General features: G+C 42.2%; 193 protein-coding genes, 7 tRNA genes and 1 pseudogene (2 of these 201 only partly in view). 96 read left to right on the plus strand and 105 right to left on the minus strand.

All coding sequences use genetic code 11. The features are described 5' to 3' along the window. The 21 genes from QM738_RS16840 to rpsU form a co-directional block, all read right to left on the minus strand. Nucleotides 1-823 carry the 5' end (the start) of a DUF6443 domain-containing protein gene (locus QM738_RS16840; protein ID WP_462277897.1) on the minus strand. Its footprint begins 7,859 nt before the window's first position, so 823 of the gene's 8,682 nt are visible here — the first part of the coding sequence; its start codon is at nt 821-823; its stop codon lies beyond the left edge, outside the window. Between the two features lie 28 nt (nt 824-851). Further along, complete coding sequence (locus QM738_RS16845; protein ID WP_462277898.1) at nt 852-1,688, minus strand: hypothetical protein; 837 nt, start codon at nt 1,686-1,688, stop codon at nt 852-854. A 69-nt stretch (nt 1,689-1,757) separates the two neighbouring features. Continuing rightward, entirely contained in the window at nt 1,758-9,677 is a 7,920-nt protein-coding gene (locus QM738_RS16850) for a PA14 domain-containing protein (RefSeq protein ID WP_462277899.1), read from the minus strand. A gap of 44 nt (nt 9,678-9,721) precedes the next feature. Continuing rightward, nucleotides 9,722-10,819, minus strand: coding sequence for a hypothetical protein (locus QM738_RS16855; protein ID WP_462277900.1), 1,098 nt, complete (start codon nt 10,817-10,819; stop codon nt 9,722-9,724). Between the two features lies 1 nt (nt 10,820). Further along, nucleotides 10,821-12,119 carry a hypothetical protein gene (locus QM738_RS16860; RefSeq protein ID WP_462277901.1) on the minus strand — a complete coding sequence of 433 codons (1,299 nt, stop codon included), beginning with the start codon at nt 12,117-12,119 and terminating at the stop codon, nt 10,821-10,823. A gap of 124 nt (nt 12,120-12,243) precedes the next feature. Then, complete coding sequence (locus QM738_RS16865) at nt 12,244-13,167, minus strand: hypothetical protein (RefSeq protein ID WP_462277902.1); 924 nt, start codon at nt 13,165-13,167, stop codon at nt 12,244-12,246. 19 nt (nt 13,168-13,186) lie between these two features. After that, entirely contained in the window at nt 13,187-16,315 is a 3,129-nt protein-coding gene (locus QM738_RS16870; protein ID WP_462277903.1) for a beta strand repeat-containing protein, read from the minus strand. A 31-nt stretch (nt 16,316-16,346) separates the two neighbouring features. After that, nucleotides 16,347-19,049 (minus strand): hypothetical protein, encoded by a 2,703-nt coding sequence (locus QM738_RS16875; protein WP_462277904.1) that lies wholly within the window; start codon nt 19,047-19,049, stop codon nt 16,347-16,349. 18 nt (nt 19,050-19,067) lie between these two features. Next, the gene (locus QM738_RS16880; RefSeq protein ID WP_462277905.1) at nt 19,068-22,025 is read right to left on the minus strand and encodes a beta strand repeat-containing protein; all 2,958 of its coding nucleotides are present in this window, start codon (nt 22,023-22,025) and stop codon (nt 19,068-19,070) included. A gap of 994 nt (nt 22,026-23,019) precedes the next feature. Then, on the minus strand, nt 23,020-23,487 hold the full coding sequence (locus QM738_RS16885) for a DUF4920 domain-containing protein (RefSeq protein WP_462277906.1): 468 nt from the start codon (nt 23,485-23,487) through the stop codon (nt 23,020-23,022). Between the two features lie 133 nt (nt 23,488-23,620). Further along, complete coding sequence (nusG, locus tag QM738_RS16890; RefSeq protein WP_462277907.1) at nt 23,621-24,226, minus strand: transcription termination/antitermination protein NusG; 606 nt, start codon at nt 24,224-24,226, stop codon at nt 23,621-23,623. A gap of 7 nt (nt 24,227-24,233) precedes the next feature. Further along, nucleotides 24,234-24,431, minus strand: coding sequence for a preprotein translocase subunit SecE (secE, locus tag QM738_RS16895; RefSeq protein ID WP_462277908.1), 198 nt, complete (start codon nt 24,429-24,431; stop codon nt 24,234-24,236). Nucleotides 24,432-24,555: 124 nt separating this feature from the next. Beyond that, nucleotides 24,556-24,626, minus strand: a tRNA-Trp gene (locus QM738_RS16900). A gap of 156 nt (nt 24,627-24,782) precedes the next feature. Continuing rightward, a complete protein-coding gene (gene tuf / locus QM738_RS16905) occupies nt 24,783-25,970 on the minus strand; it encodes an elongation factor Tu (protein WP_462277909.1) in 1,188 nt (395 codons plus the stop codon). Between the two features lie 125 nt (nt 25,971-26,095). Next, nucleotides 26,096-26,167: transfer RNA gene (locus tag QM738_RS16910), tRNA-Thr, on the minus strand. A gap of 29 nt (nt 26,168-26,196) precedes the next feature. After that, nucleotides 26,197-26,269: transfer RNA gene (locus QM738_RS16915), tRNA-Gly, on the minus strand. 72 nt (nt 26,270-26,341) lie between these two features. Continuing rightward, a tRNA-Tyr gene (locus QM738_RS16920) sits at nt 26,342-26,424 on the minus strand. A gap of 6 nt (nt 26,425-26,430) precedes the next feature. Next, nucleotides 26,431-26,503, minus strand: a tRNA-Thr gene (locus QM738_RS16925). Nucleotides 26,504-26,755: 252 nt separating this feature from the next. Further along, nucleotides 26,756-27,055, minus strand: a complete 300-nt coding sequence (locus QM738_RS16930; protein WP_462277910.1) for an HPF/RaiA family ribosome-associated protein — start codon at nt 27,053-27,055, stop codon at nt 26,756-26,758. A 253-nt stretch (nt 27,056-27,308) separates the two neighbouring features. Next, nucleotides 27,309-28,211: a tyrosine-type recombinase/integrase gene (locus QM738_RS16935; RefSeq protein WP_462277911.1), complete on the minus strand. Its 903-nt coding sequence runs from the start codon at nt 28,209-28,211 to the stop codon at nt 27,309-27,311. A gap of 66 nt (nt 28,212-28,277) precedes the next feature. Continuing rightward, nucleotides 28,278-28,472 (minus strand): 30S ribosomal protein S21, encoded by a 195-nt coding sequence (rpsU, locus tag QM738_RS16940; RefSeq protein WP_462277912.1) that lies wholly within the window; start codon nt 28,470-28,472, stop codon nt 28,278-28,280. Nucleotides 28,473-28,662: 190 nt separating this feature from the next. Between rpsU and QM738_RS16945 the strand changes: the two genes are divergently transcribed. Genes QM738_RS16945 through QM738_RS16965 form a run of 5 tightly spaced genes read left to right on the plus strand, consistent with a single transcriptional unit; the run spans nt 28,663 to nt 33,727 of the window. Further along, nucleotides 28,663-29,259 carry a riboflavin synthase gene (locus tag QM738_RS16945; RefSeq protein ID WP_462277913.1) on the plus strand — a complete coding sequence of 199 codons (597 nt, stop codon included), beginning with the start codon at nt 28,663-28,665 and terminating at the stop codon, nt 29,257-29,259. Nucleotides 29,260-29,285: 26 nt separating this feature from the next. Further along, nucleotides 29,286-30,269, plus strand: coding sequence for a fatty acid desaturase family protein (locus QM738_RS16950; protein WP_462277914.1), 984 nt, complete (start codon nt 29,286-29,288; stop codon nt 30,267-30,269). Continuing rightward, entirely contained in the window at nt 30,266-31,198 is a 933-nt protein-coding gene (locus QM738_RS16955; RefSeq protein ID WP_462277915.1) for a class I SAM-dependent methyltransferase, read from the plus strand. The genes QM738_RS16950 and QM738_RS16955 overlap by 4 nt, the downstream gene beginning before the upstream one ends. Before the next feature lie 18 nt (nt 31,199-31,216). Further along, nucleotides 31,217-32,794: a hypothetical protein gene (locus QM738_RS16960; protein WP_462277916.1), complete on the plus strand. Its 1,578-nt coding sequence runs from the start codon at nt 31,217-31,219 to the stop codon at nt 32,792-32,794. 3 nt (nt 32,795-32,797) lie between these two features. Then, nucleotides 32,798-33,727, plus strand: a complete 930-nt coding sequence (locus tag QM738_RS16965; protein ID WP_462277917.1) for a glycosyltransferase family 2 protein — start codon at nt 32,798-32,800, stop codon at nt 33,725-33,727. A 1-nt stretch (nt 33,728) separates the two neighbouring features. On the opposite strand, the gene QM738_RS16970 is transcribed toward QM738_RS16965, so the two are convergent. Then, a complete protein-coding gene (locus tag QM738_RS16970) occupies nt 33,729-34,427 on the minus strand; it encodes a class I SAM-dependent methyltransferase (protein ID WP_462277918.1) in 699 nt (232 codons plus the stop codon). Between the two features lie 27 nt (nt 34,428-34,454). Between QM738_RS16970 and QM738_RS16975 the strand changes: the two genes are divergently transcribed. Beyond that, the gene (locus QM738_RS16975; RefSeq protein WP_462277919.1) at nt 34,455-36,563 is read left to right on the plus strand and encodes a hypothetical protein; all 2,109 of its coding nucleotides are present in this window, start codon (nt 34,455-34,457) and stop codon (nt 36,561-36,563) included. Here the strand turns inward: QM738_RS16975 and hscA are convergent. The 3 genes from hscA to QM738_RS16990 form a co-directional block, all read right to left on the minus strand. Next, a complete protein-coding gene (gene hscA / locus QM738_RS16980; protein ID WP_462277920.1) occupies nt 36,517-38,358 on the minus strand; it encodes a Fe-S protein assembly chaperone HscA in 1,842 nt (613 codons plus the stop codon). The two genes, QM738_RS16975 and hscA, sit on opposite strands and share 47 nt — an antisense overlap. A gap of 76 nt (nt 38,359-38,434) precedes the next feature. After that, nucleotides 38,435-43,519, minus strand: a complete 5,085-nt coding sequence (gene porU2 / locus QM738_RS16985; RefSeq protein ID WP_462277921.1) for a putative type IX secretion system sortase PorU2 — start codon at nt 43,517-43,519, stop codon at nt 38,435-38,437. A gap of 20 nt (nt 43,520-43,539) precedes the next feature. Further along, nucleotides 43,540-44,646 (minus strand): putative type IX sorting system protein PorV2, encoded by a 1,107-nt coding sequence (locus QM738_RS16990; protein ID WP_462277922.1) that lies wholly within the window; start codon nt 44,644-44,646, stop codon nt 43,540-43,542. A 310-nt stretch (nt 44,647-44,956) separates the two neighbouring features. Between QM738_RS16990 and tyrS the strand changes: the two genes are divergently transcribed. Together tyrS and QM738_RS17000 are read left to right on the plus strand one after the other, a co-directional pair. Then, a complete protein-coding gene (gene tyrS, locus QM738_RS16995; protein WP_462277923.1) occupies nt 44,957-45,784 on the plus strand; it encodes a tyrosine--tRNA ligase in 828 nt (275 codons plus the stop codon). Between the two features lie 109 nt (nt 45,785-45,893). Next, a complete protein-coding gene (locus tag QM738_RS17000; protein ID WP_462277924.1) occupies nt 45,894-46,238 on the plus strand; it encodes a hypothetical protein in 345 nt (114 codons plus the stop codon). On the opposite strand, the gene QM738_RS17005 is transcribed toward QM738_RS17000, so the two are convergent. From QM738_RS17005 to QM738_RS17030, 6 genes are all read right to left on the minus strand, one after another. After that, nucleotides 46,235-46,639, minus strand: coding sequence for an SGNH/GDSL hydrolase family protein (locus QM738_RS17005; protein WP_462277925.1), 405 nt, complete (start codon nt 46,637-46,639; stop codon nt 46,235-46,237). The two genes, QM738_RS17000 and QM738_RS17005, sit on opposite strands and share 4 nt — an antisense overlap. Further along, on the minus strand, nt 46,611-46,904 hold the full coding sequence (locus tag QM738_RS17010; protein WP_462277926.1) for a hypothetical protein: 294 nt from the start codon (nt 46,902-46,904) through the stop codon (nt 46,611-46,613). Before QM738_RS17010 ends, QM738_RS17005 begins: the two co-directional genes overlap by 29 nt. 250 nt (nt 46,905-47,154) lie before the next feature. After that, nucleotides 47,155-47,688, minus strand: coding sequence for a transposase (locus tag QM738_RS17015; RefSeq protein WP_462277927.1), 534 nt, complete (start codon nt 47,686-47,688; stop codon nt 47,155-47,157). 321 nt (nt 47,689-48,009) lie between these two features. Then, complete coding sequence (locus QM738_RS17020) at nt 48,010-48,903, minus strand: cyanophycinase (RefSeq protein WP_462277928.1); 894 nt, start codon at nt 48,901-48,903, stop codon at nt 48,010-48,012. A 93-nt stretch (nt 48,904-48,996) separates the two neighbouring features. Further along, entirely contained in the window at nt 48,997-50,394 is a 1,398-nt protein-coding gene (locus QM738_RS17025; RefSeq protein ID WP_462277929.1) for a hypothetical protein, read from the minus strand. Further along, complete coding sequence (locus QM738_RS17030; RefSeq protein ID WP_462277930.1) at nt 50,339-51,757, minus strand: aminotransferase class V-fold PLP-dependent enzyme; 1,419 nt, start codon at nt 51,755-51,757, stop codon at nt 50,339-50,341. The genes QM738_RS17025 and QM738_RS17030 overlap by 56 nt, the downstream gene beginning before the upstream one ends. Before the next feature lie 181 nt (nt 51,758-51,938). Between QM738_RS17030 and cphA the strand changes: the two genes are divergently transcribed. Both cphA and QM738_RS17040 read left to right on the plus strand, forming a co-directional pair. After that, on the plus strand, nt 51,939-54,560 hold the full coding sequence (gene cphA / locus QM738_RS17035; protein WP_462277931.1) for a cyanophycin synthetase: 2,622 nt from the start codon (nt 51,939-51,941) through the stop codon (nt 54,558-54,560). 51 nt (nt 54,561-54,611) lie between these two features. Further along, nucleotides 54,612-55,067, plus strand: coding sequence for a hypothetical protein (locus QM738_RS17040; protein WP_462277932.1), 456 nt, complete (start codon nt 54,612-54,614; stop codon nt 55,065-55,067). Nucleotides 55,068-55,069: 2 nt separating this feature from the next. Here QM738_RS17040 and QM738_RS17045 read toward each other — a convergent pair whose 3' ends face one another. Then, nucleotides 55,070-55,957, minus strand: coding sequence for a homogentisate phytyltransferase (locus tag QM738_RS17045; RefSeq protein WP_462277933.1), 888 nt, complete (start codon nt 55,955-55,957; stop codon nt 55,070-55,072). Then, nucleotides 55,954-56,691, minus strand: a complete 738-nt coding sequence (locus QM738_RS17050) for a hypothetical protein (protein ID WP_462277934.1) — start codon at nt 56,689-56,691, stop codon at nt 55,954-55,956. Before QM738_RS17050 ends, QM738_RS17045 begins: the two co-directional genes overlap by 4 nt. Before the next feature lie 33 nt (nt 56,692-56,724). Here QM738_RS17050 and QM738_RS17055 point away from each other — a divergent pair, with 33 nt between their 5' ends. Both QM738_RS17055 and QM738_RS17060 read left to right on the plus strand, forming a co-directional pair. Beyond that, on the plus strand, nt 56,725-58,137 hold the full coding sequence (locus QM738_RS17055) for a DUF92 domain-containing protein (RefSeq protein ID WP_462277935.1): 1,413 nt from the start codon (nt 56,725-56,727) through the stop codon (nt 58,135-58,137). Nucleotides 58,138-58,207: 70 nt separating this feature from the next. After that, nucleotides 58,208-58,278, plus strand: a tRNA-Gln gene (locus QM738_RS17060). A 95-nt stretch (nt 58,279-58,373) separates the two neighbouring features. On the opposite strand, the gene QM738_RS17065 is transcribed toward QM738_RS17060, so the two are convergent. The 3 genes from QM738_RS17065 to QM738_RS17075 are packed head-to-tail and all read right to left on the minus strand — an operon-like array spanning nt 58,374 to nt 63,155. Continuing rightward, entirely contained in the window at nt 58,374-59,510 is a 1,137-nt protein-coding gene (locus QM738_RS17065) for an SIR2 family protein (RefSeq protein ID WP_462277936.1), read from the minus strand. A 6-nt stretch (nt 59,511-59,516) separates the two neighbouring features. Continuing rightward, nucleotides 59,517-61,085 carry an MBL fold metallo-hydrolase gene (locus tag QM738_RS17070; RefSeq protein ID WP_462277937.1) on the minus strand — a complete coding sequence of 523 codons (1,569 nt, stop codon included), beginning with the start codon at nt 61,083-61,085 and terminating at the stop codon, nt 59,517-59,519. Between the two features lie 9 nt (nt 61,086-61,094). Next, nucleotides 61,095-63,155, minus strand: a complete 2,061-nt coding sequence (locus QM738_RS17075) for a hypothetical protein (protein WP_462277938.1) — start codon at nt 63,153-63,155, stop codon at nt 61,095-61,097. Between the two features lie 452 nt (nt 63,156-63,607). Between QM738_RS17075 and QM738_RS17080 the strand changes: the two genes are divergently transcribed. From QM738_RS17080 to QM738_RS17110, 7 genes and pseudogenes are all read left to right on the plus strand, one after another. After that, the gene (locus QM738_RS17080) at nt 63,608-63,997 is read left to right on the plus strand and encodes a hypothetical protein (protein WP_462277939.1); all 390 of its coding nucleotides are present in this window, start codon (nt 63,608-63,610) and stop codon (nt 63,995-63,997) included. Between the two features lie 114 nt (nt 63,998-64,111). Next, nucleotides 64,112-65,194, plus strand: coding sequence for an efflux RND transporter periplasmic adaptor subunit (locus tag QM738_RS17085; protein ID WP_462277940.1), 1,083 nt, complete (start codon nt 64,112-64,114; stop codon nt 65,192-65,194). 22 nt (nt 65,195-65,216) lie between these two features. Next, nucleotides 65,217-68,406 (plus strand): annotated as a pseudogene (locus tag QM738_RS17090) (efflux RND transporter permease subunit). Further along, a complete protein-coding gene (locus tag QM738_RS17095) occupies nt 68,399-69,832 on the plus strand; it encodes a TolC family protein (protein WP_462277941.1) in 1,434 nt (477 codons plus the stop codon). Before QM738_RS17090 ends, QM738_RS17095 begins: the two are co-directional and overlap by 8 nt. A 128-nt stretch (nt 69,833-69,960) precedes the next feature. Continuing rightward, nucleotides 69,961-70,551: a TetR/AcrR family transcriptional regulator gene (locus QM738_RS17100; protein WP_462277942.1), complete on the plus strand. Its 591-nt coding sequence runs from the start codon at nt 69,961-69,963 to the stop codon at nt 70,549-70,551. Nucleotides 70,552-70,577: 26 nt separating this feature from the next. After that, nucleotides 70,578-70,799 carry a hypothetical protein gene (locus QM738_RS17105; RefSeq protein ID WP_462277943.1) on the plus strand — a complete coding sequence of 74 codons (222 nt, stop codon included), beginning with the start codon at nt 70,578-70,580 and terminating at the stop codon, nt 70,797-70,799. Between the two features lie 10 nt (nt 70,800-70,809). Then, nucleotides 70,810-72,099 (plus strand): MFS transporter, encoded by a 1,290-nt coding sequence (locus QM738_RS17110; protein WP_462277944.1) that lies wholly within the window; start codon nt 70,810-70,812, stop codon nt 72,097-72,099. Here QM738_RS17110 and pafA read toward each other — a convergent pair. Next, nucleotides 72,092-73,708 (minus strand): alkaline phosphatase PafA, encoded by a 1,617-nt coding sequence (pafA, locus tag QM738_RS17115; protein ID WP_462277945.1) that lies wholly within the window; start codon nt 73,706-73,708, stop codon nt 72,092-72,094. The genes QM738_RS17110 and pafA overlap by 8 nt on opposite strands. A gap of 285 nt (nt 73,709-73,993) precedes the next feature. Between pafA and QM738_RS17120 the strand changes: the two genes are divergently transcribed. After that, a complete protein-coding gene (locus tag QM738_RS17120; RefSeq protein WP_462277946.1) occupies nt 73,994-75,253 on the plus strand; it encodes an aminotransferase class I/II-fold pyridoxal phosphate-dependent enzyme in 1,260 nt (419 codons plus the stop codon). Nucleotides 75,254-75,447: 194 nt separating this feature from the next. Then, nucleotides 75,448-76,359, plus strand: a complete 912-nt coding sequence (locus QM738_RS17125) for a fasciclin domain-containing protein (RefSeq protein ID WP_462277947.1) — start codon at nt 75,448-75,450, stop codon at nt 76,357-76,359. Between the two features lie 67 nt (nt 76,360-76,426). Here the strand turns inward: QM738_RS17125 and QM738_RS17130 are convergent, their stop codons facing one another. The 6 genes from QM738_RS17130 to QM738_RS17155 form a co-directional block, all read right to left on the minus strand. After that, on the minus strand, nt 76,427-79,738 hold the full coding sequence (locus QM738_RS17130; protein ID WP_462277948.1) for a TonB-dependent receptor: 3,312 nt from the start codon (nt 79,736-79,738) through the stop codon (nt 76,427-76,429). A 305-nt stretch (nt 79,739-80,043) separates the two neighbouring features. Beyond that, on the minus strand, nt 80,044-80,568 hold the full coding sequence (locus QM738_RS17135; protein WP_462277949.1) for a sugar phosphate isomerase/epimerase family protein: 525 nt from the start codon (nt 80,566-80,568) through the stop codon (nt 80,044-80,046). Nucleotides 80,569-80,582: 14 nt separating this feature from the next. Beyond that, nucleotides 80,583-80,918 carry a hypothetical protein gene (locus tag QM738_RS17140; RefSeq protein WP_462277950.1) on the minus strand — a complete coding sequence of 112 codons (336 nt, stop codon included), beginning with the start codon at nt 80,916-80,918 and terminating at the stop codon, nt 80,583-80,585. A gap of 93 nt (nt 80,919-81,011) precedes the next feature. After that, nucleotides 81,012-81,479 carry a 30S ribosomal protein S7 gene (rpsG, locus tag QM738_RS17145; protein ID WP_462277951.1) on the minus strand — a complete coding sequence of 156 codons (468 nt, stop codon included), beginning with the start codon at nt 81,477-81,479 and terminating at the stop codon, nt 81,012-81,014. A 99-nt stretch (nt 81,480-81,578) separates the two neighbouring features. Continuing rightward, the gene (gene rpsL / locus QM738_RS17150; protein ID WP_462277952.1) at nt 81,579-81,959 is read right to left on the minus strand and encodes a 30S ribosomal protein S12; all 381 of its coding nucleotides are present in this window, start codon (nt 81,957-81,959) and stop codon (nt 81,579-81,581) included. A gap of 190 nt (nt 81,960-82,149) precedes the next feature. Beyond that, nucleotides 82,150-83,214: a branched-chain amino acid aminotransferase gene (locus QM738_RS17155; RefSeq protein WP_462277953.1), complete on the minus strand. Its 1,065-nt coding sequence runs from the start codon at nt 83,212-83,214 to the stop codon at nt 82,150-82,152. A gap of 55 nt (nt 83,215-83,269) precedes the next feature. On the opposite strand from QM738_RS17155, the gene QM738_RS17160 reads away from it, so the two are divergent. The 5 genes from QM738_RS17160 to QM738_RS17180 all read left to right on the plus strand — a co-directional run bounded on the left by QM738_RS17160 (nt 83,270) and on the right by QM738_RS17180 (nt 86,460). Next, the gene (locus QM738_RS17160) at nt 83,270-83,773 is read left to right on the plus strand and encodes a hypothetical protein (protein ID WP_462277954.1); all 504 of its coding nucleotides are present in this window, start codon (nt 83,270-83,272) and stop codon (nt 83,771-83,773) included. 14 nt (nt 83,774-83,787) lie between these two features. Further along, nucleotides 83,788-84,366, plus strand: a complete 579-nt coding sequence (gene rdgB, locus QM738_RS17165) for an RdgB/HAM1 family non-canonical purine NTP pyrophosphatase (RefSeq protein ID WP_462277955.1) — start codon at nt 83,788-83,790, stop codon at nt 84,364-84,366. A gap of 129 nt (nt 84,367-84,495) precedes the next feature. Next, on the plus strand, nt 84,496-84,981 hold the full coding sequence (locus QM738_RS17170; protein ID WP_462277956.1) for an RNA polymerase sigma factor: 486 nt from the start codon (nt 84,496-84,498) through the stop codon (nt 84,979-84,981). A 41-nt stretch (nt 84,982-85,022) separates the two neighbouring features. Beyond that, nucleotides 85,023-85,982 (plus strand): hypothetical protein, encoded by a 960-nt coding sequence (locus tag QM738_RS17175; RefSeq protein ID WP_462277957.1) that lies wholly within the window; start codon nt 85,023-85,025, stop codon nt 85,980-85,982. A 46-nt stretch (nt 85,983-86,028) separates the two neighbouring features. Continuing rightward, the gene (locus QM738_RS17180; RefSeq protein WP_462277958.1) at nt 86,029-86,460 is read left to right on the plus strand and encodes an acyl-CoA thioesterase; all 432 of its coding nucleotides are present in this window, start codon (nt 86,029-86,031) and stop codon (nt 86,458-86,460) included. A gap of 12 nt (nt 86,461-86,472) precedes the next feature. Here QM738_RS17180 and QM738_RS17185 read toward each other — a convergent pair whose 3' ends face one another. From QM738_RS17185 to QM738_RS17200, 4 genes are all read right to left on the minus strand, one after another. Beyond that, nucleotides 86,473-87,210 carry a shikimate dehydrogenase family protein gene (locus QM738_RS17185; protein ID WP_462277959.1) on the minus strand — a complete coding sequence of 246 codons (738 nt, stop codon included), beginning with the start codon at nt 87,208-87,210 and terminating at the stop codon, nt 86,473-86,475. After that, nucleotides 87,210-87,488 (minus strand): phosphosulfolactate synthase, encoded by a 279-nt coding sequence (locus tag QM738_RS17190; protein WP_462277960.1) that lies wholly within the window; start codon nt 87,486-87,488, stop codon nt 87,210-87,212. The genes QM738_RS17185 and QM738_RS17190 overlap by 1 nt, the downstream gene beginning before the upstream one ends. Beyond that, on the minus strand, nt 87,460-87,981 hold the full coding sequence (locus QM738_RS17195) for a phosphosulfolactate synthase (protein ID WP_462277961.1): 522 nt from the start codon (nt 87,979-87,981) through the stop codon (nt 87,460-87,462). The genes QM738_RS17190 and QM738_RS17195 overlap by 29 nt, the downstream gene beginning before the upstream one ends. A gap of 105 nt (nt 87,982-88,086) precedes the next feature. Further along, nucleotides 88,087-89,508, minus strand: a complete 1,422-nt coding sequence (locus QM738_RS17200) for a tetratricopeptide repeat protein (protein ID WP_462277962.1) — start codon at nt 89,506-89,508, stop codon at nt 88,087-88,089. Between the two features lie 156 nt (nt 89,509-89,664). Between QM738_RS17200 and QM738_RS17205 the strand changes: the two genes are divergently transcribed. Further along, nucleotides 89,665-90,018, plus strand: coding sequence for a hypothetical protein (locus tag QM738_RS17205; RefSeq protein WP_462277963.1), 354 nt, complete (start codon nt 89,665-89,667; stop codon nt 90,016-90,018). A gap of 55 nt (nt 90,019-90,073) precedes the next feature. Here the strand turns inward: QM738_RS17205 and QM738_RS17210 are convergent, their stop codons facing one another. The 4 genes from QM738_RS17210 to QM738_RS17225 all read right to left on the minus strand — a co-directional run bounded on the left by QM738_RS17210 (nt 90,074) and on the right by QM738_RS17225 (nt 94,559). Next, nucleotides 90,074-90,748: a GLPGLI family protein gene (locus QM738_RS17210; protein WP_462277964.1), complete on the minus strand. Its 675-nt coding sequence runs from the start codon at nt 90,746-90,748 to the stop codon at nt 90,074-90,076. A 114-nt stretch (nt 90,749-90,862) separates the two neighbouring features. Continuing rightward, a complete protein-coding gene (gene yidC, locus QM738_RS17215) occupies nt 90,863-92,758 on the minus strand; it encodes a membrane protein insertase YidC (protein ID WP_462278200.1) in 1,896 nt (631 codons plus the stop codon). A gap of 92 nt (nt 92,759-92,850) precedes the next feature. After that, nucleotides 92,851-93,486 (minus strand): 50S ribosomal protein L25, encoded by a 636-nt coding sequence (locus QM738_RS17220; RefSeq protein WP_462277965.1) that lies wholly within the window; start codon nt 93,484-93,486, stop codon nt 92,851-92,853. Nucleotides 93,487-93,605: 119 nt separating this feature from the next. After that, complete coding sequence (locus tag QM738_RS17225) at nt 93,606-94,559, minus strand: ribose-phosphate pyrophosphokinase (RefSeq protein ID WP_462277966.1); 954 nt, start codon at nt 94,557-94,559, stop codon at nt 93,606-93,608. Between the two features lie 69 nt (nt 94,560-94,628). Here QM738_RS17225 and radC point away from each other — a divergent pair, with 69 nt between their 5' ends. Then, entirely contained in the window at nt 94,629-95,333 is a 705-nt protein-coding gene (gene radC, locus QM738_RS17230) for a RadC family protein (RefSeq protein WP_462277967.1), read from the plus strand. A gap of 3 nt (nt 95,334-95,336) precedes the next feature. Here radC and QM738_RS17235 read toward each other — a convergent pair whose 3' ends face one another. From QM738_RS17235 to QM738_RS17260, 6 genes are all read right to left on the minus strand, one after another. Beyond that, nucleotides 95,337-95,645 (minus strand): DUF3467 domain-containing protein, encoded by a 309-nt coding sequence (locus QM738_RS17235; protein WP_462277968.1) that lies wholly within the window; start codon nt 95,643-95,645, stop codon nt 95,337-95,339. 73 nt (nt 95,646-95,718) lie between these two features. Beyond that, on the minus strand, nt 95,719-96,675 hold the full coding sequence (locus QM738_RS17240) for a DUF1735 domain-containing protein (RefSeq protein WP_462277969.1): 957 nt from the start codon (nt 96,673-96,675) through the stop codon (nt 95,719-95,721). Nucleotides 96,676-96,702: 27 nt separating this feature from the next. Further along, complete coding sequence (locus QM738_RS17245; RefSeq protein ID WP_462277970.1) at nt 96,703-98,241, minus strand: SusD/RagB family nutrient-binding outer membrane lipoprotein; 1,539 nt, start codon at nt 98,239-98,241, stop codon at nt 96,703-96,705. A 25-nt stretch (nt 98,242-98,266) separates the two neighbouring features. Then, a complete protein-coding gene (locus tag QM738_RS17250) occupies nt 98,267-101,563 on the minus strand; it encodes a SusC/RagA family TonB-linked outer membrane protein (RefSeq protein WP_462277971.1) in 3,297 nt (1,098 codons plus the stop codon). Nucleotides 101,564-101,701: 138 nt separating this feature from the next. Next, nucleotides 101,702-103,801, minus strand: a complete 2,100-nt coding sequence (locus tag QM738_RS17255) for a ComEA family DNA-binding protein (RefSeq protein WP_462277972.1) — start codon at nt 103,799-103,801, stop codon at nt 101,702-101,704. A gap of 16 nt (nt 103,802-103,817) precedes the next feature. Further along, nucleotides 103,818-104,630 (minus strand): PorV/PorQ family protein, encoded by an 813-nt coding sequence (locus QM738_RS17260; RefSeq protein ID WP_462277973.1) that lies wholly within the window; start codon nt 104,628-104,630, stop codon nt 103,818-103,820. A 125-nt stretch (nt 104,631-104,755) separates the two neighbouring features. On the opposite strand from QM738_RS17260, the gene QM738_RS17265 reads away from it, so the two are divergent. The 13 genes from QM738_RS17265 to QM738_RS17325 all read left to right on the plus strand — a co-directional run bounded on the left by QM738_RS17265 (nt 104,756) and on the right by QM738_RS17325 (nt 122,357). Beyond that, nucleotides 104,756-105,631 (plus strand): bifunctional 5,10-methylenetetrahydrofolate dehydrogenase/5,10-methenyltetrahydrofolate cyclohydrolase, encoded by an 876-nt coding sequence (locus QM738_RS17265; protein ID WP_462277974.1) that lies wholly within the window; start codon nt 104,756-104,758, stop codon nt 105,629-105,631. Nucleotides 105,632-105,633: 2 nt separating this feature from the next. Then, nucleotides 105,634-106,254 (plus strand): 7-carboxy-7-deazaguanine synthase QueE, encoded by a 621-nt coding sequence (locus tag QM738_RS17270; RefSeq protein WP_462277975.1) that lies wholly within the window; start codon nt 105,634-105,636, stop codon nt 106,252-106,254. 93 nt (nt 106,255-106,347) lie between these two features. After that, entirely contained in the window at nt 106,348-107,526 is a 1,179-nt protein-coding gene (locus QM738_RS17275) for a hypothetical protein (RefSeq protein ID WP_462277976.1), read from the plus strand. Further along, nucleotides 107,435-108,271 carry an OmpA family protein gene (locus QM738_RS17280; protein WP_462277977.1) on the plus strand — a complete coding sequence of 279 codons (837 nt, stop codon included), beginning with the start codon at nt 107,435-107,437 and terminating at the stop codon, nt 108,269-108,271. Before QM738_RS17275 ends, QM738_RS17280 begins: the two co-directional genes overlap by 92 nt. Before the next feature lie 30 nt (nt 108,272-108,301). Beyond that, on the plus strand, nt 108,302-109,399 hold the full coding sequence (gene dprA / locus QM738_RS17285) for a DNA-processing protein DprA (RefSeq protein ID WP_462277978.1): 1,098 nt from the start codon (nt 108,302-108,304) through the stop codon (nt 109,397-109,399). Nucleotides 109,400-109,528: 129 nt separating this feature from the next. Next, nucleotides 109,529-110,962 carry an AAA family ATPase gene (locus QM738_RS17290; RefSeq protein ID WP_462277979.1) on the plus strand — a complete coding sequence of 478 codons (1,434 nt, stop codon included), beginning with the start codon at nt 109,529-109,531 and terminating at the stop codon, nt 110,960-110,962. Nucleotides 110,963-111,005: 43 nt separating this feature from the next. Beyond that, nucleotides 111,006-112,493: an IMP dehydrogenase gene (gene guaB / locus QM738_RS17295; RefSeq protein ID WP_462277980.1), complete on the plus strand. Its 1,488-nt coding sequence runs from the start codon at nt 111,006-111,008 to the stop codon at nt 112,491-112,493. A 145-nt stretch (nt 112,494-112,638) separates the two neighbouring features. After that, nucleotides 112,639-113,826 carry an Lnb N-terminal periplasmic domain-containing protein gene (locus QM738_RS17300; protein WP_462277981.1) on the plus strand — a complete coding sequence of 396 codons (1,188 nt, stop codon included), beginning with the start codon at nt 112,639-112,641 and terminating at the stop codon, nt 113,824-113,826. Between the two features lie 6 nt (nt 113,827-113,832). Beyond that, complete coding sequence (locus QM738_RS17305) at nt 113,833-114,636, plus strand: alpha/beta fold hydrolase (RefSeq protein ID WP_462277982.1); 804 nt, start codon at nt 113,833-113,835, stop codon at nt 114,634-114,636. 176 nt (nt 114,637-114,812) lie between these two features. Further along, the gene (locus QM738_RS17310; protein ID WP_462277983.1) at nt 114,813-117,464 is read left to right on the plus strand and encodes a PKD domain-containing protein; all 2,652 of its coding nucleotides are present in this window, start codon (nt 114,813-114,815) and stop codon (nt 117,462-117,464) included. Between the two features lie 101 nt (nt 117,465-117,565). Further along, nucleotides 117,566-120,907 carry a PKD domain-containing protein gene (locus QM738_RS17315; protein ID WP_462277984.1) on the plus strand — a complete coding sequence of 1,114 codons (3,342 nt, stop codon included), beginning with the start codon at nt 117,566-117,568 and terminating at the stop codon, nt 120,905-120,907. A gap of 36 nt (nt 120,908-120,943) precedes the next feature. Then, complete coding sequence (locus QM738_RS17320; protein ID WP_462277985.1) at nt 120,944-121,705, plus strand: SDR family NAD(P)-dependent oxidoreductase; 762 nt, start codon at nt 120,944-120,946, stop codon at nt 121,703-121,705. Between the two features lie 175 nt (nt 121,706-121,880). After that, on the plus strand, nt 121,881-122,357 hold the full coding sequence (locus QM738_RS17325; protein WP_462277986.1) for a hypothetical protein: 477 nt from the start codon (nt 121,881-121,883) through the stop codon (nt 122,355-122,357). A 168-nt stretch (nt 122,358-122,525) separates the two neighbouring features. Here QM738_RS17325 and sov read toward each other — a convergent pair whose 3' ends face one another. Continuing rightward, complete coding sequence (gene sov / locus QM738_RS17330) at nt 122,526-129,713, minus strand: T9SS outer membrane translocon Sov/SprA (protein WP_462277987.1); 7,188 nt, start codon at nt 129,711-129,713, stop codon at nt 122,526-122,528. An 85-nt stretch (nt 129,714-129,798) separates the two neighbouring features. Beyond that, nucleotides 129,799-130,383: a Holliday junction branch migration protein RuvA gene (gene ruvA, locus QM738_RS17335; protein WP_462277988.1), complete on the minus strand. Its 585-nt coding sequence runs from the start codon at nt 130,381-130,383 to the stop codon at nt 129,799-129,801. Nucleotides 130,384-130,586: 203 nt separating this feature from the next. Between ruvA and QM738_RS17340 the strand changes: the two genes are divergently transcribed. Both QM738_RS17340 and QM738_RS17345 read left to right on the plus strand, forming a co-directional pair. Then, nucleotides 130,587-131,582 carry a beta-ketoacyl-ACP synthase III gene (locus QM738_RS17340; protein ID WP_462277989.1) on the plus strand — a complete coding sequence of 332 codons (996 nt, stop codon included), beginning with the start codon at nt 130,587-130,589 and terminating at the stop codon, nt 131,580-131,582. 190 nt (nt 131,583-131,772) lie between these two features. Continuing rightward, nucleotides 131,773-134,172 carry a S8 family serine peptidase gene (locus tag QM738_RS17345; RefSeq protein ID WP_462277990.1) on the plus strand — a complete coding sequence of 800 codons (2,400 nt, stop codon included), beginning with the start codon at nt 131,773-131,775 and terminating at the stop codon, nt 134,170-134,172. 10 nt (nt 134,173-134,182) lie between these two features. Here QM738_RS17345 and QM738_RS17350 read toward each other — a convergent pair whose 3' ends face one another. The 3 genes from QM738_RS17350 to QM738_RS17360 all read right to left on the minus strand — a co-directional run bounded on the left by QM738_RS17350 (nt 134,183) and on the right by QM738_RS17360 (nt 137,678). Then, the gene (locus QM738_RS17350) at nt 134,183-135,379 is read right to left on the minus strand and encodes an RsmB/NOP family class I SAM-dependent RNA methyltransferase (RefSeq protein ID WP_462277991.1); all 1,197 of its coding nucleotides are present in this window, start codon (nt 135,377-135,379) and stop codon (nt 134,183-134,185) included. 73 nt (nt 135,380-135,452) lie between these two features. Next, nucleotides 135,453-136,676: a 2-oxoglutarate dehydrogenase complex dihydrolipoyllysine-residue succinyltransferase gene (odhB, locus tag QM738_RS17355; RefSeq protein ID WP_462277992.1), complete on the minus strand. Its 1,224-nt coding sequence runs from the start codon at nt 136,674-136,676 to the stop codon at nt 135,453-135,455. 132 nt (nt 136,677-136,808) lie between these two features. Then, nucleotides 136,809-137,678: a sigma-70 family RNA polymerase sigma factor gene (locus QM738_RS17360; protein WP_462277993.1), complete on the minus strand. Its 870-nt coding sequence runs from the start codon at nt 137,676-137,678 to the stop codon at nt 136,809-136,811. 271 nt (nt 137,679-137,949) lie between these two features. On the opposite strand from QM738_RS17360, the gene QM738_RS17365 reads away from it, so the two are divergent. Next, entirely contained in the window at nt 137,950-138,330 is a 381-nt protein-coding gene (locus QM738_RS17365; RefSeq protein ID WP_462277994.1) for an START-like domain-containing protein, read from the plus strand. Here QM738_RS17365 and QM738_RS17370 read toward each other — a convergent pair. Beyond that, nucleotides 138,327-138,941, minus strand: coding sequence for a hypothetical protein (locus QM738_RS17370; RefSeq protein ID WP_462277995.1), 615 nt, complete (start codon nt 138,939-138,941; stop codon nt 138,327-138,329). The two genes, QM738_RS17365 and QM738_RS17370, sit on opposite strands and share 4 nt — an antisense overlap. A 62-nt stretch (nt 138,942-139,003) precedes the next feature. Here QM738_RS17370 and QM738_RS17375 point away from each other — a divergent pair, with 62 nt between their 5' ends. The 8 genes from QM738_RS17375 (at nt 139,004) to QM738_RS17410 (ending at nt 146,842) form a co-directional block, all read left to right on the plus strand. Beyond that, nucleotides 139,004-140,455 (plus strand): LptF/LptG family permease, encoded by a 1,452-nt coding sequence (locus QM738_RS17375; protein WP_462277996.1) that lies wholly within the window; start codon nt 139,004-139,006, stop codon nt 140,453-140,455. A gap of 7 nt (nt 140,456-140,462) precedes the next feature. Further along, nucleotides 140,463-141,218 (plus strand): superoxide dismutase, encoded by a 756-nt coding sequence (locus QM738_RS17380; protein ID WP_462277997.1) that lies wholly within the window; start codon nt 140,463-140,465, stop codon nt 141,216-141,218. Nucleotides 141,219-141,230: 12 nt separating this feature from the next. Beyond that, entirely contained in the window at nt 141,231-141,758 is a 528-nt protein-coding gene (locus QM738_RS17385) for a hypothetical protein (RefSeq protein ID WP_462277998.1), read from the plus strand. 210 nt (nt 141,759-141,968) lie between these two features. After that, nucleotides 141,969-143,336: a dipeptidase gene (locus QM738_RS17390; RefSeq protein ID WP_462277999.1), complete on the plus strand. Its 1,368-nt coding sequence runs from the start codon at nt 141,969-141,971 to the stop codon at nt 143,334-143,336. Nucleotides 143,337-143,422: 86 nt separating this feature from the next. Next, nucleotides 143,423-144,124, plus strand: coding sequence for a methyltransferase domain-containing protein (locus tag QM738_RS17395; protein ID WP_462278000.1), 702 nt, complete (start codon nt 143,423-143,425; stop codon nt 144,122-144,124). Nucleotides 144,125-144,380: 256 nt separating this feature from the next. Then, nucleotides 144,381-145,448 carry an IPT/TIG domain-containing protein gene (locus QM738_RS17400; protein WP_462278001.1) on the plus strand — a complete coding sequence of 356 codons (1,068 nt, stop codon included), beginning with the start codon at nt 144,381-144,383 and terminating at the stop codon, nt 145,446-145,448. 226 nt (nt 145,449-145,674) lie between these two features. Further along, nucleotides 145,675-146,415 carry a DUF3095 family protein gene (locus QM738_RS17405; RefSeq protein ID WP_462278002.1) on the plus strand — a complete coding sequence of 247 codons (741 nt, stop codon included), beginning with the start codon at nt 145,675-145,677 and terminating at the stop codon, nt 146,413-146,415. Beyond that, nucleotides 146,408-146,842, plus strand: coding sequence for a DUF3095 family protein (locus tag QM738_RS17410; RefSeq protein WP_462278003.1), 435 nt, complete (start codon nt 146,408-146,410; stop codon nt 146,840-146,842). The genes QM738_RS17405 and QM738_RS17410 overlap by 8 nt, the downstream gene beginning before the upstream one ends. Nucleotides 146,843-146,946: 104 nt before the next feature. On the opposite strand, the gene QM738_RS17415 is transcribed toward QM738_RS17410, so the two are convergent. Both QM738_RS17415 and QM738_RS17420 read right to left on the minus strand, forming a co-directional pair. Next, the gene (locus QM738_RS17415; protein ID WP_462278004.1) at nt 146,947-147,069 is read right to left on the minus strand and encodes a hypothetical protein; all 123 of its coding nucleotides are present in this window, start codon (nt 147,067-147,069) and stop codon (nt 146,947-146,949) included. Between the two features lie 61 nt (nt 147,070-147,130). Then, nucleotides 147,131-148,897 (minus strand): DUF885 family protein, encoded by a 1,767-nt coding sequence (locus QM738_RS17420; protein WP_462278005.1) that lies wholly within the window; start codon nt 148,895-148,897, stop codon nt 147,131-147,133. Nucleotides 148,898-149,049: 152 nt separating this feature from the next. Here QM738_RS17420 and QM738_RS17425 point away from each other — a divergent pair, with 152 nt between their 5' ends. Both QM738_RS17425 and QM738_RS17430 read left to right on the plus strand, forming a co-directional pair. Further along, nucleotides 149,050-149,715, plus strand: coding sequence for an FAD-binding oxidoreductase (locus QM738_RS17425; RefSeq protein ID WP_462278006.1), 666 nt, complete (start codon nt 149,050-149,052; stop codon nt 149,713-149,715). 299 nt (nt 149,716-150,014) lie between these two features. After that, nucleotides 150,015-150,088: transfer RNA gene (locus QM738_RS17430), tRNA-Met, on the plus strand. 25 nt (nt 150,089-150,113) lie between these two features. Here QM738_RS17430 and QM738_RS17435 read toward each other — a convergent pair. The 4 genes from QM738_RS17435 to QM738_RS17450 form a co-directional block, all read right to left on the minus strand. Next, nucleotides 150,114-152,180: an alpha-ketoacid dehydrogenase subunit alpha/beta gene (locus QM738_RS17435; RefSeq protein ID WP_462278007.1), complete on the minus strand. Its 2,067-nt coding sequence runs from the start codon at nt 152,178-152,180 to the stop codon at nt 150,114-150,116. A 204-nt stretch (nt 152,181-152,384) separates the two neighbouring features. Continuing rightward, on the minus strand, nt 152,385-152,996 hold the full coding sequence (locus QM738_RS17440; protein WP_462278008.1) for a fumarylacetoacetate hydrolase family protein: 612 nt from the start codon (nt 152,994-152,996) through the stop codon (nt 152,385-152,387). A gap of 98 nt (nt 152,997-153,094) precedes the next feature. Beyond that, entirely contained in the window at nt 153,095-153,670 is a 576-nt protein-coding gene (pth, locus tag QM738_RS17445; RefSeq protein ID WP_462278009.1) for an aminoacyl-tRNA hydrolase, read from the minus strand. 83 nt (nt 153,671-153,753) lie between these two features. Beyond that, nucleotides 153,754-156,294, minus strand: a complete 2,541-nt coding sequence (locus QM738_RS17450) for an FtsK/SpoIIIE family DNA translocase (protein WP_462278010.1) — start codon at nt 156,292-156,294, stop codon at nt 153,754-153,756. A gap of 102 nt (nt 156,295-156,396) precedes the next feature. Between QM738_RS17450 and QM738_RS17455 the strand changes: the two genes are divergently transcribed. Then, nucleotides 156,397-158,286: a sensor histidine kinase gene (locus QM738_RS17455; protein ID WP_462278011.1), complete on the plus strand. Its 1,890-nt coding sequence runs from the start codon at nt 156,397-156,399 to the stop codon at nt 158,284-158,286. Here the strand turns inward: QM738_RS17455 and QM738_RS17460 are convergent. The 3 genes from QM738_RS17460 to QM738_RS17470 form a co-directional block, all read right to left on the minus strand. After that, nucleotides 158,283-158,654: a DUF423 domain-containing protein gene (locus QM738_RS17460; RefSeq protein WP_462278012.1), complete on the minus strand. Its 372-nt coding sequence runs from the start codon at nt 158,652-158,654 to the stop codon at nt 158,283-158,285. The two genes, QM738_RS17455 and QM738_RS17460, sit on opposite strands and share 4 nt — an antisense overlap. Beyond that, complete coding sequence (locus tag QM738_RS17465; protein ID WP_462278013.1) at nt 158,654-159,178, minus strand: shikimate kinase; 525 nt, start codon at nt 159,176-159,178, stop codon at nt 158,654-158,656. Before QM738_RS17465 ends, QM738_RS17460 begins: the two co-directional genes overlap by 1 nt. A 130-nt stretch (nt 159,179-159,308) precedes the next feature. Further along, nucleotides 159,309-160,025, minus strand: coding sequence for a carboxypeptidase-like regulatory domain-containing protein (locus QM738_RS17470; protein ID WP_462278014.1), 717 nt, complete (start codon nt 160,023-160,025; stop codon nt 159,309-159,311). Between the two features lie 133 nt (nt 160,026-160,158). Between QM738_RS17470 and QM738_RS17475 the strand changes: the two genes are divergently transcribed. After that, nucleotides 160,159-161,256: an Mrp/NBP35 family ATP-binding protein gene (locus QM738_RS17475; RefSeq protein ID WP_462278015.1), complete on the plus strand. Its 1,098-nt coding sequence runs from the start codon at nt 160,159-160,161 to the stop codon at nt 161,254-161,256. 126 nt (nt 161,257-161,382) lie between these two features. Then, nucleotides 161,383-162,309, plus strand: coding sequence for a glycerophosphodiester phosphodiesterase family protein (locus tag QM738_RS17480; protein WP_462278016.1), 927 nt, complete (start codon nt 161,383-161,385; stop codon nt 162,307-162,309). 6 nt (nt 162,310-162,315) lie between these two features. On the opposite strand, the gene QM738_RS17485 is transcribed toward QM738_RS17480, so the two are convergent. From QM738_RS17485 to QM738_RS17500, 4 genes are read right to left on the minus strand one after another with little or no spacing between them, the layout of a single operon-like run. Next, nucleotides 162,316-162,792 carry a hypothetical protein gene (locus QM738_RS17485; protein ID WP_462278017.1) on the minus strand — a complete coding sequence of 159 codons (477 nt, stop codon included), beginning with the start codon at nt 162,790-162,792 and terminating at the stop codon, nt 162,316-162,318. A 7-nt stretch (nt 162,793-162,799) separates the two neighbouring features. Further along, nucleotides 162,800-163,798 (minus strand): amidohydrolase family protein, encoded by a 999-nt coding sequence (locus QM738_RS17490; protein ID WP_462278018.1) that lies wholly within the window; start codon nt 163,796-163,798, stop codon nt 162,800-162,802. 57 nt (nt 163,799-163,855) lie between these two features. Next, nucleotides 163,856-164,245 (minus strand): four helix bundle protein, encoded by a 390-nt coding sequence (locus tag QM738_RS17495; protein ID WP_462278019.1) that lies wholly within the window; start codon nt 164,243-164,245, stop codon nt 163,856-163,858. A 41-nt stretch (nt 164,246-164,286) separates the two neighbouring features. After that, nucleotides 164,287-164,811, minus strand: coding sequence for a 3-hydroxyanthranilate 3,4-dioxygenase (locus tag QM738_RS17500; RefSeq protein ID WP_462278020.1), 525 nt, complete (start codon nt 164,809-164,811; stop codon nt 164,287-164,289). A gap of 85 nt (nt 164,812-164,896) precedes the next feature. Here QM738_RS17500 and QM738_RS17505 point away from each other — a divergent pair, with 85 nt between their 5' ends. The 9 genes from QM738_RS17505 to QM738_RS17545 all read left to right on the plus strand — a co-directional run bounded on the left by QM738_RS17505 (nt 164,897) and on the right by QM738_RS17545 (nt 172,697). Beyond that, complete coding sequence (locus tag QM738_RS17505) at nt 164,897-166,354, plus strand: aldehyde dehydrogenase (protein ID WP_462278021.1); 1,458 nt, start codon at nt 164,897-164,899, stop codon at nt 166,352-166,354. An 85-nt stretch (nt 166,355-166,439) separates the two neighbouring features. Further along, complete coding sequence (locus tag QM738_RS17510; protein ID WP_462278022.1) at nt 166,440-166,853, plus strand: RidA family protein; 414 nt, start codon at nt 166,440-166,442, stop codon at nt 166,851-166,853. 37 nt (nt 166,854-166,890) lie between these two features. Then, the gene (kynU, locus tag QM738_RS17515) at nt 166,891-168,171 is read left to right on the plus strand and encodes a kynureninase (protein WP_462278023.1); all 1,281 of its coding nucleotides are present in this window, start codon (nt 166,891-166,893) and stop codon (nt 168,169-168,171) included. Between the two features lie 29 nt (nt 168,172-168,200). Further along, nucleotides 168,201-169,538 (plus strand): FAD-dependent oxidoreductase, encoded by a 1,338-nt coding sequence (locus tag QM738_RS17520; RefSeq protein ID WP_462278024.1) that lies wholly within the window; start codon nt 168,201-168,203, stop codon nt 169,536-169,538. Nucleotides 169,539-169,678: 140 nt separating this feature from the next. Then, entirely contained in the window at nt 169,679-170,293 is a 615-nt protein-coding gene (locus QM738_RS17525) for an FMN-binding negative transcriptional regulator (protein ID WP_462278025.1), read from the plus strand. Between the two features lie 53 nt (nt 170,294-170,346). After that, nucleotides 170,347-170,922, plus strand: coding sequence for an orotidine-5'-phosphate decarboxylase (gene pyrF / locus QM738_RS17530; protein WP_462278026.1), 576 nt, complete (start codon nt 170,347-170,349; stop codon nt 170,920-170,922). Between the two features lie 4 nt (nt 170,923-170,926). Further along, a complete protein-coding gene (locus QM738_RS17535) occupies nt 170,927-171,196 on the plus strand; it encodes a hypothetical protein (RefSeq protein WP_462278027.1) in 270 nt (89 codons plus the stop codon). A 21-nt stretch (nt 171,197-171,217) separates the two neighbouring features. Then, the gene (locus tag QM738_RS17540) at nt 171,218-172,135 is read left to right on the plus strand and encodes a metallophosphoesterase family protein (RefSeq protein ID WP_462278028.1); all 918 of its coding nucleotides are present in this window, start codon (nt 171,218-171,220) and stop codon (nt 172,133-172,135) included. Between the two features lie 4 nt (nt 172,136-172,139). Next, on the plus strand, nt 172,140-172,697 hold the full coding sequence (locus tag QM738_RS17545; protein ID WP_462278029.1) for a thioredoxin family protein: 558 nt from the start codon (nt 172,140-172,142) through the stop codon (nt 172,695-172,697). Nucleotides 172,698-172,706: 9 nt separating this feature from the next. Here the strand turns inward: QM738_RS17545 and QM738_RS17550 are convergent, their stop codons facing one another. The 8 genes from QM738_RS17550 to QM738_RS17585 all read right to left on the minus strand — a co-directional run bounded on the left by QM738_RS17550 (nt 172,707) and on the right by QM738_RS17585 (nt 178,128). Then, on the minus strand, nt 172,707-173,297 hold the full coding sequence (locus QM738_RS17550) for an SGNH/GDSL hydrolase family protein (protein WP_462278030.1): 591 nt from the start codon (nt 173,295-173,297) through the stop codon (nt 172,707-172,709). A 4-nt stretch (nt 173,298-173,301) separates the two neighbouring features. Further along, nucleotides 173,302-173,727, minus strand: a complete 426-nt coding sequence (locus QM738_RS17555) for a YrzE family protein (protein ID WP_462278031.1) — start codon at nt 173,725-173,727, stop codon at nt 173,302-173,304. Then, nucleotides 173,717-174,187, minus strand: a complete 471-nt coding sequence (locus QM738_RS17560; protein ID WP_462278032.1) for a hypothetical protein — start codon at nt 174,185-174,187, stop codon at nt 173,717-173,719. The genes QM738_RS17555 and QM738_RS17560 overlap by 11 nt, the downstream gene beginning before the upstream one ends. Next, on the minus strand, nt 174,184-174,609 hold the full coding sequence (locus tag QM738_RS17565) for a YciI family protein (protein WP_462278033.1): 426 nt from the start codon (nt 174,607-174,609) through the stop codon (nt 174,184-174,186). The genes QM738_RS17560 and QM738_RS17565 overlap by 4 nt, the downstream gene beginning before the upstream one ends. 83 nt (nt 174,610-174,692) lie before the next feature. Continuing rightward, on the minus strand, nt 174,693-175,940 hold the full coding sequence (locus QM738_RS17570) for a transglutaminase-like domain-containing protein (RefSeq protein ID WP_462278034.1): 1,248 nt from the start codon (nt 175,938-175,940) through the stop codon (nt 174,693-174,695). A 38-nt stretch (nt 175,941-175,978) separates the two neighbouring features. Next, the gene (locus QM738_RS17575; RefSeq protein ID WP_462278035.1) at nt 175,979-176,977 is read right to left on the minus strand and encodes a DUF4097 family beta strand repeat-containing protein; all 999 of its coding nucleotides are present in this window, start codon (nt 176,975-176,977) and stop codon (nt 175,979-175,981) included. 39 nt (nt 176,978-177,016) lie between these two features. Continuing rightward, nucleotides 177,017-177,580, minus strand: a complete 564-nt coding sequence (locus QM738_RS17580) for a hypothetical protein (protein ID WP_462278036.1) — start codon at nt 177,578-177,580, stop codon at nt 177,017-177,019. Further along, a complete protein-coding gene (locus QM738_RS17585) occupies nt 177,577-178,128 on the minus strand; it encodes an RNA polymerase sigma factor (RefSeq protein WP_462278037.1) in 552 nt (183 codons plus the stop codon). The genes QM738_RS17580 and QM738_RS17585 overlap by 4 nt, the downstream gene beginning before the upstream one ends. Before the next feature lie 268 nt (nt 178,129-178,396). Here QM738_RS17585 and QM738_RS17590 point away from each other — a divergent pair, with 268 nt between their 5' ends. From QM738_RS17590 to QM738_RS17625, 8 genes are all read left to right on the plus strand, one after another. Further along, the gene (locus QM738_RS17590) at nt 178,397-179,581 is read left to right on the plus strand and encodes an acyl-CoA dehydrogenase family protein (RefSeq protein WP_462278038.1); all 1,185 of its coding nucleotides are present in this window, start codon (nt 178,397-178,399) and stop codon (nt 179,579-179,581) included. 100 nt (nt 179,582-179,681) lie between these two features. Beyond that, nucleotides 179,682-180,626, plus strand: a complete 945-nt coding sequence (locus tag QM738_RS17595) for a 3-hydroxyacyl-CoA dehydrogenase family protein (protein ID WP_462278039.1) — start codon at nt 179,682-179,684, stop codon at nt 180,624-180,626. Nucleotides 180,627-180,641: 15 nt separating this feature from the next. Beyond that, nucleotides 180,642-180,956: a hypothetical protein gene (locus tag QM738_RS17600; RefSeq protein ID WP_462278040.1), complete on the plus strand. Its 315-nt coding sequence runs from the start codon at nt 180,642-180,644 to the stop codon at nt 180,954-180,956. Nucleotides 180,957-180,975: 19 nt separating this feature from the next. Next, nucleotides 180,976-181,548 carry a mechanosensitive ion channel family protein gene (locus QM738_RS17605; RefSeq protein ID WP_462278041.1) on the plus strand — a complete coding sequence of 191 codons (573 nt, stop codon included), beginning with the start codon at nt 180,976-180,978 and terminating at the stop codon, nt 181,546-181,548. A 55-nt stretch (nt 181,549-181,603) separates the two neighbouring features. After that, nucleotides 181,604-182,041, plus strand: coding sequence for a lipocalin family protein (locus QM738_RS17610; RefSeq protein WP_462278042.1), 438 nt, complete (start codon nt 181,604-181,606; stop codon nt 182,039-182,041). A gap of 9 nt (nt 182,042-182,050) precedes the next feature. Then, nucleotides 182,051-182,605 (plus strand): DUF1543 domain-containing protein, encoded by a 555-nt coding sequence (locus QM738_RS17615; protein WP_462278043.1) that lies wholly within the window; start codon nt 182,051-182,053, stop codon nt 182,603-182,605. Nucleotides 182,606-182,738: 133 nt separating this feature from the next. Further along, nucleotides 182,739-183,149: a VanZ family protein gene (locus QM738_RS17620; RefSeq protein ID WP_462278044.1), complete on the plus strand. Its 411-nt coding sequence runs from the start codon at nt 182,739-182,741 to the stop codon at nt 183,147-183,149. Between the two features lie 35 nt (nt 183,150-183,184). Then, nucleotides 183,185-183,793, plus strand: a complete 609-nt coding sequence (locus QM738_RS17625) for a YdeI/OmpD-associated family protein (protein WP_462278045.1) — start codon at nt 183,185-183,187, stop codon at nt 183,791-183,793. 65 nt (nt 183,794-183,858) lie between these two features. Here QM738_RS17625 and QM738_RS17630 read toward each other — a convergent pair whose 3' ends face one another. The 5 genes from QM738_RS17630 to ribD all read right to left on the minus strand — a co-directional run bounded on the left by QM738_RS17630 (nt 183,859) and on the right by ribD (nt 187,192). Further along, nucleotides 183,859-184,191: an MmcQ/YjbR family DNA-binding protein gene (locus QM738_RS17630; protein WP_462278046.1), complete on the minus strand. Its 333-nt coding sequence runs from the start codon at nt 184,189-184,191 to the stop codon at nt 183,859-183,861. A gap of 5 nt (nt 184,192-184,196) precedes the next feature. Beyond that, complete coding sequence (locus QM738_RS17635; protein ID WP_462278047.1) at nt 184,197-184,538, minus strand: Mpo1-like protein; 342 nt, start codon at nt 184,536-184,538, stop codon at nt 184,197-184,199. Nucleotides 184,539-184,606: 68 nt separating this feature from the next. Continuing rightward, nucleotides 184,607-185,206 (minus strand): IMPACT family protein, encoded by a 600-nt coding sequence (locus QM738_RS17640; RefSeq protein WP_462278048.1) that lies wholly within the window; start codon nt 185,204-185,206, stop codon nt 184,607-184,609. Nucleotides 185,207-185,243: 37 nt separating this feature from the next. Next, complete coding sequence (locus QM738_RS17645) at nt 185,244-186,131, minus strand: hypothetical protein (protein ID WP_462278049.1); 888 nt, start codon at nt 186,129-186,131, stop codon at nt 185,244-185,246. Continuing rightward, a complete protein-coding gene (gene ribD / locus QM738_RS17650; protein ID WP_462278050.1) occupies nt 186,128-187,192 on the minus strand; it encodes a bifunctional diaminohydroxyphosphoribosylaminopyrimidine deaminase/5-amino-6-(5-phosphoribosylamino)uracil reductase RibD in 1,065 nt (354 codons plus the stop codon). Before ribD ends, QM738_RS17645 begins: the two co-directional genes overlap by 4 nt. 24 nt (nt 187,193-187,216) lie before the next feature. Between ribD and prmC the strand changes: the two genes are divergently transcribed. After that, nucleotides 187,217-188,068: a peptide chain release factor N(5)-glutamine methyltransferase gene (gene prmC, locus QM738_RS17655; protein ID WP_462278051.1), complete on the plus strand. Its 852-nt coding sequence runs from the start codon at nt 187,217-187,219 to the stop codon at nt 188,066-188,068. Between the two features lies 1 nt (nt 188,069). Here prmC and QM738_RS17660 read toward each other — a convergent pair whose 3' ends face one another. The 3 genes from QM738_RS17660 to QM738_RS17670 all read right to left on the minus strand — a co-directional run bounded on the left by QM738_RS17660 (nt 188,070) and on the right by QM738_RS17670 (nt 190,503). Then, the gene (locus QM738_RS17660) at nt 188,070-188,384 is read right to left on the minus strand and encodes an ExbD/TolR family protein (RefSeq protein WP_462278052.1); all 315 of its coding nucleotides are present in this window, start codon (nt 188,382-188,384) and stop codon (nt 188,070-188,072) included. Between the two features lie 176 nt (nt 188,385-188,560). Next, on the minus strand, nt 188,561-189,238 hold the full coding sequence (locus QM738_RS17665; protein ID WP_462278053.1) for a MotA/TolQ/ExbB proton channel family protein: 678 nt from the start codon (nt 189,236-189,238) through the stop codon (nt 188,561-188,563). A 338-nt stretch (nt 189,239-189,576) separates the two neighbouring features. Further along, on the minus strand, nt 189,577-190,503 hold the full coding sequence (locus QM738_RS17670) for an SPFH domain-containing protein (RefSeq protein WP_462278054.1): 927 nt from the start codon (nt 190,501-190,503) through the stop codon (nt 189,577-189,579). A gap of 150 nt (nt 190,504-190,653) precedes the next feature. On the opposite strand from QM738_RS17670, the gene QM738_RS17675 reads away from it, so the two are divergent. The 3 genes from QM738_RS17675 (at nt 190,654) to QM738_RS17685 (ending at nt 192,467) form a co-directional block, all read left to right on the plus strand. Further along, on the plus strand, nt 190,654-191,562 hold the full coding sequence (locus tag QM738_RS17675; protein ID WP_462278055.1) for a helix-turn-helix domain-containing protein: 909 nt from the start codon (nt 190,654-190,656) through the stop codon (nt 191,560-191,562). Between the two features lie 132 nt (nt 191,563-191,694). Then, nucleotides 191,695-192,141 (plus strand): cupin domain-containing protein, encoded by a 447-nt coding sequence (locus QM738_RS17680; RefSeq protein WP_462278056.1) that lies wholly within the window; start codon nt 191,695-191,697, stop codon nt 192,139-192,141. Nucleotides 192,142-192,170: 29 nt separating this feature from the next. Beyond that, nucleotides 192,171-192,467 (plus strand): hypothetical protein, encoded by a 297-nt coding sequence (locus QM738_RS17685; RefSeq protein ID WP_462278057.1) that lies wholly within the window; start codon nt 192,171-192,173, stop codon nt 192,465-192,467. A 58-nt stretch (nt 192,468-192,525) separates the two neighbouring features. Here the strand turns inward: QM738_RS17685 and pepT are convergent, their stop codons facing one another. Together pepT and QM738_RS17695 are read right to left on the minus strand one after the other, a co-directional pair. Continuing rightward, on the minus strand, nt 192,526-193,776 hold the full coding sequence (gene pepT / locus QM738_RS17690; RefSeq protein WP_462278058.1) for a peptidase T: 1,251 nt from the start codon (nt 193,774-193,776) through the stop codon (nt 192,526-192,528). A gap of 231 nt (nt 193,777-194,007) precedes the next feature. Further along, nucleotides 194,008-194,433, minus strand: a complete 426-nt coding sequence (locus QM738_RS17695; RefSeq protein WP_462278059.1) for an FKBP-type peptidyl-prolyl cis-trans isomerase — start codon at nt 194,431-194,433, stop codon at nt 194,008-194,010. A 177-nt stretch (nt 194,434-194,610) separates the two neighbouring features. On the opposite strand from QM738_RS17695, the gene QM738_RS17700 reads away from it, so the two are divergent. Further along, complete coding sequence (locus QM738_RS17700; RefSeq protein WP_462278060.1) at nt 194,611-195,861, plus strand: exo-beta-N-acetylmuramidase NamZ family protein; 1,251 nt, start codon at nt 194,611-194,613, stop codon at nt 195,859-195,861. 16 nt (nt 195,862-195,877) lie between these two features. Beyond that, nucleotides 195,878-198,925 (plus strand): sensor histidine kinase, encoded by a 3,048-nt coding sequence (locus QM738_RS17705; protein ID WP_462278061.1) that lies wholly within the window; start codon nt 195,878-195,880, stop codon nt 198,923-198,925. A gap of 4 nt (nt 198,926-198,929) precedes the next feature. On the opposite strand, the gene QM738_RS17710 is transcribed toward QM738_RS17705, so the two are convergent. From QM738_RS17710 to QM738_RS17720, 3 genes are read right to left on the minus strand one after another with little or no spacing between them, the layout of a single operon-like run. Continuing rightward, nucleotides 198,930-199,553, minus strand: a complete 624-nt coding sequence (locus tag QM738_RS17710) for a response regulator (protein WP_462278062.1) — start codon at nt 199,551-199,553, stop codon at nt 198,930-198,932. Continuing rightward, nucleotides 199,554-200,300: a sensor histidine kinase gene (locus tag QM738_RS17715; protein WP_462278063.1), complete on the minus strand. Its 747-nt coding sequence runs from the start codon at nt 200,298-200,300 to the stop codon at nt 199,554-199,556. A gap of 11 nt (nt 200,301-200,311) precedes the next feature. Further along, nucleotides 200,312-201,520 (minus strand): tetratricopeptide repeat protein, encoded by a 1,209-nt coding sequence (locus tag QM738_RS17720; protein WP_462278064.1) that lies wholly within the window; start codon nt 201,518-201,520, stop codon nt 200,312-200,314. A 162-nt stretch (nt 201,521-201,682) separates the two neighbouring features. On the opposite strand from QM738_RS17720, the gene QM738_RS17725 reads away from it, so the two are divergent. The 15 genes from QM738_RS17725 (at nt 201,683) to QM738_RS17795 (ending at nt 219,765) form a co-directional block, all read left to right on the plus strand. Further along, the gene (locus tag QM738_RS17725; protein ID WP_462278065.1) at nt 201,683-202,927 is read left to right on the plus strand and encodes a hypothetical protein; all 1,245 of its coding nucleotides are present in this window, start codon (nt 201,683-201,685) and stop codon (nt 202,925-202,927) included. A 30-nt stretch (nt 202,928-202,957) separates the two neighbouring features. After that, nucleotides 202,958-205,198: a hypothetical protein gene (locus QM738_RS17730; RefSeq protein ID WP_462278066.1), complete on the plus strand. Its 2,241-nt coding sequence runs from the start codon at nt 202,958-202,960 to the stop codon at nt 205,196-205,198. Nucleotides 205,199-205,237: 39 nt separating this feature from the next. Then, nucleotides 205,238-207,190, plus strand: coding sequence for a hypothetical protein (locus QM738_RS17735; protein ID WP_462278067.1), 1,953 nt, complete (start codon nt 205,238-205,240; stop codon nt 207,188-207,190). Then, on the plus strand, nt 207,191-209,032 hold the full coding sequence (locus tag QM738_RS17740) for a hypothetical protein (RefSeq protein ID WP_462278068.1): 1,842 nt from the start codon (nt 207,191-207,193) through the stop codon (nt 209,030-209,032). 112 nt (nt 209,033-209,144) lie between these two features. Further along, nucleotides 209,145-210,122: a hypothetical protein gene (locus QM738_RS17745; protein ID WP_462278069.1), complete on the plus strand. Its 978-nt coding sequence runs from the start codon at nt 209,145-209,147 to the stop codon at nt 210,120-210,122. A 23-nt stretch (nt 210,123-210,145) separates the two neighbouring features. Beyond that, on the plus strand, nt 210,146-211,513 hold the full coding sequence (locus QM738_RS17750) for a hypothetical protein (protein ID WP_462278070.1): 1,368 nt from the start codon (nt 210,146-210,148) through the stop codon (nt 211,511-211,513). Between the two features lie 121 nt (nt 211,514-211,634). Further along, entirely contained in the window at nt 211,635-213,023 is a 1,389-nt protein-coding gene (locus QM738_RS17755; protein WP_462278071.1) for a hypothetical protein, read from the plus strand. Between the two features lie 28 nt (nt 213,024-213,051). Further along, the gene (locus tag QM738_RS17760) at nt 213,052-213,567 is read left to right on the plus strand and encodes a type VI secretion system tube protein Hcp (RefSeq protein WP_462278072.1); all 516 of its coding nucleotides are present in this window, start codon (nt 213,052-213,054) and stop codon (nt 213,565-213,567) included. A gap of 30 nt (nt 213,568-213,597) precedes the next feature. Beyond that, nucleotides 213,598-213,855 (plus strand): hypothetical protein, encoded by a 258-nt coding sequence (locus tag QM738_RS17765; RefSeq protein WP_462278073.1) that lies wholly within the window; start codon nt 213,598-213,600, stop codon nt 213,853-213,855. Then, on the plus strand, nt 213,855-214,268 hold the full coding sequence (locus tag QM738_RS17770; protein WP_462278074.1) for an SET domain-containing protein: 414 nt from the start codon (nt 213,855-213,857) through the stop codon (nt 214,266-214,268). Before QM738_RS17765 ends, QM738_RS17770 begins: the two co-directional genes overlap by 1 nt. Beyond that, nucleotides 214,265-214,660: an SET domain-containing protein-lysine N-methyltransferase gene (locus QM738_RS17775; RefSeq protein ID WP_462278075.1), complete on the plus strand. Its 396-nt coding sequence runs from the start codon at nt 214,265-214,267 to the stop codon at nt 214,658-214,660. Before QM738_RS17770 ends, QM738_RS17775 begins: the two co-directional genes overlap by 4 nt. A gap of 152 nt (nt 214,661-214,812) precedes the next feature. Next, the gene (locus QM738_RS17780) at nt 214,813-217,389 is read left to right on the plus strand and encodes a circularly permuted type 2 ATP-grasp protein (protein ID WP_462278076.1); all 2,577 of its coding nucleotides are present in this window, start codon (nt 214,813-214,815) and stop codon (nt 217,387-217,389) included. 3 nt (nt 217,390-217,392) lie between these two features. After that, nucleotides 217,393-218,268 carry a transglutaminase family protein gene (locus QM738_RS17785; protein ID WP_462278077.1) on the plus strand — a complete coding sequence of 292 codons (876 nt, stop codon included), beginning with the start codon at nt 217,393-217,395 and terminating at the stop codon, nt 218,266-218,268. Nucleotides 218,269-218,537: 269 nt separating this feature from the next. Continuing rightward, a complete protein-coding gene (locus QM738_RS17790; RefSeq protein WP_462278078.1) occupies nt 218,538-219,059 on the plus strand; it encodes a hypothetical protein in 522 nt (173 codons plus the stop codon). A 286-nt stretch (nt 219,060-219,345) separates the two neighbouring features. After that, the gene (locus tag QM738_RS17795) at nt 219,346-219,765 is read left to right on the plus strand and encodes a hypothetical protein (protein ID WP_462278079.1); all 420 of its coding nucleotides are present in this window, start codon (nt 219,346-219,348) and stop codon (nt 219,763-219,765) included. Nucleotides 219,766-219,906: 141 nt separating this feature from the next. On the opposite strand, the gene QM738_RS17800 is transcribed toward QM738_RS17795, so the two are convergent. From QM738_RS17800 to QM738_RS17835, 8 genes are all read right to left on the minus strand, one after another. Next, entirely contained in the window at nt 219,907-220,716 is an 810-nt protein-coding gene (locus QM738_RS17800; RefSeq protein WP_462278080.1) for an alpha/beta fold hydrolase, read from the minus strand. A gap of 29 nt (nt 220,717-220,745) precedes the next feature. After that, a complete protein-coding gene (locus tag QM738_RS17805; RefSeq protein WP_462278081.1) occupies nt 220,746-221,333 on the minus strand; it encodes an NAD(P)H-dependent oxidoreductase in 588 nt (195 codons plus the stop codon). Nucleotides 221,334-221,479: 146 nt separating this feature from the next. Continuing rightward, a complete protein-coding gene (locus QM738_RS17810; RefSeq protein ID WP_462278082.1) occupies nt 221,480-222,202 on the minus strand; it encodes a LytR/AlgR family response regulator transcription factor in 723 nt (240 codons plus the stop codon). Next, nucleotides 222,189-223,352, minus strand: a complete 1,164-nt coding sequence (locus QM738_RS17815) for a sensor histidine kinase (protein ID WP_462278083.1) — start codon at nt 223,350-223,352, stop codon at nt 222,189-222,191. Before QM738_RS17815 ends, QM738_RS17810 begins: the two co-directional genes overlap by 14 nt. 187 nt (nt 223,353-223,539) lie before the next feature. Continuing rightward, a complete protein-coding gene (locus QM738_RS17820) occupies nt 223,540-223,899 on the minus strand; it encodes a hypothetical protein (protein WP_462278084.1) in 360 nt (119 codons plus the stop codon). Nucleotides 223,900-224,061: 162 nt separating this feature from the next. Further along, nucleotides 224,062-226,029: a PEP/pyruvate-binding domain-containing protein gene (locus tag QM738_RS17825; RefSeq protein ID WP_462278085.1), complete on the minus strand. Its 1,968-nt coding sequence runs from the start codon at nt 226,027-226,029 to the stop codon at nt 224,062-224,064. A gap of 490 nt (nt 226,030-226,519) precedes the next feature. Next, nucleotides 226,520-228,103 carry a transglutaminase family protein gene (locus QM738_RS17830; protein ID WP_462278086.1) on the minus strand — a complete coding sequence of 528 codons (1,584 nt, stop codon included), beginning with the start codon at nt 228,101-228,103 and terminating at the stop codon, nt 226,520-226,522. Next, nucleotides 228,100-229,956 carry a transglutaminase family protein gene (locus QM738_RS17835; RefSeq protein WP_462278087.1) on the minus strand — a complete coding sequence of 619 codons (1,857 nt, stop codon included), beginning with the start codon at nt 229,954-229,956 and terminating at the stop codon, nt 228,100-228,102. Before QM738_RS17835 ends, QM738_RS17830 begins: the two co-directional genes overlap by 4 nt. A 279-nt stretch (nt 229,957-230,235) precedes the next feature. Here QM738_RS17835 and fmt point away from each other — a divergent pair, with 279 nt between their 5' ends. Beyond that, nucleotides 230,236-230,686, plus strand: partial view of a methionyl-tRNA formyltransferase gene (fmt, locus tag QM738_RS17840; protein WP_462278088.1) — the start only. 542 nt of this gene lie beyond the right edge of the window; 451 of the gene's 993 nt are visible here — the first part of the coding sequence; the start codon lies at nt 230,236-230,238; its stop codon lies beyond the right edge, outside the window.

The raw sequence follows: 230,686 nt of genomic DNA on the forward strand, positions 1-230,686 counted from the left end.
AGATCATGGGTATTTTATAACTGCTGGCACTTTTTGCTATGGTAACCCGGGAAGAATTATTTTTAAACAAAAGGTCCGCTTCAAACTTTAAAGTATTATTATCCGAAAGATCCTCTTTTTTATAATTATTCTGTGCTTCTTTGTCCACCCATGTCCATTCAATGTCAATATGTGTTTTGCCATTTGCTGTTAAAGGATTATCGTCCCAGCTTACCAGCAACTCATCAGCATCAGCAGCAGGTGTACTGTGAGAAGGAGTAAGCGTGCTCGTATAATTAAACACATAATCTCTTTTACAGAACAACCTGTTCTCAAGATCGATCACCTCCCATACATTCCAGCTGTAGGTAACTGGTGTACTGATATTAAGGATAGTGACTTTTACTTTGCGGCATTGTTTAAACTGTATGGTTTGTCTTGAGTTATATTTTAAACCGGCGGCTTTGGTATAATTTACTTCCAGCGTGTATGCTGAAAGACTACCGGTAGTGCCATCAACCAAAGTGTATTCTACCTTCACCTGCACCTGGGCAGTAAAATCTGTTTTTATTTTTTGAATAGCAGTTTCATCCAGCAGTAAACTTACCACGTTGGTAATTTTATCATTGGCAGGATTGGCAATGGTGGAATTGAGTGCACCATAAAAAATATTGTCGATAGTTTCTTTGGAATGGATCCCCCCGGGATCCGGCACTATCTCTCCCAGGCTTCCTTTAAAAGTTGTAACTATCTCGGGATCGCTGGACGCTTTGGTAGTTAATGCTGCCAACAGCAGGCATCCTGCAAACAACAATTTTGTAACAATAAGTTTTATCCTGCGCATATATTTCTGCTTCAAGTAAATGAATAAATTATGGGGTGGGTTGGTCTCCGTTATAAGGCACTTCCTGGTAATAGGCTGCATCCTGGTCCAGGTTATCAAATCCTGACGTCACAAACCTGTAATCTTTATAATTTTCTGCAGGTTGATATGTTTTCCGTTGCCGGTTGTAATATGCGTATTGCGCATCTTCAAATATTTGGGTATTAGTATATATTTTATAATGGCTAAAGCCCATTGTAACTGTTTTTTTAGCTGTATAAAACACCGCACTATCTGCTTCTTCTTTGTCGTTATAAGAGAATTGAAATTTGGTCGGATAATAGGAATCTGCTTCATATTCAATAAAAAAAGAAGTATAAGGAACATTGCCATCAATGGTAGTGATAGCAACGCTATCTGCAGTAAAAAGTATCTTCTTTGTTACAACAACCGAATCATCCATAGTTGTATCAATAGTAACAGTATACAAGCTGTTATAATATTCCGTAACTGAATCGATAAAGTTGCGCAGCGGGAAAGAACCACTTATGTCTCCCGACTGATTCTTAGTCATGATAAGCAGTTTTTCATCTGCATAAGCGGTATACGAAAAAGAATCTGTTTGCGTATATTGTATACCTCCCATTTTATAATACAGGTTCTTTTTATTGAGCACATAATTGCCAGATACAGCGTCTGTTGCTTTTGTGGTACCTGCGGAATCGCTTTTATAAAATATATCCATATTAAAGCCCAGGTATTGTGAACTGTCAAATACTTTATTGATACGGTATAGCTCATTCCTGGCAGAGTCCAGCGTTGAGATCTGCGCATTTATTGAAAATGTTGCCGCTATACAAAAACAGCACATGAGAAGTTTTTTCATTCGCATTTTTTAATTTTTTAGTTTCAAAATGGTGACTTTGCCAGCCATTCTTATTTTTTAAAAATTCGTTTAAAAATCAGTGATCTTTTTTTGAAGCCCGCTTCTTGTTTCTTGTATGGTTTTAATACCCAACCTGGTTTCTTTTTTCACCCTTATTAAAGTACCATCATCATCATACTCGTAAAAAGTGGCGTAGTTATTTTCGTCAAGCTCTGCCAGTGGTTTTAAATTATAGGGATTGTAAACAAAAGATTTCATGTTGGCATTATAAGGATGGAAGCGCAGGTCGTCTATATACAAGGCATCAGCACTGTTGTTATCGATATACAAGCTCATTCCTGCACCTTCGGGCACATAGAACTCCGCTTCCATTAATTGCCATCCTTCAATGATATTGCCTTTGGCAACAAAGCTCCCCTGGCTACCGGTCAATACATTACCATTAGCATCTTTGAGTTTAAGCGCAAAACCGGTATAGTCTGCACAGTTGCATTCAGTCTCTCCTTTTTTAACCCAAACACTAGCGATCATTCTTTGCCCCGGGATCAGGCTGAAGCCATCGATCAGGTAATTGGATTGAGCTTTGATATTATCTATTTTGGTACAGATCATATTTGGCGCAATTATAGAACCATTTGCATCTGCTGCAGTAGGATACATGTTGGCAGTAGGAACAAAATCCCACTTATTAGTACATTTATCCAACCAAAGAAAAGACACATGACCGCGGTTAATTGTGCTCTTATGTTTTCTATCCTGTAAAGTGATATTAACATCATACAATTCTCCTGCTACCAAATTGATCGGAACAATCGTCATATGGGGGTTTGCGCAAATAGTATTGTTATTACACCCGTCAAAAACTGTGGTAACAAAAGTGCCGGGTTTACTAATAACAATTGTGGCATAATCGTCAGGAACATCTGATTTAAATTGATATTGACCCGACTCTGCTACCTGTATTTTCCCATTCCATGTAAATGTATTACCGCCTCTATAGCTAAAGCCGCAAGGAGGGTCGTTGTATTGCTCATAATCTATATATACTCTCTGATCAATACCAGTACATGATAACCCATCGCTATTAAAATGATAATAATTTAACCCAATTCCTTTAGGCACCACCCATGGAACATTAGTTTGGTTTACTACCGGGTGTATCAATATATCCGGCTCATTAGCCAAATTATCCGGAGCAATCTTTATATTAATGCTTGCGTTGCTGTTGGCGTTAGTTTTAAAACTGTAGTTGCCTGTATGCGCCTGTGTTTCGGACAATTGTGTAGTATTGACCCCTGTTTCAAAATGCCTTTTATTAGGCTGGCACAACAGGTTGCATTGCTGATCCTTAAAGAAGTAATCTTCAAATCCATCAAAAGCGCTTAGCCTTAAACGTGAGTTATTAACAACTGCTACGGGCAATGCTTCATTATAGCCATAGATGCCTGCGTTATAACGGTTTAAAGGATCGAAGTTTTCCAGCTCTGCCCCTTTACGGTTGTACTGCGATATTTCGCTGTTGGAAACCCAGAGCGTGCTGTTAACATTGGTGCGGGTGATTTTCTTTTCTGCATTAGTGGTAGCATCCAGGCTCCAGAAAGTTTCAAAATCTTTTATGATACCATCTTTATTGATAGTGGTTGTCGATGTCGGATCCTGTTCACGTCTTTGTCCGTTATACACATAACTCTTCAGCGGGCGCCAGTTACCCAGTAAGCCTTGCACGTAAGGGTTCATGTATTGTCTTGAAAAAACAGAGTAGCAACCTGTTACTTTTTCATCGGTATTGCAATACATATATCCTGCAGGCGGGTTAGTGGGTGCATTAGCTGCAGGCCCCTGGTATACGATCGGGTTGTCCGGGCTGCAATTGTAATATTTAAGTTTAATGGAAGTCCGTCTTTCAATTTCGTGTGAACTGGGACTTGTTGATTGGAAACACACCCTGGATACAGTTGCTCCCTGTATATTTTCGGTTGCAAGGCTGAGCATTAAAGCAGTGGCATACCCTTTTGCAGGATCATATTTATCTTTCAGCATTCCTTTTACCACTTCCGTTATATCAGCTTTAAAATCTACATTGGAAAAACCGGGTGGCGGAGTACCCTTCACGAACTGGCTATTGCTTGTACCGGCCGGGGCGGAAGCATTGAATAATTGCCTCCATAAACCTTCGTTGGAGAAAGATGGCCATGTTGACTGCATCCTGGATAAAACAAAATCATTGGGATGGTTTGCCGGTGAATAATGCGAAGCGAAGTAACTATGATTCGTTCCACTATAATAGCCATTCACATAAATCTCGTGATAGTTACGGTGGGCCGGCAGGTTAATCTCTGCAGAAACAACATTGCTACTGGCGTTAAGGTTGCTTACCGCATCAAAATTAAACAATAACCAACTCCTGTGTTTGTAATCCGGTTGGTTGCGGCCTCCATTATATTGTGCTGCTATAAAATGATCCGGGTTAGTGTACAATTCATACTTACGGCTTGAACTCAAAAATTTTACTTTTAAGAAAGTTGCATAAGCCGCACTTTGCGTAAACTCTACATCACTGGTCAATATAGGTGCCTTACGTACCACCCTTTGTATATCTTCCTGTGTAAAAAAGGCATCCTGGGTTTTCCATTTTTCCTTAAACTCAATTGCCCCGGTATTGACTATGTTGGTGTTATTATTAATCAGGATTTTATCATATGTAATATTATCAGGCTTTAGTTGAATAGGGCTTGCCATACTTGTAACAGAACCTACTGATGCCCCCATCATATTTCTTCTGCCACTCCGTACAATACGTATATCTGCATTGGCTGCATTGTATGGGTTACCGTTGCGGTCAATGAAAATAAAACTCTTGGTCGTATTCCTCGTATCCTTGGTTACATCCAGTGCCCATATCCGGTATTCGTTACTTTTTGGTAAAAGCGTACATGCGTTACCGCTACCAATGGCTATACAGGCCGCATTGTCTTTTGGTCCAATATTAGCATGATCCACCACATAAATTTCATCTCCACTTTCAAAAATTGTATTTACCTCTGTTTCAGAAAGCCCCGCTTCAATTCTGCCATTCCTGAAAAGCAGCCCTTTAACTTCAGCGTCGATATTCTTATACGCCGGCCCCATAGCTTCCTGCGCCCAATATGCCGGGTAGCTAAAGTTATAAATCGGGGCATTGAACTCATTACTTGTACGGCTTACCAGCACTTCGCCCGTTTCGGCATCGTATACAAGATTTTTAGTGCCCACCACACTTCCTTTATCAATATTTTCCACACTGTCTAAAATACCAAACTCGTTTACAATTTTTAAAGTGGTCGCCGACCTGTACAACGATTCATCCCTGAATACAGCTCTAAAAACTGTAGGCAATAAAACAGGCCAGTTAGCCAATGTAAAAAAGTCTAGATTTAATGGTATTTGTGCAGAATGTGTAAACGTAAAGTGTTCCCTGAAATCATTCATTACTTCAATATCTTTACCCACCAGTTTATTGGTTATTTTTCCATCTGCACCTCCAATAACCGGAACGGTATTATCCAGTTTATATTTATTTTCTCCAACCTTATTCATCCGGTAGAAATAAGTGGTCTTATTAATCGGATTTTTCAGATCATTCTCCGGGTAACTGGCCTGCATTTTCATTTTACCATTCATATCATTCAGCACTATTTTAAATCCCTGCGAAAGTGTCATATAATCCTTTTGTGCAAAATTGAATATTTTACTTATCGGGTTGGGTTTATAATGATGGCGACTGAGCATATCAAAGTCGGTAAATTCTGTCAGCGTAGGAAAATCCCTGGTAGTATAAAACTGTGTTTCCTGCATGCCCACACCTGATTTTATATTTTTTTCAGTTTTATTATGAATACTTTTTACAGTTACCCTGCTATAACCAACAGAAGGAGAAGGGAAGAATGTTTCCGCAATAGGCAGTTCAATATTGCTGATCTCAGTAGGTCCAAGGGGATTCGTAGCCGAGTACTGTAATACTTCTCTGAAAGGATTTTCTTCATTACCCACTCCCGGTTCATACGATGCCACACCGCTGCTCATCACCTGTGGCTGACCATTGATCATCTCTGTAGTGGTATAATCATATTCCTGTCCATACGTGGAAGAAATATCCGGGGCATTGGATGCCGGGTTGATCATTCTTTTAAAATTATCTGTTATTTTAACCGACTTAACCCTGTGGCCTCCGCCGATTTTTTTAAAATAGGGATTAGCCAATCTTGCTACCGATCGTACGGCATCATATTCTTTACACCAGCCATCCCACCTGGCATTATTTTCAAAACCGGTAACGCCTGTACGAATATTGTTGACCATGGCGAAAAGAGCCTTTATAACTTGGCCAAAAGCAGTCTTATTACCTACATCATATCCAGGATATGCTTTAGAGGGCAGCTGATCACGTAGAAATTGATATACTGTCTCCATTACCTGGCTTCCATTATTATGACTTGCTTTACCTACTTTAATATAGAATTTGCTGCCATTTGAGCCGGGCACAATACCAAATGCATCAATATTACAATACACAAACATCGGTTCATACCCCTCGCCATAACTATCCTTTGGTACTTTGACCCATAACTTGAAAAGCAATTGCTTGATATCCTGCAGGTAATATTTTTTAATATCATCATTATTACTAACAGTAACCGGTGCATCAAAGAAAACATAGCGGTAATCCATGTTATCAAAATCCCACGGTAAGTGTGTAGTAGCATTGGTAAAGAGTTTATTTTCCGGGGTAGATGTAGGAGAAGCGCCGAATCCGAGGATCTTTGTCATTTGTGCAGCTCTCTTATTTTGCACATAAGCATAATCATCGGCCTCATAGGTAATATCAATTTTAGCACCACTTGGCAACAATATCTGGTTCAGGCTCCAGGTGGCAGCATTCGCATCCGACTGGGTTTTGTTCTGTGTAGTATAGGGATAATCTTCGTTTGAAACTGCAGGCGAGCCCGGGTTTTGACTATGTGGTTTATAAGTACCCCAACGATCATTCTCCAGGGAATTAAAAACAATATTGCTATTATCTTCTTCCGCATATTTAAAGCGGTATTTATTTTTTTGATGGTTATTATTGTTATAGGTAAAATAAATACTCTCTAATGTTAGTTTACCATTTCCATTAGCCGTATTTCCGCTAAACAGTGCATAGTTTTTGCATAGTTTATAGGTATAAGTAAAATGTACCGTTTTAATTGGTTTGGCATTAACTCCATACTTTACAAAATCTGCTTTAGAATACAGATCGATACGGTCCAGTTTTTTCTGACAGGGTGCGCCATTTACATCATTCACCCCCCCGTTATACGATTTTACACCATATCCATCCTGCCTGTCGGAGATAGTAAATGTTGCGATCATGTTTTTTGATTCGATCGAATGCGTGTACCAAAGTTCTTTTTGCCCATATGTGTACAATGCTTTATTATCGGAATTATCTGTAACAAGCCCCCTGTTAAAATTTGCATAGCCTTCATCTACCGGCAACCTCCAGTTCATATTTGCCCAACTATTGGGTAAAGAACTTTTCTTATTAACCCTGGTATAATTAAATTTAATTGCTGTACCCAGGTCGTCGTCAGTGATGCCATCACCTGTCAGGTCAGAATAATCGGGTGATAAGATCGCAGTGAGTAAAAAAGAATGTGCATAGGGATCTACAGTTTCAGATTGAAACATTCCATCCTTTCCCTGTTTGTTCTCAGAACTGTTATCCACATCTTTATTATATTCAACAATCCCTTTACTTTCATTAACAGTCTTACTAATGCCTACACTAAAATTTACTTCTTTTTGCGCCAGTTCATATACCGGTAACCCATATACGTATCTCTTATCGTCCTGCTGTACAGTTATCTCGGAAATATGATGCCCCTTCCTGTAACTGGGGGTATTGGGATCGCTATTCGGATTATATCTTCTTATGATCGATTTATAAGCAGGATCATAGTCGGTAGGACAACCACCGGGTTTAAAAAAGTTTTCCTGGTAAGAGTAGATATACCTGTCGAGGCCAATAAGGTCTGCCTCTTCAGCCGTTAAATAAGAAATCACCTGTGTTCTTTTGTCTCTTTCTTTACGGTAACTGTTGTCCTTTGTTATTGAAATCGTTCCATCTGGCTGCCTGCTACTATTGAATAATTGAAATTTACTTTGCAAGGTGGTAGTGGGCTGGAGGAAAGGGCCGGTCAGGTTAAGGCTGGTTCCCATCATTGCCCTCATCAGTTTATCCTGGCCCATATTATTATAATAATCCTCATCAATAATAGCCTTCTCACCAGGATTTTTAAAATAGAAACCGCTTTGAACAAGTTTATCAGATTCTTTGAATGCAGCTGTTTGTTTTAACACATTTTCAGTTTCCCATCCTCCAACTACTGTTGCGGAGTAAACTCCTCCAATTGTAGCACCTGCTTTTACCTTATCCTTGATACCGAGATCAATACCTAGATTAACCTGACCAGAATTGGTTCGGGTATAGTTGTCCTGTACATATCCCATATTACCCCGATATCCTCTAAAAACGCCCCCGGTTCCTTCGCCACTGATCGAGAATACATCATAAGTATAAACAGGTAATGAAATCACTGGTGTCTTATAAGTATAAGTTCCATCATTTGAGCGATTAAAATCAAGTAAGGCTTCTCGCTTATTATTAGCTTTCTCATAATACATGTACCCATATGCGTCTTTTGTTTGAACTTGATAATCCTTATCTATTCCATGCCTTGTATAGTATCCTTTTATTGCATAAGTTTTGGTTATACCTTTACTTTCTTTTCCGAATTTCATTGAAAAAGTTGCATTAAAACTTGTAGTGGGCATACGTATTGAAGGCGTATAAGAAGGGCGTGCAAAACTCAAGTTCGTGCTCAATAGAGATGAGCCGGAGTGAGAATTAATATCATTACTTCCCTTCATTGTGTATAGATACTTTGTTCGTTCAGCCTCTAATCGCAGATCTCCTAATCCTGTTCTTGAATTGAAATCTATTGAAGTGCTTATACCATAATTTTTTGTATAGTCTTTGTTCCATAAATATTTTTGAAAGCTTACACTGTGAGTCAATCCCGTTTGAGAATTTAGATTAACACCAGCGCCCAGTGAAAAATCATTTATAGGATAAACCGTTGTGTCTTCGTGCTTTTCGGTGCATGCTTGTGCCGCTATATTTTTATGTGCAGTAAATTCTCCGGAAATGCCCAATTCTAACCCAACCCCTCGTTTTGAATTATAGAAAACTCCGGCACTTAAGGTCTTCTTATTTTTATCAAAAGCATACGCAACGGGTAATCCTACCACCTCTTTATCCGTTGCACCATTAACACCCACCACTATTTCCGGTTTCATAGATTGCTCTTTTGTAACCTTATCACTTCCATTAAAATCATCCGGTACACCTCTCATATTCCGGTTAATGGTACCAGGATTAATATTCCATCCCAGGCCTACCCAACTGGCTTCCTGGTCCATAGAGGGCTGTGCATTGTAAAATATATTTATCGGGTATCCGTCTACGTCAAGCAGTGGAATGTTATAAGAAAAATCCCCGGTAAACAGATTCACCATATTATCAGCACCTATTGATTTGAATGTAGACATCTCAGGCTGACCAGGCCCTCCAATTGCTGGCTTTTCACCATCGTTCAATAACGCATCGCCTTTTACAATTACAGCATTATTATCCATTGGTTGTCCTGCTATAATTTCAGTTACACCTGAAACATTCTTTTCTTTTTTATCAACTAAAGAAACTTGTATTAATGACTGCGGGTCAACGATATTATTACCTTTGTATATACGATCTTTAAAACTACCGGTGTAAGTATGTACATAAGGATCAAGTGCATGAAACCTTCTGCCCGACGCATAAGCCATACCGATCATATCTGTATAGAATAACAAAAACAGAAACCATGCAATTACTTTTTGTTTTTTCCCTGTCAAAAAAGTTAACATAAGCTTATTTTATTTTTACAGCTTTGAATGAATTATTTATAAGATCATTTTTTATAATACGCAGGCATAAATCGCATCAACCATATTTCACCCCTGCTATTGGTTACAGCAATCTCGTATACGGTGTTCTCGTCAGGTCTCATTTTTTTAGTCAGGTCATATTGCAAAAGATTTTTTCCAGGTACAGCTTCCAGTTCAAATTGTACATTTCCTTTATTTTTTTCTCTATCCCCTGCTTTATAGACTGAAAAAACGAGTTTCTTATCACCACTTACATTGTTATATTCCATTTTCACTATTGCCTGGTGCGCTATTGTAACCTCGGTATTTGATTGGCTTATTTTTATATAAGGAGCCTGTTCTATTATTTTAGTTACAGAATCTTTGCCGATTGTAAACGTCCAGATCTCTGTGGGTATGGCATAGTTCGTACCACTTCGCGCCACTACCTGCCATGCATATGTTTTTCCCTGTTGCAGCTGCTGAAAGCTTGAAGGCATTTTTTCTGAGGGTTTTTGCAGATTAAAATTTATATACGCAGGTTTATTAAACTCCATCGCATCCTTTGCAGCCTGCCCATCTTCTACAGGCACTACTGTCAGGTCATACAAAAGCGGGTTAAACATTTGTATCGGTGCTGGTGGTATCCAATTAAATTGGGGATAGACCGTTTCTACATTTGATTTATCAGCAGGATTTGCTAATAATGGCGGAGCCAGTGGGGTTATCGTTATTCTTATCACTTCATCAACCACTACCACATCTCCTTTGGTCCCGGTTTCCTGTATAACATGATAATTTATAGTGTAGCTCCCGCAAGGAAGGTAATTGCCTGCAAACTCGGTTGCCACATAGTTATACATTACGGGCTGAACATCTTTTACTGTAACCAGTTTCATTCCTTTGCCCATCAGTATTTTTCCTGAACTGGCATTAATAACAGACTGACCTGTTAAAACATCACGCACATCAAGTTGCAACTTCAGCTGCGCAATATCGTTGCTGTTATTCGTGATCAGCATATTCCAGAGCTGGTCTTTAAGCAGTATCCCATTATTAGGCAGCTGCGAGTTAAATGTTATTTGTGCCATTGTGCAAAACGGCAGGCAAATAAAAATTGCTATCAATAATTTTATTCTCATTTTAAAAATTTTTATACCAGCTCACTCTTCCAATTTCTACCGGGTAAAGTGTTTGCTGTATAGTTGGCAAATAAGATTTTTCGTATTGCAATTGCAGTCCTCCTAGTTTCTTAAGATCAGCACTGATTTTTATAGATTTACCCCAGTAATCATTTCCGCTAAGTACATGATTGTATTTTATCCCTCCCCCAAGCCTTAAATATTTCATAATGCTGTAATCCCCATTGGCATCAAGCGTATAATAATCCAACTCGGATTGTTTGTTATAACTATAGCTTCCTTCAACCTGCAGCTTATCAAAGAGTACTGATTGTGATAAGATGTAGTTAATCCCTTTATATAAGACAAATCCCGAATCGGTGGCTTTATTAAAATAGCGGTTATAAATAACAGAGCTATTCATAGCCAGCCCTTTAAAAGTGTAAGGGTATATTAGTGACCCATTTAAAATGTAATAAGCATTCTCTTTTACGGTATTATTATCAACTATATAATATTGCGTTGCAGGATAATACCCTGCATTCACCACTGGCCAATGCGGCATTTTTACATTTATTAAGAAAGATTTAAAAATGGTGCTTGTCTTGAATGTTTTATTGGTTAGTGGATTGGTAAAATCATTTTGCCTGAGCATACCGCTTACATTAATTTTTCTTTTTAAAAAAGATTGGTCTGCTTTTAACTGCCATGATTGCTGGTTAGTATTATATGTGAACAACGTAAAGGATTGAAACTGTTCCCCGGTCTTTCTATAAAATCCGCTGATACGGGTATCTGTTTCCGGAATTATTGTCTGCCCCTTTATATTAACTCCCATATTTGAAGCATCCCCATAATTAAATAAACTGTTGGGTTTATTTTCATTGCCTGCAATAAGCGTAGCAGCGGCTTTTGTTGACTTGGCAGCCTCTATTGTAAAAAAAGTATTTTCGTTTTTCTTAAAGATCATTTCCACGGAATAGCCAAATAATGCAGCTGTGTAATTACTGCTATCTGCTGCTAATAAACCAGCATAGTTATTTTTTCTTCCATTGAATAAAGTAAGTATTACAGCTTTTTTGTCCCTATCTCCCCATCCAATTCTACCTAACAGAAGGTATTGTCCTTTCTGTTTTGTTCCACGGCCAAAAAAATCGCGAAATCCATAGTCAATTTTTCCAGCCGCAAAAGCAGTATAATATGAGGGATTGTATTCCACATTTACACCCGTGAGCATGATATTTTGAGCAGTTAATTCTGTATAGTCTACCATACTTCTGCCAATTCCAAGAGTCTTTGTATAAGAGAGGAACTGTTGCAATTTTTCTTTTGCTGGTTCCTTTACACCATTTTGCTTTGCTATTTCCTGTAGCTGTTTCGGATTGGTGGCTTTATAAACAGCCTGTTTTGCTGCTATGATGCTCTTGGTTATGTTGTTTCTTATACTATCCGATTGTAGCTTTAAACCAGAGATTCGACTTCTCCAGCTTTATCATTTCGGCTTTCTTTTCGTCATAGAGTTTTAAGAATGAAGTATCTACTGTAGGCAAATCAGTAGCCGGCTGAAGAGTTACTAAAGAATCTATTTTAAAGCCTGGCAATTTTTCATTAAAAAACTTCGTTTTGTCAAATGAGGGTGCGTGCGGTAATTTACCTGCTCCAGCAATAGAATTATTAACATCATTCCGGTAAAATATCCGCTCTTTCGCCTCTATCATTTTTTGTAAAGCTTCCGGGCCATTCAACCAGTTTTTTAAAGCCTGGTATTGTTCCAATTGTTTTTTCAATGTCGTATCGATCAGTTTCAGGTAAGGGTTTTCCCATTTTTTTGTTATCAGTTTATTCAATAACTCCTGCTTTATATTTTTTGCAAATCCGTATCGATCAAAATTTAAGTTCATGCTGTACAGATCTTTAAAAAAGGGGGAATTACTTTGCCTGGCAGTAAAACCAACTTTAAATGGATACTTATCTTTTATCAATACATCCAGCCATACTCTTTCCGTATGCTGCTGCAGGTTTTGCTGGCTGAAGGGTGTATCAATTTTTGATCGGTAAAAGAAATCATAGGACACATTGCCATGCACAACAATCCCTTTGGGTTTCGCAGGTTCTTTTACGGCTGTCTCTATTCTTTCTGTATGCGCAATTACCAGCAAGGGTATAAAACTGGTCTTAACCATATATCCCTTACAAGCATCCTTATAATAATTCTTAATGATCAGCCCCGAATCTGTTTTAATGAATTCCGTTGTTTTAAACAATTGCGCTGCTGTATCCTGCACAGGCAGCTGTGTATGCTGGGCGCTGGCCCATTGCACATACAGCGTGGCAACGATAAAGAAGGTTATTGTTTGTAAACGTTTCATTAAATACTAAAAGGGCTGCTTATTTGTTATTGCTAATATTGTTTTTAAGTTGCTCATTCTCTTTACTCAGTGCTTCCACTTTTTTATTGAGCGCTTCCATCTGTTTGCTCATCTCGATCATATACAGGGTTAGTTCTTCTACTTTTTTAAGCAGAACGGTCTGGTTGCTGCCCAGGTCAATACCATTTTTCTCTACTTCTTCAGCAGAAGGCACATCAGGTAAATGTTTATTCTTTAAAAGATATTCTTCCAGCTCTGTTAAAGAAAGTGGCTTGTAAGTAGGCATAAAAACATAATCGGGCCAGCTGGCGACATCTACTTTCACTTTTCGTGTACGGATCCCTGTTTCCACATATAATTTATAATCTGTACCAGTGGTATTAGCTGTACCGATACCAACGTTTCCATCTTTATTGATGTTAAAAACATTTTCTTCTGTTACATAGCCAATTGTTGGCGATACATTTTTATTTACCCTGAAAAGATCACCGGTTTGGCTTTGTGCTCCCATTACACTAAAAGGTGTGAGCGTAGGATCAAGGGTAATGGCATAGTTTCCCTGTGTAGTTGCACCAACACCGCTGTTTTTATTATTTGCAGATGTAGCTAATGACCATATACCAGAGCGCCAGTTGAGAGGGCCATAGTTATCAATAATACCAGTTCCTACATTGCTCTTTAAAACTATAGAGGTATAATAGGAATTATCATCTCCTTCAAGATACAAGCTAGGGTTAAGTCCATAAGCATGGATTTTATGAGTTGGACTACTGGTGCCAATCCCGATATTACCACTCTTTAAAATAGTCAAAGCATTACTACGGTGAGTATCATCCGTGCCATTACCTATTGTAAATAACCGATCATTATTAACAAAAGAGTTGGTAGAAAGTGGGCTAACATCTGTATTGAATATACCAGTGGCATACTCGCCATACGATCTTGCAATTGTTTGCGTGCCGGTAGCCATCGAATAATCGCCGCTGGCCGTGGTATTAGATCCTATGGATACAGAACCCGAACCGGTAGATCTTGCCAGGTAACCCATTGCAGTTGCATAAGTAGCAGAAGCAGTTGTATTATAACCTATAGCAGTTGCAAGATCTCCGCTACCAGTAGCATTATAACCAATAGCAGTTGAATTGGCCCCGGTAACAGTAGCTGCTATACCCAATGCAACACTTTGACGGTTGCTTCTGAAAACACCCAGCGTATTATTGTTTGCTTTTATTACAAAGTCTTTATCATCGGTAGTACCAATAAAGTGAGTGGCAGGATCTGTTAATGCATTACCGGTAAGGCTCCAGCCACCTGTGCCGCTACCGCCCAGAGAAGAAGCGCTCCTGTAATAAAGATTACCATTGGCATCGGTTGCCACAATCCTATCTACTGAGTTATCATTGGTTAATCCGGCAAATCTAACGGTACCGGTTGTATGCAGTTGGGCTGTTGGGCTTGTAATGCCAATTCCCACATTACCATTATTGTCAATCCGCATTCTTTCATTTGAAGTTGCAGTTCCGCCAGTAGCAAATCGTACATTTCCTGCCGCATTATAGGCCACCAAATTAATGCCGCCAGCAGCGTTGGTATTTATTGTTGTCGACTTGGAATTAAATATACCACTACTGAATGAACTGCCAGTCAATCCTATTTGAGTCAGATCATCAGCATCGTTCCGTAATTCCATAGTAGCATAGTTTGCCGAACTAGTTGATTCAATCAATAAGCCGCGATTGCTTCCACCTTGCGATTTTATATGGACAAATGCGGATGGGGTTGTTGTTCCAATACCTACATTACCCGAAGCATCTACATTTATCCTCCTGTTACCCTGTCCATCTGCAATAATTATATTATTGGATAATGAAGAAGATAGTCCTGTTACCTGTCCACCAATAATGGTATTATAATTACCTGTTGTAATTCCCCTTCCTGCATTAGGCCCTAAAAGCAGGTTGTATTGCCCCGTTGTTACATCATTGCCTGCATAATGTCCAAAAGCGGAATTATAACTTCCATCTGTATTAAATTGCAAAGCCGCAACACCTGACGCTGTATTACCGATCCCGCTATTGGTACTTTGTAAAGCAATCGTTCCCAATGCAGTGTTATTGTAACCGGTTCCTGATTGATATAGCGCACTCATACCCACAGCTGTGTTATTAATACCAGTTGTATTATATGTTAAAGCATCTCTTCCAACTGCAGTATTATTATTTCCGGTATTGGCAAATAATGCCTGCCACCCAATGGCCGTATTACTCGTACCAGTTAAATTCTCATTTAAAGTCGTATAACCAACTGCTGTATTATATCCCCCCGTAGTGGTTTTTACCATTGCATTTACGCCAACTGCTGTATTATAAATACCGGTAGTATTACTTGCTAAAGCTGATGATCCAATTCCGGTATTGTAAACTCCTGTAGTATTCGTATACATTGCATGACTTCCTATAGCAGTATTATTATTTCCTGTAGTATTGGAATATAGTGCTTCGTATCCCATTGCTGTATTCTGGTAACCAGTACTGCCAGTTCCGGTTGTAGAATACATTGCATTTACCCCTATTGCAACATTTTGAAAGCCTTCTGTATTTGAGTATAATGACTTATAGCCAAATGCTGTATTATTTGTTCCTGTTGTATTTGCTCCAAGTACATTTAACCCAAAAGCTGTATTTGTTGTTGTATTAGTTCCGCTGCCTTTTCCTACGGTCAATGAATTAACGATCGCATCCAATGAAAACCTGGAAGTTCCATTCACATCAAATTTATACCCGCCATCAGAACTGGTACCAACACCGATATTCCCTGAATTATAAACAATAAATCTTGGCGTTCCTGCTGTATTATCAACGATCCTGAAAGAACCAGCATTGTCGGAATTGATAAAATATTCCCGTCCCGAGGCGGATGTATTCAGCAAATACAATGAAGCACTACTCAAACCACTATTACCACTGTGAAATATTTTTACTGCACCGCCAATTGACAATTGGTAATTACTGCTGGTAGTAGATTGAATAGCAGCAACCCCTGTACTGTTCAATGTATTATCGGTACTGGTGGTTTGTGCAGCAGCACTTGCTGCAAACAAGAATATTGTACCAGCTAATAGAAACAATTTATAGTTGCCCAGTTTCATTAAAATAATTTTTAAAATATTATTGCTATTGTTATTTATTTTTTTTCTTCTTCAAAGCCTGGTTCTCTTTTGTCAATGCATCCACCTTCTTGCTCAATTCTATCATATAAAGCGTTAGCTCTTCCACCTTTTTTAATAAAACAGATTGATTACTACCGAGGTCGACACCATTCTTTTCAACCTCCTCTGCACTAGGTACATCAGGCAGGTGTTTGTTCTCTAAAAGGTATTTTTCCAGGTCCGTTAAAGAGATCGGTTTGTAGGAGGGTGTAAAGACATAATCGGGCCAGCTGGCAACATCCACTTTTACTTTTCGGGTACGGATCCCTGTTTCCACATACAATTTATACTCTGCGCCGGTGGTATTGTTAGTACCGATACCAACGTTACCATCTTTATTTATGGAGAAAACATTTTCTTCTGTAACACCGCCTGTTACTGTTGATATATTTTTATTTACCTTGAAAAGATCATTGGTTTGACCCTGTGCACCCATAACATTTAATGGCACAAGAGAAGCATCAAGGGTAACTGCATAATTTCCATGAGTGGTTGCTCCGATGCCGCTGTTTTTATTATTGGCAGAAGTAGCCATTGACCACATACCAAAGCGCCAGCTGTAAGGACCATAGTTATTAATGACTCCTGTTCCTACCACGCTTTTTAAAATGATAGTTGTATAATAGGAGTTGTCATCGCCTTCGAGATATAAGGTTGGATTAACACCGTATGCATGTATCTTGTAAACAGGATTACTGGTGCCTATACCGATATTGCCGCCTTTTAAAATAGTTAAAGCATTGCTGCGATGTGCATCATCCACTCCATTACCTACTGTAAATAAGCGATCACTGTTAACAAAAGAGTTGATAGATGTTGGTGTATAATCTGTATTAAATATGCCAGCTGTATACTCTCCATACGATCTTGCAATCGTCTGCGTACCGGTAGCCATCGAATAATCGCCGCTAGCTGTAGTATTAGATCCTATGGATACAGAACCCGAACCGGTAGCCCTTGCCAGGTAACCCATTGCAGTTGCATAAGTAGCAGAAGCAGTTGTATTATAACCTATAGCAGTTGCAAGATCACCACTGCCCGAAGCGTTATAACCGATTGCACTTGAATTAGCTCCTGTAACAGTAGCTGCTATACCCAATGCAACACTTTGACGGTTGCTTCTAAAAACCCCCAGTGTATTATTGTTTGCTTTAATTATAAAGTCTTTATCATCTGTAGTACCAATAAAATGAGTGGTGGGGTCAGTGCCTGCATTACCACTAAGGCTCCAGTTTGTTGAACTTCCTCCCGAAATACTTGTCCATGTTGGCGGAGCGCCGGCACCGGCACTCGTTAATACTTGCCCGCTGGTTCCGGCAGCACTGTTGAATAAAACAGCGCCATTTTCGTTTATACGCATACGTTCTACTTCCGCATTGGTTGTTGAGCCGGAGCTGCCTGCAGGAGTAGTGTAAAAAGATAGATAACCTCCAGAAGCAGAGCCGGTACTTTTGCCTGCTTTGAATATCAAAGGCATACCGGCAGCATTCGCTCCGCTACCGTCTGTGGTTCTGATAGATAAACCGCCATAACTGGCCGCCAGGCTATTAGATAAGCCACCCCCCAAAACCATATCAGTGATAAAACCTCCCGCAAGGCCATTGCCAATAAGCAGCTGGTTAGATCTGTCAGCAGAAAGATTAGCCCCTATAAGAAAGGTATTATTATTATTTGCAGAGTTATTGTTATAACCAATATTTACTAAACCTCCGTTTAGGTACAATCCCCCTGAGAAATATCCTGCATTTGAATTAGCAGCCCCAATAGCAGTGATATAATTCTGTCCATTATCAGATGCTCCACTACCAATTAAAGTGGAAGCAAATCCTGTAGCTTGTGCACTACTCCCCATTGCTACACTTGACTGTGCTGCTTTTGTGTTATATCCAAAAGCAATACTTTCATTTCCTGTTGTAATTGCAGCAGATCCGAAAGCCGCTGAATAATTATGAGCTCCTACTGATGCACTATTACCGAATTTTTCAGAGCCTGAGCCTGTTCCAGGAGAAGTGATATTTCCTGATACCAGTGCATCACCATTTACCTGCAATTTTTGTCCGTTATCTGTTGTGGTGCCAATTAACCAGTTAGGGCCAATTATTCCCCTGATGCTACCACTCGTAGTTAAATAAAATTTACTGTCATAGTACTGTATAGAATTATTAGGACCAGTTTGTCCCAACCAGTTAAAATATAAAGTTGGATAATACTGACCCGAAGGTGAATTGATCCACAACTCAGCATTTACTGAAGAAGGCGCAATAGCAGTATTACCCAATTTCACGGATCCATCTACATGTAATTTATCAGTTGGAGAAGTAGTACCAATACCAACATTACCGCTATTATTAATTATAAACCTTGGCGTACCTGCCGTGTTATCCACTATCCTGAAAGAACCTGCATTATCAGAATTGATAAAATATTCCCGTCCCGAGGAGGATGTGTTCAGCAAATACAATGATGCACTGCTTAAACCACTATTGCCACTATGAAATATTTTTACTGCGCCACCTACAGATAACTGGTAATTACTGCTGGTGGTAGACTGAATAGCTGTAACACCAGTGCTGTTCAGCGTGTTATCGGTACTGGTAGTCTGTGCAGCAGTTTTTGCAACGCATAAGAATACAATGCCGGTTATAAAAAAAAGTTTACAGTTGATCAGGTTCATTGTAACAGTTTTAAAGTATTATTGATTACTGTTGTTTATTTTTTTCTTCAGTTCCTGGTTTTCTATACTCAATGCTTCCACCTTCTTACTCAACTCGATCATGTACAAAGTCAGCTCCTCTACTTTTTTCAGCAACACAGTTTGGTTGCTGCCCAGGTCAATTCCGTTTTTTTCTACTTCTTCTGCAGAAGGCACGTCAGGCAGGTGTTTGTTCTTTGAAAGATATTCTTCCAGTTCTGTTAAAGAGAGTGGCTTGTAGGTGGGCATAAAAACATAATCAGGCCAGTTGCCATTTAATTTAACTGTGGCTTTAGTAAAAATTGCCGATCCATTTACTGCCAGCAGGTTGTTACCAGCTTGCGCTTGATTAGTTGTACCAATCAAAACCTTGCCTTCTTTTGTGATTGTTACAAGGTCAGTGCCGCCATTATCAAAAGAAGCCAGGTTAGTATTAGCATTTGTTAAGGGATTTACTACAGTAAACTTATGAGCAGAAGTACCTGAAGCAACATACAGATCTCCCAGCGGCTTATATTCAATGGAAGGCCTGTCGATATTTATTTCAGTCTGAAACCAGTTTGCTCCGCGTAACCGTAACGCACTTACATTTTTTGCAATTACCTGCCCGGAAGCTGCAAAATCCATATCAATTCCGGCTCCGCTGTGTATAACATTGTTATTGCTATTATACCATAAAGAAGGCATCGCACTGGCCGCATCTCTAAACCACCAGCTTCCCTGGTTGCTCACCTCAAACAAATTTGACAATTGATTACCCCATGTAGAGTTTCCACCATTAATAGAAAAAATTGTCTGGATACCACTTGTTCCTATTGGAGTTTTAAATGATGCTGACCCCGTGTTGGAAATTGATATTCTTTCTATGCCATTTGTTTTAATTGACAAAGATTTATTGTCGGTTGTACCAATAAAATGAGTGGAAGGATCGGTACCTGCATTACCACTAAGTCCCCAGCTACCCGTGCTGCTGCCTCCAAGAGAAGAAGCATCCCGATAATAAAGATTACCGTTGACATCAGTTGCCACAATTCTGTCAACCGAATTATCATTAGTTAAGCCCGAGAATCTAACGGTACCGGTGGTATGCAATTGAGCTGTTGGTGATGTTATCCCAATTCCAATACTGCCTGCAGGTGTCGGTGGTGCTGTTTCGGAAAAATAATTATAGGTCAATCCTGTTCCAAATAATACATTACCGATATTCAATTGCCCTGAGCCCGATACGTTCGGGAATGTGGTTCTTTCACCTATCGCAATATTATTTTCGCCAGATGTTAAATTATCACCTGCACTTACACCTATAGCAATATTATGGCTGCCACTGGTATTGTTCAGTAAGGAATTCAAACCTACAGCAACATTAGAGCTGCCGGTAACATTGTTGTAAAGCGCCTGGGAAGCTACTCCAATATTATTTATACCGGTAGTGTTTAAATTGAGCGCATTGGGTCCCAAACCAACATTATAATTTCCGGTTGTATTTGATTGAAGCACCAACAATCCTAACCCGATATTAGCTCTACCTGTGGTATTATTATATAATGCACTTACACCCATTGCTGTGTTTTCATTTCCAGTGGTATTATTGTATAAGGCATATGTCCCCACAGCTGTATTATCGTTACCAGAAATATTGGAATACAAAGAATTACTTCCCATTGCAACATTATAAGTGCCTGTTGTATTCGAGTACAATGACTTTAACCCAAAAGCATCATTCAAATACCCGGAAGTATTAGCATGTAAAGCATAATAACCATAGGCACTTATCATTCCTTTACCATTCCCTGTAGGATTTGAACTTGCTGGATTTAATGCGCCGATCCCAAAAGAAGTATTCCATTGATTTTCACTTAACAAGCCAGATTGTATACCATTTCGTCTAAAAATAATATCCTTATCATCTGTGGTGCCAATAAAATTAGTGGCGGGATCCGTTCCGGCATTGCCGCTAAGGCCCCAATTTCCCGTGGTGTTGCCACCCAAAGAAGAAACACTCCTGTAATAAAGATTACCATTCGCATCAGTTGCTACAATTCTGTCCACTGAATTGTCGTTGGTTAAACCGGAAAACCTAACGGCACCGGTTGTATGCAATTGAGCAGTTGGGCTTGTAGTACCAATACCAACATTACCATTTGCAGCTATTGTCATGCGTGCAGAATTATTAGTACCCAAAACCAATGGGATTGCATTATAATTGAATAATCCCATGCCGGCAACGTTATTCCCTTGAGATACAATATAATTCCATCCGGCGTCAGTTGTTTTTCCAGGAATGTTAAGCAAACAAAAATTGGAGGTGAAGGATGTACCATGTGTATAGGCTGCTAATAAGTTGTTGGTCCAGTCTCCAGATGAGGAGTTAGATAAAACAAAACCACCACGGCCACCTTGATGATTATTATCCAGGTGTAAAAGATCTTGTGGGCCCTCCCCGCTGTTAAGTATTTTCATTAGCGATGGAAAAGATGCCCCAGATAAAGTCCTGTTGGCATCTGACACCATTAATTTCGCTCCATCAAGTGTATTATTGCCTATGATACCTCCACCACTAATATTTACATTTCCGTTTACATCCAATAACTGTGCAGGCGAAGAAGTTCCAATACCAACACTGCCAGTATTGCCTATTACAAACCTGGATGTCCCAGCAGTATTATCCACAATCCTGAAAGAACCTGTGTTATCAGAATTGATAAAATACTCTCGCCCCGAAGATGCTGTATTCAACAGGTACAATGACGCACTACTTAAACCACTATTGCCACTATGAAATATTTTTACTGCGCCACCCACCGATAATTGGTAGTTGCTACTGGTAGTAGATTGGATAGCTGTAACGCCAGTGTTGTTCAGCGTGTTATCGGTACTGGTAGTCTGCGATTGCACAGCGTTGCAAAACAACACTGACAGCAATAAGATGGTCTGCAGTCTGATTTTTATCAGAGTCATAATAACAGTATTTAATGATTTTATATTTAAAATCACTTTGCAGCGGTTACTCTATACCGTTAAGTTCAGGGCATAGCTTACCTGTTAACAGTTTTCACTGTTTTTGTAACTGCAAAAAATAAAATTCACTTGTGCCGTAAGGTTGTTGCGCAACCGTTCCGGATGTTTTGTACAAAGCAGTAGCTGTTGGTAGTATTGCTACACCAATAATCCACTTTAAGTACTGGGTTCCCAGTTGAAAAACATAAATCTACTTGGAGAGTCGGGCAGGACTCATAAGGTAGCTGGCTGGGATTACTATCGAATCTCTTTTGACAAAGAGTTATTATTGATCTGTTGTTTTCTTTTCAGCTTTACCGGGTCATCTTATTTTCTCTGCGCATTGCTGCGTGTAAATCTATTGCGCTGTTTTCAAAAAAACATTGCGGGTTTTACGCAATTATTTTTTTAGTTACTAACATCCTGATGTCAATAAGCAACAATATGCATTATTGTACTCAAAGAAAATTACCGCATCGATTTACTTGTGGAAAAGGTTAGATGGTGCATAGGTAATATTTTTTTTATTATCGCACAACAGCCTCCATATTTTTTTCTCAAACTTTTTTTCTATCGCTTGTGTTACATACAATTGTTAACACAAAAAAAATCTGAACGCCGTAAAATTACTGTGCAGTTATTTTCAAAAGCATCTTCACTGTTTTCTATCATTGCGTGTAGCCGTTTTAGTCTTCACTATATAACAACACAATAAAACCGGGAATAAAATACTGACTAATTTTTCATTTTCCCTAGTCGAACTTTATAAGTGTGCAGTTTTTCCTGATTATCGTGTTGATTTGCCAATAACTGTTTGGTCGAAAAAGACTTTTATGCAGCAACTATGAAGTCTAATGCGACCACAACTAGCAACTAACAGTATGGCATACCCTAAAATAAAAACGGCTCATGGAAAATTCCATGAGCCGTTTTTCTACAACTTGTCGAAAAAATTCTATAACACCAATATCCCCTTCGCCTGCATCGTGATCTCTTTCTTTGGTTCTGTGATTGCAGCGATCTCTTCCTTGCTTTTACCCGCATCTTCTGCATAGTGTTTTTGCATTTCAACAGAAGTTTCTTTTAAAGTTGCTGTTCCATCTACTACCACAGTTTTACCATTAATGGCAACAGGCACTAAAAAAGCATGGTCTTTCATTTTAATCAGCATAGGTCCCTGGGCAGTTTCCATACGCAGCCAGCAACCTTCGGCCTTGCATACTTCCACCACTTTACCTTTTACTTTTACTTCGGCAGATTCTTTACCGGCCATGGATGCCGGCAGGTCGTTGGCGGCAATAGCGCCATCAGCCGTTGTTTTTACGCCAAAGTTGCTGCCTTTTTTTGCAGGCACTTTAGGTGGCTGCGCCATCACCACTGCAGCGCTCATCAATACAATCAAAAAAGAAAATGTTTTTTTCATACAACGTATTTTTTAGTGTGAAAGATCAGGTAACAAATTACTTAAAAATAAAATGACGGTCAAACCGTCCATATATATCCGGGATATCTCTATAAAAAAACATCCCCAGTTTGTTGGGGATGTTTAAAATATCTTAGCCTATTTTTTCTACCTGCATATAACTGAGCTCTACTGGTGTGGCTCGTCCGAAGATCTTTACCTGCACTTTCAGTTTTTTCTTTTCATCATTCACTTCTTCTATCACACCGTTAAAGTCATTGAAAGGTCCGTCGATGATCTTCACTGTTTCGCCAATGATGAACGGTTCGCTCATGGTTACACCGCCTACATCGCTCAGCTCATCCACTTTACCCAGCATTTTATTTACTTCTGCTTTACGTAAAGAAATGATATTGCCTTTAGAACCTTTACCATCTGTTAAAAAGTGCATCACATTGCTTACATTGCTCATGGTCTGTATCATATCATCATGCAGTTTGCCGTCGGCCACCTCTATCATGATATAACCGGGATAGAAATTCCTTTCCCGCATTACCTTTTTACCATTCGCTACTTTATATACTTTTTCTACCGGTAAAAAAACCTGCTTTACAATATTGCTCCAGCCATTACGCACAATATCCTTATCCAGGTATTCTTTTACCTTGCGTTCTTTACCGCTTACCACACGAAGTACATACCATTTGCTCTCTTTTTCTGGCTTATCCGTTTTTTCAATTATGGGTGTTGTTGCTTCCATACAATTATTAGCCTTTAAATAAAGAGTAAATGAATTTCAGGGTGTTGTTGGCAGCAAGATCCATTATCCAAACAACCGCAGTGATCACCAGGGTGGCACCCAGAACGATCATGGTTGATTGCTGTAACTGATCCCAGGTAGGCCAGGTTACTTTCTGCACCAGTTCCTTATAGGAATCTCTGAAATATGCGCTTAATTTATTCATAATCTCAATTTGAAAATTTGATGATGTGTCGATTTGGAAATTTGATGATGTGCCAATTTGATAATGTATTAACACATCTCCAAATTAACTAATCATCTAATTAACTAATCATCAAATTAATTAGCACGGGCACTAGGATTCGAACCCAAATCAAAGGTTTTGGAGACCCGTATGCTACCGTTGCACCATGCCCGTAAAAAATACCCCTTCCGTCCCCTAAAGGAGAGACCTGAAAGCGTATACTAATTTAAAGAACTTTTTAAAGAACAAAGTACCCAAGGCTATTTACCAAAGGTACTTTGTATTATATTTTAAGCTTCCAAACTCCCCCTTTAGGGGGTTGGGGGGCTCTTACTTGATAATTTCAGTCACCTGACCTGCACCTACTGTACGGCCACCTTCACGGATCGCAAATTTCAAACCTTTTTCCATCGCGATTGGTTGGATCAGCTTAACAGATAAGTTGGTGTTATCACCAGGCATTACCATTTCTGTACCGGCAGCCAGGCTAACTTCACCAGTTACGTCTGTAGTACGGAAATAGAACTGAGGACGGTATTTGTTGAAGAATGGAGTGTGACGTCCGCCTTCTTCTTTGCTCAATACGTAAACCTCGCCTTTGAATTCAGTATGCGGAGTGATAGAACCTGGTTTGCACAATACCATACCACGACGGATCTGAGTTTTTTCAATACCGCGTAATAAAAGACCTGCGTTATCACCAGCTTCACCTTCATCCAGTAATTTTTTGAACATTTCCACACCGGTACAGGTTGTAGAAAGTGGTTTTTCCTGTAAACCTACCACTTCGATAGCTTCACCCACTTTAATACGACCTCTTTCGATACGGCCTGTAGCAACAGTACCACGACCAGTGATAGAGAATACGTCCTCAACGCTCATCAGGAATGGTAAATCAACCAGACGTGGAGGCAGAGGGATGTAGCTGTCAACAGCATCCATCAGTTCATTGATCTTGGCAACCCATTTTTCTTCGCCAGCTAATGCGCCGGTTGCAGAACCCTGGATGATCGGTGTGTTATCACCATCAAAGCCATAAGAAGTCAATAATTCACGGATCTCCATTTCAACCAGTTCCAGTAATTCAGGATCGTCCACAAGATCAACTTTGTTCATGAAAACAACGATCTGAGGTACACCTACCTGGCGGGCCAAAAGGATGTGCTCTTTAGTTTGAGGCATTGGACCGTCAGTAGCAGCCACCACAAGGATAGCACCGTCCATCTGAGCAGCACCAGTGATCATGTTTTTTACGTAGTCAGCGTGACCCGGGCAATCCACGTGAGCGTAGTGACGGGTAGCTGTTGCGTATTCAACGTGAGCTGTATTAATTGTAATACCCCTTTCTTTTTCTTCAGGAGCACCATCAATATCATCATAATTTTTTTTCTCCGCTAAACCTCTTTTTGACAAAACATCGGTTATAGCGGCTGTAAGTGTTGTTTTACCGTGATCCACGTGACCAATAGTACCAACGTTTAAATGGGGTTTATCCCTTTTGAAAGATTCTTTTGCCATTGTTTAAATTTTAATATTTGTTTTGAAATTGGGTTTCGTTTATAGTCCCAAACCATCGACTTATAATTTTTTTACCGAACAATTACTAATTATCCATTATTAATTATTAATTATTCATTTCTCTGAGCCATAGGTGAGAATCGAACTCACGACCCCTTCCCTACCAAGGAAGTGCTCTACCCCTGAGCTACCACGGCTGATAAGCACCTCCCTAAAGGTGAATCTGAGCGGAAGACCGGGCTCGAACCGGCCACCTGAAGCTTGGAAGGCTACCGCTCTACCAAATGAGCTACTTCCGCTTGTACCTGGAAGCTCCAGCTTCCAGTCATTTTAAAGAACTCAACACTGCAAGCCGAAGCTTACAGTAACTGTGGGCAGTGGTGGATTCGAACCACCGAAGTCGAAAGACAGCGGATTTACAGTCCGCCCCATTTGGCCACTCTGGTAACTGCCCTAACGGAGCCGAGGAAGGGAGTCGAACCCACGACCTGCTGATTACAAATCAGCTGCTCTACCAACTGAGCTACCTCGGCTTGTACCTGTACCTGGAAGCTCCAGCTTCCAGTCATTTTATTCGAAAGCCGTAGCTTCCAAATACAAAGAACTTCCCGATAATTAAGCCCACACCAAGGCAGCCCCATTTTTTTCGGAAGGCAAAGGTAAGAGAAAATGATTAATACAAAAACTTTGAAAAGGAATTTTTTACGGGCAATCTTTAAAATGTGCATAACAGGGCCCTAATAAAAAACGCCCCCGGGTTATCCGGGGGCGTTTTGGGTATTTTTTTAAGCTGCCTGTTTATCTTTTTTTCGTTTTATCTGGTTAATAACAGAGTCCAGTGCGGTATCAAAACTTTCTTCAAATGATTTTGAAGACTGTTTTACAAAGAACTCGTACCTCGGAATGTGAACTTTTATTTCGGCTATTTTGTCCTTGATGGTGTGCACTACGTTATCCAACTTTAAATACACATCTACTTTGGTGATCCTGTCGTGAAACTGTGTCAATTTAGAAACCTTTTTCTCTACATAAGTTACCAATTTTGAATCTGCGTCAAAATGCACAGTTTGAATGTTTACGTTCATACTTCTGATTTTAATCTGTGAAAAATAATGTGAAAGAACTAGAAAGGTACATTTACAACATAGGCAATATTTTGGGTTTTTATTGGTTTCAATTTGTTTAATGAAGTTAATAATTTGAAACGTATTTTACAAAATAAAATTTCATTAAAATTATATTTTTCACACTTGATTTTTACTGTACGGATGATGCTGTTCCGGCACCTTGTTTGATGCGTAGAAAAATCGCCACAACTATTGCCGGTATTGTATCCTGCTATGCCTTGGGGTGGGCTTTCTTATGAATATCCTTCAGCTTTTCGATGGAGTTATGCGTATATATCTGCGTGGCCGCCAGGCTGCTGTGGCCCAGCAGTTCCTTTACTGCATTCAGGTCGGCGCCATTATTCATTAAATGCGTGGCAAAACTATGCCGCAATACGTGCGGGCTTTTTTTACTTATAGTGGTGATCTGGCTCAGGTATTTTTTTACGGATGCATATACATAGCGGGGATCGAGCTTTTTACCTTTTTCATTCACCAGCAGCACTTCTTCATTAAAATGTTCCAGTTCCTTTCTTTTTGCTGCAGCGTATGCTTTAATAGCTTTCAGCAGGTCATCATTCACCGGTATGATCCTTTCTTTATTACCCTTACCCAATACTTTTATCGAAGATTTATAATGATCCACCTGGCTTTCTTTCAGCGATATCAGCTCCGCCCGCCTGATACCGGTATTATACAGCAATTGCAAAATAAGCCGCTCGGTGCTACCCTGCCAGTCATCCGGGAATTCCACGTACGAAAAAAGGGTGTTGATATCCGCCTTTTCCACAAACTGTGGCAGCCGCTTATTTACCTTGGGCGAAACGATGGTAGCCATCGGGCTTACCGTAATGGCTTCTTGCCTGAGCTGGTATTTAAAAAACGATTTTAATGTGGATATCTTCCGGTTGATGGTCTTGGCTTCCATACCCTTTTCCTTAAGGTTGGCCAGCCAGGTGCGGATAAAAGCAGGTTTAATGTCCTGCAATTCCGTATTCCCAAACTGCAGTTCAATAAAGTCAAAAAAAGCCTGCAGGTCGGTCTCATACGAGAGGATAGTATGCTGCGAGTACCTTTTCTGAAATTTCAGGTAGTCGGTAAATTGCTGTAATAACCTGGCGGAAGTAATGGGCATAAAAAAACTGATACCCGAAGTTACAATAACCGGGTATCAGTTCAGTTAAATATTTGTCGGTGCTTGTTAGTCGAATTTACCGGCAGTAACCTGGTCTTTATAGATCGCCTTCAGCACTTCCTTACGGCGCCTAACAGACGGCTTGGTATAAGACTGCCTTTCTCTTAATTGCAACAATACCTTGCTTTTCTCAAATTTCTTTTTGTACTTTTTGAGCGCTTTGTCGATGTTTTCGCAATCTTTTGAGTCGATAATTAACATAATATATATACCCCCTTTTGGTTATTTAATATTGCTTTCTTAAAAGCAGGGCGCAAAGATAACGCAAATATTTCGTGTGTCGAAATTCTTTTTCGACTCTTTTTCGTGTGCCGGAATTTCTTTTCGGCCTTAACCATGGAATTCATTCCAGGGGCATCGAAATGAAATTTCGATAGACTAAATTTGCGCCATGTTTACAGGAATCATCGAAGCTACCGGTACCGTAAAGGATATCACCCATTCCGGCACCAATGCCACTTTCTGGATCAGTTCGGCCATTTCGCAGGAATTGAAGGTGGACCAGAGTATCAGCCACAACGGCGTTTGCCTTACCGTGGAAGAAACAGCCAACGGCATGCACCGGGTTACCGCCATTGCCGAAACCCTTTCCAAAACCAACCTGGGCCAGTGGAAGCCGGGCACCATCGTAAATCTGGAGCGCTGTATGCAAATGAATGGCCGGCTGGACGGGCATATTGTACAGGGCCATGTGGACGCCACCGCCACCTGCACCAATATTGTGTCCAAAGAAGGTAGTTGGGAATACAGCTTTCGTTTTCCCGAAACATTCAGCCACCTGGTGATAGAAAAAGGCTCTATCAGCCTCAATGGCACCAGTCTTACCATCTTTAACGTGGGCAAAGATGATTTTACCGTGGCCATCATCCCCTACACATACGAACACACCAGCATCCACACATTGCAGCAAGGCGACCTGGTAAATATAGAATTTGATATAGTGGGTAAATACATTGCAAGGAATATGGCAGGCATAAAAAGCAAATAATTACTTCATACTTTTCTTTATAAAATATGCAGGCATCCCAACAAGAATTAGATGAAACGGTGTTCAGGGAGCTGAGGCATACGTTGGTGAACAGCCGCATGGAAACTTATGATGCATTCAGAAAAACTTTATTCCCCCGGTACCACAAAGTATGGCTGGATATTTTTTTGGGCTGGCTCTGCATTGCCATTTGTTTAGTGCTGGCAGCACTTGTTTTTTCTACATTTAAAAGCTGGTGGGTACTGGCAATAACCATTCTTTCGGCTGCAATTAGCTGCGGTTACTGTATTGCTTTCCTGTTGAATTTTTTTCATGAAGCAGCGCACTTCAATATTGCAAAAAAGAAAAGCAGTAATGATACACTCGCCAATATTTTTATAGGCATACTAACAGGGCAGGATATACGACAGTACCGCCTGGTACACTGGCAGCACCATAAGCACCTGGGCTCACCGGAAGATACCGAGACCAGTTATTTTGAAGCATTAACGCCGCTGTTCATCCTGCAGTCATTGACAGGCGTAAGGGTGATTAAAATTCTAACTGCAAGAAAAAAATATGTAACTGCAAGTACGCCGCCCAAAAAACAAGCAGGTGTGCAGCCCTGGATGAGTATTGTATTTCATTTACTGGTCATTACTATGTTCATATTGATCCGCCAATGGTGGCTGATACCGGTATGGCTACTTGCCGTGGGTACGTTTTATCCTTTTTTTAATTCTGTTAGGCAATTACTGGAACACCGTGCTGATAATGCAGATAAACATATTGATTACCATACTCAGCCGCATGGCAAGCTCACCCGCATTTTCGGCAATTCATTTTTTGCAAGGTCATTCGGCAGCGCTGGTTTTAATAAACACCTGCTGCATCATTTTGAACCACAGATCTCATACACCAGGCTGTACGAACTGGAGTTGTTTTTAAGAGATACACCTATCGGCAGTAAATTAGGCGCACAAAAAACTTCTTACTTCCGTACCTTCTTAAAATTTATCCGGCAGAAATGAGCAACAGTGTTACAAATATCGTTTGTCATAACTGCGGCAGCATAAATACTGCCCTGTATGCTACTGCAAGCGATATTGAATATTTTACTACAGCGGATCCTTTTGATTATTATCAATGCCATCACTGCAATGTACTTTTTATACATCCGTTGCCCGATAACGAATTGCAGCTGATCTATCCTGCTAATTATTATTCGTTCACCAACAGTAAGGGCAGTATTTCTTTTAAAATAAAAAATTACCTGGATAAGCTTTTCTTTAAAAAGATTTTTAAAGATATCAACGGCAACAACCTTGCTATACTGGATGCCGGTGGCGGCACCGGCTGGCTGGTGGATTCCATCAAAACTTTTGAACCCAGGATCGGCTTTACACAAATAGTGGATATTGATCAAAATGCGGCGGTGGCTGCAAGGGCAAAAGGACATGATTATTTTTTAGGGCGGCTGGAAGATTACAACAGCGAAAAAAAGTTTCACATCATACTACTGCTGAATTTTATTGAGCATGTGGCGAACCCTGCAGCCATTATGAACAAAGTACAAAGCCTGTTGCATGATAATGGAGTTATCATTATCAAAACGCCCAATTACCAAAGCCTGGATGCGAGAATATTTAAAAACAAAAGCTGGGGAGGCTATCATTGTCCCCGGCATTGGGTGCTATTTAATAAAGCAAGTGCTGTACAGTTGTTCAGGGAAAGCGGACTTACGGTAAAAAGTTTTTCTTACACACAGGGAGCGCCTTTCTGGACGGTAAGTATACTCAACTACCTGTATCAAAAAAAATGGATCAGGGCCAGTACTGCAAGGCCATTGATTCTATCATCCTCTTTTTACCCCTGTCAGTATTTTAACAGCTGCATTCGATTTTGTAAGAAAGCCATTCGCACCACTTTCGCAAATGTTTTTTGTACTTACAAAGAATAATAGATAATTTCATTGGCAATGAACACAAGGACAAAAAAATATTTGCTTGCTTTTATCCTTTGCCTGCCTGTTATATACCTGTATAGTGTTCATTTTTTTTATCATGATGCCGATCATAAACCCACCGGGCTGATACAATGGGAACATGCATTGTACATGATATCTGCAAAAGAATACCAAAGCGGCAACGCCTCCATTTTATATCAATACCCGCTGGCTGGCTACAATAATAATCCTGCAGTATTTTTTCAACCGCAGTTAATTGTATTGGGCTATTTATGGAAGTGGACAGGCATTGCTCCCGGCATACTCCTCTCCCTCTTTGGTTTACTGTTTGCTTTTTTTACCGCTAAAATATTGGTGGAGATCATTTATCTGCTGGTGCCCGACAGCAGGCGCAAGGGGCTTTTGTCTTTTTTATTTATGTGGGGTGGAGGCATACTGGCCATCTGCGGTTGGCTACTACATGCTTTTTATTTTAAGGACGGCGATATCAGCCAGCACATTTTTTATCTCGATCCCGGCGATGGCTGGTGGTGCCTCAATTTTGGCCGGTCATTGATATACCCGCTGGAAGCTTATTATCATTTCCTGTTCATTACTGTTATCTATTGTATTTTAAAGAATAAAACGATCCTTGCTTCAGGACTGCTGCTGTTATTGACCATTTCTCACCCCTACACTGCTACTGAATTGATGGCTATTGTTGCAGTATGGGTAACCGCCGAATATTTTTATTTTAAAAACAGTAACCTGTATAAAAAAGACATACTGCCTGTTTACGGGGCAATATTATTCTATATCATTTTTTATGTACTGCTTACCAGGTATGTGCCGGCTTACAAAATGCTTACACAAAAATCTTCGCAGGATTGGGGTTACAAGGCCTGGAACTTTATACCTGCCTATTTACTGGTATGGCTGTTATCATTCTTCGCTATTAAAAATATCCCCCAGTTAAAAAAACATTTCTCCAACGATAGTAACCGTTTATTCTTTTATTGGGGCACAGTGGCTTTCCTACTCACGGTACATGGCTTTGCCATCAAACCGATACAGCCCCTCCACTTTACAAGGGGTTATGTATATGCCGGCTTTTTTTTATTTGCATTAACCTCCATTACAAAATTGCTGGATGCCGGTTTTAAAAATACTGCTACCAAATTGGTGACAGCGATCGCTATACTCATTTTTTTATCCGATAACCTGGCCTGGTTCTATTTCAACACCAATAAAAACATTACGGGCGTTACATTGGATAAACCAAGACAGGAACTGATCGGTTATTTTAAAACAGCAGCGCCCAATGGCTGGATCGTGGATGCGTCGGGCAATGATCATGAAACTGCTGCAATGCTGCAGTTATACACGCCGCAAAAAGGCTGGATCGTTCACGAGCTTTTAACCCCCGATAAAGAACAAAGAGATGCTGCAATAAAAAATTTATTATCACCGATTCCTGTCATAGATGAAGAATGGAAGCAGCGCCCCCTGTATTTGTACAGCATTAAAAACAATGTGGCAGATCGCGATAGTGTTTTACATTTTCCGCTTACATTTGAAAATCAAAAATACCGGGTATACAAAATAAACTGACCGATGGCTGTAGAAATATCTGTTATAGTGCCTTTATTGAACGAACAGGAGAACGTATACCCTTTCTATAACCGGTTGAAAACTGCATTGAACAACACCTGCAATTCGTACGAAATACTTTTTGTAGATGACGGCAGCAGGGACGGCACCATGGTTGCGGTTGAAAAACTGGCCGGCGAAGACAGCGCTGTTAAATACATCAGCTTCAGCAGAAATTTTGGGCACCAGGTGGCGCTGTTTGCAGGCATGGAAAAATGTTCGGGTGATAAAATCGTACTGATAGATGGAGATATGCAGGATCCGCCGGAAGTGATAACAACGCTGCACGAAAAACTGGAAGAAGGATATGATGTGGTATATGCCAAAAGGGAGGACCGCAAAGGCGAAAGTTTTTTAAAGAAAGCCACGGCTAAATTCTTTTATCGCCTGATGAATAAAATAACGTCCATCAATATCCCGCTGGACACCGGTGATTTCAGGATCATGACCCGAAAAGTTTGTAACGAACTGGTAAGAATGCAGGAACATAATAAATTCTTACGGGGACAAATTGCCTGGCTGGGTTTTAAGGAAACTTCCGTGAGTTTTGTAAGAGACGAAAGAAAGACCGGCAGCAGCAACTTTACCTATACCAAAATGATCAGCTTTGCTATTGATGGCATTACGGGTTTCTCAAAATTCCCTTTAAAATTTGCCAGCCTCAGTGGTATTATATTTTCTATAGCGGCTTTTATTTTTATTGTGTATGTAATGCTGGCGAAATTATTGTGGGGCCAAACTATCTCGGGATGGGCATCTTTAATGGTAACGATCCTGTTTTTAGGAGGTATCCAGTTATTAAGCATCGGTATTATTGGAGAATACATGAGCAGGATAAATGACAATGTACGCAACCGCCAGCAATACATCGTGAATAAGACCAACCTTCCCTGATCTATTTTATTGCCCTTAAAAAATATTGCCCGCCCAGTGGCAGCCAGGTTAAATATTTTTCCAGTTGCACAAAAGGTTTCCAGAATTTCTTTCGCGGAAAAAAAATAATGAACCGGTTTTGAATTGAAGCGAAGTTATTTTGCCGGAGCAATTTTTTTGCATAAGTATATTTTAACAATACCGCATCTTTATCAAATACGCAGGTATTCACCAGGTGCCGGGTAACAGGATTGAGCGGGTTATGTTCAAAAAAATACAGCCTCCCTCCTTTTTTCAACACCCGGTACACTTCGCTCATGATCGTTTGATGAATGGAGAAATCAATATGGTGCAGCACGCAGGCGATATAAACAATATCAATACTATTATCGGCAAATGGCAGTTGCCGGCCATTGTACAACTGAAAGTGGCTGTTAGGAATATTTTTTTCCTGTGCTTCTGCTATTGTTTTTTCAGCCACATCAATACCCTCCAGTTGCCATGATGAAAAATAGTGGTGCATAAAAAATTCTGTAGCACCATCACCGCAACCGATATCCAGTACATTCAAAGGCCCGTCTTTTTCAAAACCGGCTACCAACTCCACTTTCATTTGCACAAAGTAAAAACTATCGGCGCCCGATAATTGTACATTGCTGCTGTGTATGGAACGGTACTCATTCGCAAACTGGTCAAAATCATCGAAAGTTCTTTCACCCATTTTTTAAGAATAGTGTATTTTTATTCTATGCAAGTTTACGCAAATTCAAACAGGCTTTCGTTAAATACCATCTTCTTTTTTGCTGTTGTGCTGTTTGTTGCGTTTTTACCGGTTTCCACCTTCCTGTTTTTTTTAAAGAACGATGCATTTAACGGCTACTTTCCTCCTAAATTTTTTATGAGCGAAAGCATACATGCAGGGCATTTGCCTTTATGGAATCCTTATATCAATTATGGCTTACCGCAATATGGCGATATGAGCAGTGGCTTCTGGAGCCCCATAACATGGCTGGTGGCAAGCACAGTGGGTTATAATGCATATACTTTAACCATAGAAGTACTTTTTTATATTTTGCTGGGCGGGCTGGGCATGTATAAGCTTACCGGCAGATGGCAGTTGCAAAAGCAGGTGCGCATTATTGCCGGTATTGCATTTATGTGTTGTGGTTATAATGTGGCGCACCTGCAGCATTTTAACTGGCTCAGCGGCGCTGCCTTCCTGCCCTGGTGCCTGTGGGCTTATCTTAATTTGTTGCAATCCTTTTCTTTTAAAAAAGCTTTAGTGGGTGCCTTACTTTTTTACATGCTGATAGCATCGGCGCACCCCGGCATTACTATCTGTGCCATATATTTTTTTATTGGGGTATTCCTATTTGATTTCTTCAGCAATAAACAGGAACTGCATCTTAAAAAAAGATTGGTGATCACCATTCGCACACAGGGCATCTTTGTATTGCTGTTGTTACTATTAAGCGCCGGCATCATTGCAGGCTACCTGGATATACTGCCCTATTTTGTAAGGGGAGAGAAAGTGAGTTTGCAGGACTCGTTGGGCCATCCTACCAATCTGCAGAGCTGGATAAGTGCCATGCTGCCCTTTGCTACAGTTAAGAATGATGCGTTTTTCAATACCGACCTTACCATGCGTAACAGTTATTTCGGGTTGCCGTTACTGTTATTTTTAATCTTTACAATTTTGGGGAGAAAAAGCAACTGGCAAAAATTTCTGCTGATAACAGGATTATTATTCGCATTGCTTTCTTCCGGTGGCTTCTTTAAAGAATTTGCCTACCGTTTTATCCCTTTTACCGGTTATGTAAGGCTAAATGGTGAATTCAGGATATTCACCCTGCTTTGTTTTATAATTCTGGTGGCTATAGAACTGGACAAATTTGCCCGGGGTGAAAAAAGATTTGAAGGCAGCCTGAAATGGATCTATTATTTTTTAGAGGTCGTGTTATTTGCGGCGATCATTTATGGCATGTACCATTCATTCAGCAGTCATGTCAGTTTTGTGTACAGGTTCAGTAATATTTCAAATGCTGCTGGTCTTGCTGCAAAATTAAAAGCATTGATCGATGCACTCAGCTTCAGCGATACATTATGGATACAAGGCATTATTCAGCTGCTCGTTCTGTGGATCGTAAAATATGCTTTAAAAAACAACAGCATCCATTTACTGAAAAAAATTGCCATCGCCGACTTAATGATAGCCTGCCTGCTGAACATCCCTTTTACTGGAGTGGGTAAAGCTTCTGTAGCACAGGTACAGACCGTATTAAATAAATCACCCAAAGGCATCCCTATCCCTTTGCTACAGCCTGTAATAAAAAATGATACCATCAGTACTGAAGAAAGTGGCCTGGTTGGCGACTGGAGCATGTACAATAAGCAAATAGGCGCAATGCACGAAGCATTTTATCCCGTTGCATTAAAGAACACCCAAACTTTTTTTGAAAAAACGGGCACGCAGAAAGAGCAGGCTTATCTTGAGCAGTCATTTATATTCAGCAGCAATGCAAAAAACATCACGGTGAATAATTTTTCGCCCACTGAAATAGTTGCAACCAGTACAAGTGATACTGCTTCAACAATTATTCTAAAACAGAACTATTACCCGCATTGGTATTACCAGGTAAATGGCGTGCAAAAACCAGTAGACAGTTTCGGCATTTGCTTTATGAGTGCACCGGTATCAAAAGGGGATCAGCAACTCAGTTTTATTTTTGATCCTGCTGCTGTTAAATTTGCAATGCTGCTAAGCCTTATTGTATTTATATTGTATTGCCTGCTGGTGATATTTTTAAAACCTATACCGTCTTCCCCTTCATTGCCAAAGCCACCGACTCATCCATGATACGCTCTGCATAAGGCCTGGAGATATTGTTCAGTTCTTCTGTTTTGGTTTGAATTAAATTCTTATCATTCATATCCAGCGATAACTGCAGGGCCTGCATAGCCAAAGAAGTTTCGCTCAGCTCAGTTGCTGTTAAAGAAGCAATATTTTTCTGGATGAATTTTTCTGTGGTTTGCAATAATTGTTCGCCTTCTGTTTTTGCTTCAGCTAAAGCCCTTGCCGCAATATCTTTTTCCGCGTTCTGCATCGAGTCCAGCAGCATTCTTTCCACATCCTCGTCTGTCAGCTCGTATTGGGGTTTTACCTGTATGGCCTGTTCAACACCACTGCGTAATTCTTTTGCATTCACCACCAGTATACCATCCGCATTTATTAAAAAACTCACTTCCACTTTTGGCAAACCCGCAGGCATTGCCGGTATACCCGACAAATTGAATTCCGCCAGTTTTCGGTTATCCTTTACCATATCCCTTTCGCCTTGGTACACGGCTATCTTCATTCCGCTTTGCCCATCTTTGTAAGTAGTATATTGGCGTCCGGCCTTTGCAGGTATCTTGGAGTTGCGGGGCAACAGTACATCCATCAATCCACCCATGGTTTCCAGCCCCAGCGAAAGTGGTGTTATATCCAGCAACAACAGGTCTTTGGTATTACCCGCCAGTATATCTGCCTGTATCGCGGCGCCCAATGCCACCACTTCATCAGGGTTAACACTGTCGTTTACCTGCTTACCAAAAAAATCGCTCACCATCTTTTTCACCAGTGGCACTCTTGTACTTCCTCCCACCATTATTACTTCGTCAATATCAGCTTTCTTTAGCTCCGCATCTTTTAAAGCATTGATACAGCATTGTATTGTTTTATCAACAATGGGTTTTATGGTGGCTTCAAATTCATTTCGTGTAAGCATTATCGTCACCTCATTAAAGCTACCGGAATATTCGTCCTGCGCCGATAAATATTTTTTGGCTTCCTCCGCTTTTAGGCGCAGCTGCTGTCTGATTGTTTTGATATCACCTGCAAATGCATATTTGTTTACCCAGTGATTCACCACTGCCATATCCAGGTCGTCGCCGCCCAGGTAAGTATCGCCGTTGGTTGATAACACTTCAAATATCCCGTTATTGATAGTAAGTATAGATACATCAAATGTACCGCCACCCAGGTCATACACCGCCACAGTTTTTGCTTCTTCTTTTTTAATACCAAAACCATACGCAAGGCTGGCCGCAGTAGGTTCGTTGATGATACGCAATACATCCAGTCCTGCTAATTTGCCCGCATCTCTTGTGGCCTGTCGTTGTGCATCGTTAAAATAAGCCGGCACAGTGATCACCGCTTTGCCTACGGTTGTTTTTAAAATATGTTCACCTTTTACTTTCAGTTCTTTTAATATCAGCGATGAAAGATCAACGGGTGAATAGAATGTATCATCCACTTGCACTTTTACCAGTTTCTGTTCATCATCAATAATCTTATACGCCATCGAAGCAGCATCCTGGTCCAGGTCTTTATAGGTTTTACCCATCAGGCGCTTGGCCGAAAAAATGGTATGAGCAGGATCACTCACCAGGTATTGTTTTGCTTCGTCTCCTACTGTAATAGCGCCGTCTTTTTCAAAATGAATTACGGAAGGCACCAGCGAACTGCTGTTGTGCTCTTTTAATGCCACCGGTTTTTTACTTTCCGGGTGAATGATCGCAATTAAACTATTGGTGGTGCCTAGGTCAATACCAACGATCATCTCCTCCTGCTGCAAACTGCCCGTGGCTATATTGATAGCTATTTTAGCCATTTGATTTTTTTTTGCAAAGGTAGTAATAAAAAAGGCTGTCGGAGTTGACAGCCTTTTTTAGTTATTGTAGTACCGGTTAGCGGATGATCACCATCTTGCCATAACCGTTGTTAAAGTATTGATCTGTTTTATCGCTCTTGTCGGTGTATTTATCCAGCGACTTGCCATTCAGGTTGGTCAACACACGGTACAGGTAAACACCATTGGCCAGTTTTTGACCGTACATGTCTGTTCCATCCCATTTAAAGTCGGTGATATTTCTACCGATATGGATCGGGCCCAGTTCATCCTTCGTAATTTCTCTTACCACTTTACCACTGATCGTTAATATCTGTATCCGTATGTTCTGCGGCACTTCGCTACCCGTAACAGTAAATACAAAGGCAGTTGAAGTAGTGAACGGATTAGGATAATTGAGCAGGTTCGAGATCATTGGTTTGTTGATCACATTGAACAGCACATGGTATTCCAGTGCACCGGCAGTATTACCCACCACGTCTTTACCGGATACCACCAGCTCGTACGTACCATCCTGCGGGAAGTAAGGCATAAAGTCGATGCTGGCGCTGTTTTCTCCGCTGGAAAGATTGGCCGGGTTGAAACGCATGGTATCGCCAAAGTTGTAAATATGCACACTCTTGTCAGGATAGATCACCTGCACTTTCAGCAATGAAGTATCACTTAAAGCCATGAAATGACTTTCATCTTTCAACTTGATATAGATATGCGGTTTCGCAGCAATGATATCTTTATTCAAAATATGAACCCCATCAAAAGTTACATCCAGCAATGGATTGTAATTATCCGGCTTCACATAAAAATCTTTGAACAGTACATTATTAAAGTGCGATTGTTCAGGCTGTGCATTATTCGGGTTCACATCTACAAACAAAGTATTGTTACCTGCAAGGCCCTTGGTATCTATCTTATATCCTACCACCAGTGTATCACCGGCAGCCAGTATCTTACCATCCGGTATCTGGTAGGTATGCGGCACATTGCTGTTATCGGTAATGGTGAATTTAAATTTCATCATACTATCAAATGCAGCAGGGCTGATATTTTTAAAGGCCAGTTTAAAGTCGATCTGTTCGCCTTGCTCCGTTGTATCCTTCATCTGGAACAGGATATTCGGCGCCACAGTTCCTTCCGGCACCGGCGTGTAATTCAACCTCCAGTAACCTAACTGGTAAGGCGTTGCATTGGTCCTGTCTTCTGTATACATTTTAAGTTTCAGGTAAGGATACTGCGTTGCATTGATCGACGAAATATCGAAATCATGCTTGGATGAATCCAGCGTATACACTACCGATTCTGTACCCGTAGGCGTGATACCCACCACCTGGAAATTCAGCGAGTCGGTGCTGGTGGTTTCCACGCTGCTGCCACGGTAATGGAACTGGCTCCATGATTTAGCCGGGCCAAACGCAGGTGAAGTAATGGTACCTGAAATAAATTGAGAACCTACAGAGATCGACTCAGAAACATAGGTATCTGCTGTTGCGCCCATATTCTGCACCGGTACAAATGAAGATGGACCTTTGCGGAAGAAGAATACGAACGGCAGGTTCTTGTAGAAACTATCGATCTTGGTAAATCCTAAATTCTTCAGTTTGTGATACAATGAATTACCCGGACCATAAATAGTTTGATCCGCCTGCCAGTCGCTGATGAAGGATGTATTACCCGTCCAGCTAAGGTTATGTACGGCTACATAAGATCCGTCGGGTATACTATCAATAAAGTCCATCGCTTTCTTCCTCCATTGAGCAGTGGTATTATAAGAGAATTCAAAGAATTTCCTGATCGGCCCTTCATGCACCAGGTCACAGGTAGGGGCAAAGCTTCCAAACCTTCCTACGCCAGGGGTTACTTCGTAATTCTTCCAGGGTTCCAGTGTTTTGGAATCAAATACATAGAACTGCAGTACACCGTAATTACAACCATATTTTTCTATTGTAACATTTTCCAGCTGTGCATTAATATTATCGTCTTTATAATATGGATACAATCCTGTGTTTACAGCAATGGTTTTTGGAGTGGTCTTATAATCGTAATAATTGTTGTTATAACTCATATTAACGATATCACTCTTCTGGTTCTGGTAGTTATGCGACTGGTTAAAGCCTGCAGTACCACCCGCCATGTATATAAAGGAATAACCATTCCAGATAACCGGTGTGGAATTAACAGGCACCATGGATACCCTCCAGTAATAAACTGTATTATTGGTAAAGGTGAGGTTGGTTGGCTTGAATTCCACCACACCACCGGTACCGTTTACACTATAAGATTTCTTAAAGGCCGAATTGAATAACTCAGTGGTATCAATTTCCATCTGGTACTGGCGTTGCTGTACCAGCGGGTTAGCCGTACTTCCGGTAAAGCTGATGTTCTGCTGTGTTACAATAGAGAAATTGTATGGAGCTACAGGGCGCAATTCATCTTCGTAGATGTAGAATTCTTTTTCTGCGTAGTTATTGCTTTCAGACAATTCGCTTACACGGTTGTCAACATCCAGTGTAACCATGATCTTATTAAGGCCTTTGTCAGTTAATGGATATATCGGTACATTCATTACAACAGAATCACTGTACAACATTGCCGGGAACATTTTATTTACTAAAACCCGCACTGAATCAGTAGGCAGTTTCTGTTTAACAGTTACTCTTATTGAATCTTTGATCGCCCTGCCGATATTCAGCATTTTAACGTTGAGGTTAAAAGTTGGATCAGCAACTGTAATGATAGAAGGACTTACTTTTATTGATTGTTCTTCTACAATATAATCAGGCTTGGTATGATAATTCAACCGGATAGCAGGATCACCCTGTAATGCCAGTTCTTCCAGGTGTATCCTGGTATAATAATCCATCGATTGCGGATCAACACCAATGATCTCGTTTACTTTTTTAAGATGATCGCCGATAGTACCGCCATAATTCTTCCAGCAGAATTCATCATACAGGTTCACGTTAAAGTAATCGAGGAATGGCTCGATACCGAAATGCGAATCGGCCAAAAATCCGATACTACCTTTCTGCGTGGCAAAAGTATATTTTTCCGAAAGCGACATACTTCCGGTAAGACGTGTAGGATCGTAATTAAAGAAGTTACCCGCACTGCAACCACTCACATTGATAAAGGGGTATTTACCCTGGTTCTGGTATACTTCAGGATTACTGAGGTTAAAGGCAAGCGTACTTGCAGAAGAGTGACCGAAATAACTGATCACGCTCAACCCTTCTTTAAACAATTGATCGATACGGGCACTGCTGGCTTCCTGTACGGCACCCGAACCGGATTTAGCAAAGGTTTCTACATGTGCCCCAAACAAAGTATCTTCTGCAACTTTTTTGTAATCGTTCAGGTGACCAACAAAGCTGGCTGTTTCCAGGCTGTCGGCACCACCTGCAATGTGAATGATATTTTTCATCCACGCTTTTTCTGCAAGGGTCTGGATAGTTGATTTTTGAGCCTGTTCATATTGTTTAACCTTGTCCAGGTAGCTGGAAATTTCATTACCGTTAACAGCACCCAGGCGCCCTACAGGCACCAACGGAATTACTGTACCGGGTTCTGCTACCAGCAATACATCCGATGCAGGCCACCCAAAAGTAGGTACCAGGTCAAGCTTATTGATATCAGCATTTTTTTCATTGATCTTATGCTCCAGGTAGGTTACTGCCCTGCCCATTAAAAAAACAAACTTGGGTTTAACGGCAAAATTCTGGTTGGCATAGCGTATAAAATCCCTTACTGCTGTTGGATGTTTGCTGATGCCAAAACCAAACTGCTCGGTAAGTTCATCAATATCATATATTTTGGCATTATAACTGCCGCCTGCAGCTGAATTCCTGTACTGGCGGTATTGATCCACATAGTTCACTCCACTGCCGTTGTTGAACAGTACAGAATTACTGATAATGATATAATCGCCCTGGTTGGCAGTATTGCCAAAGTTGGTAAAGGTTTTTGCAGTAAGCGATGTTACATTATAAACATTCGAAGTTTCTTTGTCCATCAGTTTAAACCTGCGCACAGCATCTGTAGATGCAGGTAATACAAAACGTACCTGTCCTGCTACAGAGATATCACCTAAATACCTGCGGCCGTTATTGATATCATATAAAATAGGTTCCGTACCCTCGTTATTAAAATTGGTGATCACCAGGTAATTACCGGTGTTGGAAGGCGCCAGTTCAAAATAAAAATTCTTTTCGCTATTAAAGTTGAAAGTGGCAGGATAAGTAACCGAAAAACATGGCACGATCAGGCGGTCGTTGGTAGTGTTGGATGAATTTTCAGGTCGCACAGTTACAGCCACAAAAGAAGAGCTGGTCAATGTAGATAAAGCGATATTCCTCACCGTATCCTTATGGTAATTGAAATAAGGCATTGGGTTAGGTACGGCCGTAGTAGATAATACCGCAATATTATTCAGCTTTGCAGCAAGGTTACGGGTATATAAAGCATTACCTGCAGCAGACACGGTAAAAGTTACACTGTTGGCAGGACCTGCAGCATATTTATTGATGCCATTGATAACATTACTCAATGCACAGCACGAAAACACGTCGTTACTGGCCCAGCCCTCACCCGTATCATACGCTGCCGAATACACGCTTTCACCCAGTACAGCGGCATAACCTTTATTCAGCTGGTCGCGGTAATGCGCTTCCACCCTTCTCATAAAATAGGCATCGGCAGGCAGCAGATTGCCTGCAACGGGATTGGTGTTCTGTGTATAGCGTAAATTAGCACTGGTGGAGTTGACCGTTAAATAATAACTGGCCGTATCTGTAAACAAACTGAATTTATCATCCAGTTGAAAATCGGCGTCCCTGTACAAGGTCTTATCAGGTTTACCATCATTCATTTCGCCCCAGAATTCGATATAATCCGATGCATCCATGGTGCCGGTTGGTATAGAGGTATACAATCTTACCTGCTTACCATTGCGCCACAACTGAAAGTTTTGTGCGGGTGTATTCTGTAAGCCCAACGCTGCCAAAGCAGGCTGATAGATACGGCAAAGTGTATCCTTGGATATCTTGAATTTATAGTAGGTCTTATTGTAGTCTATCCAGCTATTATTTAACTGCGAATAGCCTGCATAGGCAAGCATCGTCACAATAACAGTAAATAAAAATTTCTTCATAAAAAATTCATTTATGGTATTTATTCGTTTTCTTTTTTCACAAGATTAATTCTCAATGAAAATATGTGGGTGTACAATGGATTAGATTGGTTGGCAAGGTTGGTAAAAGCATAATCTATCATTACATTCTTGATCTTGAAACCGGCGCCTACACTGGGTTGATAAATCCATACTTTTTTCTGGTTGGTGGTATCGCCATCAGCCAGTGCCTTCTGAAAATTAGTGATACCGCCTCTTACAAAAAATACATCTTTTATATTAGCTTCCAGGCCAAAGTGCGGATCGATACTTACCGGGTCGCTGCTGAAAACAGTATTTCTTTTGCCATCAAAAGTAATATCCATATTGGCCTCGGCCATCAGGTGCAGCGATTTGCCCAGCCTGAAATTATAACCGCCACCCACTGCAATACGGGGCGCTGTAAGCTCGGTTGATTTTACCGGTATCTCGTTATTGGTAAGGTATAAAACTTCTTTCTCTTTATCGGTGAATTTAAAGGTCCAGGCATTGAAAGTAGTGGTGAGGTCTTTGGCCACAACGCCAAAATGGCCCCGCTGGCCATGTATCTGCAAACCTGCATCCAGTCCAAAACCCCAGGCAGTGGCAAAGCTGCCTATTTTACGATAGATCACTTTTGCATTGGCGCCAAAACTGATGGTCTTGTTTTCAGTGGTCTTAATATTTTGAGCAAACGATAAAAGAAAAGCCCAGTCGGCGGAAGAAAAGGTTTTAATGTTATTGTAGTTGATGCTGCCATCAGGTTCCACCAGGTAAAGTGTATTGGGAATATCATCTACCGCAAAGCGCAGTACAGAAATGCCGATGGTTCTTTTATTATCATTGATGGGAATCGCCAAAGCACCGTAATCGTACTTGGCAATGCCGGCAAAATATTCGGCATGCATCAGGTTTAAATTGGGATGGTCTTTTACACCTACCAGCCCGGCAGGGTTCCAATAACCAGCTGTAGCATCATTTGCAGATGCCACCTGTGCGCTGCCCATACCAAGCCCTCTTGCACCGGCTCCAATATTCAAAAACTCGTTGGAATATTTTCTAAATTGTGAGAACCCTGTTATTGGGTATAGCAACAACAATAGTAAGCCTGTCTTTATATAAATTCTCATAATCCGTTAGGGGTGTCTGAATTTTTAAAAGGATATTAATGCTGTAAAACGTAATATTACTTGGTAAATTGTGCTAATATTCTAAATAAAATTAACCAATATATGGCAAACTAATAGAATATATTTCACCCGTTCACTAATTTCTTCTCATAAGACTCCATTCGGGTATAAATGGATGCCTTGCCCGTACAAATAATTATTTTCTGTCTGCACCGGGCAGCCGTGGTTTTATCATTAATTATAAGCATTTTTGCCAAAATTTTACACAGTTTTTAAACAACATACGCAACTTAGGAGCAAAACGATTTTTATGACGGATCTGATAGCAGAATTACAATGGAGGGGCCTGGTACAGGACATTATGCCGGGCACGCAGGAACAACTGAAAAAAGAAATGATCACCGGCTATATCGGCTTCGACCCCACGGCCGACAGCCTGCATATCGGCAGCCTGGTACAGATCATTTTACTGATACACCTGCAAAAAGCTGGTCATAAACCCATTGCACTGGTGGGCGGCGCTACCGGCATGGTAGGCGACCCCAGCGGTAAAAGCGAAGAACGTAATTTACTGAGCGAAGAAGTGCTGAACCGGAATGTGGCCGGCGTAAAGGCACAGCTGGAAAAATTCCTGGATTTTGATGCTGCCAAACCCAATGCGGCAGAAATGGCCAATAATTACGATTGGTTCAAAGATTTTTCTTTCCTGAATTTTATCAGGGATGTGGGCAAACACATCACCGTGAATTATATGATGGCCAAAGACAGTGTAAAGAAAAGACTGGAAGGCGATAATGGCATGAGCTTTACAGAATTTACCTACCAGCTGGTACAGGGATATGATTTTTACTGGCTGTACAATAATAAGAACTGCAAACTGCAGATGGGTGGCAGCGACCAATGGGGCAATATTGTTACGGGTACCGAACTGATCAGGCGAAAAGGCGGCGGCGAAGCATTTGCCTTTACCTCTCCCCTGATAAAAAAAGCGGACGGCAATAAGTTTGGCAAAACCGAAAAAGGAAATGTTTGGTTGGATGCTACCAAAACCTCTCCTTACGAATTCTACCAGTTCTGGCTGAATGCTACCGATGATGATGCAGTGAACTGGATCAGAGATCTTTACATTTTTAGATAAAACAACCACCGAAGCATTAATAGCAGAACATCAGCAGGATGCTGCCAAAAGGATACTGCAAAAAACACTGGCAAAAGAACTGACTGTTTTTGTACACGGCGAAGCTGCATTGACAGAAGCAATTGCGGCTACACAAAAATTCTTCGATAATCAATCCGCCCCAGCCGAAAGCCTTACACTGGAGGATCTTGAAAAAATGGAAAGCAGTGGGATCATTGAATTTTCCAGGGATAAGATAAATGCAGGTATAGACATCGTTTCTTTTTTAGCAGAAACGGGCATCTTTCCCAGCAAAGGCGAAGCCAGGAAAACGGCGACTGGCGGTGGTGTGAGTATCAATCGCAAAAAAGCAGACGCCATCGACATGCAGGTAAATGCGGCTTTGTTATTGCACGATAAATATATACTGGTACAAAAAGGGAAGAAAAATAATTACGTGATAAAAGCTGTTTAACCGGCTTTTATCAACTTCCACATTTCATCTGCCACCAGTTGGTTACCTTTTGCATTCAGGTGTACCCCGTCGGTGGTAAGTATGCCCTTGGTCTTATTTTCAGGATTATTCTTGATATTATACTCCACAAAAAGTTTCCGCAGGTCGATCAATGACAGGTTATTTTTAGTGGCGAGGTTGCGTATCTGTTTGCTGTATTCATTCAGGTCGCCATCCTGCTGGTTGCTGTTATCATTTTTTTCGCCAATGGTGGCGGGCGTGCACAGCACCACTTTTATATTTTTCTCTTTTAGTTTATTGATGATGGCCTGGTAAAATTTTACAAACTTATCCGCATCTGTACCGGTGCCCGAAGTGGCTTTATGCCACACATCATTCACGCCGATATAAATGAATACCATATCGGGGCTTTTTGCCAGCACATCCTCTTCCATACGCAAATAGAGAATCGTACACTTTATTGCCGCTGATACCGGCGCCGATGAAATCATAATTCTCCTTCAATCCCTCCTGTGTACACATGCTGTCAATACGCATGATATAGCCGCCGGGATTAGCGCCCGCCTGTGTAATGGAATCGCCAAAGAAAACAATGCGTTGTTTTTTAGGTTTGGGCATAAAAGCTGCAATGGAAACTGCCAATAAAATAACCAATAGTCTTTTCATAAACAAGTAATTTGTACCCGGAAGCTCCAGCTTCCGGCCTTTTTTATTAGCGAACTTTGTTCGCTAATCATTTTTCAAATAAGTCCACTTCCACCCCTCCCAATTCTCCATCCTCCCAGGTCATACCGTACCCGGAAGCTCCAGCTTCCGGCCGTTTTTATTAACGAACAAAGTCTGCTAATAATTTTTCAAATAAATCTACTTCCAACCTCGCCAAGTACCCGGAAGCTCCAGCTTCCGGCCTCTATTATCATTGATCAGGATCATCCTGCTCACTCTTCAAATAAGTCCACCTCCAATCCTCCCACTTTTCCACCAACCCCGCTTTTACAGGATTAAGTAAAATGTAATTTACAATATTATCAAATTCCCCGCTCCTTACAATATGATCATAAGATTCCGGCTCCCAAAAAGGCCCTTCTCTTTTTAATACAGCATTACATTTTTTAGCCGTGAAGCTTTTATGCGATTGCATCACTTTGTACAGGTCATCTTTGTCGTTCTTTAAGGAGAATAAAGCATGCACATGGTTACTCATAACAGTGAAGCAGTAAAGGTCAATGGTGGTAGTATCAAGATGTAAAAGGGAATTGTAAATAATTGCTGCTACCCCAGGTTCCTGGAGCCAGTAAGGAGCGTTTAAATGAGCATGCATAAATCTATCGAACTTTGCGAAATATAACTTTTGTAATTTATATTCTGTAGCAGTTGTAAATGTTTTATTCTTAACAAGCTCATTTAAAGAATATTGATATTCCGCTTGCAACTGTTCAATAACATTCATCGGGATAGAACCATAAAGTCGGTAGGTAACAAAATAAACCGCGCCGGCAGATTGTATATGCGGCAGCCGTTGCCTGTAAAATGGCTTTTGCATTTGTCTCCGGAAGCTCCAGCTTCCGGTCGTTTTAAAATGTACAGAATTAATTATTCTTTGTACCTGGAAGCTCCAGCTTCCAGTACCCATTCCACATGTACCTGCTGCTTCACTACCGCAGCCACTTTTTGTACCCGGAAGCTCCAGCTTCCGGCTCTTCAAATTGTACAGAATTAATTTATTAAACCACAGTTATCAACAAAGGCTGGAAGCTGGAGCTTCCAGGTACTACTCTACATGCACCTGCTTCTTCACCACTGCACCTGCCGTTACTTCCGGAATAAATTTTCTTTCATTAACCAGGTACCCATTCCCTTTTTCGCAGATATGCACTTTTAAATTTTCCAGGCTGTAAGGATTACCATCGGGTATATCGGCAATATTGCTGAAGCTCACATCATGGCCGTCCACAATAATAACACAACCGCTGCCAATGGCTTCCATCTTATTGCCTTCGGTGATCAGCATGCCGGTATCTTCGCCCAGGCCAATACCGATACAACTGGGGTTGCAGGCTACCGCTTGTGCCAATCTTCCAAAGCGGCCGCGTTTTTCAAAATGCGAATCAATAATAACAGAATCTATAAAACCCAGGCCGGTGGTCATTTTTACTTCGCCCTTTAAATGCGCCTTGGCTGCATTGCCTTCATAGATCATCGTTTTGCTCATTGCCATCGCACCCGCCGAAGTACCTGCAATAATAAAATTTTCTTCCTGGTAGCGTTTTTTTATGATCGATAAAAATTCGGTCCCGCCATCTGTCACACTCAGGCGTAGCTGGTTACCACCGCTGAACATTACGGCATCACATGCTTGAATGCGTTTTAAAAAATCGGCATCATTGGTATCAGCCCGGTTGCGGATATGCATCAGGCCGATATTGGTACAACCAATTTTACCAAAGGCATCCAGGTAATTATCGCCTACTTCGTAAGGAATGGTGCTGGCAGTAGTAATGACTTCTATACGGCTGAGGGGGCCGCCGGCTTCTTCCACAATACGGCGGAGAATGCCCAGTTCAAAAAAGTTGAGGTTATTGCGGTGGAGATCGTCCCGGTCAATATCAGTACCCTTATCTTCTGCACCACCGATCGCTATCAGTTTTCCTTTGGGAAATTGCATTTATGCTGTTTTGTTAATAACGCAAAAATAAGGTAAATCGTGTTGTATGGATATTTTGTATTTGTCAACCGTTGTTAATACAGCATTGCTTATTTACATGATCTTTGTGGCCATCTCTTTAAATTCCCCATCTACAATTTTATACGTTCTGCCTTTTATCTCGATCACCTCCCCTTCTTTCATTTTCGCAAGGTCATAAATATCTTTTTCGATAAGATGTATTGACCCTTTCGTTTTACGGGCAATGTTCAGATAATCAACATTTATACGGCCATAAACTCCGCACAAAACCACTTTAATTGGTTTCTTTATTGCTGAAAGTAGCGAGATATCCTTTACCGGTGCCCAGTTGTCTGCTATCATAACTACTGAATCGCAGGCTGCACATAGTCGCTCTGCATTAATAAGAGCCTCGATATTATTTTCAGGCGCATCACCACCATAGCCATTACTCATGGCCGTAACGATAGTCTTTTCCACTTCTTCGTACCTCGAAGTATTTACAGAATAAATCCCCCCTGTTTTTCCAATAATTTTTTCCTTATCATTTTTAGTATCACCATCATTAAAAAAAATAAATAAACGCTTAAGCCCGTCGTTGGCAGTCAAATTTAACCAAAGCAACAATTGTCCGGTATAAGGATACATACTGCCTGTTACATCGGCGATCACTACAGCCTTCTCCCATTTATGCCTTTTAAACACGGCAGATACAGTTGTATCTACTGATTCGTAATTATATAGGCCAGGTAAATAATCACAACCTCCGTCTTTGGTATCTAAAACGTAGTAAACCGAGTCAAGGTTTTTTAAATCAGGATAAAATTTATTGAAAGATTTTTCATCCAATACCGACTTATCTTTAAAAATATCCTTTCGGGCAATTTTTTTTACTGTTCTTGTATAGCCCTTTTTTAGTTCCCAAACATCTTTCACTTCGTCTTTATAAAATGAAAATGTCGAGCAATATTCAATAGTGGAGTCGGGTGCAGCCTTGATCCCCTTTTTTGCTGTGCTGGTTCCTAAAATTTCATGCAGTTTTTTTATTTCTATTTTGGCTATCTCCTCGCCCGGTTTTGGCCTGTAATAAATATAAAAACCATGCACCATGCTTAATGCAGCGTTTCTATTATAAGCTCCCGTTTGTCTTATTTTTCTAAACTCAGTTCTATTATTGGAAAAAACACCCGGTAATCCCTTTGAAAGCGTTTGAAGCCTTTTCTTATTTAACATAGAAAAATCCGCTTTGGCCGGGTAATCAGAATATACCAGGTCAATTAATGCAATATCTGCATTTTTCAATTCTTCAATAGCTATCTGTTGGTTTATTGTAAAATCAGCTTTCCCAAATTCCATTGGCAGGTACATTACCTTGCTTCCGGATATTTCCATCTGGTAATACTGTTTCTTTATTTCGACAAGTTTCAGGATTGAATCAATATGGCTGGTTTGAGTTTTCGCCTGCTGATGAAAGAGAAAAATAAATATCAAGGGTACGATTAATTTCATAATTTATTTTTAATAGGGGAAGATGCAGTACTAAATAAAATCCACAGCCTAAATTCAACTTTTCGCAAATGCCTCGAATCCCTTCTATCAACCTATCTAAATTCTTGGTAGAAGTATACACATTCGGTGTAACCCTTACACCATGTATATTTTCCCAATCAATGCCCACGGTATGCACCTTGTAATTGGTCCATAGATAGCTGTCCAGTTCGGCAGGCTTTTTACCTTCCACGCTTACCAGCCCAATAGCACAACCAAAATCCCTTTTAAGCGAAGTATGAATTTTTACTTTAGGAATATCTTTCACCCTTTCTATCCAGTAATTTTTTAAATAGAGCAATCTTTCCTCTTTTCTTTTAGCGCCGATCATATCAAAAAAATCAATGGCTTTATCAATGGCTTCTTCAATAAAAAAGGGCCTTGTGCCCAGGTGTTCAAACTTGCGGATATTATCTTCTTCCTTATCACCAGCGCCAAACAAAGGCCATACATTTTTTATCTTCTCTTTACGTATGTACAGCAAACCTGTGCCAATTGGCGCTCCCAGCCATTTGTGCAGGCTGGTACCAAAATAATCGCAATTAAGATCAGGAATTAAAAATTCAAACTGCGCAAAAGTATGGGCGCCATCCACCAGCACTTCAATATTCTTTTTCTTAGCGGCATCCGCTATTTTTTTTACCGGCATCTTTTGCCCTATCCAGTTGATCATATGCGTTACCTGCACCACTTTGGTCTTGGCAGTAAAAGCATCGGTATATTGTTTTACCAGGTAATTTTCATCTTCGCTCGGCAATTCTAAATTGATCCATACCAGCTTAATGCCTTCGCGTTTTTCCCTTTGTTTCCAGGCGGCGATCATATTAGGATAATCCTGTTTGGTCAGCACCACTTCATCACCCGCTTTTAACTCAATACCGAATATCACGGTTTCCAGCGCTTCAGATGCATTGCGTACCATGGCAATCTCTTCCTTATCACAACCGGCCAGCTGGGCAAGATTCTTTCTTAAAGGCTCCCTGCCCTGGTCCACCACCCGCCACATAAAATAACTGGGCCCTTCATTGCTGATGTCGTAATACCTTTTCATGGCATCGGCCACCACTTTGGGCGCCGGCGATACACCACCATTATTCAAATTGATGAAATTGGAAGAGATAGTATAAGCCTGCTGCACATAATACCAGAATTCATCTTCGGAGGCTAACGCTCCCGGCGGAACATTTTCAGCATCTTTTAAAGCGGCTTTTAAATTGCGGCTCCAGGCGGGTTGCAAAACACCGGCCGTTAAGGCTGCGCCGGACAATAAACTTATTTTATTAAGAAAAGAACGACGGTTGCCCATGCTTTAGGTTTTAGAATTACAATTTACAGATTTTGTTTTTTGCAAAGCAAGATGATTTGCCTAATTTTCATTTCGCCATAAAAACACCAAAGCACAAAATTCATTTCGCTAAACTAAAAACTGATCTCCTCCATAATCAGTTTCCCTTTTTGGGGGCGGAGGGGGCATTAAAACTGCATTTATGAAGATTCTTGAAATTAAAGTATTAAGAGGCCCCAATTACTGGAGCGTACGCCGTACCAAGCTGATACAGATGAAGCTGGACCTGGAGGAAATGGAGCAACGCCCCACCAATTCTATTGACGGGTTCAGGGAAAGGCTGGAAAAAATGTTCCCCACTATGATCGAACACCGCTGCAGTGTGGGTGAACGCGGCGGTTTTTTTCAACGGGTGGAAGAAGGCACCTGGATGGGCCATGTGATTGAACATATTGCACTGGAACTGCAGACACTGGCGGGCATGGATGTTGGTTTTGGCCGCACCCGCAGCGCCAACGAAAAAGAAGGCGTGTATTATGTATGCTTTACCTATATGGAAGAAGACGCCGGCATCTATGCTGCCAAAGCATCAGTAAGGATTGCACAGGCATTGACGGACAATGTACCTTATGATCTTACAGAAGACATACAGCAGTTGAGAGAGATAAGAGAAGATACCCGCCTGGGCCCATCTACCGGTTGTATTGTGGATGAAGCGGCAAAAAGAAATATTCCTTATATACGCTTGAACAAACAAAGCCTGGTGCAATTGGGTTATGGAGTGCACCAGAAAAGAATACGTGCTACTATTGCGTCCACCACTTCCAACATTGCAGTGGATATTGCCTGCGATAAAGAGGAAACAAAAATGCTGCTGGAAGCAGCTGAAATTCCTGTACCAAGAGGGACTGTGATACGTACGGAAGTGGGCCTGGATGAAGCCATTGAAAAATTCGGGTACCCGTTGGTGATAAAACCAATTGATGGCAATCATGGTAAAGGCAATACCACCAATATCATCAACCGCGAACAGGCGGTAAAAGCCCTGGAGGCAGCTAAACAATATGGCCGCAGTGTGATCGTGGAGCGCTTTATCACCGGCTTCGATTTCCGCGTGCTGGTGATCAATCATAAATTTATTTGCGCCGCATTGCGTACACCCGCCAGCGTTATAGGCGATGGCGTGCACAATATCCAGTGGCTGATAGATGAAACAAACAAAGATCCCCGTCGTGGTTACGGGCACGAAAAAGTATTGACGCAAATAACCGTCGATCACAGCACCATGAAGATGCTGGAAGAAAAAGGATACACATTAGAGACCATTCCCCCGAAAGATGAACTGGTATTGTTAAAGACCACGGCCAATCTTTCAACCGGCGGCACCAGTACTGATGTAACAGACGAAGTACACCCTGCCAATGTATTCATGTGCGAACGCATTTCAAAAATTATCGGCCTGGATATTTGCGGTATCGATATCATGGCAACCGATCTTCGTACGCCCGTAAGCGAAAATGGCGGCGCTATTTTAGAAGTGAATGCCGCACCGGGCTTCCGCATGCACATTGAGCCATCTGTTGGTTTACCCAGGAATGTGGCCGAGCCGGTAGTGGATATGTTATTCCCCAAAGGAAGTGAAGGAAGAATTCCTATCATTGCCATTACAGGGACCAATGGTAAAACCACCACAACAAGACTGACCGCACATATTGCCAAGAGCGCCGGAAAAAAAGTAGGCTATACCACCAGCGATGGCGTGTATATTCAAAACCAGCTGATGATGAAGGGTGATTGCACCGGGCCGGTATCCTCCACATTTGTATTAAAAGATCCTACGGTTGATTTTGCAGTATTGGAATGTGCAAGAGGTGGCATCTTAAAAAATGGTCTGGCATTTCAGAATTGCGATGTGGCAGTGGTCACCAACGTAGCTGCCGATCATATCGGCCTCGGAGGTATCAATACGGTAGAACAAATGGCGAAAGTAAAAGCCGTGGTTCCTGAAACGGTATTTCCGCATGGTTATGCCATTTTAAATGCAGAAGATGATCTTGTATATAATATCCGGGAAGGATTGAAATGCAACATCGCTTTGTTCAGCATGGATGAAAATAATCCACGCATTAAAGAACATTGTGCCAAAGGCGGACTGGCCACCGTTTATGAAAATGGTTTTATCAGCATTATGAAAGGCACCTGGAAAATAAGGGTGATGGCCGCAAAAGATATTCCGCTTACCTACGAAGCAAAAGCCGTGCATAATATCGCCAACTGTTTGCCTGCAGTACTGGCCACTTATTTATACCGGGATATTTCTATTGAAGATATCCGCCAGGGCCTGCAAACTTTTATGCCGGGAGAAAGCCTTACACCGGGAAGATTGAATTTCTTTCACTTTAAACACATCACCTTCCTGGCAGATTTTGCACACAATCCGCATGGCTTAAAACTGCTGGGTGATTTTGTAAGCAAACTCGATTATCCAAAAAAGATCGGTGTTATCAGTGGCACCGGCGACAGAAGGGATGAAGACATTATGGAGCTGGGCGAAATATCCGCACAATATTTTGACGAGATCATTATCCGCTGCGATAAGAATTTAAGGGGCAGAACAGCCGATGAGATCATTGCATTATTACAGCAGGGCATCAATAAAATAAATCCCAACATTCCTACAATGGTCATCGCCAATGAAAATGAAGCGCTGGAATATATTTATGCCCACCAGCAACATGGCGCTTTGTACACCATTATGTGCGACGTGGTGGCCGGCGCACTCGATAAGATAAAAGAATTGAAAGCGAGAGAAGAAGGTAATTAATAAATTTATGCAATACCGGGGCATGGTGCATCCTTTTACAAATGATGTATCATGTCCCGGTATCTTTTTTTACTACTGCTGCTTTTTTCAACCCGATGGGTTACCGCTCAAACCTCCGTTCGTCAAATCGACAGCATCTGCACCTCCATTGATCAAAAAAACGATTTAAATTGTTACCAGGCCTGTGGCAGAAATGTTTCGCACCTAACCTGCTACAACAATTATAATGAAGACAGCCTGTTGCACAGTGATGGTTTTATCGACCGGAATGACAGTTCCTTTGCCTTCAGTTATTACTATTTCAACAACCAACCTGTAAGGGTTACTTTACAATTAAAACACCCGCTCAATAATTCCGTATATAATGCCACTTATTATTTTAATAACGATACACTCATTATAGTAACGGGAGAAAATGTGCAGCTATCCAATCCTTCACTGGCCTTGTATTATGGTAGAAAATGTACTTACTGGTTTCCTTTGCAAAAAAACAATCACTATCAATAGCATTATAAGAGCATCCACACCGAGAAAACAATATATTCAGCAAAGAAAAATATCCAGAAACGCAGGTAGAATTTTTTGATGGAGTATTGATCATTCAGCTCCACAAAATAATAATTGAGCAGGAAGAGCAACAACAATGCAATATGTGTCGCGACAAGAAAAACAGGATATCTTTCTGCATAAAAAAAACTCCATCCCAATACTGCAGCATAAGCCGCACCTACTATCATCATCCCTCCCCTTAAAGCATTTTTTTTAGAATAGAGCACTGCCAGTGTTCTTACATGAAATTTCGCATCGCCTTCTGTATCCGGCAGGTCTTTGAACCACGCAATGGCAATACTGAATGCCATGATAAAAAAAGTAAGGCACCAGATATGCCCGGGCAATATATAATTATCATGCATGCTTTTTTGAAAATGGAGAAAGATGCCCACATTTACCAATACACCTCTTACCAATGTAATGGCCAAAGCCGCCGGCAAATGATGCTGTTTTAAATACAGCGGTGGTAATGAATAGGCAATACCTATCAAAAGAATCACTATGATAAGTACACCGTAAAAAACGGAAGCAATAAAAGCAAATAATAATGCAAATACGATCGCAGTGCATACAATGACCATTGCAGCACGCCTTGATAAAGTGCCGGCGGCCAATGGCAAATAGGGTTTATTGATCTTATCCATTTCCACATCCGCCATTTGATTGATACCTACAATAAAAACATTACAGGTCAGCGCTGCAATTAAAGTAACGGCATACAACCAGGCATACTGCTGCAATCCCTTTCCATTGCAGGCAATGATATACAGCGCTGTAATGCTGCACAGCGACCCGATGATAGTATGCGGACGACTGAATTGCCAAAATGTTTTTAGTGTGTTCATAAATTAACCGGCTGGCCTTTTAAATACACAATATTTCCCTTCCAGTTTTTGATCGTATCTACTGTAATGATATACGCTGTTGTATCATTTTTTAACATCGCTGCATATTGCTGTACTGTTTTTGACTTCAGTACAGAAATAATACCATCATAAGTAACCGTAAATAAGTTAACTGGAATGATATAGGTAAAAAATAATCGTGCCCATGAAAAAGGCCGTACAAATGGGGCGGTAAACAATTGTAATACTATACCGGTTACTGCGATCTTTAACACGTTCAGCACCGAAGGTTCCAGTATCTCTGCAATCAAAAAAGATGTTCCAGCTTCCGAAAATCTTTTTAATAACAGTTGCTGCTCTTCATTTGAAAAATGATGAAAAGCGTTATACATAGTATAACAGGCGCTGTTGTTAAATTCCATTTTCAATACATCCGCTGTAGGAGCTGCATACGTTATTGCTTCGCTGTTTTTAAATGACAGGTCGGGATATTTATCGGTCAGTAATAATGGTATTTTATTAGCCAGTTGCTGATGGATATACACCGCCGGTATGCCGCTGCCGCTGCAGGTATCCTGCAAAGCGGTGATCTTATTTTGCTGGATCAATTGTTGTAACACGGGTGCAAGCGGTTGGTACAATTTTGTCCACACAGCCATGTTACCGATAAATTCCATTTGCCAACGGCGCAAAATTGCAGGAAACCAATTATGATCTTCCAGTTCTTTCAGCATTGCTTAAATTACAGCTTAATATTATACAATATAATGCATTTATCGCAGCACGACCTGTTCAACACATTGATCGCAATTACCACCATTGCAGTTGCCATACTATGTGTTACGCTTTCTATAAATAACAAACTGGTAAGTAAATTTTTTGGCAGAAAATTATTGCATATTGTGGCAGTAGGCACCTGTGCTTATGCCATACAGCAATTTGAGAACAGGCTGCTGCCGGCTTATATTTTCCTGGCCATGTTCTTTATTTTATTATGGCCTGTTCAAAAAGACTGGATGAAAGCCAATGAGCAAAAGACTTATGGCATTGCGCTTTTTCCACTGGCATTTGCTATATTATTATTTGCAGATGCTGTTCCGCTGCACATTGTTGTATATGCTGTTTTAATACTCGGCATTAGTGATGCAATGGCGGGCATTTGCGGTGAATACTTCAGTAAAAGAAAAACTGTTTTCCTGTTTGAACAAAAATCATGGATAGGTTTTGCTGCATTTTATACCAGTGCGCTGATCATTTCGCTGTTTTTCTTCAATGGCTTTTCTTTACACGGCATTTTGCTCTGTCTCGCTTTATCATTGCTACCCGCACTTACAGAATTATTCAGTTACCGCGGCAGCGATAATTTCACCGTGCCTTTGTTTACTGCCATATGGGCTTTGCTCATCATCGATTTGAACAACAGCCAGCTGCAATGGTTGTTATTATCGGCAGTGCTGTTTGCCGCTGTTGCTTTTGCAGCCGTATATAAAAAATGGCTTACCGGTGCCGGTGCAGCAGCAGCCTGCTGGATGGCATTGTTATTTTATGTTACAGGAGGCTATAAAGCATTTATAGTACCGGGCATTTTTTTGATCAGTGGCAGTCTTTTATCCAAACTCAATCAACCACAAAAAGAAAAAGAAGGAAGAAATGCACTCCAGGTTTTTGCCAATGGCATTATCGGTATCATCTTCATGATCCTGTTTGGCCTTACTGATCAAACCGCTTACCTGCTTACTGCCGTGGTATCGTTCAGCATCAGCATGGCCGACAGCAGCAGTTCCGAAATAGGCTTTTATCTCAAACAAAGAACCTACGATATCATTTCAATGAAGGCATTGCCGCCGGGCGTATCGGGCGGTATTTCTGCTGCCGGTACTTTGGCCGGACTGGCAGGCGCCGCGGTAATAGCATTTGCAGCGGCTTTTGCCTATACGCTTTCCTTTCCCGTTTTTATTGCCATCCTGGTTACGGGCTTTACCGGCATGCTGACAGACAGTATTTTAGGCAGCTGGCTGCAGGTAAAATACCTTGATCCTGAAGGAAATCCTGCCGACGATGCCCCGCCCGGTGCAAAAAAGATAGGCGGCTATACCTGGTGCACCAACGATGCTGTGAATATTTTAAGCAATGCCTTAATTACCCTGCTGTTTTTCCTGTTTTTAAAGCAAATAACCTGAAAATCCTTTGGCTGAAAAGGCCCAAAACCTTATTTTTGCACCCCGATTGAGCATCTTGCTTAATTCTGATTGGGTTATGGTGTAACGGTAGCACTACAGATTTTGATTCTGTCTGTCTAGGTTCGAATCCTGGTAACCCAACAAAAAAGGACAAATTGACCATAAGCAATTTGTCCTTTTTATTTTATCACCAATGAGCAACCGGGTTATTTTTTTTAAACAACTTACCCATACGATCATTTACTCAGCTCGGCAAGAAATTCATCTGCATACTTATCAAACCCACCACATTTAAAATTGTATTGCTTGATTCCCAAAAAGCTGTCATACCGTGGTTTGCTGCTTTCACTTAACTGCACAACAGTTATCTTAGGCCATTTGTCTTTAGCAGCCAATGCTCTAAGGAACATCGAACGGATGTCAAAATCCTCTGCAGGCAATGAATAACCAACAATGATCCATTCATCAGCGCTTCGCAATTCTTCAAAACAATTCCTCCAGATTTCATGCAGGTTAGGTTCATCCATTTTGCGGTTGAACGACATTGTTACCAGTACCGGCTGTAAAGGCCAATATCCACAATGACAAGTATTATCAGGTATTTTGTTATTACTAAATGTCAGGTCATAAATATCGTTCGTGGGATTGATATACAGGAAACCACAACGCCGGCATTTTAACCAGTCTGTTGAGCCATGCAATTTAAATATCCGGTACAATGGATCTTTAGGTCTGTCATAAACAACCGCTTCATTCAGCACAGGATCTCTCCAGCTTACACCATAATCTACAAATTTATCCGCATCCCATACCTGTTCCTTTGTGAGTAATGAAGACTCAAAAGACACGTCGTAATTAGAAGAGACAATTGATACAAAATGTTTTCTCTCTTTATTAGATCGCTTGATCCATTCCAGGTATTTTTCTATGCTTTTACTTGGCAAGGGTTCATGATCATTGATGATACTGATGATTGCCCAGTCAAACAATGTCTTCAAAGATTCCAGGCTCCACCGGTCCGTTAATTTCTCCGGTTGCAGTTTTATCTCATCCAGGTCAAAATTCCAGTCCATTAAAGAATGACCCGAAGAGATCATATATTCAAGCTGCGATAATAATTCCGTTACCAGCGGTATAGCAGGTTTTTCAACAGCCTTCTCATCAAAGTGCGCCCGCATACCAGGCGATAATGCGATCACCAGGTTTTTAAGCAGTTGCCGGTACATATTGGCTACTTTGTCACTGGCCCCGTTATGATCAAAAAGCGATCCGTCTTTTATCCGCTTTATGATCGATGGCAATATGCTTGACGTTAACGGATACCCGAAACTTGCCGACATACCAGCACCCAGGAACAATACCATCTTTTTCATATCTGCCTATATTTTACAATTGTATTGAATAAAAACCGGCTTTTTCTTACCGGTTAACATTTCTGTTTCATACAGCTTTTTACCTAATGAAGCAGGGTCCAGCGTTTTTGAAGGCCCGTTGGTGATCTCGAATTCATCCATGATGAATAATTTGCCCTGGCATCTTTTGATCAGTTCCTGCAGCAGGAATTTATTCGGCATAGTGCTTTTCCATCCTTTGGCGATCCTGTGCCGGTCGAGTGTTGCAATGGCAGCCAGGTCAGGATGTTCCATCATCATAATACCTTTTTGCAAAGCAGTACCATTATAACTCAGATGATGCCCTACCTTATAGAATACTGTACGGTTCAGCAGGTCTTCTACAAAATGCTTATCACCTGCTTTTTTAGGCTTCCATTTTGCCATATCATGCCAGCTTTCCCAACTGCCATATTCAGCATCACCCGGAAAAAGCAGTACTTTTTTTGTATGATCGAATTCAATAGCCATTGCAAGGCTGGTATTATTGATATGACTGTTCAGCCGCAGGGCCAGCGAGCCGGCGCTGTTAAGCCAGTCGTTATCGATCTTACGCCAGGAAGCATCTGCAGCATTATAACTATCACGGGTAACCGTTATTTCCTGCGCCGTTGCATTATCTTTTTCAGGCATTACAAAAGAAGCTGTAAAAGGAAGATCATTTACAGAAGAAGAACCAATATTAAGAAAGGCACTGGCCGCAAGTGCGCTCTCATTCAGTGATAGTTTTTTATTGAACACATCAACGCCTTCCTTACCATCTTTAAAAATATATTCCCTGTTCATCGGGGGGCCAAGAATATGAAATTTGATACCGGTTGCTTTTGCAATAGTTACTGTTTCGCCCGGGTTAAGATATTTGACCTTGGTACCTTTTTGTTTAAGGATGTCTTTGATCTTTACCATGCCCGGCAAGGATTTACCGGTATCTTCGGCAGCAGACAGGTTGATCTCCGCTAAGGTATCCAGCCCGTTCAGAAAAAATTTGTTATTATCCTGTAACACACGGCTGTAATAATCATTCTGCGGTTGATCTGCAAGCGCCTTATTACCAGCCTTGATCGAGTTGATGGCCATACCTAAAGCTTTTTTCATTTTGGATCTTTTTGTTTGCAGCTCCTTTGCCGCTCCTGTAGGATCCTTCGGGTCTTCTGTCCATGCAAACCATGCTTCCCCGATAGTGAAATTATTGAAAGTGGCAGCGCATTTTGCAAATCCGTTTACATGATCATTGTGTTCATGCGTGATCACCAGCAGGTCCACTTTATTTTTCACATATTTTGCCAGGTGATCCACATAAGGTTGAAAATCTGCCGGTGTGCCCTGGCAACTGCCGCAATCGATCATCATTGTAAATACCTCCGCATCATTGTGGCAGTATTTAACAATAAAGCAATCCCCAGTACCAAGGCAATACATCCTTATCTTGACATTATTAATAGCACCACCTGCGCTGCTGCCGGCTTTTTTCGAAACAGTTTTTTTAGCCGCGCTTTTTTTACTTGCTGTCTTTTTGGTTGCAATCTTTTTAGTTACAGCTTTTTTAGTTGTTGCCATAAAAAACTTTTAATGCTGGTGAAGAAATGCAAAAGGTTCAGCCATCTTATTTCCTTTTGCGCCAAAATACAATGCAAATTCGTTGCCGGGCTGATCATCTGCATTGTTTTGCATCCTGTACTGCATTTCCACTCTTTTCATATTTATCTGCAGTTTGTTGTTTACATTCATCTCGTCCATATCTACAAGTGATTTACCGATCGCATATTTCAATTTTTGCGCATCAAGATCAAAGATCAATGTACAGCCGCCTTTGAACTCAAAACCATTTTCGGGGACCGGCGGCGGCAATTTGCCGGGATTATGAATATCGAATGACGGATCTGGCACAAAAAAATCTTTAAAAACGCCATCAGCAAATAATATCCCGCTTTTTTGAAAAATTGAGAATATCACTTCATTGATCTGGTTGCCATCCGGGCCAACCCTTGAAACCAGCCGTAAATTCAGTATCTGGAATGCAGGCCCATTATACCGAACAGATTTCCTGATACCCAGTTTATATGCATCATTTGTAAACACCAACCCTGTAAGCTTTCCAAACTCTACAGAATCCTCGAACTTCTTTTTTACCCTGGTATGCAAACCTTCAATATCATCCTTCTTACTTCCTCCTATATATTTACGGGTGATCTTGGATATCTCTTCCCGGTCACTCACATATTTAATAGCATTTCCATAATCACGTAAAAAACTAATGATGATTCCTAACAATTGCTGGGTGTCCGTTCCCGACCGGTAACTGGCTGCAATGTTCTTATCTTTTTCCTGCCCCGGTTCTCCTGTAAATCCGATATTCAACAATGGAAATCTTAAACTTTCCACGCTGAGTGTTTTAATCCCTTCAGGATAAATACCTCTTCTTCTGAAAGCGTCAATAAATGCAAGCCTGTAATCTCGGGAATCTTCTGCTACAAGATCCAGGTCGGCAGTAACAATCGCACGCAGGTAATCTCCAAAACTCAGATCGACGGGTGGACAATAATCAAGTGCACGGATACACATGTTCAGAACATGGCCTGCTGCCTTTGAAGCTTCTGTTGCAAGCCGTTTAACCAGGTCAGGATGAAGATCACCCTGCCTCAACACACCGGTACCGTCAGACGCAATACGCATCAGGTCGCCGATCCTGCTTTTGTAAATACTGATGAATGCTTCAAAAACTGCTGCAACAAGTATAGAGCCTCTTTCGTGTGGCTCCTTTACATTCCTGTAATCATCAGGGTCAGGCTTAATAGGCGTCCAGGCGCCTGTTACCTCGTCTTTTTTCCCTATGGCATCCCTTAAACTGCCATAGCTGCCGATTGCAGTGCCAAATTGTTGTGCTAACTGGCCCAGTAGGTTTTGTGTACTCAGGTCACCTCTTGTTTTTGCTATCTGGTGTTCCAGCACCTGCGGAAAAGTAAAATGCTGGAACAGGGCAACAATGTCAGCAAAGGCTTCATGAAAAGCAAGCATATCCGGGTTGGTGGCCTCATTAAAATTGCCGTGCATCCCATCCAGTATAGCGTGCGTGGTCTCATGCGCAATAATATCATGGCTCAGGCAGGTGAATACCAGGCTGTCGGGCATATTGAGTGTTTCATCAATAGGCGCTGCTGAAAAATAACCGAACAGCAAGGCTTTTTTAACCGGACTGTAATAGGCATTAGCTTCGCGTAAGGCATGGGGATAGATGCGCAGCTTGGGTACATACAATTCATATCTTTCATCCAGCACCCGCTGAAAAGACCAGAGTATTTTTCTTCCAAGTGCTCTTTCAAAATTCTTAATAGTAAGCATGGATACCGCATACACCATTTGTTGATGAAAGCAGGGATCACCCTCGCTGGGGTCCAGTCCATCCTGAACCAGCACAAATGTATCATCCAGGTTTACCGGTTTATAAAATTTATTTACAGTAGGATCAAAGTCTATCACTTCAACATATTCCCCGCTTGGGCCGGGTTCCAGTTTTTCCCACGGAATTTTATACACGATATCATTAATGGAAGCAGTGTCCATTGTTAATGATAAACTGGGGTCAAATGCGTATCCCCTTAGTTTTCTGAATGGAGGTTTTTTGGTCATACCGGCTTTTTATATCGTTGGTAATAGATGCTGTTGCGACAGAATTCTTTTGATCAGCCTACCAGTTCCGCAAATCATTTTCAGCAATAACAGATAGCTGAAATTTGGAGTCATATCAAATATCTAAACCCACACCCGATTTTGCAACAGTATAAACACGGTATTTTATAAACCCGCAGAGTTGTATCAACCCACCTTGATGAATGGATAGCGGGTTTAAAAGACCCTTCAATTCCGTTTATAGCCCACCCGGAATCATTCGGAATTCATTTTTCTAAACAAATTATAAAATAAACTAATTTATTTAATTGGCATAAAAAAGCAGCTCTTTTATTCTTCTGGCTGTACAATGGCATATCAAATGTTTTTCAATTGTTATTTCACATTCAAAAACCATCTCCCCGCCGTAAAATTTATAGTTTTAGGCCCGGTTTAATATCATCCGCTGTTAAATGAAGCCCTTATTTACATTAGCTTTTTTTCTGCTTTGTACCCTGCCCGGCAAACTCGGCCATGCCTACCCGGCTGGCAACAGCTTTTTATTGAATGCACTGCACATCATCAATGCCGAAAAAAAGCAACCCGTTTTAGGCGCTACTGCTACTACAGTTCAGCCAGCTGCTTTTGAGGAAGCACAGGATGATGATCTTTTTTGCATTGAAGAAGACGACCAGGATGACGTTAACCATGAGTCTACAGGATACCATTATTATCTCGCATTTTATTATGCGTTTGTTTTAAGTCACCGCCAGCTTTTCGACCCTGGCTTTACCTCATTTTCCAGGCCGGTGCTTTATTCCGGTTCCTGCAAATACATTACCCAGCGGGTACTCAGGATCTGAGCTGCTATTCGCTTCATCCAACGATAATACCATTTAATAAAACCACCAGGCTGCAAGAGCAACCTGTTCATTCATATTCTCTCGAACCCATTTTCTAATCATTCATTTAGTAACATGAACAAAATTGTAATGCTCATTGGTCTTTGCGCTGCTTTCTGTTATACCGGCTGCAAAGGCAAAAAAGAAGAAAAGGAAGAGGCTGCTAAATATGCCGTAACATCTCCCTTAAAAGTTGACACCTCTTTTACCAAAGATTATGTTGCACAAATAAAATCCGTGCGTAACATCGAAATAAGAGCCCAAGAAAAAGGCTTTTTAGAAAATATCTATGTAGATGAAGGACAGTTTGTAAGAGCGGGGCAACTGCTCTTCCGTATCATGCCCAAAATTTACGAAGCCGAATTGCTGAAAGCACAGGCCGAAGCAAAGCAGGCCGAAATTGAACTGGACAATACCAAAGTTTTAGCAGATAAAAATGTAGTGAGTAAAAATGAACTTGCTATGGCAAAGGCTAAACTCGACGAAGCGAATGCAGAAGTAGGATTAGCAAAACTACACTTATCCTTTACCGAAATAAAAGCGCCTTTTGATGGCACCATTGACCGGCTGCCTTTAAAACAAGGCAGCCTGGTGGATGAAAGCCAGTTGCTCACCACCTTATCTGATAACTCGCAGATGTTTGCCTACTATAATGTTTCTGAACCTGAATACCTGGAATATAAAGCCCAGCAAAAAAGTAAAGGCGCCACCACTGTAGGCCTGGTGATGGCCAACAACCAGTTGTTTGCCAGTAAAGGTATTGTGGAAACCATCGAAAGTGAATTTGACAACGAAACGGGCAACATCGCTTTCAGGGCAAAATTCCCTAATCCGCAGGCATTACTAAAGCATGGTGAAACCGGCAAAGTGCAAATGATCATTCCGTTGCATGATGCGCTGGTCATCCCTCAAAAAGCAACCTACGAGATACAGGATAAAATTTATGTTTTTGTGATAGATAAGAACGGCGTGGCAAAATCGAGGAACATCAGCATTGCTGGCGAGATGCCCGATCTGTATGTGGTGAGCGGCGGACTTTCTGAAGATGATCATATCTTACTGGAAGGTGTACAGAGTGTGAAAGATGACAGTAAGATCCAACCCGTATTTACAGATCCGCACCAGGTGATATTCAACCTGCGTTTAAAAGCAGAATAGGCCTCAACAAAAACAACCATCAATGTTTAATAAATTTATACACAGGCCTGTCCTGTCAATTGTAATCTCGCTCATTATTGTTTTAATGGGCGTACTGGCCATGACCTCTTTACCGGTTACCCAGTTCCCTTCTATCTCTCCTCCTAAAGTAAACGTTACTGCCGACTATCCCGGTGCCAACGGTGAATTGATGACCAAAGCCGTATTGATCCCGCTTGAAAGAGCCATCAACGGTATCCCTGGTATGAAATACATGGCATCCGATGCCGGTAATGATGGAGAAGCTTCTATACAGGTGGTATTTAATTTAGGTACCGACCCAAACGTAGCAGCGGTGCAGGTGCAAAATCGTGTAGCCTCTGTCGTTAATAAGCTCCCGCCTATCGTGGTTCGTGAAGGTGTTAAGATCACCAGGGAAGAATCCAACATGCTGTTGTACATTAACCTTTTTAGTAACGATCCTAAAATGGACCAGAAGTTCCTGTTCAACTATGCCGATATTAATTTACTGGCAGAATTAAAGCGTGTGAATGGTGTGGGCTTTGCGGATATATTGGGTAACCGTGAATATGCCATGCGTATCTGGTTAAAACCGGACCGTATGATGGCTTATAAAATTTCTGCTGATGAAGTGATCAAGGCACTGGAAGAACAAAGCCTGGAAGCATCACCTGGTAAAACCGGTGAAAGCTCAGGTAAAAGATCGGAAGCATTTGAATATGTATTGAAATACCCCGGCAGGTTCACCGATAAAGAAGGCTATGAGAATATCATTTTAAAATCCACCAAGGAAGGAGAGCAATTGCGTTTGAAAGATGTAGCGGATTGTGAAATGGGAAGCTCCATGTATGATATCTATTCTAACCTGAACGGCAAATCATCTGCAGCGATCGTTTTAAAGCAATCTTACGGAAGTAATGCCACGCAGGTTATTAAAGATGTAAAGGCAAAACTGGCAGAACTGAAAGTAAGTTTCCCCGAAGGAATGAACTATGAGATCAGTTACGACGTATCGAAATTCCTGGATGCTTCTATTGAAAAAGTAGTGCATACTTTAGTGGAAGCTTTCATACTCGTAGGTTTAGTAGTGTTCATCTTCCTGGGCGACTGGCGCTCCACGCTTATTCCCGCTATCGCCGTTCCGGTATCGTTGGTGGGTACTTTCGTTTTCATGCAGTTCTTTGGTATTACACTTAACCTCATCACTTTATTTGCGCTGGTATTGGCCATCGGTATTGTAGTGGATAACGCCATTGTTGTTATTGAAGCCGTGCATGCCAAAATGGAAAGCAAGGGCCTTTCGCCCTTACTGGCTACTGAAGAAGCCATGCATGAGATCAGTGGTGCGATCATTGCCATCACCTTTGTAATGGCCGCGGTGTTTATACCGGTAGCCTTCATGTCGGGCCCGGTAGGTATCTTCTACCGCCAGTTCTCTATCACCATGGCAACTTCCATCATTTTGTCTGGCGTAGTGGCACTAACGCTCACGCCTGCCCTGTGTGCGATCATGCTTAAAAACAATCATGGTAAGAAAAAGAAAAATATTCTAAGTAAGGGCCTGGATGGTTTTAACAACTGGTTTGGCAGGCTTACCGGCCGGTATAAAAAGCTACTGGGCGCCATCGTAAACCGCAGGGTCATCACTTTTGGAATGCTCATTGCATTTTGTATCGGTACTTATTTCCTCAGTGCCAGTGTTCCATCTGGTTTTATTCCCAATGAAGACCAGGGTATGTTTTACGCTGTTATTCAAACACCGCCTGGTTCTTCCCTGGAAAGGACCAACCAGGTTGCAGAAAGATTACAGAAAATTGCCGAAGGTATTGAGGGCGTTCAATCTGTTTCTTCCCTGGCGGGATACGAAATCCTTACAGAAGGTACAGGATCTAACTCCGGTACCTGCCTGATCAACCTTAAAAGCTGGGAAGACCGGAAGCATTCTGTACAGCAAGATCATGGATGAGCTGGAAGAAAAAGCAAAAGATATCACCGGCGCAACGATTGAATATTTCCAGCCGCCAGCTGTACCGGGTTATGGCGCTGCAGGTGGCTTTGAATTGCGCTTGCTGGATAAAGCAGGATCGGGCGACTATAAAAAAATGGAAACAGTGAGTAAAGATTTTGTGGCAGAGCTCAGCAAACGTCCTGAATTATCTTCTGTATTTACATTCTACAGCGCCAGCTTTCCGCAATACATGTTGCACATCGACAACGCAGTGGCGCAGCAAAAAGGCGTTACCATCGATAATGCCATGAGCACTTTATCTACCCTGATCGGTAGTGATTACGAAACCAATTTTATCAAGTACGATCACCAGTATAAAGTAATGGTGCAGGCATTGCCACAATACCGTGCCTTACCGGAGGACATTTTAAAACTGTATGTAAAGAATGATAAGGATGAAATGGTTCCCTACTCTGCTTTTATGACGATGGAAAAAGTATATGGACTTTCGGAGATCACACGTCACAATATGTACAATTCATCAGAGATCAGTGGTGCTAACGGTAACGGCTACAGTAGTGGCGCTGCAATTACTGCCATCAAAGAAGTGGCGCAGAAAAGTTTGCCAAGAGGATTTGGTATCGACTGGGCTGGTATCTCAGCAGATGAGGTGGGCCGTGGTAACGAAGCGATCTACATTTTCCTTATCTGCCTGGGTTTTGTGTACCTGATCCTTGCGGCACAATATGAAAGCTTCCTGTTGCCAATGTCAGTAATTCTTTCTTTACCTGCGGGGGTATTCGGTGCATTTGTATTATTGAAAACATTGGGGCTGGAAAATAATATCTACGCACAGGTAGCGATGGTAATGCTGATCGGTTTGTTAGGAAAAAATGCCGTACTGATCGTGGAATTTGCAGTACAGGCACATCGTTCGGGCCGTTCCGTTCTAAGATCGGCTATTGATGGCGCAACGGCCAGGTTCCGGCCTATTTTGATGACCTCCTTTGCATTTATTGCAGGATTGATACCGCTGGTATTTGCAACCGGTCCGGGCCGTGTGGGCAACCGCACTATTGGTACAGCTGCAGCCGGTGGTATGATCTTCGGTACCGTGTTCGGGGTGATCATTATACCGGGACTGTATTACATTTTCGCGAAAATATCAGAAAGAAAGATCCTCATTAAAGATGAAGAAGAAAACCCTTTAAGTGAGGCTATTGATAACCACTACGAAAAAATGGAGGACAACGACAATGAATAAAATCAATATAAAAATCTGCATAGCAACTTTAGTTGTATGCCTTGCAGCAGCCAGTTGTAAAGTGCCTGCAGTAGTGCAGCAAACAGAAAACAAAACAACACCTGCTGCTTATAATACCAGCACAGACAGTACCAACAGCGCAGCAACCAGTTGGAAAACATTTTTTACAGATCCCAACCTGGTAAACCTGATAGACACTGCATTGCTGCACAACCAGGAGCTGAACATCACTTTGCAGGAAATTGAAATTGCAAAGAATGAGATACGACTTAAACAGGCGCCCCTGCAACCTTCTGTAGCAGCAAGGCTGGGTGTTGGCGTTGAAAAAGTAGGGCGCTATACCAGCCAGGGTGCAGGTGATGCGTCTACTGAGATTGAACCGGGTAAAGAAGTACCGGATCCTCTGACAGATATCACCGCAGGTTTGTATGCCAACTGGGAAGTGGATATCTGGAAAAAACTGCGCACTGCAAAACAAGCGGCTATCACTCGTTATCTGTCTACAGTGGAAGGAAAGAATTTCATGCTTACCAATTTGGTGGCAGAAATAGCCAACTCCTATTACGAATTACTTGCGCTGGATAACCAGCTGGAGATCGTACAGCAGAATATCAGTTTGCAAAAAAATGCGCTGGAGATCGTGAAGATACAGAAAGAAGCAGCAAGGGTAACGGAACTGGCCGTGCAAAAATTTGAAGCGGAGGTATTGAAATCGCAAAGCATGGAGTTTGATATTGCGCAGCAGATAAAAGAAACAGAATTAAAGATCAATTTTTTAACCGGCAGGTACCCGACACCGGTAGTACGCAGTAAAAATAATTTCAGCAGCCTGGTGCCAGCAGTTGTAAGCACCGGTATTCCTTCGCAATTATTGGCAAACAGGCCCGATATCAGGCAGGCAGAACTGGATCTTACCGCAGCCAAACTGGATGTGAAAGTTGCCCGTGCGGAATTTTATCCATCGCTGGGCATATCCGCAGCATTGGGTTTCCAGGCATTCAAACCAACCTATCTTGTAAAATTCCCTGAATCATTATTGTATTCACTGGCGGGAGATTTTGCAGGCCCGTTGATCAACCGCAATGCCATCAAAGCAGAATTCTACAGCGCCAACGCAAGGCAGCTGCAGGCCATGTATAATTATGAAAGAAGTATTTTAAATGGTTATATGGAAGTGGCGGTTCAGTTATCCAAAATTGATAACCTGGGTAAAAGTTATGACCTGAAGTCCAAACAGGTGGATGCGTTGACCAGGTCAATCGACATCTCGAACGACCTGTTTAAAAATGCCCGTGCCGATTACCTGGAAGTGTTGATGACACAAAGGGACGCACTGGAAGCCAGGCTGGAATTAGTAGAAACAAAAAAAGACCAGCTGAATGCAGTAGTAAATATTTACCGCGGACTGGGCGGTGGCTGGAAGTAAAAGAAAGTATATCAGTTGATTAGAAGGCTGCCCTCACCGGGCAGCCTTCTTTATTTTAGGAGTGGTCAGAAAAATATTTCATAAGTAAGCGAACATTCACTTATATTTGTATTTCAATAAGGATATTCATGCGTACAAGAAATGCTGATAAGGAAGAACTGGTAAAGCAAAAAGCCATCCACATGCTGGTAAAATCCGGCTTTGAAGGATTCAGTATGAACAAACTTGCAAAGGAATGCGGCATATCGGTTGCTACACTTTATATCTACTACCAGGATAAGGATGATATGATCAAAAAACTCGGCGTGGAGATCGGCACCAGTTTTTTCTGTGAAACACTGAAAGATTTTTCCCCGGATATGTCTTTCAGGGATGGTTTGAGAAAACAATGGGAGAACAGGTCCAGGCATGCACTGAAATTCCCTGAAGAAGTAGCTTGTTACGAGATCATCAGGCATTCCAACTACGGCGAATATATACTGCAGGAAAGTGTAAAGGATTTTAAAGAGATGATGACAGCATTTTTTACCAAAGCGGTTGCCAGGAAAGAACTCGTTCCTATTCCGCACGATATATTCTGGAGCATTGCTTACGGTCCCTTGTACACGCTGTTACGTTTTCACAGTGAAGGTAAAAGTATCGGTGGCCGCCCGTTCAAATTCTCTAAAAAAGCAATGGACGAAGCATTTGAACTGGTAATAAAAGCGCTTACACCATAATATTTCATCCATCAAAAACCGCTGCTATGAATATAAATGATATATGGATCTTTAAGACCAACATCCAGACGGAGGCTGACAAATTATATATCGAAGGCATTTTGAATGCAGACAACAAAATAACAAAAACAACTATCGACCTGCAGGATGTGGATTGCGTACTACGGGTGGTTTCCAATGCACTTTGTGCAGCAGAGATCATTGCCACCGTAAAAAGCCAGGGCTTTGAATGCACCGAACTGCAATAAACTGTATACAATGAAAAAAGAAAAAAAAGACATCATACCGCTTACCGGTTACCAGAAATTCGCCATCTTCATTTTGGCCATCACCCAATTTACCGTCATCCTCGATTTTATGATCATGTCTCCATTGGGTGATATGCTGATGAAATCGCTGAGTTTAAAACCTGCCAATTTCGGCTTCGCTGTTTCTGCTTATGCATTCAGTGCCGGTATATCAGGCTTGCTTACAGCAGGCTTTGCAGATAAATTCGACCGTAAAAAATTATTACTCTTCTTTTATATCGGCTTTATTGCAGGTACCATTATGTGTGGTATAGCCACTAGCTATCCCCTGCTGGTAGCCGCAAGGATCATCACAGGTTTATTCGGTGGTGTGATCGGTTCTATATCCATGGCCATAATCGCCGACATATTCACCATACAGCAAAGAGGCCGTGTAATGGGCTTTGTGCAGATGGGTTTTGGCGCCAGCCAGGTTTTAGGTATACCCATAGGTTTATACCTTGCCAATGTATTGGGATGGCATGCACCGTTCATCTGGGTGGCAGCCATGGCAGCTATAATCGCTATTGCCATTGCAGTAAAGCTGCAGCCAATAACCGCTCATCTTGCCATACAGCGGGAGCATTCTCCCTTAACGCATTTGGTGAACACCGTTGCAAAAAAAGATTATCGTGTAGGCTTTACCGCTACTGCCTTATTATCCATCGGCGGTTTTATGATGATGCCCTTTGGCACCGCATTCGCCATCAACAACCTGCATATTACACAAGGCCAGCTGGTGCCTTTATTCATGATATCCGGCTTCAGCAGTTTATTGATCATGCCATTAGTGGGCAGGCTGAGCGATAAGATCGATAAGTTTAAAATATTTGCAGTGGCAACAGCATGGATGATGATAATGGTATTGATCTATACCAATCTTTCTGTTACACCCATCTGGCTGGTGGTAATTTTAAATGTGTTGATGATGGCAGGTGTGATGAGCCGCATGGTGCCTTCGCAGGCGCTTGTATCGGCAGTGCCCGCTATGCAGGACCGTGGTGCATTCATGAGCATCAACTCTTCGTTGCAGCAGATCGCCGGTGGCATTGCGGCTGCCGTTGCAGGTATGATAGTAATGCAGAAAGATGAATTCAGTCCGCTGGAGCATTATAATACACTCGGCTACATCATAGTAGGCATCAGCATTATAGCAGTAACATTGTTATACCGCGTAAGCAGGCTTATTAAAAGCAGGGCGGCATCGCAGCCACAAAAAAGTGAAGCACCTGCAGAAGCGGTTATCTCCGAAGCTATTTGATAAGTTCAGTAATAACTTTTCCAACAGAACCGCTGGGCATCTGTATATGAAGTAATGCAGCTACTGTAGGCGCAATATCGGTCATATAAGTTTCCCGGTTGGTTCTGCCGGGTTTAATACCCCAACCAAAAAACAAACAGGGGATATGTGCATCATAAGGGTTCCATAATCCATGCGTGGTACCTCTCTTGCTGCCGTCGAAATAACCGGGCTTAAAAATAAATTGTATATCACCACTGCGTTTGGGATTATACCCGTTGAGCATCATTTGTTTTTGCGGTGCAGGAAAAGAAGCGCCTTCTATCTGGTTCAGATCAACTGCGTTTACGATATAGTCTTTTTCTTTCAGCGCATCTATCACAAATTGTTTGATATCAGTGATCGATTTCCCTGAATCAGCAATATTCTTCCTGTTAAGGTATACCTGGTAATTCATCACCGTTTTAACAGCGCTCTTCATACCGAATTTTTCATCTATCTGCCTGTTAAGGTCTTTCATGATCTCTGTTTCATCAACGATACCACCAGGTAAATTATGCTCTTTTAAAAAATCCGGTATATGCGCCACACCATGATCTGCAGATAAGAAGAGTGTATAATTGCCCTTGCCTATCTTGGCATCCAGGTAATTCAGAAAGCTTTCAATATCCCTGTCCAAACGCAGGTAAGTATCTTCTATCTCAATAGAGTTAGGACCAAATGCATGACCTACATAATCAGTAGAAGAAACACTCACCGCTAAAAAATCTGTTACGGTATTTTTTCCCAGTCCTTCGCTTTCAATAGCTTCTTTGGCAAAATCAAAAGTAAAAGTATTGGCAAAAGGTGTAGTGCGGAACGATTCGTATTTATTACCTGCTTCAATTGCAGAAAGTTTATGCGGAAAAGTTACCGTCTTCTCTCCTCTTATCATATTCTCGTAAGGCTTATCGTCAGCCGTGCTCAATGTATACTGATCGATCGGCAACAGTGTATTCCAGTCGCTGCTCATATAAGTACCGGCAAGGTCCTTATCATTGAATTTCTTTACCCAGTCCGGCAATGCGGTCATATAATGCGTACTGCTGATCCATTTACCACCATCGTACCAATAAGCAGCATTGGCGCTGTGCCCTGCAGGCAGAATAGCACCCCTGTCTTTTAATGCGATGCCGATCACTTTGCTTTTAAAATTATTGCTCAGGCGCAATTCATCAGTAACAGTAGTGGCCCATAAATTATCCGGGCTCATTTTTCCGGCATTACCGGTATTACCCACGGTGTTTACAGTTGAATCATCTGTACAGTACACAAATTTATTAATGCTTCTGTCGTACCAGTTATTGCCCACAATGCCCGCAACAGCCGGCACGCTGCCCGTATAGATACAGGTATGGCCAACAGCCGTATAAGTAGGTAAATACGGTATCAACGTATTTTCAGCACTAAAGCCCTCTTTCAGCAATCTTTTAAAACCACCGTTACCATACAATTCGTTGTAGCGGTACAAATAATCCCAGCGCATCTGGTCAATTACAACGCCTACCACTAATTTAGGCCTGGGCGTTTGTGCAGCGGCAGAAAAACAAAGCGATATCAACAGTGCAAGAACAACATTTTTACGGGTCATATATCTATTTTAAAAAGGAAAACAAATTTAGGCGAATTATACCTTTATAAACCGAAAGGAATGATAAGGATTCTTTATTTTTTTCAACGTTATGGGCCGAGTAATCAACACTTTAAAATAAATTTCATTGTAAGCTGTTCACAACTGTTCAAACATAAGCCCGATGCCCGGCCCGGCGTTTTGTATAAAGCCTTATTTGCCGTATTTTTGCCCGCAATTATTATATTTTTATTAAATTAATGAATGCAGTTGCAAACTGCTTCAAAATCTAAATCATAAGCAAGCATGGATGTTTTTGAAAAACTGGTAAAAGATGGTGGCCCGATCGGCCAGCATATGGACAGGGCACATGGATATTTTGCCTTTCCAAAACTGGAAGGCGAATTAGGCCCTCATATGAAATTCAGGGGTAAAGATGTACTGGTGTGGAGCCTGAATAATTATTTGGGATTGGTGAACCATCCCGACATCAGGAAAGTGGATGCAGAAGCCGCTGCAAAATACGGCATGGGTAACCCAATGGGCGCCAGGATGATGAGTGGTAATACTTCCAAACACGAGGAACTGGAAAAAGTACTCAGCGATTTTACCAGCCGCGAGGATACGATGTTGCTGAACTTTGGCTACCAGGGCGTGGTAAGCTGTATCGATGCACTGGTCAACCGCCGTGATGTGATCGTATACGACGCAGAATCACATGCCTGCATTGTGGATGGTGTGCGCCTGCACATGGGCCATCGCTATGCATTTAAACACAATGATATTGACGATTGCGAAAAACAATTGCAGCGTGCAACTGAAATGGCCAATAAGAATGGTGGCGGTATCCTGGTGATCACTGAAGGTGTATTTGGAATGGATGGCGAACAGGGTATTTTAAAAGAGATCGTTGCATTGAAGAAAAAATACGAATTCCGTGTGTTCATCGATGATGCACATGGATTTGGTTATATGGGTGCTACCGGCGCCGGTGCAGATGAAGCACAGAATTGCCAGGATGGTATCGACCTGTATTTTTCGTCGATGGTAAAAAGCCTGGGCAGCCTGGGTGGATTTATCTGCGGGCCAAAAGCAGTGATCAAATACCTGCGCTACAATGTACGTTCGCAGATATTTGCCAAAAGCGTTCCATTGTTAGTGGTGGAAGGAATGCTGAAGCGCATGGAAATGATCAAGACCATGCCGGAGCTGAGAGAAAAATTGTGGAGCAACGTAAATAAACTGCAGAATGGTTTAAAAGAAAGAGGTTTTGACATTGGCGATACCAACAGCCCCGTTACACCGATCTATATGAAAGGCGATGTACCTGAAGCTACGCAAATGGTAATGGACCTGAGAGAGAATTATGGTATCTTCTGTTCTATCGTTGTGTATCCTGTGATACCGAAAGGAGATATTATTTACAGGCTCATCCCCACCGCGGCACACAGCGATGCAGATATTGAAAAAACACTGCAGGCATTTGAAGAAACAAAAAAGAAACTGGATGCAGGCGTTTACAAAGCCGTGGACATTCCTGATATGGCAGAAAAAAGTTTCATCTAATTCATTTTACTATACTGTATAGCGCCGGCAAATTGCCGGCGTTTTTTTTATCCTGCATCACTGTGTCATAAAAAAGTAAATATTCGCATCCTTCACTAACATATGTTAAGCTGCTGTAAACGCAGCAACCGCATTAAACCTTGCGCCCATAAAATATTCAATAGGGCATTCTTCAATCTTAAATTTAATCGACAATGAAAAGTAAAATTTTCACAGCAATCCTTATTGCTCCGGCATTAGCATGCCTATTCAGCAGCTGCAAAAAAAATGACACCGTAACACAATCCAATGATGCAGTATCTGCTATCAGCGGCGATCCGTCGTTAACGATATTTTCGTCTATTATTAACCGTTCGGGTGATGGCAGTTATGTTAACAGCAGCGGCACCATTGTAGCGCCGGTGGATAGTGCTTTTATCAATGCCGGCATCACATCTGCCATTGCAGCCACACTCAATCCTGCTGCCTGTGACTCCATAGTAAAATATTATTCTTTTGCCAACAGCATTAATTTCAGTGGCAGTTCCAATACCGAAACACCGTTTGATACAGAACTGGGCAGCGCATTTTTTGCAGACAGTACCGGTTCGCAATTATTTTTTGAAGGGGCCGCAGCCATCTCTGCCACACCCGCAATGGCGGGTACTGCATACCTGTACAAAATAACCAGGTTCGTCAATCCGCCGGCACCTTCCATTACACAACTATCGGTTACGGATACCAGCATTTCATTATTTAACGAGGCATTTGCCCGTACCAATTTTGCATCGGTACTCAGTTCGGGCTCTTATACATTATTAATACCCACCAATGCGGCATTTATGCAGGCCGGTTACCCGGATATAGCAAGTATAGATGCAGCGGATATCAACACATTGACACAGCTCCTGATGTACCAGACATTGCCCGGGCGTATGTTCAACAACGACCTGGATCAACAATCTTCTGTTATCACGTTGCAAGGCGAACCCATACAGCTGAATGACAGCAACGGAACACTACAGTTAACAGGCAACAACAGTTCAACGGCAACCCTGGTAAGCAATGGCGAGCTGGTAGGTAATGATGTGGAAACTTTTAAGATAAACAGCCTCCTGCTGCCCTGACATCTTATAGCCATTAAAAATGCCCCGGTAAAACCGGGGCATTTTTAAAATATTTCAGCTTAACTGATTAGTTGAACAGGTAACGTATACCAAACTGCATCTGCCAGCGGGAAGCTATGCTCGTGCTGTTAGAGAAACTGTTCACATAAGGAGTAAGGTTGGTTGCATCCTGTTGTGTAAAGGAGAATGCAGGTGTCTTACCATCAGCGCCCAATCCTTCGTAACGCAGGAAGTTGGTAACTGTTGCAGATTTAACAATACCCCAGTATTTGTTCAGCAGGTTGCCCACGTTCAGGATATCCAGTGATAACCTTAAAGTGTGGCGGTCACCTTGTGCACCTTTACCGGTCCTTACAGAGATATCCTGTGTGATATTCAGATCCAGTTTTTTAAAGTAAGGCAATACTACCGCGTTAGCTTTTGCTATCTCTCCGCGGTGAGCAGATAAATAATTATCCTGGTTGATAAAAGCATTCAACTGAGCCCATTGCTGTGCAATAGTACGTGTATCAGTGCTGGTACCGGTACCCAGGCCACCTGAACCGGATTTAACCAGTACGATCTGGTCAGCACCAGTGGTAGAAGTAGAAACACCTGGAATATAGATCAGGTCGTTCGTGTTACCGTCACCGTTAAGGTCGCCATTGTAGATATAAGAAGTAACACCGTTTGGTGCAGCTTCAAAATACAGGCCGATGCTGGTAGCAAAATATTTAGCGTAGTTGAATTTATAAGAAGCAAATGCAACTACACGGTGAGGCTGGTACCATGATGCATTGGCAAGGTTATCAGCATTAGGATCAACATTACCAATTGAACGGCCGCTCCACAAGCTACCCGCAGTGCTACCGCCTTCAGCAGTATTCTTGCTTCTTGAATGCGTGTAAGCAGCACTCAGGTACAAACTCTTGATGGTTTTCTGTACCCTGAATGTAGTGGTAGAAGAATAACCTTTGCTTGAATTCTTCATCAGGATAGCATTACCCAGGTTAGGATTAGATGCAGAAGTACCTGCGAAATAATATTTGTTTGAAGTAGAAACAGTAGTTAAATAACGCATCCTGTTATCAGCACCGCCTAAAGCAAATCCGTTGGTCTCATTCAGGTTCACGTTAGAATAATAAACCGCGTTGATATCTTTGGTATAAGTACCTTCTAAGGTCAATACCCAGTCATTTTTCAGTTTCTTATCAACAGCAAAACTTGTTTTTAAAACTGAAGGGTATTTGAATTTATTATCCACCAGCGCTACACTGTAAGCAGTGTTGGCTGCACCACCGGTTGGTTTGTAAGCATTAGGATCTGTGCTGAATGGAACTGCAGTTGCACCGGTTTTGATAACCGAACCAAACTGCACACCATTGTTACTCGCCTGGTTGCTGATCCATACAAATGGAGGAGCACCGGAGAAGATACCACCACCACCTCTGATCTGTAAAGTTTTATCGCCCAGTACATCCCAGTTGATACCCAGTCTTGGAGAAACCAGTAATGCATTGCTTGGTTTTTTACCCACATCATAGTGAGAACCATTCGCAAAAGTTAAAGCAGCAAAATCAGGGTTCTGGTCAAATGATCCTGTATAAGCAGAGTAGTCGAACCTGATGCCATAAGTAAGGGTAAAGTTCTTTCTAACACTCCATTTATCCTGTGCAAATAAACTGATATCGTTAGAGCCTGCTTTAGCATAAGGGAATGAACCATCTTTTAAAGCAGAATACTGAACTGCATAACGTAATGCAGTAGTGGTACCGTTATTTACGCTGTTATAAAAATCAGTAAGACTTGCAAACTGGTAAGCACCCTGGTAAGCAGGAGCAAAACCGTTCAGGTATTTTTTGAATGAATTCTGTGTACCTGCAGTGATCTCATGGCTTCCGTTGTAGAAAGTCAGGATGTCTGAGAACTGGAAGTTATTCGTGTTCAGTTTATTGTTGTAAGTAAAAGGCTCATAACCAAAAGTGGTATAGATATTACCACCGGAAAGAATATCCACCAATGGCAGATCAGAATTACCCTGGGTAGTACGGAAATCACGCAGTGCAGTGTAACCGATCTGGAATTTATTCACCATTTTGTTGCTGAACCTGGTGTTCAATTCTGCAATAAAGATGTTGAAATTATTGTTGATCACATAACCACTACCCTGGAAAGGCATAGAAGTATTACCTGGCTGGCCACCGGTAACAAAACCTGAGAAACCGTTCCTACTCGTACTTGCAAACTGGTCGGCGCTTGATTTCAGGTAATTGTATTTCAGTGTGAAAGTATTTTTTTCATTGATGTTCCAGTCGATCTTTGCAGTGATCTTATCACTCTGTGTTTTTTGATTGTAACCCTGGAACGGACCTGCATTGTAACCAAACTTGGTTTGCAGGAAGGAAGCCAGTTTAGACAATGTATCAGCATTTGCCTGCGATACACTACCCGGAGTTACAGGATGCGATGCATCAGATGCAATAAAGCTGGTAGCGGGCAGTTCCTGCCTTACCTGTTCGCCACTTACAAAGAAGAATAATTTATTTTTAATGATCGGGCCACCTATAGCAAAACCTCTCAGGTTAAATTTGATAGGTGTTTTGGTCAGTTTGGTATTAGCAACTTTATATCCCTGGAAATCTTCATTTTTTAGGTAAGTATAAACAGTTCCCCTGAACTGGTTGGTACCGCTGCGGGTAACAGTATTGATACCGGCGCCTGTAAAACCACCCTGGCGGATATCATAAGGAGAAACGTTTACCTGTATCTGTTCGATCGCATCCAGGCTGATAGGCTGAGAACCAGTCTGGCCGCCCAATGTACCGGAAAGACCAAAAGAGTTGTTGAAGTTGGCGCCATCAACAGTTACGTTGTTGTACTGGTTGCTGCGGCCACCAAAACTTAAACCGTTGGAAGTTGGTTCCAGTTTGGTAAAGTCCTGTAAGGAACGGTTGATAGTAGGCAACCTTTCGATCTGTGTACGGTTGATCACCTCCTGGCTACCGGTCCTGTTATTGCTGAATATCTTATCCTGCCTTCTTGTAGCCACCACCACTTCGGTTAAAACAGTGCTGCTGGAAGACATTTTAAAATCAGCTTTGTAAGCCTGGCCTAAAAGCAGGGTGATATTATCCTGTTTTTCCGGTTTAAAACCTACAAATGTTACAGATACTTCGTAAGGGCCACCCACACGAACGTTGGGAATGTTGTAACGGCCATCTTTACGGCTGGTAGTAGTGTACTTGGTACCAGTCGGGGTGTGAACAGCTACGATCGTAGCGTTGGCGAGACCATTGCTGCCATCAGTTACGATACCCTGTATCTCTGATGTGGTCTCCTGCGAAAAGGCATAGGAGAATACCAATGCCATTAATGCGGTTAATAAAAATTTCATTCTCATTTTAGTTAATTTGCTGCAAAGATGCGTCAAAACAATGAGGAGCTTTTTAAGTAATTGTTAACAAATTCGGCTCTTGAAATTATTTATTAACCTATTGAAAATAAACGGCTTAATTTCTTCCGAAAACCGCACCAGCAGTGGTTTTCCAGATTTTGTCATTTGTACTACAAGCAGAAAAAATTTATTTGTAGTACAAAATCATTGTATAAACATTGATTTCAGGAATATAGAAATGTAAAATGTGCGAATATCGAATTTAAACAATTCAACATTCGCACATTCGATATTCGCACATCCGATATTTTCTATTTCAGCAAAGAAGTTTTGGTATACCCACTGCTTGCTTTAATACTTGCATAGATATCGGGCACATAATTATTTTCCTGCTCAACGATATAGTGTGTAACACCTGCAAGTTTGGCGCTTGCAAAAATGGTTTTAAAATCAACGGTACCATTACCCACTTCGGTATTCTTTGTTTTATCAGCCTTGTCCATATCCTTTACATGCCAGAAGGGGAAGCGGCCGGGATGTTTTTTAAATATTTCCACCGGCTGATATCCTGCTCTCACTACCCAGTAAAGGTCCATCTCAAATTTCACCAGGTTCTTATCAGTATTATTCAGTAAGATATCGTAACCATGTTCACCATTCATATCTTTAAATTCAAAATCATGATTATGATAAGCCAGTTGCAACCCTTCACCCTTGCATATTTCACCCGCTTTGTTGATCCTTTCTGCAAGCGTTTTATACTGGTCAATGGTTTTCCTGTTCTCCTCTTTTAACCAGGGGATGATGATATGACTATGGCCCAGCTGATGGCCCACTGCACAAAAATTCTTTACATCATCGCCATTGCCATTCTCAAAAAGAAATTTTTAGGCGTATAATGCCCGCTGGGGCTTTTCAGGTTGTTCTGTTTTAAAACCTGCACCAGTTCATCTACCGTAAGACCATAGAATTTATTATCAGCGCTCAGCCCGTACATCTCTACTTCGTTGTATCCTGCCGCAGCAACATTCTGTATCACTGTTTTCGGATCTTTTACAATAATATCTCTTACAGAATACAGCTGCAGGCCAACAATCTTTTGTTTCTTCATCATTTCCGAGGGATTCATCATTAATCCTGCAGTTAATAATCCCGACTGTTTTATAAACGTTCTTCTTGTGTTCATACAGCAATAAATGTTTTTAGATGAGAACTAAAGTTAGGGAAAATAAAAAAGCCGTCCTTAAAAAAGACGGCTTTATCAATATATTTACAACTGTTATATCCTGAAGTGAGCAAATGCCTTGTTAGCTTCAGCCATACGGTGTGTATCTTCTTTCTTTTTAAATGCAGCTCCTTCACCTTTGCTTGCAGCTACGATTTCGTTGGCTAATTTATCAGCCATGCTGCGGCCATTCCTTTCGCGGCTGTATTTTACCATCCATTTGATGCTTAAAGAAATCTTCCTGTCAGCACGAACTTCGGCAGGGATCTGGAAAGTAGCACCACCAATACGGCGGCTTCTAACTTCCACACCAGGAGTGATGTTAGCCAATGCTTTTTTCCAAACTTCATAACCGTTCTCACCGGTTTGTTTAGCTACTTTATCCAAAGCATCGTAAAAGATAATATAAGCGCCACTCTTTTTACCAGCCCACATCAGGTTGTTTACAAAACGTGTAACCAGTTTGTCGTTAAACTTTGGATCTGGTGCTAATGGTATCTTTTTGGGTTGTGATTTACGCATTGTTTAATTTTTATTTTAGGCTGAATTTCTTCAAGTATTAAAACTTTACTCAACCGTTTTTAAATACTTATTTTCCTTTTCCCTATGACGGGTCAAGGGTTATTTTTTAGCTTTTTCTTTTTTAGTACCGTATTTACTGCGGCTTTGCTTACGGTCTTTTACACCAGCAGTATCAAGACTACCACGTACGATATGGTAACGTACGCCTGGTAAATCCTTTACCCTTCCACCACGTATCAGTACGATAGAGTGTTCCTGTAAATTATGACCTTCACCCGGGATGTAGGCGATCACCTCGATCTTATTGGTTAACCTAACCTTTGCTACTTTACGTAAAGCAGAGTTTGGTTTTTTAGGAGTTGTTGTGTAAACCCTGGTGCACACACCACGGCGTTGAGGACAACTATCCAAAGCCCTTGATTTGCTCTTGGCCTTGATAATTTCTCTTCCTTTTCTTACTAACTGTTGAATTGTAGGCATTATTATGCTTTTATTTTTCGGACGGCAAAGGTAGGGGAAAATTTTAGATTTTAGATTTCCGATCTAAGATTTTTTTACATTGCCGAAAGTTTTCCACTTTTAGGGCCCCAAAACCACCCAATTCCCTAAAAAACAGGTCAAATCAGGCCAAAGGTTTGTGGACAAAATCTAAAATCGCCCATCTAAAATCTCAAATCTTAAACATCCACCCATTATTATCCGCCGCCTGTCCATATTTAATGGCGTCCATTCTTCTCTTTACTTCCTTGGCAGCTTTCCATTTATCCACGTCAAACAGCATCGCGTAATCCTTGTATTTAAGCTCCTTTATCAGGGATATGGTGGCGGCTGTGCCGGTACCAAATACATCCTGCAGGCTGCCGTTTTTATGCGCCGCAATGATCTCGTCAATGCTGATCGGCCGCTCCTCCACTTTAAAGCCCATTTCCCTGAGTATGGTAATAACACTGTCACGGGTAACGCCGGCCAGTATGGTACCCGCTTCCAGGTCGGGGGTTACCACGGTATCACCCATTACAAAGAACACGTTCATCGTGCCGCATTCCTGCACATATTTGTGTTCCAGTGCGTCGGTCCACAACACCTGGTCGTACCCCTGCTTGCGTGCCTGTGCAGTAGCATACATGGCAGAACCGTAGTTGCCGGCCACTTTTGCATAGCCAATACCGCCCGGAACCGCCCTTACATATTTCTCTTCCACGTTAATACGCATAGGAGCCGCATAGTAAGGCCCGGTAGGGCTTAAAATGATCATGAACTTATATTTTTCACTCGGCCTCACCCCTATCATTTCATCACTGCTGAACATAAAGGGCCTGATGTATAATGAATGATCCGGCAGGTTGGGTATCCAGTTCCTGTCAATATCTATCAGCATACGCATACCTTCCATGAATAACTCTTCCGGTACACAGGGCATTTCCATCCTTTCTGCCGAAATATTAAAACGTTTGAAATTATCATAAGGCCTGAAGATAAAAGCCTCCCCCTGTTCATTCTTATAAGCTTTAATGCCTTCAAAAATGGCCTGTCCGTAGTGCAGGGCCGCCAGCGAGGGCGCCATCAGCAAAGGCTGGTAAGGTTTTATCTCCGCATTCTTCCATTCCCCATCCTCGTAATCCACTTCCAGCATGTGATCGGTAAAGTATTTTCCAAAAGGAAGATTCTCCAGGTTAATATCTTTTAGTTTGCTTTGTTCGGCCTTGGTAACATTAATATCTGCAGCTGCGGTCATATTCATTAATTTTACAGCAAAGAAACAAAAAAAACAGCGTATAAAGCGGGCTTTTATGAGTTTAGAAAATATTCAGCTACCGGCAATTGTGCTGCAGGATCTGTTCAAAAATTCGCTGGTGGAGTTAAATACTGCCACACCAAAAACGGCGGCTGCAGGGCCTGCAGGCATCAGTTTTTTAGGCAATAACCAAAAGCAGGTAACCATTGTTGCCAGCCGGGAAAATGCACTTTACCTGCCCGATGATGAACTGGATTTTTTAATGGGCATACTGGCAGCCTGCAAATTATCTATGGCCGATGTGGCTTTGGTGAATATGGCAAAGAACAATACACTTAATTATACGGGTATTACAGAACAACTGGGTGCAGAAAAGATGATTCTTTTTGGTGTGGATCCGCTGCAGTTACAGTTGCCCCTGCAGTTCCCCCATTACCAGTTACAGAAATTCAATGAGCAGGTATATCTTTCGGCGCCTGCATTAAATATCATTGCAGCCGACAAGGCTGAAAAAGGCAAATTATGGAACTGCCTGAAACAATTTTTTTCATTGGCCTGATCATATAATACAAAATGGATACACTGATATTTGCCACCAACAACCAGCATAAGGTGGATGAGATAAGGCTGGTGCTCGGCAGCCGTTTCAACATTATTACATTAAAAGAATCGGGTATTGATATAGATATACCCGAGCCGCACGATACCCTGGAAGCCAACGCCACCGAAAAATCCAGCGTCATCCACAAGCTCACCGGCAAAAACTGCTTTAGTGAAGATACCGGACTGGAAGTGGCAGCACTGAATGGCGCTCCTGGTGTAAAAAGCGCCCGCTATGCCGGCGAATCCCGCTCTTTCGATGCTAATATTGATAAATTATTAAAAGAAATGGAGCAAAATTCCAGCCGCGAAGCCCGTTTCAGAACTATTATATCATTGATCCTCAACAACAAAGAGTTTATTTTTGAAGGTATCTGCCCCGGCACCATTACTATGGAAAGAAAAGGAAGCAACGGTTTTGGGTACGATCCCGTCTTTATCCCCGATGGAAGCACCCGAACCTTTGCAGAAATGACCATGGAAGAGAAGTCTGTGTTCAGTCATCGGAAAAAAGCCATGGAAAAACTGATCGCTTTTTTAAGTGATGTTTAAGCTGCAAAAACAACAACAGGTGCCATTATTAAACAAAATAAATAAACCTGTCTTATTTTGAATACTGAAAGCAACCTAACTGTCCCTGAGGCCGACTTAATTAATGGATGTTTAAATAAAGACCGGAAGATGCAGGAATTGCTCTATCAGCGTTATTCATCCAAAATGTATGCGGTCTGCCTCCGGTATTGTAAAGATGCAGAAGATGCCCAGGATCTTTTACAGGATGGATTTGTCAAGGTTTTTAAAAACCTCGACAGGTTTCGCGGAGAAGGTTCCTTTGAAGGATGGGTGCGCAGAATATTTGTAAATACCTCTATCGAACATTTCAGGAGAGCAATCAAAAGTTTTTCTGTCTCGGATACCCAGGAAGTAATTATTGAAGACCCAACCTGGGACGCTTTAGACAACCTTGCCGAAAAAGACATCATTACCATGATCCAGGGCCTGAGCCCGGGATACAGGCAGGTTTTTAACATGTACGTAATTGAAGGCTATTCACATAAAGAGATCGGCGATATTTTAGGGATCAGCGAAGGCACCAGTAAATCGCAGCTGGCAAGAGCAAAAGGAATACTGAAGAAATTGGTGGATGATAAAATAAGCGATATCTGAAAATAAAAACGAAACAAACCCGGCTTTAATTAAAGTTAATTATGCCCAACAATTGGTTAAATAAAATTCATAACCACCAGGTGGCACCTCCCGCAGATGCCTGGGTTAACATTGTCAGCAAGCTCGACGATGAAGCCAAAGAAATACCTGTGACTGTTGGCACTAAAATGCAGGCTTACGAAATGGCTCCTCCTTCCGGCGTATTGCAAAATATATTTGATCAGCTGGATAACGAGACTGCTCCCCTTACAAAAAATTATACGGAAAGGATAAAAGAATATAGTGTAGCCCCTCCCGGTATTGCATGGCAGAACATTGCCAGCAAGCTGGATGCAGCAGAGGAAAAAACAATCATTGGTAAAAAAAATAAGGTCATCTACCTGCGCATTGCAGCAGCCGCGGCTGTAGCAGCCATTATCAGTTTTTTTGTTATAAATAGCACCAGGCAAAATAATATTGCCGGCGAACAGGCAGTTACAGGCAGTAAACAATTATTGCAACCTGTAATCGCAAATGGTAATGATACTGCCGCACAACCTGCAGTTGCAAACACTAAAAACTCCATTGAAGAAAAGAAAAAATATACCGGTAAAAACACCACTATAGTTGATGTTGACGATCCCGGTTATGTTGGCAACAACACGGTGAATGACCTGGCAAAAGATCCGGCAACAGGCAATAACAAAAAACTACAGAACAGCATTGGCGAATCGCCCATGGATATTGCATTGGTAAATGCTCCCAACAGGTATTTCAGTATCATCGGCGCCGATGGGCAAACAGTAAAAGTATCTTCCAAATTCTCTAACCTGGCAGGATACCTTACCGGTAAAGATCCCGATACACAGGAAAACATCGAGATCATTATTGAAGAAAGTGCCAAATGGAGAAAAACATTTGCAGCATGGAGAGATAAAATGACCAATAATGCAGTAGCCCCTTCCCTCGCTAATTTTATGGATATTATTGAACTGAGCAAGATACTGGAAGACGACAAGTAGCAGCTACCCCTTCCCCATTACAAAATCCTGGTTATCTTTATACAATATGGCCCGGATAAAAATAGAAATACCCAATAATAATATCGCTTCTTTCGCTATCCCCGTACGGATAACCGATATCAATTATGGCAATCACCTGGGCAACGATACATTTGTTTCCATTATTCACGAAGCAAGGATGCTGTGGCTGAGCGGGCATGGCTACACCGAACTGAATATTGAAGGGACCGGTTTGATACTCTCCGACCTGATGGTGGAATTTAAAGCCGAGGTTTTTTATGGCGATATACTGCAGGTAAGCATTGCCGTTGGTGAAATATCAAGGGTAAGTTTTGAGTTGTACTACCGCTTATCTGTAAAAAGGAATGAGCAGGAAATTATCGCCGCACTCGCCCGTACCACCATGATCTCTTATGATTACAATACTAAAAAAGTAGTGGCTATACCCGGTAAATTAAAGGGACTTTTAGCTGTATAGGCTGATCAACAATTATTTTTCGTTCCAGATATTCCAGCTTTCTTCTGCCTGTATCACCAGCATTTCGTAACCATTCTTAATAGCAGCGCCTCGCTCGGCTCCTTTTTGTAAAAACAGGCTTTGGGGAGGATTGTATACCAGGTCGAATAAGTAGTGTTCGCTGCCAAGGTATTGATAAGGAATGTCAGGACATTCATTGCTGTTGGGGTAAGTGCCCAATGGTGTGGTATTGATAATGAGTGTATGCGTTGCAATGGTATTTTCATCCAGGTCAGCATAAGTTAAACCGGCAGCTTTACCAGCCTGCCTGCTCACCACTTTATAAGCGATCTGCAGTTTTTTTAACACATACTGCACAGCTTCCGAAGCGCCGCCACTACCCAGTACCAGTGCCTGCGTATGGTGCGGCTTTAAAAGTGGCAGCAGTGATCTTTCAAAACCAATGATATCCGTATTATAACCGGTAATCGTATCGCCTGCAATTTTTATACAGTTACAGGCATTTAAACCCGCCGGCAATTGCGACCTGTCGGTAAGAAATTGCAGCACCGCCTGTTTGTAGGGGATCGTAATATTTAAACCGCAAAGTTCGGGATGATCAAAAAGCAGATCCTTTAATTCCTCAATGGCCTGTAAGGGAAACATCTCGTATGCACAGTCACTGATGCCTTCATTCAAAAATTTTTCGGTGAAATATTTTTTCGAAAAAGAATGCCCAAGCGGATAGCCTATAACACCATACAATTTCATCAGGATACTTTTTTATCCAGGTACAGGTGGAATGTATCGCCACGTAAACCAATACGCATGGTTTCCAGTGGTATCACTTCGTTAGGGGCAATATTACCCAGGTTAACGTTGCAACCTATAAGTTCTAAAAAGTATAATTGCTGTGCTTTTTGCGGCGCTTCCCACAATATCCTTCCTTCGGGTATCTGGGTAAGAATTTCCTGCACCAAACCTTCCCTCACCTCTCCTGTACCACGGTAAATACCCACGTTACCCGCTTCTCTTGCTTCTGCAATCACGTAAGTAGAATCCTGCGTTCAGTTCGGCCCTCATCAGTTCTATCCATTTGTAAGGGGGGATGATATGTGCAGCATCTTTACTGCCCACTTCGCTTAATACAGTGCCGTGCTTGGTCAATTTTTCGATGTAGCCACATTTTTCAGCGTGTGGTATGGTAATGGAACCATCGCTTACTTCCATATAGCTGATGCCAAATTCCTTGCACACATTGATATAGTCCTCAAACTGGTTCCTTATCAAAAAAGCTTCAAACAAGGTACCGCCAAAATAAACGGGTATATCGTATGATCTGTATATCTCTAATTTCTCTTTCAGGTTGGGTGTAACAAAAGAGGTTCCGAAACCCAGCTTCACAATATCCACATGCGGGTGCGAAACACTCATAAAATTCTTAGCCTCCTCAATGCTTAATCCTTTGTCCATTACCATGGTAATGCCGTGTTCACGTGGTTTCTTATTGCGGTCGGGGATTTGAGAGAGATTAAAATTCATGCCTGTTATTTTTTAAGTGGTGCAAAGATAACCACTACAGGGCAAAAAAATGTTCCGGCAGAACGAATTATACAACAAGGGCTGTTAAAAAGAAATATTATTGTTTTAAATGGACCGTTTCTTTTTGAACCGGGCAATTATATCAACCACCAGTTGATTTTGTAATATGGAAGGATTTAATTCAATTAATTTTTTTACCATTTTAGCATTTTGTGCCATGCCTTCTTCCAGTTGCAGCACTGCTTCTTTGGATTTACCGGTTGCAAACAATACAGCGGCTTTATAGAATAAAAAGATCGCTTTGCCATCGGTCTGTTCATAGGCAAAACCGGCATATTCCAGCGCTTCATCATATAAAGCGGCTTTGTACAAACATTTTAATAATTCCGTCCAGCCATTTAAATTTTTAGGCCTTACCCTTACTACGTTACCAAAATAAGTAATGGCTTCTTCCAGCTTGCCCATCTCTACAAAACATTGACCAAGGGCAAGATTATATTCCGGCTGCATGCGGTGCATACGCAACGCAATCTCAAGGTTCTTTACCGCGCTGGTCCAGTTACTTTCATTCATGTAAGTGCAGGCAATCTTGTAATGCAGCTGGCTGTCGTTATGATTTAAGTGCGCAGCTTTTTTATAATTGAACCTGGCCTGTGCAAAATTGCCCATCTTATCATAGCAGTGGCCAATGGCTTCGTATATCACATCTTCGGGCCTTGCCAGCTCCAGTACTTTTTCCAGCACTTCTATCGCCTCTTTGTATTTGCGTAATCTTAAAAAAGCATCGCCCATATTGCGCCATGCGTAATCAAATTTATCGTCGATGGCTACTGCGTAATGATAGGCGTCAATGGCTTTTTCGTATAATTTTAAACCCTGGTAGGCTGCTGCCAGGTTGAACCATGCCAATTCGTTGAAGGGAAATTCTTCAATGATGCGTTGATGCAGCCGGATACCTTCTTCGTTCCTGCCTGTAAAATCTGTCCAGAAACAGATCTTATACAAAGCCTCTTCATTGTTCGGTTCCTGCTCCAGTATCATTTTAAGGCAGTCGAATACCTTTTCAAAATTTTCGTAATCATCATACACATCAGCCAGTTCAAACAACAGGTCGATCTTTTCTTCCCCGTCAAAATCCTCAATAGCGGCTTCCAGTACGCTGGCCGCTTTTTCCTGCTGGTCCAGGGCCAGGTAGGCGTCTGTTTTCAAAATATAGAGATTGGTGTCCTTACTGTCCAGCAACTCCGCCTGCTCCAGTATATACAAAGCCTCTTTGTAGCGTCTTAAAGCTATCAGCAGGTCTGCTTTTCTTAACAATAAACTGGAGGAATAAGGGTATTGGCTAATGCCATACTCGGAGGCTTCCAAGGCCTGGGCCAACTCTTCTTTTTCGTCAAAATAGTCGATAAGGCGTTCGAAGGAGTCTTCTTCGAGAAAGGAGTTCGATTTCCCGGTTTTCAGGTTTTCGTATTGCTGCAGCAGCTCTTTTAATTCCTCTCTGTCCTGGCGGTAAGGATATTTGCTCATACAGTATAAGTTATTGTAAATTACCGGATTTTGAACTATTATACAAGTTTTTGTAACTTTTTTTTCACAAAAACGTTAAAGAAGTGTAAAAAGAATGTATGAACGGTATGCAAATACCGGATATTTTTTAATATATTTGTAACATAATTCTCACCAATGATAAAATTATCAAAATTAATGCTAGTGTCAACTGTGCTTTTCAGCGCATCACTTAGTGCTTTGGCTGATGGTGGCATTGGTAAAAAATCTAAATCAAAAGTTGCCCTAAACATCACTACATCAACCACTTTAAGAAATTCTGTTACCCTCAACCTGAAATCAGGTTTAAGGTATACCGGAAGTTCAATGGTTAATCAACAAACTACTGGCAACTCAATTTTCACAAATACTTTGGTTAGTTATCAAAAAGGCAACACAGTATATATCATTCCTTACAAACAAAAAGTGGTAATGCCTGAAATTAAACCAGGCTACACTGGGATGAAACTGATCATACGCCCACAACATTAAAATAAAGCCTCACAATGTGAGGCTTTATTTTTTATACCAACTTTTCATTTTTATTTTACTGCCCCGCTCCTTTCCTCATCTGCTGGTTCTCTTCGTAGGTCATTACCCTGTAACCCGATTTAGGAAAATCGAATTTAGAAGCTGGTACCGGTTCAAACATTATCTTGGATAACGTGAACGTATACTTGTAGTTTGCCGAACCGGATTCGTATTGCATTGCAAGACCCGGGAGATTTTTAAAAGTGGCGTCATATTCCTTATTGGTCACCACCAGGTCGGGTGCATAATACACGGTGAATGTTTTACCATTGGGCATAGTGGCAATGGCCTTTTTACAGGTATAGCCTGCTATCACTTTTGTTTCTTCTGTCAGTTCAAATTTAATGTCATTGTAGGCCTTATTCTTATCGGCCCAGTTATCTTTTGTTAAAGTGATCATCAGTTTCTGGCTGCTGTATTCTTTTAAAATAACAGCATTACCGGTCTTGGAATCGTGAATGGTGGATTCCTTACCAATAGAGCTTACCATATCCGAGCGGCTTTGCCCGCCCTTGATATAAACTGTTACCGTGCCACCATCCAGCGCATCGGCCATTTTAGGTTCTTTACCTGCTGATTGAATAACGATGTCATAAACGATCGTTCCTTCTGAAATGGTTTTTTGAGCAAAAGAAAAAACAGTGCTTACCAGTAACAAAGCCAGTAATCCTGTTCTTTTTATGATGTTCATTTTATAAATTTTACTAAAGATAATAAAATCCCGTGCCAAACGGGTTTGCATGCCTAAAATACAAAGACCTGCAACCGGTTGAATTGGTTGCAGGTCTTTACTTTAACTTATTTTTTATTTTTTACCTGTCTTGTTTTTCAGGTCCTGCATTTTTTTCTGGCTTTCCTGCATGGCCTGTATACGCTCCTGCCACTTGCTTTGCTTCACGGGCTTTTTACGGTTCTCCGATATCTGTGCCAGTATCTTGTCATGATCGATAATATATTTCTGTATCACGATCTGCAGTATGAGTGTAATGGTGTTTGATACGGTGTAATACCAGGTTAATGCCGAAGGAAGGTTATTGAACACCCCTAACAACAGCACCGGGAAGATATAAGGCATGTACTTCATTACAGGATTGCTGTTGTCCTGCATATTGCTCATGCTGTATATCGAGATCAGTAAGCTGGTTAAAGTAGCGGTAAGCGTGAATAAGCTTACGTGGTCGCCATAAAAAGGAATAGAAAATGGTAAATGCGCAATGGAGTCGTATGCAGCAAGATCTTTCGCCCATAAAAAACTTTGGCCTCTCAGCGCAATATTACTCTGGAAGAAATAATACAGCGACATGAATATCGGTATCTGCAGCAATGCCGGCAAACAGCCTCCCAATGGACTTACGCCCGCTGTTTTCCATAACTTCATCTGCTCCATACTGAATGCCTGCTGATCCAGCTGACCGCTTTTATCGGTAAATTTCTGCTTTAATGCATCCACTTCCGGTTTAAGCACTTTCATTTTAGCACCGCTTAAATAGCTCTTATATAAAATAGGAGAAGTAATAAGACGGATCAACAGTGTAAGCAATAAAATAACGATACCATAGCTGGCCACATGGCTCCTGATAAAATCCCAAACAGGCAGCAGGAAGTGGCGGTTGATGTATTTTACAAACGAGAACGGGCCGCTACCATAAGTAACCACCTGGTGCATATTGTTGTTGTACTTATCCAGGATATTATAATCGTTAGGACCGTAATATAATTGTAAAGGCACTACGCCGTTTGCGGGTACGCTTACCCTGCAGTTGGCAGTGGCCTGTGTAATGATCTTTAAAGAATCGGCAGGTACTGCCCAGGTAATGTCTGCACTCTGGAATTTATTTTTAGCTACCAGTGCCGCTACAAAAAACTGTGGATTCACGGCCAGCCAGTCTACAGGCTTTTCAAATTTTTCACTACCGCCGTTACCCAATGGTTCAAAATCGTATTTATCATTTTTCAGGTAGCAGATATGTGTTTGTTGTTTTTCGTAGCTCAGTGTTTTTTCTACCTGCGGTAATTCTGTTTGCCATTGCAGGTTGATCGTATTCTGCGTTACCATTTGCGCAGCGTTGGCCATGCCGATGGTAAAGTCGATCATATACCCATCGGTACCCGGTGCCGGCAATGTAAATTGATGGCTTAAAAAATCTTTGCCTGTGGTATCCTTTATACTGTAAGTAATGGTTTTACTTTTATCGCTGTTCTCTTTAGTTTCTCCTTTAATAAAAGCTATTTCGGTAATGGGTTTTGCACCACCGGCATTGATGGCATAGCCGAGCTTATTAAAATTACCGGCCTGTAATATCAGCGGTTTACCATCAAAGGTTTTAAAGTTTTTCAGCTCCACCGTTTTGGGCTGACCTCCTTTGTTGGTGAAAGTAATTTTCAGTACATCATTTTCTACTTCGGTCAGTTGTTCGGTAGTATCGGTTTTAAAATTGGTGGGCAATTTAAACCGTGCATTCTGGATGGAATCTGCTATCTGTAAATCTTTCCTCAGCGCCTGCGAATCTACTGCGGGTTTGATCTTATCCAGGGAGTCTTTCATGTGCTTTGCCTGCGCCTCCTTTTCAGCCTGGAAAGCTTTCTGGCTGCGGTTATTAAAAAAAGCATCCCCGCCAGCAAAAGCCCAATCAATACAAAACCAATAATGGTATTTCTGTCCAATCCCATGATAAAATAAATTTAAGAGCGCAAAGGTAATAAAACTTACGGGTTAAAGGGTTTTACTTATTTGGCCGGTTGTATATGAAAAAGCCCCCGTTTTTGCGGGGGCTTTTATAGTTGAATTTGTTATTATTTTTTTGCAGCAGCAGGAGCGGCAGCTTTTGCAGCCGGTGCAGCAGCAGGAGCGGCAGCTTTAGGAGCAGCAGCTTCTTCCTGTTTCAACTGACGGGTCATTGTTACAGATGCAATTGGAATACGTGGAGAGTTCAATACTTCAATGTTTTCCAGTTTTACATCTTCCACACGGATGTTCTCGTTCAGTTCCAGTTTAGTAAGATCTACCTCGATAAATTCCCTTAAGAATTTAGGTAAGGTCTTTACTTTAAAAGACTTCATTTTGGTAACTAATTTACCACCGGCTTTAACACCAGCAGGCGTACCTGTAAATTTCAAGGGCAAAGTGGCGATCACTTTTTTGTCGTCCACTAATTCCAAAAAGTCTACGTGCGTAAGCAGGTCGGTTACTTTGTTAAACTGCAGGTCTTTTAAAATGCAACGGTAAACATTACCGTCAACTTTTACTTCGGCCAGCATAAATTCAGAGGTATAAACGATGCTTCTAAAAGCAGCAGCCGGAGCAGAGAAATTGATCTCTTTTTTACCACCGTAAATTACACCTGGCACGAGTTCCTGAGAGCGAAGTTGGCGGGTGGATTTTTTTCCGCTTTCGGTCCTCAGTTGTCCTTCGATTGTAATTGATTTCATTATTGTATTTTTTTGTGAGGCGCAAAGGTAAGGAAATAATGGATAATTTAATAATGAAAAATGGATAATTGCTCCCCGTATGGGAATCAATTATCCATTATCAATTCATCCATTATTCGTTATTTCTTATTGGCCATCCTGCTACGCATAAAAAGGCCGTTAATACTCTTGTTTTCAACGGCATTACGTATGGTTACAGCAAATAATTCGTCGGAAGAGAGCACTTTTATCTTGCTGCTTTCGCCCCTTAAAGGAATGGTATCGCAAACCACCAGTTCTTCCAGTACGCTGTTCTGTATGTTCTCGTAGGCTTTTCCGCTCAAAACGGGGTGCGTGCACAATGCCCTTACACTGTTGGCACCTTTTTCTTTCATTAAGGCAGCACTTTTAACCAGCGTACCACCGGTATCGCAAAGGTCATCTATCAGTACCACATCCTTATCAGTAACATCACCTATCACCACCATACTGGCAATTTCATTAGCCCTTTTACGGTGTTTATCGCAGATCACCATTTCGCATTCAAAATAAGAAGCGATCTCCCGTATACGGTTGGCGCTGCCCACATCCGGTGCTGCAAAAGTGAGGTTGGGCAGGTTTAATTTTTCAATATAAGGGATAAAGATGGCCGAGGCTTCCAGGTGATCCACCGGTATATCAAAATAGCCCTGTATCTGGGGCGCATGCAGGTCCATGGTGATCACCCTGTCTGCCCCGGCAGCCGTGAGCATATTGGCCACTAATTTGGCGCCTATGGCAACCCTTGGCCGGTCTTTCCTGTCTTGTCTTGCAAAACCATAGTATGGCATTACAGCAATTACCTTGTATGCCGAGGCTCTTTTGGCAGCATCAATCATTAATAACAGCTCCATCAGGTTATCGGAAGGTGAATACGTACTCTGTATCAGGAATACGAACTGGCCTCTTATACTTTCCTGGAACTCTACATAAATTTCACCATCACTAAACCGCTGAATGTTGACCTTGCCCAAAGGCTCACCGAATTTTTTAGCGATCTTTTCCGCCAGGTATTGCGACCCTGTTCCCGAAAAGATCTTTGCTGATGGTTCCATATAAATGTTTGATTATAAAAATAAGATGCCGCAAAAGTATCGTTTAGTTTAGATTGAATAAAATTAGAAATGATGAAAAATTTCAACAAGCCATCCACATCTATAAAAAACTGGTCGCCCGATGATCAGCCGAGAGAAAAAATGATCGCCAACGGAAGCAATTCGCTCAGTAATTCGGAGCTGCTTGCATTGCTGATCAACTATGGTAATAAAGATAAAACTGCGGTAGACCTTGCAAAGGATATTTTAAAACTGGGCAGTAATAATTTGAATGAGCTGGGGAAACTCAGCATCCGGGAACTGCAAAAAGTAAAGGGTATTGGAACGGCTAAAGCCATTACCATTGCTGCAGCGCTGGAACTGGGCAGGCGCAGGCAGGTTTCGGTATCGCTGGATAAACCCACCGTGGAAAGCAGCAAGGATATTGCTCAATACCTGGGCGCTTTATTGAAAGATTTTACTTACGAAGTTTTTGCTGTGATATTTTTAAACCGCGCCAGTAAGATCATTCATTTCGAGATCATCAGCAAAGGCGGTATTACCGGTACTGTTGCAGAGCCGCGGATGATCATAAAAAAAGCCATTGATGAAGATGCCACTTCTATAGTACTCAGCCACAATCATCCCTCCGGCAGCTTAAAGCCCAGTAAGGCAGATAAAGAACTGACCTGGAAAATAAAAGAAGCCGCTACATACTTTGATATAAAAGTGGTGGACCACATCATTATCAGCGAAGAAGGCTATTACAGCTTTGCAGATGCAGGTATACTTTAATTGTTATGCCTGGGCGGTCGGGCCTCCAAAATTAAAGGGTATCTCTACTGCTTCCATATCCTGTATGGTACCATTGGCAGTTTCAAACTTTTTAATATTCTCGATCATTGCCTTCATAAAGCGCTTGGCATGAAAAGGGGTAAGTATGATACGGCTTTTTACTTTACTCTTGGGGGTACCGGGCATCACGTTCACAAAGTCAATTACAAATTCTGCATGACTATGTGTTATTATAGCAAGGTTGGCATATTCACCTTCAGAAACTTCTTCTGAAATTTCAATATTCAACTGATTGGTCTGTTCTGTACTCATCTTAATTCGTTTTTACAAAGATAAAAAGAAAGAGCCCCAAAAAGGGGCTCTTTACATATAAGATTTGATAAAATTATCTTGCCTTTTTGTATTTCAGTACAGTTTCGTATTCCCTTACAGTACTTACTGGATTCCACCTCATTGCGATGTAGAAAGTTTTAGTTGCCGGGTCATACTTGTTCACTTTTCCTGCCCAGTTTGTAAGTGTTGCGTTAGTATTAGAAACAGCCGTAGTTAAATTTGTTGAAGGATCAACTGTAATGAAGATCGGGTCAACACCACCTACATAACCGTTAGTTGTTGCGTCATGCCATGCAAATGCGTCAGCATATACAGTGGTAGCACCTGTAGTTGACATTTCGATATCCGGGTTACCTGACAGGTCACCGTTCAATGCATCTGTAGTTGGTGTACCCGGAGCAGAATAACGTTGTACATATCCTGATACTACAGAGTAAACACCATCATAGATATTTTTCGCACCTACTTCAAAAACATAAGTCTTACCGGCACTCATTGCTTCGTTGGCGCTGTTTGATACCAGTGTAAATACCAAACCGTATGTGCTTGAAGGATCCAGCACAGTAGAGTTAGGAATAGTGATCCTGATCACCTGTGAATAATCACCGGCGGCAAATGGTATAGTGTAGTTACCACCCATTGAACTTGCAGGGAAGTTAGCAGTATACCAGCTTCTTGGTAAATGCAGGATGTTAGTACCATGCAGTGTGTTATAGGTTCTCAGCGCAGCGGTATCATCTTTTACAACTACTGTTAAAGCAGTATTTAAAGAAGCATTGCTTGCAGCATCCCTGTATACCTGGAATACATCAACACTCTGTGGAGTGGTCAAGAAGTCAATTCCAAGTAACACGTGTCCGAAATTGGGGTTATCACCACCATTGTTAACTTTTATGATAGTTTTACCGCCATCACCGATTGGGTCTGGTGTTGCAACTTTTTTACAAGAAACTACTGCCATTGTAAAAGAAAGCAAAGCAATAAAACCTTTAATATTTGTGTATTTCATATTATAATATTTTTATTAGGTTATGTATTAAAGATCCCACCATACTTTTTTATCCTGGGTATCTCCACCCAACCTTCCGATCGCAATGTTCAGTTGTTCCAGGTTCAAGCTATACTCCTGTGTACCGTATGTATACCTTCTTGGAATACCAGCACCGGCAACTTTTTGAACTGTTGGTTTAAGATCTGGAATACCAGTCCTTCTCCAGTTGCTCCATGCTTCGTAACCGATTGGATAGAAAGCTAAGTATTGCTGTAACTGTATCCTGCTTAAACGTGTAGGAGTTAAAGCATTTGTACCAGTTACTGTAGCACCGCCTATTGAGCCAACACCAGCGCCACTAACATAATTGGCAGCACCTGTTGTTAAATAGCTGCTCGGCATAGTAATACCCCATTGAGCAAAAGAAGCTGTAACACCAGCATCATAAGCTGTTTGCGGAGTACCTAAAGCAGTACTATCTGCCCATCCTAATACAAGACCTTCTGCTTTTGCCAGTAAAACTGACGATGCACTAATTTTAACATAGTTACCTGCAGCCTGTTTGAATGTAGCGCTTAAGATCCTTGCCCAGCTTGAAGGAGGAGTTGTTACAGCTGAACTTAAACCATAAGGAACACCAGTGGTACCTGTGTAAAAAGCACCAGACCTTGTATCACTTAAACCATTCATCAAGTCAGTAAGTGTTTGAGAAACCGCGTTATCATTACTGTTTGCAGTACTGAACCATGGGTTGTTATAAGGGTTTGCGTTACCTGGATAGAAAACAGTCAGGTTATCAGCGTTGGTGCTGATATAACCAGCCGCATCAGTAACCGCTTTGTTAAACTCAATGGCTGCGTAATCTGTTTTAGCAGGATAACGTTTGCTCATCCTTAAAGCGATCAGCATCCTTAAAGAGTTCGCCAGTTTTTTCCATTTTGCTTCATCACCATTGTATACCAGGTCACCTTTTACATCGTTCAATCCTTTGAACTGAGCAATTGCTTCAGTTAATTCTTTCAAAAGATCCCTGTAAATAGATTCCTGTGTATCATACTTTGGAGTAAGATTAGCAGTTCCCTGTAATGCCTGAGAATATGGCATATCACCCCATTTATCAGTGATTTCCCTGTAAACAAGCGCTTTCAGGATTCTTGCGATAGCGATCTGGCTTTGGTTAGAACCGTAGTTTGCTGCATCTGCAACAGTAGCAGCATTGGTGTTTTTATTAATAATTGTCTGCAGATCCATCAGGATACCTGAGTAGATACCGGTAGAAGCTACCTGTAAACTTGCAGTTGAATATACCTGCGCCTGCGGATAAGTTGGTTCAGCAAAATACTGCGCCATTAAGCCCGCCAGTAATTCACCACCGGGGCTGCTGCCGCCGGTTGTGGTAGAAAAGTTGCTATTGCCCAGTCGAACTTCTACAGAAGATAGGAATGTAGCAGTTGAAACATAGGAGCTACCGTTTGGATTCACGTTGGTGTTACCAAAATCGGATATTTTGTTACAACTCGTTCCTACCAGGAGGAGCGAAAGCCCTCCTAGTAGTAAGTTGCGTTTATTATTATATAATTTCATTTGGTTGTCTTTTTTAATTATTTAATTAGAATCCAATTTTTAAGTTCACACCAAGAGAACGTGTACCAGGTAACTGACCATCCTCACCGTAGTTGGTTGAAATTTCTGATGGATCAAATCCTTTGGCTTTTGTGTAAAGTAACAATGGGTTCCTTGCAGTGATTGAGAACTCTGCATTCTGGATGTATTTAGACAGGTTCAGACGGCTGATAGGCAGTTTGTAACCGATGCTTAATTCCCTCAGTTTTACGTAAGTCAAAGAATAAATGAATGGTTCAACAATGCTGGTTGAGTAAGCAAACTGACGGAAATAAGCGCCACCTTGTACATATGTATCGATTGCTTTTTTAGAAGTTGTATCGTATGCATATACGTGAACACCACCACCATCAGATACCCTATCCCTTACAGACATTCCTTTGTCGTTCAACACTGCAGTTTCTGCATACATACCTGTTGCATAACCGTAGTATTTAGACAGAGAGAAGAAAACACCACCTACAGAGAAGTCGATGTTTACATTCATTGTAAAGTTTTTGAACAGTGTGAATGAGTTCTGAACACCACCAGTGTAATTAGGCAGAACTGAACCGAAATGTTTCAAAGTTGGGTCAGCAACAAACATACCGTTTTTATCTACTGAAGGTAAACCTGTTGTTTTATCGTACAGGATACCACGGCCGATCAATTGACCCCATTCGTTACCTACTTCGTTCACAACATAAGCAGCAGTACCAGCCTGGCCGCTAGAGATTGCAGCAGTCCTGTTGATACCTGGGATCAGAGAAATAACTGTGTTTTTCAGCAAATAACCCCATGTAGCATTCAGGTTCCAGTCAAAGTTCCTGCTTCTTACTGGCACTAAGTTCAATTGCAGATCGATACCGCTCTTCTTGATCTTACCCACATTTGCAGCTGCAGTAGAATAACCAGAACCAGGATAAATATCAACGTTATATGGGAAATCTTTGTTGGTCCTGTCCCAGTAAGTAGCGTTTAAGCCAACCCTGTTCTTGAACAAACGAATTTCCAGACCTAATTCTTTTTCGATGTTTGTAGCACCATGTATACCATTCAGAGTAGTATTTGGTTCAGTAGAGATACGGGTTGTACCATTGTAAGCAATTGGATACAAGGTAGGATTGTAAGTTACTGTGTTACCATAGATACCTGTTAAATTAAGTACCTGGCCAATAGAACCCCTGATCTTTAAATAATTGAATTTGTCGCTCTTAACTTTCAACAGATTGGTAAGGATCAAAGAAGCACCGATTGTTTTAGAGTCGATATAGTAACCTGCATCTTCAGTAGAGCTGTAATCCCTTCTGTAAGATCCATCAATGAAAGCATAGTTTTTGTAACCTAAGTTAGCCTGTCCGAAGATAGACCTTCTTTTCTGAGCCTGTAATGTCCTGGCTTGTGGGTTAACTTTAACTGAGTTACTAACCAGGAATTCATCTGGAACAGTCAGACCGCCCAAAGAGTTCCAGGTTGTTTGCTGGAAGTCATATTTGAAGATATCACCACCCGCATTAACACCCAGGTTGAAATCTTTACCAATTTTCTTTTTGTAAGAAGCAAGGAACTCGATGTTCTGCCTGTTAGAGAATGAATTTCCGAAGGCAAAACCCTGCCATGTAGCAGAACGGCCTGAGAATGATTCCCAGTAGTTAAAGCCAGAAGAAGTATTACCATTGTTAGTTACCTGTAAAGCATATAACTGCCTTGTGTCGTAATCAGTATTTAACTGGTTCCTCCTGTAAGTAACTTTCAGGCTAAGGTCACTGGTTGGTTTGAACATTACAAACGCATCGCCATATAACCTGTTCCTGCCGAATTTATTTACGATATCATCCTGGTAAGAATATGGGTTATACCAGTAGTATGGAGCGTAGAAACTCTGAGGACTTGCAGGATTGTATTGATCCGGAGTACCGTGGTTCCAGGTCACCTGTTGGCCATAAGAATTCTTCACATACCTTAAATCCCTCATAACGCTCATATCGATATCCCTGTGGAACCACTGGTTGAATGAACCTGAGCTCTGGTTACCGTATCCGTCATCATTTTCAGCGTTTGCACTCTGAGTAAGGAAGTTAATGTTTGCACCTACAGTCCATTTGTTGGTTAAATCAAGTGTAAGGCTTGAAGTAAATGCATGCCTTTTTAACCATGAAGTAGGGATCAGGCCTTTGATATCTGTATTGGTATAAGATAACCTGATGTTATAATCAGAACCCGCTTTAGAGAAGTTGATATTGTTCACTTTAGTAACTCCTGTGTTAAAGAAATCGCGAACGTTGTTTGGCTGAGGATTCAGTTTAGCAGTTTTAAATGCTCTTTCGTGTCCATCATACCAAGCATAATAAGGAATATATTCCTGTCCTGTCATTTTAGGACCCCAGCTTTCATCTTCAATATCTGAGATATAATATTTACCATCCAGTGCAGCCCATCCTTTAGGATCGATACCTGGCCTGTAGTGATAAGCGATCATTGGAGCGATATCATCACTGCTGGTCTGATGGTAAGTACCACCAGCGTAAGTATTCTGAACGTCTGGCAGGATATATACTTTATCAAAAACTACGTTTGAGTTGATTTCTAAACCAGTACCTGGGCGTTTACGGCCTCTTTTGGTATTGATTACGATAGCACCGTTAGCACCATCTGGTCCAAACAGCGCAGCTGCAGCAGGACCTTGTAATACTGATACGTCTTCGATATCATCAGTATTGATATCACTTGCACTTGGAACGATTGTACCGTTAACAACGTACAAAGCGCCACCGCCAACACCTAAACCGTTTTCACCCCTTAACCTTACCACGTTATCAACACCCAGTTTAGCAGCAGATACGCTTCTTACCTGGATACCGGCAACTTTACCAGCCAACGCATCATTTACGTTTTGCTGACGGATAGTGTTCAACTGTTCGCTGGTTACATTTTGCACATTTGCTGATTGTCCCCTGGCAGCACGTTTAATACCGAATGCCCCGGTTACAACCACTTCTTTTAATTCAGCGCTCACACCTTTTTCCAGAACAACGTCCAGAACAGTCAATGTACCAACCGGTACTTCAACTGTTTTAAAGCTTGAAGCTGAAATTTCAAGAACATCTCCATTCTTTACTTTGATAAAATAAGCGCCGTTTGCATCTGCAGAAAGACCAACATTCGAATTTTTGAGTTTGATCGTTGCAAAAGGTACCGGGTTACCCTCCTTATCGGTAACCTTACCGGACACCACCCGGCTTTGAGCAAATGCCAATACCCCACAGAGCATGAGCATTGTGAACAGTGTTAAAAATCTTCTCATGTGCGTTTAATTAAGTTTAATGATGTGTAAAAATAGGAATATTTCTCTAAAGTCAAAAAAATGTTAAATATTTAAGACCCTATGATTTATAAAGGACAAAAAGGGGGGTGAAATAGCTGCTTCCGGACCAAAAAAATGTTAAAATTTATAAACGGTCTGTACCCGTATCTCGCTTTTTACAGGGCTATTTATAGCGTCTAAGCCGCTACCAATAAGGGTTTTGTTTTTATAAAAGGTTTGAGCCCATTTTAACCAGCATTGCAATCTTTTATTAATATGATAATTAATATTAATATAGTATTTTGCCCCTTTATCATAAAAAGCGGGGATAGAAAAATAATAGAGCAGGTCATTTTCGTAGGTATAGATGCGGCTGTTATAACTGTCCGTTTCAAAATATAACCAGCGGGCATTGATGGATAATGGCAACCTGGCAGGTTTATGAAAAATGCTCAGCCATACCAGGCTCCCCTGCTCAGCATTAGTGGTTTTTTTATTCAGGTTTGTTAGTTCCACCCGGCTGCTGATGCTGGTTTGCGGGCTTAACTGGAAGCTGAATTGCGACCGCCAGTTTAGTTTTGTGGACGTTGCTAAAGAAGTTAAAGGCATGGAGCCGGCAGCATCGTTTGCCGTAGCAATACCGGAGCGGAAAGAGGTATAGGCTTCCACCTGTTTATTAGGCTTATACGACACCTGCATCAAATATTCCGTACCTGCAGCAGGGGCATTTACCCCAAACTTCAGCCAGGGAAATTTATAAAAGTCTGCATAAGCATTAATGGTCCAGGCACTTGCGGGCCGCACCGCAATGCCCATATAAAAGCCTTTTTCATTGGTAGGCGTGCTGTTTTCTGTAAAAGCCGTGCTGTATAAAGATTGGTAAGCCGGTGATATATCGCGGTATAAAAAACAAAGATCCACTTCGGGTGCTGCGCTCAGCAGCAACCCGTTAATGAATGCTTTATCAAAATGATTGGTTATGGCCAGCTCTCCAAAAAAGTGCATGTTTTGATGCGTATAACTGTAATCAAAACTGCTGTTGCCCAATGTTTTTCCTGTTAATGCATATAAATTGTACGGTTCGGCTTCTTTTTGCAGGGGCAGCTTGAACTTATATTGTATGGTATTGAAACCGATCCGCAATTTTTTAAAGCGGTATGATATATTGCCGCCCATTGCCAGTTGCTGTTGTATTCCTTTATCTGCTAATTCACTTTGGGTACGATGGTAACCGGATGTCTGCAGCGAACTGATAAAATCTTCAGCTACCAGCAAACTGTCGTGCACAAAATTACCATCAATTTTCCTGTAGGAAATGAAAGCAGTGGCTTCCCATTTATTTTTACCCACTGTAATGCCAATACCCCTGTGAAAATTTATTTCTCCTGCAGCATTGTAGGGCCTCAAAACTGTTGCTTCCCGTTTTGCATTCAATACTGCAACACTTTTTTTAAACGCCATGCTTTGCCATTGGATCAGGCCCTGCCCCAGGTTTACTGTAAAATCTCCCAATGCCAATGCTTTTATGCGACCAGCATTACGGATAAATAAATGAAAAGAATAAAAATCAAAGCCCTGCTTTTGGTTGCCTTTAAAAAATTGCTCACCTGCATCTTTCTCCCCCAGTATACCGTATTGCAGCAGGTTCTTAAATTGATATTTATAACGCAGCAGTAATTTTTGCGGAGATCCGGGATAAAAATTAGTTGCAGTATCAGCCAGGTAACCTTTCGATCTTTCCAATACCTGTCCTGTACGCAATAACAGGCTGTGTTCGCCTTTGCCAATCCGTTGGGCAAATGTTGCTGCAATATTGCTACGCTGTTCTACAGTGATAAAAGGTTTTAACTTCCGCAACAGTTCAACATTCCAGCCGGGTACTGCCTGCAACTCATAGATATCAATGAACTTTCCAAAAACATTCCGGTATATAAGCAATTGTTCTACCCGGAGCGGATCAAGCAAACCCAGTTCACGTAATTCATCTGCACCTGCATAATTTAAATTCACAGGATCTTTGAGATATTGCTGCATTTGTTGCAGATAACTGTCGTCCTCTAACTCTTCCTGTGCATTGCTTTCTGCCATGCTTTCCATTTGCTGCTCCTGTGTAGCTGGTACAACAGGGTTTTGTGCAGGTAACAATATCGGTAAGTATCCAAAAATGGATAGCCAACATATTTTCAGTATACCCCGGAATATAGCCGGCCCAAAATACCTGCCCGGATTATTTTGCATGGTTTATAAAATGATTTTACTCCTGTTTATTTTTCCTGCTGCCGAAATTGGCTAGCAGCAATACCGCCGGCGAAATGCCCAGTTGCTGGTGATAACTACCGGAAACGTATAAACGCATATTTTTCCAGCCAACACCTGCACCTGCAAAAAAGGTTGAAGAGGCAGTTGTAAAACCGGTACGTAAAATAAATTGCCCTGCAAACTGGTATTGTATACCTGCCACCAGGTTTACCGGTTTATTTTCTTCCTTGATCATTTCGCAGCTGACGAAAAAGTTTTCTGATGCATCGTATCCCAGCGCCATTTTATATACAGCAGCTATTTTTTCTTCACGTTCTTTACCCAGCTTTCCGCCTACAGGATTATAAATATGTATGCCGCCATTAAACCTGGACGTAAAGTGCAATATGGCCCCTGCCTCAAAGTTTACAGTGGATGCATTGCTATAAGATGGTATGTGATAACCGTAATAATTGAACTGAACGCCAATATCCAGTTTGGGGCCCAGGTTGCGGGCATAAGCCAGCCCTATTTTATTTTCATTAAAGTTTTTAAAGCCTGCATAATTAAGCTGAAGGCCGAAATTGCCCATATTGGTGGGCATTGCCACTGCAACGGAGGAAGCATTTAATGCAGCCATCCCAAAACGTTTTTCGCCATAAATACCAATGCCCGGCTGAACCGCCCTAGCTAATGCTGCCTGGTTGGCGGTAAATGAAATGGCATCCGTTTGCTTCATGGAATAGGCAGACAGTTCCAGGAAGGGCATTGCTACGGGGTAGCGCAGGGACTGGGCACGAATACCTCCATTGGTGGCATTGACCAGCATAACTAAAATTAGCATAGGGATTCTCAAGGCAGTGCTGTTTATTATTTTAGACCAATTCCGGCGTTAAATGGTTGTCAGCACAACAGGTTAACTTAAAATAGCTATTAGTTAGTTATTTTTGCAGCATGCAAATCTTAGACGGAAAAATTGTAGCCCAGTCAGTAAAAGACTTATTAAAAACCAAAACCGACCTGTTAAAAGCCGAAGGAAAAAAACTGCCGCACCTGGCCGCCATACTGATCGGCAACAATGGCGCCAGCGAAACCTATGTGGCCAGCAAAGTAAAAACCTGTAACGAGATCGGTTACAAGAGTACTTTATTAAGGCTGGATGAAAATATCAGCGAGGCAGAACTGGTGGCTGCTATTGAAAAACTGAATAATGATGCTGATGTGGATGGCATCCTGGTTCAGTTGCCTTTGCCTAAACAGATCAGTGAAGAAAAGATCATCAGTTTGATACACCCAGATAAGGATGTGGATGGATTTCATCCTGTAAGCATTGGCAAGCTGGTACAGGGTTTGCCTGCCTTTATTCCGGCCACTCCTTATGGCATTATGCTGATGCTGGAACATTATAAAATTGAAACCAGCGGCAAACATGCAGTAGTGATCGGCCGCAGCAATATTGTTGGCAGGCCCATGAGCATTTTATTAAGCCAGAATACTTATCCCGGCAATTGCACAGTAACGGTGTGCCATAGCCGAACCAATAATTTAAAAGAAATTTGCCTGCAGGCAGATATTATCGTGGCAGCATTGGGTAAGCCCGGTTTTTTAACCGCTGATATGGTAAAAGAAAATGCTGTGGTGATAGATGTGGGCATTACAAGGGTGCCGGATGCCAGTAAAAAAAGCGGTTTCAGTATTAAGGGCGATGTTGATTTTGAAAATGTGGCGCCCAAATGCAGTTATATCACCCCTGTACCGGGAGGTGTTGGCTTAATGACCATTGGCGCACTGATGATGAATACTTATAACGCCTCACAACAAAAAGTTTAAAATTGGTAGCAGCAGAAAAACATATAACACAATTGCCCGTGATGGAGCATTTTTACACCATCCAGGGCGAAGGTTTTTACCAGGGCAGCGCTGCTTACTTTATCCGCCTGGGCGGTTGTGACGTAGGCTGTGTATGGTGCGATGTTAAGGATAGCTGGGATGCGTCGAAACATCCTTTGTATGATATTGAAAAGCTGGTATCGACTGTAAAGGAAACAGCTGCAGAAATGGTGGTTATCACTGGTGGTGAACCTTTGATGCATAACCTGGATGAGCTTACTGGGGCATTACAGGCTGCCGGATTAAAAACCAATATCGAAACATCGGGATCACACCCGCTTAGCGGCAGTTGGGACTGGATATGCCTGTCACCAAAAAAATTCAAAGCGCCTTTACCTGGCATATTGCCTTTTGCCAACGAACTAAAAGTGATTATTTTCAACAAAACCGATTTTGCCTGGGCGGAGACCTATGCCAGCCAGGTATCGCCGGGCTGTAAGTTGTTCCTGCAACCGGAATGGGACAAGGCAGCTGATATGACGCCGTTGATCATTGAGTATATCAAGTCTCACCCCCAATGGGAGCTGAGCCTGCAGATACACAAGTATATCAACGTTCCCTGATTCTGTATACAAAATGTTATAATCAGGCTGCTGTAATAAAATAAGGTTGTTTTCGTTTTACCTTCATTTATTGAAACGGATAAGATGCTTACAATGAAGAACCTCGTTACGCTTTCGCTTGTTTTTATATTGCAGTTCAGCATACCACATGATTGCTTTTCGCAATCATATGATCCCGACAAAGTAAACAAAAAAGCCGGCGCTATTTATGGCCAGGCTTATGAAGACGCCACTGCCGGAAATTATGATGCCGCCATTCGTAAGATCAACGCCGCACTGGTGATTGAACCAAAATTTGTGGATGCTTTTTTATCGAGAGCGGGCATTTACGCCAACCTTAAAAAATACGATTCTTCTGTGATCGATTTTGAGAAAGCATTTTTACTGGACAGTGTTTATTCCAAATCTTATTACCTGCCATATTCTATCTCCCTGGCCGGCACAGGACAATTTCAACAGGCATTGGATGCGATCAACAAATTTCTTTCGAACGATAAATTAAATCCGCAAAGCGTTAAAGCAGGCAACTACCGTAAAAGCACCTACGAATTTGCGGTGAACTATGAGAAAACGCATCCCGTAAAGAATTATGCCTTTGCACCACAAAACCTGGGCGACAGCATCAATTCTTCCGCACTGGAATATTTTCCTTCGCTAACCATTGATGGCAGTAAAATGGTTTTTACCAGAAGAATTAACAGTGATGAGGACTTTTATGAAAGCAATTTTATTGATGGCAAGTGGAGCAAGGCGAAGCCTTTGAGCGGTAAAGTGAACACCAATTTCAACGAGGGCGCACAAACGATTTCGCAGGATGGACAGTGGATCGTTTATACCGGCTGCAATTATCCCGAAGGCCAAGGCAGCTGCGACCTGTATATATCTTTTAAAACAAAGAACGGCTGGAGCGAAGGTGAGAACCTGGGCCCGATCGTAAATACAGATTTCTGGGAATCATCTCCCTCCCTATCGCCGGATAAAAAAGACCTGTATTTTGCCAGCAGTATTTCGGGAGGTTTTGGCGGCAGGGATATCTGGGTCACACACCGCTCTGCTACCGGTAAATGGAGCCGCCCTGAAAACCTGGGTGCAGCCGTTAATACCGGCGGTGATGAAAGCTGTCCCTTTATGCATGCCGATAATGAAACTTTATACTTTAACAGCAATGGCCGGATGGGTTATGGTTCCACCGATTCTTTTCTTTACAAAAAAAGTAACCGATACTTCGTGGCTGGAAGCAGAGAACCTCGGCTATCCTATCAACACCATTGATGATGAAGGCTCGTTGATTGTAGCTGCAGATGCCAAGACGGCTTATTATGCCAGCGACCGCGGCCAGGGCAAAGGTGGACTGGACCTGTACAGTTTTGTATTAAGAGAAGATATAAGGCCGTTAAAAACACTATGGGTAAAAGGCCGTGTATTTGATAAAAAAACACAGGCCGGCTTGCCTTCTTCGGTAGAACTAACGGATATCAAGAGCCGAAAAGTCATCAGCCGTATACAAACAGATGAGGATGGCAATTATTTAACTCCTTTGCCGGTAGGTAAAGACTATGCTTTTAATGTGAACCGCAAAGGTTATTTATTTTATTCGGATAATTTTTCATTGAGCAAAGACCCGGCTGATTCTGTTTTTTATAAGGATATCGCCTTGCAGCCTTTGGAAGCAGGAGCTGTTATCGTTTTAAAGAATATCTTTTTTGATACCAAGAAGTTTGATCTTAAACCGGAATCTGTTGCAGAACTGGATAAAGTAGTGATGCTGTTAAATGATAACCCCAAATTAAAAATAGAAATAGACGGTCATACAGATAATGTAGGCGCCGCTAAAGATAATTTACTCTTATCCAACAACAGGGCCAAAGCCGTGGTGGATTATCTTTCTGCAAAAGGTATTGCTGCAGCACGATTGGTATATAAAGGTTTTGGTGCCACCAAGCCCGTTGCCGGCAATGATACTGAAGAAGGCCGTGCATTGAACAGGCGCACGGAACTTTCGGTTACCAGTAACTGATTTTTTGCTAATATTGTTCATTGATACTTTATGAACAACGATTTGCTTTACCAGGTAGCACTTACCCTTGTACCCAATATCGGTGACGTACATGCGAAATCACTGATCGCTGTTTATGGCGATGCGCAATCGGTATTTAAAGCCCGGAAGAAAGAACTGGAGCTGCTGGAAGGCATTGGCAGTGTAAGGGCAAAAAGCATTAAAGACTTTGCCGATCTTGCCCGTTGCGAAGAAGAAATAAAATTCATTGAAAAATACAGGATCGCCCCGCTTTTTATTACTGACAAAAATTATCCACAGCGTTTACTGAATTGCTACGACAGCCCGGTTTTGCTCTACTATCGTGGCACCGCTGACCTCAATACTTCAAAGATTGTTTCTATAGTAGGCACCCGCAACAATAGTGAGTATGGTAAAAATGTGTGCGAAAAATTAGTGGAGGAATTAAAAGATCAGAATGTTTTAGTGGTAAGTGGCCTTGCCTTTGGTATTGACACCATTGCTCATAAAGCCGCACTAAAAAGCAACCTGCAAACTGTTGGTGTAATGGCGCACGGGCTGGACAGGATCTATCCTGTTCAGAATAAAACGCTGGCCAAACAAATGGCCGAAGCCGGCGGGCTTTTAACCGATTTTATTAGTAACACCAATCCTGATAAACAGAATTTTCCTAAACGTAACCGCATTGTTGCGGGCATCTGTGATTGCATTGTTGTTATTGAAAGCAGTAAAAAAGGTGGCTCGCTCATTACTGCCGAACTGGCCAATGGCTATAACAAAGATGTATTTGCCATACCCGGTAAAACCACCGATACTAAAAGCGAGGGCTGCAATTACCTTATACGGCAAAACAAAGCTTCTTTAATTACCTGCGCTGCCGACCTGGTGGAATTAATGAACTGGATGCCCGCTCAAAAAAATCATAAAAAACAAAGAGCGCTTTTTGTTGAACTTACTCCTGATGAAAAGATCATTACCGATATTTTACTGCAGCAGGAAAGCATACAGATAGATGAACTGTATTTTAAAAGCGGCCTCAGCAGCAGTGCTACAGCAGCTGCATTATTGATGCTGGAAATGCAGAACCTGGTAATATCCCTGCCGGGAAAAGTGTATAAACTGGCCTGATCTTATCTCCATTTTAAATATTTCGGTTTGGCTGTAAGCGGTATTTTTTATATAGTTACAGCCAAATCAAAAATAATTTGGTTTGGCTGTAAGTGGTGTATTTTGTATATTTACAGCCAAATCAAAGTAATGGAAGATATCATCGGGCGCAGCAGGGAAATAAGCCTGTTTACCAAAGCACTCGCAAGTAAGCGTTCCGAGTTCATTGCTGTGTACGGCCGCCGCAGGGTAGGAAAAACATTCCTGATACGATCCGTTTTCAAAAAACAATTCAGCTTTCAGTTTACCGGGCTGGCCAACAGCACCACACAACAGCAACTGGCTAATTTCAACAATGAACTGAATAAAGCTCAAAAAAAACGCAAGAGTGCTGCCGTCGCCAACTGGTTCGACGCATTTGACAAACTGGCTGCGTTCCTGGAAACACTTAAGACGGGAAGAAAAATAATATTCATTGATGAACTGCCCTGGCTGGATACACCTAATTCCGGTTTTATCCAGGCGTTGGAGCATTTCTGGAACAGCTGGGCTTCGGCAAGAAAAGATATTGTTTTGATCGTGTGCGGTTCCGCCGCATCGTGGATGATCAATAAACTGATCAATAATAAAGGCGGCCTGCACAACAGGGTGACCAAAAGAATAAAAGTAGCGCCCTTTACATTACAGGAGTGCAAGCAACTGGTGCAATCAAAAAAAACGGTACTTGACCGTTATCAATTGATACAATTGTACATGGTGCTGGGTGGTATCCCGTTTTACTGGGACGAGGTCTCGAAGGGCTTGAGTGCGGCACAGAATATCCAGCAGTTATGCTTTAGCCAGAACGGGTTGCTGCGTACAGAATATCCCAATCTTTTTAATTCATTATTCAGCAATGCCGAAAGGCATATGGCTATAGTGAATGCGCTTGCGAAAAAAGCCAAAGGATTGACCAGGGAAGAGATCATCAAAGGCTCCAAACTGCCTGATGGCGGCAGCATGACGAGATTACTGGACGAACTGGAAGAAAGCGGGTTTATAAGAAAATACACACCGTTTGAAAAAAAGATGAGAAGCAGCCTGTACCAGCTCACTGATTTTTATACATTGTTTTACCTGCGCTTTATAAACGGCGGCAATGATTTTGATAAAAACAAATGGCTGAACAGCATTGACAGCCCTGCATACAGAACATGGAGTGGCTACGCTTTTGAGCAGGTTTGTCTTTACCACGCCGAACAGCTTAAGCAGGCATTGGGCATCGCTGCCGTAGAAACCAATATCTCCAGTTGGAAAAGCACTACTGTAAAAAATGGCGCCCAGGTAGACCTGGTGATCGACCGGAGGGACCAGGTGATCACGCTCTGCGAAATGAAATTCTCTATCAATCCTTTTATTATTGATAAAAAATACGATGCAGAGCTGCGCAATAAGATAGCTGCCTTTAAAAAAGAAACCGGCACCCGGAAATCGGTATTTCTTGCACTGGTAACCACATTTGGCCTTGCTCAAAATAATTATGCAGCCGGCCTGGTGCAAAACGATATTAAAATGGACGCCCTGTTTGCGCCACCGCAGTTTTGAGCGGCTGGTTTTGTACTTTCAATTTTGCCCTGTACCTTTGCACATGGCAACAATAAATTACTCCGCTAACAAATCAGCAAAATTTTTCGGTGAAGGCTTAACGTTCGATGACGTGCTGTTAATGCCTGCTTACTCGCAAATATTACCACGTGAAGTGGAAATTAAAACGCAGTTAACCAAGTCGATAACATTGAATGTACCCCTGCTGAGCGCAGCAATGGATACCGTTACAGAAGCTTCGCTGGCCATTGCATTGGCAAGAGAGGGTGGCCTGGGCATTTTGCACAAAAATATGAGTATTGAACAGCAGGCAGACCAGGTGCGCAAGGTAAAACGCAGTGAGAACGGCCTGATACTGGATCCGCTTACACTTTCCCCCGATTCCACTATCGGCGAAGCGCTGCGCATGATGCGGGACAATAAGATAGGTGGTATCCCCATTGTTGATGAACAGCATAAACTGGTCGGCATTCTTACCAACCGCGACCTACGTTTTGAGACCAATTACAGGGAAAAAGTAAGCTCGATCATGACCAAGGATAATCTTATCACGGCTCCTGAAGGCACCGATCTTAAAAAAGCAGAACTCATCTTCAAAAAAAATAAAATAGAAAAACTGCCGGTGGTGAATAAAGCCGGTAAACTGACAGGATTGATCACTTTCAGTGATATTTTAAAACTCAAAAGCCATCCCAACGCAGTAAAAGATTCTTTCGGAAGGTTGCTGGTAGGCGCCGGTGTAGGCATTACCAAAGATACTTTGCAAAGAGTGGAAGCATTGCATAAAGCAGGTGTGGATGTAATTTGCCTGGACAGCGCTCATGGCCATACAAAAGGAGTGATCACTGCATTAAAAGATATCAAAAAAACCTTTAAAAATATACAGGTAATTGGTGGCAATGTGGGTACGGCAGCAGGTGCCAAGGCGCTGGCAGATGCCGGTGCAGATGCGGTGAAAGTGGGTATTGGCCCAGGTTCTATCTGTACCACCCGTATTGTGGCCGGAACAGGTGTACCGCAGATAACTGCTGTGATGGAAGCTGCTGTAGCTTTAAAGAACAAGAATGTAGGCATTATCAGCGATGGTGGTATACGTTATACAGGCGATATGGTGAAGGCTTTGGCTGCCGGCGCCAGTTGTGTAATGATGGGTAATGTATTTGCAGGTACCGAAGAAAGCCCCGGTGAAACCATTATTTATGAAGGCCGTAAATTCAAACAATACCGTGGTATGGGATCATTAGGTGCGATGGCGCAGGGCAGCAGCGACCGCTACTTCCAGGATGTGGAAGATGATGTGAAAAAATTTGTGCCGGAAGGTATTGAAGGCCGCGTTGCTTTTAAAGGTAACCTTAGTGAAGTGGTGCATCAATATACCGGTGGCCTGCGTGCAGGCATGGGTTATTGCGGTGCAAAAAACATCAAGGAATTACAGAACGCCACTTTTGTAAAGATCACCAATGCGGGTATCAAAGAAAGCCATGCGCACGATATTGATATTACAAAAGAAGCGCCTAATTACAGCCGTTAAAAAAATTATAAATGCTCCCTGTTTCAATAAAACACCACAGCCATTAAAAGCTGCGTATTGAAATATGGAGCATCTTTGCTTTAGACCGGTAAAATATTTTATTGCTGATAGCTAAAATCAATTCCTAAAACCAGCAGACAGTCAAATGAAAAAAAGAACGATCAGTATACTGCAACTTTTTTCTCTCGTCTTTAGTTTTTCATTTTTTGTTTCTACTAGTTCGGCACAGGATTCTTCTCACCTGCGCATTTCACTGCTTACCTGTTCGCCCGGCGACGAGCTGTATTCAAGCTTTGGACACAGTGCCGTACGGATCGTAGACAGCAGCCAGGCTTTTAATGACGGATGGCGGGATGTGGTTTACAATTACGGCACGTTTGATTTTGAAGACCCTGATTTTTATACCAAGTTCATAAAAGGGAAATTATTGTATTTTGTTTCGGCGCAGGATTTTGAAGGTACGAACGGTTTCAGGGCAAATTATATGGCCGAAAAACGCGGCATTACTGAACAGGTACTTAATCTTACCGGTGCAGAAAAGATCACTATCCAGAATTTTTTAAATAATAATCTTAAAGACGAGAACAAGTATTATAAATACGATTTCTTTTTTGACAACTGCACTACAAGGTTAAAGGATATTCTTAAAAAAAATCACGATTCCTCTTTTACTGCTAAAGCTGTAATGCCCGTTGGTACTACATTCCGGCAGGCCATTTATCAATATCTCGATAAAAAAGATAAGCAATGGAGCAAGCTGGGCATTGATATATTGCTGGGTGTGCATTGCGACAGGATAATGACAACGGAGCAAATGGAATTTTTGCCCGACAACCTTATGAAAAGCCTGGACAGTGCCAATCATTCCTTTGTATTGTCCACGCAGGAACTTATTCCTATCAACAACAACGATCAGCAAAGATCTTTATTTACGCCGCTGGTAATATTCAGTTTGCTGCTGGTTGGCGTGGCACTTACGAGTTTATTAAAGAACAAAGCCGCACAAAAAGCGCTGGTAGTGTTTGACGGATTATTATTTTTTGTTACCGGTCTGCTGGGCATTCTTTTATTGTTCATGTGGTACGGCACCGATCACAGTATGACGAAAAGTAATTTTAATTTGTTATGGGCATGGCCCACACATATACTGGTTGCATTTTTTGTAAACAGCAATAAAAGCCTGGTAAAAAAATATTTTGCCTTTACTTCTGTAAGTATGGTGGCGGTGCTGTTTGCCTGGTTCTTTTTGAGACAACATTTAAATGTATCTTTAATACCGATTGCATTACTACTCATTTACCGCAGTGCGACCAAAGTTTTTTTTGAAAAATAAATAAGCATGCTGCATAAAAATATCTCGCTTCAGTCCGCCAACATTTTTTACCGCGTTGCCGGTAGCGGCCAACCGGTTGTGCTGCTGCATGGCTTTGGCGAAGACGGAGATGTGTGGGATAAACAGGTGGATGTTTTAAAAAACAATTATACGCTTATTGTGCCCGACCTGCCCGGCTCCGGCAGATCCGGAATGATTGATGATATGAGTATGGAAGGCATGGCCGGCCTTGTAAAAGAGCTTATTGATACAGCAATACCAGCGGGGCAAAAGATCATTTTGATCGGCCACAGTATGGGCGGATATATCAGCCTTGCTTTTGCACAAAAATATGGCTCTTCATTATCAGGCCTCGGGTTGTTCCATTCCTCTGCTTTTGCGGATAGTGAAGAAAAAAAAGCCACCCGTTTAAAAGCGATCGATTTTATCAAAAAAAATGGTTCCTATGATTTTTTAAGGACCAGTGTGCCCGGCTTATTTGTTAAAACACAGAACAACGCCGGCCCCCTTCCTGGAGAAGTACAGGGCCTGATAGATAAAGTGGCGCAATTTGATCCGGAAGCGCTGATCCGTTATTACCACACCATGATCGCACGCCCCGACAGGACTGAATTACTCAAAAACTTCCCTCACCCTGTACTTTTTATTATCGGCGAACAGGACAAAGCTGTGCCTTTTGCGCAAAGCATGCAGCAATCTTATCTGCCCGCAGTAGCTCATATACATATTTTACGCAACAGCGCACACATGGGTATGTGGGAAGAGACCGAAAAGGCCAACAAAGCTTTACTTGATTTTTTACAGGGCTAGGCTTAAATTTTTCAAAGTTGCAACAACATTTACCTGGTTGGCGCAGTTTACCCAACGGTAACAGTTTATTTTACATCTTTACAAAAGACTTTAACATCTGCAAAACGTTGGCAACCGGTCAAAGACAGCGTTTTGTACTATTTTTAGGTCTTATACGATATAGTAGATACATCTCTATGAAGAAATCATTACTGCTGATAGTACTTTCTTTTTGTTTCCTGAACATTTTTGCATCGCATATTGTGGGCGGAGAAGTGGCGTATACTTACCTGGGGCCGGGTACCGATCCCAATACCAGCAGGTATACCGTATTATTAAGATTGTTTACAGAATGCGACCAGGCCTGTGGCGGATCTTCTGGTGTGGCTTGTCCCCCATCCAATCCTATTATTGGCATTTTTACCAATTTATCTCCTTTTAGTAAAGTAACTGACCTCACATTGTCTTCTGCAGGTAACCCGCAGATCAGTTTAGGTACCTATCCTCCTTGCCTGGACAACCACCCGGTGGTGTGTTACCAGGTGAATACCTATACCGGCATTGTACAATTGGCAGATAATGCGGTTGGTTACCGGCTGGCTTACCAGTCCTGCTGTAGGGCTGCTTCTATCAATGTAAGTTCCAATGCATCTACCGTTAGTGGTGTACCGGGTGCCACCTACGAAGCAACCATGCCGGGCACCAACCTGATCGGGGCAGCACACAACTCCACTGCTATTGTAAAATTAAAAGATACCGCACTCATCTGTCATAACAGCGCCTTTACGCTGGAGTTCAGCGCTGCCGATCCAGACCCGCAGGATTCTTTAAGCTACCAGTTTGCAGCTGCTTATAACGGCGGCTCTTTTACAGCCACCAACGATGGTACAGGCCCGGATACACCACCGTATGGCACAGTCACATACCAGACCGGCTATTCCGGTACATCACCACTGGGTAATAGTGTTACCATTAACCCGCTTACGGGTGTAATAAGTGGTATTGCGCCGGCAGCAATCGGTAAATATGTAGTGAATGTAATTGTAAGGGAGTGGCGCTCCGGCGTATTAATAGCTGAGCACAGGAAAGATTTTTTGGTGCGTACCAACGAATGTACTGTTACAAAAGCACAGCTGGGTATCATTCCTGTAACCTGTGATGGATATACCGTAGATTTTTCTCAATTCAATACCAGCTCCGGAAATATCACCGATTATCAATGGATATTCGGGGACCCTGCATCAGGTTCTGCTGATACTTCCACCCTTGCCGGTCCTATACATGTGTATACAGATACCGGCGTGTATAAAGTGCGTTTAAAAGTTACTTCGGGCAATGTTTGTATCGATTCCACCAGTCAATTGATAAAAGTGTATCCCGGTTTTCATCCTGATTTTTCTGTAAAGGGACAATGCAAGAATACACCTATTCAATTCAATGATCTTACTGTAGCTGACTATGGTTTTGTGAACAGCTGGAACTGGAATTTTGGTGATGTTACTTCCACCACCAATACTTCGGTGATACAAAACCCGGTACATACTTATGCAACAGCCAATAATTACGATGTAAGATTTATTGTTACCAGCAGTAAAGGCTGTATTGACACCGTTACAAAAAATATTTTAATTACCGATAAGCCCGCATTGAGCGTTACCAATGATACGCTTATTTGTGTGGTGGATACACTACAGCTGAATGCTGTGGGCGATGGCTCTTTTTTATGGTCGCCTAATTACAATATCAATAATGTAAATATCAGCAACCCGCTGGTAAGCCCGGATGTTACCACCACTTATCGTGTAACCCTTACCGATCCTTTTGGTTGCGTAGGCACCGATTCGGTAAAAGTGAGCGTGGTAGACCATGTAACCATGTTTGCCAATCCTGATACCACTATCTGCAGAACTGATGCCATCGTATTGAACCTGCAGAGTAACGCCCTGCATTATTTATGGACAGAAACGCCGGCAGGTAATACTTTAAGTAACCCTGCTATAAGAAATCCCGTGGCAACACCGCTTGCGCTTACCAGTTACCATGTGGTGGGCAATATTGGCAAATGTTCTGCAACAAGCGATATCACAGTTAAAGTAGTACCTTATCCCAAGGCCGATGCAGGTGCGGATCAAACTATTTGTTTCGGTAAGTCAGCGCAGCTGCAGGCCACCGGTGGCAGTTCTTATTTATGGTCCCCCGCAGCATTTTTAAATAACCGGTTGATCGCTAACCCTATTTCGCAAAATCCTACTGCCAATATCCGTTACATAGTAACGGTAACGGATACACTAGGCTGCCCCAAACCGGTAAGCGATACGGTGGTGGTTTTTGTTGCTAAAATAAAAGCCGATGCAGGGCCGAGGGATACCATGGTGGTATTGGATCAACCTTTGTTGCTGCAGGCAACCGGCAGCACACATTATTTGTGGAGTCCCGCTCAATGGTTGTCGAATATCGGCATCTCCAATCCGGTGGCACTGCCAAGGGATGATATTGAATACATTGTAAAAGTAAGTAACGATGCCGGCTGCTTCGATTATGATAGCATAAGGGTACACCTGTTCAAACTGGATGCAGGCATGTATGTGCCTTCGGCCTTTACACCCAATGGCGACGGGTTGAATGATTATTTTCATCCCATTATCATTGGCATGAAATCGCTGGACCTTTTCCGGGTTTACAACCGCTGGGGCCAGCTTTTATACAGTGGTACTGATTTTGTAAAGGGTTGGGACGGCACTTTTGGCGGCAAAGGGCAGGAATCGGCAACTTATGTATGGTATGCCGAAGGAACGGATTACAAGAACAATAAACTGAAAAAGAAAGGATACGTGGTACTGATTAGATAAAGGCGCTTTATTTTAAAATGTTCATAGTTTAAACCGCTGTCTGCTTTGAAAAGACGGCGGTTTTTGTTAGTTTTAGGGCCGCCATACAGCCTCCGCCGTTTATGAAAAAGTATGTACTGCTCATTATTTTATCGATCGTTTGCCTGCAGGATATTTATGCAGCTCACACTAAAGGAGGCTGGATGTATTACCAATACCTGGGGCCAGGTATTAATGACCCCAGTAAATTAAGGTATAAGATCGGGTTGAATCTATATATTCTATGTGGTTCAAATACCGTTGAATCATCCTGGGATTTTACTTTTTTTTCAGCGAAAGCGCCTTATCCCCAGCTACAAAATTTATCAGTGCCCTTAATTTCCCAGATCACAGTAAATGGTTGTAACACTACAAACTGTTATCCTTGCTTAAGTCCCGTGCCTGACCGCTGTTACCAGATAATCAATTACGAAACCATTGTTGAATTAGATCCTTCCACCGAAGGTTATATTGTTACCAAGCAGCGCTGCTGCCGTATTATTAACATTGCTAACCTGGTAGCTCCATCCAATTCCTGGGGAGAAACATTTACAATAAAAATTCCGGGATCCACCAGTACACTGGAACCTACTGCGCCTTTTAATGCCAGCCCCAATTTTATTTTCAATGATACTGCTGTTGTATGTGGTGGCAACCCATTCTCTTTAGACTTTGGGGCTACTGATATCGATAAAGATTCACTGGTATATTCTTTTATAGATGCATACGATGGCAGCAATACAAGTTCTCCCAACTGGCCAAACACAACGCCTGCCGATACCCCGCCATATAACAATGTTCCCTACAGCGCTCCTTATACCGGTCCCCAACCGTTAGGCGCATTGGTAACAATCGATCCTAAAACAGGTGTGGTAAGCGGCATTGCCCCTCCGCCAGGCGAGTATGTTATTTGTGTATTGGTGAAGGAATACAGGAATAATATTTATATAGGCGAATCAAGGAAAGAACTGCACCTGATAACTGCATTTTGTAACCCGCTTAAAGCCAATCCAAATTTTGCCCCTGTCACCTGCGATGGTTTTACTGTTACATTTAATGAATCAAGCACCGGCAACCCAAATACATTCTACTGGGATTTTGGTGATCCTGCAAGCGGCGCTGCAAATACATCCACATTACAGTTTCCCACACACACTTTTACAACAGCAGGTATTTTTGATATCAAATTAAAAGTTTCTGCCTCCGGCCAATGTATCGATTCAATAATCAAACCTTTAAGTGTATTCCCGGGTTTTTCGCCAGGCTTTACCAACCCATCCATTTTATGTACCAACCTGCCCGTTCAGTTTACTGATACTACCAAGACCGCCTACGGCTTTGTAAACAGCTGGCGTTGGGATTTTGGTGATCTTACAACATTGGCCGATACCAGCCATTTGCAAAATCCCTCTTATACCTATCCTGCTGCGGGTACTTATACTATAACGCTTACAGTGACCAACAGCAAAGGTTGTGAAAAAACGATCTTTATACCGATCACTATTGCCGATCCACCTGTGGTGGATGTGTTTCCGGCTGATACCATTTACTGTGGCCTGGACAGTATTCAACTAACGGGAACGGGTACAGGAAGTTTTAACTGGACGCCCAATACCAACATTATTGGCGCCAACACCGCCACGCCAACAGTATTTCCAACAGTAAGCACTAAATACTATGGCATACTGACCAACGCGGCCGGGTGCAGCAGCAGGGACTCTGTAACTGTAACTCCTAAATTCGACCTTACCAATGCATTTACCGGCCCAAGCCCCATTTGTGAAGAAGATACGGTAACGTTAACGGGTACCAGCAATTACAGCACTGTTACCTGGCAATGGAGCCCTGCAACTACTGTAGAATCTCCTGCGAGTTCTGTAACAAGGGTGTTTCCTGTTGTTACCACTAACTATACACTTACCACCACCTGGGGTAAACATTGTGTTGTCACTGCCAATAAGATCATTGCCGTAAAACCATTGGCTATTCCTAATGCAGGGCCCAGCCCGGCCATTTGCAATGGACAGCAATTATCTGCACAACTGAATGCCAGTGGTGGCGATACTTATACCTGGACACCGGCAACAGGCCTCAGTGATCCGAAAATTGCTAACCCGGTTGCCTCGCCTGCAGTTACCACTATCTATACAGTGGCAGTGGGCGTTAATGGCTGTTCCAAAACAAGAAATGACAGCCTGATAGTAACGGTAAAAGATCCTCCGCCGCTTGCATCCATTAACGATACGCTGATCTGCAACATTGATACACTGCAACTAACTACAACGGGTAGTGGCAGTTATGTATGGGGCCCTAATTATATGATCAGCAATATCAATGCACAAAGCCCGATGGTAAGCCCGGATGTGCCTACAAAGTATTATGTAAAACTGACCGACGGCTTTGGCTGCTATAATACCGATACTGTTTTTGTTGATGTAAAAGATCATGTTACTTTATTTGCAGGCAACGATACCACGGTATGCCGCAACGACGGTGTGTTACTGGGCACGGTAAGTGATGCCCTGCATTATAAATGGACGCCTGCCACTTATTTAAATTACGATACCATCAAGCATCCGTATGCCCTGCCATTAGTTACCACGCCCTACCATGTAATAGCCAATATTGGCAAGTGCCAGAGCCAGGATGATGTGGTGATCACCGTTGTGCCTTATCCTGCTGCCAATGCAGGACCGGATACAGCGATATGCCCGGGTTTTTCTACTCAACTGAGTGCAACAGGTGGCAGCAGTTATTTATGGACCCCTTCTACATTTTTAAGTAACAGGAATATAGCCAACCCTGTTTCGATACGGCCTACCGCAAGTATACGGTATATTGTAGCGGTTACGGATACACTAGGATGCCCTAAACCTGTACGGGATACCGTATGGGTAACTGTTTATCCCAAAGTAGTTGCCAATGCCGGGCCAAGGGATACCAGCGTTGTGCTCGGTCAACCTTTGCAGCTGAGCGCAACCGGTGGCGTAAAATATATGTGGGATCCGCCTACCTGGCTTAACAACCCGCTGATTCGCACCCCCGTTGCTTTGCCGCAGACCGATATCAGGTATGTTGTTACAGCAACTTCTGCTGGTGGCTGTATCGGCAGTGACTCCATACAGGTGCACCTCTTTAAATTTGATCCTGATATATATGTGCCCAATGCGTTTACCCCTAATGGTGATGGGCTAAATGATATTCTGAAACCCATCCTTATTGGTATGAAGGAACTCGGCTACTTCCGCGTATACAACAGGTTTGGCAATATGGTGTACAGCACTACTGATATTGGCCAGGGCTGGGACGGCACCTACCTGGGCAAAGGTCAAGACCCCGCCACTTTTGTATGGATGGCAGAAGGGATCACTTACAAAGGTGATAAAAGATTTAAAAAAGGTTCAGTGATACTGATAAGACAGTAGTTTTTTTATTACCTGCTGCTGAACTAATTTGCATACATGAATAAAATTGTCCTGATCACCGGCGCCACTTCGGGCATAGGAAAAGGCTGTGCAGAAAAATTTGCAGCCGCCCGTTATAACCTCATTATTACCGGCAGAAGAAAAGACCGGCTGGATGCACTCAAAGCCGAACTGGAATCGGCGCATTCCATACAGGTGTTACCGCTGTGTTTTGATGTGCAGGATAAGGAAGCAGTTTTCAATATTCTCGGCAACCTGCCTGCGGAGTGGCAGGATGTTGATGTGTTGATCAACAATGCCGGGCTGGCACTGGGCAGGGATAATTTTGAAGACGCCCCGCTGGACGATTGGGAAACCATGCTGAACACCAATGTACATGGCCTGTTGTACGTTACCCGGGCCATACTGCCTTTTATGATCAAAAGAAAAAAAGGGCATATCATCAATATGGGTTCAGTGGCCGGCAAAGAGGTATACGAAAAAGGTAACGCCTACTGTGCCAGCAAATTTGCTGTAGATGCACTGAACCGGGCCATGCGTATCGACCTGCTGAAACATCATATAAAAGTCACCGGTATTCACCCGGGAGCTGTGGAAACGGAATTTTCGCTGGTGCGCTACAAAGGTGACGCCACCACAGCTGCAGCCACCTATAACGGTATCACGCCCCTTACCGGCGCCGATGTGGCCGACGTGATATTTTACTGCGCCAGTCTTCCCCCGCATGTTTGCATCAACGACCTGGTGCTGACCCCGACCCGCCAGGCAGACGCTTTTTATTTTAATAGAAATCAATAAGTTAGGCGTTTTTCATATTATATTAAAAAGGATATATCGCCTTTAATTACTGTGGCACAATATTGGGTTTATATACTGCGTTCCTCTAACGGAAACCCGTTCACATTAAAAAAATTATGAAAAACGGGTAAAATGTTGTAAACTTGTATATCCTTTACTCAAATTGAAAAACCGAATGAACCGCCTCAAAACCTTAACCACGATATTTTTCCTCAGCATTTTATCGGCTTTACAAGTTGATGCGCAGGACGTAATACGTCAAAGCCCCTGTTCCAGCGAATCTATACAGCACCAGGCAGACAGTGTTAAACAAGACCTGGCCAAACAAGGTTTTATTGTTGTAAAGGAAGCTTCTATGCAAATGGAAAGTGAATACGAAATGCCGGTTATTGTTCCATTAACGGAAGGCAGCTGGTACCAGTTTGTGTTTATAGGTGATGTTACCTCCAAACTGTACGAAGTAAGGATGTTTGACTGGAACGAAAAACAGGTAGTGTACCAGAAAAAGATGTGGGGCGATGTGGATGGCAATGTGATCAGTTATTCTTACATCCCAAAATTTTCTGAATACCACATGATGAAGCCGGTGCAGGTAAATAAAAAGAAAAAGAATTTATGCGGCTATGTGATGCTGCTGAAAAAAGTAAAATAAGTTGTTTTTGCTTGGTTATAATTTAAAAAGAGTCCTGCAGGTAGCGGGACTCTTTTATTTTAGTAACCACCTTAAATTTTAGTGATGTACGCACACATTTAAAAGCATATTACAATAATAAAGGCAAGTCATAATGACTTGCCTTTATTATTAATAGCCCCAATATTATTATTGTGCCAGCGATACATTTACCTTAACCCCTGCCGTGGTATTGGTAATAGGCGCACTGGATGAAACATAAGGGATCACCCTTCTTTGTGTAAAGTAAAACTGCAGTTGCACCCTGTTGCTGAGTGTGTAATCTACTGTTGGCAAGATCGTGATCTCTTTACTCCCTAATGTGGCAAAACTATTATCCTGGTCCAGGCGGCTGTTGGATGTAACATTATCCCTTATCCTGAAATCAAGGCGGAAGTTGATCTCGTTTTCCAACCTTCCATTCCCTTTCGGGCTCAGAAATTTAGGCAGCTTCAATCCTCCCAACAACTTCATACCTCTTTTACGATACCCGGCCACAACATTAAACTCCGTAGAACGCACTTCACTTAACTGATAATCGATCAAGCTTAAACTCAACTGCCTTGTTTTGGCATATTCAAATTTAAACTGGAACTGGTTGGTGAACATCATATCCACTCCCAAAAGCGGACTAAACTGTTCGCCGATGGAAACGTTCGGCACCAGGAAGTAGGGCACAAAATTCTTTGATATGGTATCGTAGAATGATGGGTAACCATATTTGGATACGTCCTGGTACAGCAGTGAAGACGTAAAGCCATTCATGCTGAGGTTGCCGGTATAGCCATGTGATAAAGAGAAATTGGTAAATATCTTGTCCAGGCCTTTAACACGGCTCAATCCGTTATAATCCACTTTCCAGTTAAGTTTTGGAATGATATCGCGGAATGGATTTGATTTGATGTTGGCATTATTCTGCTTGATCAATGAAACCGAGTTGGGATCTTTACCGGTATATGCAGCAATGAATGCAGGTACCAAAACATCCACAGCATATCTACCATATCCGTAGTAGAAACCATCTGCACCCACCTGCCCGTTCGTGTATGGGTTAGCTTTACCCAGCCTTTGAGATAGTATCACACGGTAGTCCTGGAATTTTTTGAATGTTTCTGATATCCTGTTGGGATCATATTTTTCAAACAGTGTTTTGTAAGCAATAAAGCTGATATCAAAGCCGCCACTTGCATAAGGGTTCAGGTGACCGAATTTCGGGTTGGTTCCACCACTTGTATCAGCATAGCGGAATGTTTCTGAATAGTCCTTATTGAAAGATTTTTTGATATTCAATGTGATCATCAGGTCCTTAACCGGTTCCAGCTGCGCTGTTGCAGTAATGGTTTGATTAAAGTTTTGCGTGAACAATGAATTGAAGGTGCTGTCTTTGGTGATCAGTCCTTTTTTAGCCGCATTATTGAGCCAGTTCGTATCCGGCTGTCGCCCGAGCACAAAATCGAGTCCGGGCTGCATACTCCTCCAGTTCTGCCCAACATATTGCGTACTGTCGGTATAGCCCGGCAGGCGGGTATTGGCATTTTCCGAAATGGTGGCATTTACCTGTTTAAGGCTGGTAAGCAGTTTGCCCAGTATCTTTCCGCCGGTGCCCACATAAGGCATTGCAGTGCGGTCAATTATCTTACGGGTCTTGATCACCTTCTGGCCTTTTTTATTTAAGACCGTATCTTTTACTTTGGTAATACGGTTCCTCCATTTTTCCCTGTCATCTTTATTGGATGGTTGTTCCAGCTGGCGCAACCATTTTGATTTTTGATAGAGCCTGGTAAAATCCAGTATCGCGGTTCCTTCCTTCTGCTGACCATTTTCAATAATATTACCCAGGTTTACCGCCAGCCTGGACGCACCCACCCAGCTATAAGTGGCCTGGTAGCTGGCATTGAGCGTGGTCCAGTCCAGCAGCGGGAATTTTGCAGTAGGCAATGTATAGGTAAAGTTGGCAGTATGATTGTACAATGTATTCCTTCCGCCTTTCATAAAGTTCTTCCATACACTGTCTTTCTTTTCCTTGGTATCCAGTCTTCCTGCCGGTTCGTCTATCCTTGAATTATTTGTTGCGGTAAAATCAAAATTCAATGACTTGGTAAAATTCCAGCGCAGGATATAATCCCTCTGGAACACGAAGTATTTATCGTAGGTTTCAGGAATGGCGTATTTGGAAGATCCTACGCTTCTTGGCCTTACGGCACCGAACTGGCGGTTTATATCGGCCCTGAAACTTAAAGTAGATGGGAATGGATTGAAATTAAATTCCTTCACCAGGTCGAACCAGTGTGTCTTTGTTTTCCTGAATATACGCTTGAACGGCTCAATACTTTTTTGCTGCGGCGTAAACAGGTAGCCGAAACTTCCATGATGCTTGGTCACTTCATCACTTTCGATCAAAGGATTGTGCCGCTTGGTATTGAGATAAGAGTAGCTTACATCAAAATTGGAAATATCGTAGATCTTCGGTTTGCCCGATCCCGTTTTGTTTTTCCGCACATTGGTAAAGCTTAAACTGGTGGTGGAATTAAAATCAATAGCGTCGTTCCGGATAGAATCCCTTTTGGATTTATCAGCAGCTTTTAATTTGTCCTTCAGTTTGATGTCCATATCGTATGGATCATACTCCGGCATACTTACGCTTTGCGAATAGCTGGCAAATACAGGAATGGAGATAGCCGCTCTTTTAGGCAACAGTTTACCCAGCTCCAGGTTGGCTGATACGTCAAACTGTGTAAGATTATCGCGGTATCTTTCATTCACTCTTTGTTCCAGCGTACCAAAGCCGGCTGTATGCACATTACCTGAAATGGACAGGGTTCCAAGGTCGGCCAATGTCATATCCACCCTGCCCAATGCAGCGTATCCGCCGCTTTCATCAATTGATATCAGCCTTAATTCATTTACCCAAACTTCGCCGCAGGTGGCTACATCCTGGTAACTGTTCTCAACACTGATGAGTACGCCGCGTATCTCGGCAAGGTTGGGGCTGCCTATTACCGCATACTGCTGACCGTTAGATTGCATCTGGCTGTATATCTGTGTTACCAGCGCCAACGGGTCAGAATTTCTTTTCTGCTTCAGTTTTACCAATGTCTGCAGGTCCACATCCAGCGAATTGCTTGGTACCCACAAGGTATCATTATAAGCCCTTGAATTAGGATCCATACCGGCTGCATTAAGACTGGTCAAATTCAGTGGTATCCTTATCTGGTAATAGTTATTTACAAAATCGGTTCCTATACGTATCACCGCCGTCAGGTCCTTATCGTTCAGTGTAGTGGTGGCATTTTTCTTTTCTGCGTGTATATACATGGCCAGCCTGCGGTACTGGCGAAGGTCCCTGTTGGCAAAGGTTTGGAACACACCTCTTGAATCACCCTTACCCAGGTTACAGAACTGCAGGCTCATACTCTGTTCGTTCTGCAGCAGGGTAACGCCGTTGCTGCTGAGGGTTTGCTGCCTTTCAATATCTGCGGGTGTGCGGTAAGGCAATGGAGAGCGTTTATCGTTCTCTTCGATATTAACTGCGCCTACTGTAAAATCAGCTGCAGTGATGATAGGAGCATATTGGCCCGATGTATCGATCTTGTATTTGAAATTACGCCATACATTTCTTGTAAGCTGTAATTCTGCAAAACGCAGGGTTACACTGTCATCAAACCCGGTAAGGAACATCCTGATAAAACGTATCGATTTAAAATCGGGGATATTGCCTATTTTACTGTCGTACTCATCAATAGGAATACGGAACTGGTACCAGGTCTCGTTCCTGCTGGTGCCATCGGGCAGGCCGGTAATGGGCACTGTTTTTTTATCTACAATAAAGTTGGTACCAATGGCCATTTCGCTGGCGTTGGCCGGTTTGATATCTACTATGTACTGGAAGTATTCTTCTGTCTGGTTTAATGTATTGTCCCTGTTCAGGTCTTCTGCATCAGGATACAGAGTAGACGCTGTGGTAAAAGTTTCATCTCCAGCAATAGGCGAGTTGCCCTGCGGGTTATTGTAATTCTTATAACGGCCAAGGATACCCAGGTTTTGCTGATCATAATCATTGCCCCTGTAATTATGGTAATTATCGGCAGAAGGATCTTTCAATGCATCCAGGTAGGCTTTTGAACCGGCGCCATAAGTATTTCTTAACTGGGTCAGGTAAGTGGCTCTCCTGTTCACTTCGGCTGTATCATCCAATCCATCCAGACCCACATCCTGATAAGCCCTGTCTTCGGTATTATTACTAAAGGCATTGGTTACCTGTATCGGGTTACGTGGCACACGGCCCCAGTTAGAATTATCCACCGGTGAGGGTGCATTGGGGGTATTCAATCCATTTTCGTAAAAACGTTTACCATCCTTTAAAATATCTTCCGAAACATTGCCCAGGTTAAAATACAGTTTACCACCGGTTGAATTAACTGCATTAGGCCTTTTAGGAGAATTGATATAAGGATCCTGCATCCAGAATTCTATGAACTGGATATTGCTTGTTTCAAAATCGGTCTGATCGAGACTGCGCATTAAACCACCCCAGCGCTGCGTCGGGTTTTTAAGTTTGCCGTTGCCACTTGGGTCCAGGTTGGCATCGTCGTAGTTATAAGGTCCTTTATCGGTTGGATAATACGTCAGGTCAAAAGTCTGCAAATAGCTTTCTCCAAAGCCGGTGGTCCTTTCGGGGAATATTTCTTTTTGATACACCTGGCGCACCCTTGGATCACTCAGTTCCACCCTGTCACTCGCCAAAGGATTATTTACACCTTTGTACTGCTGCAGGGTTTGTTCTATCTGGTACCAGGATATCTTGGCCCTGTTCTTACCATAATTAAGATCATCATTCAAACTGGCTTCCGGAAAGAGTTCCAACGTACTGTTTCTTGCAGTGGCACCTTTAGGCGTAGAAGCCAAAGCCCATATATTTTGCGGAAAGCGCAGGTCGATACCCGATTTGCTGCTTTCAAAATCGTCGATATAGGATGTTCCGTTAGAACCCTTACCAATCTGCGGCGCATGGCCCGGTTTTAAAAAGGCTACTTCACCAAATGCGTTGATGCTGGATGGCGCCGTGGTTTGATAGAACGGCAATTTGTCCAGCAACTTGGTAAGGCGCGGCATATCCCTGCGGTAGTTCACATCCAGCCCGTACATGGTATTACGGATAGGATCATCGCCCAGGTTGGTCTTATTAAAGAAAGGCCTTTCGCCCAGGCGCACCATAGTACCACCAAACGAAAGCTGCTCTTTTGCTGTATTCTTGGCATTATAATCAAAACGCAGCCCCAGGTAATTGCGCTGCTGCAGGCCAAACGATGCGTTGTTCTCGTAATTCACCTGTATCGGCAATCCCGAATTGATGATAGAAGTATTAATGATCTTGATCGTTCCCAGGTCGTAGTTGATATCATAATCCAGCCCTTCGGTCAACACCCTTCCACCGGCAGTAACGGTTACGGACCCACGAGGAATATTGTAGCCGATACTGATATCTGACGAACCGGATATTTTTGCCGACCCTTTAAGTTCAAAACGGTTGAGATTGGGATACTGCTGCGCCACGGCCTTTATAGAATCATAGAGGGCGTAATACAGTGTATCTTTTATGGTAGGCGAATTGGGGTTGGTATAAATGCCTTTTGCAAGGTCCCGCCCAAAAGGCTCCAGCACCGGGAACATTACCCTGCTGTATTGTGAGAATACCGTGTATCCTTCCACGTAGTCAAACACACCATCCGGCTGAGGGTCCAGTTGGTTATTCAGTCTGTCCAGGTTGATCAATGAAATGATAGGGAAACCGGCGTTCTTATTACCAAATGGTACATAACGTTTCAAACCAAGGCCCGGTTCCTGGTACAATACGTCCAGTTTAAAATCGGTGGGCGTTAAACTACCATAACCAATTGCATAAACGTTCTTCATCATCAGTCCCCAGATGGGCTGGCTGGGCCTTTGCGAAGTGGCTTTTAATAATTTGAGGAACAATATTTTTTGCGTGGCCGAAGCACTGTCCGGTGGCAGATCCTGTGAGAACTCACCTACCTGGAATATCTTTCCGTTGTAAGAATACTGGTAGGCTACTGCCAGCACATCATCAGTTTGCAGCGGCTGGTTCAGCGAAATGAAACCCACTTTCGGGTGAAAGGTATATTGTGTAGAGTCCAGTTTGCGGGCAAAGGTTTTTTCAAAATCCTGTACCGGTTGCAATCCCATGGTGATAAGATTATTGTACACCTGTGCAGGATCGCGGTTGCCGGAGTTGGACACCACCTGCGAATAAAGAATGTTGCTGCCATTAGTAGGTATGCCCGGGTTGGCCAGGTTACCATCTTCGCCCAGGTTGGCCAATCCCACCACATCACGGGTATCGGTAGTCGCGCCGGTTTTGTTGGTAACCCACACTTCCATGCGCAATATCTGTATGGGGGCAGTTACTGCAGGCAGGTTTTGCATTACCTTATTAAAATTGGCTTTGAAGTATTGCGCTGCCAGGAAGTGGCGGTTCTCTTCGTATTCATCGGCCTTTACCTCGAATAATTGTGAGGAGGTATTACCCTGCAGGTTGGCCGTTTGGCGTTGCGATTTTTGATTGGCCAGTACCGTAGTGATAAAGAATTTGCCAAACTGCAACTGCAGCTTTACACCAAATAATTGCTGGGCGCCGGGTATCAAGGTACTGCGGCTGGGAAAGGATACATTACCCAGTTCAAAACGTTTTACGATCTCATCATCCAGCCCGGTATAATCCAGTTTCAGCTGGTTATCCTGCCCAAAGTTGGCCTGTGTATTATAGCTGATGGGGAATTTAAGTTTACCGCCGATATCTGCATTCACATTCAATTGCGACTGCATGTCAAAATCGAAGCCGCCGTTCTTACGGGCTCTTTCCGGTAAGGTGGGATTTTTAATATTCTGTCCCTGGTAACCTGCGGTAACGTTCACATTACCCTGTGGTGTTATATTGATCTTACCGTTGCCAAAAAGCCGGTTGAACAGGTTATCGTAGATGGATAATTTGGGCTGTATCTTTCCCCTGTTAAGAATGGAAGTAACATTGGCCCTTTTCCTGAAATATTCTACTTCGGCCTGGCGTGCCCTCAGCTGCCAGTATTCTTCAAACGAATAGGTGGTGGGGGTACGGTAATATTTATTGCCGATCTTTTCGTAAATGGTGTACCTTTTTGTTACCGGGTCGTAGGATACGGAGTCGGTAATGTTGGAAGGCATTTTAAGATCATAGGTGCTCTGGTTGGGGTCACTCAAAGGATCACCCCTCCTGTCGCTGATAGGGAATCGGAGACCAGGATCTTGTGCAGCAGCTTTTTGTACAGTAAATAGCAACAGCATTACTGACAGTACCCCACAGCAGATTATTTTCGGAAAAAATTTTCTAATAAGCAACATCCGGTAAATCAATTAACGTAGAGTTCTGTCAAATGGCTTTTAAGGCTTTTTTAATTAAATCTTCTAATTTAGATACAGATGGTTCTGCAAGGATAATTTTTTGGATGGATTGCTCTGCCTGTTGCCTTGAGATACCTAAGGCAACCAGGGCATCTAACGCATCCTGGTTTAAACTATTGCCCTTGCCTGATGAAATTGTTTCGCTCACCGGCTGTTTGCTCAATTTGTCCTTAAGCTCCAGCACCAAACGCTCGGCTGTTTTTTTCCCTATCCCCTTGACGCTTTCGAGCAGCTTAACGTTGCTTTGCACGATGGCCCGGCTCACTTCTTCGGGTTTTAGGGAGGACAGCATCATCCTTGCGGTAGCTGCACCAACCCCCGAAACGCTTATCAACAATAAAAAAATGTCTTTTTCGGCTTTTTCAAAAAAGCCATACAATACATGCCCGTCTTCCTTTACCTGCAAATGGGTAAACAACTTACCCTGCTCTAGGCCCTGTATATGAGAATAAGTGTGCAGGCTGATATTTACTTCGTACCCAACACCATTTACATCTACATAAACCTGCGCCGGGGTTTTATCGGTAAACCTGCCTTGTAAGTATGCGTACATTTAGTTAGTTCTGAGTTAGTAGTTGTTAGTTAGTAAGTTCAGAAATGCAGCACTTTATTACAATGAGCACCACCCTTTACTTTTACATAGCGAAAATAGGAATATTTTGTGAGCATCGCTGTTAAAATACGGATAGATGTTTTTTATGTACTTTTGCTCTCTTTAAATTTTATTATAACCTGTTAAAAAACCGCTGAATTTACATGCAGAAGATTACCGCAGCCATTACCGCCGTTGGAGGATATGTACCCGAATACAGGCTTACCAATAAGGAACTGGAAACCATCGTGGATACCAATGATGAATGGATCCGCACCCGTACCGGCATTGAAGAAAGAAGGATATTAAAAGGCGAAGGGCTGGGCAGCAGCGATATGGGCGTTCCGGCTGTGCTGGAACTTTGCAAAAAAAGAGGCATCGAACCAACTGATATTGATTGCCTGATCTGTGCCACCGTTACACCAGATATGGTGTTTCCTGCCACTGCCAACGTGATCTGCGATAAGATCGGCGCTGTGAACGCTTTTGGATTTGACATCAGCGCCGCCTGCTCGGGCTTTTTATACGCTTTAACCACCGGCGCCAGCTTTATTGAAAGCGGCCGCTACAAAAATGTAGTGGTGGTGGGCGTTGATAAAATGAGCAGCATCATCGATTACAGCGACCGTACCACCTGTATCATTTTTGGCGATGGCGCCGGCGCCGTTTTGCTGGAACCCAATAATGAAGGCAATGGCGTGCTGGACAGCATTTTAAAAAGTGATGGCAGCGGCCGCAATTACCTGCACATGAAGGCGGGTGGTTCTGCCAAACCTGCTACTGTGGAAACCGTACTGGCCAAAGAACATTTTGTATACCAGGAAGGACAGGCCGTTTTTAAATTTGCCGTAAAGGGCATGGCCGATGTGAGTTATGAATTAATGCAGCGCAATAACCTGACCGCCGATGATATTGCCTGGCTGGTACCGCACCAGGCCAACCTGCGCATTATTGATGCCACGGCCAACCGCATGAGCCTGCCGAAAGAAAAAGTAATGATCAATATTCAGAAATATGGCAATACCACGGCCGGTACTTTGCCGCTCTGCCTGTGGGACTGGGAAAAACAGTTGAAAAAAGGCGACAACATCATCCTGGCTGCATTTGGCGGCGGCTTTACCTGGGGCGCCACCTGGTTAAAATGGGCTTACAACAGTTAAAAAGCAAAACATACCGATATTTAAAATATAAAGAAAGCCCTTGCAAGCAAGGGCTTTCTTTATGGAATGACAGCAATAAAGCTTTTGAATGCTGCGTTTTTAATCATCTGCGGCTCATTTTAGCAGCGTGTGTTTCAAACCGGGGTTTCGTATCATATTAAGTATATTTGTATCGCTGAATTTATTAACTATGAAAAAAACAATTCTACTATCCATACTGCTTACTGTTTTTGCTGTTGCAGGTTTTTCTCAAACCAGGTTTGTGGTGCGGCTGAAAGACAAAGGCACCAGCCCCTACTCGCTCAGCAATCCTTCTGCTTATCTTACCAACAGGGCCATTCAACGGCGTACAAGATATAATATCCCGATCGACTCTACTGATCTGCCCATTACGCCGCGTTATATCGACAGTATCCGGTTGGCCGGTGCAGTTACTATTTTAAATACTTCCAAATGGCTGAACCAGGTGGCTATACAAACCACCGATGCAGCAGCTATTTCTAAAATAAATTCTTTTCCTTTTGTAATTGGCGCCAGCCCTATTGCTTCGCTGGTGCAGCCTGTAATTACACCGGTAAATAAAAAACTGGATGCGGAGAACAGTAATGGTGGTGGAGATCCCACACCGCAGAACACGGTGAACGATTATTACAGTTATGGCCAGTCGTTCGGGCAGGTGCACCTGCACAATGGTGAGTTTTTACACAACCGTGGGTTCCGGGGAGAAAATATGCAGATGGCCATACTGGATGCTGGTTTTTATCATTATTTAAGTTTACCAACATTTGACAGTATACGCAATAACAACCAGGTGCTGGGTACATGGGATTTTGTGGCCGGTAATGCCAGTGTGGACGAAGATCATACACACGGTATGAACTGCCTGAGCATTATTGCTGCGAATATGCCCGGCGTTTTTATGGGCACTGCGCCTAAAACCTCTTTTTATTTATACCGCACCGAAGATGCTGCTACCGAATACCCGATAGAAGAACAGAACTGGGCTGCCGGTGCCGAAAGGGCGGATAGTCTAGGCGTTGACGTTTGTTCTACCTCATTAGGTTATTTTAGTTTTGATAATGCCGCTTACAATCATACCTATGCTGATATGGATGGCAATACTACCATTATTGCAAAAGCTGCTGATATGGCCGCAAAAAAAGGTATGTTGATAGTTGTGGCTGCGGGTAATGAAGGCACCAGCAGCTGGCATTATATTACTACTCCTGCCGATGGCGACAGTGTGATGGCAGTGGGCGCCGTTAGTACTACCGGTGTGGTGGGCACTTTCAGCAGTTATGGCCCCAGCAGCGATGGACAGGTAAAACCTTCTGTGGCGGCCGTGGGTGTAAATGCCATAATAGCCAATGCTGCCAATGGTCAGCCAAGTACCGGAAGCGGAACATCTTTTGCCTGCCCCAATATGGCAGGTTTAAGCACCTGTTTATGGCAGGCTTTCCCAGAAGTAAACAGCATGACGATCATCAATACCCTGCAGCAGGCGGCAGACAGGGCAGCGAATCCTGACAACCGTACCGGTTATGGTATACCCGATATGAAAAAAGCTTTTGTACTACTGATGCGCCAGCTGCATACTTACCAGGCCAGCGTGGGCAGTTGCAAGACCAGCCTGCAATGGAATGTAAAAACAGACTCAGCGATCACTGTTGCGGTAGAAAGAAAATTAAGTACGGATATTAATTATGTTGGGTTAAACACACAAACATCTACCGGTGGTTTTGCCGCAAGAAATTTTTCGTACACAGATGATCTTACTAATATTACCAGTACCACCATCAAATACCGCATTAAAGTAACGATTGCTGCCGATACATTTTTTTATCTTGATTCATCAACAGTGAATTTTGTACCAAGGCCAAACCTCGGTGCGGATAAAGCTATCACCCGCTGCAGCGACAGCAGTTTGAATTTAATTCCTTTGTACACCACTACCGGGTTAACAACAGCATGGACCTTAAATACCATCAATGTACCGAACCCATCGGCAGTAAACACTTCGGGTATCTATCAACTGATCGGCACCAATACTTCCGGTTGTACGGATACGGCATTGGTTAACCTGAACTTTATTCAGAAACCCAACCTGGGTGCAGATAAGAATGTGGGAAAATGTACCGACAGCAGCTTTAATCTTACCACACTGTTTACCACAACAGGTTTAACCAGTACGTGGACGATCGGTGGCTCCCCTGTTACTACTCCCGCAGCTGTGACTGTTACCGGCACTTATCAATTGATCGTGGTAAATGCATCCGGTTGTTCAGATACTGCATTGGTTACTTTAAGCAATGATGCACAGCTTTGCCCGCCTATTATTGAAAAGATCATCATCAGCCCCAACCCTGCAACCGATAAACTAAATGTGCTGGTGGCTAAAAGAAATGCCGTGTCGGTGGAAATTGTGATACATGGTACCAGTGGTCAAAAAGTGTACAGCAAGGTTTACCAGCAGGCGGCAGGTTCTCAAACCTATACCATACCTGTTAAGCAAATGGCTGCAGGTATATACTATGTAAGCATCTATATCAATGGTAAAAAAGAAACTGTGAAAGAAATCATGAAGCGGTAAGAATTGCTTATTAAGGCTTGGTAAAAACAGCCACGAACATAGAATCAGCTTTTATATTGTAACCTTTTAATAATTCCATCTGCAGCAATTGCAGGTGGAATTTTTCTTTTATAAAGTTGGCCACATCTTCATTCTCTTTTTTAAAAACCGAGCAGGTAATATAGAACAGCAGGCCGCCGGTTTGAAGGTACGGTATTACGTTGGATACGATCTGTTGCTGCCTTGCTGCAAAATCGTCAATAGCGGTTTCCTTAAAATAAAACAGGTTTTCCGGTGTGCGGCTCCAGGTACCGCTACCGGTGCAGGGCGCATCGCATACAATCATTTGATAACTGCCCAGGGGCATGGTGCCTTGCGTTCCTTTTGTGGCCAGTTCGGGGAATTTAAAAGCAGGATCGGTAAGATCGGCCAAAAAGTAATTGTAATTCTTTATCCCGGCTTTATTGAAACGCTGGTGCAGGTTGAGCAAGATAGTCAAGCGTATATCCGACACTGTTAGTTCAACATTTCTTTTCAAGGTATCGAACAATAAAATGGATTTACCACCGCTGGCAGCGCAGCAATCCCAGGCTGTTACAGCATTCTTTTCTAAAGTAAAATGCTGTAAAAAATTAAATACCTGTTGCGAATTATAATCCTGTATCACAGCTTCCCGGTCGGTCTCTATCACATCATCCAATTTGGTGGCATTGGACAATGCAATACAATCTTCCTCCAGCAGCGTTAACGGTATCTTGGCCTTTTGCAGCTTTTGCACCACTATATTCTTTTTATTAGGCCGTACTCTTAAAAAAAGCTTGGGCTGTTGCAAGAATGAAGTACAGTAACTGGTATGGTTAACCGCAGCAGAAAGCTGCTGTTTGTAAGGGAATATCTTATTTACATCCAGCTGCAGGAATGCTATTTTTTCTTCCAGTGGTCTGGCGATCCATTCGTCCCATTCGGGCCGGATGAAATGGATCACTTCATTGTGACTGCTTTCGCTTAAGAACAGCGCTGCCAGTATGTTCTCTTCCAGTGGCCCATCGGCAGCCGCTTTACCAAAACGGAAATATGCGTAGCAGAGTGATGCAATATATTTCCGGTCTTTAGAACCGTATTTTTTATTAGCGCCGAAGAATTTTTTTAAATAGATAGACAGGGGCTCCTGTCCCTGGTACATTTCGATGATATTGCCGGTAGTATTTAAATAGGATTGATACCGCATTTATACAAAATACAAAAAATAAAAGCCTGTTACAAAATTAACAGGCTTTAAAACGTTTAAACCGGTTCAAATATTATAGTTCCAGCAAACTCTTTACGGGGTCTTTGCCAAACAGCAGCAGGCTGGGGTTCTCCAGTAATTCTTTTACTCTTACCAAAAAGCTCACGGATTCTCTGCCATCAATGATGCGGTGATCGTAGCTGAGGGCCACGTACATCATGGGCCTTATCACCACCTGGCCATTTACTGCCACCGGGCGCTGTATGATATTGTGCATGCCCAGGATAGCCGATTGCGGTATGTTGATGATGGGTGTGCTCATCATAGAACCGAAGATACCTCCATTGGTAATGGTGAAGGTGCCACCGGTCATTTCTTCTATCGTAAGTTTATTATCTTTTGCTTTTGATGCCAGTTCCACCACTTTCTTTTCAATCTCTGCCATGCTCAGGCTTTCTGCATTTCTTATCACCGGCACCACCAAACCTTTGGGGGCACTTACGGCAATGGATATATCGCAGTATTCATGGTACACAATATTTTCGCCGTCGATATAAGCATTTACTGATGGCCATTCCGTTAATGCATAAGTGCATGCCTTGGTGAAAAAGCTCATAAAGCCCAGGTTAACACCATGGCCTTCCTTGAATTTATCCTTGTATTTTGCCCTGATCTCCATAATGGCGCTCATGTCCACTTCATTAAAAGTAGTGAGCATGGCCGTGGTATTCTTGGCTTCCACCAGGCGGCGGCTGATGGTCTTGCGGAGATTGCTCATCTTCTCCGGCTTATCGTTGCGGCTGAACATTGCAACACCTGGCTTTCTGCCGGGGTTGTTCAATGCTTCCAGTACATCCTGTTTGATTATTTTTCCGTTGGAGCCTGTGGCCGTAACGGTTTTTACATCCACTTTTTTATCGGCAATGATAGCGGCGGCTACGGGTGTAGCTTTGGCATCAATTGGAGATTTGGGATTGACGGTTTCGGATTTGGACGCAGGTTCGGCTGCTTTAGTTTCTTTTGCGGGAGCGGCGGCAGCTGGTGCATCCGCAGGTTTGGCTGCATCGGTATCAATGCTGCATACCACGTCGCCTATTTTTAAAGTGTCGCCTTCCTGTGCGATGATCTTGATGGTTCCTGCCTGTTCTGCATTCAGTTCAAAAGTGGCTTTTTCACTTTCCAGTTCTGCAATTACTTCATCCCGGTTGGCATATTCGCCATCCTTTTTAAGCCATTTAACCAGGGTTACTTCACTGATACTTTCGCCAACTGTAGGAACTTTTACGTCGATTGCCATTAATAGATATTTATAGGTTTTGCAAATTTCGGGAAAATAAAGGATTATTAAAATTGAATTACTGAAATTGACCCAAAATAAATATGCAGCCCTGCCGGCTGCATATTTCAAAAATTTTATGATCGGGGTTTATCAGGATCCGAGGTAAGTTTTTAATATCTTACACCTGGATGCGGTCCTTAATTTGGTGATGGCTTTATCTTTTATCTGCCTTACCCTTTCCCTGGTAAGGTTAAATCTTTCGCCGATATCTTCCAGGCTCAGTGCATGATCGATACCGATGCCAAAGAAAAAGCGGATCACATCTTTCTGCCTTTCAGAAAGTGTGCTGAGCGAACGTTCGATCTCTGTTTTTAAAGAGGCTTTAAATGCCAGTTCATTATCGGTACTGGTGGCGTTGGGGTTCACCATTACATCCATCAGTGTATTTTCTTCGCCATCCATTAAAGGCTGGTCCATACTTACGTGGCGGATGCCTGCACCCAGGGTAGCCCTTACTTCCTCAATATCCATTTCTAAAAAGCTGGCCAGTTCTTCGGCGCTGGGTTCTCTTTCAAATTCCTGTTCCAGCAGGGAATAAGCTTTGCTGATACGGTTGGAAAGGCCCACTTTATTCAACGGTAAACGTACGATCCTTGATTGTTCTGCCAATGCCTGCAGAATGCTTTGGCGTATCCACCACACGGCATAGGAAATAAATTTAAAACCCCTGGTCTCATCAAAGCGCTGTGCGGCTTTTATCAGCCCCAGGTTGCCTTCGTTGATAAGATCGGGTAAGGTCAATCCCTGGTTCTGGTATTGCTTTGCAACAGATACCACGAATCTTAAATTGGCTTTGGTAAGTTTGTCCAGTGCCACCTGGTCGCCGTTCTTGATACGGATTGCGAGGGATACTTCCTCTTCGGGGGAGATCAATTCCACTTTACCAATTTCCTGTAAATATTTCTCCAAACTCTGGCTCTCACGATTGGTGATGGACTTTGTAATCTTTAGTTGACGCATGCTCATAAGCCTGCAGTTTTAAAGGTTTGGTTTTGAAATAGCTGCGGTTAATTATTTGTTAAAAAAATACTATTATTATTAACGTAATTTATACTATTTAAAGTATCTGGCCAAAAAACTTTTTGTAATATCCTGTATTTCAGACCATTTAAAAGTGCATTTCCGCAACTAAACATGTTGATAAGTATGGGTAAAATAAGCCTGCAAATATTTTGTTGCGAAGATTATTTTATTATTATTGCAGGGTTGAAAGGATATATAAAATATTAGGATGAGTAAAAAAGTATTATTTACATTAGAATACCCGGTTAGATGTTCACCTGGCATATTGTACGAATTTTTAAGCACACCTGCAGGATTGCAGGAATGGTTTGCAGATAAAGTTGACGAGCGAGATGGCATTTTTAGTTTTTCATGGAATGGCACTACTGATAAGGCAGAGCTGGTGGAAAGCGAAGAAGATAAGTTTGTGCGTTTTCACTGGGCGCATATGCCAAAGGGTGAATATTTTGAATGGAGCATTGAAAAATCAGAAGTAACCAATCAAACCATTTTGGTGATAAAGGATTTTGCAGAAAAAAAAGATATTAAAGACCAGAGCCAGTTGTGGGAATACCAGATCAAGGACCTTTTCCATCGTATAGGCAGTTAGTTCTTCAGTATTTGAATAATATCCAGGAAAGATTTTTCCAGCATTACTTCCATTGCGCTCCATTGCTGTAAAGGGAATTTTGCAGCCACTTTTATAAAGTGCTGTTGTTGCAGTATTGTTTTAAATGCAACCGCATCATAATCATTTACCGGCCTGTAATTACCTGCTTCAAAATGATGCTGCCATTCATCGCTGCCGGTGCAGATGTAAAAATCATTTTGCTGCAGCAGTTGTATATTTTCCAAAATTGCATGTTCAAACATCGTTTTATAGCTGCCTGATACATGCAGTGTGCAACTGAAAAAATTGCCCCACCAGAACATGGTACGGATGGCAAAAATATTTTCCTTTTCAAAACAGCGGGGATAATCGAGTATAACATAGGGCAGTTGGCGGTAATTTTCTCCTTTGGCAATTTTGGGCGGCGCTGCCAGTACAGCCGGTGGCAATATCCCATCCGCCGCTGTTATTTTATGTTGCATAGCTGTTGCAAGGTTTCCCAAAAGGCCGTATACTTTATCGATGATTTTATGTTTCGTTAAAATCCAGTCCGTATTGCATACCAGTTGCATTTCCCCATCAGAAAGCGTTAATTTTGATGTATCAGTCATAATGTAATACAATTTACAAATAACTTTTAACAGCTTCGTTATTACGGGGCGCAGGGTGTACCATGAAGAAATTAGACAAGCTTATTATTAAATCTTTCCTGGGGCCGTTCATTGCAACCTTTTTTATTACCCTGTTCATTTTGCTGATGCAAACCTTGTGGAAGTATATTGATGACCTGGTGGGCAAAGGACTTGACTTCTGGACCATCGGCAAATTCATCTGGTATATGAGCGCCACCCTGCTGATGCTGGCCATGCCCATTGCCATCCTGCTGTCTTCCATCATGACCTTTGGTAACCTGGGCGAAAGTTTTGAACTGGTGGCCATTAAATCTTCGGGTATCTCCCTGCTTCGTTTTATGCGGCCGTTGTTGTTTGTGGCATTAATCCTTTGCGGTGTTACTTTTATTTTTGCCAATTATCTAATACCGGTGGCATACCTAAAATCCACCACGCTGTACAATGATATTGTGTATAAAAAGCCGGCACTCGATCTTAAAGAAGGGGTGTTCTATACCCATATACCCGGCTATGCCATTAAAGTGGGCAAAAAAGAGGCCGATGGAAAAACGATCCACAATGTACTGATCTACGACCAGAGCAATACGATGCAGGATAATTGTATTGTGGCAGAATCGGGTATTATGCAGACTTCTGCCGATAAAAAATTCCTGGAGTTCAACCTGCAGAATGGCTACCGCTACCAGGAAAGGGGCAATTTTGGTGATACTGCCACAGAATATGTAAGGCTCGGTTTTAAAACCTTCAAAAAATTATTCGACCTGAGCGCCCTGCAAAAACAGAATACTTCTGAAGATCTTTATAAGAATAATTTTAAGATGAAGAGTATCCGCCAACTGGATATCGGCATTGATTCGCTGCGCAAATTAGATGACACATTGCACAAAAGAATGGCGAGGGAAATGAGCGGCTATACACATTATCTTGCGCTGAATGACAGTGTTTGGAAAAAGAACAGTGTTACTATTGCGCATGCCGACAGTATCAATAAACTCATTCCTGATACGGCCCGTTTCAGTGCCTATGAATCTGCCATTAACATGGCTACTTTTATGCGTAATACCATCCAGAATAATATTACCGATATCAATGCAAGGGAAAGCGATATTAAATTCCACAAACTGGAATGGCACCGCAAATTCTCTTTATCGCTTGCCTGCCTGGTATTGTTTTTTATCGGCGCTCCTTTGGGTTCTATCATCCGCAAAGGCGGGTTAGGCATGCCGCTGGTAGTGGCCATTGTGTTCTTCCTCATCTTTCACCTGCTGAATATGTTTGGCGAGAAATTTGTGAAAGAAGAGATCACCGCTCCTTTTACAGGCATGTGGTTATCGATATTTGTGCTGGTACCGGTGGGTATATTTTTAACCTATAAGGCCATGCACGATTCGCAATTGTTCAATAAGGAATTTTACAACCGGTTTTTTAAAAGATTCAGCAGCATTTTCGGTACATTTAGGAAACAAAAAAAATCAGTTCAACCTGTAAATTAAATTTATCATGTCTTCAAAATATAAAAGCCGCAGGGCATTCATTGCCGACTCTGCCAAAGGCGCTATTGCAGTAAGTATTGGATTAAGCGCTGCAGGATCATTGATCCCAAACGACACTACCGCCAATAATTATTCAAAGCATTTGATATTTACTAATTACGATCAGCAACCACTGCCTTATAAATATGATGCACTGGAAAATGTGATCGATGCTATGACGATGGAGATACATTACAGTAAGCATGCCGCCACTTATGCAAAAAATCTTAAAGAAGCTGCAGCAGCTGAAGCAGTGGATGTAAGCAAACCACTGGAAGATGTGCTGGCAAAGATCTCTAAGTTCTCTCCTAAAATGCGCAATAATGGTGGCGGACATTATAACCACGAATTGTTCTGGCAATGTATGCGTGCTAAAAAAGACAATAATGCGCCCACAGGAAAACTGGCAGCGGCTATTGATAAAACCTTTACTTCATTTGCCGAATTCAAAAAACAATTTGGCGATGCCGGTAAGAACCGTTTTGGCAGCGGCTGGGCATGGTTGTACGTGGATGCTGCTAAAACCTTAAAGATCGGCAGCTCACCTAACCAGGATAATCCTTTGATGGACATCAGTGATATTAAAGGCACTCCTTTACTGGGCCTGGATGTGTGGGAGCATGCTTATTATTTAAAGTACCAGAATAAAAGAGCAGATTATATTGAGAACTGGTGGAACGTGGTGAACTGGGATTTTGTACAGCAGCGTTTTGAAAAGCTCTAAAATCTTTTAGATATGAAACAATGGCCATTGTTATTGTTGCTTACCGGCACTTTAGCAATGGCTGTTTTTATGACGATCAACGGAGCTCCTTTAAAAACTCCGCAAACACCACACGGTATTATTGACCTGGAATTTGCCTACAACACTGAAAAGGTAAATATTATTGCTACTGCCTGGCAATTGCAAAGCGCCGATGGGCTGGATGATGTAGCGGAAAATAATACGATGTGGGATTTTGTTTTTATCCTCTTTTATGCTTCCTTCTTTTTTGCAGCTTGTAAAACACTCAGCAAAAAATTCATTACCACTCACTGGAAACATACTGCAGGCATCTTTCTTTCTAAAACGGCCATTGCTGCCGGTGTACTGGATATTGGAGAGAACCTGGGTATGCTGCAAACATTAAGCGCCAGGGGCAATGACAGTATTTATCTGTTCACCGCTCTGTGTGCTTCTGTAAAATGGTTGCTGGTATTATTGATCCTTATATATCTCCTGTTTGCTTTGATAAGTCAGCGGCAAAGAATGGGTACTTCCTGAATTGGCTCAGCCTTTGACCAAGAAGCACTCACCAATAAATGCAACTAAGACAAAGGCTGATAAATTGACAAACAATCTGAGGCAAATTTAAAGGGATTGCACTTTACAAAAACTACCGGTTATATAAAATTTTGGTAAAAAGATTTACATTAAAAAAACCTACTTTCGTAACCCATAATTGTTATTAATAACTTATAATTCATAACTCAAATGCAAGCCTGGAAAGATTACCAATCGCAGCATAAAGATCGTTTTTTAAATGAGCTGCTGGAGCTGTTGCGCATACCAAGTATCAGTGCAAAAAGCGAACACAAAAATGATATGCTTAAATGTGCAGAAGCTGTTAAAGCAAGATTGCTAGAAGCGGGTGCTGATAAAGCAGAAATATATCCAACTGACGGACACCCTTTAGTATACGGAGAAAAAATTGTTGATCCCTCCAAACCAACTGTACTCGTGTACGGCCACTATGATGTACAGCCTGCCGATCCGCTGGAATTATGGAACAGTGGCCCTTTTGATCCATTGATCAAAGATGGTAAAATTTATGCAAGGGGCAGCTGCGATGATAAAGGACAATTTTACATGCACGTAAAAGCTTTGGAGACCTTGGTAAAAACAAATTCTTTGAACAGTAATATCAAATTCTGTATTGAAGGTGAAGAAGAAGTGGGTTCTCCCAATCTTGGAAAATTTGTTTCCACTCATAAAGAATTATTAAAGGCGGATTGTGTATTGATCAGCGACAGTGCGATGATCAGTTTGGATACACCCAGCATTGATATTGGTGTACGTGGCCTGAGTTATATTGAAGTGGAAGTAACCGGCCCTAACCGCGACCTGCACAGTGGTGTATATGGTGGCGCTGTTGCAAACCCCATTACCATTTTAGCAAAAATGATCGCTTCGCTGCACGATGAAAATAATCATATCACCATTCCGGGTTTTTATGATGATGTGGCAGTTGCTACCGATGAAGAGAGGAAGCTGATGGCACTGGCACCTTTTGATGAACAGGAATATAAAGATGACCTGGGCGTAAAAGAACTGTGGGGCGAAAAAGGTTTCAGCACCAATGAAAGAACAGGTATCCGCCCTACACTGGAGCTGAACGGTATCTGGGGTGGTTATACCGGTGAAGGTGCAAAAACGGTGTTGCCTTCCAAAGCGTTTGCAAAAATATCTGCAAGGCTGGTGCCTAATCAAACTTCTGATAAGATAACAGAGATACTCATAAATCACCTGCAGAAAATTGCGCCGCCTTATGTTACCGTAAAGGCTGCATTGCATCATGGTGGTGAGCCTTATATGACACCTATTGACAGTAAGGCTTATAAAGCTGCCGCCAAGGCGATGGAAACCACTTTTGGTAAAACACCGATACCGGTACGTGGCGGTGGCAGTATCCCCATCTGCGCTTTGTTTGAAAAAGAACTGGGAATAAAGATCGTCTTCATGGGTTTTGGACTGGACAGTGATAACCTGCATAGCCCCAATGAAAAATTCAATTTGGAGAATTTTTATAAAGGCATTGAGACCATCCCTTATTTTCACCAGTATTTTGCTGAAAAAAGTTAAGTGGAAAGGATAAATATTTCAGATCCCGGCAAATAGTATTGCCGGGATTTTTATTCAAATGAATTTCAATAATTATTTTTTAAGTCATGACGCCACTTCTCCCAGAAGATAAATTAATATGGTCTCCTGTTGTTGCCAACTCACGTATGAACCGGCAGCGGAATGCCAGTGGCATCAACAGTTATGAACAGGAATTTAATTTTAAGCCGGAAGATTTTTTAGCGTCCCGTATCAAATCCAATGGAAACACTTCCTGGCTTGATTTGTGTTGCGGAGAAGGCAATGCACTTGTACAGATTGCTGCATATTTTTATGATAAAGGTCTTGAACAAAAAATACATTTAAAAGGAGTTGACCTGCTGGATACCTTTCCTAATATAAATGAAAAGTTCAGTTGTATCAGTTTTGAAACAGCAGCTGTTGTAAATTATGTACCGCGTCAAAAATATGATCTTATCACCTGCGTGCATGGCATACATTACCTGGGTGATAAATTAAAATTTTTGGAGAATGCCATCAATGCTTTGAGCAGCGATGGTGTTTTTATAGGCAATCTTGACCTTAACAATATCATCATCAATAATAAAAACTCTGGTCAGTGGCTTAGTGATTTTTTTAAGCGATCGGGTATTACCTATAACAATAAAAGCAGGATAATAAAAAAAGAAGGCGCAGCTGTTGTCAATTTTGGCCTTCATTATATTGGTGCGGATGATACCAGCGGTCCCAATTATACAGGACAGGAAGCTGTAACATCCTATTATAATAGCCCCGGGGTCGCCTTGTAAGTTACCGCTGTGTCCCTTTTTATTGCCTGCATTTCGTTATTTACTATACAAAAATGTGGTTCCTACTTATTTTCTTCCTGCAAAAAAAGGTGAATTGACCCTTGCAATAATTACAACTTCCTGCTATTTTGTGCAGCAACACTGTAACAGCGTACTTTGATACAGCTGCACACTACTCCAACTATCTTTCAAATACCATTGTTCGTCCCACCTGATCTTGCTTTATCATTCAATTTATAATCTTAAACTTTCAACTATGTCCATTAAGAAAGATGCAAGCGGTAATCCCGTTCTCGATTCCAACGGAAATCCTGTTTATGAAACTGATTCAAGTGGAAATGAGATTGGGGAATGGGGCAAGAGACTGTCAGGGATCGTATTGGTGCTTATTACTGTTTTTGCCATTATTGCGATCATTGCACACTGGCCCGATAAGATGCCACCACAGGGGCCTAATACCTGCACCAAGTATCATTACAAATGGTTTCACATTACCTACCTGGGAGCAGAAGGAAGAGATAACAGCGATACCAGTGTATTTTTTATTCCACGCAATGCCGTTATTGTCAAAAAAGACAGCCCTGCTGTTACTGTTGTGGTTGATACTAATGCAGTTTCAAATAAAGATTCGCTCGGAAAGGCCAAAAAAATAACTGACTCTATTAGGGTGAATATCATGCAAACACAATCCTGTAAAAAATCTATCGGTTGCACCATCGACCTGAATACACTGATCCTTTTACTGGTGGCGTTGGGTGGTTTTTTGGGCAACCTGATCCATATCGCCTCTTCTTTCACCAATTTTATTGGGGCGGGTAAGTTTAAACGGAGCTGGGTGCTATGGTATTTTGTAAAACCATTCACTGCATCGGCTTTAGCAGTTGGTGTATATATAATTTTCCGTGCAGGCTTTTTAAATTCCGGCGAAGCCACGGCCAGTGTAAACTTATACGGGGTTGTAGCCATTGCTATACTGGCAGGCTTATTTACTGATATGGCCACGCAGAAATTAAAAGAAGTGTTTGCTGTTATCTTTCAAACGAGCACGGCAAGGCCCAACCCACTGGAATTGCCTAAGGTAAAGATCACCAGCTGTAATCCTGCCACACTGCCACTGAACCAGGCAGTAAATGTGGTACTGAGCGGTACCGGTTTTGATAACCGCGTTCTTAAACTAAAGATCGACGGGACTGAGATCGCCAATTTTACCACGCAGCCCAATTCGATCGTATTTAATTATACAGCTACTACTGCAAAACCCCAGTTAATTATTTATGATGAGAAGAATACAGAACTGGTGAGATTTGAACTTTCTGCTGCATAACTACTGTTTTTCACAGTTGATTTTACTCCTGCAGTGGCCCGCCTTATAACAGCGGGCCACTGTTTTTTTATTGTTAAATATGCCCTTATATAGTTGTAAAATTTTGGCACACTTCGTAAATCCTGTTTCTTCATATCTCGTTTCTTTTTTTACTGATCTCCTCCCCTATGAATTGTGAAAATAAAATTGCAATTTTAAGCGTACAAATTAGCAGCAGGGCGCCATTATGGATACCAAGAATAATGACCTTTTCTATTCCCGGTTACCGGTAAATGAAATTCCGCTCAGTGATCTTTTTACCGAAGAGCACTTATTTTTTCATATCCCGGGCAACTGGCATGTGGTGATAACGGATGTAAAGAATTCCACTGCCGCTATTCTTTCTGGTCTGCACCAGATCATTAATCTTGTTGCCACGGGCAGTATTGTGGCAGTGCTTAATATCGCTTACAAGGCCAACATAACGGTACCATTTTTCTTTGGCGGGGATGGCGCCTCTTTTATTATCCCGCAAAGCCTGCTGGATGCAGCCATGGAAGCGCTGCTTGCGCATAGCGAAAATGCAAAAACAAATTTCAATCTCGATCTTCGTGTAGGCCATGTGCCTGTTGCAGATATTTATGCACAGCAGCATGCACTGCTCATCAGCAAGCTCCGCACTTCCGGTCAGTTTGTAATACCCGTGCTGCTGGGCGATGGACTTACTTATGCAGAAAAAAAGATCAAGAGTGAAGGATATAAATTTGCAACGCCCAAGCCGGCAAACAGGCAACCTGACCTGAGTGGTATGCAATGCCGGTGGGACAGGATAAAGCCGCCTGCCAATACGCTTGAAGTAATTAGTTTATTGGTACTTGCCACCAAAGGTGCTCAACAGGCAGTGGTTTTTAAAAAAGTAATGGATCATATTGATTCCATTTATGGTATACCACAGGCTCTGCAAACCTATCAGTGTGGGTATGCTTAAACTCAGTACTGCGCTTTCAAAAATAGGGCTGGAGGTCCGTGCCCGTATGGGTGGCTTCCGGCCATTGAATGTTTTGAACACCTGGATCAGGACCTCGCTGGGTTATCTTTATTTTAAAACAAAAAAAGGTAAAGTCTACCTGCATTCATTGATCGACATGTCGGATACACTCATCATCGACGGAAGGATCAACACCGTGATCTCGGGCAATGCACAGCAGCGTGCACAACTGGAGACTGCGCTGGACCATATGGAAATGACCGGCGAAATAATTTATGGCCTTTACGTAAGTAAGGAATCTGTAATGTCGTGTTATGTAAAAGATATTCACCAGCAGCATATCCATTTCGTGGATGGTGCAGAAGGCGGCTATACAAAGGCAGCCGGTGTTATCAAACAAAAAAATGCTATCGCTGGTAAAAAATAAATATCTTTTTTCTTCTCGTAATTTTTTTCAAAACAAGTTTTTATTTAAGGCAACAATTTTTGTCATCGTGGTATCTCTTTATGCAATATGGAGTATGAAGAAGATCAAAAACACAGGATGATGGCATTGATGATATACCGGCTGCTGCAGGTGGTTGCAATTATTGTATGCGTTGTTGCTATCATAATTATCAGTATCTGTCTTGCATGATCGTCTACTACAAACATTATTTTATTTAACCCCAAAACAACTGTCAGCAATGCATCCACGCTTTTTTTACCTGTTACATTATTTATAAAAACGCCAGCTGGTTTCGTAATTCCTGGTCAATGGTTGTTCTGTAAGAATTGCCCGTAACATTTCTATGGGTAACTGGTTCTCGTGCAATATCGCATCGTGATATTGCTTATACGTCATTTTGTGTGTATCCACCAATTCTTTCTTTAACGCCATGAATTCCAGGCCACCGATCATATACGCTATCTGGTACAGTGGCCCGTAGCCGCCTGTAAACGACCTGCGCACTTCTCCCTCTGCGTTGGCACGTTCATGCCCCACACGGTCCACTAAAAAATCAATGCATTGCTGTGGTGTCCATTTGCCCAGGTGATAATTCAATGAAAATATTATCCGGGCACAACGATGCATGCGCCAGAACAGCATGCCTATCTTTTCTTCGGGTGTTTCAGGAAATTTCAGATCCCATAACAACATTTCCCAGTACAGGGAATTTCCTTCCACCCAAAAGGGTGTACCAAAATGGCGATAGGTCTTATAACGGTCATTCATATACGATTGCAGGTGATGGCCTGCTATCAGTTCGTGGTGTACCGTAGCACGGGAAAAATCAGGATTATTGCCCCGCATGCTCATCATCTTTTCATCGTAGGTCATGGTATTGGTGGGATAAGAAATAATGAGCGACTCGCCACCCAGGAAAAAAGGATTTACCCGCTGCCGGTCCGGCGACATCATGTACATACTCCAGTCTTCTTCTGCCAGCGGCGGTATGGTGACCAGATCGTTCTTCTTTAAAAAATCCACCGATTGCTTATACAGGTCGAACATTGCTTCCGGTTGCTTACCTGCAGGCACAAACGAAGTTTTTACTTTTTCCTGCGCTGCCTTCCAGTTATTGCCAAAGCCCATGGCCTGCGACGCTTTTAACAATTCTGCATCGCACCAGGCAAATTCTTTATTGGCAATTTCCACCAGTTCTTCGGGCGAATAATCAATGAACTCCAATTTTAATTGCCGTACCAGTTCATCGTGCCCGATAGGGTTGCCGATAATACCGCTGCCATCATCTTTTTGAGAGCTGCTGATTTTTCCTTTTTTCTTCAACGCTGCTCCATACAGTTTCAACAGGCTATCGGTTTCTGTATAGGTTTTGGGCACCCACCAGGTAAATAACGGATCGTAGCCATTATAGAAATTATAATAATTTTTTAATGCACCCTGTAATCCTTTTACCGCTTCGGCTGCATAATTGGCCTGCGTTGTTTCCAAACTATCTGCTGCTTTTAATTTATTAATGGCGCCGGTAATTTCTTTGTTGATATCATTCAATTCTTTGGCAGTTGCCTGGCCATCTACCGCTGCTCCCCTGCGCCGCGGTTTTTCCAGGGCAAATATCCTGTCGGAAAATGGCAGGAACGATTCCACCTTTGTATACAGTTTTGATTCTTCATTCAATCTATATTTATCATCTTCCACATCTCTTTTAAAAAGTAAATAATCTACTTTACCGTTGATGCTCATTTTAGCAAAATCTATTTTTTCCAGTTGCTGCAGGTAATCATTTATCAACTCCAGCAAGCGCCGGCGCCGTTCCGGCGAATTATAACCCGAGTTCTGCTGCCGCCACCATTCATCACCGGTGCCACTGGTGGAATAAAAACGAATGATACTTTCTTTATCGGCATCATACTGTATCATTGTATTGGCCATTTCGCTGGTCTGGCTGTACAGGCTGGCTGGCGCCGTTTTTTGTGCCTGTATATTTCCGGCGCTGCATACAAATATTATTACCAGGATCCGCAGTTGTTTTTTCATACTTTTTGAGTTGGATATAAATATAACAAAAAACCTTCCCCCTTTGATCCCGCAACAAATAAACCCACAGGTTTGTTATCTTTCCATTGGTTTTGAAAGAGGAACGGGTTTTGTTGCTTCAAACTGTATCGATCCATTTTAAAAATAACACGATGAAAAATATTGTAACCATTTCCGACATTCAGCAGGTAACACATGATATAAAATGTTTCCGGCTTTCCAAACCTTCCGGCTTTCATTTTTCGCCCGGCCAGGCCACGGATGTGGCTATTAACCAACCGGGATTAGAAGATGAAAAGCGCCCCTTTACTTTTACGGCCTTGCCTAATGCGCCCTACCTGGAGTTTACCATTAAACGATATGCCGACCATCATGGCATTACCGATAAACTGCACCAGTTGCAACCCGGCGATCAATTGATCATTGAAGATGCCTGGGGCGCTATTGAATATAAAGGCCCCGGTTATTTTATTGCAGGCGGTGCCGGCATTACTCCTTTTATTGCCATATTGAGAGACCTGCACGAAAGAAAGCAGCTTGCCGGTAACACGCTTTTCTTTTCCAACAAAACTGCAGCCGATGTTATTTATGCCAAAGAATTAAAACAATTGCTGGGCGATATGGCCATTTTTATTTTGAGCCGGGAAGAGAAGTCGGGTTATATCAATGCCACCATTAACGAGGATTTTTTAAAATCACATGTGAAGGATGTTTCCAAACATTTTTATGTATGCGGACCGGATAAAATGGTAAGCGATATCACGGGTATTTTACAAAAGATGGGCGCAGATACGGATACGGTGGTGTTTGAGAAATGATTTTTTATGCCGGGAACCGGTTTTTATATTTCGTCTCAATTAACACGATGCGTTCCTACGGAACGCTGAAAACAAACGTTGTTTGTTTTTCTACCGATGAGATGTTCCTACGGAACAAAGCAATATATTATATGTTGAAGGCGCTTATTTGAGATCAGCTTTATTCTTAGGGTATATATTTCGTGAGACAAGCCTCATGGTGAGGTAATTACAGTTTACAGCCATTTTATTATAATTTGATTTCAGAAATTGCCCCTAATCCTGTACTTTTGCACCCCACTTATTTAGTGGAAACGGATGCCGGGGTAGCTCAGCTGGTTAGAGCACAGGATTCATAACCCTGAGGTCGGCAGTTCAAGTCTGCTCCCCGGTACAAAAAGCCCTTTAACGAGGGCTTTTTAGTTTATAAGCAATTGCTGAAGTCTTGCTGCAACCTTCTCTGCATTCGGTAACATTTCTTTTTCCAGGCCGATATTCATGGGTACGGCCGGTAAATTGAGGGCGCCTATCACTTCCACCGCGGCATCCAGGTATTTAAAACAGGCTTTGCTGATCCTGCCCGCCAGTGCTTCGGCGAAGGAATTATTCTGCTGTTCTTCGGTCACTATCAAACATTTGCCGTGTTTTTGTACCGCGGCAAATACGAGTGTTTCATCCAGCGGGAACAGGGTACGCAGGTCTATTATTTCCACCTTCCCGGTAAAGTTCTTTGCGGCTGCTTTTGCCCAGTATACGCCCATACCATAAGTGATCACACAACAGCTTTCGCCCCCGGCAATGTATTTTTCTTCCGCCTGCAGTACGGTGTTGGCTTTGCCCAATGGAAGTATATAATCTGCCGCAGGTTCTGTGGCCTTTCCATCTTCGGTGCCCGGCACTTTGCTCCAGTACAAGCCTTTATGCTCCAGCATCACCACCGGGTTGGGATCGAGGAAGGCGGCCTTCATCAAGCCCTTCATATCCGCCGCATTGGAGGGGTATACCACTTTAATGCCTTTTATGGAGAGCAGGGTTGTTTCAATACTGCCGCTGTGGTAAGGCCCGCCACCACCATAAGCGCCAATAGGCACCCTTATCAGCGTTTGTACCGGGTATTTGCCGCAGCTTAAATAGCAGCTCTTGCTTATTTCTGTTACCAGTTGGTTGAGCCCGGGATAGATGTAATCGGCAAACTGCACTTCCACAATGGGTTTTAGCCCCACGGCACTCATGCCCACCGTGCTGCCAATGATGTAGGCTTCCTGTATAGCGGTGTTGAATACACGATGATCGCCAAACTGTTCGGCAAGCGTGGCTGCTTCGCGGAAAACGCCGCCCAGCCTGCGCCCCACATCCTGTCCATACAATAATGCTTCCGGATATTGCTCCATGATCTCCCTGATGGCAAATAAGCCGGCATCCACCATTAATATTTTTTCTTTTCCGGCGGGGCTGCGCTCCCCTTTTTCTTCAGTTACAGGGGTAGGTGCAAATACAAATTGTGTTACCGTTGAAGGATCTGGTTCAGGGGCAGCTATAGCCCCCTGGAAATCACTGACCACCTGTGCTGCAGCTTCTTTTTCTATTTGCAGTAATTCTTCTTCTGTAATACCCATTTCGAGCAGGCGCCGGCGCAGTTTGGGGCCGGGGTCGTCTATTGCATGTTTGGCCAGGTCTTCTGCCGTTCTGTAAAATTCTTTGCGTACGCCACTGGTGTGGTGGCCCAACAAGGGCACTTTGGCGTGTACTAAAAAGGGATGCCTTTCTTTACGCACTTCTTCCACCACGTTCTGCATCACTTCATAGCTTTGAAAAAAATCACTGCCATCGATACTGATCCTTTTAATACCTTTTAATCCTTTCACCATTTCACTGGCATTGGTGGTTCTTGCTTCGTCGGATGTTACACTGATGCCCCAGCTATTATCCTGCACTAAAAAAATGATCGGCAACTGGTGCAATGCTGCAAACTGGAAGGCTTCGCTTACTTCCCCTTCTGTAACCGACGCATCACCCAGCGAACAAATGACTACCGGTGGAGTACTTGTGTCTGTCAACTCTGTACCATTAACTTTTAATTTCTCCAGGTATTTTATCCCCTGTGCCACACCGGTAGTGGGTATGGCCTGCATGCCGGTGGCGCTGCTTTGGTGTATGATATTCGGTTTATCGTCGCCTTTATAATTGGGATGCGAATAATATTCCCGCCCACCGGTAAATATATCGCTGCCTTTGGCCAGCAATTGCAACATTAACTGGTAAGGTGTAAAACCAAGGCCCAGCAAAATGCTTTCATCCCTGTAATAAGGACTTACATAATCGCAGGGCAGCAATTGAAAAGCAGCGGCCAGCTGTATGGCTTCGTGGCCACGACTGGTGGAGTGTACATATTTACAGGTTTGCCGGTTGGCTTCGTAGGTGTCCGCCATTGTTTTTGCAGTGCACATCAGGCGGTAGGCTTTTAATAAAATTCCGTTTGCAATCATCTTTCAAATGTAGAATTATTTTGGTTAGCCGCAGATTGGAGGGGCCACGGATTACACGGATTTTCACGGATTAAATACAAAAACATAAACAAAAGTTTTTTTAACCAAAGTAATCCGTGAAAATCCGTGTAATCCGTGGCAAAAAAAAATCCCGGCAAAGCCGGGATGTAATTATTTTATGTGTGGCCGAATAGAATATTCGGTTTACTTAACTTCTACTGTTAACAGGTTGTCTTTTTCCAAAAATGCTTCCAGCACATCGCCTACCACGCATTCGCCTACACCAGCTGGTGTACCTGTAAATATCAGGTCGCCGATGTTCAATGAAAAATAATTGGAGATATGTGAAATAAGAGAATCGATGCTGAAGATCATATTGCCGGAATTGCCGGTTTGCACCAGTTCTTTATTCTTGTAAAAAGTAAAATTGATATTTTTCCGGTTGAGGGCGGGTGTTACATCCACAAATTTGCCCACGGCTGCGGAATTGTCAAATGCTTTTGCCTTTTCCCAAGGTAATCCTTTCTTTTTCAGTTCGTCCTGAATATCCCTGGCGGTAAAATCGATACCGACAGTGATACCGTTGTAATAATTTGAAGCATGCCTTTCCTGTATGTATTTACCATTCTTGCACACACGCAAAACCAGCTCACATTCATAGTGCAGTTCGTTGCTGAATTCCGGGTAGTAGAAAGGTGTATGGCTCTGCAGCAATGCACTTTTCGGCTTCATGAATATTACCGGCTCCTCGGGTATGTCGTTGCCAAGCTCCTTGGCATGGTCCGCATAATTGCGGCCTACACAAATTATCTTCATTTAGTGCTTTTTTAGAGGGATAGGTTTCAGCAGCGAATATAGGTAATAAGGATATAAAAAACAACAATGTGAGCCTATAGGCATTGATTTGCTGCTTATTACTCGATGGACAGGTTATTAAAGGCGCTCATGGTTCTGTCGATGCCGGTTGCAATAAAACTTTCTATAATATCTACACAAACCGCTATTTTCCGGAGTACCTGGGGCTCCTCCGCCTTCAGCCATTTGCCCAGTACAAAGTCGGCCTGCATGCCTTTTGGGTAGTTATTGCCCACTCCAAACCGCAGTTTGGGATAAGCATCGGTACTGGTCATTTCCTGTATGCTTTTTAGCCCATTGTGGCCTCCGGGGCTGCCGCCGGAGCGCAGGCGTATCTTGTTCAATGGCAGGGCCACATCGTCCAGGATGGTGAGGGTATTTTCCAGCGCCACTTTTTCTTTATCCATCCAGTATTTAAATGCTTTGCCGCTCAGGTTCATGTAGGTGGTAGGGCAAATGCAGATGACCGGTTTGCCTTTGAATTTTACTTCGGCTACATAAGCCTGCTTGTCTACCCTGAAATCGCCGCCATGTTTTTTTACAAATGCGTTCACTACATCAAAACCTATATTATGACGGGTGTTGGCGTATTCGCTGCCGATATTACCGAGACCAACGATGAGGAATTTAGACATGAAAGAAAGTTACGAGTTAAGAGTTACGGGTTGCGGGCTGTTTAACTCGTAACCCGTAACATCCAAACCCGTAACCTGTATTTTTAAATTAACGTATCAAATATCTGTTGCAGATCTGCTTCGGTTTTAATGAGTACATCCCTGGCCTTGCTGCCCTGGTTGGTGCCTACTACTCCTGCGGCTTCCAGCTGATCCATTAAGCGACCGGCACGGTTGTAGCCCAGTTTCATTCTGCGTTGTAATAAAGAAGTGCTGCCCACCTGGCTGGCCACGATCAATCTTGCTGCATCTTCAAATAAAGAATCCCTGTCGGCAAGATCGGTGCCCTTGGATTCCAGCTCTTTTTCATCAATATATTCAGGTAATAAAAATGCCTGCGGGTAGCCTCTTTGTTCGCCGATAAAATCCACGATCTTATCCACTTCGGGTGTATCTACAAAGGCGCATTGCAAACGCACTAATTCCCCATTATAACTGATGAGCATATCTCCCTTACCGATCAATTGCTCTGCGCCACCGGCATCCAAAATAGTACGGCTATCGATCTTGCTGCTCACTTTAAATGCGATACGTGCAGGGAAGTTGGCTTTGATAGTACCGGTAATAATATTCACCGATGGCCTTTGCGTAGCAATGATCAAATGTATACCCACGGCACGGGCAAGCTGCGCCAAACGTGCGATCGGCATTTCCACTTCTTTACCGGCTGTCATGATCAGGTCGGCAAATTCATCCACCACCAATACGATAAACGGCAAGAACTGGTGCCCTTTTTCAGGGTTAAGTTTTCTTGCGGCAAATTTTTCGTTGTACTCTCTTATGTTACGGCAACCGGCTTCTTTTAAAAGATCGTAGCGGTTATCCATTTCTATACACAACGCATTCAATGTATGCACCACTTTTTTAGTATCGGTGATGATCGCATCTTCTTCTCCCGGCAGTTTTGCCAAAAAGTGTTTTTCTATTGCTTTATAAATACTCAGCTCCACTTTTTTAGGATCTACCAATACAAATTTTAATTGCGATGGATGTTTTTTATACAGTAACGAAACCAATATCGCATTCAACCCAACTGATTTACCCTGGCCGGTAGCACCCGCCATTAATAAGTGCGGCATGCTGGAAAGATCCACGATAAAATTCTCGTTATCGATCTTTTTACCAATTGCGATGGGTAATGAAAAATTATTGTTCTGGAATTTTTCTGAAGACAGTAAGGTCTTCATACTTACCACTGTTTTCTTTGCATTAGGTACTTCAATACCAATGGTGCCTTTACCGGGTATAGGCGCAATGATACGGATGCCCAATGCTGCCAGGCTCAGAGCAATATCATCTTCCAGGTTCTTGATACGGGAAATGCGTACACCCGCCGCCGGTATGATCTCGTACAAAGTAACCGTAGGCCCTACGGTTGCCGATATCTTCTGGATATTGATATCATAATTCTTCAGCGTGTTGATGATCTGGTTCTTGTTATTCTCCAGTTCATTGGCGTCCTGTACAATTTTTTCGCTGCCATGATTCTCTAATAGATCGATGGTGGGGTATTTGTAATCCCGCAGGTCGAGTATCGGGTCATAAGGTTTTGAAGCGGCTACTTTTGCAGCAGTAACCGGCCCTTCTTCCACTTCTTCCGCCACTTTATCTGGAACAGTTTTTATTTCCAGCTCCAGCCCTGATATTTCCGGTGTTTTTATTTTCGGTGTTATTACCGGTTTTGTTTCCACTACCGGTGGTAATATGATCTCTTCTTCTTCTTCCTCCTCCTCTTCTTCTTCCAATTCTTCTTCCGGTTCTTTTTCTATCAATGTAATTTCATGATCGTGACCGGCGTTGACCACAGGCGGTGTGATCAGGACATTACCATCGCCTTTTAATGCATTGCCTTTTGTTGCTGCAATGGCATCGGTATTTTCAGCTACAGCCGCTTCTTCTGTTGGCGCTTTTACTACTGCTGTTTCTGTATCGATGTTACTGTTGATGGCAGGTGGCAGAATATCTTTTTTTGAAGGCAGTTTAAACACAGGGTTGAAACGCCAGATGATGTAAGACAGCACAGCCACTGCTAAAACACCAATAGTGCCCACCTGCCCGATGGTACGGTACATCCAGTCCCTTACCAGGTCGCCTGCAGCGCCACCCCAGGGAAAATCCTGTTTGGTAAAATTGAATATCACCGATGCCGCCACGCTTAATAATGGCAGCCCCACCACCAGGTATTTTATATTTCTTGATACCGAAAAAACTTTTTTTCCAAAAAATAAATTCACGCCGGTTACAAAGAAAAAGGTGCAGAAAAGATAACTGGCTATGCCAAAACCTTTGCGTACAAATATTTCTGAAAGAAATGCGCCAAAGGTGCCGAGCAGGTTCTGCACTTTTATATCATTGGCCAGCAGCATGCGGTAGCTGAATTTATCCTGGTCTTCGGCCCAGGTAAAAAGGTAGGATGTAAAAGCAACAAAAAGCAGGATCGATATCAGCAGCAACACGCTGCCGGTGATCTTGTGGGTACGCTCATCCTTCAGCAACTGTTTTACTTCCACAGTTTCTTCCTTTTCCTGCTTCAGCTTGCCGGGATCTTCTGCCTTTGTTTTTACAGATTTAGATTTACTTGCCATTAGCAACAAAGATAAAGAAAAGCATTACTGTACAGCATGGCAAATGGCCACAACCTGTTATTTATATTAAAAAAAATTGTAGGTTTGATCACAAACTGCCCGATGCTTAAGAGACTTTTCTTAATAGCCCTTTTAGTTGCTCTGCGGCTTACAGCTTTTTGCCAGCAATTGCCCGACAGCAGTTATGTAGATATTGCCAGCATCAGGGATTCGGCCATGCTGATAAAATACACGCAGGTTTTCATCGACAGTAATAATGCTGCCAACACCTCCAACCTGCTGCAGCAAAAATTTGTGCCGTTGGCACAGTTCAATTATAAATCCAATATTCCCCCGAGGCTGGTATCAAGATATTTCTACCTGCAGATTGCTTTATACAACAGCAGCAGCCTGGCCGATACGGTCTCTGTTTTTCCGGGCTCCATGTTTGATAATATTATTTTTTACGACCGTACGCCGGACAACCGTTTGCAATATGCCGGTGACGGATCGAAGTATGGTTTTTGCGATCTTTCGCTTGCGCCCAATCAAAAAAGAGTAGTGATAATAAAGCTGGATCCCTGCCGCCACGATTACGATTATGTGCGGCCGCAACTGATACATTTTCACTACCTCAACACATACAAATCGGTTGTAAAAAGCCGTACACAGGATATCCGCAGCGTGGGCTTTTTATTGGGCGGCATGCTTTTTATCATGGTGCTTTTTGTGACCGTGAATTATTTTCTTACCCGCAAAAAAGAATTCTTATACTATATCGGTTACGCACTCTGCATGTTCACACTGGTATTTTGTTATGCTTACCTGGGTTCATCCTGGGGCAGCTTTACCAGTTTTTTAAACGGCTACCTGGATGTTTGCTTACTGATAGCCGGCAATGTTTTTTACCTGGCTTTTTGCCGCCATTTTTTGAATACCAAAACCAATTACAAACTGCTCGATACGGTATTCCGGGTTGAAGAATGGTTTTTACTGGCCCTTTTGCTGGCCTTTACTTTTATACATTATTTTACCGACTGGTACATGGTAGAGCGTATGCTGGAAAACCTGATGAAGATCATCGTCTTAGTGATCGGTATTGCTTTTATTGTGATCGCATTCAAGCAAAAACACCGGTTGATCGGGTACCTCGCCACCGGCAGCGCTTTTGCTATTGTGTTCAGCATTATTTCGCTCACCATCATACTGATGAAAATTCCACCGAAGGGAATATTCTATCATGCACTGTTCTATCATGATATAGGACTGGTATTTGCGCTGGCCTTCTTTTTATTAGGATTGACTTATAAGAACCGCCGCGAACTGGTGGAAAGGATACAGGAGCAGGAATCTTTGAAACTGGATGTAAAGAAAAAAGATTTTGAGAACCAGATCGCCATCATCAAAGCGCAGCAGGAAGAACGCAACCGCATCAGCGCCGATATGCATGATGACCTGGGTGCTGGTATGACCACCATCCGCCTGTACAGCGAATTGGCCAAGAGCCGTATTGGTGATAAACCCATTCCTGAAATTGAAAAGATATCCTCGTCTGCCAATGAACTGCTTAACAAGATGAACGCCATCATCTGGAGTATGAGCAGCAGCAACGATTCGCTGGGTAATATGGTGGCGTATATCAGGAGTTATTCGCTGGAATATTTTGAGAACAGCGGGATCAACTGCCATATCAGTTTACCGGAGAACATTCCCAATATTGTGGTAAGCGGTGAAATAAGAAGAAATGTTTTTTTAGTGGTGAAAGAAGCATTGAACAATGTGCTGAAACATTCCGGCGCCACGGATGTAAGCATTACTTTAACCAAATCGCCCGATGGACTTAAATTAGAAATTCAGGATAATGGCAAGGGTATTGATTTTGATAAACTGCGCCAGTTTGGTAATGGTTTAAAGAATATGAAAAAAAGAATGGAGGATGTGCATATTCAATTCCGCATTGAAAATAATAACGGTACCCTCGTTACACTGTTCCGGGTGATCGATAATTTTTAACGCCTGGCCACGCTTATTGCCATTAATATCCAGCCTGCAATAAAACAAAGACCACCTAAAGGAGTAATGGCGCCCAACCAACGCAGATCCTGCAAAGCGCATAATGCATACAATGAACCGGAGAAAAAAATGATCCCTATGATAAAAAGGTTGCCCGACCATTGTAATAATTTGCCGGGATATTCTTTATACAATACGCCTGCTGCCAGCAATGCAAATACATGGTAAAACTGGTAACGCACTGCTGTTTCAAATACCTGTAAGCTTTCCTGCGAAAGCATTGTTTTTAAACTATGTGCGCCAAATGCACCCAACGCCACTGCTAGCGCTCCCAATATTGTTGCTGTAAATAGAAAATTCTTATTCATTATACTAAGCTCCTGTTTATTGTGTGAATGCTGGCCGTTGTAATGTCATTTACCGGTAAAATTATTTTGCTCTGCCTGTAATACATTTCTCTTTCCTGCAGTTTGTTTTCAATAAAATCCAATAATTTATCCGGAGGTATATTTTTTATCACGGGCCTTTTTTCCTGTTCGTTTTCCTGTAATACCCTTTTTAAAATATCCGGCGCGGTCGCGGAAAGATATACAGTGATACCATGCTCATTCATCCACTGCATATTATTATTGAAGCAGGCAGCGCCGCCACCACAGGCAATGATGCAATTATTCTTTACTGCAAATGTTTTTAAAGTACTTGTTTCTTTATCGCGGAAATAAGCCTCCCCTTTTTGTTCAAAAATAGCGGCAATGGTTCTTTGCTCTTCCTGCTCGATCATTTCGTCCAGGTCGAAGAACTCCATACCTTTTTCGGCAGCCCACAGTTTGCCCCAGTGCGTTTTTCCGCTACCCATAAAGCCTATCAAAAAAATATTATCGTGCAATGCCATAGAAGAATATTACCGTGCAATAGTTTTGCGGCACGAATTTACAGCAATAAAAATTGCAGGTAATACTGTTGCGTAATCTTTACTAAAATTTCGCTGCTCTCATCCCTTTCCTTTTTAGGGGGCAAGGGGACTAATGCCTTGGATTGTAAATATCGTTGGGCGTTGGCGTGGTGCTGGGCGATGTGGTTGAGTTGACCGGCCTACGGGTATCTTTCTTTTTAAAGTCACCCCGCTTCCATGCTTTGATGAACTCGGCCCATGCAAATGGATTGAAGATATTCTGTGGTGCTATCTGGCCTGCGTAATAAGCCTTGGTGCTGGCCTGCCTTAAATACTGGCTGCTGGCCTCACGACCATCTACCGGCATGTTGGCTACCAATATGCGCCGGGTGGCTTCGTCGTTATTTTTTCGTGCTATGGCAATATTATCATCGGGCACAGGATTGTTTAAAAAATCTCTTTCAAATTGTGCCCTGGTCGGTCTTGCCTTTATAATGGTTGCCGGCAGATAAACCGTATCATTCACCATCAGTTGTATAATGCTCTGTTGGTTGCCGTCGAGATTTTTTGGTATGGTTACCGACATGGTTTTGTAACCAACGCTGCTGAATTCTATCACGTCTCCCTTTAAAGCCACAATGCTGAAAACACCTTTTTCGTTGGTAATAGTACCCCGGTTCTGGTCTTTTACCACCACGCTCACACTCTCCAGGCCTTTTAAACTATCCGCTGTCATCACCAGGCCGTACAATTGTACTACAGAATCCTTAAAGGCTTCAAACTGCGCCTTGGTTTGCACGGGTTTAAAAAAGCAACAAATTAAAACTATGGGTAAAAATCTACGCATCAATAAAAGTTTTTTGCTTTGGCTTCGCACTAGTTCTCATCCAAAAATAAGAACATTCCCTAATTAATAACAAAGTAAAGGCATGAGTATTTAAATTTGCAGTTCCATTGGTTTTTTAACAAATAATTGAACGATGACTAACGAGGATATATTGCGGGCATTGAGCAACGTGCAGGAGCCCGACCTGGGCAAGGACCTGGTGACTTTAAATATGGTAAAAGATATCCATATTGATGGTAATGCCGTGTCATTTACCATTGTGCTGACCACCCCTGCCTGCCCTATGAAAGACATGATGCGGATGGCCAGCGAAAATGCAGTTAAACTGCTGGTTAACAAGGAAGCCGTGGTAAAAGTAAACTTTACTTCCAACACCAGCAGCAACCGTAAGGATGCCAAGACCATACTGGGCGGTGTTAAAAATATCATTGCCGTGGTAAGTGGTAAAGGTGGTGTGGGCAAGAGTACGGTAAGCGCCAACCTTGCATTGGCCCTGGCCGAAGGCGGCGCTAAAGTGGGATTGATGGACGCCGATATTTACGGACCCAGCCAGCACATCATGTTTGGCATCCGTGGCGAAAGACCGATGATGAGGGATGATGGTACCGGCAAGGGCTTGATTGTTCCCATTGAAAAATTCGGCATCAAGATCATGAGCATTGGTTTGCTGATAGATGAAAAACAGGCCGTGGTTTGGCGCGGACCAATGGTGAGCAGCGCCATTCGCCAGTTTGTGGGCGATGTGGACTGGGGCGAGCTGGATTACCTGGTAATAGATATGCCACCCGGCACCGGCGATATTCATTTGACCATTGTTCAAACAGTGCCTGTTACAGGTGTTATCGTGGTTACCACACCGCAAACCGTGGCCCTGGCTGATGCTAAAAAAGGCGTGGCTATGTTTGGACAGGCACAACTGAAAGTGCCCATTATCGGGCTGGTGGAAAACATGAGTTATTTTACTCCTGCCGAATTGCCGGATAACCGTTATTATATTTTTGGAAAAGATGGTGGTAAGAACTTAGCCGATGAATTTGAATTGAGCTTTTTAGGACAGATCCCTATTGTACAAAGTATTCGTGAAGGTGGTGATATCGGTGTGCCTGCAATGGTGAGTGATGATGAAGTGAGCAGGAAGGCGTTTATGGATTTTGCAGGTCATGCGGTAAGGTCTATCGCCATGCGCAATGCCAACCTGGAACCTACGCAGGTGCAGGAAGTATTGATATAATTTTTCTGAATAAAATATATGTAACAGCATGAGTTTTCATACTGTTATTTTTTTGTTAGGCAATTGCTTTTGCCGCACGGCTTAATTTTTGCATCTGTATCTTTATAACAAATCAATCCCTGTTGTATGAAACAGACGAGTTTATTGGCGGTCGTTCTTTTTTTGATCACCTGTGCCAGTTCACAAAAAAATTCAACTGCTCCTGCAACAACTGCTGCAAAAATGAATACGCCTGCTTCTTTTGATAAACAGGGCCACCGCGGCTGCCGGGGCCTGATGCCGGAAAATACCATTCCCGCTATGCTGAAAGCGCTTGACCTGGGCGTGAATACGCTTGAAATGGATATCAGCTTCAGCAAAGACAAAAAGCCTTTTCTTTCACATGAGCCTTTCTTTAACCATGATATCACTACAAAACCTGACGGTGGTTTTATTGATGCGAAAGACGAGAAAAAATACAACATGTTCACCATGGACTATGATTCCATTGTAAAATATGATGTAGGGATGAAACCCAATCCCCGTTTTATGCAACAGCAAAAAATAAAAGCCGTAAAACCTTTACTGGCCGATGTTTTTGAAGCAGTAAAAACTTATATGATGACGAGAAGGCGGCCCTTCCCCTATTTCAACATTGAAACTAAAACAACTCCGGCCACCGATAATATCTATCATCCTGCACCTGCTGAATTTGTAGAACTTTTGATGCAGGTGATCAAAGAAAAAGGCATGGAAGACCTGGTGATCATACAGTCTTTTGATTTCAGGACTTTGCAATATTTACACCAGCATTATCCCGCTATTAAAACGGCCATGCTGATAGAAGATTTTGATAAACGCAGCCTGGATGAACAATTAAAGGCGCTGGGATTTACGCCTACCATTTACAGTCCTGCCTATGTGTTAGCTACAGCGGCAACCATACAAAAATGCCACGAGCTGCACATGCAGATCATTCCGTGGACGGTGAATGACAAAGCCAAGATCGATGAATTGAAAACGATGGGTGTGGATGGTATCATCAGCGATTACCCCAATTTATTTAACGACTAGGCTACTCTATCTATTCAGCATATTCTCGATCGCTTTATGATCTTTTTCAAACAATACATTCCTTATTTCTGTGCGAAAGGTATTTAGTTTTAAACTGTAGGTTTTCTTTTTTTCTTCCGGGTCTGTATCACGATTGAACTTTACCCATCCCTGGTACAGGTATACCATTTTTTTATATTGAAACAGAATGGACAGGTACCCTTTATAACGGTCCTCATCCTGTTTATAAATGTCCTGGTAATATTTTATACAGGAATCCACTGTATTATTCAGTTGCCTGGTACGGACTGCCATCCATTCAATACTGTCTTTATCATAAGGGCTAAACGTTAATACCTCGGCCCGCTGGTTTTCAATTAATGTACAGCCATTGTTGAATTGCCTTACAATTCTTTGCTCTTCATTTTTTGCGCAGGTAGAGGCAAACCTTGCCAGCGCAAACACTGCCAGTGCAATTGAAAGTATGATGCGGCCTGGTTTCATATTACGATCAGTTGGTGGTTTTTAAGCTCAGCCATTGCTGTGCATTTTTATACAACAATTTTTCTTCCAGTTCTTTCTCCAGCTGCATGGATGCCACTAGTTTTCCAGGGTGATGCTCACCTAACGGGAATGGATAATCGCTTCCAAGGCATATCTTATCTGCTCCCATTACGTCGATGATATACTGCATGGCTTTTTCGTCATGCACCAGGCTGTCGATCCAGAATTTGCCGATATAATCCCGTGGATTGATGGCATTGTCTACCGCTACTAGGTCGGGGCGTACGTTAAAACCATGTTCTATACGCCCTATTGTTAATGGGAAACTGCCGCCGCCATGCGCAAAAGCCACTCTTAATTTCGGGAATGCTTCCAGCACACCGCCAAATATCATGCTGCAGATAGCCCTGGATGTTTCGGCCGGCATGCCCACCAGCCAGGGCAGCCAGTATTTTTGCATCTGTGTTTCTCCCATCATTTCCCAGGGATGGATGAATAAAGCACAGCCCAGTTCTTCGGCACGTTTATAAAAGGGAAAGAATTTTTTATCAGATAAATTTTCACCATTGATATTACTGCCGATCTCCAGTCCGGGCATTTTTAATTCCGTTACACAACGTTCCATTTCTTTGATGGCCAGGTCCACATCCTGCAGGGGCACAGTACCAATGCCTATAAAACGTTGGGTGTTTTTTACCACCGTATCTGCTATATGATCGTTGAAGAAACGGCTGGTCTCCCAACCATCATTGGGCTTTGCCCAGTAATTGAACAGAACGGGAATGGTGGATAATACCTGTATCGTTACATCGGTATCATTCATTTCTTTTATTCGTACCGCTGCATCAAAACAATTTTCTTCTACTTCGCGAAAGAGTTTGTCACCTTTCATCATGCAGGCTTTGCAGTTGCGGTGTTCCAGGTGTATAAATTCGCCATACCCAAATCGCTGCACCCAGTTGGGCATTTTATCGGGCATGATATGTGTGTGGATGTCGATTTTCATTGAAAGTTTAAAGTTGAAGGTTCAAAGTTGAAGGTTTTTTTAAGACAGCTTACTTTACTAGCTGAAACGAAAACCTTTCTTGTCTGAGTTTTTCAAATACTTAATAAAAGCGGTGATCTTTTTACTTAAGCTTTCACATTTTAGTTTTAATTCTTCAAATTTTTCTGGTGTTATATAAAACCTGTCTGACACTCTATAAAGTTGTGACCTGACTTCGCCGTTAGATGCTTTCGCGATAATTAAGAAATTGATAAATTCTTTATTCCCGGAGCGTTCAAAACCTTCTGCAATATTATCCATAACGGATCCCGAAGATCCATTGATCTGGTTTTTCAGTTCAAAGTCTTTAGCAAAAAGGCCCACTGAATATATTTGCCAAAGTTCATTTGCCTGTGCTCTTGCTAACTGCCAAATATCTAAATCTTCAAATTTTGATATCGTCGCCATAGAGTAGTATTTTGGATTAAAAAACTTTCAACCATCAACTTTCAACCTTTACGCACCGGAGGTGCCATTACGGCGCCGCATTTGCTGCAGGTGCGTTTGTGTTCATCAGAATAGAATCCCTCCATTACAGGCGGTAGTTGGGTAACGATATCGGTGATCACTTTGTACTCTTCGTATAGTTTGTTGCCGCAGTTTTCGCAGTACCATAAAAAACCGTCTTCTTCTGTTTCCCTTATTTTTTCAATTACCAAACCCACGGTGTTGGGGCCGCGTTGCGGACTGTGCGGGGTTTTGGGTGGGAGTAAGAACATATCGCCCTCGTTAATCGGGATATCTTTCTGCACTCCGTCATCAATGATCTTTAATACAATATTGCCTTCCAGCTGGTAATACAATTCCTCACTTTCATTGTAATGATAATCTTTGCGGCTGTTGGGACCACCCACCACCATCACAATAAAATTCTCCGCATCTTTATACACACATTGATTGCCTACAGGCGGTTTTAAAAGGTCGCGGTGTTCATCGATCCATTTTTTTAAATTGAAGGGAGCAGTAACTGGCATGGCAATAAGTTTAGGCTCGTAAGTTAGATTTTTTTTGCAAATCCTCCGCTATCAACTGTGAACTATAAACTATTAACTTTACGGAATGAACCTTACTGTTCCATATCACTTAGAGAATTATATCGGCGGAAATTTTATTGGTCCCCTGAGTGGTGCATTCCTTGATAATATCAACCCCGCAACAGCAGCAGTATATGGCCAGGTGCCCAACAGTAATAAAAAAGATATTGATGCGGCAGTACATGCAGCCCAGCAGGCTTTTGCAGCGTGGAGTACCACAGCAAATGAAGACCGCTTTATCGTACTCAACAGGATCGCCACTTTGATAGAGGAAAATGCAGATGCGCTGGCGCTGGCCGAAACCAATGATAATGGCAAACCATTATGGTTGAGTAAAAGAATGGATATTAAAAGAGCGGCCGAGAACTTTCGTTTTTTTGCAACGGCCATTATGCACTTTGCAACCGAAAGCCATGCGATGGAAGATAAGGCCATCAATTATACTTTACGACAACCCATTGGCGTGGTGGGTTGCATATCGCCCTGGAACCTGCCTTTGTATCTTTTTACGTGGAAGATAGCGCCGGCGCTGGCTGCAGGCAATTGCGTGGTGGCCAAACCCAGCGAGGTAACACCGGTCACTTCATTTTTGCTGGCAAAGATCTGCAAAGAAGCAGGTGTGCCCGATGGCGTTTTAAATATTGTGCATGGTGATGGCCCCGGCTGTGGCGAAGCAATTGTAAAACATCCCGGCATTAAGGCCATTTCATTTACGGGCAGCACAAGGGCTGGCGAACGCATTGCTTCCATTGCAGCACCGATGTTTAAAAAATTATCACTGGAGCTGGGAGGGAAAAATCCTGCGATCATATTTGCGGATTGCGACTGGCAAAAAATGATGACAGAGACCATCCGTTCTTCTTTTACCAACCAGGGACAAATTTGTTTGTGCAGCAGCAGGCTGCTGATAGAAAAAACTATTTACGAAAAGTTCAAGGCGGAGTTTGTTGCACAGGTACAACAATTAACAGTGGGCGATCCATTGGAAGAAGGCACTAAACAGGGCGCCGTTGTAAGCAAGCTGCATTTTGATAAAGTAATGAACTGTATCCAGGCAGCTAAGGAAGAAGGCGGTACGATCTTGTGCGGTGGCAATGCAGTTACGCTTAGCGGCAGGTGTGCCGATGGTTATTTTATTGAACCTACCGTGATAGAAAACCTGGGGCCTCAATGTAAAACCAATATGGAAGAGATCTTTGGTCCCGTGGTTACTTTACAACCTTTTGAAACAGCAGACGAAGCGTTGCAGCTGGCTAATGCTACCGGTTATGGACTGGCAGCAACGATCTGGAGCCAGGATATCAGTAAAACCAATCGTGTGGCAGCAAAACTGCAGAGCGGTATCATCTGGGTGAATTGCTGGCTGGTAAGAGATCTTCGTACACCCTTTGGCGGTATGAAGAACAGTGGTGTAGGCAGGGAGGGTGGCTGGGAAGCGTTGCGGTTTTTTACAGAGCAGAAAAATATTTGTATACAATTTTAATTGCACCGCTCCATAGGAGTCCTTTGGACAGAGAACAAGAGAGCAAGAGTTTACGCAGAGATGTTTTGAGATTTAAAAATACAATATGAGCGAAATAATAAATACGGAGACGGCTGCGAAACCATTAGGCGCTTACCCGCATGCAAGAAAAGTGGGTAATCTTTTATTCCTTTCAGGCATCGGCAGCAGGAATGCAAAAGATAATTCCATACCCGGGTTGGAATTAGACGGTGAAGGGAATATTATAAAATACGATATTGAAGCGGAGTGCCATCAATGCTTTGCCAACGTAAAAGCCGTGCTGGAAGCCAGCGGCAGCAGCTGGGATAAGATCGTGGATGTGACCGTTTTTTTAACCAATATGAAAAAAGATTTTCCTGTTTACAATAAAATTTACGCGGAATATTTTACAACAGTACAGGCATGTCGTACGACAGTGGAAGTAAAAAGTTTACCGACACCAATAGCAATAGAATTAAAAGTGATAGCAACTATCTGAACTGTGATCAACCTGATTAAAGGATTAAAAAGATTTTATGCAATTTGAGAATACACTGGATTTTGCAAAGAATTTAGATGAGAAGGATTCATTAAAGCATTTTCGTGACCGGTTTTATATTCCCATCATTAACGGAAGGGAAGCCGTTTATTTTACCGGTAATTCATTGGGGCTGCAACCCAAAAGCACACAGGATTATGTATTGAATGAACTGGAAGACTGGGCCAACTTTGGCGTGGAAGGTCATTTTCATGCAAGAAAGCCCTGGATGCCTTATCATGAAATTTTTCCAACACAAATTGCAAATATTGTTGGTGCCTTGCCTGAAGAAGTAGTAGTGATGAATCAACTGACGGTGAATTTGCATTTGCTGATGGTAAGTTTTTACCGGCCCACACAACAGCGCTACAAGATCATCTGCGAAGCAAAAGCATTTCCGTCCGACCAGTATGCAATGGAGTCGCAGGTGAAATACCATGGCTTTAATTATGATGATGCGGTAATTGAAGTGGCGCCACGACAGGGTGAGCATACGATACGTACTGAAGATATTCTTTCCACTATACAACAGCATGGCGATACGGTGGCATTGGTTTTATTTGGGGGTGTAAATTATTATACCGGTCAATTTTTTGATCTTGAAAAAATTACTGCCGCAGCGCATGCAGTGGGCGCTTATGCAGGATTTGACCTGGCGCATGCTGCAGGTAATGTAAAGCTCCAGCTTCACAACTGGAATGCAGATTTTGCCTGCTGGTGTTCTTATAAATATTTAAACAGCGGACCCGGTGGCGTATCGGGTATTTATATTCATCAAAAACATATTACTGATAAAACCATTCCACGCTTTGCAGGTTGGTGGGGCTACACTAAAGACACCCGTTTTAAAATGGAACGGGGCTTTGAACCCATACCAACAGCAGAAGGATGGCAATTAAGTAATGCACCCATTTTATCCATGGCAGCACATAAAGCATCGCTGGATATTTTTGAAGAAGCGGGCATGGATGCGCTGGCGGCAAAAGGAAAAATGCTGAACGATTATTTATTTTTTATACTGGATGAGATCAATGCAGGCCTGGAAGAAAAACTGATCGAAATAATAACGCCACGTAATGCGCATGAAAAAGGCTGCCAGGCAAGTATGCTGATGTTGAAAAAAGGAAAAGAAGTTTTTGATACCTTAAAACAACAGGGTGTACTGGCCGACTGGAGAGAACCGAATGTGATCCGTGTTGCGCCGGTTCCTTTGTACAATACTTTTACGGATGTATTTGCATTCGGGCAAATTGTGAAAGCTATACTGGGCCGGGATTAACTTGATTAAAGGATTAAAAGGATTTTTTAATGAAAAAGGATACGGTTATAATTGGCGCTGGTTTGGTGGGTTCTTTGTTATCCATCTATCTAAGTAAGAGAGGATACAATGTAAAAATATATGAACGCCGTGCTGATATGCGTAAAGAAAAAATAGCAGCAGGTCGTTCTATCAACCTGGCATTAAGCGACCGGGGTATAAAAGCACTGGAAGAAGTGGGCATTATGGAAGAGATAAAAAAGATCGCTATACCGATGCATGGCCGGTATATACATAATGCAGATGGCAGTACGGCTTACCAGCCTTATGGCAATGATGGGCAGTTCATCAATTCTGTTTCCAGGGGCGAGTTGAATAAGATGCTGATGGATCTTGCTGAGAAGAACGGTGCTGAAATATTTTTCAATGAAAGATGTGATGCCATCGATTGGAAAAAGAAAACAGTACATTTTGAAAACGCAGAAGAACTGACCACCATTCATTATCAGCTTGCTTTTGGCAGCGATGGCGCTTACTCTGCAGCAAGGCTTACACATCAATTACAACATGATCGTTTTCAATACCAGCAATACTATATAGATTTCGGTTATAAGGAGTTGAATATCCCTGCAGGGAGTAATGGGGCATTCATGATGGAGAAAAATGCTTTGCATATATGGCCAAGAGGTAATTATATGCTGATAGCTTTGCCTAATATGGATGGCAGCTTTACCTGCACTTTATTTTTTCCCTTTGAAGGTGATCCCTCTTTTGCATCATTGGATACGAAGGAAAAAGTACGCTCCTTCTTCGAAAAAACATTTGCAGATGCTGTACCATTAATGCCCACACTGGAAGATGATTTTTTCAATAACCCCACTTCTTCTTTGGTAACTGTAAAATGTTTCCCCTGGGTAAGGAATGATGATTTTGCACTGATCGGTGATGCAGCACATGCTATTGTGCCTTTTTTTGGGCAGGGCATGAATTGTGGTTTTGAAGATTGCAGGGTTTTAAATGAATTAATAGATAAACACAACGAAGACTGGCATTTGATCTTGCAAGAATACCAAAACCTCCGCAAACCTGATGCAGATGCTATTGCTGAACTGGCTTTAAATAATTTTGTAGAGATGCGGGATAAAGTGGGCGATCCGAAATTTTTATTACAGAAAAAAATAGAAACGGCTTTCAGCAAAAAATACCCGGGTAAATGGATACCGGCATATTCTCAGGTAACTTTCAGCCCGCAGATCAGGTACAGCGATGCTTTGAAGAATAGTGCGAAACAGGAAAATATCATGCAGGAAGTGATGGCGTTGCCGGGTATTGAAAATATATGGCAGGATGAAGTGGTTGAAAAAATGATATTGGAGAAGTTACACTAATTAATACGAATTACACGAATTGAGTCCGGGTCGGGGCGCTCACCTAAGCAAAGCTTAGGAGCGGCCTGAACCCTGGCAAAATTTAAGTATCTAAAACACGATCCAGGCCGCTTGAAGCGTCCCGGCTCACAACAAAAAATATGTACAGATTTTCTTACTACACCGAACAGGATACAGAAAAAGTAGTGGCCTTTATGAAAGACAATGCTTTTGCACTGATCACCGGCAGCGGCGATCAATATCCTGTAGCTACACAAATTCCACTTGAAATAAAAGTAGAGGATGGTAAAATATTTTTAGAAGGCCATATCATGCGCAAGACGGATCATCACCTGGCTTTTGAAAAAAACAATCATGTATTGGTACTTTTTACCGGCCCGCATTGCTTTGTCAGCGCCAGCTGGTACAGCAATCCATCGGTGGGCTCTACCTGGAATTATATAACCGTGCATGCCAAAGGAAAGATCAGCTTTATGGATGAGGAAGGCACATTAAAAGCAGTGAAAGCGGTAAGTGATCAATACGAAGGCACCACATCTGAAGGCGCTTTTGATAAATTGCCAAAAGAATATATCGATCATATGATAAAGGCCATCGTGGGTTTCCGTATTGAAGTGGAGAGCCTGGAAAATGTATTTAAATTAAGCCAGAACAGGGATATCGATTCTCAAAAAAACATTATTGCACAATTAAAAAAGAGAGGCGATGACCAGTCGAGGATGATCGCAGAAGCAATGGAAACCAGGTTGCCCTAATGATTTGTGCCGATTTTTATTTTTAAAAGAATTTTGCTGGTTAAATTTGCAGCATGACAAGAAAACAACTGGTTGAACAGGTCCAATTAAAAAAATCTTACTTAACGGTGGGGCTCGATACCGACATTACCAAGCTGCCCAAACATTTACGATCTCATACCGATGCTGTTTTTGAATTCAATAAAGCTATTATTGACGCCACGCATGATCTTTGTGTAAGCTATAAGATCAACACTGCTTTTTATGAATCGCAGGGATTGAAAGGCTGGGAGGCGATGGAGAAGACAGTAAATTATATCCCTAAAAATATTTTAAAGATCGCTGATGCCAAACGCGGCGATATCGGCAACACTTCTTCGCAATATGCCAAGGCTTTTTTTGAAACGATGAATTTTGATGCGATCACTGTTGCCCCTTACATGGGAGAGGATAGTGTGCGTCCTTTTTTGGAATATGAAAATAAGTGGACCATTGTTTTAGGGCTGACCAGCAATAAAGGCGCCAATGATTTTGAAATGTTGAAACTGGTACGTGAAGACATGAACCAGGGCAGCAACGATCATTTACGTTCTGAATTTTTATACGAACATGTTTTAAGAACTATTTTCAAAATGGGGCAACGAAAATAATTTGATGTTTGTAACCGGTGCCACACAGGCAACAGAGTTTGAAAATATCAGGAGCATTATACCGAATCATTTTTTACTGGTCCCCGGTGTTGGCTTCCAGGGTGGCAGTTTGGAAGATGTAAGTAAACACGGTATGAACAAGGATTGTGGCTTGTTGGTAAATGCCAGCCGTGCCATCATCTTCGCCAGCGAAAAAGAAGATTTTGCTGCAGAAGCAAGAGTGATCGCACAGGAATACCAGCTGGAGATGAGCCGATACCTTTCTTCAATGTAAGATCATTTCTAAATCATTTATATGCAACGCAGAAAATTTCTACAAAACCTTTCTGTTCTTTCCGCAGCAGCTTCCCTGCCTGCTGCGGCACAGGCTACTATTGAAAAAAAGAAAAGCAAGTTCTCGTTTGTATTCATGAGCGATATGCATATAAAACCTTTGCCCGCTGCCGAAGCAGGCTTTGCAAAAGCATTGCAAAATATCAACCAGTTAAAGCCACAGCCTGATCTCATCATCAATGGCGGCGACTGCATTATGGATGCACTGGCAGCAGATAAAGAAAAAACAAAAACACAATGGGACCTGTATAATAAAATACTACAGGCAGAAAATAAATTACCGCTCAGGTATTGTCTTGGCAACCACGATATCTGGGCATGGCAGTTGAAAGACGCTGATAAAGCAGATGCGTTGTACGGAAAAAACTGGTGGTTGCAGCAAACCGGTTATGCGAAAACCTACTATAGTTTTACCCATCACACCTGGCATTTTATTGTATTGGACAGCGTGCAGGAAAACAACGGCGGCTATATTGCTTTGCTGGATGCAGATCAATTTACCTGGCTGGAAACAGAACTGGAAAATAACAAGGATAAATTCGTGTGCATTGTTTCACACATTCCCGTAATGGCTTTTTGCAGCGCTATGTTCTTTAAAGATATGCTGCCTAACGGCGACTGGAAATTATCCCGGGCTTTATTGCATACCGACGCAAGAAAAATAAAAGACCTGTTTAAAAAATACCCCAACATCAAAACCTGCCTCAGCGGTCATATTCATTTACAGGATGCAGTGGAATACCTGGGCATACAATATTTCTGCAATGGCGCTATCAGCGGCGATTGGTGGAGTGGCCCATTCCAGGATTTTGCGCCTGCTTATGCATTATTTACTTTTCATAGTGATGGCGCTGTTGAAAGAATGATAGTAAACTATTAATTTCATGAAATTACCTGTTGCTATTGCAATAATTTTCCTCAAAGCAAATTTGTTGTTTGCTCAAACCCCGTCACCTGCCAGCCATCTTATTGATTCAGTATTTCAAAAAGCAAAAACAGAAAAGAAAAATATTTTCATCTTATTTACTGCGAGCTGGTGTGGACCATGTAAGGAACTGAAAAGAGCCCTGTATGATGAATACAATGTACAGTTCTTTAAAAATAATTATGTGCTGCTTGAATTGTATGGTTCCGAAGTGGGGGACAAAAAAAAGGATGAGAACCCAGGCACCAAAGATATTATAGTTAAATTTGATGGAGACACCAGCACCTTGCCATACTGGGTAATTCTGAATTCAAAAGGAATAAAGCTCCAGGATAATTATATAAAAGTTGACAGTAACAGTTCAAAAAGAGAAAATATCGGCTTCTCCTATATACCAAAGTACTTATGGCAGTTTTTGCATTTTATAAAACAAACCTCTAAATTAACCAAGGCCGAATTGCAAATGATATACGACCGGTGCCAGCAATTAAACAGGATAACCCCCAAAGATGATTGACCAACTAACTTAATACAGTTTTTTAATACTTTCTGCCAGCTGCTCTGCCCATTTATGATACTCCTTACCGGATGGATGTAATTTATCTGCTGCTAAATATTCCACTTTATTTCCATCCGCTCTTTGTGATGCAGTGATATCAATATAATGCGCTCCTGCTTTTAAAGCATAGGTTTCACATACTTTATTATAAGCATCGATCTCTGTTGCAATCTTTGTACGGTCTTTCCCTTCTGCAAAGGGTGTTACACCCCAGTCGGGAATACTTAATACAAAAACATGATCAACTTTATGATTGGCAAATCCGATAGCCCTTTGTAATAACTGTTCAAATTCTGTTGCAAAATTATCTATGGGCCTGCCGCGGTATTGATTGTTTACGCCTATCAGCAATGAAACAATATCGTATGTTGTTGAAATTTTAGCCGCATCAATAGCGTTATTCAGTTCATCAGTTGTCCAGCCGGTGGTGGCAATGATCAACGGCGCTTCTATCAAACCATTCAAAAGCTGCACGGTCTTGTTAGGAAAATTTTCGGATAGCAATACCTGTTCACCAATTGTATAACTATCCCCTAAAGCGAGGTATGAATAACGCATGTGTTTAATAATTTTGATCTTCCTGATCTTCTTTTTTATTTTCTATCAACTGCCTTACAATGCCCCCCATTAATGTTAATGGAATTAAAGAAAGCGCCAGTAATACACTCGCCACCGCGGTTTTTGTTACTACAGTGGAACCAAATACCAATATCACAAAATTAAAAGTACCGGTTATCAAAGCATAGTATACTTTCCTTTCAGCTGCTATCGTGCTCGCTACAAAACCACCCACAAACCCCGACACTGCCACCCATAAAAATTCATAACTGAAAATAACCGTGTAGCTTACCTGTTCCCGCTTTTGCATTGCATCCATAACAGTATGAGATAATTGTATCTTCATTAAAGAGATCAATGTTGCCGCTACAGCTACAGTTGTTACAATCCCAAAAAATACCGCAATAGTATTTTGTGCTTTAGTTTTCATTCAATTCCAGTTTTTTTATCCATCTTCTGCAGATAGATAATGGTATCAAACCGATCACGCCAAAGCTGCAATCGATCAACACATGGTACATGGGTATATGCCGGATGGGTGCTGCAATAAATGCCAACGGAAATATGGCCACGCATGCCAGCATGGCCCAGTCGATGATCCATTTATTTTTTACAGGATCTTTCAGCGGACCGATAAAGGCCATTGCGATCACAATATGTGCAAAGGCCAGCCAATCAAATCCGTAGGCCAGCATCGGGTATTTTGTATTGGTCTCCAGCAGCGCTGCATATACATCCTGCAACCATTTTTCTGCAAAAGAAGGTACTAATGAAGGATGATTCAGTAACCAGCGTAATTCTGTTTCTACAGGAAAAGCAGTAACACCGCTGAGTATTAACGCGATCATAAAAAATACGATCATCGCACGGATCCTGGTAATTAATTTCATTGTGGTTTTTCGGGTTTACCATGTTTAAAACTGCCAATGGGAGCTGAATACCAGGGCACAACATCCACTGCAAATAATCCTGCTGCTACAGCGGGATCACTTTGTACAATTTTTTCTGCTTCTTCTTTTGTTTTGCAGTCGAATACAAAAATGCCCCTCCATTTCAGGTCATTTTTTCCAAAAGGCCCGGCTGCTTTTAATATGCCTTCATAATATAACCGGTTGATATTATCCATGTGTCCTTTAAATAATACTGCTTTCTGCACCGAATCAAAATCCTGTTTGGGTCCGGTTTTGATCAGCACAAAAAAATATTGTTCGATAGTATCTTCCGGTCTTGGCTTTTTCGCTTTTGTACTATCCTGCGCCTGCAGTGTAATGCTGCTGATTAATATTATAAAACAAAAGATCAACTGCTTCATACCATATCTTTTTGCCGAAAATACAAAAGGTCCGCAATAAATACGAACCTTTTATATTCATGCCTATACAGTAAATTCTGCTATTACGGTAAACTCCAAAATGAATTGGGGTTATTGGTTTTGTATGTTACAAAAGTGGTCTTGTTCTGGTTATTTGTGCTGGATGACATTTCGAGTGATTTTTTGAAATAGTCCAATGGTACCAGTCGCATATAGCTTATACTTTTTCCTTCCTGTCTTGTTTCCGTATCAAATTCGCTGCTGAGCGGGCATTCTAGTAAATACAGGTTCTTGGCCATATAGTTATACAGGTAATTTTCTTTTGTCTGCGAACTTTTATGGTTCCAGTTGGCATCCGGATTTAAGATCAGGGGTTTATCATTGATTATTCTATCCCTTACTTCTTCCAGGCCCAGCAATTCTCCTTTTTCATTCATCACATAGGCATCAAATGTAGGATCGATCCATATCCATTTTTTCAATTCCGTAGCATACACCATATTGATCACATGACAATCAGGATCAACCCCCAAACTGTCTTTCGGTAAACAGGTAACAAACCTCGATTTAATTCCCATCGACAGGTAACATTCATTCAGCACTGTTGCCAGTCCCCTGCAATTCAATCCCCTGTTATCTCTTTTACAAACATTGATCATGTTCATCGCATTCATCACTGCCGGGTTGCCATGGTTGCCATCATGCGGCACTAAGTTATGTATCCAGTGCAGCAGGTTCAGTATTTTCGAAACTTCATTGCCCTGCCCTGCTATCGAATCTAAATTGAATGCTTTACGTAAAGCAACCAGGTTGGGATTATCTGCAGACTGGTAAGTGAATTTAGGCAGCTCTCTTGCTTCCTTATAATTGTACGCTCCTGCTTTTTTGATAACATAGAGGTAATCGCCTGTTTCCCGCAATGGCTGGATCAGATCCTTATATTTTTTTTCATTGCGGATATTATCCAGGTCCTTATCAACAATGATATGCGAGTAATCTGTAAAGCCGGCCCTGATGGAACTATCCAGGTATTGCAATGCTTTCGGTTTATCGTTCAATAACGAGTAAGTACAACTTAAATTATAGAATGACCCTGCATGATAACCTTTGAAATTTGCTTTCTCTTCCTTGGTCAGCGCTCCGTACTTCGTTTCAAAATCATCCAGCAACGCAGTGTAGGTTTTGGTGTCCCGCTTTTCATAAGCCTTTACCATCAAACTATCCTGTGTTTGTGCATAGCGCTCAAATGCAGCATGGGTATTGGTTTGGGCGCTTGTGATCAGCGATGCCATTACAAAATTGCAGATAACAAATAGTCGCAGTTTCATCATGATGTTGTCTTTTCAAAAAATCAAAATATTGTACATTATTAAGAAGTAATACTCCTTTTCGATTTTGCTTTGTCTTTCATTTCTTCCTCTGTGGCTTCGCCCAGTATCACTTTACCAAAGCTGTTCTTTACAGTAACTTTAACTCCGCCACTGCCGGATTTACCGCTGTATTCAAAATCAAATTTTGGCCCTCTTTCTTCATCATCTTTTCCGCCATCAAATTTGATATTGGTTTTATTTTTAAAACTGCCAAAGCTGGTACTGATATTATAAGAAGCAGAAAAATCGCCGGATGGTTTCAGGTTCACGGTTGAATAAGAAACTTTTGCATCCAGTCCTGTAAGGCCGTTATCAAGATTGATCTTTGTTGCCTTGCTGAATTCGAGCGTCAATTTAATGTTACCCACGAGTTTACCCATTTCGGCGGAAGAAAATTTGATCGCAATTGTTCCATTGGCAGCGCTTTCGATCTTTGCTTTTCCAAATTCAACGGTCAGAGCTTTTACATCGCTTAATTTACCGGTGGTGAGCGAACCGAATTTGCTGGTAAGATCCACTTGTCCTGAATAATCTGGCAGCGTGATAGCGCCAAACTGGTTGTCGATATCCAAAGGATTGGAAGCGGGCATATACACTGTATAATCAATATCCATGCTCTGGTTAGAATTTTTGTTCTTGTATTTATCCTGGTGCTTGCTGCCGCCTTCTTTTTTATCCAGGTCTTCGCTGAACAGTGTTTTAAATTTTACCTGGTTGCCCGACTTGCTGTCTTCTATTTCAATATCACTTAATACCGAAGTGGCCCATTCTTCTGTTTTTGCAGAAGCTTTAATTACCACATCCACTTTAATTTCATTCTTTGCCCAGGTGTGTACTTCCACATCGCCGAACTTGTTGTCGATAACTATTTTATCGGAGCCGGAAACATTATATGATTTGCTGTAGGTCTTGCTTTTTTCAAATTCATATTTCTTTTTTTTATCCTTATTGTTGTTCTCATTATCGTTTTGCGCCAGCAGGCTTACCTGCAACAGCATGGTAAAGGCGCTTAACAGTGTGATGATTCTTTTTCATGACTATGCTCTTTTTGTTTTTTTAATTTGATTAACGATGGTTAATTGTTGATTCAATACATTCAGCTGCAGCTGCAGGTTTTGAATCATAGCTTCAATCAGTACTTCCTTATTAGGAGTAGTGCCGAATTGGCTTTTCAGCGATTTATAGGAACTGTCCAGTTGATTGATATCGGTGGCAAATGTTTTGTACAATTCCGGTTGTTCGGGAGCCAGCGCTTTCAGCTCATCCTGTTTTAAAGCAACCAGTTTTGCCACTTCATTTACCTCGGGCGGATTTTCGGGTGTAATTATAGCGATGTCTTTGATAGTATCTTTCTTAGGTCCCTCTGCCAGCTCACGCTCACCCGTTGGTTTTGTAGTACGCAACACCAAAAAAACTGTGATACTTGCAATTATCAAAACAGCAGCAGCAATACTCCATTTATACAATGGCATTAGCACCGCTTTCTTTTTTTGCTGTGGCACCAGGTCTGCCGCCAGTTTTTCCCACACTTTATCCGACGGGATCCTGTCGTCGAATTCGTTGCGGTTGTCACCAATAAATTTTTCCAGCTTCCTGCTCATATTCCTTCTTTTAAAAGTTGTAATAGTTTTTGTTTGGCCCGCATGTATTGTGTACGGGTGGTGGATTCTGCCACATTTAATATCTCTGCTATCTCTTCATGATCGTACCCTTCCAGTAAATATAAACTCAGCACTGTGCGGTATCCATCGGGCAATTGCATGATGGATCTTTTTACCGATTCCACTTTCAGTTTTATTTCATTCTCATCTACCACGGATTCATCTGACCTGTCGGCACTATCTGTTTCATCAATATCCACCAGGTCGAATTTTTTCTTTTTCAACTGGTTGATGCTGCGGTTGATGCAGATCTGTTTTAACCAGCCGCCAAAACTGGTGCGCTGTTCAAACCGGTGCAGGTTCCGGAAGGCTTCTGCAAAACTTTCCTGCAGCACATCTTCGGCCTCGGCCACATTGTTCACAATACGCAGGCAGGTATTGAACATAGCTTTTGCATAGCGCTGGTATAATTCCTTATAGCCCGCAGCTTCGCCCTTCCTGCAGCGTTCGATCAGTTCATCATGATGTGGCAATACCGTCAGTTCCAAAAAATCAGCTTTTAATAATAGAGACAAGGTGGTGAAAACAATGTTGCATCAAAGGTAAAAACAAGTTTTTGGTGGGGTTGAACATATTATCTTTGTGCACTGATTGCACGAATTAATACGAATTACACCTATTATAAGTTACACGGATTAAATGAATTATACTGAATAAGCCGAAATTTTGCAATCCTTGGTAGAAATTCGTGTGATTCTTAGTAATTAGTGTAATAAAAGACCTCTTAACCAATAAACTATTTAACTAACGATTACTATGGCAGCTAAAACAGACAATTTTCAGAGCCCGGATTATTTTAATGTAGATGAATTACTGACCGAAGAGCATAAGCTTATCAGGGAAAGTGTGCGCAATTATGTAAAAAAAGAGATCTCACCGATTATTGAGGACTATGCACAGCGGGCCGAATTTCCGCAACAAATAGTAAAACAACTCGGCGACCTGGGTTGTTTTGGTCCTACAGTGCCGGAGCAATATGGTGGTGGCGGACTGGATTATATCAGTTATGGATTAATGATGCAGGAACTGGAGCGGGGCGATAGTGGTGTGCGTTCTACTGCAAGTGTGCAGGGTTCGCTGGTGATGTTTCCCATTTATCAATATGGCAGCGAAGCGCAACGCAATAAATATTTGCCCAAACTGGCGAGTGGTGAATGGCTGGGTTGTTTTGGTTTGACTGAGCCTAACCATGGTAGCGATCCATCGAGCATGCTTACCAATATTAAAGATGCCGGCGATCATGTTATTTTAAATGGTGCCAAAATGTGGATCAGCAATGCACCTTTTGCACAGGTGGCTGTTGTGTGGGCACGCAATGAGCAGGACGAAATACAGGGACTGGTTGTGGAACGTGGTATGGAAGGTTTCAGCACACCTACCACGCATGGCAAATGGAGTCTTCGTGCAAGCGCCACCGGTGAATTGGTATTTGATAATGTAAAAGTACCGAAGGAAAATATTTTTCCCAATGTAAAAGGATTGAAAGGGCCGCTGGGCTGCCTCACTAAGGCAAGATATGGTATTGCCTGGGGTGCTATAGGCGCTGCAATGGATTGCTATTATATTGCTTTGGAGTATAGTAAAGAAAGGATACAGTTTGGAAAACCCATCGGTGGTTTTCAGTTACAACAAAAGAAACTGGCAGAAATGGTAACTGAAATTACCAAAGCGCAATTACTAAACTGGCGACTGGGTGTTTTAATGAACGAAGGAAAAGTTACCCCGCAACAGGTAAGTATGGCCAAGCGCAATGCCTGCGAAGTGGCCACTAATATTGCAAGAGATGCGAGACAAATGTTAGGCGGTATGGGCATCACCGGCGAATACCCTGTAATGCGCCACATGATGAACCTGGAAAGTGTGATCACGTATGAAGGAACACATGATATTCATTTGCTCATCACTGGTATGGATGTGACAGGCTTCAATGCTTTCAAATAATGCCCCCTGTCCCCCTGAAGGGGGAACTTGAGCGGCAACAACAAGATAACGTTTGAAAATATTTTTATTTCATACATAATTTTATACAACTTTTAATCAAATGAATTCTGTTACAAATTTTAATACGCTGCTGGTTCCCCCTTCAGGGGGCGGAGGGGGCAAGGTATCTGTCATCGGCGCAGGCACCATGGGCAATGGCATTGCACATGTATTTGCACAGGCCGGCTTTGCAGTTACATTGATAGATGTAAATGCAGCTCAGTTAGAAAAAGCGATTGCCACGATTGGTAAAAATTTTGACCGGCAGATCGCAAAAGGAACTATCACTGAAGAAGTGAAAAAAAATGCACTGGATAATATTACTACCGTAACTGATATAGCAGCAGGCGTAAAAGAGGCACAGCTGGTAGTGGAAGCTGCTACTGAAAATGTGGAATTAAAACTGAATATTTTTAAACAGGTAGATGCTGCTGCACCAGCAGGCTGCATTTTAGCCACCAACACTTCTTCTATCTCTATTACAAAAATTGCGGCTGTTACCAGGCGCCCCGAGCTGGTGATCGGCATGCATTTTATGAATCCTGTGCCGGTAATGAAACTGGTGGAGATCATTAATGGCTATGCCACCAAAAAAGAAGTGACCGATACCATTGTTGAACTGAGCAAGCAATTAGGAAAGATACCCTGCGCAGTAAATGATTATCCCGGTTTTATTGCCAACCGCATTTTAATGCCGATGATCAATGAAGCCATCTATAGTCTGTATGAAGGAGTAGCAGGTGTAGAAGAAATTGACACTGTAATGAAACTCGGTATGGCGCACCCGATGGGACCATTGCAGCTGGCCGATTTTATCGGGCTGGATATTTGCCTTTCTATTTTAAATGTGTTGCACGATGGATTTGGTAATCCAAAATATGCGCCTTGTCCGTTGTTGGTAAATATGGTCACCGCAGGTAAACTGGGTGCAAAAAGTGGGGAAGGTTTTTACCAGTATGTGGCGGGAAGCAAGGAGTTAGTGGTGAGTGAAAGATTTAGAAAATAAACAGCTTTTATTGTCATGAAAATACTGTGGTGCTGGAGATGCAGAATGAATTTAGCAATGCTGGATGAAAAAGAGTATAAGGTAGCATACAGATTATATATTGAATGTATGGACGACAGAAGCCATGGCAGCGATAGGATAGCACGTTTTAAACCTTTACTGGATTATTATAAAGCTGTAACAGGGGAAGAGGAACTTGAACCCAACGCAATAATGCATCACCGCATTGCGCAATATGGACCACCCTGCGAAAAGTGTGGCAAACCTTACAGAACTCCGCAAGCATCTTTTTGCGCAGCTTGCGGAAATAAAAGAACTAATCTGGAATAATATTTGTCTTATACCTGCCATGAAGCAATTAATGGACAGGTTAAATAAACTCAATGACGGCAGCTGGCAGAATATCGCATTACTGTATACAATAAAGATCATTGCGGCTGCCATTATTTTATTTATTGGTTTCTGGATCATCAACCGCATCAATAAGATCATCAATGGTTTCTTTGAAAAACGCAGTATTGACAATACGGTCAAAAGTTTTTTAAAAACATTGATCAGTGCCGGTTTAAAGATCGTGCTGGTTATTTTCCTGCTCAATTTTATTGGCATTCAAACCACTTCTATTGTGGCACTGATCGGCGCGGCAGGTTTGGCAATTGGCCTGGCATTGCAGGGCACACTTACCAACCTGGCCGGTGGTGTAATGATACTCTTATTCAAACCGTTCCGGGTAGGCGATATCATTGAGGCGCAGGGCAAAAAAGGTAAGGTGACGGATATACAGATCTTCAACACCATTTTATCGGTTGATGATAAAACGATCATTATCCCCAACAGTATCCTTTCCAACGGCATTATTGAGAATTCAGGAAAAAATGCACCGCTCCCCACTGGCAAAATTTCCACAGAACAGAAAAAATAATTGTTTGAACACAATTATTACTATTTTGTAAGTCTTCTTTTAAACCAATCAAATAATGAAACAAATAAGGCCCATTATACTGGCACTGTTATTATCATTGCCGGTAATAATTTTTGCACAAACTGCTTCCCTTAAAACAAAATTCGTTGGCAAATGGCTATTGGTAAAACATTTGTATACCGAAAATAAAAAGACGGAAGACCTGCTTACTTCAAATGAAACTTATGTGTATACTTTTAAAACAGATGGCACTTACGAAGTAAGTTATACCAGTAAAAAAGATGCCAGCACCACGGTATACTACGGTAAATGGGCGATCGTAAGTACCGGTAAAAAATTAAAATTGTACGATAACCATATTCAAACGGATGCAAAGGTTTTAGTGAACGATAAACTCTACCCTATTATAAAGATCAGCAATACTGAATTTGTAACAAAGGAATTATTATTCGGTATGGACCTGCTGGGAACCAGTTATTACAAGAAACAATAAAATTATTTTGTGGAGCAGCAATTATTCTTTCTCATTCTTGGTTGCAAACCTGCAGGGCGCAATACCGAGCAGCATGATGCATTCTTTGGTGTGGGTACTTCCTTAAAAGATCTTATTCCGCAAATGGAAGCCTTTTGGCCTGATGCAGGAAAGATCCATATCGATTCGTGGAGGGCAATCACAAACGTTGATGGCCATACTATAAAAGTGGTGAGCAGGGAAACCGCTTTACCTGCTGTTGCAAACAAATTATTCTTTTTAAACCTGGGTGGTTACAAACCTAACGACCTGGAAGAATATCATTATAAATTACTCACCGTATCAAAAGATAAAGGCGAGGCCGTGGCACAGGCCAAAAAAACAGCCTTCTACCTGCACAATGGTTTTGCAGGCGCCACCTCCCATATTGATGATAAATATGGCGTGGATGTGGATGACATCTATGAGATAACAGATATCCTGCCTGCATCCATAAAAGAAAAATTCACCCTCCTTATCGAAAAAACAACTGTACCAGCCGAAGATGAATTACATATAGGATATGTTAAATTAAGTAGTCTTTAAATGTTCTTTTGTAGATTAGCGTACAATAACCGATTTTATCAATACCAACAATAAAATAGTACGTTTTATAGCCTGGCTGCTGTTCCTGGTATATTTTACCATTCTTACCAAGCTCATTATTTTTAAAAAACCATTGGGTTATATAAAAAATTATCTGTTGCACCAGTACAGCTGGCAGGCTGCAAAAGCGCATATGCACAAGGCCAATCTCACTCCTTTTGCCACCATCAAATTATACTGGAACAGTCATTTAAGGGCAGAATATACCGTGAGTAATCTCCTGGGCAACCTGGTAGGCTTTATCCCGATGGGTTTATTATTGCCTATACTTTTTAAAAGGCTGGATCATTTTTTTGCCGCCACTTTTTGTGTTTTTTTATTCAGCCTTGCATTTGAAACATTCCAGTTGTTTACCATGCTCGGGGTTTTTGATGTGGACGATCTTATATTGAATACGCTGGGTGGGGCCATTGGTTTTATGTTTTATCGTACGGCAACGAGGCTGGGGATATTTAAGAAGGAAGTTATGAGTTATGAGTTATGAATGCGAATATTTTTTAAATTGTACAAATATTTATCATGGTAACAAAAGAAAAAAAGGTGGATGCCTACATTGCCAAGTCGGCTGATTTTGCAAAACCCATTTTGAATCATATCCGGGAGCTGGTGCACAAAGCCTGTCCCGATGCAGAAGAAAAAATGAAATGGAGCATGCCTTTTTTCGATTACAAAGGCGAAATGCTGTGCCATATGGCTGCGTTTAAACAACATGCCGTTATGAGTTTCTGGAAAGCGTCGCTGATGAAAGACCCCATGCTGATGGAAAATGCAAAATCAGAAGCTTCCATGGGACATTTGGGAAGGATCACTTCTTTAAAAGACCTGCCTTCGGATAAAAAGATCACCGCCTGGATAAAGGAAGCGATGGCATTGAATGATAAAGGCATCAAAATAGCCAAACCCAAACCGGCGGAAAAGAAAGAACTGGTGGTACCTGATTATTTTACTAAAGCATTGGCAAAAAACAAAAAAGCACAAAAGGTATTCAACGAGTTTGCTTACTCACACAGAAAAGAATATTTACAATGGATCACCGAAGCCAAAACAGAAGAGACGAGAAATAAACGCATTGCCAGCGCTTTGGAAATGATGGCGGAAGGGAAGAGCAGGAACTGGAAGTATAAGTAAATGGCGAATGGGGAAATGTTGAATGTGCGAATATCGAATGGTGAATATGCGAATGTGGAGAGGGGTTATTTCTTTTTGGTTTTGTTGACTAAAGTGTAAGAATGATCGATCATTTCTTTCAGGAGTTTGGTGGTGATGGTCCCATTCACTACGATCGTGTTCCAGTGTTTTTTATTCATGTGGTAACCGGGTAAAATATTTTCCGGGTATTCCTCCCTTAATTCTATTGCTTTATCAGGATCGCATTTTACATTGAACTGCAGCGGCGTATGATCCAGTCCCGCCAGCAGGAATATCTTTTCATTTACTTTAAATACCAGGGTATCTTCTCCAAAGGGAAATCCTTCTGTAACAAAAGGCTTTTGTATCACATATTCCCGGATGCTTTCTATGTCCATTTTTACTACTGTATTATTTTCTTTGCTTCTTCCAGTTTTTTCCCGATCTGCCCGGTGAGCATGTGCCAGAACATTACAAAATCGCTGCCCAAACTATACAATGGGTACGTAAAAGTGGCAGGTTTATTCTTTTCTATAAAATAATGGCCTACCCACGCAAACCCGTACCCGCAAACTGGTATCAATGCCAGCATCCACCATTTTTGTAACACAATTGCAACTACCAGTATTACGATCAATCCTGCGGTACCGATAAAGTGCAGCGTTCGGTTGGTTACATCACCATGTTCGGTAAGATAGTAAGGATAAAAACTCCAGAAGGTCTTGTATTTTTTTTCTGCAGCCATAGCAATCATATTTCTCCTAAGTTACAAAAAAAAGGATTACACTGTATTATTGGCTGTATACCAGTTGGCTATAGGGCTTTTTTAACAGTCACATTTTGTAATTCATTCAGCCGGTACAATGTTTCTTCCAGGCGGTTTTTGGGAATGCCGGTCCTTATAAGGCAGAACAATTGCATTTCCTGCGATTGTATAGTGCAGTTGAACTGTTTCAGTATCATCATCACTTCGTTCATCTGTGTATAATCAAATTCAACAGTATAGCTTAGTTCAATTTGTTTTTGTATCACGGGGGTAACCTGCAGCGCAAGCGCCGTACTTGTCTTGTATGCATTGATAAGGCCCGGAACGCCCAGTAATGTGCCGCCCCAATAACGCACCACTACCACGGCTGTATTCACCAGTTCTTTGCTGTCGATCTGCCCCAATATAGGTTTGCCGGCGCTACCGGATGGTTCGCCATCATCGCTGCTGCGGAAATTGTTACCATCGGTACCAATGCGGTAAGCAAAACAATGATGCACTGCTTTGGGGTGTTCTTTCTTTAACTGCTGCAATTGCTTTTTAAAATCATCCGCCGTTTCTATAGGGAATGCATAAGCGATGAACTTGCTGCCCCTGTCTTTAAATTCTGCGCTGGCTATCTGCGCTATTGTACTATATGAATCCATGTAATTTTTTGTTTTATCCGCTTGTTCTTTACTGCTGTTATCCATAAGCTATCAATGCAATAGCGCCAAGCGCCAGCACAATGCCCACCCAGTTGATGGCTGATAATTTTTCTTTAAATAATAACCATGCTGCTACCGCACTGAACAATACAATACCCATATTATTCACCGGTATTATTGCGGATGAATTGCCATGATAAGCGCTGATCACTTTACCCAGGCACCAGATAGAAAAATAATTGGGTATGCCAATAATGATACCTGCCAGCATTGCTTTGAAAGAAAATTTCTGTTTGCCTGTGATCACCTGTATGGTCAAGATGATCAAACCCAATGTTGCTGCAACAGAAAAAGCGCTGATGAGAAAATTATTAAAATTGTCTTCGGGATCGATGAAAAAACTATTCTTTACATACACAATCAATGTATCCAGCAGGCCGCTGCTGATGAATAATATCACCGGCAACAACACCACTAAATTACCTTTTACACTATTGCTGTTGTCATTACTATTTTGTGCAGGATAGCAGGTAAATACCACTGCTGCCAACGCAACTACTATACCTGCTATCTTCAACGCGGCCGCAGTTTCATTATACAGGTATAAAGAAAAAAGAAAGGGAATTACAAGCGATAATTTATTGGCTACAGATGCAACCGCCACGCCGAGTTTTTGCGTGGTAAAACCGATCACATTAAAAATACTGATGAACATGCCACCCATAACAAGTGCCCATAAAAACCAGGGTGCTGCAATATTGGTTTTATTTACAGGAAAAGAACCGTTCACTACCGAACCGGTGAGTACACAGGCTACATAATTAAAAACGATGGCCTGCAGGGTATTGATATGCAGCCGTTGCAGCACTTTAAATGAAAGTGTGAGATAAGAACTGAATAAGATGCTGCCAAATAAATAGATCATTGCTGGTTGTTTATAAAATAATGGATCGTATCGTTCACCATATTTTCTGCTGTTAATAATTGATGATGGTCAAGCACGGGTGCATCGATACCTGCACCTGCTTCCAGTTCTGTATTGGTGATCACTCTTGCTTCGTCCCACAATCCTTCCTTAATAAATGATTGTAGTAATGTCGCACCGCCTTCCACTATCACCGATAGTATTTTTTGCTGCTGCAGTACCGATAGTATTGCAGGCAGGATGGATGTTGTATTGTCTATCTTATAAAAAGAAAGGCCCGCTCCTTCCTCTTGTTTGATACTATTGAACACGATCGTTTGAACCGTTCTGTCAAATACATGCAGGTGCTGCGGCAATTTTAATTCCATATCGATCACGATGCGTAAAGGATCATTGCCGGGATGCAGCCTTGTTGTTAAAGAAGGATCATCTTTCAACGCGGTATTGGTGCCTATCATAATGGCCGCTTCTTCGCTGCGCCATTGATGTACCAGCAGGTTGGTGAATTCATTACTGATCAAAAGCCTTTTATCATCGCTGCCAGCAATTTTGCCGTCGGCAGTTTGCGCCCATTTTAAAATGATCCAGGGCCGGTGTTTCTGATGAAAAGTAAAAAATCTTTTATTCAGTTCCTGCGCTTCTTTTTCCAGCACCCCCACTGTTACCTGTATACCTGCATGCTGTAGTTTCTGAATGCCTTTACCATCCACTTCGGTATAGCTGTCCCTGCAACCGATCACTACTTCTGGTATGTTGTTTTTGATGATCAGGTCTGCACAGGGAGGTGTTTTACCGTAATGAGCACAGGGCTCCAGCGAAACATATAAAGTGCTTTGGGCAATCAACGAACTATCGGCCTCGCTAACGCTGTTGATACAGTTCACTTCGGCATGCGCCTGCCCGTATTGCTGGTGGTATCCCTCGCCTATTACCCGTTCATTATGAACCAGTACGGCGCCTACCATAGGGTTGGGTGCAGTATGTCCTGCGCCCAGGCGGGCCAGCTGCAAGCAACGGTGCATATATTTTTCGTGCGTGGTCAAGAAGGCAAAAATACGCATCAAAAAATAAAGTATGTTTGCAAAATGACCAGCAAAGAGCTTTACCGGAATTTTTTAGTGGAATTACAATCTGTTTATGAACTCAGTGAAGCAACCGTGATCACCGATTGGGTTTTTGAACATATTGCCCACATAAAAAAATCCGACCTGATTAAGAACCCCCTGCAAAATATTCCTGCTCCTGTCGCTAAAAGGCTTGCTGAAAAACAGGAAGAATTATTGCAGCATAAACCAGTGCAATACGTGATGGGCAATTCCACATTTTACAACATGCAGTTCCAGGTAAATAACAAGGTGTTGATACCAAGACCCGAAACCGAAGAAATGACCAACCTGGTGATCAACAGTTACCGTTTTGAGCAGAAACAGATCAGTGTACTGGATATTGGCACTGGCAGCGGCTGCATCGCGGTATCTATTAAAAAGAACCTGCCTTCGGCAAAAGTTATTGCGCTCGATGTAAGTGAGGATGCGCTTGAAATTGCAAGGGCCAACGCGATCACCAATAAAACCAATATCCAGTGTACGTTGTTTGATTTTTTGGACGAGAGCCGCTGGCCCGAATTAATGTTATTCGACATTATCATCAGCAACCCGCCCTATATTCCTTTGAACGAAAAAGAAAATATGGATAAGAACGTGGTGGATCATGAACCACATACCGCGTTGTTCGTTCCGGATAATAATCCTTTATTGTTTTACGAAAAGATCGCCAAGTTTGGCCGCAGCCATTTAAACTACAACGGTAAGATATTCGTGGAAACGCATGAAGAACACACCAAAGATGTGGCTGCATTATTTTCTGCCAGCTACCAACAGGTGATTGTAAAAAAAGATATGTTTGGTAAAGAGCGGATGGTGATCGCTACTTACTAAGTTAATGTGCATCCACACCTAAATTCACCGCAGCCCCTGCCCTTTTTGCATCGCCCAGTGCTTTTATGAGGTTATTGTAAGAAATAGAAGTATCTGCATTTATTACAACCGATTGTTTTATCGTGGTATCCTTGATATCGATCCGTTTGCTCAACTCTGCATACAAAGAATCAAAAACGATCTGTTGCTGGCCGATATAGGTCCTGCCATCTTTTTTAATGCTTACAATGATGCTTTGTTTGGTGGAGGTTTGTGTTTTATATTTTGGATTGGTCACCTTGATCACATTGGGATTAGCCAGTGTGGATATGATCAAAAAGAAAGAACATCAGGATGAACAGGATATCATTCAGCGGACCGGTGTCCACCTCGCTGTGCTCTTCATTAAATTTTTTGCGTAAGCTCATGGTTATTTTTTATTTCACTGATTTTTTCGAATTACACAAATTCTCTTCGTTCGTGTAATTCGTCTTAATTCGTGTTATTAATATCTTATCGTGTTGGTTCCTGTAAGATGTCAATGAATTCGGCGCTCGCTGCTTCCATTTTATTTTCTATTTTCCTGATCTTGGTTTGCAGCATGCTGTAGCCGAGGTAGGTTACGATACCAATGATCAAACCTGTTGCAGAAGTGATCATTTTTACATAAATACCACCCGCCAGTACATTGGTGCTGAAGTCGGAACTTTTATTGATGCTATCGAACAAACTCAACATACCAATGATGGTTCCTAAAAACCCGAACAAAGGCGCAATACGTACGATCACATTTAAAATATTCAGGTTCTTTTCCATTTTATACATTTCCAGCACGCCTACATTTTCCATGCTTTTTTCTATTGCTTCAATGGGTTTGCCGATACGCTGTATGCCTTTATCGATCATACGGGCCACAGGGTTAGGCGTATTTTTTGCCAGGCTGCGTGCAGCAGTAATATTACCGCTTACAATATTATCCCGGATGATGTTCATGAAATTGTCTTCGATCTTGCCAAATTTCTGTAACAGCAGAAAGCGTTCGAAGAAGAAGAAAAGTGCCACCACAAATAAAAGTCCCAGTGGTACCATCAACCATCCACCCTGGATAATTGTGCCTCCCACCGACTGGAATCCACCTGTTTTTTCAATTGCTGATTTTGCGGTATCGATCTGTAAAAAGATATCAAACATAGTTAAGCTGATTTAGGACAAAAGTAATTGTTTAATTTATTATTTGGTTTTCTTGTACACTATAATTGTGCCAATCCGTTGCAAGATCAAGTGCATAACGAACACAATGCTCAATTGCAGCTTAAAGAATTGTTAATCTTAAGCGTGAGTTGTGAGTGGTGAGTCGTGAGTAAGAGTCCTTAATTTGATGAATGTAATTGATCAGGTCCATTAAAAAAGTGCTGCAATTGCAGCACTTTCGTAACATGGTCTGACGCCCTCGTCTGACCATGTTGCAAATGACCTAGTGCCTCGTCTGACCATGTTGCGAAATGATCAGACGAGGCGTCAGATCACAATTATTTCTTTCCTTCCATCTGCTGCATAGCCATTATCTGGCGCATGGTTTTTTCCATGCCTTCGCTGCTGCCATCCAGGAATATCACATTGCCTTTGCCATACTCTGCAAAATTCTTGATCGCTTCTGTCCACATACTGAATAAAATTACATTCGTATCCAGGTTGGCCTGCTTCATTTGCTCTGCAGCCTGGCTCATACCTTTGGCTACCTCTTCACGGAACAATGCCACACCCTGTCCACGCAGTTGTGCTGCCTGCCTTTCTGCTTCGGCAGCTATCTTAATAGCATTACCTTCTGCTTCGGCTGCTTTTGTTTTGGTGATCAGTAAAGCCTGTCCTTCATTTTCTGCAGCAGCTTTTAAGTTATTTGACGCCACCACCTTGCTCATACTGTTCATGATGGCTTCGTCAAATGTAATATCATTGATCTGCAGGTCCTGCAAATGATAACCCCAGGTTTCTAAAGTAAGATCCACCTGTTCTTTTACATTCTCCACAATATCTCTTCTTACAGACAATATCTCTGATTGTTTTTTGGTGGCCACAAATGCACGGATACTACCTTCTACGGTACGTATCAATGCCTGCATCAGGTCTTTATCGCTGATGAATTTAAAGGCCACATTCTTGATCGTTTCTTCATCCACATTCAGTACCGAGTACAATAACATGCTTTTGAAATATACATTGGCCTGGTCTACTGTTACAGCCTGGAACTCCAGTTCCACCGAACGGTTCTGTATACTTACTTTTTTGTAGATCTGCTCCAGGAAAGGAAGTTTAAAATTCAATCCCGGCCGCATGATACGCTGGTATTTACCGAACATGGTCACCACGCCTATAAGGCCCTGGTTAATGGTAACAAAGCAGCTTAATGCAGCGAGTGCAATAACTATTACCCACCAATAATCTTTTAAGAAGTCCATAGTTTTAAAATTTGAGTTGAAGGTATATAATTTTTAGATGAATGTATACCGAAGTTTTTAAACCGTCTGCAAACCGGATTAAATTATTTTTTGTATCTTATACGGACCGCTCCCTTTGCAAACTGCCTTTTCTGCTGTAAAATCTTGCGCATGCCTGCTAAAGAAGATATACTTATTATAAAGAACCTTTCTGATTTTGAAAAAAAGATCAACAGGGACAACCGGCCTTACGATATCAATATGATGGTAATGCCGGGCACTTTGCAGGATAAGCACAAAGATGTGGACCCCGAAAAAGGCATACAGGCACTGCGCCGTCAATTCAATCTTATTTATATCCTGGAAGGCGGCGTGCATGATGTATACCTCGGCGCCGAATACCGCTGGCTAAAGCCCAACGACCTGGTGATCGTTCCTGAAAATATTGTGTATGCTTCTAAAAATGTACACAGTTGCCGCGGCTATTGCATGCATTTTAAAACCGAATTCATACAGCCGTTGCTGAACAGATCTTTGGCCGAAGAATTTGCTTACCTGGATATGGAGGCAGAGCATATCATCAACATTACTGATGAAGAAGCGGAATTGGTAAAACAATGCTTCCGGGATATTATCAAAGAATATGAAAGGTTCTCGCCGGAGAAAGATTTTTTGCTGCGTAACTACATACACATTTTATTACTGCGTATAAGAGAAATATATCGCCCGCATGCAAAAACGATACAGGAAAGCAATACCCGCTCTATGAAAATTGCCAACCAGTTCAAGCGGCTGGTAGAAAAGCATTTTATTGAAATGAGAGAAGTGACACAATATGCAGAACAGCTGCATATCACTGCCGGGTATTTATCAGAAGTAGTAAAAAACAATACCGGCAAATCTCCCCGGGAGATCATCAATGATGTGTTGCTGCTGGAAGCAAAAGTATTGCTGGGTTCCACCAGCCTTACGGTTACCGAAATAGCCCACCGGCTTAATTTTGGCGACCAGGCACATTTCTCACATTTTCTAAAACAGCATACCGGCTGTTCGCCCCTGCAACTACGCAAAAAACTTTGATCGGTACATGAACTACCGAAGTTGATACAAGTAAATGCCTGCTTACCTGCTGCATCTTTGTACTGCCTTTATTATTGCAGGCGCCGCAATAATGGGGCGACAAACAAGATCAATCACAAAAAAATATTTGAAATGAAAACATTTATCATCGTTGCAGCTTTAGCTGTAACAGCAGCGCTGATGTCGCACACAGAGGTTGAAAATAATTTTTATAAAGGCAAAGCCGAACTAAAAGATTTTGCCCAACCCGATGAAGTGAGAGAATTTCCAAAGGGAAAAGTGGAGTTGATAAAGATCGGTAATGCCACTATAGGAAGGGCTACTTTTCAGCCTGGCTGGAAATGGAGCGAAAGTGTACAGCCATTGGTAAAAACCAAAAGTTGTGAAGCCCCGCATTTTCAATACCATGTTTCGGGTGTGTTAATGGTAAAAATGGATGATGGCACCGTGCTGGAATGCAAACCCGGCCAGGTATCCTTATTACCCATGGGGCATGATGCCTGGGTGGTAGGTGATGAACCTGCTGTGGTGGTGGATTTCCAGGGTATGATCGATTATGCGAAGGGTAAAAAGAATTAAACAATTTTGTTCATCTATAAACAATTCTTATGTTCATCGTACGTGATATTTTTCAACTGCGCTTCGGCGCATTCAAAGAGGCCAAAACATTGCTGGAAGAAGCCTACAGCAAGGGTTTGCTGCCCGATGCAAAATCAGCCCGGGTATTATCAGATTTTACCGGCGACAGTTACCGTTTGATCTTTGAAGAAGGTCATGATTCATTGGCTGCATACGAACAATCATTAACTGACAGCATGGGTAAGGCTGACTGGAAAAAATGGTACGAGCGTTTTAAACCATTGGTAGAAAGCAGCCAGCGGGAAATATTGAAACTGGTGATGTAAAAAACTGCCGGTAAATAATTTGCCGGCAGTTCTATTTTCAACTTTAAACTTTGAACTATCAACTTTTCTCCTCCCATATCATACTCAAATGCACGATCGTTTCCGCAGCTTTCGCCATATCTTTTGTACCGATCCATTCCAGCTTGCTGTGAATATTCTGCATACCGGTAAAAATATTGGGGCAGGGCATGCCAATATAACTGAAGCGGCTGCCATCGGTGCCGCCGCGGATGCTTTCTTTTTTTACTGAAAGACCGGCACGCTGTATCGCTTCTTCAGCATAGCTTACTACGTAGGGATATTTATCCAGCACTTCTTTCATATTGCGGTATTGTTCCTGTGCATTATACTCCATTGTGGCGCCGGGAAATTTTGCCACCACTTCTTCTGCGATCGCCTTCAAACGGTGATGGTGAGCCGCTAATCCCGCCGTTGTAAAATCACGTACTATAAATTGCACACTGGCCCTTTCTGCAATGCCATTTACAGCTACCGGGTGTACAAAGCCCTGCATTTTTTCTGTTGTTTCGGGGCTCCATTCATTTTTAGGCAGTGCATCCAATACAGCGCCTGCTATCTTTAATGCGTTCACCAGTTTATCTTTTGCATAACCGGGGTGCACGATCACACCGTTAATAGTGATAGTAGCCCCATCGGCGCTGAAGGTCTCATCTTCCAGGCTACCGGCTTCTCCGCCATCTAAAGTATAACCGAACTGTGCGCCGAGTTTCTGCATATCCACTTTGGCAGTTCCCTGTCCCACTTCTTCATCAGGTGTAAATAATATTTTTATGTCACCATGTTTAATGGCGGGATTCTGCATAAAAAAAACAGCCGCTTCCATTATGGCAGCCACGCCGCTTTTATCGTCTGCACCCAACAACGTTAAGCCGCTTGCAGTAATTACACCAAAGCCGACATGTTCTTTTAAATAAGGAGAGTTGGCAATGCTCAATACCTGTGTATTGTCATCCGGCATCACAATATCATTGCCATCAAAATAGCGGTGATGAATGGGTTTTACATTGGTGCCGCTGCAATCCGGCGCCGTATCCACATGCGCACAAAAACAAATGGCCGGTATATTTTTTTTAGCACTGTTAGCAGGAATGGTGGCGTACACATAACCAAATTCATCTGTTGTGGCATCAGTAATACCCAGCCCCAGCAATTCACGGTGCAACAGTTTACTCAAATCTTTTTGTTTGGCTGTAGTAGGATGCGATGAACTGGTAGGATCGCTTTGTGTATCCACACGTACATAGCGCATAAAGCGGTCGGCAATAGCATCGGGGCTTATCTGGATCATATCAAATTTTTGAATGTAAAAATATTGAATTTTCGAATGTCGATTGTGCGAATATCGAATAGGTGAATGTTGAATTTGCGAATGTCGAATGTGTAAATATGAATAATTGGGAATTTGTACTTACACTTCATCCTCAAAAACATTCGATATTGTACATTCGCACATTCGCCATAAAAAAAGGCAGCCCGCTTTCGCAAACTGCCCCATTATTAATTATTCATGGATCAATTATCAATTGATCTCCACCAATTCTATATCAAACACCAGGTCCTGTCCTGCTAAAAAGTGATTGGCATCCAAAATGATCACATCATCTTTTATTTCCACCACCACTACCGGCACGGGCTGGCCCTGCTGGTTGCTTAAGGTTAATGGCATACCGGGTTCCAGTTTCATATCCGCCGGTACATGTTCTTTCGGGAATTCGATGATGGCGTTGGGATCTTTTTCACCATAGCCTTCATTAGCAGGAATGGTTACAGTTTTTTTATCGCCGATCGACATACCGGGTATAGCGGCGTCAAAGCCTTTTATCATCTGGCCGGCGCCTACGGTAAATGCCAGTGGCTCCCTTCCTGCAGAAGAATCAAATTGTTCGCCGTTAACCAGTTTACCTGTATAATGTACTTTTACATTATCTCCGTTTTTTGCTTGCATTGTTTTTAGTTTTTGTGTGAGTTTGTCTGAACCGGGACCTGTAAAAATGATACCGGCCTAATGAGCATTTCATTGAACCGTTACGATCTTTTCAATCAATGTGCGGACAAAATTAAACTGCAAATTTAATCCATAAATGGTATACCGGTTTTAAAAAGTTTTCAGCAACTTTAAGCTATGAAAAAATCACTGACCTGCCTGCTGGTGGCCTTTTGGGGCCTGTTTTCCGCTACGGCGCAAACCAATGTCATTTCCGGCGCCGACCGCATGCCGGTTTACCTGCCTTACCTGCAAAACAAGGCAGTGGCCGTATTTGCCAATCAAACGAGTATGGTGGGGCCTGCCCACTTGGTGGATACCCTGCTGAAAAGCGGTGTTAAAGTGGTAAAGATATTCGGGCCGGAGCATGGCTTTCGCGGCGATGCGGATGCAGGTGAACATGTAAGCAATGCGATTGATAAAAAAACAGGCATCCCGGTGATCAGTTTATATGGCGATCATAAAAAGCCCACTGCGGATGATCTTAAAGATATCGACATCCTCATTTTCGACATCCAGGATGTGGGAGTAAGATTTTATACTTTCATTTCTTCCTTACAGTATTACCTGGAAGCAGCAATAGAAAATCATAAACCGTTATTGATACTGGACCGGCCCAATCCCAACGGTTTTTATGTGGATGGTCCTGTACTGGATATGAAATATAAAAGTTTTGTAGGCATGCAGCCTGTGCCCATTGTTTATGGCATGACGATCGGTGAATATGCACTGATGCTGGCCGGGGAGAACTGGTTGTCTGAAAAAGCTAATGCCATCAATGCTTATAATATCACCACTCAACCTACTGCGGACACGCCTTTTCATGTAACCGTTATCAAATGCAAAAATTACGATCATACTACAAAATATGTTTTACCCGTAAATCCTTCTCCTAATTTAAAACAGCCGCAAAGCATTTACCTGTATCCTTCCACCTGTTTTTTTGAAGGCACTGTTATGAGCGAAGGAAGAGGCACGGATCATCCTTTTCAAATATTTGGGCATCCATCATTGCCCAAGAATTTATTTTCTTTTACTCCCATGCCCAATGCCGGCGCCAAAAGCAGCAAGTGCTTTAACCAGCTTTGTTATGGCTGGTTTGTAAATGGCAGCAATGAAGCCATTTTGCAGCAATTAAACAATAAGATCCAGTTGAAATATTTACTGGATGCGTATGCTTTATTTCCCGGTAAAGACAGTTTTTTTATTGCTCCCAAAAGCGGCAATATGAATGATTGCTTTTTTAATAAACTGGCCGGCAATAATATGCTGATGCAGCAAATAAAAACAGGTGTTGCTGAAGCGGATATCCGTAAAAGCTGGCAACCACAACTGGATGCATTCAAACTGGTGCGGAAGAAATATTTGCTCTATAAAGATTTTGAATAAAACCTTATTTTTAAGGATGCGACGCACCATTGCATCTTTGCTGTTTTTCTTATCCTTTACAACCGCACAAGCACAATCCACCGGTTATAGTTTTACCAATTATACCGTGGCCAATGGCTTAGCCGATAATTCGGTGAACTGCATTTTGCAGGACAGCAGGGGTTTTATATGGATCGGCACCCGTGAAGGCCTGAGCCGTTTTGATGGCACCAACTTTAAAAATTTTTTTTCAAGAAAAGATGATCCCGCTTCTTTACCGGGCAATATCATCAGTACGCTTACCGAATACCAGCCCGGCCAATTATTGGTTTCTGTAAATGGCAAACTCACCCGGTTCAATACCCTTACCAAACAGTTTCAGCAGTTACCGGCTTTTGCCGGCAGGATCGTGTATGAAGTAAACCCTTACGCCGATAAGGGTTATTTTGTAAGATGCGACGACACCTGCTTTATCATTAACCGGCAGCTGCAGGTTACAGGCAATATTGTTCCTCCATTAAAAACAAGGGGGAGATCGGTAAATGTTTATTACCTGAACGACAGCCTTTGGTTGACCGGCTCCCAGAAAGAATATTTTCTTTACCATGTAAAGGACCGATCTTTTTCAGCTTTTCCATTGAATATTGCTTTGCCACCGGAGCAACAACATTTTCCTTTTCATTGTTACGATGCAAAAAGGCAACAGCTTTATTTTTCCAACTTTTGGGATGGCATTTATGTGTATGCTTTAAATGGGCAATTGCTGCAGCATTACAGGATCGGCAATGCTGCTGCTGCTGTGACTGAAGGGAATATTTCTTTTATAAAGATCAGGAATGATAGTACGGCCTGGATCGGAACGCTTGGTTCAGGGCTGCATATATTACACCTGCCTACCAAACAATTCACTAAAGTTATAGCCAGTACGCAAACCGGCTCGCTTACCAATGACATTATAACGTCTGCCTGTACCGATAGGGATCAGAACGAGTGGCTGGGTACTGCAGGTGGTATTACCAAACAAAATGCAGCCACTGCTGTGATCAACAGCTGGCAAACGGCTCCCGAAGGAGAGGCGATGACGAATCTGTTGAATATTAAAAAAGGGGCTGACGGAAATATTTACGCCGGTTCATTAGGCAGCAGGGTAGTATATAAGATCGCACCCGGCGGCAACAGCCTGCAGCAACTGGATAAAACCAAAATACCCGGCATCTGGTGCCTGAATAATTTTGGGAGCGACCTGGTCTTTGCAGGTAACAGTTCCACCTTTACAAAGTATGACCCAGTAACAGCAGCGTATACACGAAATAATTTCCTGGCTCCCTACTTTCCTACTGCCGACCTGCTGATACTTGCTTTTAAACACAGCAATGGCGATGAGTGGTTCAGCGGCAATAACGGCGGCGGTTTTGTAAGGATATCTGCAAAAGACAACAAAGTGCATGTTTATAAAAAAGATGGGCCGAGAGGAAAATTCACTATCAGTTATTATGGTTCGTATGCAGAAGATAAAAATGGCGATGTTTGGTTTGGTGTAAACAAGACAGAACTTTTATTACACTGGAATATGCAGACAGACAGCTTCACCGAAGTTTCGCTCGGCCGCTTAAAAGGTATGAACGGTGATAACCTGAACGGCATTACTGACGTGATCTGCGATAATAATAACAATTTGTGGGTCGCTTCGGATGGGTCGGGCATTGTTAAGTATAATATTTCCGCGGGTACGGCAGAAAAGTTTACACGACAGGATGGGCTAAGTACCGATTATGCATTTGCGCTGCAGTTCGATAATAAGAACAGGCTTTGGATCGGCACTTCCAAGGGGCTGAGTTGCTTTTTGACGCAGGAAAAAAAGTTCATCAATTTTTCCAAGGCGGATGGCTTACCGGATGATCATTTTATTGAACGCTGCCTTTTTTTTGACAGTACTACCAGCAGGTTATGGGCCGGCAGCACCAATGCACTCATGAATTTTGAACCGGATGTTTTACTGAACATGAATAAAAAAACATTGCCGGTTTATATTGATGCCATTATTGTGAACGGAAAGAATTTTACTGCTGCAGATATGGATCATATCGTTTTCCCCGCTTCGGATAATAACCTGCAATTCTATTTTATCGGCCTTGATATCAATAATGGAAAAGACATCGAATACAGTTATAAATTATCCGGCGCCGATAAGGACTGGATATACAATGCCGATATCAGCAATGCTTCCTACGCCAATCTGCCGCATGGCAAATATACTTTTACCGTAAGGGCGAAACATAAAGGAGATAATGAATGGACCGAAATGACGGTGCCACTGGCATTTACCATTCAACCGCACTGGTGGCAGACCTGGTGGTTCCGGGTCGGGCTGGCAATAATTGTAGCCTTATTACTTTTTGCATTGGTAAAAGCCTACCTGCGCCGCCAGTTGCAAAAACAAAAGAATACCATGGAAAAAGAACTTGCCATTGAGCAGGAGCGCACCCGTATGGCCCGGGAACTGCATGATGGATTGGGCAGTATGCTCAGTGGCATCAAGCATTCTTTTTCTGCTTTAAAAAATAACATCGCATTGGATACGGAACAGCAAACTGTTTTTCATTCCAATATTGATAAACTGAATGAATCAATCAAGGAGCTGCGCAATATCTCACACAGTATTGCTTCGGAAAGCCTGATGAACTATGGATTGGAAAATTCGTTGAGGGATTATTGTAACAGCATGGCAACGCCGGGTGTATTGAACATTAATTTCAGTGCGCTGGATACTGCCCAAATGCAGCTTACCGAAGAACAATCTTTTCATATTTTCCGCATTGTGCAGGAGCTGATCAATAATATCCTTAAACATTCCGGGGCAGCAAATGCCATTGTGCAGATCAGTTGCAATTCGAACAGGTTATATATTGCTGTTGAAGATGACGGCAAAGGTTTTACGCTCAATGAGAACAGCACTGCAAGAGGTATGGGATTGAGAAATATTGAAAGCCGGGTAAAAATATTAAAAGGTAAAATGGATTACCGCAGTACAACCGAAGAAGGCACTTCTTTTTTAATGGAAATTCCCTGCATGCAAAAAAACTGATCTGTTACCCGATCATGTGCATCTGCACAGCCACTTTTATCAATGAGGCGATATTCTTGGCTTCAAATTTTGCCAAAAGATTTTTACGGTGTGTATCAACAGTAGTACTGCTGATAAATAATTTTTGTGCGATCTCGTTATTCGTCATGCCATCGGCGATCAGTTCCAGCACTTCTTTTTCGCGACGTGTAATTACCGGCACATTATTTTCTGTACCACTTTTGCGCAATGCCAGTGCCGCATCAAAACTTAAAAACTGTTTGCCCTTCATCACCGTTTCAATACCTTCCACCAGTTCTTCCTGTGTGGCATTTTTTAAAACATATCCCGAAGCGCCGCTGGCGATCATTTTTTCAATAAAGCTTTGCTGGTTAAAAGTGCTCAGCCCCAGTATATAGGTACCGGGATGATTTTCTTTTACTTCCCGGCAAAGATCGATGCCGTTCTTATCAGGCAAATTGATATCCATCAACACCACATCGGGTGAATGCTGCTGCAGGAATGCCATGCAGGATGCCGCATTGGTGGCATGCCCCATCCATTCAATATTGGCTTCATGCTGCAGCAGGGAATGTATCCCTTCTATCACCATGTAATGATCGTCTACTATAAAAAGTTTTATTGCCATTTAAATATTTATTTCAATGTGCACCGAGGTCCCTTCATCAGGTTTGGACTGTACATCCAGGTTTGCTTTTAAAAATTCCACCCTGTTCTGGATATTATCCCAGCCGATCCCTTTGGATCTTTTTAATATCGAAGTATCAAAGCCCTTGCCATCATCTTCCACCGTAACCGTTAAAAGATCATTGGTTTTTGTAAGCTGCACCACGGCGGTTTTTGCAGCTGCATGTTTTATGGTATTGTTCAGCAGTTCCTGCACAATACGATAAACAGTGATGGCCGTTGTTTGATTGATCGCCAGTTCATCCACGCCAATGGATTGATAAGACACCTGCAACGCCCCCGACCCGGTAATATCATTGCAAAAATCCTTCAATGCTGTATTCAATCCAAATTTAACCAATGCTTCGGGCATCATATTGTGCGCAACGCGGCGCATTTCCCTTATAGAACTGTCCAGCATATCCATGCTGCGTTCAAATGCCTGTGCATTTTCAGGCGTCATTATTAAATTCCCTCTCATAGTATTGAATGAATATTTTATGCCCGACAACATGCCGCCCAGGCCATCGTGCAGGTCTTTTGCCAGTCTTGTTCTTTCCTGCTCTTCTCCTTTCAGCACTGCTTCTGTTGCCGTTAATTGCTGTTGCGTTTCCAGCTCTGCAATGCGTTGCTGTTGCAGTTTTTGTTTTTGTTTAAAGTTGCGGAACAATAACAATGCGATCAGCGCAGCAATCAATACTGCTCCCACCAGGAAATAATTCAGCGCATTCTTTCTTTCCAGGTTAAGCCTTTGTATCTCTTTATCCGCCTGCAGTTGATTGATCTGCGCTTCTTTTTTTCTGCCTGGTATTTAGCATCCAGGAACTGCAGTTTATCTGCATTGGCGGCTAACTGCAAACTATCATTGATCACATTGAATGAATCCAGCTGTATGATCGCTTCATGGTATTGCCCTGCCTTTTTATATAAATGATACCTGTTAAGGTAAACATCTTTCAGTAAGTTCGTGTATTCGTATTGTTTAGTAATTAAATAGGCAGAATCCAGGTATTTTTTTGCAGGCTCAAATTTTTTGATGCCGGCATTACAGGCGCCCATCCAGATATAGCAGGCAGCGATATCATAAGGTGCATTGGTGAGTTTTATTACCGGCAATGCGGCTGAAAAATATCCCAATGCTTTTTCAAACTGCTCTTTGTTAAACGCATCATCACCCAATACCTGGTAGTATTTCGATTGAAAATAATAACTGTTCAAACTATCTGCGATCTTTTTTCCTACACCAAAATAAAAATCAGATTCCGGTATCCTGTTCAGCTTTAGTAATACCCTGCCGTAATTCATACTGGCCGACATTTTTGCCGTAGCATTACTGCCTGCCATACTTTTTTTGTAGGCTTTTTCACAATAGCTCAATGCACTTTCATACTTGCCAAGATTATAATAGGAGTTGATGATATTGCCATACAACAACGGCAGGTTATTGCTGTTGGTATCCATGGCATCATACCGTTGTACCGCATCAAAATAGTAAGGCAATGCGCCGGCGTCATCATTCACATTCATGTGTTCAATACCAATATTCAATCCCAACGACGCCATACTTTTTTTGGCAGCCATGGAGTTGGGATAATTTTTTAAAATATGCTGTGCTTCCAGGTAATAACTGATCGCCTTTTTTGAGAACTGGCGGTTGTATAAAAAACCGGTATGTTCCAGTACAATGCCTTTTAAAACAGGATTGTTGGTTTTGTTCGCAATGCTGTCTGCTTCATTACGGTATTTCCATGCCTGCGCAGAGTCCCTCATATCCGCCAGGTACCAGGATATCCTGATGCGGTCGTGCACTTTTATAGAATCGGCTTTTTGCTTTCCCAGCTCACCCCGCAGGCTATCTATCCTGGGCGTTTGTGCCTGGATAATATTGTGTACAGCAATAAACAACAGTATCAAACGATATTTTCTCATAATGCCTGAATATTTGATCCCCACTTTACAAATAAACTAAACAACCGCTTTAACAACCCTCCCCTTTTTCCATGATTTTTTCTTTTTCTAAAAAACTCCCTTTTTTACGGGATAGGATTCACTTTTAAAATAAAACAAATTTGTACTCATAAAAAAACAGTTATGAAAAAAATTATTACCGCTTTATTTTTTTTAACAACAGCTACATCGCTGTTTGCACAATCAGGCAGGATACGTATTTATTTTGCCGGCTTTGAATGCTACAGGGAAACATGGGATGACATATTGAATACCGACGGAAAAGGAGATGAAGTATTTTTTACTTTCAATTTTATACTGGCCGACAGGAATGGCAATGTAAAACGTAGCTACGAAAAACGTACTTCGGTTTATGGAGATGCAACCGGTCCCTTCTCCAACCGTATAAGTGCAGGCACCTGCGTTGATCTTTTTAATCATAACATGGGTGGAATAAAAGGCGGTGATAAATATTACTGCAATGATCTTATCAGCGAATATGATGTGGCAGATGGTGATGTGTTAACTGTAATTCCTGTTGGCTGGGAGCATGATCCTATCGCCGATAATTCCATATCATTTGCTTCAACTATAAAAAGCGCCTATACCAACATCGCCCAAAAATTAGCACCAATTGCAATAGGCCTCAATATTGCTACCGGTAATCTTGCCGGACTGGTAATACCGATGACGGCGCTTGGCATATCAAAGATCAAGGCCGGCGGCGACCAGGGCGAATTAGGGCGACCCGGCACAAGGCCCATCGGTATGGAAAAGTATGGGGATTTTACCCCGCTTGCCGTACCATTAAAAACTTCGGACCTGGTTAATATCACCCGTAGCAATACAGGATTTGGTAATGGGGTTATCGGCACAAACTATAATGAAGAAGCAGTTAATAATTTAAGGGACCATGGCAATTATACTATTTTATTCAAAGTGGAATTTACACCTGATCCTGTAGCAACACCCGCTAACACAGGTAATACACAAACAGGTAATACACAAACAAACAATACCAAAACAACGGGTGGAGTTAAAACCATTAACATGCCTGTTGGCAGCAGTGTTGCCGGTACGTGGACAGGCACTTATGGCACAGGTAATAATAACGGCCCTAATTTTTATTCCTTCAGGTTAAATGCAGATGGTACCATGCAGGTGGTATCCAACACAGGTGCAGTAATAGCCAATGGTACTTATATTTTTTCTAACAATCAATTGAGTGGTAGTTATACCTACACCTCTTCCGGCAGGTTTTCGTTTGCTGCAACATTGCAGGCCAATGGAGCATTCAACGGCACCTGGGGCAGCAATAGCAATACAAGCGGTGGTGGCAATTGGGTAATGAGCAAGGCTGCAGCAAATGCAATTGGTAATATCAGGTAAAATATTTTTTACGTACTTAAACTAAAAAAAATGAAACAGCTTTTATATTTTTTATGCCTGCTGGTATTACCTGCCACGATTTTTGCACAGCAGGGTAAAAAACCTGCGCAGCCCAAAGAAAAACCTCCTACACAAAAAGAGATGGAAGACCTGATGAAGGAAGCCCAGAAGATGATGGGAGAAATGAGCCCCGAGGATAAAAAGATGATGGACAGCCTGGGTATTAAAATGCCTTCTTTAAAAAACATACCTAAAGTAAGCGATCAGCAACTGGCGCAGGCATGGGAAGATGAGAACCGCATTGTACCTAAAAAAGATGCCGCCCGCATTGCCGCGATACCCACCGGTGTTACTGATGCAAGAATGCCGGCTTATATAGCTGCAGTACAAAAAAGTGTAAGTGCAGTTTTAAAACCCGAATTGGTAACCACGGCAAATAAGCTGTATGATTATATTCAATCCAACAGCAAAACTTCCGGCGAAGCCGCGAATATGGCAATGGGTTTGTGGATGGCTGGCCAGCCGGAAATTGCTGTACATATTTTAGGAAGGTTATGTGCAAAGGATGCCAGCAATACTGACAACCTTAATAATTATGCCGCGATGCTTTCCATGCTGGATGCACCGCAACTGGCATTGCCTGTTTTGAATAACCTGAATGCAAAATTTCCCCGCAACAGCACATTGCTGAATAATATTGGCCAGGCATGGTTTGGCCTGGGCGAAATGGGCAAGGCTGAAAAATATTTAGATAGTGTTATCCGCATCTACGCCTATCATCCGCAGGCAAATTATACCAAAGCAGCGATCGAAGAAAGCAAAGGGAATGTTGCCGGAGCAACCGAAGCTTTAATAAAATCCATTCAGCATTCCTATACTAAAGACAAAGAAGAAAAACTGGCGAAGCTGGGGCATAAACTTGGCAATAGTGAATTCAGGTTACCACGACGCACCAAGGCTGACCCATTGAATCTCGGTGGTTTTCAAGCGCCGGGTTTCCCTTCTACCGTAGAAGAATGTGTTCAACTGGAAAAGGAATGGTCTGAATTTTTCCGGCAGGTAAACAGTAAAACTGAGCAACTGGAAAAATTAAAAAAGCAGGCAGATGAAGCGGCAATAAAAGATCAGCAGCAAAGATTGAATACAGATATCGGTTTGGTAAGAACTGCCATGGTGAACCCCGGCACTACCGGCCAGTTTGTATCTGTACCGATGTTTGCAGACAGGGCAGGCAAATTGCTGACTGCTTACACTGATCTGTATTGGGTAAAGATGAATGCGTTAAATAAAAAAATGGCTGATTTTGCACAAGGTGAAGGCAAAACATTGAAAGATGCGTATGATAAAGAGATGGCGAGACTTCATGAAGAAGATAATGAACAAACAGGTGAAGGAAAACCGAATAAAGATTTTTGCCCACGGTATAAAGAAACGAGTGATAATTATTTAAAGGCCGTGAATCCCAAACTGTACCAGTTTTACCAGGAGAACCTGAAGCTGCAGAAAGAGTTCCTCAATGAAAATGCTTACTGGTATCTCTACGTGCAATGGCCTGCAACTTATGAAGCTTCCAAATACAGTTTTCAAATGAGCTGGCTGGGTGCTTTAACGCAGGGAAAGGGCAAAGGCGATGGCCCTTACTATAGTTTTCCTTTTGTTTCTATCACGCAATATGTGTGTAAGAAAAGTGAAAAGGAACCCGGTAAAACAAAGCTGCAGGAATTTGATGATGTAGCCTGCCAGTACAAGAGCAAAGTTGATCTTAAAGCGATCGTACTGGAAAGCAATTGCAGTCATTTCAACACCACTTATAATTTTGGCGATATAAAAGTTACCACTAAAGAACTGGGAGAAGAATACATTGGCAGCACGATAAAGTTAACGCCCAAAGCAAGTGTTGGCGGCCAGGCAGGCCCTATTAAAATTGAAGGTTCTATTGGCGCAGATGTTACAGTAGAAGTGGATAAAGACAACCAGGTAAAGGAATGGGGTGGCACGGTCACCACAGGTATAGAAGCCGGTGTGGGCATCAGCAAAGGGCCTGTAAAAGCAGGCGCTACTGTTTCTGAATCGGTGGAGGTGGAAATAGGCAGCAGGGGCATTGGTGATGTGAACATGGTAACAAAGGCTGAAGCAAACGCCGGTGTAAAAGTTGGTCCCATTGGCAAATCCATACAGATAGGTGTGGAAGACAGAACAAGCCTTGTAAGTGGTCATGGCAATGTTACCGTTTCCGGTCCACTGGGTAAGGTTACATTATCGCAATGGTAAAACTGTTATACAAGTAATAATTAAAAATTATTCAGGGCTATGAAAAATTTAACCAGGTTTCTTCTTGCTGTTATACTCCTCTTTTTTTTCGGGGCCAGTGTAATGGCCCAACCTTCCGACAGGCTACGGCTGGAAGACAGCGTGATCGGCTGGAAGACCGTGTATAGTTTTAAAGGCAAACAATATAAACCGCTTACTGTAGATGGTCAAACATTTTCGCCTTACCAGCAATCGATCAGGGATTCGTTCACTGCATGGATGCAACGCAGTTATGTGCCCATTGGTGGCTTTGGAGATATTTACCAAAGAGATTTTACATCAAGGCAAAATAAATATCCCATGCCGCAAAGTATTGGTTCTACCGCTTTGATCTATGGTATGCAGCAAAACAGCCGTACGGGCAAATATGAAATGATATCGAATGAAGATCACAATGATGTTTTCATTTATACCAACACACTGGCAGGTATCAATAATGCTGCATTACTCAGTTCACAGGATGGTTTTTATTTTACCATGGCAAGAGATAATTACGCCAGCACTTTTACCAGCAAGCCTGTTATAGACGCCACTAAAGAATTTGGATTGCATGATGACAGCCGGTTCTCAAAATACATGGTGTATTTTCTTTCGCAAAGCTGGGTAACGGTGGTACTGATACCCGGTAACAAACTGCCTATTGTACAATTGACCAAAGGCGAAGTATTGGCACTTTGCGAAAAAGGTATACAAAGAGAACTGGAAGAAAAAAAGAGCGAAGCAAGGCATATGTCATCCAATGATCCATCTTACTATGCAGGTGTAATAAAAGACCTGGATGAAAAACAATATCCGCAGTGCATGAAAAATCTCAATGCATTAAAAGAAAAATATAAGAACAGGTTGAATGAACCTGCGGTGCTGTATGGCTGGGCAGGTCCTTCTTTTGCTGATTTTGTAAATAACAATACCACGCTTTTTGTAGAAGAGTGGTACCAGGATATACCGGGTTATCCCGTTTACCGGTATACAAAAGAAGCTATTGAGAACAGCAAAAAAGATAAACCGCTTTGGGTGGAAATTACATGGCCCCTGCAAAAAAAAGGTACAAGAGTAAAAGCCTATGAAGTGCACAAAGCAATGCTGCGCTATTTTAATTACGATTATGTGTACAATTACTTTTTTGACCCGGAAAAAGTGAAAGGCATTGCTTACACACCCTCCAATGCCGATGAACAAAGGGAGCAGCTGCAAAGGTTGAAAAAGCATTACACTTTTGCCGATAACAAAACATTACCACAAGGCACTTTCTTTGTGGATGATTTTTCTGCTAATGCGGTTGGCGACAGGCCGGCGGGTTGGAGCGATTCTAAAGCCAATCCTGCAACTGTGGTGGAGTTAAAAGGCAGAACGGGCAAATGGGTACAGCCCGGCAAAGGCAATACTTTATCTCCTGCTATCGCTTTAAAAAAACCTTTGCCGGAAAATTTCACCCTGTCGTTTGATATGGCAACAGATGAATTCACTGCAAGGACCGGCGGGGCCCTCGGCATTAGTTTAAGTTCCTATCCTACTACTTCAGAAGGTTTAACTGTTGCTAATAGTAAAGGCACCGAACTTTCGGCAAGGATAGAAGCCGGCAACGAAGCAGATTACAACAACAATAACTACAGGGGCAGCGCCGAAATAAAGATCAACTCCACAGTCAATAATTACGAAGGTGCATTTTATTCCACCTATGATCTGCGGGAGTTCACCAATAAAAAAACGATGCTGCATGTTTCAATAAAAGTAAATAATGGTATGGCCACTCTTTTGATCAATAATAAAGAAGTTGCCGTATCCAAAGATTTTAAAAAGGATTACTGCAAAGACTGCGCCTGCAAAGGATTACCTGCCGGCACCCAGTTCCGTAATCTTTATTTTACTAATTATACGCAAAACTGGAGCCCCGACGGCAAATCGAACGAAGTACATATTTATATCAGTAATATTAAAATCACGAAAGAATAGATGAGAAAAATGTTTTTAACTACTGCCTTGCTTTGCAGCAGCAGTATAGCTTTTTGCCAGCTCTCGCCCGAACAGCGTATACAGGACAGCGTTATAGGCTGGTGGAGCGACAACCATTACGACCGGGAATGGAAAAGTCCCGCTGATGCCATAGGAAAAAAGAAAGAGATCCACATCAACAATATGGTGGAATGGATGAAGAAAAGTTACACCCCTGTAGGTGGGCTGGGCACTCTTACCCGCTATATGGGAACAAATGGTTTTGGTGTAAAATTCCTGGTTTGGAATGTAAGTCATGATAAAAGATGGACAGATCCCAAAGGCAATTTCAGACCTATCCCCGAAGAGAATACCAAATTCTATATTTCGGCAAACCTGATACCCGGCTCCTATCCTTTTGATTTTATCAACAGGCCCGACCTGTTTCTTTTTACCTGGCAGATGGATGGCTATGATCCCGCCGGGGGTGTGCCCAAGCCGGAAAAAAGGCCCGCAGGTATTCATCCCAATGCATCAAAATTCATCACGGTACGTAATGAAATGCAAAGCGTGATGCTGGCGCCCAATAATAAATTACCGTTTATACCTGTAACCAGGGGCGAATTGCTGCAGCTTGCTGATGATGCCATCAGTAAGCAATATGCCACTGCCAATGATTATGATAAAAAAAATATTGAAAGAGTACGGACCAATATTGCCAAACTAAAAGAGAAATATAAAAACTCTTTTGACGAACCTGCCAATATCAGGGATATGCAGCCAACAATTCACAGTTTTGATTTTACTGATCCTTTCGAGCTTTCTGTAAATGATAAGAACTGGAAACATTATTACCCGGTGTATAAAATTACCGGCGATGTATTACAAAAAATGAAAGCGGCAGAACCTCAATGGGTCACTGTATGGCTGCCTTACGAAACAAAAGAAGATGGCAACCAGCTATACGAAATGTACACCGCTATCACGCAGAATTTAAATTATGAGTACATCTACAATTATTTTTTCAGCCCGGAAATAATAAAAAATATCCCTTACAAGCCTTCTAACGAAGAGCAGCTCAATGCAAGGCTCGCCGCTTACCGCAGCAAGGGCAAGGCCGATAATAATGCAGTGATCAAAGCCAACCTGCCGGCAGGCGTTCATTTTATGGAAGATTTTTCTTCGGCTACTGTTGGGCAAGCAGCGCCTGATTGGTTCTTCCGCACTTTTGCGCAGCATTGCACTGTTGTTAATGTAAATGGAGAAAGCGGCAAGTGGCTGCAATTGGGGTATAACACACCCATCTCTCCCACCCTGTTAAAAAAACCATTGCCTGAAAATTTTATGCTGGAGTATGATGTAGTGACTGATGGTGGTTATAGCACCCGTACCGGTGGCGCTGTAAGGCTGACACTTAATTCGAGAAAAGCATTTGTAGATGGCAATGAATCCAATAAGGGAGATGGCAGCAAGGTGGAGATCAATATTACACCCGGCAATGAATCGGATTACAACAATAACAATTACCGCGGTGAAATAAGGGTGAAAATAAATTCCTACCCCAAAACGAATGAAGAGAATTTTTCGGAAGGGATCTACGACAACAAACCGCTGAAGGAATTTACCGATAAGAAGACCCGCATACATGTTGCTGTAAAAGTAAAGAACAGCAACCTGTCCATTTTTGTAAACAATAAAGAGATCAGTAATACAGCCTCTTTTAAATTGTTGTACGGCGGCGCTTGTAAAACGTGCGGCTTACCGCAGGGCACTCTTATCAATAATATATTCTGGACCAATACCACCGATGATTCGGAACATATTAAAGTGTATATCGGCAATATCAAAATATCCAAACTGTGATCTTTCGTTAAGGTTTTCAAAATCCTGTTTTTACGGGATTGCGATCCTCTGTTGCAGTGAGCATCTTTACGGTATTAAAACAATCTCTTTTTACTTCTTAACAAAAATGAATATGAAAAAGAATGCCACTCCTTGTATAAAATATTTCGTGACTGCTGTAATTATGCTGCTGTCTTTTCATTTGCAGGCGCAAAAAACGCTGGAAACGGTTTCCAAACAGACCACTGATAAAATAATGGCGATCGTTAAACCTTTACGTGATGCAGCAGATAAATTATTCAGAGACGATGCAACAGGTACTTATAAAGCTTACCAAAGCGATGTGGAAGCATTGAACAAAATGAAACCCGGTGCTGAAAAAAGTAAAGCCACCAGCCAGGTAATGGAAAAATATGCAGCCTTTTTCAAGAATGTATGGAGTAATATGAAAGTGGATGAAAAAGCTTACCAGGCACAGATACGTGCTGCATTCCCTGCTGCTATGGCCGAGAAGATCACGTTTCAGCAATACCTGAATTTTTCTTATAACAGTTCCAGCAACAGCAATCCTGCTCCTCCACCGGCGCCGGCCCCTTCACCGGAAAATAAATGTATTGATGTATGCAGCATTGCAGCCGGCGAAATTACCGGTGATGGAAAATTAATTGCATCAGGTGCGGGCAGTTATGGCAACTGCTATTTAAAAGTAAACTCATGGGGTGCTGTAGTGGGGGGCAATAGCTTGTATGGCAGTTTAAAAAATAATATCAGTATACCGGGCACATTGCCTGCAGACAGCAGGAAGCTGCGGGTAAGAAAAAGTTTCGACCTGAAACAGGAAGCTGTAGCATTTGCACTGGGTTTTGGCTTTTCAGAAACAAGGGTGAGTACCTATCAATCCAATGAATACATTTTCGTGATGGCGCCCGTGCTATTCGCCGCGAACAAAACGGTTACCAAATCCATCAGCGAAGAATATGTGATAGAGAAAGCTGACGTAAGCAGGTCCATCATTAAAGGAAGTGCCAATACCATGGTATACCTGCTGGCAGGCAGCTGGTGCTACTCCGATTGCACCAATATCCGCTGGAGCATCTGCGAAGAAAAATAACTCCTCATTTTAATAACCATTTTATGAAATTGTTTATAACCATTGCAGCTTTTGTACTGGCATCCGCAGCCAGTGCACAAAAAAAACTGGTGCCGGTATCGCAATCATCTGTAACGGGTTTAACATTACCCGAAGGTTCTAAGAAAGACGGCAGGCTACTCATCGAAATGTCGGCCAAAGCTTTATTGCAGATGGAAGCAAAAAAAACTGGTGCAGCAGTAAACAAGATCGAAGTGTTGTACCTGCCCCAGTTGTTCACGATGGATTCGCTGAATGCCTTATTCAGCAACGCAGGATGGACATCCACTGTGTCGCCAACCGATAATAAATATTACTGGCTGCAAAAAGACAGCCGTTCCATACTGGCCTATTGTTCCGCAGGTAAGAACCAGTTTGAATTATATTTTGGCGAAAGCAATGCAGCGCCTGAAACTGGGAATAATACACCGGTACAGCAGGATCAGCAGCAAACTGTGCAGCAGCCAGCGCCACCTCAAATTGATAACCAGGCAGTTCAGCAACAACAAAATAGTACTCCTGTCAATAACCAGGCTGTACAACAAAGCGGCTTTAGTTTTTCCACCACCAATTTTGATGATGGCTGGACCAGCGTGATACAGAACGATGGCGTACTGGTAAGCAAAGCTGGCGTAAATGTATTACTCGTATATGCGTTACCGTATAATGCTTCGCAATTTTCCGGAACGGGTGTAAGGGACCGGGATTATTACTGGGACACCTATGTGCCTAAATATTTCAACATACAAATCAAGCAATACAATGATGCCGGTGAAGTATTGACATCATCCCAACCCGACTACGTGGAAGGATGGGGCACCGATAAACAAACTGGTGAAAGAAAATTCATCGCCATGCGTTTAAGCGTAGCGCCCAATACAGCTTATCTCACCATTGCTTCTACAGCAGATGAAGCAACATTCCGCCAGCAATTTCCCAACGCCAACGGAAAATATACCAGCGACCTTGCTTCGATGGACCGCTACAACAAATTTGCAGTAGCTGCCAATGATATCCTTGGCCAGTGGGAAAAAGGCGGTACATCAACTATGCAATGGTATTACACAGCACCATCCGGTTATGAATCCTATGCAGGAATGACCGTTGCTGCCACCAGCGCCATATTCCGTTTTAACGGCGGTGGTAACTACAGCAGCACACACAATGGTGCCACCGGCACGGTGGGCAGTATGAACACATTTCAGCAGGAGTACAAAGGCAAGTACACTGTAACCAACTGGAATGTAGTAGCCACCAACCGCTGGGAGGGCAAGACAGATAATTTTGACGCCTGGTTTGAAGCCATTAATGGCGGCAGGGTATTATGCCTGCGGTCGGGTGGTATGGAATACCGGCTGGTTAAAACCAAATAAGCAATAAAATCATCTTTTTACAGGATTGCTATTATTCCCAGTAATACCCATTTTTACAAACGAAAATTAATTATCTGCAGGGTGTAGAAAGATAATAGCATTCTCAGCAAACAATAATAACATGAAAAAAATATTCATCATCCTGGTATTTTCAATAAATGTGGCAGTGGCAATGGCACAAAAAGAAACATTTGATATCGTAAGCTATACAGCGCCGGCTACATGGGCAAAAGACCTTCGGGAAAACCTGGTGAGTTACACCACGACGGATAAAAAGAATAATACCTGGTGCCAGGTGGCGGTAGTAAAAAGCACTATCAGTAAAGGTAGCATAGAAGCAGATTTTGATAGTGAATGGCAGGAACTGATCGTAAAGCCTTACAAACCTTCCGATCCTCCTGCTGCCAATGATGTGCAGGAAGCGGATGGCTGGAAGATAAAAGCCGGCGGTTCCAAATTCACTTTCAATAATGCCAATGCCATCGCCATGCTTACTACATTAAGCGGGTATAACCGTTGTGTAAGCATTGTTGCCATTACTAACAGCCAGGCATACCTGCAGCAGGTGCAGGATTTTATCGGGTCTGTTGATCTTTCCAAGCCTGATGTAAATACCAATACCGGTAATGCTTCGTCTCCTGTAAATACAGATGTTCCCAAAGCAGCCATCAGCACCGGTTATACATTCAACAGCAGCAATTTTGATGATGGCTGGACGAGTACAGTACAGGAAGACTGGGTGGAAGTAACCAAGGCCAATATGAAAGTGTTATTACATTATCCAAAAGAAGGCACCGTTTTTCCTGCCGATCCCGGGCCGCTTACCACTGCCGCATGGAATATACTGGTGGCGCCCCGTTACAGCAATTTAAAAAACTTCAAAACAACTTATATCAATACGTACGAAAGGCCTTACATCGGCATGGCATCTGCAACAGATAACAGCACCGGCAAAGAAGTGTTCCTTGTTTTATTCCGGCAGGGAGGCAGCGGCTGGATAGAATTTGTATCACCTGATAAAAACAGTTTTATCAATGCTTATAAATTCGATCCCGAAACCATCCGTTGGGACAGCGAGAGCGATCTGATGAAGCCAATGGCAAAAATGGCCAGCTATAACAAATTTGCAGTGGGGGCTAAAGATCTTAAAGGCAAATGGACCAGCGATTTTACCGGCATACAGCAATTGTACAATGTATATACGGGCAATTATGCAGGCATGCATGTCAATCAATCCGCACAAACATTTGTTTTTGGTGCAGGCAATACTTACAAATGGGATATCATGGTGGTAAACGGTATGGTGGGCAATTCAAAATTCATTCATGTAAAATCTGATGGAAAATTTTCAGTGCCCAACAACTGGCAGATCAGTTGTTCAGACATTGAAGGCAAGCCCAAATTGTACGATGCTTATTTCACCTGCATCAAAGGAGCCAGGATGTTGTGGATGAATGATGCTAAATTCCCGGGCTCAGGTGTATTTACCGGTTACGGCCTTGCTAAATAAAATATTCTTTAACCATAAAATCAAATTAATGCAAAAGTTATTGTTCTTATTATTGTTATTGCCTGTTATTGGTTTTGCCCAGCGGCAGGATGTATACATTAAATTCACCGATGCAACCGGGAAGGCTATTGTTGGTGATGTTACCATCAAAGGTTTTGAAAAATCAATTGCAGCTTTAACCATTGGTTCCGCCGGCAGAAATAATGTGCAGACCAATTTTACGATGCCCATTACCGGTGCATCTGCCGATCTTAAAAAAGCGATGACCAATAATGAAACCCTGCAAAGCGGAATGGTATCTGTAACACAGGTGGATCCCGCTAGCGGCAGACAACTGCTGATGTACACCATTAAAATGGAAGGCATCAAAGTAAATACCTGCAGCGAATCGATGGGATGCAACAGCACAACGACCACTGCAACCAGTATTACTGCCACCCGCATTGGCTGGACCTATTATGAATATGGCAAAACCGGTGTACAGTCAGTATCCAGGAAATTTGGTTTTGATGCTTCCACAGGGAAGGAATGGACCGGTTTTTAATAATTATCTTCACCATAAAAAAACAATCAAATGAAAAAAGTAGTAGCGCTCTTCAGTTCGTTGCTGGTGATTGTGGGTGCAAAGGCACAAAACAATCCTGCACCGGTAGTAAAAAAAGAAACGGTAAAACCAACATTGCCCAAACCTGTTTCGCTCGACTCCACAGCAGTGGCAAAACCGGGCACAACCATTAAGCAAACCAACAAGGCCATCAAGTTCGACCAGATCAAAAAAGAAGCCCCTGCAACGTATAAGCAAGCCCCGGTTGCCAAACCACACAAAGATTAATGCTGCAGTTATTCAACAAAGGCAAAATTTACCAGGCAGGGGATATTACAGTAAAAGAAAGCGCCCTGCATGGTAAAGGTGTGTTTGCAGGTAAAAAATTTAAAGCCGGGGCTGTTATTGAAACAGCCCCGGTAATTCTATTAGATAAAGCCGAGCGTGATTTTTTACAATACACCACCCTGTTTAGTTATTATTTTGTTGTGGCAGATGAAAAAACACCTGTAGCATTGGGATTGGGCAACAGTTCCCTGTACAATCATTCCTATGCTGCCAATGCAGTGTACAGTATTTCCTTAAAAGAAAGAACCATTACTGTAAAAGCCTGTAAAAATATTAATGTTGATGATGAGATCACTTTAAACTACAACGGCGCACCGGATGATAACAGTGCTGTTTATTTTCCACCGGCATGAAAAAACTATTCATTAAAAATATCAAAGGAAAAGGTCGCGGCGTATTTTGCAACCAGCTCATCCGAAAAGACGAGACCTTTGAGATCTGTCAGCTGATCGTATTACCTACAGAAGATACAGATACATTATTGTCTTCGCACCTTTCTGATTATTTTTTCAATTTCAATAAAGAAGAAAAGACCCTTGCACTGGCCCTGGGTTTTGGTTCATTGTACAATCACGCTATTTATTCCAACGCCGCTTATGTATTGAACAGGGAACAAAAGACGATCAGCTTTTATGCATTGCAGGATCTTCCTCCCAATACCGAGATCTGTATCAACTATGGTGGTGAACATGGTAAGGATTTTAAAGAATGGTTTGAGTCCAGGAATATTCATTACACGAATTAGAACGAACCTGCCTATCGGCAGACAGGTTACACGAATTCTCTTCTCTGCGTCCTCTGCCTCTCTGCGTGCCATTTCCCCTGCATCCTCTGCACCTCTGCGTGCCCATTTCCCCCTAATTCCGTAACTTTATCCCTCAACGCATTACCAACTGTATGGCCGGTCAACCCACCACGAATTCACTGCTGCAACAATATATCCCTGACCTTAGTATATATAACGAAATACTCGCTGCCGACAACACGCTTTTACCCGAATGGCAGACATTTCTATCGTCGCTGGTAAAAACGGGTACCGATGAGATCCAGAGCCGCAATAATGATATCCTGCGACTGTTAAAAGAAAATGGTGTAGCCTATAATATTTACAACGATCCATCCGGCCAGAGCCGTGCATGGGAACTCGATCCTATTCCCCATATCATTGCTGCAAAAGAATGGGAGACCATTAATGCCGGCCTCATACAGCGTGCAGAACTGTTCAACCTGATACTGAAAGATATTTACGGCGAACAGCAATTGATAAAAGATGGCATCATACCACAGGAATTGATTTACCTGCACCCGGGTTTTTTACGCAACTGCGTAAACATACAGTTACCGGGTATGCAGCACCTTATTTTATATGCAGCAGATATGGCCCGTGGCAGTGATGGCCGTATATGGGTGATCAGCGACCGTACACAGGCACCTTCCGGTAGCGGGTACACGCTGGAAAACCGCCATGCCATGTCAACCGTGTTGCCGGAATTTTTCAGCAACCTGCAGGTAAAAAGGTTATCTCCTTATTTTGATGCCCTGCAGGCAGCGCTCACCACCATTGCGCCACACAAAACAGAAAATCCCCGGATCGTGATCCTTACACCGGGCCCGGATAATGAAACTTATTTTGAGCACTCTTATCTCGCCGCTTATCTTGGCCATACACTGGTGCAGGGCAGCGATCTTATTGTAAAAGATAATTTTGTATGGTTAAAGACCATTGAGGGCCTGGAAAAAATTGACGTCATACTGCGACGCCTAGACGATAATTATTGCGACCCGCTCGAATTAAAAAGTGATTCCCTGCTGGGCGTTGCCGGGCTGGTACAGGTGGTGCGGAAAGGAAACGTTGCCATTGCCAACCCGCTTGGCAGCAGCATTGTGGAAAATGCCGGGCTGGTACCATTTTTACCCGCCATTGCAAAATATTTCTGGAACAAAGAATTATTGTTGCCTTCCATCGCTACCTGGTGGTGCGGTCAGCCGAAAGAATTACAATACGTAATAGAGAACCTGGAATACCTTGTGATCAGGCGCATATTCCGCAACGAAGCGGGTACCCGTGCTACCATCGATGGCGCTGCACTGAACGAAAAACAAAAGTCGGAACTGATCGCCACCATCAAAGCCAATCCACATTTATACACCGGGCAGGAAAAGATCAATTTTACCTACACTCCTTCCTGGGTGGATGGCGAAATAAAACCCAGTCATTCACTCTTCAGGAATTTTTTAGTAAGCCACAACGGAAGTTATATCGCTATGCCGGGAGGGCTTACACGAACCAGTAGCGCCGATGATAATTTTGTGATCAGCAACCAGCTGGGTGGTATCAGTAAAGACACCTGGGTAATTGCCGGTGCCGATGAATCCGAGCAACCCGTAATGCTGCAGTTAAAAACAGAACCGTTGGCGTATGCTCCGCAAAAAAGGGCGTTGCCGAGCCATACTGCCGAAAATCTTTTTTGGGTGGGCCGCTATACCGAAAGGGTGATCTACAATGCCCGCCTGCAACGCACCGTAATGCAGTGGCTGCTGAAGAATAAAACACCTTTGAGTGGTGAAAATAAAATTGCTGAAGAATTATTATTACAGATACTCACGGCATGTACTTATACATTCCCCGGTTTTATTGAGGAAGATGATAAAAAACAAAAAGCGCTTTTTAAAAATCCCTGGATAGAACTTACGGATACTTTATACAACAGTAAAAGAAACGGCAGCCTGGGTTATAATTTAATGCTGCTGAAAAATGCCGTATACAGTGTGCGAAATTTTTGGGCAATAGATACCTGGAGGGTTTTACTGGCCATGGAAGAACAATGGGCAAAGGCAGAACAAAATCCGCCGGTGGAACATTTAAAAAAGATCAGCACCATTGATGCACTCAACACATCCATGTTTGCTTTTTTAGGTATGAACCGTGAAAGTGTGCGCAGGGAACAGGGCTGGAATATACTGGACATGGGCAGGAAGATCGAACAGTCCTTATACATCATATCACTTTTAAGAAATGCTTTTTTTGAAAAACAGGAAGAACAGGTGGAATATGATCTGTTGGAATCTGTAATGATTGCCACGCAAAGTTTAATTACCTACCGCTATACTTACCGCGATCATTTACAATTGCATCTGGTACTGGAGCTGTTGATGCTGGATATGAACTATCCTAAATCGCTGGCTTACCTGGTAAGCAGGATCAAACGCTATATCGGCGAACTGCCCAAAACCAATAACGACAATACTTTGAGCGAACAGGAACGCCTGGTGCTGGAAGCCGATACCTTATTGAAACTGGTGAACGGTGCTACCCTTGCACAGCACGACCGTCAAACAAAAGAGTACAAAGCTTTGCACGATTTTTTAAATAAACTTGAAACATTAATCATCAATACGGCTGCACTGGTATCCAAAACTTATTTTACACATAGCCAGGTGCAGAAACAATTATTTACCGCACATCTTTTATAAAAATTGTTGTACAATATCATACATACCACCACTTACAACTACCACGAAATGGTGAGCCTTTGTCATAATATCGCGGTGCTTTCACCAAGGGATACCGATACACAAACCTGTAAAAGCAGCAGCATTATTATTGCTCCACTACCAGAAGTACTGGACACACACATCGATTTTTTTGGCAACAAGACCATTTATTTTGTAGTGGAGCAGGAGCATGATACATTATCCGTAACAGTAAATTCGATGGTGGAGAAAAAAACGGGATCTTTTAATATTCCTGTAAGTGATATCACCTGGGAAGCAGCAAAAGAACTTTTACAAAATGCCCCCGGTGAATACATTACTGAAAAACAATTTTCTTCTGCCACGCCTATGACGGCGCCATTTGATGCTATTACTGCTTATGCACAACGATCCTTCACGCCCGGTCTTTCTTTATTTGATGCCGTGCATGATCTGATGCAGCGTATCTACAACGATTTTGATTTTACACCAGGCTTCACCACCATCTCCACACCCCTTTCTATTGTGTTAAAAGAACAAAAAGGTGTTTGCCAGGACTTTGCACATTTTGGCATTGCCTGCATGCATGCTATGGGTCTGCCCGCAAAATATGTTAGTGGCTATATCGAGACCATTGCTCCCGAAGGAAAGGAAAAGCTCACCGGCGTAGATGCATCTCATGCCTGGTTCTCGGCCTTTATACCCGGTATGGGTTGGGTGGATTTTGACCCTACCAATAACAAGATCCCCGACGAACAATACATCACCGTTGGCTGGGGCAGGGATTATTTTGACATTGTTCCTTTGAAAGGCGTTATCATGAGCAGCAGTGCGCATGATATGAAGGTGGCGGTGGATGTGCGGAGGGTCAGTGAATAATTGAATGCTGCAATTTCCTCCGTGGTCGGTGTCCCCACGGAACACAGCAGGTTGTTACAGAAGTTACAAACTGCCGCCATCAAAATGTAGTTACCTTCCGGTCGGTGGGGACACCGACCGGGGGTGAAATAATACTGCCTGATTATTATCGTGACATTGAATTTAGCAGCCTGAACAAATAAACTGTAGGCAACAAAAATTTGCCTCAATTTTAACTTCAATTTTAAAGCCACTGCTTAAATTTAGTATTCCTTTGTAAAAAGCATTCATTGAAAAACCTTCTTTACATCTTGCTCGTTTTGGCTCTATCCGGATTTCAATTTAAGAAGACAATACAAATAAAATCAGGAAAGCAAGTAGGCAAGCTGATCTTAAATAGTAGTAATGTTCAATCTGCCATTACTCAATATGGTGATATCGCCGATTTCACTCAGGGTATATCATGTGGTGAGCATACTTACTTTACAAACAGGTTTAGTTTTTCTAAACAAAGAATAACAGTGATCTCTGAAACTGTGGACAATGAAAACGAAAAAAACTCACTTATTGTAAAGATCGGGTTATCCTATCCCTGTGGCGCAGAAACAGAAGAAGGCATAAGTCTTATAAGGGATAATATTGATAAAATACTTACAGTTTATGGAAAACCAGAAGCTACTGACACTTCTAAAGCCAGTATAGACATTCATTACAATTCAAAAGGGATTTCTTTTAGATGCGACAGGAATCGAAAGAATATTCAGAAAATCGAGATTTATTCACCCAATTTAATTGCAGATTTTTGTTATTAAGCATTAGAAAACTGAAGCCAACAAGTATTTGCAGAAGCAAGGTTTGACATTGTAATATCAGCTATGTACAGCAGGCCGCATCAGTTTGGACTCGGCGTTCAATTTCCTTCTGCAGTGGCCGGTGCCCCCACCGAACACAGCAGGCTGTTACAGAAGTTACAAACTGCTGCCATCAAAATGTAGTTACGTTCGGGTCGGTGAGGACACCGACCGGAGAGGAGGATGTGCTGAGGGTCAGTGAATAATTAAATGCTCCAATTTTTCGTACCATTTAAATATACTCCAAATGAACTTAGTAAAGTATTACGCCTGGGCAGCTGTATACCCTTCGGCTATTGTAATGATTGCAACAGTTATCTTTACTGTAATTGAAAATAGCGGTTACAAAAGCGAATGGCTGACTGAAGATTCCATCAATTCAGTAATATTAATGACCACGTTTGTCTACTGCATTATCATCAGCTTGCTTTGTACCACCATTTTTCTTTGCGGGTCTGTTTATGTAAAAAACAATCCCCTTTTAAGTTTCCTATCCTGGTTTTTATTACCTGTTGGTTTTATCTGTTTTATTTTTTTCCATGAGATCAATGCTGCAACGGAAAAAGAAGAGCTCATCTATATCGTGATCCTGAATATTCCTTTTATCCTTGGGTTAATGCTTTCTTACTATCATTTTAGAAAGGCCCATTTACGGCCGGAACGATGACTTATTTTTTCTCCGTGGTCGGTGTCCCCACCGACCCCAGCAGACGGTTACAAAAATCAGGCGCTGCCGCTTGCCGCTATTATAAAAAAACGGCCAACCTGTTTTATGGTTGGCCGTTACAAACACTCGCTTAAAATCTGTTTACTGCCCGATAGTATATAACAGGTCAGCAACTGATTTTGGTTGTGATAAAAATGGTGAATGACTTGTATTGAGTGAGTAAACCGTTTTTATGTCTGCGGTCGCGATCATTTTATCCTGCATTGCCGGAGATATCACTATATCCTGCAAAGTTTTGATGTACACCTTATCTACGCTGCCAAATTTTTCATTGGTCCACATAACCGGGTTGGTGAAGGGGATGGCAGGTTCAGCTTTGTAATTATCCAGTACTTTTTGTTTAGCTGCTGCTGAACCATCATTAATAAAAAGATAGGTAAGGCTATCCTTATTTACATCCAGTGTCAACTTATCAGCAGACTGGGATAATTGTGGTCCGAGTTTAGAGCCGGGATCAGTCATAGAAAGATTTTCTAAAGTTTGCCCGGGTGCAGGAAGAAAAGCACCGATGTACACCAGCTTACTGATCTTTACAGGAATTTTTTCTGCTACATTGGTGATCACCATGCCGGCCATACTATGCCCCACCAGTATCACTTTATCACTTTCCTTAGTAATGGCATCTATCACCTTGTTGCTGTATGCATCAATGGAAAGTGTGTAAGTAGCGGTATTATCTGCTCCGTGGCCCGGCAGCTCAACCACAATCACCTTGTTGCCTTTTTTTTCTAAATCAGTACGTACTGCGTCCCATACATAAGGCGCCTGCCATGCACCGTGTACCAGTACATAAGTGTTTTGTTTTGCGTTCATGCCTGCATCATTTTTTGCGCAGGAAGAAGCGAAGAATGCGGATGCTGAAAACAGCATTGATAAAATTGTCCTTTTCATTTTGTTTAATTTTTATTGTTAAAAGATGATCATTTAAATTGTGTACCCAGCTGTTCAACTTTTTGCAGCCATTGGTTCCTTTGTTTGTCGGTTGATTTTCTCATGAACCCGAAAGTGGTGAACCGCACAGGATCGAAACCCACATAACCAAATACCACTTTTTTAAGTAGGAGATAAAGTGATGCCCGGTGTACGAGATAGAACCAGAACTTTGGTGTATCCATGGTTACCAGTATCCTGATACTTTTTCCTTTTAAAAGTTGTTCCGGGAAATTTTTGCCTGAATGGTTCTTGAAAGCAAAGCCGGGAAGGAACAGCCTGTCGATAAAACCTTTGGCAATGGCCGGCATAGCACCCCACCAGTTAGGGAATGCCAATACCACGTGATCGGCCCATTTGAATAACTGCTGGGCGGCTGCCAGGTCTGGCTCCAGTTCATCGGCTTTGCCGGTCTTATAACCGTCAGCCAGGTTTACATCAAACTTCAGATCGGAGATATAAATTGTTTTACACGCAGCGCCGGCAGCTTCGGCGCCTTTTTGATAGGCATCCAGTAATGCTTTATTAAAAGATTTTTTAGAAGGATGACCGAGGACGAGTAATATATTCTTTGCCATTGTGTATCGTTTTAATTTGATAACACAAAGCTGCGAAGTAAAAGAGAGGGACACCTGACACAAATGCGTCAAAAAAAACTATGGCTCAGCTGTTGGAGAATATGGTTAAGGATTTACCTTTTATCCTGCCGCTGCAGCGATACTGCTTAACCTAAAACTTTAAGGACTCCATTCCTGTACAATTTTCCAATTGGAATGGTCGCTTTATCTATTTCGATCAATTCGTTGGTAAAAGAGCGGATCTTTTCTACAGAAATAATAAAAGAACGGTGTGTGCGGATGAATTTATTTTCAGGCAGCATTTCTTCCACAGAACTGATAGACTGTTTGGAAATAATGGTGTTGCCGGCAGTAAAAACCTTTACATAATCCTTCATACTTTCTATATAATGGATATCATGCAGTAATACCTTCACCATTTTCCTGTCGGCGCGGAAATATACAAAGGGTTCTGTGGGAAGAGGATCAACAGCAATAGCAGGATTTATATTTTCGGGTATGGGTTCGGGTGATGCCAGCTTATTGATCGCTTTTAAAAAACGGTCAAAAGGGATGGGTTTTAATAAATAATCCACTACATCCAGTTCATAGCCTTCTACCGCATATTCCGGATAAGCAGTGGTAAAGATCACTTTAGGCGGATTCTTAATTGTTTTTAAAAAATCATTGCCATTCAGCTGCGGCATGCGGATATCCAAAAAAATAACATCCACTTTGGATTGCTGTAAAAAAGCCAGTGCCTGTATGGCATTACTGCATTCTCCGGCCAGTTCCAGCAATGGCAATTGTTGTACATAACGGGCTATGATCTCCCGTGCAGGGGGTTCATCATCTACTACCAGGCACCGGATCTTTTTATTGCTGTTCATGTACTAATAATTTTTTTTGCACAACAGGTACTGTTGCAACTGCAGCAGCCGGTTTATCCAGCTCCAGGCTGAGGTTTACTATAAATACTTCCGGCTCGTTGGTAATATTTAATATATAACGTGCCGGATATAATAATTCCAGCCTTGCCTTTGCATTGGCAATGCCAATACCCGGTTTGCTGTGCACAGCATCATCTTCCAAAGGCTTACTGTTCACCACTTTCATCTTCATCCGGTTATTATCCAGTGTGATGGTAATGCTGATCCAGGTGCCGTCCACCATTTTACTGGCGCCATGCTTAAAGCTGTTTTCCACAAAAGGCAGCAATAATAAGGGCGCTATAGAAAAACTGGGATCATTTTCGGGTACGCTTAACTGTATGTCGATATTCTTGCCATAACGTACTTTTTCCAAAGAGCAGTAATCCTGCAATAGTTTTATTTCTTTACTAAGCGGCACCAGCGGCTGATCGCATTCATACAGCATATAACGCAGCATATCAGATAATCCGGTTACCAGCCTGGCCGCCCTTGGGGCAGTTTCCTGTGAGTACGAATAAATATTATTCAGCGTATTGAATAAAAAATGCGGATGTACCTGTGCCTTCAGCAACTGCATCTGCGCAGCAACATTTTCTTTTTGCAATTGAAGATTACGCTGTTCCTTCAAATACCAGAACTTCATTAATTTAATGGCACAGGATATACCGGCAACGGTAATGCCGCCCCGCAAGCCTGCCATTAAACCCATGAATACCTGCCTGGTAAAATCTCTTTCCGGCTGTTCGTAAGTCAGGCCCAGGGCGCTCTTTACTTTGATGATGAGTGTCATTGATAAAAGAGTGGATATGCCGGCAGCCACTAAGAACATCAGTCCCACCCAGATCGCCGCTTTCCAGTATTTTTGTTTTATTACAAAACGTGGAATAACAAAATAGATCAGCGAATAAGTAAGGAACATATGTGCCAGTAAGAATATCAGCGAATCTATCAAAGATGCCGGCAGCCTTACCCAATAAGCAGTTGCACTATTGATCCCTACAAAAGAATACAGGAAAGCAATAAATAACCACCATACCAGCCAGAAAGTTACGTGCCGTTTGATACGCCAGGATCGGTCATCAGAAAATATGAATGGGTATTGTTGCATAATAATCTCCCTCAAATTAATATAGAATCACCATTTTTAAAAGCCGTTTGCCACAAATTGCTGCAAACGTGGTTATACTGTTAAAAACAGTCGATGAAATGCTTTTGTCGACGAATAAAGCCTGTAAAATTTACAGGCTTTATAATCAGCGGCGTAATAAAATGCCTGCTATACTGTTTACATGGCATTATTTCTTTCCGTTTAATATTGCCACTAACTCTTCCTGTTTTGCAGGCGTATTGGCGAGCGTGTTGGCATCTGCGGCTTCTTCCAGTGCTTTTTTCAGGTTCTTCAATGTTTTTCTCCTGGCAGGGTTTAGTTTTTTCCCTTCTACTTTCACACTGGAAAGCAGTTGATTGGCAGGGTTATAAAAATGCACCACAGAACTTTTAGGTGTCTTCACATTTGACTCTATCACCCAGTAACCTTTGTCGGATAACCATTTTGCTGGGCGTGGTTGCACACCGGTTGTTTCTTCCTGTGCCATTGCGAAACTGCAGCTCAAAATAAATGCTGCGATCATTGTTGCCTGTTTTAAATTTTTCATGTTGCTAACTTTTAATAATGATTGATTTGTTGCAACAAAACTAAAACAGCCAACTGTGGAAAATTTTGATAATAGACGGGCGTAAACCGTAAAAAGACAGAAAGAGTAAAATCGCCGACAAAATGATTTCAGCCAGACAAAAAAAAGATGAATATGATGCGATCAATAAACCCTCGCCTGCTTAATAAATAATTTTCTTGTACCACGGTCCAGTTTAAATTCCACATCCATGCCAAAATTATCATACACAGCACGGGTTCTGCCGCGATAGAGTTTCCAGAAATGATCTTTAATGGCCAGCAGGCAGGTGGCCAGTTCTTTTACTTCTTCTTTTGTTAATAATGATGTGCCCGGTTGCAGCGAAGAGTAACAGATATAATCCACCGCAAGGTCGCCGGGTATGCCGGTAACGATACTGGATAAATTGATCAGGAATTGTTCGGCCCTGGTACTATCATCCGGCTGCACAATACTCACTTCTCCTTTTTGCACATTGATGGTAAAAGCAGGATAATCGTTGCGGTACAGGTTCTTTGTTACAGCAACGCCGTTGGCTTCCTCTGTACCAAAAGCCTTGTTCACCAAAATGCCCATTGCAGCATTATGCTGATCGATATTAAAGAACACCCTCTCTTCAAAAGCACGTTGCTTCCATAAACTGCTCCATACTTCTTTAATGGCTTTGTCAATGGGCTTTTTATCACTCGTCACGCAGCCCGTCTTGGAATCGTATAAACCTGCACCGTTAAATCCCGGCACATCCTCCGCATTGGTGGAAGAACGGAACCGGAAATTAATATCCCTTGCAGCGCCTATTTTATCTATCACCATTTTCACCAGTGCCGCATCCAGGGGACTGTGTTCAATACTATCCCGGATCTGTTTTAATTTTACGGCAAGCCTGGCCTTATCGTTAATGATACTGCTGTCATTCAACAGCTCAGTAATAAGTGACTGGATATGATTTTGCTGAATATGCTGGTTGTAAAAATAAAAAGGAATTGCAAATACAATTTCGGGTATGGGTAAGGGTTGTTTTTTATGAATTTTTATCTTTGCCAGCTCTCCCATATTGGCAGCTTTGCCCCCGACAGTGTTGATACTTTTTACACCCAGGTCTTTAAGATCTGCCAGCCTGCGGAAATCGTTGTCACAACTCAGCGTTACAACTGTTTTCTTTTTTCCTTTATCCCATGCCAGTTTTGCTTCCTTCTCAGCTACAGCATCAATAATTACAGAGTCTGACAGTATTTTTATACGCACCAGCTTATCCTTATACTTCAGCATAGCCTTATCAGTAAAAGCTGCTTTTATCATGCAGTTGGGTGTATTCCGGTTTTGCGAAAGTATATTGATATGGCAGAGCGGTGTTTGAAAAACCGTAGTTATCGTAGCTGCACAAAGCGGCAGGTTATTAGGTAAATGATCCAGCACAGCAATATCAGTTGCGCGGATATTTTTCTGCATCATACTGTCGTTCGAAAAAAAACGGAGGTAGCCATAAGCAGTTCCGGTCAACATCGCCTGGTACTGCTGGCCATTATACAATTCATCCGGGTTTATTAATGGAAAGACATTGGCCCACTGTTGCGTATGCCAGTTGTTATTGGCAATTTTAAGTTGCGGCGCAAAATAACTGGTCTGCCTGATCTTATTCAGCAGCTTTTGTACAGCCGCCTGTGGTATCTCATCATCCGGAAAAAATTCCAGTGTGTAAATTTCACTGAATGTGTAATAATTGATATTGCAGATGGCAAACTTGCGGTACTTCACATTACTGTATTCCACCCGGTTAAATTCTTCCAGTGTGTTGTAAGCATTTAAATAGGTGGAACAAAAATCGTAGTGAAAGCGGTATTTTACCGAATTGGTATAATAAATAGCATTGGTATAAAGATCATACACCAGCTTCACACTTTTTATACCGGCATAAGTGCTTTTCAATGGCGTGCTTTGCAGCACATTCAGGTCTTCCATACAGTTAATGGCCGGCAGGTAATCTACAGTGCCGCCGGTATAAGCACAGGGCTTTTGCTGTGCAGTTGTAGCCTTAGTAAACAGGCAAAGAAAAATAACAGCACAGCTCATCTTGCACAAGCGCCTGCCCACAAAAGAAAATAAAAGATCCATCTTTAAAATTTGATGCTATACAGATGCACGATCATCCAGGATTACATAATGCAGCATACATATAACAAGCCCTGCTACCCCTATTGCATAGCAGCAAATAATTATTTGTAGTGATAGTTCTACAAATTACGGCGATAGTATTAAAAAATATTCTACTGTGCGTTAGGAAAATCATAATTTTTTTAAGGCTGTATAATAATCCGTTCAAACGCTACGTTCATAAAATCAACAACCCTAACTAAGTACAAACATGAAGCACCTTATCCTTGCAATTACCCTGGCTGTAGTATCCAGTGCCGGCTTTTCCCAAACGAAAAGGGCGGACAGCAGCAAAAAAGTTAACCCTTCCGTTCCTGCAAGCATTCCGTTAAAGCAGGAAATTATTTGGCCCGTTTCTAATCCGGATCTTAACAAAGAAAATGCAGTGATCCGATCCCGCACTGCAGTAAAAACAAGAGTAAGGTTGTAATGGTATTTTTTTAAAGTATCATTACAGCCCCTTCCTCAGCCGCAGATCGAGTGTGCAGGGGAATTCATTATTGATCTCTTCCACCGGTGCGTCAAATACAAAGGGCAGGCGGTTATTTTCCACGTAATGTTCTGTTACCGAAGTGAGCGTTCTTACAAAACGGGGCTCCTGCGTATGCTGTGTACTGCCAAAACGGCTTACACGTCGGCTCTCGGCCTCAAAGCTGTTAACAGGAAAAGTATCATAGCTCCTTCCACCGGGATGCGATACATAATACGTGCAGCCGCCTACCGAGCGCCCGTTCCAGGTATCCACAATATCAAAAGTTAAAGGTGTGTCTACTCCAATAGTGGGGTGCAATGCACTCGGTGGCTGCCAGGCCCGGTAGCGTATACCACAAACATATTCTCCTTTTATACCAGTACCGGTAAGGGGTACACGAATACCGCTACAGAGTAAAATATACCGGCTGTCATTAATGCCGTTCAACTTTACCTGTACCCTTTCCAGCGAACTGTCTACAAACCTTGCAGTACCCGTGCTGCTCATTTCTTCGCCCAGTACATGCCAGGGCTCAATACCCATGCGTATCTCCATTTTAATATCCCTGATGGTAACAGAACCGTAATGCGGAAAACGGAATTCAAAAAAAGGTTTGAACCAGCTGGTATCAAATGCATACCCCGCCTGCTTCAGGTATTCCACCACATCTTCCAGGTCCCTTTCCACATAATGCGGCAGTAAATATTTATCATACAACCCGGTACCCCAGCGCACCAGTTTATGTTTATAAGGTTTCTTCCAGAAAGCTGCTATCAGCGCACGGATCAACAACATCTGCAAAAGGCTCATGTGCTTATGCGGCGGCATATCAAAAGCGCGGAACTCCAGTATCCCCAATCTTCCTGATGAAGAATCCGGCGAGTATAATTTATCGATACAAAACTCTGCACGATGTGTATTGCCGGTGATATCGGTCAGCAGGTGACGGAATATCCTGTCCGTGATCCAGAACGGCACAAAACCTTTTTCGGGCACCTGGCTGAAGGCGATCTCCATTTCGTATAAACGGTCTTCAAACCCTTCGTCGAAGCGGGGCGCCTGGCTGGTAGGGCCAATAAAAGAACCCGAAAATAAATACGACAGACCGGGATGATGCTGCCAGAAAGTAATAAGGCTGCGCAATACATCGGGTCGCCGTAACAACGGACTGTCGGCAGGTGTGGCCCCACCAATGGTAATATGGTTGCCGCCGCCAGTACCGGTATGGCGCCCATCCAGCATAAATTTTTCGGTACCTAAACGGGAAAGTCTTGCCTGTTCATACAAGGTCGTGATATTCTCATTCAGTTCTTTCCAGTTTTTGGAAGGATGGATATTTACTTCTATCACACCCGGATCAGGTGATACTACCAACCGCTCCATACGGTTATCCCTTGGCGGTTCGTATCCTTCAATACGCACCTGCATCTGCAGTTTTTCGGCTGTTGCTTCAATAGATGCCACCAGGTCCAGGTAATGTTCCAGGTATTCCATTGGTGGTAAAAAAACATAGATATGGCCTTCCCTTGTTTCTACACTCAAAGCTGTTTTTACCGTGCTCACTTCAAAAGCAATTTCCCTTTCCGGCTCTTCTTCTTTTTTTCTTTTGCAATTTTCTTTTTTTCTGCTTCAGTCAATGACCTCGGTACTGCTTGTGAGCGCACTCTTTGCACCGGCTCTTCATGAATGCTGATAGAGCCATAACGGGCAGCGATCGTTTCGTGAAAATGATCCAGTGCCGGCACTTCTTCAAAAAGACTGCGTTCCACCCGTTGCGGCATTTTTGCTTTGGAAACCACGGGTAGTGACTCTAACGGTAACCGTAACCCGATAGGCGAATTACCGGGAATTAAAAAAAGATGTTCGCGGTTAAATACCCATTTGCAGCTCAGCCACTGGCTGTTCCAATAGTTCCATTGCAGAGGCAAAATATAACCAACAGGATCGCCCAGGCCCTGGTTGAGCAATTGCGCCAGTGTGCGCCTTTCAAAAGGATCTTTTAAATTCGATTTTAATGGATCAATATTTACCGGGTTCTTTCCTTCTGTCCATAAAAAATAAAATACATCTTCGTAAGCAGCGCTTACATTATCCGGGCTTACAGCAAGGCTTTTTGCCAGCTCTTTTGCAAACACGCCGGCATCTTTACTGGTATATTTGTTGGCTGCTTTTTCGTGTGCAATTAAGTTAATATTCTTCCATACAGGATAACCATCCTTGCGCCAGAATAATCCATATTGCCAGCGAGGCAAGGGCTCGCCGGGATACCATTTACCCTGTCCGTAATGGATCAAACCATTGGGACCAAACTTTTCTCTTAAACGAAAAATAAGATCATGTGACAAGACCCTCTTCTCCTTTCCATCCGCAGCCGTATTCCATTGCGCCGATTCCATATCATCAATAGAAACAAAAGTAGGTTCGCCACCCATCGTCATCCGCACATCACCTGCTGCAAGATCTTTATCCACCTGCTCTCCCACTGCATTGATTTCTATCCATTGCTGTTCGGTAAATGGTTTGGTAACTCTTGGATCTTCGTATAATCGTGTCACACTGTTATCAAATTCAAAAACTTCTTCGCTTTTATCCCTGGCCCCCACTACCGGGGCTGCACTTGCATAATCGGGTGTACATGCCAGTGGTATATGCCCTTCGCCTGCAAATAAACCGGAGGTAGCATCCAGGCCGATCCATCCTGCACCGGGTATATATACTTCCACCCAGGCATGCAGGTCGGTAAAATCTTTTGCCGGGCCCGAAGGACCATCGAGTGATTTTTCATCTGCGGCCAATTGCACCAAGTAACCCGATACAAATCTTGCAGCCAAACCCAAATGTCTTAATACCTGCACAAAAAGCCATGCTGTATCGCGGCAGCTGCCCAATGCTTTCCCGAGTGTTTCTTCGCAGGTCTGTACGCCCGGTTCCATGCGGATGGAATAATTAATGTCTTTATTCAGTTTTTGATTGAGATAGACCAAAAAATCGTTGATAGGTTTTTGGCCCTTATCTATATTATCCAGCCATTGCATTAATCTTGGGCCGCTTTCCTTTATTTCAAGATAAGGCACCAATTCTTTGGGCAATTGCGCCTGGTATTTAAAAGGAAATTTTTCAGCATATTCTTCCACAAAAAAATCGAAAGGATTAATGCTTACCAGGTTGGCGATCACTTCCACATCAATTTTTAATTGCGTTGTTTTTTCAGGAAACACTACTCTTGCCTGGTAATTGCCAAAAGGGTCCTGCTGCCAGTTGATAAAATGATCTTTAGGCTCTATTTTGAAAGAATAGGATTCAATAGCGGTCCGGGAATGCACTGCGGGTCTTAGCCGGAAAATGTGTGGAGATAAGGCCACCGGCCTGTCGTAAGTATAAACTGTTTTGTGCCTGATTGCTACCCGTATTGCCATGATCAAATTGGTTTAAAAATGATAAGCGTGCAATCGTTTTTTAAATATAGCATTGAATTGGTGGAATTAAAAATTTATTTGGGAAGGGGCCCGCAGATGTCGCGGATGTCGCAGATGATGGTCCTTATTTTGCCTTCTCTCTGCGTAATCAGCGTTATCTGCGGGCTATCTTTGTTTGTTATTTCAGCGATATCCGCGTAATCTGCGGGCAATCTTTGTTTGTTATTTTCAGCGATATCCGCGTAATCTGCGGGCAATTTTCTATTGTATCTTTGTGCTGTGATAGAATACAAACTCAAACAGAAAGAAAACAAAGCCACCACTTTTGATATGTCGCTTCAGCCATTAAGAATAGTTTTTATGGGCACGCCCGAATTTGCAGTGGCCAGCCTGGATGCACTGGTAAATGCCGGGTATAACGTTGTCGGCGTAATAACAGCACCCGATAAACCTGCCGGCCGTGGTATGCAATTACAGCAAAGTGCCGTAAAAAAATACGCGGTAGAACATCATTTAAAAGTATTGCAGCCGGAAAAATTAAAGAACCCGGATTTTCTAGCCGAATTAAAGTCACTGAATGCCGACCTGCAGATAGTGGTTGCCTTTCGCATGTTGCCCGAAGTGGTGTGGAATATGCCGCCCATGGGTTCTGTAAACCTGCACGGCAGTTTGTTACCGCAATACCGCGGCGCTGCCCCTATTAACTGGGCAGTGATCAATGGCGAAAAAC

The organism is Ferruginibacter sp. (assembly GCF_049840995.1).
In the GTDB taxonomy this organism is placed as follows: domain Bacteria; phylum Bacteroidota; class Bacteroidia; order Chitinophagales; family Chitinophagaceae; genus Ferruginibacter.

Bases quoted from the DNA above. Each gene is read 5' to 3' on its own strand.
- QM738_RS16845 (WP_462277898.1), bottom strand. From the start codon at position 1,688: ATGAAAAAACTTCTCATGTGCTGTTTTTGTATAGCGGCAACATTTTCA.
- QM738_RS16850 (WP_462277899.1), bottom strand. From the start codon at position 9,677: ATGTTAACTTTTTTGACAGGGAAAAAACAAAAAGTAATTGCATGGTTT.
- QM738_RS16855 (WP_462277900.1), bottom strand. From the start codon at position 10,819: ATGAGAATAAAATTATTGATAGCAATTTTTATTTGCCTGCCGTTTTGC.
- QM738_RS16865 (WP_462277902.1), bottom strand. From the start codon at position 13,167: ATGAAACGTTTACAAACAATAACCTTCTTTATCGTTGCCACGCTGTAT.
- QM738_RS16870 (WP_462277903.1), bottom strand. From the start codon at position 16,315: ATGAAACTGGGCAACTATAAATTGTTTCTATTAGCTGGTACAATATTC.
- QM738_RS16875 (WP_462277904.1), bottom strand. From the start codon at position 19,049: ATGAACCTGATCAACTGTAAACTTTTTTTTATAACCGGCATTGTATTC.
- QM738_RS16880 (WP_462277905.1), bottom strand. From the start codon at position 22,025: ATGACTCTGATAAAAATCAGACTGCAGACCATCTTATTGCTGTCAGTG.
- QM738_RS16885 (WP_462277906.1), bottom strand. From the start codon at position 23,487: ATGAAAAAAACATTTTCTTTTTTGATTGTATTGATGAGCGCTGCAGTG.
- nusG (WP_462277907.1), bottom strand. From the start codon at position 24,226: ATGGAAGCAACAACACCCATAATTGAAAAAACGGATAAGCCAGAAAAA.
- secE (WP_462277908.1), bottom strand. From the start codon at position 24,431: ATGAATAAATTAAGCGCATATTTCAGAGATTCCTATAAGGAACTGGTG.
- tuf (WP_462277909.1), bottom strand. From the start codon at position 25,970: ATGGCAAAAGAATCTTTCAAAAGGGATAAACCCCATTTAAACGTTGGT.
- QM738_RS16930 (WP_462277910.1), bottom strand. From the start codon at position 27,055: ATGAACGTAAACATTCAAACTGTGCATTTTGACGCAGATTCAAAATTG.
- QM738_RS16935 (WP_462277911.1), bottom strand. From the start codon at position 28,211: ATGCCCATTACTTCCGCCAGGTTATTACAGCAATTTACCGACTACCTG.
- rpsU (WP_462277912.1), bottom strand. From the start codon at position 28,472: ATGTTAATTATCGACTCAAAAGATTGCGAAAACATCGACAAAGCGCTC.
- QM738_RS16945 (WP_462277913.1), top strand. From the start codon at position 28,663: ATGTTTACAGGAATCATCGAAGCTACCGGTACCGTAAAGGATATCACC.
- QM738_RS16950 (WP_462277914.1), top strand. From the start codon at position 29,286: ATGCAGGCATCCCAACAAGAATTAGATGAAACGGTGTTCAGGGAGCTG.
- QM738_RS16955 (WP_462277915.1), top strand. From the start codon at position 30,266: ATGAGCAACAGTGTTACAAATATCGTTTGTCATAACTGCGGCAGCATA.
- QM738_RS16960 (WP_462277916.1), top strand. From the start codon at position 31,217: ATGAACACAAGGACAAAAAAATATTTGCTTGCTTTTATCCTTTGCCTG.
- QM738_RS16965 (WP_462277917.1), top strand. From the start codon at position 32,798: ATGGCTGTAGAAATATCTGTTATAGTGCCTTTATTGAACGAACAGGAG.
- QM738_RS16970 (WP_462277918.1), bottom strand. From the start codon at position 34,427: ATGGGTGAAAGAACTTTCGATGATTTTGACCAGTTTGCGAATGAGTAC.
- QM738_RS16975 (WP_462277919.1), top strand. From the start codon at position 34,455: ATGCAAGTTTACGCAAATTCAAACAGGCTTTCGTTAAATACCATCTTC.
- hscA (WP_462277920.1), bottom strand. From the start codon at position 38,358: ATGGCTAAAATAGCTATCAATATAGCCACGGGCAGTTTGCAGCAGGAG.
- porU2 (WP_462277921.1), bottom strand. From the start codon at position 43,519: ATGAAGAAATTTTTATTTACTGTTATTGTGACGATGCTTGCCTATGCA.
- QM738_RS16990 (WP_462277922.1), bottom strand. From the start codon at position 44,646: ATGAGAATTTATATAAAGACAGGCTTACTATTGTTGTTGCTATACCCA.
- tyrS (WP_462277923.1), top strand. From the start codon at position 44,957: ATGACGGATCTGATAGCAGAATTACAATGGAGGGGCCTGGTACAGGAC.
- QM738_RS17005 (WP_462277925.1), bottom strand. From the start codon at position 46,639: ATGGTATTCATTTATATCGGCGTGAATGATGTGTGGCATAAAGCCACT.
- QM738_RS17010 (WP_462277926.1), bottom strand. From the start codon at position 46,904: ATGAAAAGACTATTGGTTATTTTATTGGCAGTTTCCATTGCAGCTTTT.
- QM738_RS17015 (WP_462277927.1), bottom strand. From the start codon at position 47,688: ATGAATGTTATTGAACAGTTGCAAGCGGAATATCAATATTCTTTAAAT.
- QM738_RS17020 (WP_462277928.1), bottom strand. From the start codon at position 48,903: ATGCAATTTCCCAAAGGAAAACTGATAGCGATCGGTGGTGCAGAAGAT.
- QM738_RS17030 (WP_462277930.1), bottom strand. From the start codon at position 51,757: ATGGGCAACCGTCGTTCTTTTCTTAATAAAATAAGTTTATTGTCCGGC.
- cphA (WP_462277931.1), top strand. From the start codon at position 51,939: ATGAAGATTCTTGAAATTAAAGTATTAAGAGGCCCCAATTACTGGAGC.
- QM738_RS17040 (WP_462277932.1), top strand. From the start codon at position 54,612: ATGTCCCGGTATCTTTTTTTACTACTGCTGCTTTTTTCAACCCGATGG.
- QM738_RS17045 (WP_462277933.1), bottom strand. From the start codon at position 55,957: ATGAACACACTAAAAACATTTTGGCAATTCAGTCGTCCGCATACTATC.
- QM738_RS17050 (WP_462277934.1), bottom strand. From the start codon at position 56,691: ATGCTGAAAGAACTGGAAGATCATAATTGGTTTCCTGCAATTTTGCGC.
- QM738_RS17055 (WP_462277935.1), top strand. From the start codon at position 56,725: ATGCATTTATCGCAGCACGACCTGTTCAACACATTGATCGCAATTACC.
- QM738_RS17065 (WP_462277936.1), bottom strand. From the start codon at position 59,510: ATGAAAAAGATGGTATTGTTCCTGGGTGCTGGTATGTCGGCAAGTTTC.
- QM738_RS17070 (WP_462277937.1), bottom strand. From the start codon at position 61,085: ATGGCAACAACTAAAAAAGCTGTAACTAAAAAGATTGCAACCAAAAAG.
- QM738_RS17075 (WP_462277938.1), bottom strand. From the start codon at position 63,155: ATGACCAAAAAACCTCCATTCAGAAAACTAAGGGGATACGCATTTGAC.
- QM738_RS17080 (WP_462277939.1), top strand. From the start codon at position 63,608: ATGAAGCCCTTATTTACATTAGCTTTTTTTCTGCTTTGTACCCTGCCC.
- QM738_RS17085 (WP_462277940.1), top strand. From the start codon at position 64,112: ATGAACAAAATTGTAATGCTCATTGGTCTTTGCGCTGCTTTCTGTTAT.
- QM738_RS17095 (WP_462277941.1), top strand. From the start codon at position 68,399: ATGAATAAAATCAATATAAAAATCTGCATAGCAACTTTAGTTGTATGC.
- QM738_RS17100 (WP_462277942.1), top strand. From the start codon at position 69,961: ATGCGTACAAGAAATGCTGATAAGGAAGAACTGGTAAAGCAAAAAGCC.
- QM738_RS17105 (WP_462277943.1), top strand. From the start codon at position 70,578: ATGAATATAAATGATATATGGATCTTTAAGACCAACATCCAGACGGAG.
- QM738_RS17110 (WP_462277944.1), top strand. From the start codon at position 70,810: ATGAAAAAAGAAAAAAAAGACATCATACCGCTTACCGGTTACCAGAAA.
- pafA (WP_462277945.1), bottom strand. From the start codon at position 73,708: ATGACCCGTAAAAATGTTGTTCTTGCACTGTTGATATCGCTTTGTTTT.
- QM738_RS17120 (WP_462277946.1), top strand. From the start codon at position 73,994: ATGGATGTTTTTGAAAAACTGGTAAAAGATGGTGGCCCGATCGGCCAG.
- QM738_RS17125 (WP_462277947.1), top strand. From the start codon at position 75,448: ATGAAAAGTAAAATTTTCACAGCAATCCTTATTGCTCCGGCATTAGCA.
- QM738_RS17130 (WP_462277948.1), bottom strand. From the start codon at position 79,738: ATGAGAATGAAATTTTTATTAACCGCATTAATGGCATTGGTATTCTCC.
- QM738_RS17140 (WP_462277950.1), bottom strand. From the start codon at position 80,918: ATGAACACAAGAAGAACGTTTATAAAACAGTCGGGATTATTAACTGCA.
- rpsG (WP_462277951.1), bottom strand. From the start codon at position 81,479: ATGCGTAAATCACAACCCAAAAAGATACCATTAGCACCAGATCCAAAG.
- rpsL (WP_462277952.1), bottom strand. From the start codon at position 81,959: ATGCCTACAATTCAACAGTTAGTAAGAAAAGGAAGAGAAATTATCAAG.
- QM738_RS17155 (WP_462277953.1), bottom strand. From the start codon at position 83,214: ATGACCGCAGCTGCAGATATTAATGTTACCAAGGCCGAACAAAGCAAA.
- QM738_RS17160 (WP_462277954.1), top strand. From the start codon at position 83,270: ATGAGTTTAGAAAATATTCAGCTACCGGCAATTGTGCTGCAGGATCTG.
- rdgB (WP_462277955.1), top strand. From the start codon at position 83,788: ATGGATACACTGATATTTGCCACCAACAACCAGCATAAGGTGGATGAG.
- QM738_RS17170 (WP_462277956.1), top strand. From the start codon at position 84,496: ATGCAGGAATTGCTCTATCAGCGTTATTCATCCAAAATGTATGCGGTC.
- QM738_RS17175 (WP_462277957.1), top strand. From the start codon at position 85,023: ATGCCCAACAATTGGTTAAATAAAATTCATAACCACCAGGTGGCACCT.
- QM738_RS17180 (WP_462277958.1), top strand. From the start codon at position 86,029: ATGGCCCGGATAAAAATAGAAATACCCAATAATAATATCGCTTCTTTC.
- QM738_RS17185 (WP_462277959.1), bottom strand. From the start codon at position 87,210: ATGAAATTGTATGGTGTTATAGGCTATCCGCTTGGGCATTCTTTTTCG.
- QM738_RS17195 (WP_462277961.1), bottom strand. From the start codon at position 87,981: ATGAATTTTAATCTCTCTCAAATCCCCGACCGCAATAAGAAACCACGT.
- QM738_RS17200 (WP_462277962.1), bottom strand. From the start codon at position 89,508: ATGAGCAAATATCCTTACCGCCAGGACAGAGAGGAATTAAAAGAGCTG.
- QM738_RS17205 (WP_462277963.1), top strand. From the start codon at position 89,665: ATGATAAAATTATCAAAATTAATGCTAGTGTCAACTGTGCTTTTCAGC.
- QM738_RS17210 (WP_462277964.1), bottom strand. From the start codon at position 90,748: ATGAACATCATAAAAAGAACAGGATTACTGGCTTTGTTACTGGTAAGC.
- QM738_RS17220 (WP_462277965.1), bottom strand. From the start codon at position 93,486: ATGAAATCAATTACAATCGAAGGACAACTGAGGACCGAAAGCGGAAAA.
- QM738_RS17225 (WP_462277966.1), bottom strand. From the start codon at position 94,559: ATGGAACCATCAGCAAAGATCTTTTCGGGAACAGGGTCGCAATACCTG.
- radC (WP_462277967.1), top strand. From the start codon at position 94,629: ATGATGAAAAATTTCAACAAGCCATCCACATCTATAAAAAACTGGTCG.
- QM738_RS17235 (WP_462277968.1), bottom strand. From the start codon at position 95,645: ATGAGTACAGAACAGACCAATCAGTTGAATATTGAAATTTCAGAAGAA.
- QM738_RS17240 (WP_462277969.1), bottom strand. From the start codon at position 96,675: ATGAAATACACAAATATTAAAGGTTTTATTGCTTTGCTTTCTTTTACA.
- QM738_RS17245 (WP_462277970.1), bottom strand. From the start codon at position 98,241: ATGAAATTATATAATAATAAACGCAACTTACTACTAGGAGGGCTTTCG.
- QM738_RS17250 (WP_462277971.1), bottom strand. From the start codon at position 101,563: ATGAGAAGATTTTTAACACTGTTCACAATGCTCATGCTCTGTGGGGTA.
- QM738_RS17255 (WP_462277972.1), bottom strand. From the start codon at position 103,801: ATGCAAAATAATCCGGGCAGGTATTTTGGGCCGGCTATATTCCGGGGT.
- QM738_RS17260 (WP_462277973.1), bottom strand. From the start codon at position 104,630: ATGCTGGTCAATGCCACCAATGGAGGTATTCGTGCCCAGTCCCTGCGC.
- QM738_RS17265 (WP_462277974.1), top strand. From the start codon at position 104,756: ATGCAAATCTTAGACGGAAAAATTGTAGCCCAGTCAGTAAAAGACTTA.
- QM738_RS17275 (WP_462277976.1), top strand. From the start codon at position 106,348: ATGAAGAACCTCGTTACGCTTTCGCTTGTTTTTATATTGCAGTTCAGC.
- QM738_RS17280 (WP_462277977.1), top strand. From the start codon at position 107,435: ATGGTTCCACCGATTCTTTTCTTTACAAAAAAAGTAACCGATACTTCG.
- dprA (WP_462277978.1), top strand. From the start codon at position 108,302: ATGAACAACGATTTGCTTTACCAGGTAGCACTTACCCTTGTACCCAAT.
- QM738_RS17290 (WP_462277979.1), top strand. From the start codon at position 109,529: ATGGAAGATATCATCGGGCGCAGCAGGGAAATAAGCCTGTTTACCAAA.
- guaB (WP_462277980.1), top strand. From the start codon at position 111,006: ATGGCAACAATAAATTACTCCGCTAACAAATCAGCAAAATTTTTCGGT.
- QM738_RS17300 (WP_462277981.1), top strand. From the start codon at position 112,639: ATGAAAAAAAGAACGATCAGTATACTGCAACTTTTTTCTCTCGTCTTT.
- QM738_RS17305 (WP_462277982.1), top strand. From the start codon at position 113,833: ATGCTGCATAAAAATATCTCGCTTCAGTCCGCCAACATTTTTTACCGC.
- QM738_RS17310 (WP_462277983.1), top strand. From the start codon at position 114,813: ATGAAGAAATCATTACTGCTGATAGTACTTTCTTTTTGTTTCCTGAAC.
- QM738_RS17315 (WP_462277984.1), top strand. From the start codon at position 117,566: ATGAAAAAGTATGTACTGCTCATTATTTTATCGATCGTTTGCCTGCAG.
- QM738_RS17320 (WP_462277985.1), top strand. From the start codon at position 120,944: ATGAATAAAATTGTCCTGATCACCGGCGCCACTTCGGGCATAGGAAAA.
- QM738_RS17325 (WP_462277986.1), top strand. From the start codon at position 121,881: ATGAACCGCCTCAAAACCTTAACCACGATATTTTTCCTCAGCATTTTA.
- sov (WP_462277987.1), bottom strand. From the start codon at position 129,713: ATGCTGTTGCTATTTACTGTACAAAAAGCTGCTGCACAAGATCCTGGT.
- ruvA (WP_462277988.1), bottom strand. From the start codon at position 130,383: ATGTACGCATACTTACAAGGCAGGTTTACCGATAAAACCCCGGCGCAG.
- QM738_RS17340 (WP_462277989.1), top strand. From the start codon at position 130,587: ATGCAGAAGATTACCGCAGCCATTACCGCCGTTGGAGGATATGTACCC.
- QM738_RS17345 (WP_462277990.1), top strand. From the start codon at position 131,773: ATGAAAAAAACAATTCTACTATCCATACTGCTTACTGTTTTTGCTGTT.
- QM738_RS17350 (WP_462277991.1), bottom strand. From the start codon at position 135,379: ATGCGGTATCAATCCTATTTAAATACTACCGGCAATATCATCGAAATG.
- odhB (WP_462277992.1), bottom strand. From the start codon at position 136,676: ATGGCAATCGACGTAAAAGTTCCTACAGTTGGCGAAAGTATCAGTGAA.
- QM738_RS17360 (WP_462277993.1), bottom strand. From the start codon at position 137,678: ATGCGTCAACTAAAGATTACAAAGTCCATCACCAATCGTGAGAGCCAG.
- QM738_RS17365 (WP_462277994.1), top strand. From the start codon at position 137,950: ATGAGTAAAAAAGTATTATTTACATTAGAATACCCGGTTAGATGTTCA.
- QM738_RS17370 (WP_462277995.1), bottom strand. From the start codon at position 138,941: ATGACTGATACATCAAAATTAACGCTTTCTGATGGGGAAATGCAACTG.
- QM738_RS17375 (WP_462277996.1), top strand. From the start codon at position 139,004: ATGAAGAAATTAGACAAGCTTATTATTAAATCTTTCCTGGGGCCGTTC.
- QM738_RS17380 (WP_462277997.1), top strand. From the start codon at position 140,463: ATGTCTTCAAAATATAAAAGCCGCAGGGCATTCATTGCCGACTCTGCC.
- QM738_RS17385 (WP_462277998.1), top strand. From the start codon at position 141,231: ATGAAACAATGGCCATTGTTATTGTTGCTTACCGGCACTTTAGCAATG.
- QM738_RS17390 (WP_462277999.1), top strand. From the start codon at position 141,969: ATGCAAGCCTGGAAAGATTACCAATCGCAGCATAAAGATCGTTTTTTA.
- QM738_RS17395 (WP_462278000.1), top strand. From the start codon at position 143,423: ATGACGCCACTTCTCCCAGAAGATAAATTAATATGGTCTCCTGTTGTT.
- QM738_RS17400 (WP_462278001.1), top strand. From the start codon at position 144,381: ATGTCCATTAAGAAAGATGCAAGCGGTAATCCCGTTCTCGATTCCAAC.
- QM738_RS17405 (WP_462278002.1), top strand. From the start codon at position 145,675: ATGGATACCAAGAATAATGACCTTTTCTATTCCCGGTTACCGGTAAAT.
- QM738_RS17410 (WP_462278003.1), top strand. From the start codon at position 146,408: ATGCTTAAACTCAGTACTGCGCTTTCAAAAATAGGGCTGGAGGTCCGT.
- QM738_RS17415 (WP_462278004.1), bottom strand. From the start codon at position 147,069: ATGTTTGTAGTAGACGATCATGCAAGACAGATACTGATAATTATGATA.
- QM738_RS17420 (WP_462278005.1), bottom strand. From the start codon at position 148,897: ATGAAAAAACAACTGCGGATCCTGGTAATAATATTTGTATGCAGCGCC.
- QM738_RS17425 (WP_462278006.1), top strand. From the start codon at position 149,050: ATGAAAAATATTGTAACCATTTCCGACATTCAGCAGGTAACACATGAT.
- QM738_RS17435 (WP_462278007.1), bottom strand. From the start codon at position 152,180: ATGATTGCAAACGGAATTTTATTAAAAGCCTACCGCCTGATGTGCACT.
- QM738_RS17440 (WP_462278008.1), bottom strand. From the start codon at position 152,996: ATGAAGATAATTTGTGTAGGCCGCAATTATGCGGACCATGCCAAGGAG.
- pth (WP_462278009.1), bottom strand. From the start codon at position 153,670: ATGTCTAAATTCCTCATCGTTGGTCTCGGTAATATCGGCAGCGAATAC.
- QM738_RS17450 (WP_462278010.1), bottom strand. From the start codon at position 156,294: ATGGCAAGTAAATCTAAATCTGTAAAAACAAAGGCAGAAGATCCCGGC.
- QM738_RS17455 (WP_462278011.1), top strand. From the start codon at position 156,397: ATGCTTAAGAGACTTTTCTTAATAGCCCTTTTAGTTGCTCTGCGGCTT.
- QM738_RS17460 (WP_462278012.1), bottom strand. From the start codon at position 158,654: ATGAATAAGAATTTTCTATTTACAGCAACAATATTGGGAGCGCTAGCA.
- QM738_RS17465 (WP_462278013.1), bottom strand. From the start codon at position 159,178: ATGGCATTGCACGATAATATTTTTTTGATAGGCTTTATGGGTAGCGGA.
- QM738_RS17470 (WP_462278014.1), bottom strand. From the start codon at position 160,025: ATGCGTAGATTTTTACCCATAGTTTTAATTTGTTGCTTTTTTAAACCC.
- QM738_RS17475 (WP_462278015.1), top strand. From the start codon at position 160,159: ATGACTAACGAGGATATATTGCGGGCATTGAGCAACGTGCAGGAGCCC.
- QM738_RS17480 (WP_462278016.1), top strand. From the start codon at position 161,383: ATGAAACAGACGAGTTTATTGGCGGTCGTTCTTTTTTTGATCACCTGT.
- QM738_RS17485 (WP_462278017.1), bottom strand. From the start codon at position 162,792: ATGAAACCAGGCCGCATCATACTTTCAATTGCACTGGCAGTGTTTGCG.
- QM738_RS17490 (WP_462278018.1), bottom strand. From the start codon at position 163,798: ATGAAAATCGACATCCACACACATATCATGCCCGATAAAATGCCCAAC.
- QM738_RS17495 (WP_462278019.1), bottom strand. From the start codon at position 164,245: ATGGCGACGATATCAAAATTTGAAGATTTAGATATTTGGCAGTTAGCA.
- QM738_RS17500 (WP_462278020.1), bottom strand. From the start codon at position 164,811: ATGCCAGTTACTGCTCCCTTCAATTTAAAAAAATGGATCGATGAACAC.
- QM738_RS17505 (WP_462278021.1), top strand. From the start codon at position 164,897: ATGAACCTTACTGTTCCATATCACTTAGAGAATTATATCGGCGGAAAT.
- QM738_RS17510 (WP_462278022.1), top strand. From the start codon at position 166,440: ATGAGCGAAATAATAAATACGGAGACGGCTGCGAAACCATTAGGCGCT.
- kynU (WP_462278023.1), top strand. From the start codon at position 166,891: ATGCAATTTGAGAATACACTGGATTTTGCAAAGAATTTAGATGAGAAG.
- QM738_RS17520 (WP_462278024.1), top strand. From the start codon at position 168,201: ATGAAAAAGGATACGGTTATAATTGGCGCTGGTTTGGTGGGTTCTTTG.
- QM738_RS17525 (WP_462278025.1), top strand. From the start codon at position 169,679: ATGTACAGATTTTCTTACTACACCGAACAGGATACAGAAAAAGTAGTG.
- pyrF (WP_462278026.1), top strand. From the start codon at position 170,347: ATGACAAGAAAACAACTGGTTGAACAGGTCCAATTAAAAAAATCTTAC.
- QM738_RS17535 (WP_462278027.1), top strand. From the start codon at position 170,927: ATGTTTGTAACCGGTGCCACACAGGCAACAGAGTTTGAAAATATCAGG.
- QM738_RS17540 (WP_462278028.1), top strand. From the start codon at position 171,218: ATGCAACGCAGAAAATTTCTACAAAACCTTTCTGTTCTTTCCGCAGCA.
- QM738_RS17545 (WP_462278029.1), top strand. From the start codon at position 172,140: ATGAAATTACCTGTTGCTATTGCAATAATTTTCCTCAAAGCAAATTTG.
- QM738_RS17550 (WP_462278030.1), bottom strand. From the start codon at position 173,297: ATGCGTTATTCATACCTCGCTTTAGGGGATAGTTATACAATTGGTGAA.
- QM738_RS17555 (WP_462278031.1), bottom strand. From the start codon at position 173,727: ATGAAAACTAAAGCACAAAATACTATTGCGGTATTTTTTGGGATTGTA.
- QM738_RS17560 (WP_462278032.1), bottom strand. From the start codon at position 174,187: ATGAAATTAATTACCAGGATCCGTGCGATGATCGTATTTTTTATGATC.
- QM738_RS17565 (WP_462278033.1), bottom strand. From the start codon at position 174,609: ATGAAGCAGTTGATCTTTTGTTTTATAATATTAATCAGCAGCATTACA.
- QM738_RS17570 (WP_462278034.1), bottom strand. From the start codon at position 175,940: ATGATGAAACTGCGACTATTTGTTATCTGCAATTTTGTAATGGCATCG.
- QM738_RS17575 (WP_462278035.1), bottom strand. From the start codon at position 176,977: ATGCTGTTGCAGGTAAGCCTGCTGGCGCAAAACGATAATGAGAACAAC.
- QM738_RS17580 (WP_462278036.1), bottom strand. From the start codon at position 177,580: ATGAGCAGGAAGCTGGAAAAATTTATTGGTGACAACCGCAACGAATTC.
- QM738_RS17590 (WP_462278038.1), top strand. From the start codon at position 178,397: ATGGCAGCTAAAACAGACAATTTTCAGAGCCCGGATTATTTTAATGTA.
- QM738_RS17595 (WP_462278039.1), top strand. From the start codon at position 179,682: ATGAATTCTGTTACAAATTTTAATACGCTGCTGGTTCCCCCTTCAGGG.
- QM738_RS17600 (WP_462278040.1), top strand. From the start codon at position 180,642: ATGAAAATACTGTGGTGCTGGAGATGCAGAATGAATTTAGCAATGCTG.
- QM738_RS17605 (WP_462278041.1), top strand. From the start codon at position 180,976: ATGAAGCAATTAATGGACAGGTTAAATAAACTCAATGACGGCAGCTGG.
- QM738_RS17610 (WP_462278042.1), top strand. From the start codon at position 181,604: ATGAAACAAATAAGGCCCATTATACTGGCACTGTTATTATCATTGCCG.
- QM738_RS17625 (WP_462278045.1), top strand. From the start codon at position 183,185: ATGGTAACAAAAGAAAAAAAGGTGGATGCCTACATTGCCAAGTCGGCT.
- QM738_RS17630 (WP_462278046.1), bottom strand. From the start codon at position 184,191: ATGGACATAGAAAGCATCCGGGAATATGTGATACAAAAGCCTTTTGTT.
- QM738_RS17635 (WP_462278047.1), bottom strand. From the start codon at position 184,538: ATGGCTGCAGAAAAAAAATACAAGACCTTCTGGAGTTTTTATCCTTAC.
- QM738_RS17640 (WP_462278048.1), bottom strand. From the start codon at position 185,206: ATGGATTCATATAGTACAATAGCGCAGATAGCCAGCGCAGAATTTAAA.
- QM738_RS17645 (WP_462278049.1), bottom strand. From the start codon at position 186,131: ATGATCTATTTATTTGGCAGCATCTTATTCAGTTCTTATCTCACACTT.
- ribD (WP_462278050.1), bottom strand. From the start codon at position 187,192: ATGCGTATTTTTGCCTTCTTGACCACGCACGAAAAATATATGCACCGT.
- prmC (WP_462278051.1), top strand. From the start codon at position 187,217: ATGACCAGCAAAGAGCTTTACCGGAATTTTTTAGTGGAATTACAATCT.
- QM738_RS17665 (WP_462278053.1), bottom strand. From the start codon at position 189,238: ATGTTTGATATCTTTTTACAGATCGATACCGCAAAATCAGCAATTGAA.
- QM738_RS17670 (WP_462278054.1), bottom strand. From the start codon at position 190,503: ATGGACTTCTTAAAAGATTATTGGTGGGTAATAGTTATTGCACTCGCT.
- QM738_RS17675 (WP_462278055.1), top strand. From the start codon at position 190,654: ATGCCTGCTAAAGAAGATATACTTATTATAAAGAACCTTTCTGATTTT.
- QM738_RS17680 (WP_462278056.1), top strand. From the start codon at position 191,695: ATGAAAACATTTATCATCGTTGCAGCTTTAGCTGTAACAGCAGCGCTG.
- QM738_RS17685 (WP_462278057.1), top strand. From the start codon at position 192,171: ATGTTCATCGTACGTGATATTTTTCAACTGCGCTTCGGCGCATTCAAA.
- pepT (WP_462278058.1), bottom strand. From the start codon at position 193,776: ATGATCCAGATAAGCCCCGATGCTATTGCCGACCGCTTTATGCGCTAT.
- QM738_RS17695 (WP_462278059.1), bottom strand. From the start codon at position 194,433: ATGCAAGCAAAAAACGGAGATAATGTAAAAGTACATTATACAGGTAAA.
- QM738_RS17700 (WP_462278060.1), top strand. From the start codon at position 194,611: ATGAAAAAATCACTGACCTGCCTGCTGGTGGCCTTTTGGGGCCTGTTT.
- QM738_RS17705 (WP_462278061.1), top strand. From the start codon at position 195,878: ATGCGACGCACCATTGCATCTTTGCTGTTTTTCTTATCCTTTACAACC.
- QM738_RS17710 (WP_462278062.1), bottom strand. From the start codon at position 199,553: ATGGCAATAAAACTTTTTATAGTAGACGATCATTACATGGTGATAGAA.
- QM738_RS17720 (WP_462278064.1), bottom strand. From the start codon at position 201,520: ATGAGAAAATATCGTTTGATACTGTTGTTTATTGCTGTACACAATATT.
- QM738_RS17725 (WP_462278065.1), top strand. From the start codon at position 201,683: ATGAAAAAAATTATTACCGCTTTATTTTTTTTAACAACAGCTACATCG.
- QM738_RS17730 (WP_462278066.1), top strand. From the start codon at position 202,958: ATGAAACAGCTTTTATATTTTTTATGCCTGCTGGTATTACCTGCCACG.
- QM738_RS17735 (WP_462278067.1), top strand. From the start codon at position 205,238: ATGAAAAATTTAACCAGGTTTCTTCTTGCTGTTATACTCCTCTTTTTT.
- QM738_RS17740 (WP_462278068.1), top strand. From the start codon at position 207,191: ATGAGAAAAATGTTTTTAACTACTGCCTTGCTTTGCAGCAGCAGTATA.
- QM738_RS17745 (WP_462278069.1), top strand. From the start codon at position 209,145: ATGAAAAAGAATGCCACTCCTTGTATAAAATATTTCGTGACTGCTGTA.
- QM738_RS17750 (WP_462278070.1), top strand. From the start codon at position 210,146: ATGAAATTGTTTATAACCATTGCAGCTTTTGTACTGGCATCCGCAGCC.
- QM738_RS17755 (WP_462278071.1), top strand. From the start codon at position 211,635: ATGAAAAAAATATTCATCATCCTGGTATTTTCAATAAATGTGGCAGTG.
- QM738_RS17760 (WP_462278072.1), top strand. From the start codon at position 213,052: ATGCAAAAGTTATTGTTCTTATTATTGTTATTGCCTGTTATTGGTTTT.
- QM738_RS17765 (WP_462278073.1), top strand. From the start codon at position 213,598: ATGAAAAAAGTAGTAGCGCTCTTCAGTTCGTTGCTGGTGATTGTGGGT.
- QM738_RS17770 (WP_462278074.1), top strand. From the start codon at position 213,855: ATGCTGCAGTTATTCAACAAAGGCAAAATTTACCAGGCAGGGGATATT.
- QM738_RS17775 (WP_462278075.1), top strand. From the start codon at position 214,265: ATGAAAAAACTATTCATTAAAAATATCAAAGGAAAAGGTCGCGGCGTA.
- QM738_RS17780 (WP_462278076.1), top strand. From the start codon at position 214,813: ATGGCCGGTCAACCCACCACGAATTCACTGCTGCAACAATATATCCCT.
- QM738_RS17795 (WP_462278079.1), top strand. From the start codon at position 219,346: ATGAACTTAGTAAAGTATTACGCCTGGGCAGCTGTATACCCTTCGGCT.
- QM738_RS17800 (WP_462278080.1), bottom strand. From the start codon at position 220,716: ATGAAAAGGACAATTTTATCAATGCTGTTTTCAGCATCCGCATTCTTC.
- QM738_RS17805 (WP_462278081.1), bottom strand. From the start codon at position 221,333: ATGGCAAAGAATATATTACTCGTCCTCGGTCATCCTTCTAAAAAATCT.
- QM738_RS17810 (WP_462278082.1), bottom strand. From the start codon at position 222,202: ATGAACAGCAATAAAAAGATCCGGTGCCTGGTAGTAGATGATGAACCC.
- QM738_RS17815 (WP_462278083.1), bottom strand. From the start codon at position 223,352: ATGCAACAATACCCATTCATATTTTCTGATGACCGATCCTGGCGTATC.
- QM738_RS17820 (WP_462278084.1), bottom strand. From the start codon at position 223,899: ATGAAAAATTTAAAACAGGCAACAATGATCGCAGCATTTATTTTGAGC.
- QM738_RS17825 (WP_462278085.1), bottom strand. From the start codon at position 226,029: ATGGATCTTTTATTTTCTTTTGTGGGCAGGCGCTTGTGCAAGATGAGC.
- QM738_RS17835 (WP_462278087.1), bottom strand. From the start codon at position 229,956: ATGGCAATACGGGTAGCAATCAGGCACAAAACAGTTTATACTTACGAC.